The 230686-nt window shown below is 74.5% G+C and carries 202 protein-coding genes, 1 tRNA gene, 1 pseudogene and 1 riboswitch (2 of these 205 cut by a window edge); of the genes and pseudogenes, 86 read left to right on the forward strand and 118 right to left on the reverse strand.

Annotated features, from left to right (window positions below):
* The 5 genes from ASF47_RS15380 to ASF47_RS15400 form a co-directional block, all read right to left on the reverse strand.
* Window positions 1-1147 carry the 5' portion of an acyl-CoA dehydrogenase family protein gene (locus tag ASF47_RS15380; RefSeq protein WP_082500390.1) on the reverse strand. 950 nt of this gene lie to the left of the window's left edge, so the window shows 1147 of its 2097 coding nt (coding positions 1-1147); it begins with the start codon at window positions 1145-1147; its stop codon lies off the left edge, out of view.
* A gap of 105 nt (window positions 1148-1252) precedes the next feature.
* On the reverse strand, window positions 1253-2299 hold the full coding sequence (locus ASF47_RS15385) for a phosphatase PAP2 family protein (RefSeq protein WP_165699049.1): 1047 nt from the start codon (window positions 2297-2299) through the stop codon (window positions 1253-1255).
* 23 nt (window positions 2300-2322) lie between these two features.
* Complete coding sequence (locus ASF47_RS15390) at window positions 2323-3396, reverse strand: ABC transporter ATP-binding protein (protein ID WP_056864892.1); 1074 nt, start codon at window positions 3394-3396, stop codon at window positions 2323-2325.
* 61 nt (window positions 3397-3457) lie between these two features.
* Window positions 3458-5092, reverse strand: a complete 1635-nt coding sequence (locus ASF47_RS15395; protein ID WP_056864893.1) for an ABC transporter permease — start codon at window positions 5090-5092, stop codon at window positions 3458-3460.
* Window positions 5089-6210 carry a thiamine ABC transporter substrate-binding protein gene (locus ASF47_RS15400; protein WP_056864894.1) on the reverse strand — a complete coding sequence of 374 codons (1122 nt, stop codon included), beginning with the start codon at window positions 6208-6210 and terminating at the stop codon, window positions 5089-5091. Before ASF47_RS15400 ends, ASF47_RS15395 begins: the two co-directional genes overlap by 4 nt.
* A riboswitch (TPP riboswitch) is annotated at window positions 6200-6330 on the reverse strand. (Overlaps the previous gene by 11 nt.)
* 104 nt (window positions 6331-6434) lie before the next feature.
* Here ASF47_RS15400 and ASF47_RS15405 point away from each other — a divergent pair.
* The 3 genes from ASF47_RS15405 to ASF47_RS15415 all read left to right on the forward strand — a co-directional run bounded on the left by ASF47_RS15405 (window position 6435) and on the right by ASF47_RS15415 (window position 9426).
* Window positions 6435-7355: an alpha/beta hydrolase gene (locus tag ASF47_RS15405; RefSeq protein WP_056864895.1), complete on the forward strand. Its 921-nt coding sequence runs from the start codon at window positions 6435-6437 to the stop codon at window positions 7353-7355.
* Between the two features lie 8 nt (window positions 7356-7363).
* Entirely contained in the window at window positions 7364-7888 is a 525-nt protein-coding gene (locus ASF47_RS15410) for a GNAT family N-acetyltransferase (protein WP_235558772.1), read from the forward strand.
* Window positions 7889-8022: 134 nt separating this feature from the next.
* Window positions 8023-9426 (forward strand): M1 family metallopeptidase, encoded by a 1404-nt coding sequence (locus ASF47_RS15415; protein WP_056864897.1) that lies wholly within the window; start codon window positions 8023-8025, stop codon window positions 9424-9426.
* Here ASF47_RS15415 and ASF47_RS15420 read toward each other — a convergent pair.
* From ASF47_RS15420 to ASF47_RS15440, 5 genes are all read right to left on the reverse strand, one after another.
* Complete coding sequence (locus tag ASF47_RS15420) at window positions 9420-10178, reverse strand: TetR/AcrR family transcriptional regulator (protein WP_056864898.1); 759 nt, start codon at window positions 10176-10178, stop codon at window positions 9420-9422. The genes ASF47_RS15415 and ASF47_RS15420 overlap by 7 nt on opposite strands.
* A gap of 906 nt (window positions 10179-11084) precedes the next feature.
* Window positions 11085-12077 carry a sucrase ferredoxin gene (locus ASF47_RS15425; protein ID WP_056864899.1) on the reverse strand — a complete coding sequence of 331 codons (993 nt, stop codon included), beginning with the start codon at window positions 12075-12077 and terminating at the stop codon, window positions 11085-11087.
* A 123-nt stretch (window positions 12078-12200) separates the two neighbouring features.
* On the reverse strand, window positions 12201-13355 hold the full coding sequence (gene hutI / locus ASF47_RS15430; RefSeq protein WP_056865252.1) for an imidazolonepropionase: 1155 nt from the start codon (window positions 13353-13355) through the stop codon (window positions 12201-12203).
* 98 nt (window positions 13356-13453) lie between these two features.
* Window positions 13454-14929, reverse strand: coding sequence for a formimidoylglutamate deiminase (locus tag ASF47_RS15435; RefSeq protein WP_235558773.1), 1476 nt, complete (start codon window positions 14927-14929; stop codon window positions 13454-13456).
* Window positions 14926-16329: a Zn-dependent hydrolase gene (locus tag ASF47_RS15440; protein ID WP_200919158.1), complete on the reverse strand. Its 1404-nt coding sequence runs from the start codon at window positions 16327-16329 to the stop codon at window positions 14926-14928. The genes ASF47_RS15435 and ASF47_RS15440 overlap by 4 nt, the downstream gene beginning before the upstream one ends.
* 10 nt (window positions 16330-16339) lie before the next feature.
* Between ASF47_RS15440 and ASF47_RS15445 the strand changes: the two genes are divergently transcribed.
* The 6 genes from ASF47_RS15445 to ASF47_RS21595 all read left to right on the forward strand — a co-directional run bounded on the left by ASF47_RS15445 (window position 16340) and on the right by ASF47_RS21595 (window position 20984).
* Window positions 16340-17008 carry a nitroreductase family protein gene (locus ASF47_RS15445; RefSeq protein WP_056865255.1) on the forward strand — a complete coding sequence of 223 codons (669 nt, stop codon included), beginning with the start codon at window positions 16340-16342 and terminating at the stop codon, window positions 17006-17008.
* A 126-nt stretch (window positions 17009-17134) separates the two neighbouring features.
* On the forward strand, window positions 17135-17704 hold the full coding sequence (locus ASF47_RS15450; RefSeq protein WP_056864900.1) for a J-domain-containing protein: 570 nt from the start codon (window positions 17135-17137) through the stop codon (window positions 17702-17704).
* A 149-nt stretch (window positions 17705-17853) separates the two neighbouring features.
* Entirely contained in the window at window positions 17854-18948 is a 1095-nt protein-coding gene (locus tag ASF47_RS15455; RefSeq protein ID WP_056864901.1) for an HpcH/HpaI aldolase/citrate lyase family protein, read from the forward strand.
* Between the two features lies 1 nt (window position 18949).
* Window positions 18950-19840: an HpcH/HpaI aldolase/citrate lyase family protein gene (locus ASF47_RS15460; protein ID WP_056864902.1), complete on the forward strand. Its 891-nt coding sequence runs from the start codon at window positions 18950-18952 to the stop codon at window positions 19838-19840.
* A gap of 59 nt (window positions 19841-19899) precedes the next feature.
* Window positions 19900-20703 (forward strand): GNAT family N-acetyltransferase, encoded by an 804-nt coding sequence (locus tag ASF47_RS15465; RefSeq protein ID WP_056864903.1) that lies wholly within the window; start codon window positions 19900-19902, stop codon window positions 20701-20703.
* Between the two features lie 137 nt (window positions 20704-20840).
* Entirely contained in the window at window positions 20841-20984 is a 144-nt protein-coding gene (locus ASF47_RS21595; RefSeq protein ID WP_165699050.1) for a hypothetical protein, read from the forward strand.
* Between the two features lie 99 nt (window positions 20985-21083).
* Here ASF47_RS21595 and ASF47_RS15470 read toward each other — a convergent pair whose 3' ends face one another.
* The 3 genes from ASF47_RS15470 to ASF47_RS15480 are packed head-to-tail and all read right to left on the reverse strand — an operon-like array spanning window position 21084 to window position 22725.
* Complete coding sequence (locus tag ASF47_RS15470) at window positions 21084-21929, reverse strand: patatin-like phospholipase family protein (RefSeq protein WP_056864904.1); 846 nt, start codon at window positions 21927-21929, stop codon at window positions 21084-21086.
* Window positions 21930-21984: 55 nt separating this feature from the next.
* Window positions 21985-22419, reverse strand: coding sequence for an MmcQ/YjbR family DNA-binding protein (locus tag ASF47_RS15475; RefSeq protein ID WP_056864905.1), 435 nt, complete (start codon window positions 22417-22419; stop codon window positions 21985-21987).
* Window positions 22420-22422: 3 nt separating this feature from the next.
* Entirely contained in the window at window positions 22423-22725 is a 303-nt protein-coding gene (locus ASF47_RS15480; RefSeq protein WP_200919160.1) for a peptide methionine sulfoxide reductase, read from the reverse strand.
* A gap of 91 nt (window positions 22726-22816) precedes the next feature.
* Here ASF47_RS15480 and dtd point away from each other — a divergent pair, with 91 nt between their 5' ends.
* The 3 genes from dtd to ASF47_RS15495 all read left to right on the forward strand — a co-directional run bounded on the left by dtd (window position 22817) and on the right by ASF47_RS15495 (window position 26934).
* Window positions 22817-23272 (forward strand): D-aminoacyl-tRNA deacylase, encoded by a 456-nt coding sequence (dtd, locus tag ASF47_RS15485; RefSeq protein WP_056864906.1) that lies wholly within the window; start codon window positions 22817-22819, stop codon window positions 23270-23272.
* Window positions 23273-24373: 1101 nt separating this feature from the next.
* Window positions 24374-25894 carry a hypothetical protein gene (locus ASF47_RS15490; protein ID WP_056864907.1) on the forward strand — a complete coding sequence of 507 codons (1521 nt, stop codon included), beginning with the start codon at window positions 24374-24376 and terminating at the stop codon, window positions 25892-25894.
* On the forward strand, window positions 25891-26934 hold the full coding sequence (locus ASF47_RS15495) for a phosphatase PAP2 family protein (protein ID WP_056864908.1): 1044 nt from the start codon (window positions 25891-25893) through the stop codon (window positions 26932-26934). The genes ASF47_RS15490 and ASF47_RS15495 overlap by 4 nt, the downstream gene beginning before the upstream one ends.
* Here ASF47_RS15495 and hutU read toward each other — a convergent pair.
* Entirely contained in the window at window positions 26900-28648 is a 1749-nt protein-coding gene (gene hutU / locus ASF47_RS15500; protein WP_082500393.1) for a urocanate hydratase, read from the reverse strand. The genes ASF47_RS15495 and hutU overlap by 35 nt on opposite strands.
* On the reverse strand, window positions 28645-30270 hold the full coding sequence (gene hutH / locus ASF47_RS15505) for a histidine ammonia-lyase (RefSeq protein WP_082500394.1): 1626 nt from the start codon (window positions 30268-30270) through the stop codon (window positions 28645-28647). The genes hutU and hutH overlap by 4 nt, the downstream gene beginning before the upstream one ends.
* Before the next feature lie 382 nt (window positions 30271-30652).
* Between hutH and ASF47_RS15510 the strand changes: the two genes are divergently transcribed.
* From ASF47_RS15510 to ASF47_RS22120, 6 genes are all read left to right on the forward strand, one after another.
* Window positions 30653-31960: a choice-of-anchor P family protein gene (locus tag ASF47_RS15510; RefSeq protein WP_056864909.1), complete on the forward strand. Its 1308-nt coding sequence runs from the start codon at window positions 30653-30655 to the stop codon at window positions 31958-31960.
* Window positions 31961-32159: 199 nt separating this feature from the next.
* The gene (locus ASF47_RS15515) at window positions 32160-33368 is read left to right on the forward strand and encodes an MFS transporter (RefSeq protein ID WP_235558774.1); all 1209 of its coding nucleotides are present in this window, start codon (window positions 32160-32162) and stop codon (window positions 33366-33368) included.
* 128 nt (window positions 33369-33496) lie between these two features.
* Window positions 33497-34117 (forward strand): hypothetical protein, encoded by a 621-nt coding sequence (locus tag ASF47_RS15520; protein WP_056864910.1) that lies wholly within the window; start codon window positions 33497-33499, stop codon window positions 34115-34117.
* Window positions 34118-34179: 62 nt separating this feature from the next.
* Complete coding sequence (locus tag ASF47_RS15525; RefSeq protein ID WP_056864911.1) at window positions 34180-34998, forward strand: IclR family transcriptional regulator; 819 nt, start codon at window positions 34180-34182, stop codon at window positions 34996-34998.
* Between the two features lie 246 nt (window positions 34999-35244).
* Entirely contained in the window at window positions 35245-39069 is a 3825-nt protein-coding gene (locus tag ASF47_RS15530) for a (Fe-S)-binding protein (protein WP_056864912.1), read from the forward strand.
* Between the two features lie 155 nt (window positions 39070-39224).
* A complete protein-coding gene (locus ASF47_RS22120; protein WP_156697939.1) occupies window positions 39225-39374 on the forward strand; it encodes a hypothetical protein in 150 nt (49 codons plus the stop codon).
* A gap of 477 nt (window positions 39375-39851) precedes the next feature.
* Here the strand turns inward: ASF47_RS22120 and ASF47_RS15535 are convergent, their stop codons facing one another.
* Window positions 39852-40091: a hypothetical protein gene (locus tag ASF47_RS15535; RefSeq protein ID WP_056864913.1), complete on the reverse strand. Its 240-nt coding sequence runs from the start codon at window positions 40089-40091 to the stop codon at window positions 39852-39854.
* A 23-nt stretch (window positions 40092-40114) separates the two neighbouring features.
* Entirely contained in the window at window positions 40115-41839 is a 1725-nt protein-coding gene (locus ASF47_RS15540) for a sodium:solute symporter family protein (protein WP_056865260.1), read from the reverse strand.
* Between the two features lie 187 nt (window positions 41840-42026).
* Between ASF47_RS15540 and ASF47_RS15545 the strand changes: the two genes are divergently transcribed.
* The 3 genes from ASF47_RS15545 to ASF47_RS21175 all read left to right on the forward strand — a co-directional run bounded on the left by ASF47_RS15545 (window position 42027) and on the right by ASF47_RS21175 (window position 44054).
* Entirely contained in the window at window positions 42027-42590 is a 564-nt protein-coding gene (locus tag ASF47_RS15545) for a hypothetical protein (protein ID WP_056865261.1), read from the forward strand.
* Between the two features lie 237 nt (window positions 42591-42827).
* The gene (locus tag ASF47_RS15550) at window positions 42828-43664 is read left to right on the forward strand and encodes a DUF4097 family beta strand repeat-containing protein (protein ID WP_056864914.1); all 837 of its coding nucleotides are present in this window, start codon (window positions 42828-42830) and stop codon (window positions 43662-43664) included.
* A 237-nt stretch (window positions 43665-43901) separates the two neighbouring features.
* Window positions 43902-44054, forward strand: a complete 153-nt coding sequence (locus ASF47_RS21175) for a hypothetical protein (protein WP_156697941.1) — start codon at window positions 43902-43904, stop codon at window positions 44052-44054.
* A gap of 114 nt (window positions 44055-44168) precedes the next feature.
* Here ASF47_RS21175 and ASF47_RS15555 read toward each other — a convergent pair whose 3' ends face one another.
* Both ASF47_RS15555 and dcd read right to left on the reverse strand, forming a co-directional pair.
* Window positions 44169-45164 carry a siderophore-interacting protein gene (locus tag ASF47_RS15555; RefSeq protein WP_235558775.1) on the reverse strand — a complete coding sequence of 332 codons (996 nt, stop codon included), beginning with the start codon at window positions 45162-45164 and terminating at the stop codon, window positions 44169-44171.
* 131 nt (window positions 45165-45295) lie between these two features.
* A complete protein-coding gene (gene dcd, locus ASF47_RS15560; RefSeq protein WP_056864915.1) occupies window positions 45296-45871 on the reverse strand; it encodes a dCTP deaminase in 576 nt (191 codons plus the stop codon).
* 75 nt (window positions 45872-45946) lie between these two features.
* Between dcd and ASF47_RS15565 the strand changes: the two genes are divergently transcribed.
* The 6 genes from ASF47_RS15565 (at window position 45947) to ASF47_RS15585 (ending at window position 50244) form a co-directional block, all read left to right on the forward strand.
* Window positions 45947-46747 carry an SGNH/GDSL hydrolase family protein gene (locus ASF47_RS15565; protein WP_056864916.1) on the forward strand — a complete coding sequence of 267 codons (801 nt, stop codon included), beginning with the start codon at window positions 45947-45949 and terminating at the stop codon, window positions 46745-46747.
* A 45-nt stretch (window positions 46748-46792) separates the two neighbouring features.
* Window positions 46793-46868: transfer RNA gene (locus ASF47_RS15570), tRNA-Gly, on the forward strand.
* Between the two features lie 320 nt (window positions 46869-47188).
* Window positions 47189-47419 (forward strand): hypothetical protein, encoded by a 231-nt coding sequence (locus tag ASF47_RS21180; RefSeq protein WP_156697942.1) that lies wholly within the window; start codon window positions 47189-47191, stop codon window positions 47417-47419.
* 162 nt (window positions 47420-47581) lie between these two features.
* On the forward strand, window positions 47582-48121 hold the full coding sequence (locus ASF47_RS15575; protein WP_156697943.1) for a DUF5994 family protein: 540 nt from the start codon (window positions 47582-47584) through the stop codon (window positions 48119-48121).
* 68 nt (window positions 48122-48189) lie between these two features.
* On the forward strand, window positions 48190-48822 hold the full coding sequence (locus ASF47_RS15580) for a DUF2461 domain-containing protein (protein ID WP_056864918.1): 633 nt from the start codon (window positions 48190-48192) through the stop codon (window positions 48820-48822).
* Between the two features lie 210 nt (window positions 48823-49032).
* Window positions 49033-50244: a hypothetical protein gene (locus tag ASF47_RS15585; RefSeq protein ID WP_056864919.1), complete on the forward strand. Its 1212-nt coding sequence runs from the start codon at window positions 49033-49035 to the stop codon at window positions 50242-50244.
* Window positions 50245-50297: 53 nt separating this feature from the next.
* Here the strand turns inward: ASF47_RS15585 and ASF47_RS15590 are convergent, their stop codons facing one another.
* Together ASF47_RS15590 and ASF47_RS15595 are read right to left on the reverse strand one after the other, a co-directional pair.
* Window positions 50298-50756 carry an RrF2 family transcriptional regulator gene (locus ASF47_RS15590; RefSeq protein ID WP_056864920.1) on the reverse strand — a complete coding sequence of 153 codons (459 nt, stop codon included), beginning with the start codon at window positions 50754-50756 and terminating at the stop codon, window positions 50298-50300.
* 118 nt (window positions 50757-50874) lie between these two features.
* The gene (locus ASF47_RS15595; RefSeq protein WP_056864921.1) at window positions 50875-51786 is read right to left on the reverse strand and encodes a sulfite exporter TauE/SafE family protein; all 912 of its coding nucleotides are present in this window, start codon (window positions 51784-51786) and stop codon (window positions 50875-50877) included.
* Window positions 51787-52108: 322 nt separating this feature from the next.
* Here ASF47_RS15595 and ASF47_RS15600 point away from each other — a divergent pair, with 322 nt between their 5' ends.
* From ASF47_RS15600 to mnhG, 7 genes are all read left to right on the forward strand, one after another.
* On the forward strand, window positions 52109-53983 hold the full coding sequence (locus tag ASF47_RS15600; RefSeq protein ID WP_056864922.1) for an acyl-CoA dehydrogenase: 1875 nt from the start codon (window positions 52109-52111) through the stop codon (window positions 53981-53983).
* A gap of 196 nt (window positions 53984-54179) precedes the next feature.
* On the forward strand, window positions 54180-57158 hold the full coding sequence (locus ASF47_RS15605) for a Na+/H+ antiporter subunit A (RefSeq protein WP_082500396.1): 2979 nt from the start codon (window positions 54180-54182) through the stop codon (window positions 57156-57158).
* The gene (locus ASF47_RS15610; protein ID WP_056864923.1) at window positions 57158-57595 is read left to right on the forward strand and encodes a Na(+)/H(+) antiporter subunit C; all 438 of its coding nucleotides are present in this window, start codon (window positions 57158-57160) and stop codon (window positions 57593-57595) included. Before ASF47_RS15605 ends, ASF47_RS15610 begins: the two co-directional genes overlap by 1 nt.
* Window positions 57592-59310: a Na+/H+ antiporter subunit D gene (locus tag ASF47_RS15615; protein WP_056864924.1), complete on the forward strand. Its 1719-nt coding sequence runs from the start codon at window positions 57592-57594 to the stop codon at window positions 59308-59310. The genes ASF47_RS15610 and ASF47_RS15615 overlap by 4 nt, the downstream gene beginning before the upstream one ends.
* Window positions 59307-60002 (forward strand): Na+/H+ antiporter subunit E, encoded by a 696-nt coding sequence (locus ASF47_RS15620; RefSeq protein ID WP_200919162.1) that lies wholly within the window; start codon window positions 59307-59309, stop codon window positions 60000-60002. The genes ASF47_RS15615 and ASF47_RS15620 overlap by 4 nt, the downstream gene beginning before the upstream one ends.
* Entirely contained in the window at window positions 59999-60310 is a 312-nt protein-coding gene (locus ASF47_RS15625; RefSeq protein ID WP_228941562.1) for a monovalent cation/H+ antiporter complex subunit F, read from the forward strand. Before ASF47_RS15620 ends, ASF47_RS15625 begins: the two co-directional genes overlap by 4 nt.
* Window positions 60307-60747: a monovalent cation/H(+) antiporter subunit G gene (gene mnhG / locus ASF47_RS15630; RefSeq protein WP_235558776.1), complete on the forward strand. Its 441-nt coding sequence runs from the start codon at window positions 60307-60309 to the stop codon at window positions 60745-60747. Before ASF47_RS15625 ends, mnhG begins: the two co-directional genes overlap by 4 nt.
* Window positions 60748-60888: 141 nt before the next feature.
* Here the strand turns inward: mnhG and ASF47_RS15635 are convergent, their stop codons facing one another.
* Window positions 60889-61803, reverse strand: coding sequence for a LysR family transcriptional regulator ArgP (locus tag ASF47_RS15635; RefSeq protein ID WP_056864925.1), 915 nt, complete (start codon window positions 61801-61803; stop codon window positions 60889-60891).
* A 70-nt stretch (window positions 61804-61873) separates the two neighbouring features.
* Between ASF47_RS15635 and ASF47_RS15640 the strand changes: the two genes are divergently transcribed.
* Window positions 61874-62476: a LysE/ArgO family amino acid transporter gene (locus ASF47_RS15640; protein ID WP_156697944.1), complete on the forward strand. Its 603-nt coding sequence runs from the start codon at window positions 61874-61876 to the stop codon at window positions 62474-62476.
* A gap of 94 nt (window positions 62477-62570) precedes the next feature.
* Here ASF47_RS15640 and ASF47_RS15645 read toward each other — a convergent pair whose 3' ends face one another.
* The 5 genes from ASF47_RS15645 to ASF47_RS15665 form a co-directional block, all read right to left on the reverse strand.
* Window positions 62571-63419, reverse strand: coding sequence for a JmjC domain-containing protein (locus ASF47_RS15645; protein WP_056864926.1), 849 nt, complete (start codon window positions 63417-63419; stop codon window positions 62571-62573).
* A complete protein-coding gene (locus tag ASF47_RS15650; RefSeq protein WP_056864927.1) occupies window positions 63416-64846 on the reverse strand; it encodes a GNAT family N-acetyltransferase in 1431 nt (476 codons plus the stop codon). Before ASF47_RS15650 ends, ASF47_RS15645 begins: the two co-directional genes overlap by 4 nt.
* A 714-nt stretch (window positions 64847-65560) precedes the next feature.
* A complete protein-coding gene (locus ASF47_RS15655; protein ID WP_235558777.1) occupies window positions 65561-66448 on the reverse strand; it encodes an MOSC domain-containing protein in 888 nt (295 codons plus the stop codon).
* A gap of 95 nt (window positions 66449-66543) precedes the next feature.
* Window positions 66544-67041, reverse strand: a complete 498-nt coding sequence (locus ASF47_RS15660) for a GNAT family N-acetyltransferase (RefSeq protein ID WP_056864929.1) — start codon at window positions 67039-67041, stop codon at window positions 66544-66546.
* A gap of 35 nt (window positions 67042-67076) precedes the next feature.
* Entirely contained in the window at window positions 67077-68906 is a 1830-nt protein-coding gene (locus tag ASF47_RS15665; protein WP_056864930.1) for a thioredoxin-like domain-containing protein, read from the reverse strand.
* Between the two features lie 124 nt (window positions 68907-69030).
* Between ASF47_RS15665 and ASF47_RS15670 the strand changes: the two genes are divergently transcribed.
* The 3 genes from ASF47_RS15670 to ASF47_RS15680 all read left to right on the forward strand — a co-directional run bounded on the left by ASF47_RS15670 (window position 69031) and on the right by ASF47_RS15680 (window position 72907).
* Window positions 69031-70848, forward strand: a complete 1818-nt coding sequence (locus ASF47_RS15670) for a GAF domain-containing SpoIIE family protein phosphatase (RefSeq protein ID WP_162242284.1) — start codon at window positions 69031-69033, stop codon at window positions 70846-70848.
* Between the two features lie 56 nt (window positions 70849-70904).
* Entirely contained in the window at window positions 70905-71744 is an 840-nt protein-coding gene (locus tag ASF47_RS15675) for a maleylpyruvate isomerase family mycothiol-dependent enzyme (RefSeq protein WP_056864932.1), read from the forward strand.
* Between the two features lie 227 nt (window positions 71745-71971).
* Window positions 71972-72907, forward strand: a complete 936-nt coding sequence (locus ASF47_RS15680) for an oxidoreductase (RefSeq protein ID WP_056864933.1) — start codon at window positions 71972-71974, stop codon at window positions 72905-72907.
* Window positions 72908-72994: 87 nt separating this feature from the next.
* On the opposite strand, the gene ASF47_RS15685 is transcribed toward ASF47_RS15680, so the two are convergent.
* Window positions 72995-74770, reverse strand: coding sequence for a hypothetical protein (locus tag ASF47_RS15685; protein WP_056864934.1), 1776 nt, complete (start codon window positions 74768-74770; stop codon window positions 72995-72997).
* Between the two features lie 50 nt (window positions 74771-74820).
* On the opposite strand from ASF47_RS15685, the gene ASF47_RS15690 reads away from it, so the two are divergent.
* A complete protein-coding gene (locus ASF47_RS15690) occupies window positions 74821-75000 on the forward strand; it encodes a hypothetical protein (protein WP_056864935.1) in 180 nt (59 codons plus the stop codon).
* Between the two features lie 76 nt (window positions 75001-75076).
* Entirely contained in the window at window positions 75077-76720 is a 1644-nt protein-coding gene (pgm, locus tag ASF47_RS15695) for a phosphoglucomutase (alpha-D-glucose-1,6-bisphosphate-dependent) (protein WP_056864936.1), read from the forward strand.
* A gap of 124 nt (window positions 76721-76844) precedes the next feature.
* On the opposite strand, the gene ASF47_RS15700 is transcribed toward pgm, so the two are convergent.
* From ASF47_RS15700 to ASF47_RS15735, 8 genes are all read right to left on the reverse strand, one after another.
* A complete protein-coding gene (locus tag ASF47_RS15700) occupies window positions 76845-78203 on the reverse strand; it encodes an FAD-dependent oxidoreductase (protein WP_056864937.1) in 1359 nt (452 codons plus the stop codon).
* Window positions 78200-78991 carry a hypothetical protein gene (locus tag ASF47_RS15705; RefSeq protein WP_056864938.1) on the reverse strand — a complete coding sequence of 264 codons (792 nt, stop codon included), beginning with the start codon at window positions 78989-78991 and terminating at the stop codon, window positions 78200-78202. Before ASF47_RS15705 ends, ASF47_RS15700 begins: the two co-directional genes overlap by 4 nt.
* The gene (locus ASF47_RS20745) at window positions 78991-79407 is read right to left on the reverse strand and encodes a muconolactone Delta-isomerase (RefSeq protein ID WP_082500398.1); all 417 of its coding nucleotides are present in this window, start codon (window positions 79405-79407) and stop codon (window positions 78991-78993) included. Before ASF47_RS20745 ends, ASF47_RS15705 begins: the two co-directional genes overlap by 1 nt.
* A 110-nt stretch (window positions 79408-79517) precedes the next feature.
* On the reverse strand, window positions 79518-80288 hold the full coding sequence (locus tag ASF47_RS15715; protein WP_235557719.1) for an ABC transporter ATP-binding protein: 771 nt from the start codon (window positions 80286-80288) through the stop codon (window positions 79518-79520).
* Window positions 80285-81004, reverse strand: coding sequence for an ABC transporter ATP-binding protein (locus ASF47_RS15720; RefSeq protein WP_082500399.1), 720 nt, complete (start codon window positions 81002-81004; stop codon window positions 80285-80287). The genes ASF47_RS15715 and ASF47_RS15720 overlap by 4 nt, the downstream gene beginning before the upstream one ends.
* Window positions 81001-82083 (reverse strand): branched-chain amino acid ABC transporter permease, encoded by a 1083-nt coding sequence (locus tag ASF47_RS15725; RefSeq protein ID WP_056864939.1) that lies wholly within the window; start codon window positions 82081-82083, stop codon window positions 81001-81003. The genes ASF47_RS15720 and ASF47_RS15725 overlap by 4 nt, the downstream gene beginning before the upstream one ends.
* The gene (locus ASF47_RS15730; RefSeq protein WP_056864940.1) at window positions 82080-83099 is read right to left on the reverse strand and encodes a branched-chain amino acid ABC transporter permease; all 1020 of its coding nucleotides are present in this window, start codon (window positions 83097-83099) and stop codon (window positions 82080-82082) included. Before ASF47_RS15730 ends, ASF47_RS15725 begins: the two co-directional genes overlap by 4 nt.
* A gap of 35 nt (window positions 83100-83134) precedes the next feature.
* Window positions 83135-84355, reverse strand: a complete 1221-nt coding sequence (locus ASF47_RS15735) for an ABC transporter substrate-binding protein (RefSeq protein ID WP_056864941.1) — start codon at window positions 84353-84355, stop codon at window positions 83135-83137.
* Between the two features lie 232 nt (window positions 84356-84587).
* On the opposite strand from ASF47_RS15735, the gene ASF47_RS15740 reads away from it, so the two are divergent.
* Both ASF47_RS15740 and ASF47_RS20750 read left to right on the forward strand, forming a co-directional pair.
* Complete coding sequence (locus ASF47_RS15740) at window positions 84588-85376, forward strand: IclR family transcriptional regulator (protein WP_056864942.1); 789 nt, start codon at window positions 84588-84590, stop codon at window positions 85374-85376.
* An 8-nt stretch (window positions 85377-85384) separates the two neighbouring features.
* Window positions 85385-86467, forward strand: coding sequence for an HpcH/HpaI aldolase/citrate lyase family protein (locus tag ASF47_RS20750; RefSeq protein WP_082500400.1), 1083 nt, complete (start codon window positions 85385-85387; stop codon window positions 86465-86467).
* Between the two features lie 23 nt (window positions 86468-86490).
* Here ASF47_RS20750 and ASF47_RS21185 read toward each other — a convergent pair whose 3' ends face one another.
* The 5 genes from ASF47_RS21185 to ASF47_RS15770 all read right to left on the reverse strand — a co-directional run bounded on the left by ASF47_RS21185 (window position 86491) and on the right by ASF47_RS15770 (window position 89979).
* Window positions 86491-87075 (reverse strand): hypothetical protein, encoded by a 585-nt coding sequence (locus ASF47_RS21185; RefSeq protein ID WP_156697945.1) that lies wholly within the window; start codon window positions 87073-87075, stop codon window positions 86491-86493.
* 962 nt (window positions 87076-88037) lie between these two features.
* Window positions 88038-88286: a hypothetical protein gene (locus ASF47_RS21190; RefSeq protein WP_156697946.1), complete on the reverse strand. Its 249-nt coding sequence runs from the start codon at window positions 88284-88286 to the stop codon at window positions 88038-88040.
* Window positions 88287-88388: 102 nt separating this feature from the next.
* Window positions 88389-88709, reverse strand: coding sequence for a hypothetical protein (locus tag ASF47_RS15760; RefSeq protein ID WP_056864946.1), 321 nt, complete (start codon window positions 88707-88709; stop codon window positions 88389-88391).
* Window positions 88710-89190: 481 nt separating this feature from the next.
* Complete coding sequence (locus tag ASF47_RS15765; RefSeq protein ID WP_056864947.1) at window positions 89191-89484, reverse strand: hypothetical protein; 294 nt, start codon at window positions 89482-89484, stop codon at window positions 89191-89193.
* A 75-nt stretch (window positions 89485-89559) separates the two neighbouring features.
* Window positions 89560-89979 carry a hypothetical protein gene (locus ASF47_RS15770; RefSeq protein ID WP_056864948.1) on the reverse strand — a complete coding sequence of 140 codons (420 nt, stop codon included), beginning with the start codon at window positions 89977-89979 and terminating at the stop codon, window positions 89560-89562.
* A 672-nt stretch (window positions 89980-90651) separates the two neighbouring features.
* Between ASF47_RS15770 and ASF47_RS15775 the strand changes: the two genes are divergently transcribed.
* Together ASF47_RS15775 and ASF47_RS15780 are read left to right on the forward strand one after the other, a co-directional pair.
* Window positions 90652-91773, forward strand: coding sequence for a hypothetical protein (locus ASF47_RS15775; RefSeq protein WP_056864949.1), 1122 nt, complete (start codon window positions 90652-90654; stop codon window positions 91771-91773).
* Window positions 91774-91951: 178 nt separating this feature from the next.
* Window positions 91952-92677 (forward strand): DUF4145 domain-containing protein, encoded by a 726-nt coding sequence (locus ASF47_RS15780; RefSeq protein WP_056864950.1) that lies wholly within the window; start codon window positions 91952-91954, stop codon window positions 92675-92677.
* Between the two features lie 182 nt (window positions 92678-92859).
* On the opposite strand, the gene ASF47_RS15785 is transcribed toward ASF47_RS15780, so the two are convergent.
* Genes ASF47_RS15785 through ASF47_RS15800 form a run of 4 tightly spaced genes read right to left on the reverse strand, consistent with a single transcriptional unit; the run spans window position 92860 to window position 94986 of the window.
* Window positions 92860-93522 carry a tyrosine-type recombinase/integrase gene (locus tag ASF47_RS15785; protein WP_056864951.1) on the reverse strand — a complete coding sequence of 221 codons (663 nt, stop codon included), beginning with the start codon at window positions 93520-93522 and terminating at the stop codon, window positions 92860-92862.
* A 44-nt stretch (window positions 93523-93566) separates the two neighbouring features.
* Window positions 93567-94433 (reverse strand): IS3 family transposase, encoded by an 867-nt coding sequence (locus tag ASF47_RS15790; RefSeq protein WP_056864952.1) that lies wholly within the window; start codon window positions 94431-94433, stop codon window positions 93567-93569.
* Window positions 94430-94753, reverse strand: a complete 324-nt coding sequence (locus tag ASF47_RS15795) for a transposase (RefSeq protein ID WP_082500401.1) — start codon at window positions 94751-94753, stop codon at window positions 94430-94432. Before ASF47_RS15795 ends, ASF47_RS15790 begins: the two co-directional genes overlap by 4 nt.
* Window positions 94744-94986 carry a hypothetical protein gene (locus tag ASF47_RS15800; protein WP_056864953.1) on the reverse strand — a complete coding sequence of 81 codons (243 nt, stop codon included), beginning with the start codon at window positions 94984-94986 and terminating at the stop codon, window positions 94744-94746. The genes ASF47_RS15795 and ASF47_RS15800 overlap by 10 nt, the downstream gene beginning before the upstream one ends.
* 204 nt (window positions 94987-95190) lie before the next feature.
* On the opposite strand from ASF47_RS15800, the gene ASF47_RS15810 reads away from it, so the two are divergent.
* On the forward strand, window positions 95191-97047 hold the full coding sequence (locus ASF47_RS15810) for a hypothetical protein (RefSeq protein ID WP_156697948.1): 1857 nt from the start codon (window positions 95191-95193) through the stop codon (window positions 97045-97047).
* Window positions 97048-97242: 195 nt separating this feature from the next.
* Here the strand turns inward: ASF47_RS15810 and ASF47_RS15815 are convergent, their stop codons facing one another.
* The 8 genes from ASF47_RS15815 to ASF47_RS15850 form a co-directional block, all read right to left on the reverse strand.
* Complete coding sequence (locus tag ASF47_RS15815; protein ID WP_056864956.1) at window positions 97243-98448, reverse strand: hypothetical protein; 1206 nt, start codon at window positions 98446-98448, stop codon at window positions 97243-97245.
* Window positions 98449-98733: 285 nt separating this feature from the next.
* Window positions 98734-99375, reverse strand: coding sequence for a DUF998 domain-containing protein (locus tag ASF47_RS15820; RefSeq protein WP_082500402.1), 642 nt, complete (start codon window positions 99373-99375; stop codon window positions 98734-98736).
* 58 nt (window positions 99376-99433) lie between these two features.
* The gene (locus tag ASF47_RS15825; protein ID WP_235558778.1) at window positions 99434-99865 is read right to left on the reverse strand and encodes a dihydrofolate reductase family protein; all 432 of its coding nucleotides are present in this window, start codon (window positions 99863-99865) and stop codon (window positions 99434-99436) included.
* Window positions 99866-100131: 266 nt separating this feature from the next.
* On the reverse strand, window positions 100132-100419 hold the full coding sequence (locus tag ASF47_RS15830; RefSeq protein ID WP_056864958.1) for a hypothetical protein: 288 nt from the start codon (window positions 100417-100419) through the stop codon (window positions 100132-100134).
* A gap of 204 nt (window positions 100420-100623) precedes the next feature.
* A complete protein-coding gene (locus tag ASF47_RS15835) occupies window positions 100624-102093 on the reverse strand; it encodes a dihydroorotase (RefSeq protein WP_056865269.1) in 1470 nt (489 codons plus the stop codon).
* Between the two features lie 11 nt (window positions 102094-102104).
* Window positions 102105-103544 carry an MmgE/PrpD family protein gene (locus ASF47_RS15840; RefSeq protein WP_056864959.1) on the reverse strand — a complete coding sequence of 480 codons (1440 nt, stop codon included), beginning with the start codon at window positions 103542-103544 and terminating at the stop codon, window positions 102105-102107.
* Window positions 103541-104509, reverse strand: coding sequence for a cyclase family protein (locus ASF47_RS15845; protein WP_082500403.1), 969 nt, complete (start codon window positions 104507-104509; stop codon window positions 103541-103543). The genes ASF47_RS15840 and ASF47_RS15845 overlap by 4 nt, the downstream gene beginning before the upstream one ends.
* The gene (locus ASF47_RS15850) at window positions 104506-105768 is read right to left on the reverse strand and encodes a CoA transferase (protein ID WP_082500404.1); all 1263 of its coding nucleotides are present in this window, start codon (window positions 105766-105768) and stop codon (window positions 104506-104508) included. The genes ASF47_RS15845 and ASF47_RS15850 overlap by 4 nt, the downstream gene beginning before the upstream one ends.
* Window positions 105769-105892: 124 nt before the next feature.
* Here ASF47_RS15850 and ASF47_RS15855 point away from each other — a divergent pair, with 124 nt between their 5' ends.
* On the forward strand, window positions 105893-107407 hold the full coding sequence (locus tag ASF47_RS15855; RefSeq protein ID WP_056864960.1) for an MmgE/PrpD family protein: 1515 nt from the start codon (window positions 105893-105895) through the stop codon (window positions 107405-107407).
* Between the two features lie 100 nt (window positions 107408-107507).
* Here ASF47_RS15855 and ASF47_RS15860 read toward each other — a convergent pair whose 3' ends face one another.
* From ASF47_RS15860 to ASF47_RS15870, 3 genes are all read right to left on the reverse strand, one after another.
* Window positions 107508-107861, reverse strand: coding sequence for a hypothetical protein (locus tag ASF47_RS15860; RefSeq protein ID WP_056864961.1), 354 nt, complete (start codon window positions 107859-107861; stop codon window positions 107508-107510).
* Between the two features lie 231 nt (window positions 107862-108092).
* Window positions 108093-109334: a fatty acid desaturase family protein gene (locus ASF47_RS15865; RefSeq protein ID WP_056864962.1), complete on the reverse strand. Its 1242-nt coding sequence runs from the start codon at window positions 109332-109334 to the stop codon at window positions 108093-108095.
* Window positions 109335-109409: 75 nt separating this feature from the next.
* Window positions 109410-110615, reverse strand: a complete 1206-nt coding sequence (locus ASF47_RS15870) for a ferredoxin reductase (protein WP_082500405.1) — start codon at window positions 110613-110615, stop codon at window positions 109410-109412.
* Between the two features lie 136 nt (window positions 110616-110751).
* On the opposite strand from ASF47_RS15870, the gene ASF47_RS15875 reads away from it, so the two are divergent.
* The 4 genes from ASF47_RS15875 to ASF47_RS15890 all read left to right on the forward strand — a co-directional run bounded on the left by ASF47_RS15875 (window position 110752) and on the right by ASF47_RS15890 (window position 114517).
* Entirely contained in the window at window positions 110752-111933 is a 1182-nt protein-coding gene (locus tag ASF47_RS15875; RefSeq protein WP_056864963.1) for a PucR family transcriptional regulator, read from the forward strand.
* 250 nt (window positions 111934-112183) lie between these two features.
* A complete protein-coding gene (locus ASF47_RS15880; RefSeq protein ID WP_056864964.1) occupies window positions 112184-112741 on the forward strand; it encodes an RNA polymerase sigma factor in 558 nt (185 codons plus the stop codon).
* Window positions 112738-113781: an anti-sigma factor gene (locus tag ASF47_RS15885; RefSeq protein ID WP_056864965.1), complete on the forward strand. Its 1044-nt coding sequence runs from the start codon at window positions 112738-112740 to the stop codon at window positions 113779-113781. The genes ASF47_RS15880 and ASF47_RS15885 overlap by 4 nt, the downstream gene beginning before the upstream one ends.
* Window positions 113782-113884: 103 nt before the next feature.
* Complete coding sequence (locus ASF47_RS15890) at window positions 113885-114517, forward strand: fasciclin domain-containing protein (protein WP_056864966.1); 633 nt, start codon at window positions 113885-113887, stop codon at window positions 114515-114517.
* A gap of 250 nt (window positions 114518-114767) precedes the next feature.
* Here ASF47_RS15890 and ASF47_RS15895 read toward each other — a convergent pair whose 3' ends face one another.
* The gene (locus ASF47_RS15895; protein ID WP_082500406.1) at window positions 114768-115928 is read right to left on the reverse strand and encodes a cation diffusion facilitator family transporter; all 1161 of its coding nucleotides are present in this window, start codon (window positions 115926-115928) and stop codon (window positions 114768-114770) included.
* Between the two features lie 82 nt (window positions 115929-116010).
* Between ASF47_RS15895 and ASF47_RS15900 the strand changes: the two genes are divergently transcribed.
* Window positions 116011-117021: an SGNH/GDSL hydrolase family protein gene (locus ASF47_RS15900; protein ID WP_056864967.1), complete on the forward strand. Its 1011-nt coding sequence runs from the start codon at window positions 116011-116013 to the stop codon at window positions 117019-117021.
* 145 nt (window positions 117022-117166) lie between these two features.
* Here ASF47_RS15900 and ASF47_RS15905 read toward each other — a convergent pair whose 3' ends face one another.
* Window positions 117167-118699 carry an amidohydrolase gene (locus ASF47_RS15905; protein ID WP_056864968.1) on the reverse strand — a complete coding sequence of 511 codons (1533 nt, stop codon included), beginning with the start codon at window positions 118697-118699 and terminating at the stop codon, window positions 117167-117169.
* 350 nt (window positions 118700-119049) lie between these two features.
* Here ASF47_RS15905 and ASF47_RS15910 point away from each other — a divergent pair, with 350 nt between their 5' ends.
* Entirely contained in the window at window positions 119050-119694 is a 645-nt protein-coding gene (locus ASF47_RS15910) for a hypothetical protein (protein ID WP_056864969.1), read from the forward strand.
* A gap of 170 nt (window positions 119695-119864) precedes the next feature.
* Here ASF47_RS15910 and ASF47_RS15915 read toward each other — a convergent pair whose 3' ends face one another.
* The gene (locus ASF47_RS15915; protein ID WP_235558803.1) at window positions 119865-121514 is read right to left on the reverse strand and encodes a serine/threonine-protein kinase; all 1650 of its coding nucleotides are present in this window, start codon (window positions 121512-121514) and stop codon (window positions 119865-119867) included.
* 69 nt (window positions 121515-121583) lie between these two features.
* Between ASF47_RS15915 and ASF47_RS15920 the strand changes: the two genes are divergently transcribed.
* Both ASF47_RS15920 and ASF47_RS15925 read left to right on the forward strand, forming a co-directional pair.
* Complete coding sequence (locus ASF47_RS15920) at window positions 121584-122174, forward strand: RNA polymerase sigma factor (protein WP_056864971.1); 591 nt, start codon at window positions 121584-121586, stop codon at window positions 122172-122174.
* Window positions 122175-122390: 216 nt separating this feature from the next.
* On the forward strand, window positions 122391-123374 hold the full coding sequence (locus ASF47_RS15925; protein WP_056864972.1) for an NAD-dependent epimerase/dehydratase family protein: 984 nt from the start codon (window positions 122391-122393) through the stop codon (window positions 123372-123374).
* A gap of 649 nt (window positions 123375-124023) precedes the next feature.
* Here ASF47_RS15925 and ASF47_RS15930 read toward each other — a convergent pair.
* The 3 genes from ASF47_RS15930 to pdhA are packed head-to-tail and all read right to left on the reverse strand — an operon-like array spanning window position 124024 to window position 127669.
* The gene (locus tag ASF47_RS15930) at window positions 124024-125562 is read right to left on the reverse strand and encodes a dihydrolipoamide acetyltransferase family protein (protein ID WP_056864973.1); all 1539 of its coding nucleotides are present in this window, start codon (window positions 125560-125562) and stop codon (window positions 124024-124026) included.
* Window positions 125562-126545, reverse strand: coding sequence for an alpha-ketoacid dehydrogenase subunit beta (locus tag ASF47_RS15935; protein ID WP_056864974.1), 984 nt, complete (start codon window positions 126543-126545; stop codon window positions 125562-125564). The genes ASF47_RS15930 and ASF47_RS15935 overlap by 1 nt, the downstream gene beginning before the upstream one ends.
* A complete protein-coding gene (gene pdhA, locus ASF47_RS15940) occupies window positions 126542-127669 on the reverse strand; it encodes a pyruvate dehydrogenase (acetyl-transferring) E1 component subunit alpha (protein ID WP_056865274.1) in 1128 nt (375 codons plus the stop codon). Before pdhA ends, ASF47_RS15935 begins: the two co-directional genes overlap by 4 nt.
* A gap of 203 nt (window positions 127670-127872) precedes the next feature.
* Here pdhA and ASF47_RS15945 point away from each other — a divergent pair, with 203 nt between their 5' ends.
* Both ASF47_RS15945 and ASF47_RS15950 read left to right on the forward strand, forming a co-directional pair.
* Window positions 127873-128361, forward strand: coding sequence for an SRPBCC family protein (locus ASF47_RS15945; protein ID WP_056864975.1), 489 nt, complete (start codon window positions 127873-127875; stop codon window positions 128359-128361).
* Window positions 128358-128570: a DUF2945 domain-containing protein gene (locus tag ASF47_RS15950; RefSeq protein ID WP_056864976.1), complete on the forward strand. Its 213-nt coding sequence runs from the start codon at window positions 128358-128360 to the stop codon at window positions 128568-128570. The genes ASF47_RS15945 and ASF47_RS15950 overlap by 4 nt, the downstream gene beginning before the upstream one ends.
* Before the next feature lie 131 nt (window positions 128571-128701).
* Here ASF47_RS15950 and ASF47_RS15955 read toward each other — a convergent pair whose 3' ends face one another.
* Window positions 128702-129664, reverse strand: coding sequence for a cation diffusion facilitator family transporter (locus ASF47_RS15955; RefSeq protein ID WP_056864977.1), 963 nt, complete (start codon window positions 129662-129664; stop codon window positions 128702-128704).
* 61 nt (window positions 129665-129725) lie between these two features.
* On the opposite strand from ASF47_RS15955, the gene ASF47_RS15960 reads away from it, so the two are divergent.
* Complete coding sequence (locus ASF47_RS15960; protein WP_056864978.1) at window positions 129726-130193, forward strand: DivIVA domain-containing protein; 468 nt, start codon at window positions 129726-129728, stop codon at window positions 130191-130193.
* Between the two features lie 74 nt (window positions 130194-130267).
* Here the strand turns inward: ASF47_RS15960 and ASF47_RS15965 are convergent, their stop codons facing one another.
* Entirely contained in the window at window positions 130268-131239 is a 972-nt protein-coding gene (locus tag ASF47_RS15965; protein ID WP_056864979.1) for a glutathione S-transferase C-terminal domain-containing protein, read from the reverse strand.
* A 162-nt stretch (window positions 131240-131401) separates the two neighbouring features.
* Between ASF47_RS15965 and ASF47_RS15970 the strand changes: the two genes are divergently transcribed.
* Window positions 131402-133213 (forward strand): sensor histidine kinase, encoded by a 1812-nt coding sequence (locus ASF47_RS15970; RefSeq protein ID WP_056864980.1) that lies wholly within the window; start codon window positions 131402-131404, stop codon window positions 133211-133213.
* A gap of 183 nt (window positions 133214-133396) precedes the next feature.
* On the opposite strand, the gene ASF47_RS15975 is transcribed toward ASF47_RS15970, so the two are convergent.
* The 4 genes from ASF47_RS15975 to ASF47_RS15990 all read right to left on the reverse strand — a co-directional run bounded on the left by ASF47_RS15975 (window position 133397) and on the right by ASF47_RS15990 (window position 136570).
* Entirely contained in the window at window positions 133397-133867 is a 471-nt protein-coding gene (locus ASF47_RS15975; RefSeq protein WP_056864981.1) for an acyl-CoA thioesterase, read from the reverse strand.
* 38 nt (window positions 133868-133905) lie between these two features.
* Complete coding sequence (gene hisC / locus ASF47_RS15980) at window positions 133906-134979, reverse strand: histidinol-phosphate transaminase (protein ID WP_056864982.1); 1074 nt, start codon at window positions 134977-134979, stop codon at window positions 133906-133908.
* Between the two features lie 9 nt (window positions 134980-134988).
* Entirely contained in the window at window positions 134989-135561 is a 573-nt protein-coding gene (locus ASF47_RS15985) for a VanZ family protein (RefSeq protein WP_156697951.1), read from the reverse strand.
* Between the two features lie 100 nt (window positions 135562-135661).
* The gene (locus tag ASF47_RS15990) at window positions 135662-136570 is read right to left on the reverse strand and encodes a dimethylarginine dimethylaminohydrolase family protein (protein ID WP_056864984.1); all 909 of its coding nucleotides are present in this window, start codon (window positions 136568-136570) and stop codon (window positions 135662-135664) included.
* A 103-nt stretch (window positions 136571-136673) separates the two neighbouring features.
* Between ASF47_RS15990 and ASF47_RS15995 the strand changes: the two genes are divergently transcribed.
* Genes ASF47_RS15995 through ASF47_RS16010 form a run of 4 tightly spaced genes read left to right on the forward strand, consistent with a single transcriptional unit; the run spans window position 136674 to window position 139353 of the window.
* Window positions 136674-137480 carry a GntR family transcriptional regulator gene (locus ASF47_RS15995; protein ID WP_082500410.1) on the forward strand — a complete coding sequence of 269 codons (807 nt, stop codon included), beginning with the start codon at window positions 136674-136676 and terminating at the stop codon, window positions 137478-137480.
* Window positions 137481-137537: 57 nt separating this feature from the next.
* Window positions 137538-137933 (forward strand): phage holin family protein, encoded by a 396-nt coding sequence (locus tag ASF47_RS16000; RefSeq protein WP_056864985.1) that lies wholly within the window; start codon window positions 137538-137540, stop codon window positions 137931-137933.
* Window positions 137930-138469 carry a low molecular weight protein-tyrosine-phosphatase gene (locus ASF47_RS16005; RefSeq protein ID WP_228942644.1) on the forward strand — a complete coding sequence of 180 codons (540 nt, stop codon included), beginning with the start codon at window positions 137930-137932 and terminating at the stop codon, window positions 138467-138469. Before ASF47_RS16000 ends, ASF47_RS16005 begins: the two co-directional genes overlap by 4 nt.
* Complete coding sequence (locus ASF47_RS16010) at window positions 138466-139353, forward strand: fructosamine kinase family protein (protein WP_056864986.1); 888 nt, start codon at window positions 138466-138468, stop codon at window positions 139351-139353. Before ASF47_RS16005 ends, ASF47_RS16010 begins: the two co-directional genes overlap by 4 nt.
* Before the next feature lie 82 nt (window positions 139354-139435).
* Here the strand turns inward: ASF47_RS16010 and ASF47_RS16015 are convergent, their stop codons facing one another.
* Window positions 139436-141943 (reverse strand): PQQ-dependent sugar dehydrogenase, encoded by a 2508-nt coding sequence (locus tag ASF47_RS16015; protein ID WP_156697953.1) that lies wholly within the window; start codon window positions 141941-141943, stop codon window positions 139436-139438.
* 126 nt (window positions 141944-142069) lie between these two features.
* Here ASF47_RS16015 and ASF47_RS16020 point away from each other — a divergent pair, with 126 nt between their 5' ends.
* Both ASF47_RS16020 and ASF47_RS16025 read left to right on the forward strand, forming a co-directional pair.
* Window positions 142070-142783, forward strand: a complete 714-nt coding sequence (locus tag ASF47_RS16020) for a response regulator transcription factor (RefSeq protein WP_056864988.1) — start codon at window positions 142070-142072, stop codon at window positions 142781-142783.
* The gene (locus ASF47_RS16025) at window positions 142780-144168 is read left to right on the forward strand and encodes a sensor histidine kinase (RefSeq protein WP_056864989.1); all 1389 of its coding nucleotides are present in this window, start codon (window positions 142780-142782) and stop codon (window positions 144166-144168) included. Before ASF47_RS16020 ends, ASF47_RS16025 begins: the two co-directional genes overlap by 4 nt.
* A gap of 69 nt (window positions 144169-144237) precedes the next feature.
* Here ASF47_RS16025 and zwf read toward each other — a convergent pair whose 3' ends face one another.
* The 7 genes from zwf to ASF47_RS16060 form a co-directional block, all read right to left on the reverse strand.
* The gene (zwf, locus tag ASF47_RS16030) at window positions 144238-145695 is read right to left on the reverse strand and encodes a glucose-6-phosphate dehydrogenase (RefSeq protein WP_056864990.1); all 1458 of its coding nucleotides are present in this window, start codon (window positions 145693-145695) and stop codon (window positions 144238-144240) included.
* A 32-nt stretch (window positions 145696-145727) separates the two neighbouring features.
* On the reverse strand, window positions 145728-147188 hold the full coding sequence (locus tag ASF47_RS16035; RefSeq protein ID WP_056864991.1) for an anthranilate synthase component I family protein: 1461 nt from the start codon (window positions 147186-147188) through the stop codon (window positions 145728-145730).
* Complete coding sequence (locus tag ASF47_RS16040) at window positions 147185-147757, reverse strand: anthranilate synthase component II (protein ID WP_056865277.1); 573 nt, start codon at window positions 147755-147757, stop codon at window positions 147185-147187. Before ASF47_RS16040 ends, ASF47_RS16035 begins: the two co-directional genes overlap by 4 nt.
* Window positions 147758-147976: 219 nt before the next feature.
* On the reverse strand, window positions 147977-148702 hold the full coding sequence (locus ASF47_RS16045; protein WP_082500412.1) for a peroxiredoxin-like family protein: 726 nt from the start codon (window positions 148700-148702) through the stop codon (window positions 147977-147979).
* A 105-nt stretch (window positions 148703-148807) separates the two neighbouring features.
* Window positions 148808-150715, reverse strand: a complete 1908-nt coding sequence (locus tag ASF47_RS16050) for an anthranilate synthase family protein (RefSeq protein ID WP_056864992.1) — start codon at window positions 150713-150715, stop codon at window positions 148808-148810.
* A gap of 77 nt (window positions 150716-150792) precedes the next feature.
* Window positions 150793-152994, reverse strand: coding sequence for a HelD family protein (locus ASF47_RS16055; RefSeq protein WP_056864993.1), 2202 nt, complete (start codon window positions 152992-152994; stop codon window positions 150793-150795).
* A gap of 139 nt (window positions 152995-153133) precedes the next feature.
* Complete coding sequence (locus ASF47_RS16060; protein ID WP_156697954.1) at window positions 153134-153913, reverse strand: enoyl-CoA hydratase-related protein; 780 nt, start codon at window positions 153911-153913, stop codon at window positions 153134-153136.
* 216 nt (window positions 153914-154129) lie between these two features.
* On the opposite strand from ASF47_RS16060, the gene ASF47_RS16065 reads away from it, so the two are divergent.
* The 11 genes from ASF47_RS16065 to ASF47_RS16115 all read left to right on the forward strand — a co-directional run bounded on the left by ASF47_RS16065 (window position 154130) and on the right by ASF47_RS16115 (window position 167042).
* Window positions 154130-155716 carry a sulfatase family protein gene (locus ASF47_RS16065; protein WP_056864995.1) on the forward strand — a complete coding sequence of 529 codons (1587 nt, stop codon included), beginning with the start codon at window positions 154130-154132 and terminating at the stop codon, window positions 155714-155716.
* A 65-nt stretch (window positions 155717-155781) separates the two neighbouring features.
* On the forward strand, window positions 155782-157368 hold the full coding sequence (locus ASF47_RS16070; RefSeq protein WP_165699051.1) for a molybdopterin-dependent oxidoreductase: 1587 nt from the start codon (window positions 155782-155784) through the stop codon (window positions 157366-157368).
* 244 nt (window positions 157369-157612) lie between these two features.
* Window positions 157613-158293, forward strand: a complete 681-nt coding sequence (locus ASF47_RS16075) for a fasciclin domain-containing protein (protein WP_056864996.1) — start codon at window positions 157613-157615, stop codon at window positions 158291-158293.
* A 125-nt stretch (window positions 158294-158418) separates the two neighbouring features.
* A complete protein-coding gene (gene sigK / locus ASF47_RS16080; RefSeq protein ID WP_235557715.1) occupies window positions 158419-159033 on the forward strand; it encodes an ECF RNA polymerase sigma factor SigK in 615 nt (204 codons plus the stop codon).
* A complete protein-coding gene (locus tag ASF47_RS16085) occupies window positions 159030-159767 on the forward strand; it encodes an anti-sigma factor (protein WP_056864998.1) in 738 nt (245 codons plus the stop codon). The genes sigK and ASF47_RS16085 overlap by 4 nt, the downstream gene beginning before the upstream one ends.
* Entirely contained in the window at window positions 159764-161839 is a 2076-nt protein-coding gene (locus tag ASF47_RS16090; protein WP_056864999.1) for an FAD-dependent oxidoreductase, read from the forward strand. The genes ASF47_RS16085 and ASF47_RS16090 overlap by 4 nt, the downstream gene beginning before the upstream one ends.
* The gene (locus tag ASF47_RS16095; RefSeq protein WP_056865000.1) at window positions 161836-163182 is read left to right on the forward strand and encodes an SAM-dependent methyltransferase; all 1347 of its coding nucleotides are present in this window, start codon (window positions 161836-161838) and stop codon (window positions 163180-163182) included. The genes ASF47_RS16090 and ASF47_RS16095 overlap by 4 nt, the downstream gene beginning before the upstream one ends.
* The gene (locus ASF47_RS16100) at window positions 163179-164489 is read left to right on the forward strand and encodes an SAM-dependent methyltransferase (protein WP_056865001.1); all 1311 of its coding nucleotides are present in this window, start codon (window positions 163179-163181) and stop codon (window positions 164487-164489) included. The genes ASF47_RS16095 and ASF47_RS16100 overlap by 4 nt, the downstream gene beginning before the upstream one ends.
* A gap of 73 nt (window positions 164490-164562) precedes the next feature.
* A complete protein-coding gene (locus ASF47_RS16105) occupies window positions 164563-165375 on the forward strand; it encodes a DUF1295 domain-containing protein (protein ID WP_056865002.1) in 813 nt (270 codons plus the stop codon).
* A gap of 141 nt (window positions 165376-165516) precedes the next feature.
* Window positions 165517-165789: a hypothetical protein gene (locus tag ASF47_RS16110; protein WP_056865003.1), complete on the forward strand. Its 273-nt coding sequence runs from the start codon at window positions 165517-165519 to the stop codon at window positions 165787-165789.
* Window positions 165790-165884: 95 nt separating this feature from the next.
* Complete coding sequence (locus ASF47_RS16115) at window positions 165885-167042, forward strand: AI-2E family transporter (protein ID WP_056865004.1); 1158 nt, start codon at window positions 165885-165887, stop codon at window positions 167040-167042.
* Between the two features lie 340 nt (window positions 167043-167382).
* Here ASF47_RS16115 and ASF47_RS16120 read toward each other — a convergent pair whose 3' ends face one another.
* The 15 genes from ASF47_RS16120 to ASF47_RS16190 form a co-directional block, all read right to left on the reverse strand.
* Complete coding sequence (locus ASF47_RS16120) at window positions 167383-167844, reverse strand: PLD nuclease N-terminal domain-containing protein (RefSeq protein ID WP_082500413.1); 462 nt, start codon at window positions 167842-167844, stop codon at window positions 167383-167385.
* A gap of 20 nt (window positions 167845-167864) precedes the next feature.
* The gene (locus ASF47_RS16125) at window positions 167865-168980 is read right to left on the reverse strand and encodes a YihY/virulence factor BrkB family protein (protein ID WP_200919164.1); all 1116 of its coding nucleotides are present in this window, start codon (window positions 168978-168980) and stop codon (window positions 167865-167867) included.
* A 30-nt stretch (window positions 168981-169010) separates the two neighbouring features.
* Window positions 169011-169934 carry an AEC family transporter gene (locus tag ASF47_RS16130; RefSeq protein ID WP_056865005.1) on the reverse strand — a complete coding sequence of 308 codons (924 nt, stop codon included), beginning with the start codon at window positions 169932-169934 and terminating at the stop codon, window positions 169011-169013.
* A 175-nt stretch (window positions 169935-170109) separates the two neighbouring features.
* Window positions 170110-171294 (reverse strand): acyl-CoA dehydrogenase family protein, encoded by a 1185-nt coding sequence (locus ASF47_RS16135; protein ID WP_056865006.1) that lies wholly within the window; start codon window positions 171292-171294, stop codon window positions 170110-170112.
* Window positions 171291-173237 (reverse strand): acetyl/propionyl/methylcrotonyl-CoA carboxylase subunit alpha, encoded by a 1947-nt coding sequence (locus ASF47_RS16140; protein WP_056865007.1) that lies wholly within the window; start codon window positions 173235-173237, stop codon window positions 171291-171293. The genes ASF47_RS16135 and ASF47_RS16140 overlap by 4 nt, the downstream gene beginning before the upstream one ends.
* A gap of 63 nt (window positions 173238-173300) precedes the next feature.
* Window positions 173301-174863 carry an acyl-CoA carboxylase subunit beta gene (locus ASF47_RS16145; RefSeq protein ID WP_056865280.1) on the reverse strand — a complete coding sequence of 521 codons (1563 nt, stop codon included), beginning with the start codon at window positions 174861-174863 and terminating at the stop codon, window positions 173301-173303.
* 71 nt (window positions 174864-174934) lie between these two features.
* A complete protein-coding gene (locus ASF47_RS16150) occupies window positions 174935-176134 on the reverse strand; it encodes an acyl-CoA dehydrogenase family protein (RefSeq protein WP_327138665.1) in 1200 nt (399 codons plus the stop codon).
* Window positions 176131-177906: an acyclic terpene utilization AtuA family protein gene (locus ASF47_RS16155; RefSeq protein WP_056865008.1), complete on the reverse strand. Its 1776-nt coding sequence runs from the start codon at window positions 177904-177906 to the stop codon at window positions 176131-176133. The genes ASF47_RS16150 and ASF47_RS16155 overlap by 4 nt, the downstream gene beginning before the upstream one ends.
* Window positions 177903-178772, reverse strand: coding sequence for a TIGR03084 family metal-binding protein (locus ASF47_RS16160; RefSeq protein ID WP_082500415.1), 870 nt, complete (start codon window positions 178770-178772; stop codon window positions 177903-177905). The genes ASF47_RS16155 and ASF47_RS16160 overlap by 4 nt, the downstream gene beginning before the upstream one ends.
* Window positions 178769-179473, reverse strand: a complete 705-nt coding sequence (locus tag ASF47_RS16165; protein ID WP_235558779.1) for a TetR/AcrR family transcriptional regulator — start codon at window positions 179471-179473, stop codon at window positions 178769-178771. The genes ASF47_RS16160 and ASF47_RS16165 overlap by 4 nt, the downstream gene beginning before the upstream one ends.
* 147 nt (window positions 179474-179620) lie before the next feature.
* Window positions 179621-182284, reverse strand: a complete 2664-nt coding sequence (locus tag ASF47_RS16170; protein ID WP_056865009.1) for an FtsX-like permease family protein — start codon at window positions 182282-182284, stop codon at window positions 179621-179623.
* Window positions 182281-183003 (reverse strand): ABC transporter ATP-binding protein, encoded by a 723-nt coding sequence (locus ASF47_RS16175; RefSeq protein ID WP_056865010.1) that lies wholly within the window; start codon window positions 183001-183003, stop codon window positions 182281-182283. Before ASF47_RS16175 ends, ASF47_RS16170 begins: the two co-directional genes overlap by 4 nt.
* A complete protein-coding gene (locus ASF47_RS16180) occupies window positions 183000-183212 on the reverse strand; it encodes a hypothetical protein (RefSeq protein ID WP_056865011.1) in 213 nt (70 codons plus the stop codon). The genes ASF47_RS16175 and ASF47_RS16180 overlap by 4 nt, the downstream gene beginning before the upstream one ends.
* Window positions 183209-183826 carry a PadR family transcriptional regulator gene (locus ASF47_RS16185; RefSeq protein ID WP_056865012.1) on the reverse strand — a complete coding sequence of 206 codons (618 nt, stop codon included), beginning with the start codon at window positions 183824-183826 and terminating at the stop codon, window positions 183209-183211. Before ASF47_RS16185 ends, ASF47_RS16180 begins: the two co-directional genes overlap by 4 nt.
* Window positions 183827-183995: 169 nt before the next feature.
* On the reverse strand, window positions 183996-186995 hold the full coding sequence (locus ASF47_RS16190) for a S8 family serine peptidase (RefSeq protein WP_156697956.1): 3000 nt from the start codon (window positions 186993-186995) through the stop codon (window positions 183996-183998).
* Between the two features lie 592 nt (window positions 186996-187587).
* On the opposite strand from ASF47_RS16190, the gene ASF47_RS16195 reads away from it, so the two are divergent.
* A complete protein-coding gene (locus tag ASF47_RS16195; protein WP_056865014.1) occupies window positions 187588-188346 on the forward strand; it encodes an SDR family oxidoreductase in 759 nt (252 codons plus the stop codon).
* Here ASF47_RS16195 and ASF47_RS16200 read toward each other — a convergent pair.
* From ASF47_RS16200 to ASF47_RS16240, 9 genes are all read right to left on the reverse strand, one after another.
* A complete protein-coding gene (locus ASF47_RS16200) occupies window positions 188330-188779 on the reverse strand; it encodes a DoxX family protein (RefSeq protein ID WP_056865015.1) in 450 nt (149 codons plus the stop codon). The two genes, ASF47_RS16195 and ASF47_RS16200, sit on opposite strands and share 17 nt — an antisense overlap.
* A gap of 33 nt (window positions 188780-188812) precedes the next feature.
* Window positions 188813-189553, reverse strand: coding sequence for a histidine phosphatase family protein (locus ASF47_RS16205; RefSeq protein WP_056865016.1), 741 nt, complete (start codon window positions 189551-189553; stop codon window positions 188813-188815).
* Entirely contained in the window at window positions 189553-190677 is a 1125-nt protein-coding gene (locus ASF47_RS16210; protein WP_056865017.1) for a phosphotransferase family protein, read from the reverse strand. Before ASF47_RS16210 ends, ASF47_RS16205 begins: the two co-directional genes overlap by 1 nt.
* Entirely contained in the window at window positions 190674-191465 is a 792-nt protein-coding gene (locus ASF47_RS16215) for an SDR family NAD(P)-dependent oxidoreductase (RefSeq protein ID WP_056865018.1), read from the reverse strand. The genes ASF47_RS16210 and ASF47_RS16215 overlap by 4 nt, the downstream gene beginning before the upstream one ends.
* Window positions 191462-192727: an acyl-CoA dehydrogenase family protein gene (locus ASF47_RS16220; protein ID WP_056865019.1), complete on the reverse strand. Its 1266-nt coding sequence runs from the start codon at window positions 192725-192727 to the stop codon at window positions 191462-191464. The genes ASF47_RS16215 and ASF47_RS16220 overlap by 4 nt, the downstream gene beginning before the upstream one ends.
* 332 nt (window positions 192728-193059) lie before the next feature.
* Window positions 193060-194664 (reverse strand): hypothetical protein, encoded by a 1605-nt coding sequence (locus ASF47_RS16225; RefSeq protein ID WP_056865020.1) that lies wholly within the window; start codon window positions 194662-194664, stop codon window positions 193060-193062.
* Window positions 194639-195376, reverse strand: coding sequence for an ABC transporter ATP-binding protein (locus ASF47_RS16230; protein WP_056865021.1), 738 nt, complete (start codon window positions 195374-195376; stop codon window positions 194639-194641). The genes ASF47_RS16225 and ASF47_RS16230 overlap by 26 nt, the downstream gene beginning before the upstream one ends.
* Before the next feature lie 201 nt (window positions 195377-195577).
* A complete protein-coding gene (locus ASF47_RS16235; protein WP_056865022.1) occupies window positions 195578-197785 on the reverse strand; it encodes a 3-hydroxyacyl-CoA dehydrogenase NAD-binding domain-containing protein in 2208 nt (735 codons plus the stop codon).
* Window positions 197786-197871: 86 nt separating this feature from the next.
* Entirely contained in the window at window positions 197872-199083 is a 1212-nt protein-coding gene (locus ASF47_RS16240; protein WP_056865023.1) for an acetyl-CoA C-acetyltransferase, read from the reverse strand.
* A 242-nt stretch (window positions 199084-199325) separates the two neighbouring features.
* Here ASF47_RS16240 and ASF47_RS16245 point away from each other — a divergent pair, with 242 nt between their 5' ends.
* Both ASF47_RS16245 and ASF47_RS16250 read left to right on the forward strand, forming a co-directional pair.
* A complete protein-coding gene (locus tag ASF47_RS16245; protein ID WP_056865024.1) occupies window positions 199326-200066 on the forward strand; it encodes a MerR family transcriptional regulator in 741 nt (246 codons plus the stop codon).
* 102 nt (window positions 200067-200168) lie between these two features.
* Window positions 200169-201062, forward strand: a complete 894-nt coding sequence (locus tag ASF47_RS16250; protein WP_056865025.1) for an NAD(P)H-binding protein — start codon at window positions 200169-200171, stop codon at window positions 201060-201062.
* Window positions 201063-201314: 252 nt separating this feature from the next.
* On the opposite strand, the gene ASF47_RS16255 is transcribed toward ASF47_RS16250, so the two are convergent.
* The 10 genes from ASF47_RS16255 to ASF47_RS16300 form a co-directional block, all read right to left on the reverse strand.
* A complete protein-coding gene (locus ASF47_RS16255) occupies window positions 201315-202010 on the reverse strand; it encodes a CPBP family intramembrane glutamic endopeptidase (RefSeq protein ID WP_082500489.1) in 696 nt (231 codons plus the stop codon).
* A gap of 34 nt (window positions 202011-202044) precedes the next feature.
* Window positions 202045-203637, reverse strand: coding sequence for a DEAD/DEAH box helicase (locus ASF47_RS16260; protein ID WP_165699052.1), 1593 nt, complete (start codon window positions 203635-203637; stop codon window positions 202045-202047).
* 238 nt (window positions 203638-203875) lie between these two features.
* Window positions 203876-204070, reverse strand: a complete 195-nt coding sequence (locus tag ASF47_RS16265; protein WP_056865028.1) for a CsbD family protein — start codon at window positions 204068-204070, stop codon at window positions 203876-203878.
* 171 nt (window positions 204071-204241) lie between these two features.
* A complete protein-coding gene (locus ASF47_RS16270; RefSeq protein ID WP_082500416.1) occupies window positions 204242-205750 on the reverse strand; it encodes a flavin-containing monooxygenase in 1509 nt (502 codons plus the stop codon).
* A gap of 169 nt (window positions 205751-205919) precedes the next feature.
* Window positions 205920-206669: a glutamine amidotransferase gene (locus ASF47_RS16275; RefSeq protein WP_082500491.1), complete on the reverse strand. Its 750-nt coding sequence runs from the start codon at window positions 206667-206669 to the stop codon at window positions 205920-205922.
* A 117-nt stretch (window positions 206670-206786) separates the two neighbouring features.
* A complete protein-coding gene (locus ASF47_RS16280; RefSeq protein ID WP_156697957.1) occupies window positions 206787-207146 on the reverse strand; it encodes a hypothetical protein in 360 nt (119 codons plus the stop codon).
* 264 nt (window positions 207147-207410) lie between these two features.
* Window positions 207411-208571: a CaiB/BaiF CoA transferase family protein gene (locus tag ASF47_RS16285; protein WP_056865030.1), complete on the reverse strand. Its 1161-nt coding sequence runs from the start codon at window positions 208569-208571 to the stop codon at window positions 207411-207413.
* Between the two features lie 366 nt (window positions 208572-208937).
* Window positions 208938-209723 carry an amino acid ABC transporter ATP-binding protein gene (locus ASF47_RS16290; RefSeq protein ID WP_235558780.1) on the reverse strand — a complete coding sequence of 262 codons (786 nt, stop codon included), beginning with the start codon at window positions 209721-209723 and terminating at the stop codon, window positions 208938-208940.
* Entirely contained in the window at window positions 209720-210598 is an 879-nt protein-coding gene (locus tag ASF47_RS16295; protein ID WP_056865031.1) for an amino acid ABC transporter permease, read from the reverse strand. The genes ASF47_RS16290 and ASF47_RS16295 overlap by 4 nt, the downstream gene beginning before the upstream one ends.
* On the reverse strand, window positions 210595-211497 hold the full coding sequence (locus tag ASF47_RS16300; protein WP_056865286.1) for an ABC transporter substrate-binding protein: 903 nt from the start codon (window positions 211495-211497) through the stop codon (window positions 210595-210597). The genes ASF47_RS16295 and ASF47_RS16300 overlap by 4 nt, the downstream gene beginning before the upstream one ends.
* A gap of 149 nt (window positions 211498-211646) precedes the next feature.
* On the opposite strand from ASF47_RS16300, the gene ASF47_RS16305 reads away from it, so the two are divergent.
* A complete protein-coding gene (locus ASF47_RS16305; RefSeq protein ID WP_056865032.1) occupies window positions 211647-212201 on the forward strand; it encodes a PadR family transcriptional regulator in 555 nt (184 codons plus the stop codon).
* Complete coding sequence (locus tag ASF47_RS16310; RefSeq protein ID WP_056865033.1) at window positions 212198-214252, forward strand: FAD-dependent oxidoreductase; 2055 nt, start codon at window positions 212198-212200, stop codon at window positions 214250-214252. Before ASF47_RS16305 ends, ASF47_RS16310 begins: the two co-directional genes overlap by 4 nt.
* A 543-nt stretch (window positions 214253-214795) precedes the next feature.
* On the opposite strand, the gene ASF47_RS16315 is transcribed toward ASF47_RS16310, so the two are convergent.
* Together ASF47_RS16315 and ASF47_RS16320 are read right to left on the reverse strand one after the other, a co-directional pair.
* Window positions 214796-215329: a TetR/AcrR family transcriptional regulator gene (locus ASF47_RS16315; RefSeq protein ID WP_200919166.1), complete on the reverse strand. Its 534-nt coding sequence runs from the start codon at window positions 215327-215329 to the stop codon at window positions 214796-214798.
* Between the two features lie 365 nt (window positions 215330-215694).
* Window positions 215695-216573: an SDR family oxidoreductase gene (locus ASF47_RS16320; protein ID WP_235557712.1), complete on the reverse strand. Its 879-nt coding sequence runs from the start codon at window positions 216571-216573 to the stop codon at window positions 215695-215697.
* A 337-nt stretch (window positions 216574-216910) separates the two neighbouring features.
* Here ASF47_RS16320 and ASF47_RS16330 point away from each other — a divergent pair, with 337 nt between their 5' ends.
* Both ASF47_RS16330 and ASF47_RS16335 read left to right on the forward strand, forming a co-directional pair.
* A complete protein-coding gene (locus ASF47_RS16330) occupies window positions 216911-218056 on the forward strand; it encodes a MalY/PatB family protein (protein ID WP_056865035.1) in 1146 nt (381 codons plus the stop codon).
* 25 nt (window positions 218057-218081) lie between these two features.
* Entirely contained in the window at window positions 218082-219506 is a 1425-nt protein-coding gene (locus ASF47_RS16335; protein ID WP_082500417.1) for a UDP-glucose dehydrogenase family protein, read from the forward strand.
* A gap of 24 nt (window positions 219507-219530) precedes the next feature.
* Here the strand turns inward: ASF47_RS16335 and ASF47_RS16340 are convergent, their stop codons facing one another.
* The 3 genes from ASF47_RS16340 to ASF47_RS16350 form a co-directional block, all read right to left on the reverse strand.
* Window positions 219531-220460: a hypothetical protein gene (locus tag ASF47_RS16340; protein ID WP_056865036.1), complete on the reverse strand. Its 930-nt coding sequence runs from the start codon at window positions 220458-220460 to the stop codon at window positions 219531-219533.
* Window positions 220457-221623 (reverse strand): sulfotransferase family protein, encoded by a 1167-nt coding sequence (locus ASF47_RS16345; protein ID WP_056865037.1) that lies wholly within the window; start codon window positions 221621-221623, stop codon window positions 220457-220459. The genes ASF47_RS16340 and ASF47_RS16345 overlap by 4 nt, the downstream gene beginning before the upstream one ends.
* A 109-nt stretch (window positions 221624-221732) precedes the next feature.
* The gene (locus ASF47_RS16350) at window positions 221733-223211 is read right to left on the reverse strand and encodes a family 1 glycosylhydrolase (protein ID WP_156697958.1); all 1479 of its coding nucleotides are present in this window, start codon (window positions 223209-223211) and stop codon (window positions 221733-221735) included.
* A 16-nt stretch (window positions 223212-223227) separates the two neighbouring features.
* Between ASF47_RS16350 and ASF47_RS16355 the strand changes: the two genes are divergently transcribed.
* Complete coding sequence (locus ASF47_RS16355) at window positions 223228-223905, forward strand: pirin family protein (protein ID WP_162242285.1); 678 nt, start codon at window positions 223228-223230, stop codon at window positions 223903-223905.
* A 533-nt stretch (window positions 223906-224438) separates the two neighbouring features.
* Here ASF47_RS16355 and ASF47_RS16360 read toward each other — a convergent pair.
* A complete protein-coding gene (locus ASF47_RS16360; protein ID WP_056865040.1) occupies window positions 224439-225350 on the reverse strand; it encodes a diacylglycerol/lipid kinase family protein in 912 nt (303 codons plus the stop codon).
* Between the two features lie 473 nt (window positions 225351-225823).
* Here ASF47_RS16360 and ASF47_RS16365 point away from each other — a divergent pair, with 473 nt between their 5' ends.
* From ASF47_RS16365 to ASF47_RS22125, 3 genes are all read left to right on the forward strand, one after another.
* A complete protein-coding gene (locus tag ASF47_RS16365) occupies window positions 225824-226954 on the forward strand; it encodes a sigma-70 family RNA polymerase sigma factor (protein WP_082500419.1) in 1131 nt (376 codons plus the stop codon).
* A complete protein-coding gene (locus ASF47_RS16370; RefSeq protein ID WP_056865041.1) occupies window positions 226951-227937 on the forward strand; it encodes a hypothetical protein in 987 nt (328 codons plus the stop codon). Before ASF47_RS16365 ends, ASF47_RS16370 begins: the two co-directional genes overlap by 4 nt.
* Before the next feature lie 297 nt (window positions 227938-228234).
* Window positions 228235-229593, forward strand: a complete 1359-nt coding sequence (locus ASF47_RS22125; RefSeq protein ID WP_082500420.1) for a LuxR family transcriptional regulator — start codon at window positions 228235-228237, stop codon at window positions 229591-229593.
* Window positions 229594-229627: 34 nt separating this feature from the next.
* On the opposite strand, the pseudogene ASF47_RS21720 reads toward ASF47_RS22125, so the two are convergent.
* Together ASF47_RS21720 and ASF47_RS21730 are read right to left on the reverse strand one after the other, a co-directional pair.
* Window positions 229628-230114 (reverse strand): annotated as a pseudogene (locus ASF47_RS21720) (DUF2332 family protein).
* A protein-coding gene (locus ASF47_RS21730; protein WP_200919172.1) for a DUF2332 family protein crosses the window boundary here: on the reverse strand, window positions 230051-230686 show its 3' portion. It continues 54 nt past the right edge of the window; the window shows 636 of its 690 coding nt (coding positions 55-690); its start codon lies beyond the right edge, outside the window; it ends in the stop codon at window positions 230051-230053. The pseudogene ASF47_RS21720 and the gene ASF47_RS21730 overlap by 64 nt, the downstream one beginning before the upstream one ends.

Here is a 230686-nt window from a genome sequence, read left to right on the forward strand (position 1 = left end):
CCTGGGCGAAGTGGAGCGCGTAGGTGCGGGCCAGCAGCGGCAGCAGCCGGCGCTGGTGCACGCCGTAGTCGAGCAGCAGCTCCTCCTGCTCGGGGTCGGAGGCCTCGAACTGGCGGCGCCGGTCGCCGTACCTGACCGCGATCGCGATCGCGACCTTGGCGGCGTTGATGCCGGCGCCGCCGACGCAGACGCGGCCCTGGATGAGGGTGCCGAGCATGGTGAAGAAGCGGCGGTTGGGGCTCTCGATCGCGCTCTCGTAGACGCCGGCGGGCGTGACGTCGGCGAAGCGGTTGAGCAGGCTCGTGCGCGGCACCCGCACGTGGTCGAACCACAGCCGGCCGTTGTCGACGCCGTCGAGGCCCATCTTGGGGCCGTCGTCCTCGATGCGCACGCCCGGCGCGGGCTCGCCGTCGACGCGGATCGGCACCACGAAGGCGTGGACGCCCTGCGACTCCCCGCCGATCTCGAGCTGGGCGAAGACCACGGCGACCGTGCCGTGGACGGCGGCGTTGCCGATGTAGTCCTTGCCGGCCTCCTCCGAGGTCGTGGTGATCACGAACTCCTGGGTGGCCAGGTCGAAGGTCGCGACGGTGCCGAGGGCCTGCACGTTGGACCCGTGGCCGGTCTCGGTCATCGCGAAGCAGCCCAGCAGCCGCCCGGCGATGAGGTCGGGCAGGTAGCGGTCGTGGTGCTCCTTCGTGCCGAGCTGGAGCACGGCGCCGCCGAAGAGGCCGAACTGCACGCCGGTCTTCACCAGCACCGAGAGGTCGCCCAGCGCGAGGGTCTCGAAGGCCGCCACCGAGGCGCCGACGTCGCCGCCGCCGCCGTACTCCTCGGGGAACCCGAGGCCGCTCTGGCCGGTCGAGGCGATCTCGACCACGACGTCCTTGACCCGCTCGCGGAACTCGTCGGGCGTCATCGTCTCGGCGTCGCGCAGCACCTGCGCGTGGTCGACGAGGCTGTCGCGCACGAGCTGGCGCACCTCGGCGTACTTCCCGTCGAGCAGGCGGGTCATCGCCGCCACGTCGACCTCGGGCTGACGGTAGCCCGAGCGGTGACGCTCCGGCTCGGGCGTGCTCGCGGCCGGGGCGGGGACCTCGGTGGCGGCCGACGGGGTGACGGTGGTGCTGACGGTGTCGCTTGACATGCTCCGACGCTACTCGCGGGTCACCGGGGCCGCCCAGGGAAACGCCCGATCTGCCGCCCTCACGGGTGAGACCCGGGCGCGGCGGGCACGGTCCGGGCCGGGGGCTCAGTCGCGGGAGACCGGCACCTTGGAGGTGGTGGTCGTCGGGTGCGACTGGAGCGGGTAGCGGTCGAACTTCTGTCCGCTGGCCAGGCCACCGACGTAGAAGGCGACCAGCGCGATCATGATGCCGGCGATGTCGTCGGCGATGTAGTGCCAGCCGAAGTAGAGGGTGGCGACGACGGTGACGCCGAAGTTGACCCAGAACACGACCTTGAGCACACGGTTCTGCAGCGTGAACTGCACCATGAGGGCCACCAGCAGCGTGATCGCGGTGTGGAGGCTGGCGAAGCCGGCGACCGACTGCACCTGGCCCTCCAGGCCCGGGATCATGTAGCTCTGCCGGGTGTAGACCAGCGACTCCATCAGCGACGTCGTCGGTGTGTCGGCCAGCGGCTGGTAGATCGCGACGTACTCCAGGCCCGGGCCCAGGGTGGGCAGGGCGTAGTAGGAGATCGTGCCGAGGGTCCACGCCACGCACTGCGAGGTCACGAACCAGTAGCCGTAGGACATGTTGCGCGACCACACCAGCCAGGCCGTGACCGCCAGCGGCACCAGCGGCAGGAACCACAGGTAGATGTAGCTGAGCAGGTGGGCGGCGACGGTGGTGCCGAGCAGGTCGTGCAGCACGATCGCGGGGTCGTTGCCGAAGAAGAGCGCGCGGTCGAGCAGGTGCAGCTCGCGGTCGTACATCCGGTCGGAGACGAGCGGGAGGTAGGACTTGATGTTGCGGTAGCAGACGTAGACGACGTAGAAGCAGATGATGCCGAGCGCGACCAGCGTCAGGCGCTCCTTGTTCCAGTGCGAGCGCAGGCGCTCGCGCACGATCGCCGGCATCAGCGTCGGGCGGCCCTTGGAGTACCACAGCGTGCGTGGCAGCAGGTCGAGCAGCAGCGCGCCGAGCAGCAGCAGCGGCAGGCGCAGCCACGACGGGCCGAGGAAGCTGCCCTCGGGGTCGACGAGGCCCTGGTCGAGCACGGCGGCGGTGATGACGGCCCACAGGCCCATCCCGATCGCGGTGACCACGAGGAGGACGTAGGCGCGGCGATACACGCAGGTCAGTGTAAGGACTGTCCCTACGCTTCGCCCCCTCCGCGCGCCCCGGGGAGCACCGCGAGCCGCGTGGCGTCCACCACCACGCCCACCCGGTCGCCCGGCGCCACGCGGTGGTCGAGGCCCGCCACGGCGTCGACCTCGCCCACCCCGTCGACGTCGAGGACCAGCCGCAGCTGCTCCGGCGTGCCCCGCAGCGAGCGCACCGTCGCCGCCAGCGCGCCGGCCTGCGCGCCCGGCTGTGCGCCCGGCTGTGCGCCCGTCTGCCCGGGCGTGGCCAGCTGCAGCGCGGAGCGGCGTACGGCGACCGCCGCGGCCCCGCCCGCGGCGACGGGCCGGCCGGCCGCCGCCAGCACCCGGTCGGCCGCGGGGCCGTGCAGGACGCGGGCGTAGCCCAGGAAGAGGGCGGTGGCCTCGTCGACGGGGTGGCGCCACACCTCGCCGATGTCGCCGTGCTGCACCAGGCGACCCGCCCGCATCACCGCGAGCCGGTCGGCCACGGTGAAGGCCTCCTCGTGGTCGTGGGTCACCATCAGCGCGGTCGTGCCGGCGCGGCGGAGGATGTCGCGCAGCTCCACGGCCAGCCGCTCGCGCAGCCCGGCGTCGAGGGCCGAGAGCGGCTCGTCGAGCAGCAGCAGCCGGGGCTCGACGGCCAGCGAGCGGGCCAGCGCCACCCGCTGGCGCTCGCCGCCCGACAGCGTGCCGGGCAGCCGGTCGGCGTAGCCGGTGAGCCCGACCAGCTCCAGCAACTCCTCGACGCGGCGGGCCTCCTCGCGGGCCCCGGAGCGCGAGCGGCGGCGCAGGCGCAGGGCGTAGCCCACGTTGCGCCCGACGGTGAGGTGGCCGAAGAGCTGCCCGTCCTGGAACATCAGCGCGAAGCCCCGCCTGTGGGTCGGCACGCGGGCCAGGTCGTCGCCGTCCCACGCGATCCGGCCCGTCGCGGGCTCGAGGCCGGCCACCGCGCGCAGCAGCGTCGACTTGCCGCACCCCGAGGGGCCCAGCACGGCGAGCACCTGGCCGTCGGGGAGGTCGAGGTCGACCCCGCTGACGGCCGGGCGGCCGTCGTAGGACACCGAGACGTCGCTCAGCGCGAGCATCGCGCTCCTCCTGTCGTCGGGCCGGTCACGGGGCCGGTCACGGGGCCGGTCACAGGGCCGGTCACAGGGCCCCCAGCGACGGCACGCGCAGCCGCTCGACGGCCAGCATCACACCGGCGGTGGCCGCGGCCAGCACCACGGAGGCGGCCAGGGCCATGCCGTAGTTCATCGCCCCGGGGCTGCCGATGAGGCGGTAGATGACCACCGGCAGGGTCGGGGACTCCTCGCGCGCGAGGAAGGAGGTGGCCCCGAACTCCCCCAGCGACACCGCGAAGGCGAAGCCGGCGGCGGCCAGCAGGGGGCGCCACACCACCGGCAGGTCGACGGTGAGCACGGTGCGCCAGGCCCCGGCGCCCAGCGAGGCGGCCGCCTGGCGCTGCCGGTCGTCGACGCCGCCGAGCACGGGGGCGATCGTGCGCACCACCAGCGGCAGCGCCACCAGCGCCTGGGCCACCGGCACCAGCAGCGGGGAGTCGCGCAGGTCGAGCGGCGGGGAGTCGAGGGTGATGAGGAAGCCGAAGCCGAGCGTCACCGCCGAGACGCCCAGGGGCAGCATGAAGAAGCCGTCGAGGGCCGCGCGCACCCGCCGCTCGGCCCGCCCGCGGGAGCCCCGGGTGACCACGACGGCCACCAGCAGGCCCAGGGTCAGCGACATCCAGGTCGCGTCGACCGCGGTGCGCAGCGAGGTGAGCAGCGCGTCGGTCACCGGCACCAGCAGGGCGCCGCCCTCGCCGGGGGTGCGCAGGGCGCGGTAGTTGCCCAGGCTCCAGGCGTCGTCGACGCGCAGCGAGCCGCTCACCAGCACCGCCACGGGCGCGGCGACCACCACGAGCAGCAGCGCGGTGGCGCCCAGCTGGGGGAGGTCGCCTCGGCGGGGGCGGCGCGGGCGGGGCACGACGCGCGCCAGCGTCGGATCGGGCACCGCCCGCAGCCGCGCGGCCACCAGCAGCAGCGCGGTGACCGCCACGAGCTGGAGGATCGACAGGGCCGCGGCCGCCTGGAGGTCGAGCAGGTTGGTGGTGAGCAGGTAGATCTCGGTCTCCACCGAGGAGTAGCGCAGGCCGCCCAGGGTCAGCACGACGCCGAAGGCGGTGGCGCAGAAGAGGAAGACCACGCTGGCCGACGACACGATCGCCGGGCGCAGCGCCGGCAGCGTCACGGTGCGCAGCACCTGCAGCGGGCTCGCACCCAGCGCCGCGGCCGCCTCGCCCGGGCGCGGGTCGAGCGACTCCCACGCCGCGCCCACGCCGCGGATGACCACGGCGACGTTGAAGAAGACCAGGCCCGCCACGATCGCCACCGGGCTGCCGTCGAGGCCGAGGAAGGCCAGCGGGCCCGCCTCGCCCAGCAGCTGGCGGAAGGCGATGCCGACGACCACGGTCGGCAGCACGAAGGGCACGAGCAGAGCGGCGCGCACCACCCGGCGCAGCGGGAAGTCGAGGCGGTGCAGGGCGAAGGCGGCCGGAAGGCCCAGCAGCACCGACAGCGCCGTGGCCACCGTCGCCGACCAGACGGTGAACCACAGCACCCGGTGCACCCGCTCGCGGCCCAGCACCTCGAGCACGGCGCCCGGGTCGAGCACGCCGTCGACGACGAAGCCCCGCGCGAGCATGCCGCTCACCGGCAGCACGAAGAAGACCGCCAGCACCGCCACCGGCAGCGCCGCGAGCGCCAGCAGGGTCAGCCCACGCCTCACCGGGTGACGACGTCCGTCCACTCCTGCAGCCACGTGGCGCGCTCGGTGGCGATCTCGGCGGGGTCGACCTCGTAGGGGTCGGTGGGGCGCTCGGCGTGCTGCGCCCAGTCGGCCGGCAGCTCGGTGCCCTCGACGACCGGGAAGACGTACATCGACTCCGGCAGCGCGGCCTGCACCTCCGGCCCGGTCATGAAGCGCACCAGCGCCTCGGCCCCGGCCACGTTCTCCGCGCCCGCCAGGACCCCGACGTACTCGACCTGCTGGAAGCAGGTGTCGAGCAGCGCCCGGGTGGTCGACGAGCCGTCGTCGGCGAGGGTGAAGGCCGGGGAGGAGTCGTAGGAGACGACGACCGGGCGGTCGCCGGAGCCGCCGCCCTGGGTGAAGTCGGTCTGGTAGGCGTCCGACCAGCCGTCGACGAGCTTGGCGCCGTTGTCCATGAGGTCGGCCCAGTAGTCGGGCCAGTCCTCGCCGTACTCCGCGATCGTGGCCAGCAGGAAGGCCAGGCCCGGGGAGCTGGTCGTGGCCCCGGGCACCACGAGCAGGTCGCGGTAGGCGGGGTCGGTGAGGTCGTCGAGCGAGGCCGGCGGCTCGAGGTCGCGCTCGGCGAACCACGTCTCGTCGACGTTGACGCACACGTTGCCGTTGTCGACCGCGGTCAGCGCCCCGTCGTCGTCGCCGGGCACCGCGTAGTCGGAGACCCCGGCGGGGGTCTCGAAGGAGTAGGGGGCGAAGACGCCCTCCTCCAGGGCGCGGGAGGCGAAGGTGTTGTCCACGCCGAAGGCCACGTCGCCGGTCGGGGAGTCCTGGGTCAGGACCAGCTTGTTGGTCAGGCTGCCGGCGTCACCGGAGGCGCGGACCACCAGGTCGTAGCCCGACTGCCGCTCGAAGGCACGCTCGACCTTCGTGGGCAGGAAGAACGACTCGTGGGTGACCAGCACGACCTCGCTGCCGTCGCCGGTGGCCCCCTCGGTGCCGCCGGCGTCGGTGGAGGAGGGGCCCGCACCGCCCGCGTCACCGGCGGTCGGGTCGTCGTCGCCGGTGCCGACCAGCGAGCAGGCCGGGGTGAGGCCGAGGACCACCGCGGTGGTCAGGACGGTGAGTGCGCGCGCACGCCTCATGTGGACTCCCTTCGCCGGTGCTAACCGGAGCAGGTTCGGAGGGTCTGCGGTACGACGCGACTCGTCGTCCGCACTCTCAGCACGCCACCGGTGGCCGGTCGTGCTCCCCTGTCTTCTGCGGCCAGTGTAGGTCGCCGGCCGCTCCGGCACGGTCGGCCGCCGGGCCGTGGCCACCCGGCGCCCGCCCGGTGGGTGCGGCTGGCGGGGTCTGAGAGGCTTCCGGCGTGCCGAGCCTCCGCCACCAGCTCCTCGCGACCCTCATCCCCCGACTGCGCCGGGCCGGCGAGCTGAGCTCGCTGCCCGAGGAGCGCGAGCGCGTGCTCGAGGGGCAGGCACGCCGCGCGCCCGGGCTGGCGACGGGGCTGGTGCCCGGCTTCGCGCGGCGCTTCACCCTGGTCACCGACTCCTCCGCCGGCTTCGACGTGCACGTGCTCGCCCCACGCGGGGTCGAGCCCGAGCGGACCCTGGTGTGGATGCACGGCGGCGCCTACGTCGCCGGCATCGACCCCTTCCACGTGCGCTACGCCGCCGCGCTCGCCCGCCGGCTCGGGGTGCGGGTGGTGCTGCCCGACTACCCGCTGGCCCCGGGCAGCACCTGGGCCGACTCCCACGACCGGCTCGTCGACGTCGTCGCGCGCGCCTGCGCCCACGGCCCGGTGCTGCTGGGCGGCGACTCCGCCGGCGGCGGCATCGCGCTGGCCGTGGCCCAGAGCGTGCGCGACCGCGGTCTCGACCCGGCGGGGTCGCTGGAGCGGCTGCTGCTGCTCTCGCCCTGGGTCGACCTCACCACCTCCACGCCCGCGACGCGGTGGTTCGCGGCGCGCGACCCGTGGCTCTTCGAGTCCAAACTGCACGCCTACGCCGCGTGGTGGGCCGGCTCCCCCGACGACCTGGCCCGCCCCGAGGTCTCCCCGGCGCTGGGCGACCTCGCCGGCCTGCCGCCGGCGCTCGTGCTCTGCGGCACGCGCGACCTGCTCGTCCCCGGCGTACGGCTGCTGGCGCGGCGGGCCGCCGAGGCCGGGTGGGACCTCACCTACGTCGAGGAGTCCGACCTCATCCACGTCTACCCGATCCTGCCGCTCATCCCCGAGGCACGTCGGGCCCGGCGCACCGTCGAGGCCTTCCTGCGGGGGTCGGCCCGGTGAGCGGCCCGGTGAGCCGTTCGGCGGGCGGTTCGGCGGGCGGCCCGGTGGTGTGGTCGAGCAACTTCGCGGGGCTCGCGCCGGCGGTCGCCTACGCCGCGTGGCGGCTGAGGCAGGAGGTCTTCGTGGTCGAGCAGGCCTGCCCCTACCCCGACCTCGACGGCCGTGACACCGAGCCCGGCACCCGCCACGTCGTGCTCCCCGACCCCGAGCGACCCGACGAGGTGCCGGTGCTGGGCTACGCCCGGGTGCTCGACGACGGCGCCACGTGGCGCATCGGCCGGGTCGTGCTGCATCCCGCGGGGCGCGGGCGAGGGCTCAGCGGTGCGCTGATGGAGGCGTGCGTGGCGCTGTGCGACGGGGCCGGGACCGGGAGCGAGACCGGGGCCGAGACCGGGAGCGCGGTGCGCCGTGACGTCGTGCTCGACGCCCAGGCGCCGCTGGCGGGCTGGTACGCCGGCTTCGGCTTCGCCGTCGACGGGCCGGAGTTCCTGGAGGACGGCATCCCCCACGTGCCGATGCGACGGCGCGGCTGAGAGGTCCCGGCGTGGCCTGCGGGGGTGGTGGGGGCCGCGGGGGTTTCGAGACGGTCGCTGACGCTCCCTCCTCGACCACCGGGGGCGGGGCGGGGCGGTCGCCGGCGGGGTCGGGCGGGCGTAGGGTCCGAGACGTGCTGCGACGACTCGGACTCTCCCTGGCCACCCTCGCCCTCGCCTCGACCGGGGTGGTGGCGCTCGCGCCCCCGGCGGCGTACGCGGCCCAGGCCGGCAGCGAGGCCGGTGCGGGCGGCGACACGCTCTTCCCGCGGCAGGGCGACGCGCGCTACCAGGTCCGGTCCTACGACGTGTCGCTCGACTACACGCCCGTGACCAATCGGCTCACCGCCACGACGCGGATCGTCGCCGTCGCGGCGCGCGACCTGGGCCGCTTCGACCTCGACCTTGAGGGTCTCGACGTGTCGCGCGTGCTGGTCGACGGCGAGCAGGCCGCCTTCTCGCGCGACGGCCACGAGCTCACGGTGCGCCCCGACGGCGGGCTCGACCGGGGGCGCTTCACGGTGCGCGTCGACTACGGCGGCGAGCCGCAGGAGCACATCGACCCCGACGGGTCCACCGAGGGCTGGGTCCGCACGGCCGACGGCGCCACCGCCCTGGGCGAGCCGGTCGGCACGATGACCTGGATCCCCTCCAACAACACCCCCGGCGACAAGGCGCGCTACACCTTCCGCCTCACCGTGCCCACCGGCTACGAGGCCACCGCCAACGGCGTGCTCGTCTCCCAGCGCGACGAGGGCCTCACCACCACGTGGACCTGGCGGGCCGACGACCCGATGGCGACCTACCTGGCCATGGTCTCGATCGGGCAGTTCGACGTCTTCGAGTCGCAGACCGAGTCGGTCGACGGCCGCACGATCCCAATCTGGTCCTTCACCGACGTGACCGGCGGCGACGCCGCTGCGGCGCGGCGGCTGCTGCCGAAGGTGATCGCCTTCCAGGAGAGGCTCTTCGGCCCCTACCCCTTCGACGCCGCCGGGCTGGTCGTCGACGACGCCGACGTGGGCTACGCGCTGGAGACCCAGACCCGCCCGTTCTACCCCTCGGTCGGCGCCGCCGACGGCGCGCTCGTCCACGAGACCGCGCACCAGTGGTTCGGCGACTCCGTGACCCTGGTCGATTGGCACGACATCTGGCTGGCCGAGGGCTTCGCGACCTACGCCGAGTGGCTCTGGGACGCCCGCCACGGCGGTGACACCCCCCAGGAGCACTTCGACGACCTGTACGACACCCCGGCCTCGGGTGCCCTGTGGCGCCCGGCGCCCACCGAGTTCACCGACGCCGCCGACCTCTTCGGCAGCCCGGTCTACAACCGCGGGGCGATGACGCTGCACGCGCTGCGCAAGGAGGTCGGCGGCGACGACTTCTTCCGGATCGTGCGGCTGTGGGCGCAGCGCAACGAGGACGGCAGCGTGCGCACCGCGCAGCTCGTGCGGCTCGCGGAGCGGGTCTCCGGTCGCGAGCTGTCGCCGCTCTTCCGCACCTGGCTGGAGAAGGCGGGCAAGCCGGCCGGTTACTGACCGCTGGGCTCGGAGTCGCTGGGTCCGGGGCCGCTGGGTCCGGGGCCGCTGGGTCCGGGGCCGCTGGGTCCGGGGCCGCTGGGTCCGGGGCCGCTGGGTCCGGGGTCGCTGGGTCCGGAATCGTGGGACCTTCGGTCGGTGGGCCCGGGCCCGGAGTTGTCGGCCTGGCCGGGGGCCGCGGGCCGGCGTGGCTCGCGGACCGGCCCGTGCTGGCGCAGGAGCGCGATGGTGGCCCAGCCGAGGGCGTCGAGCGCCCGCTGCGGCGACCACGGTTCCTGCCGGTCGCAGAGCGCGACCCGGAGCCCGTCGACCAGACCCTGGAGCACGTCGAGGGCGACCTCGTCGTCGAGGCCGGTCAGGTGTCGGATCCAGTGGCGCTCCTGGGTCCGGGCCTGCGCGACCGCCGCGGCGAGGGCGTCGTCGGCCCGGGCGAGCTCGCAGAGGGCCAGCCACACCCTGACCGCGCGGTGGCCCTCCTCACCGTGGGGCAGCAGCGTCGCGAGGGGACCGTCGCCCCGGCCCCTGCCGCCGAGGTCGCTGGTCGCTCGCACACCGGCCCAGGCCCGGACGCACATCAGCTGCATCAGCCGCTCCCGTCCGCCGAGGTGGTGCAGCACGGTGCTCGGGCTGAGGTCGGCCTCGGCCGCGATCCGGCGCAGCGACAGGGCCTCCACCCCGTCACGCGTCACCAGCCGCGACACGGCGGCCGCGAGCTCCTCGACGCGGTAGGTGGTGTCGAGGATCCGGGGCACGACGTCATCCCAGCACGGTCGGACGCAGCGCGTCGCCGGCTCTCCACAGGCCCGGTCGCCACCGGCCGCCTCTCCACGGACCGGCTCACCGCCGGCTGCCCCTCGCGGCCGCCGGTCGCTCGTCGGGCAGTCCGCGGTGAGCGTCCGCGGGTTGAACGAACGTTCGATCAACCCGCGAGCGACTCCCCCGCGAAGCCGGAGCGACCGGCCGCACCGACCAGCAGCGAGCCCAAGGGCGGAGCGCTCCGGTCACGCCGAGACGTTGAACGAACGTTCGATCAACCCGCGAGCGACTCCCCCGCGAAGCCGGAGCGACCGGCCGCACCAACCAGCAGCGAGCCCAAGGGCGGAGCGCTCCGATCATGCCGAGACGTTGAACGAACGTTCGATCAACCCGCGAGCGACTCCCCCGAAGCCGGAGCAACCCGCCGCACCAACCAGCAGCGAGCCCAAGGGCGGAGCGCTCCGATCATGCCGAGACGTTGAACGAACGTTCGATCAACCCGCGAGCGACTCCCCCGGAAGCCGGAGCGACCAGGCACGCTCGGTCGGCAGCAGGCGCGGGCCGGACGGGCCTGCGGCGGTGGGAGCGCGGCGGTGGGAGCGCGGCGGTGGGAGCGCGGCGGTGGGAGCGCGGCGGTGGGAGCGCGGCGGTGAGGATCCGCGGACGGACCGAACGATCCACCACCCCTGGAGCCGCCCCCGGAGAGCCGCGCCGACGGGCGCGCCAGTCAGCGAGGGACGCGAGCCGAGCGCGAGGACCCCGCGGTCATGACCGGGGTTGGACGAGCGTTCGACCACGCCCAAAGCACGTCCTTGGGGAGCGACTCGCGAGATCCGGTCACCCGTCGCCGATGCCTGTCGCGGGGCCGAGCACGGTGGCTGCTCCGCGCGCGGGGCGTCGACTCAGCGGGCCCCTTCCCCGCGGTCGAGCCGCACGTGGTCGGCGTGCCAGCTTGTCGCCGGCTTGGCCCGGGTGTCGCCGCAGGACCCGAGGCGGGCCGCCACCGTGGACGACAGGTGGACGGTCGCCACGAACGCACCCGCGGGGTCGACGACCCGCAGCACGGCCCGCTGTCCCCCTGCCTGTCCCTCTGCCTGCCCCGCTGCCTGCCGCCCCTCTGCGTGCACCTCGGCACGCCCCTCGGCACGCAGCGGCGGGAGCGCCTCGAGGCTGACCGCGAGCGGCACGTCCTGGGCCAGCCCGAGCCGCTCGCGCACCGCCAGCTCGGCGACCTGCTCGGGCGCGGACCGCCCGGCGCTCCCCCGTACGCGCCCGGGCGGGAGCGCACCGGCCACGACGGCCTCGGCCACCGCCACGGCGTCGTCGGCGCCGACCCGGCCGAGGGCCAGTCCGCTGGGGAGGGCCAGCAGGGTCCCGGAGAAGCGGTGGCCGCCGAGGTGGGTGGTCTCCCAGGTGCCCTCGGGCCAGCGGGCGGCCAGCGCCGCGGCGACCGGGCGACCGAGCTCGGCGCAGCACAGGTCCCGCGAGCCGTTGGTGCACACCAGCCACAGCGGCTCCGCGTCGTCGTGGTGGGGCAGCAGCCCGGAGCCCTCGGGGTCGTGGGGGTCGACCCCGGTGACGGCGTCGGCCGAGGGCAGCGTGGCCGACCAGAGCCGCGGTGCCTCCCCGTCGTCGAGGTGGGCCACGACCACCCGGGCCGGTGTGACCTCGCCGGGCAGCGGCGTACGGGCGCCGGGGCGACGGAGCAGCTGGACGCGCACGTCGCGCAGACCGGCGAGGTGGGCGCGAGCGGACTCGGGCAGGCGCGACTCGCGGAGCGCCTTGCGCCCCCACGGCCCGGGCTGCTCGAGGAAGAGCCAGCGACGGTCGGTGGGTGCGGTGCCGGCGAGCGGCTCGTCGTCGGCGAGGCTGGCGGCGGCGCAGCGGAGGTCCACCGGCCCATCAGACCACGCGGCGTGGCTCGGGCCTCGGCACGGCCGTGGGCTCGGACCCGGCACGGGGCGCGGGGCCGAGCGGGGGGCCGGGCGCAGGGCCTGACCGGGGTCCGGGGCGCCCGCTCACACCACCTGCCGACCACCGACCCAGACCGCCTGCACGAGGGGCACCCCGGGCCGGTAGGCCAGGTGCACGTGGCTCGGCGCGTCGAGCACGACCAGGTCGGCGCGGGCCCCGACGGTGAGCCGTCCGACGTCGTCGCGGTCGAGCGCGGCCGCCCCGACCGCCGTGGCCGCGTGCACGGCCTCGCCCGCGGTGAGGCCCATCTCGCGCACGGCCAGGGCGATGCAGAAGGCCATGCTGCTGGTGAAGCTGGAGCCGGGGTTGCAGTCGCTGGCCAGTGCCACCCGCACGCCGGCGTCGAGCAGCCTGCGGGCGTCGGGGTAGGGCTGCCGCGTGGAGAACTCCACGCCCGGCAGCAGGGTCGCGACCGTGCCCGTCTCGCGGAGCGCGTCGACGTCGGCGTCGGTGAGGTAGGTGCAGTGGTCGACGGCGCTCAGCCCGAGCTCGGCGGCCAGCAGCACCCCGGGCCCGGGCCCGAGCTGGTTGGCGTGCAGGCGCCCCCGCAGCCCGACCGCCGCTCCCGCGGCGAGCACCGCGCGGGCCTGGTCGGCGTCGAAGGCGCCGGTCTCGCAGAAGACGTCGATCCACCGGGCGTGGGGCGCGGCGGCCTCCAGCATCGGCCCGGTGACGAGGTCGACGTAGGCCGCCGGGTCGTCGGCGAGCTCGGCGGGCACGACGTGGGCCCCCAGGTACGTCGTCTCCTCGGTGAACTGGCGCGCCACCGCGAGCGAGCGCGCCTCGTCGCGCACGGTCAGGCCGTAGCCGCTCTTGGTCTCCAGCGTCGTCGTGCCCTGCCGACGCATCTCCGCGACCAGGCGCGCCACCGTGGCGGTCAGCTGCTCGTCGGTGGCGGCGCGGGTCGCGGCGACCGTGGTGCGGATGCCGCCGGCGGCGTAGGGACGCCCGGCCATCCGTGCCTCGAACTCCGCGGCCCGGTCGCCGGCGTGCACCAGGTGGGAGTGGGAGTCGACGAAGCCCGGCAGCACGGCCCGCCCGCCGAGGTCCACGCGCAGGTCGGCCGTCGGCGCCGACGCCGCCGGCCCCACCCACGCGACCCGTCCGCGCTCGACCAGCAGCGCCGCGTCGTGGCGCAGCCCGAGCAGGTCGTCGTCCTCGGGGTCGTTGGTCACCAGCTCCCCGATGCCGGTCAGCAGGGTGGTCGGCCCGGCGGCCCCGCCCGCACCGGACGGGCCGGACGGGCCGGACGGGCCGGGCGGGCCGGGCGGGGTGAGGGGGGTGTGCGGGCCACCGGTCACGGCAGGACCTCCTGGATCGCGGCGGCCAGGGCGGCGCCGAGGGGCTGGTCGGGGGCCGGGGCCCTGGGGCCGACGACCCAGCGACCGTCGACCATGACGGCGAGGACGTCGGCGGCGCTCGCGGCGAAGACGGCGGTGTGCTCGTCGTCGCCGGTGCCGGCGGTGCGCGGGGAGGTCGTGTCGAGCACGACCAGGTCGGCCCGGGCGCCGACCTCGAGGCGTCCGGCGTCGGGGAAGCCGAGCCCGGCGTGGTCGGTGCCGGCCGCGAGGAGCTCGCCCGCGCTCCAGTGACCGCGGCGGCGCGAGGTCAGCCGCTCGTCGAGCTCCAGGGCGCGCATCTCCTCCCAGGGGTCGACCACGGCGTGGCTGTCGCTGCCCAGCGAGAGGACCGCTCCCGCGTCGGCGAGACGGCGCGCGGGGCCGACGCCGTCGCCGAGGTCGCGCTCGGTGGTCGGGCAGAGGCAGACGCGGGTGCCGGAGCCGCCGAGGAGGTCGACGTCGGCGTCGGTGAGGTGGGTGGCGTGGACCGCGGTGGTCCGGGGGCCGAGCGCGCCGGCGTCGGCGAGCAGGCGGGTCGGGGTGACGCCGTGGGCGGCGAGGCAGGCGGCGTTCTCGGCCGGCTGCTCGGAGAGGTGCACGTGCAGCGGGCCGCCGGCGGCCGCGGCCACCACCGTCGGCAGGTCGGCCCGGGGCACCGCCCTCACCGAGTGGATCGCCGCGCCCACGACGACGTCGTCGCTCCCGTGCAGCCGCTCGATCAGCGCGGCGCGCCGCTCGGCCCAGGCCTGCGCGGAGCCGTCGCTGCACCGCCGCTGCACTCCCTCGACCGGGGCGCCGAAGCCGCTGCTGAGGTAGCAGGTGTCGAGCAGGGTCAGCCGCAGTCCGACCGCGCGGGCGGCCTCGACGAGGGCGAGCTCCATCGCGTGGTCGGGGTAGGGGGTGCCGTCGGGTCGGTGGTGGAGGTAGTGGAACTCCCCAAGGGTCGTCACGCCCGAGGCGACGATCTCCCCGAGGACGGCCCGGGCGAGGCGGTGGTAGGAGTCGGGGTCCAGGCGCGCGGCGACGGCGTACATCTGCTCGCGCCAGGTCCAGAACGTGCCCCGGCCGCGCTGGGTGCGCCCCCGCAGCGCGCGGTGGAAGGCGTGGCTGTGGGCGTTGGCCTGCCCCGGCACGACCAGGCCGTCGAGCACCACCGCCTCGCGCCCCTCGCGCCCCTCGCGCCCTTCGCCCACCGCGCCCCCCGGCTCCACGCGCGTGAAGCGACCGTCGGCCACCTCCACCAGGACGTCGTCGCGGGTGGCGCCGCCGACCCACGCCCGCCGCAGCACGTACGCCGCGGTGGCCGCGCCGGCCCCGGCGCCGGCCGGGCGGGCGACTCCCCGGGGCGAGCCGCCGGTCGCGGGGCCGGTCGAGGGGCCGGTCGCGGGGCCGATCGCGGGGCCGATCGCGGGGCCGGTGACAGGTCCGCTCACCGCGCCAGCACCTCGAGCGCGTCGGCCAGTGCCTCGACGCCGGCGAGGCAGTCGGCGACCTCGGCGTGCTCGGCCGGGGAGTGCGAGACGCCGGTGGGGTTGCGCACGAAGAGCATGGCCGTCGGCACGCCGGCCGCGGCGAGCACGCCCGCGTCGTGGCCGGCCTGCGTGTCGAGCACCGGCCAGCCGCGTCCGGCCGCGTCGAGGACCCCGACTAGCGCCGGGTCGAAGCCCACCGCTCCCGAGACCGACTCGGGGTGCACCGCCAGCGAGGTGCCGTCGCGCTCGGCGCGGGCGACGCCCTGGGCGGTGATCGCGACGACCAGCGCCTCCAGCTCGGGCTCGCTCGCGGCGCGGGCGTCGAGCCAGGCGCCGACCTTGGAGGCGATGACGTTGGTCGACCCCGGGGTCACCTCGACCCGCCCGATCGTGGCGCGGGCCCCGGCCAGCCGCGCCTGCTTGTGGGCCGCGAGCGCGATCATCGCGAAGGTCAGCACCGGGTCGGCGCGGTCCTCCATGCGGGTCGTGCCGGCGTGGTCGGCGCGGCCCTCGAGGTCGAGCCGCCAGCGCCCGTGCGGCCAGATGCCGCGGGCCATGCCCACCGGCGCGTCGAGGTCGACCAGTGCCCGGCCCTGCTCGACGTGCAGCTCGACGAAGGTGCCGACGCCCTCGAGCAGCCCGGCCCCCGGCCCTGCGCTCGACCCGGCCCCCGGCCCTGCGCTCGACCCTGCCCCCGGCCCTGCGCTCGACCCTGCGCTAGACCCTGCGCTCGACCCTGCCCCCGGTCCTGCGACCGACCCTCCGCGCGACCCCGCGCCCGACCCGGCGCCCGACCCTGCGCCCGGCCCCTCCTCGAGCCCCTGCCCCAGCCCGGCCGCCTCCAGCGCGTCGGGCAGCCGCACGCCGTCGGGGTCGACGAGCTCGCGCAGGTCGGCCCACGCCGCCCTGCCGGTGGCCCACCGCGAGCCCAGGCACGCCCGCCCGAAGCGCGAGCCCTCCTCCTCCGCGAACACCGACACCCCGACCGGCCGGCCGGGCCGCACGCCCCGCTCGCGCAGCCGGTCCAGCGCGGCCAGGGCCGAGACGACGCCGAGCGGACCGTCGTAGGCCCCGCCGTCGTCGACGGAGTCGAGGTGCGAGCCGGTCAGCACCCCCGGACCGCTCGCCCCCTCCGGGCGCCACCACGCCACGACGCTGCCCAGCCCGTCGACCCGTACGTCGAGCCCGCGGCCCGCGCACTGCTCCAGGAACCACGCGCGCAGCTCACGCTCGGCGCCGTCCCACGGCCGCCGGTGGTAGCCGCCGGTGCGCGCCGAGCGACCGACGGGCGCGAGGTCGCGCCACATCGCCTCGAAGTCCGGGCGACGGCCGGCGGGCCGCTCAGCGGGGGTGTCGGGCACAGTGACCTCCGTGGAGTTCCGAGACGTGGTGCGGCGTCGCCGCATGGTGCGCCGCTACAGCGACCGACCGGTCGACCCGGCCGTGGTGACCCGCGCGATCGAGCACGCGACCCGTGCGCCGAGCGCCGGCTTCAGCCAGGGCTGGGGCTTCCTGGTGCTGGAGGACCCCGCCGACGTGCGCCGCTTCTGGGAGGCCACCAGCGACGACGTGGACGACCCCGGCCCGTGGCTGGCGGGCATGATGACCGCGCCGGTGGTGATCGTGCCGTGCAGCAGCAAGGCGGCCTACCTCGCCCGCTACGCCGAGCCCGACAAGGGCTGGGAGGACCGCGCGGAGGCGCGCTGGGCCAAGCCCTACTGGCACATGGACGCCGCGATGGCCAGCCTGCTCATCCTGCAGACCGCGGTCGACGAGGGCCTGGGGGCCTGCTTCTTCGGTGTGCCCCCGGGGCGCGAGGCCGCGCTGCGCGAGGCGTTCGGGCTGCCCGACGAGGTCGACCCGATCGGGGTGGTCACCCTGGGCCACCGGGTCGCCGACACCGGCAGCGCCGGCTCTCCGGCGCGCCGTGGGCGCCGGCCGCTGGAGGAGGTCCTCCACCGCGGCCACTGGGGAGCCGGCGCGGGCGCCGCCAGCGGCGCCGACGGTGCCGACAGCGGGGCGGCGGACGACGACGGGTAGCGGCACCGAGCCAGTCCACCGGCCGCCGCGCGGCCGGTCAACGCGCCGGGGGGCCAGGCCGTCTCGGATCCGAGACGGCTCGTCCCCGGGGGGTCCGTAGGCTGGGGCACGCGGAGGTGAGGTCAGATGAGCGACGAGACCCGGGCGGCCCGCAGGGACCAGGCCGCCGACGAGCGCGAGCGGCGCAAGCGCAGCGGGCAGAGCGCGGCCGCCGCCCGCATCCAGCACCAGTCCAGCTGGGTCGACCAGCAGATCCGCGTGGCCATGGCCCGCGGCGACTTCGACGACCTGCCCGGCGCCGGCAAGCCGATCCAGGGCCTCGGCACCGACCATGACCCCGACTGGTGGGTCAAGAAGCTCGTCGAGCGCGAGCAGATCACCGGCGTGCTGCCGCCGAGCCTGGCCCTGCGCAAGGAGGACGCCGAGCTCGACGCCCGCCTCGACACCTTCACGATGGAGGCCGAGGCGCGCCGGGCGGTCGAGGACTTCAACGCCCGCGTGCTGCACGCTCGCTACACCCCCACCGACGGCCCGCCCCTCATCACCATGCCGCGCGACGTGGACGCGGCCCTCGCCGGCTGGCGGGCCCGGCGCGAGGAGCGGCGCGAGGCCCAGCGCCAGGCGCTCGCCGCCCAGGCCGCGGCCGCTCCCGCCCCGCGGCGCCGCTGGTGGCACCGGCGCGCAGCCGACCGGTAGCCGCGGCCTCCCACCCGGCCGCCGACGCACCCACCAGCCCCACCCACCGACGCACCCTCCGGCCCACCCACGGCAGCGGCCCGCCCCCGTCCGTCCGGCGAGAGATCGGTCATACCCGTCGGTAACCGTGCGCTGCTACGTTCGCGCGCATGCGACCCAGCAAGGACTTCTTCCGCCCCCTCGCGGTGGGTGCGCCCACCCCGCCCACCGACATCCCGGCCCGCCCCAGCCGGGCGATCCACTTCTTCGACCCGAGCAACGCGAAGATGGCGGCCAAGATCCCGCAGATGGTCGGCGGCGTCGACGTCCTGCTGGGCAACCTCGAGGACGCGGTCAAGGCCGACAACAAGGTGGCCGCGCGGGAGGGCCTCGTGCGGATCGGCCAGGAGACCGAGGGCCTCGGCGGGCCCGACAGCCCCACGCAGCTGTGGACGCGCATCAACTCCCTCGACAGCCCGTGGGCCCTCGACGACCTCACCACGTTGGTGCCGGCGATCGGCCACAAGCTCGACGTGGTCATGGTGCCCAAGGTGCAGGGCGCCGAGGACATCCACTACGTCGACCGCCTGCTGGCCCAGCTCGAGGCCAAGGCCGGTCTCGACCGCCCGATCCTGGTGCACGCCATCCTCGAGACCGCGCGCGGCATGGCCAACGTCGAGGAGATCTGCGGCGCTAGCCCGCGCATGCAGGGCCTCAGCCTGGGCCCGGCCGACCTGGCCGCCGACCGCCGCATGAAGACCACCCGCGTCGGCGGCGGCCACCCCGGCTACCTCGTGCGCCAGGACCCGCCCCGCAACGAGCTCGGCGTCGCCGAGATCGAGGCCCCGCGCTCGGTCTTCCAGCAGGACCTGTGGCACTACACCATCGCCCGCATGGTCGACGCCTGCGCGATGCACGGCATCTACCCCTACTACGGCCCCTTCGGCGACATCGCCGACGTCGTGGCCTGCGAGGACCAGTTCCGCAACGCCTTCCTGCTCGGCTGCGTCGGCACGTGGAGCCTGCACCCCAAGCAGATCGCCATCGCCCACCGGGTCTTCAGCCCGTCGGTCGAGGACGTGGCGCACGCCCGGCGCGTGGTCGCGGCCATGGGCGACGGCACGGGCGCGGTGATGCTCGACGGCAAGATGGAGGACGACGCCTCCCTCAAGCAGTGCCTGGTGATGGTGGAGCTGGCCGAGCAGCTGGCCGCCATCGACCCCGAGCTCGCCGAGCAGTACGCCGCCGCCGGGTCGGAGGACTGAGATGACCGAGCACCCCACCGCGCCCGAGACCCCCGCGCACACCCCGCTGCGCTCGGTGCTCTACATGCCCAGCTCCAACGAGCGCGCCCTGGAGAAGGCCAAGTCGCTGCTGTGCGACGGCCTCATCCTCGACCTCGAGGACGCCGTCGCCCCCGACGCCAAGCCCGCGGCGCGCGAGGCGGCCGCGGCCGCCGTGGCGTCGGGCGAGTACGGCCGGCGCACCGTCACCATCCGCGTCAACGGCCTCGGCACCGAGTGGCACGACGCCGACCTCGTGGCCGCCGCCCAGGCCGGCCCCGCCGGCGTCGTGGTGCCGAAGGTCGGCAGCGCCGACGAGGTCCGTGCCCTGGTCGCCGCCCTGGAGAAGGCCGGCGCCCCCGACCACACCCGGCTGTGGGCCATGGTCGAGACCCCGCAGGCCATCCTCGACGTGCGCGAGATCGCCGCCGCCTCCGACCGGCTCGCGGTGCTGGTGATGGGCACCAACGACCTGGTCAAGGAGCTCTACGCCGAGCACGTGCCCGGCCGCGCGCCGCTGCTCACCTCGCTGTCGCTGTCGCTCCTGGCCGCCCGGGCCGCCGGCGTCGCGATCCTCGACGGTGTCTACAACGACGTGAAGGACGCCGACGGGTTCCTCGCCGAGTGCCGCCAGGGCCGCGAGATGGGCTTCGACGGCAAGACCCTCATCCACCCCGGCCAGGTCGAGGGCGCCAACACCGCCTTCGCCCCGAGCCCCGAGGCGGTCGAGGACGCCCGCGGCGTGCTCCAGGCGTGGGAGGACGGTCGGGGTTCGGGCGTGGTGACCTACCGCGGAAAGATGGTGGAGAACCTCCACGTCGAGTCCGCGACCCGCACGCTACGCATCCACGAGGCGATCACCGCGCTGCAGTGACCCGGCGGTGGTCCCGGCCGTGATCCTGGCGGAGGTCCCGGCGGTGGTGTGATGGGGGCGTGAGCCTCCTCGACGCGTTCCACACCAGCATCCGCCTCGCCGGGCGGGAGGACGAGCCCGCACCCGGCATCGTCCTCGACACCGACGGCCCGGTGCGTCGTCGCTACCCGGCGACGCCCGGGTCGTCGTACTGCATGGTCGAGTGCCCGGAGGGTCTCGGCGAGGACCCCGACCACTGGATCGCGCGGCAGGTGGCGTTCTTCTCCGGGCGCGGGGAGCAGGTGGAGTGGAAGACCTACTCCTACGACTCCCCCGCCGACCTCGCCGACCGGCTCGTCGCGGCGGGCTTCGTCGCCGAGGACGAGGAGACGCTGCTGCTCGGCGAGGTCGCCGGGCTGGTCCACGACGTGGCGCTCCCCGACGGCGTCGCCCTGCGGCAGGTGAGCAGCGAGGAGGACCTCGCGCGGGTCGACGTCCTCCTGCGCACGATCTGGGGCGAGGGCCGCGACGACGGCTCGCTCGCCGCCGAGGTGCGCGCCGACCCCGACGCGCTCGACGTCGTCGTGGCGGAGGAGTCGCCCGCAGGGCCGGTGCTGTGCGCCGGGTGGCTGCGCTACACCCGCGGCACCGACTTCGCCAGCATGTGGGGCGGCTCGACGCTGCCGCAGTGGCGGCGTCGTGGGCTCTACCGGGCGACGGTCGCGCACCGCGCCGCGCTGGCCCGCGACCGCGGCCACCGCTACGTGCGCCTCGACACCTCGCCCCAGTCGCGACCGATCCTCGAGCGTCTCGGCCTGCGGGCGGTCGCCACCACGACGCCCTACGTCCTCGACGGGCGCAGCGGCGCCGCGCGGTCTTCGTGAACCAGCCGTGAGCCGGTCGTGATGCGGTCGACGTCCGCCTGACCTGGGACGACGCCGCACGGTCACCCTCAGAGGTGAGCGCCGTCACAGTCGCCGGGGAGTAGACCTGGACCTCCACACTCTGGAGGGAGTCTCACATGGTCCTCATCGGACTTGTCCTGCTGCTCATCGGCATCTTCGCGTCCATCCCGCTGCTCACGACGGTCGGCATCATCCTGCTGGTCGTCGGCCTGGTCCTGAACCTCGTGCCGATCGGAGGCACCCGACGGCGGGTCTTCTGACCCCCGCTCGGCGACCAGCACGACCGCGGCACGACCGCGCCGCACGACGACCCCCGGCCCTCGGTCGGGGGTCGTCGTCGTGAGGCACCGCGCAGCCGGTCAGCCCCAGAGGTCGCGGACCCGGTCGACCCACGCGGCGGCCTGGGCGTGCCCGGCGCGGGCCGAGGGTGGGCGCGCCGCGGGGTCGAGCACGTTGCGGCCGATGGCCGCCCGGGCGTCGGCGTCGGGCGTGATCACCAGGTGGGCCACGCCCAGGTCGGCGAGCTGCCGGCTCGCGCTGCGCAGTGGCCCGACGCCCCGGTCGGCGGGGGCGAGCACGACCACGGGGTCGCAGCCCTCGGCGAGGTCGGCGTTGGTGCCCGAGCGCACGCCGCCGTCGACGTAGGTGCGCCCCAGGATCGGGATGGGCGGGTAGACGCACGGCACGGCGCAGCTGGCGTTGACGGCGTCCTCGAGGCCCACGTCGCCGCCGGGCCCGAAGCGCACCAGCTCCCCGGTGGCGACCTCGACGGCGGTCACGACGAGGTCGCGCTCGGGCCAGGTGGTGCTGGTCAGGCGGCGTCGCACCTGCGCGTAGCGCTCCTCGACGCTGGGGGTGCGCCCCGCGGCCGCCAGGCGTACGGCGCGCCGCCCCAGCACCCGGCCGAAGCGCTCGACGTCGCCGCGCGAGGCCAGCAGCCCCAGCGCGAACTGGGCCACGACGCCCACCCCGATCCGAGCCGGCGGGTCGGTGTCGGTGGGCGGCGGCAGCTGACGGCGGTAGAGCTCCTCGAGGCCGACGCCGCTGGTGACCTGGGCCCCCACGATCGAGCCCGCCGATGTGCCGATCACCCGGTCGGCGACGGTCAGGTCGACCCCCGCCTCGGCCAGGCCGGTGAGCAGCCCGGTCTCCCAGGCGATCCCGGTGATGCCGCCGCCGCCCAGGACCAGTCCGCGTCTCGTCACGGCGCCATCCTGCCCTCCGCCGGCCGGTCGGGGGCGCGCCGCGCGGGGCGCGGTCTCAGCCCGCGCCCTGCTCGCCGGCGTTGAGCCGGGCCACCCGCCGCGGCCCCGCGGTGAGCCGGTAGGACGCGTCGACCAGCTCGGCCACCTCGGCCCACTGCTCTTCCCACCCCGGCGCCCCGGGGCCGGCGAGGTCGAGGCCGACCCAGCCGGAGGGCCCCAGGTAGGCCGGCACGAACGAGCGCGGGTCGCCCAGCACGGCCTCGCGCTCCCCGGGCTCGAGCAGCACCACCACGCAGCGGGGGTGCTGCACCCACGCGCCGTCGACGCGCCGGGAGCCGCCGTAGTAGGCGAAGACCTTGCCGCGCGGGGCGGCGAAGAAGGCGGGGCGGCCGTGGGAGACCTTCGTCGCGGCGTCGGGCAGGGCCAGCGCGAGCGTGCGCAGCCGCAGCAGGGCGGGGTCGTCGTCGTCGAACATCGGCGGGTGGGCCACGCCTCAGGTTGGCTCCCAGCCGGCGAGGAAGTCCAGCACCACCGCCGCCGGCATCTCGCACGGGCGGAAACGGTCGGCGCCGTCGCCGGGCGAGTAGAGGTTGGCGCTCACCACCGCCGTGCCGCCGCGCTCCTCGGCCCACACCTTCTGCGAGCGGCCGCCGACCTGCTCGCTGCGGGTCAACGACCAGGTGCGCCCGGCGTAGCGCACGGTGCTGTGGCCCAGCGGCACCCGCGCGAAGAGCCGCGCGGCCTCCGTGGCCTCCTGGTCCACCTCGGGCTCGGGTCGGGGCGCGGGGTCGGGCACGCCGCCATCATGGCGCGCTCCCGGGCGCCCGACATGGCGGCCGGCGCGGCGGCCGGCGCGGCGGCCGACGCGGGCGGCGATGATGGGGCGCGTGAGAGCGGTGGTGCAGCGGGTGACGTCGGCGCGCGTCGAGGTGGCGGGGGCCGACGGGCCCGCGGTGGTGGGGGCGATCGAGCGGCCGGGCCTGCTGGTCTACCTCGGCGTCACCCACGACGACGGGCCCGCCGACGTGGCCTGGGTGGCCCGCAAGGTGTGGGAGCTGCGGCTGCTGCGCGGCGAGGTCTCCGCCTCCGAGGCCGGGGCCCCGGTGCTGGTCGTCAGCCAGTTCACGCTCTACGGCGACGCGCGCAAGGGGCGCCGGCCCACCTGGCACGCGGCCGCTCCCGGCCCGGTCAGCGAGCCGCTCTACGACGCGGTCTGCGCCGAGCTCGAGCGCCTCGGCGCCGAGGTCGCCCGCGGCGTCTTCGGCGCCGACATGGCCGTCACCTCCGTCAACGACGGCCCGATCACCCTCGTCCTCGACTCCCCCCGCCCCCACGCTGGGTGAGCGGGCAGCGCCACCCGACCCGGTGGTTGAGGAGGGAGCGCCAGCGACCGTCTCGAAACCACCCCAGCGACCGACGCTCCTCCGGGTCGTCACCTCGTGCCCCGGTCCGGGTGCGAGTCGTCGTCGCAGGTCTCGGGCACCCAGAGACGGGCGGTCGGTCACCACGAGCGCCGCCACCACTGACCGGCCACGCGGGGGCCGCCTCGCGTCCCCGGCCTGCCCGCCCGACAAGTGGCGGCGAACGACCGGTCGACGGCCGCCGCAGGTGTCGTCTCCCGCCACTACGCACAGTCAGTCACCGCGAGCGCCGCCACCACCACCGGCCGACCCCACGCGGGGCTGCCCCCGGTCCCCGGCCGGCCCGCCCGACAAGTGGCGGCGAACGACCGGTCGAGGGCCGCCGCAGGTGTCGTCTCCCGCCACTACGCACGATCAGTCACCGCGAGCGCCGCGACCACCGACCCCGCCACACGGGGGCCGCCTCACGTCCCCGGCCCGCCCGCGCGCCCGAGAAGTGGCGGCGAACGACGGGTCGAGGGCCGCCGCAGGTGTCGTCTCCGCCACTACGCACAGTCGGTCACCGCGAGCACCGCGACCACCGACCCCGCCACACGGGGGCCGCCTCACGTCCCCGGCCCGCCCGCCCGAGAAGTGGCGGCGTACGACCGGTCGACGACCGCCGCAGGTGTCGCCTCCCGCCACTCACCGACGCCGACCCCGGGCCGACCCACGGGCCGGTCACCGTGCTGCTCGGCGGATCGACCCCCGTGCGAGCACCGATCGGTCGAGCTCCTGATCAGGCCAGCACCTCCGACCGGGCCGGGCCGGCAGCCACCAGCGCACACGTCGGTCGAAGGCACGGAACCAGTCCCGAGACGGGCCGGGCCCACAGCCACCAGACCACAGGCCATCGCCAACGGGGCTGCAACGCGGACCTCACAGTCTCGGAACCACCCACCCCGGGGATCCCGGGACCCTCACCGCCGCACGCCTCCTCCTCGACCACCTCCGCCACCCCCGTCACCCCCGCAGAGACGCAGACCACACGCCGATCCGTGCTCGCCCCTGACGGCCCGGCGCCGCGCGGCGCACACTGACGCCATGTCCCCCGGTCCGGTCGCGCCCCACCCCGCACCCGACGTTCGGCGACCCCCCGCGGGCGCGCCCGGCCGCACCTGGCCGCTGGTGGTCGCGATGGCAGCGGCGGCGACCCTGGGCTGGCTGCCCTTCGTCGGCCGCGACCTCGGGCCCGACGAGGGCGGCCTGCTGCTGGTGGCGGCGCAGTGGGCGCCGGGCTCGTCGGTCTACGGCGACTACTTCGTCGACCGCCCGCCGGTGCTCCTCGCCCTGGTGGCCGCGGCCGAGCACCTCGGCGGTCTCGTCGGGCTGCGGCTGCTCGGCGCGCTGGCGGTGGTGGCCTGCGTGCTGCTGGCCGGCCTCGTCGGGCGGCTCGCCGCCCCCGGCACCCGCAGGGGTCCGCTGATGGCGGCCGGTGCGGCGGCCGCGCTGACGGCCACCCCGCTCTTCGGTGGCACGGTGGTCGACGCGGAGATCCTGGGCGTGCCCTTCCTGCTGGCCGGCACGGCCGCGACCCTCGCAGCGCTCACCGCGCCCGACGCACGGCGGGCCGCCCTCCGGGGCGCCCTGGCCGGCGCGGCCGCCGTGGCCGCCGCGCTCACGAAGCAGAACCTCGTGGACGTCGGCGTGCTCCTCGCCGCCCTGGCCGTGACCGGGCTCCTCGCCCGTCGCGGCGCCGCGCGGCTGCGGCCCCTGCTGGCCGGCGCGGTCGCCGGCGGCCTCGCGGCCCTCGTCCTGGCGCTGGTCGGTGCGGCGACCCGCGGCACCGGGCCGGTCGAGCTGTGGCGGGCCGTGGTGACCTTTCGCAGCCAGGCGGGCCGGGTCATCGCGACGGCCGACCCGCCGTCGTCGGCCGACCGGTTCGTGGTGATGCTCGTGGCGCTGCTCGCCAGCGGCGCTCCGCTGCTGCTGGCCGCCCTCGCGCCGTCCTTGCGCCGCGCGGTGCCCCTCGGGCCCGACCGGCTCGACCTGCGCTGGGCCGCGGCCGCCGTGCTGGCCTGGGAGTGCGTGGGGGTGGCGCTGGGTGGCAGCTACTGGCTGCACTACCTGACCGGCCTGGTGCCCGGCATCGTGCTCGTCGCCGCCCTGGCCGCACGCACCCCGCCCCGGCCTCCCGGCTGGCGGCGGCGCGCGCTGGTCACGGCGTACGCCGGCACGGCCCTGTCGGCCGCGGTCGCGGTCGGGTGGGTGGGGGCGCACCCGATCGAGCGCTCCGAGCTCGCGGTGTCGGCGTGGCTGGTCGACCACGGCCGTCCGGGCGACACCGCGGTCGTGGCCTTCGGGGAGCCCAACGTGCTGTGGGCGGCGGGGATGTCCAGCCCCTACGAGCAGCTGTGGAGCCTGCCGGTGCGCGTCTCCGACCCCGACCTGCGCGAGCTCGCCGCGGTGCTGGAGGGCCCGCGGCGCCCGACCTGGCTGGTGGTCGCCGGTCGCTCGCTGCTCACCTGGGGCGTCGACCCCGACGCGGCCGAGCCCGCGGTGGCCGCCCACTACCGCGAGGTCGCCGTGGTCGCGGGCTACACCGTGCTGGAGGTGCGCCGGTGAGGTCGCCGCTCACCGGTCGCACCGACGGGCTCCCGCGCGACCTCGCGCCCTTCCCGCCGACCCGCCCCGTGGCGCGCGCCCGGGCCCTCGCCGCGGTGGCCGCCCTGCTGGCGGTGTGGGTCGCGCTCGTCGGCATCCCCAACGACACCGTCGGCGTGGCGCTGTGGCTCTGGCTGGTCGCGCTGGCCTGGCACGCCGACGCCCCGCCCACGCGCCGCTGGGACTTCGCCCGCGACTGGTGGCGCCCGATGCTGCTGCTGGTCGTCTACTGGCTCCTGCGGGGCCTGGCCGACCAGACCGGCGTGCCGGTGCACGTCGAGACCCCGGTGCGCCTCGACGCCTGGCTGGGCGGAGGCACGGTGCCGACGGTGTGGCTGCAGCGCGAGCTGTGCGGGGTGCCCTGCGACCCCGACGGCGCGCCCCGGTGGTGGGACGTCGCGCTCACCACCGTCTACGCCTCGCACTTCCTCGTCGCCCAGGTGCTCGCCGGGGTGCTGTGGCTGCGCGACCGCGTCGTGTGGCTGGCCTGGATGCGGCGGCTGGTGGTGCTCAACCTGTGCGGGCTGGTCGTCTACGTCCTCTACCCCATGGCGCCGCCCTGGATGGCCGCCGACCTCGGCGCGCTGCCCCCGGTGGAGCGGATCAGCGGCCGCGGCTGGTCGGAGCTGGGTCTGCACCGGCAGAGCATGGTGCTGCTCGGCATGTCCAACAAGGTCGCTGCGATGCCCTCGCTGCACGCCGGCACGGCCTTCCTGGTGGCCTTCTTCGCCCTCGGTCGACTGCGCTCACGGTGGCGGTGGCTGCTGCTGGCCTACCCGCTGGCGATGTGCGTGACGCTCGTCCACGGCGGCGAGCACTACGTCGTCGACACCCTCGCCGGCGCGGCGCTCGCCCTCGCCGTCGCGGTCGGCTGCAGCGTGTGGGAGCGGCGTACGGCGGCCCGCGACTCCGCCCGCGACTCCGCCCACGACTCAGCCCATGACTCAGCCCACGACTCCGAGGGCCTCAGTCGCGGACGACCGGCTCCATCGGCACCGTGACGCCCCGCTCGGCGGCGACCTCGCCGGCGCGGGAGTAGCCCGCGTCGACGTGGCGGATGACGCCCATGGCCGGGTCGTTGGTCAGCACCCGCTCGAGCTTCTCGGCGGCCAGCGGGGTGCCGTCGGCCACGCACACCTGGCCGGCGTGGATCGAGCGTCCCATGCCGACGCCGCCGCCGTGGTGGAGCGAGACCCACGACGCACCGGAGGCGGTGCTGACCAACGCGTTGAGCAGGGCCCAGTCGGCGATGGCGTCGGAGCCGTCGAGCATCGCCTCGGTCTCGCGGTAGGGCGAGGCCACCGAGCCGCAGTCGAGGTGGTCGCGGCCGATGACCACCGGCGCCGAGAGCTCCCCGGAGGCCACCATCTCGTTGAAGCGCCGGCCTGCGCGGGCCCGCTCGCCCTGGCCCAGCCAGCAGATCCGGGCCGGGAGGCCCTGGAACTGCACCCGCTCCTGCGCCATCGCGATCCAGCGGTGCAGCCGGGCGTTGGCGGCGCTCTCCTCGGCGGGGAAGAGCTCGAGCACGGCGCGGTCGGTCGCGGCGATGTCGGCCGGGTCGCCGGAGAGCGCGGCCCACCGGAAGGGCCCGCGACCCTCGCAGAACTGCGGCCGGATGTAGGCCGGCACGAAGCCGGGGAAGGAGAAGGCGCGCTCGCAGCCGCCCTTGCGGGCCTCGTCGCGGATCGAGTTGCCGTAGTCGAAGACCTCGGCGCCGGCGTCCTGGAAGCCGACCATGGCCGCGACGTGCGCGGCCATCGACGCCCGCGCACGCAGCGTGAAGCCCTCGGGGTCGCGGGCGGCCTCGTCGCGCCAGGCCGCGGGGTCCACGCCGACGGGGAGGTAGGACAGCGGGTCGTGGGCGGAGGTCTGGTCGGTGACGACGTCGATCGGGGCACCCTGCGCGAGCAGCGCGGGGACGACCTCGGCCGCGTTGCCGAGCACGCCGATCGACAGCGGCCGCCGGGCGTCACGGGCCTCGACGGCGAGGGCGACCGCGTGCTCGAGGGAGTCGGCCTGCACGTCGAGGTAGCGGTGCTCCAGGCGCCGGGCGATGCGCGCCTGGTCGACCTCGACGCACAGCGCCACGCCGTCGTTCATGGTCACCGCCAGCGGCTGCGCCCCGCCCATGCCGCCGAGCCCGGCGGTGAGGGTGATCGTGCCGGCCAGGGTGCCGCCCCCGATCTTGTCGGCCACGGCGGCGAAGGTCTCGAAGGTGCCCTGGAGGATGCCCTGGGTGCCGATGTAGATCCACGACCCGGCCGTCATCTGGCCGTACATCGTCAGCCCCAGGTCCTCCAGGCGACGGAACTCCTCCCAGGTGGCCCAGTCGCCGACGAGGTGGGAGTTGGCGATCAGCACGCGCGGCGCCCAGGCGTGCGTGCGCATCACCCCGACCGGCTTGCCGCTCTGCACGAGCATCGTCTCGTCGTCGCCGAGGGTGGTGAGGGTCCGCACCAGGGCGTCGTAGGCCTCCCAGCTGCGGGCGGCGCGGCCGGTGCCGCCGTAGACGACGAGGTCCTCGGGCCGCTCGGCGTTGTCGGGGTCGAGGTTGTTCATCAGCATCCGCAGCGCGGCCTCGGTCTGCCACGACCGGGCGGTCAGCGTCGTGCCGCGCGCGGCCCGGATCGGCAGCCGCGGGTTGCCGCCCCCACCCCCGGCGCTCGCGGCCCCCGCGCTCGCGGCACCGGCGGGCGTGCGGACGTCCCCGCTCATCGCAGCGCTCCGGTGACCGACTCGGCGGCGGCCACGACGGCGCCCGAGGCCACGAGACCGACCGCGACCTCGATCTCCGGGGCGAGGTGGCGGTCGGGGCCGGGGCCGTCGAGCCCGTGCCCGCGCAGCAGCCGCACGACGGCGCCGGTGGCCGGGGAGGGCGCGAGGCCCGCGGTGTCGCCGGTGGTGGAACGCAGGTCGAGGGCGCGGGCCGCGGTCATCACCTCGATCGCCACCACGCGGGTCAGGCCGTCGACGGCGCGGCGCAGCTTGCGAGCGGCGCCCCAGCCCATCGACACGTGGTCCTCCTGCATCGCCGAGCTCGGGATCGAGTCGACCGAGGCCGGCGCGGCGAGCCGCTTGAGCTCGGAGACGATCGCCGCCTGGGTGTACTGCGCGATCATCAGCCCGCTGTCGACACCGGGGTCGTGGGCGAGGAAGGGCGGCAGTCCGTGGCTGCGCGCCCGGTCGAGGAAGCGGTCGGTGCGCCGCTCGCTGATCGAGGCGACGTCGGCGGCCACGATGGCCAGGAAGTCGAGCACGTAGGCGACCGGGGCGCCGTGGAAGTTGCCGTTGGACTCCACGGTGTCGCCGAGCACGACCGGGTTGTCGACGGCGGAGGCCAGCTCGACCTCGGCCACCCGCGCGGCGTGGTCGACGGTGTCGCGGGCGGCGCCGTGCACCTGCGGCGAGCAGCGCAGCGAGTAGGCGTCCTGCACGCGGTGGCACCCGGGCCCGCGGTGGGAGGCCATCAGCGGGGAGTCGGCGAGCAGCGCGACCAGGTTGGCGGCCGAGGCGCCCTGCCCCGGGTGGGGGCGCAGGGCCTGCAGCGCGGCGGCGAAGACCCGGTCGGTGCCGAGCTGGCCCTCCACCGACATCGCGGCGGCCACGTCGGCGGTGCGCAGCAGGCGGCGCAGGTCGGCGATCGCCATCACCAGCATGCCGAGCATGCCGTCGGTGCCGTTGATGAGGGCCAGGCCCTCCTTCTCGGCCAGCTCGACGGGCCGCAGCCCGGCCGCGGCCAGCGCCTCGTCGGCCGGGCGCAGCACCCCGTCGGCGTCGCGCACGGGCCCCTCGCCCATGAGGGCCAGCGCGCAGTGCGACAGCGGCGCGAGGTCGCCGGAGCAGCCCAGCGACCCGTGCTCGTGCACCACCGGCGTGATCCGGTGGGTCAGCAGCGCCGCGAGCAGCTCCGCGGTCTCGAGCCTGACCCCGGTGCGCCCGGTGGCCAGGGTCGAGAGCCGCAGCAGCATGAGCGCGCGGGTCACCTCCACCTCGACCTCCGGTCCCGAGCCCGCGGCGTGGCTGCGCACCAGGGAGCGCTGCAGCTGCGCCCGCTGGGCGACCGGGATGTGGCGGGTCGCGAGCGCCCCGAAGCCGGTGCTCACGCCGTACGCCGGCACGTCGCCGGCCGCCAGCAGCTCCACCACCTCGCGGGCGGCGCCGATCGCGCTCCGGGCCTCGGGGGCGAGCACGACGGGGGCGCCGTCGCGGGCGACGGCCACGACGTCGGCGGGGGTGACCGGACCGGTGCCGACCACCACGGCCGCGCCGTGGTCGCCGGTGGCCCGGTCGGCGTCGTGGCTCCGGTGGTCGGTGCTGGGGTCGGTGACGGTGTCCATGGGCCCAGTCTCGGCAGCCGGCCGGGTCGCCGACAGGGCCGCCCGACCACCACTGTCTCGGATCCGAGACGAATCGGCCGGGCCCGCCGACCGGTGCCACCGCGGTGGTCTCGACCACCTGTCGACCCGACGGACGACCTGTCAACCTGACGAGACGGCGACCGGCACCGGCACCACCGGGACGGTCGGGCGCTCTGGTCGCCCCGCGCGGAGCGCCAACCGAACTGGATCGGATCCAAGTCTCACGAATTTAGGCGGTCTAGCCCGCGAGACCGCCGCGATGTGCAAAATGGATCGCGGAAGTCACATTTGAGATGTGTCTTACCCGCGTCCGGCTGAGGGAGGTCGGCGCGTCCTCCCCCTCAGCAGCAGGAGTCTCTCTATGCGTTCTCGCCTGGTCCCCGTCGCGACGGCGCTCGCCGTCGCGGCCTCGACCGCCCTCATGATGGCCCCCACCTCGACGGCGGCCCCCGCTGCCGGCGGCGACAGCTCGGCCAAGCTGACCAACACCAACTTCGCCTTCACCGCGACCGGCTACGGCACCCTGGTCGAGGGCGGCATGGTCCCGGCCGACTCCGGCACCACCGGCTTCAGCACCATCGCGTGCACCAACCAGGCCGGCAAGACCCGCGACAACTACATCGCCGAGGTCAACGTGCCCGGCCTCGGCACCATCTCCGGTGTCCGCACCGACGTGCAGACCCGCCAGCGCAAGAACAAGGTCTTCTCCCTGGCCAAGCACTCCGTCGCCGACGTCTCGATCCTCGACACCCCCCTCGGGTCGCTGTCGATCACCGGGGTCTCGGCCACCTCGCGCGTCACCTACACCAAGTCGGGCCCCGACAAGGGCTTCAAGACCGCCACCAACACCTCGGTGCTCGGCATCAAGCTCCAGCCCGCCGGCGGCCTGCCCGCGCAGACGCTGCCCCTGCCCACGCCTGACCAGCCGATCGAGATCCCCGGCCTGGCCACCATCTCGCTGGGCAAGAGCATCGAGAAGAAGAACCGCCAGGGCGCCACGGCCTACGCCAACGCCCTCTTCATCCACGTCATCCCGACCGACACCACCGTCAAGGTCGCGCGCAGCGCCGCCAAGCTCGAGCGTGGCGCAGTCTCCGGCATCTTCAACGGCAACTCCAGCCCCGTGCGCGCCGACGTCATCGGCGACCTCATCCGGGTCGGCCGCGCCGTCAACTCGATCATGCCGTGCACCGGCACCGACGGCGAGCTGAAGAAGAAGAGCGCCGCCAGCGTCAACCTGGCCGACCAGGTCGTCGTCGACGGCGCCTACAGCCAGCAGCGCGCCAACCAGGTCAAGGGCCGCGCGAGCGGCACCGAGGAGTCCGGCGTCGCCAAGATCTCCCTCGGCGGCGACGCCCTGGTCATCGAGGGCCTCCAGGCGAAGGTCAACGTGGTCCGCAAGGGCGGCAAGGTGACCAAGAACGGCTTCACGAAGTTCGTCGGCATCACTGCCGGCGGTCAGGCCCAGGAGCTCGACCAGCTGCCCGAGACCATCGAGATCCCCGGCGTCGGCCTGGTCAAGCTGGAGTTCAACCTCAAGCGCAAGACCGCCTGGGGCATGAAGGTCGTCGCGCTGCGCATCACGCTGCTCGAGGCCGGCGGCGACGACGTCGACTCGGTCGTCAACATCGGAGAGGCCAAGCTCCGCATCCAGCCGCTCGGCAGCTGACCCGCCGCGGCGGTCGCCACCGGCCCGTCGCACCACCGCCGCGCCACGCGGCACCCGTCCCCACCCGACCGGCCCGGTCCCCTCACGCAGGGGGCCGGGCCGGTCGGCGTACCGGGCCCTGCTCCGGAGGCGGACCGGGCCCTGGCCGCGGACTGGGACGCGGCGCGCGGGCGGGCCCGGCGGGGCTTGTACTGGACCGGTGACCACCCCGCCCTCGACCGCGACCCGGCCGGCGACCGAGGTCGGCGCGGCCCGCCGCTGGGCCATGCTGGCGGCCTCGACGACGGCGCAGGCGGCGGCAGGCATCACCATCCACGGGCCCGCGTTCCTCATCCCCGTGCTCGTCGCCGACGGCGGGCTCAGCCTCGCCCAGGCCGGTCTCGTCGCCGCCGCACCGACGCTCGGCGTCACCCTCACGCTGGTGGCGTGGGGGGCGCTGGCCGACGCCCGCGGCGAGCGCGCCACGCTGCTGGTCGGGCTCGTGCTCACCGCCGCGCTCGGCGGCGTCGCCATGGCCGGAGGCGGTGTCGTCGCCCTGGCGCTGGCCCTGGCCGCGGCCGGGGCGGCCGCGGCGAGCACCGCCTCGGCCAGCGGGCGGGTGGTCGTCGGGTGGTTCCCGCCGCACCGTCGCGGCCTGGCCATGGGCATCCGGCAGATGGCCCAGCCGGCCGGGGTCGGGATCGCGGCCGTCACCATCGCCGTGGTCGCCGAGACCCGCGGCGTCACGGCGGCCCTCGGGGTGCCCGTCGCTGCCGCGCTGCTGGCCGCCGCCCTGGTCGCCGCGGTCGTCGTCGACCCGCCGCGGCCCGAGCGCCGCGAGGGCAGCGCCCCCAACCCCTACCGCGAGGACGGCTTCCTGGCCCGCGTGCACGCCGTGTCGGTGCTCCTGGTCGTGCCGCAGTTCCTCGTGTGGACCTTCGCCCTCGTCTGGCTGGTGCAGGACCGCGGCTGGTCGGCGGCCGCGGCGGGCACGCTCGTCGCCGTCTCCCAGCTGCTCGGGGCGCTCGGGCGGGTGGCGGTCGGACAGCTCAGCGACGTCGTCGGGAGCCGGATCCGCCCGCTGCGCTGGGTCACGGTGGCGGCGGGGATCTCGATGGCCGCCCTCGGCCTCGCCGCCGGGCTCGACGCGGCCGTGGCCGTGCCGCTGGTGGTGCTCGCCACCGTGGTCACGGTCGCCGACAACGGCCTGGCCTTCACCGCCGTCGCCGAGCGGGCCGGGCCGTTCTGGTCGGGGCGGGCGCTGGGTGCGCAGAACACCGCGCAGTACCTCGCCGCCTCCGCCGTCCCGCCCGTCGCCGGCCTGCTCGTGGCGCAGGCGGGGTACGCCGCCGCCTTCGCCCTGGCCGCCCTCTGCCCGCTGGCCGCGGTCGCCCTCGTGCCGGTGCGCGGGGAGCGCGCCCTGCGCTGAGGCGGCGGACCGGGCCGTCGGGTCAGGGCCGGGGATCAGGGCCGGGGATCGGGGCCGGGGGACCCGGGCGGGTGAAGCCGCGGGGGTCCGGGGAGGGGCAGGGTCGAGGGTTCAACCCGAGGAGTCCCATGACCACCATCACCATCGTCGTCGTCCTGGCCGTGCTCGTGCTGGCCGCCGTCGTGGCCACCGTCGTGCTCGTCGGGCGCCGCAACGCCCGGCTCAAGGAGGTCCGCCTCGAGCAGGCCGGGCAGCTGCGCGGCCAGGCCCAGCGTCAGGGCGGCTCCATCGCCGAGGCCCGGCAGCGGGCGGAGGCCGCCGAGGAGGAGGCCCGCGTCGCGCAGATGCAGGCCGACCGCGCCCGCGAGCGCGCCGAGGCCGCCCGCCACGAGGCCACCGTCGCCGAGGCCCACCAGGAGGACGCCCTGCGCGAGGCCGACCAGCTCGACCCCGACCGCGCCGCCACGCCGGCGCCCGTGACCGGCAGCCCCACCGACCTGCCCGGCGGGCCCGAGGGCGCCACCCCCGCGGCCGGCACGGCCACCGGCGCCTCCGCGACCTCGGCGCCTTCCGCGACCTCCGCGACCGCACCGGCCTTCCCGCCGAAGCCGGAGGCCTCCGACCGGCCCGGCATGGCCCCGGTCGAGCCCGGCACCCAGCCCGCCCCCGGCCGTCGCGCCGCCCCCGTGGGCGAGACCGAGCCCGCCGCCGCCCCCGACGCCGGTCAGGGGCGACACCGCTCCCCCTGAGCCCCCGACCGCGGCGCCCGCCACAGCACCACGCGGCCGCCCGGGTCTGAGAGGCTGCCGGGGTGGACGAGCCGAGGCAGCCGACGACCGCGACCGGCGGGTCGCAGGTGCCGGCGGCGACGCGCGCGCTGCGAGTGCTGCGCTTCCTGGCGACCCAGCCCGACCCCGTGCCGCTCGAGCGGATCGCGCGGGAGGTCGGGCTGCCGCGCAGCACGGCGTACCACCTGCTCGCGGCGATGATCGCCGAGGGCTTCGTGACGCACCTGGTCGAGGAGCACCGCTACGGCCTGGGCGTCGCGGCCTTCGAGGTGGGCAGCGGCTACTCCCGCCAGGAGCCGCTGCAGCGCCTGTCGCGCCGGGCGCTCGCGGCGCTGGTCGACCGCGTCGGCCAGACCGCCCACCTCGCCGTGCTGCACGGGCGTGACGTGCTCTACGTCGTCGAGGAGCGCGCGCCGGGCCGCCCGCCGCTGGTCACCGACGTGGGCGTGCGCCTGCCCGCCCACCTGACCGCGAGCGGGCGGGCCGTGCTGGCGCGTCTGCCGGCCGCGCAGGTGCGGGCGCTCTACCCCTCGCCCGACGCCTTCGTCGACCGCCACGGCAGCGGTCCCCGCACCCTCGGCGAGCTGCGCGCGGTGCTGGTCGAGACCCGCCGGCGCGGCCACGCCACCGAGGACGGCGAGGTGACCCCGGGCATGGCCAGCACCGCCGCCGCCGTGCTCGACCACAACGGGCACCCGGTCGCCGGCCTGGCCGTCACCTACCCCGCCGGCGAGGTGTCGCCCGCCCTGGTCGCCCGCGAGGTCGGCCGCACCGCCGACCTGCTCACCCGACGCCTGGGCGGACACCCCGCAGCAGGCCCCGAGCGACCAGCGGTCGACTGACCTCGGGCCTGCCCCGGCGCCCGGGCGACCCCCTGGCCGGAGCGCGGCACCGGCCTGTCGTCGGCGCTCGACGACAGGGACCGCAGGAGGTGTGTCCACGCCGACACGACCGGATCAAGTTACCTACCGGTAGGATTCTTCTCACCCCCCGGAGGGCCTGACGGTCCTGCTCGCTCGGCCCTAGGCTCGCGGGCACGTCACGGCCGCCCCGGGACGTGCTCCGTCGAGGAAGGGCCACCCGTTCCGATGCAGATCTTCGCCATCGTCGTCTCCCTGGCGCTGACCGCCGTCGCCGTCGTGCTGACCGTGAGGGCCGTGCGCTCGATCGTCGCCACGGTGCGGATCGGGCAGCCGACCACCGGTCGCACCGACCAACCGGTCCAGCGCACGCTGACCATGGTCAAGGAGACGTTCCTGCACACCCGGATGCTCCAGTGGAGCGTCGTCGGCGTGATGCACTGGTTCGTCTACCTGGCCTTCATCGTGCTGGGCGCCGCGGTCTTCACGGCGTACTTCCAGCTCTTCGACCCCGAGTTCCAGCTCCCGGTCATCGGTCACTTCTTCCTCTACGAGTGGCTCGGCGAGATCCTCGGCGTGCTCGGCACGGTCGGCATCGTCTACCTCGCGATCTACCGCCAGAAGCACCACCCGCGCCGCGAGGGCCGCAACTCCCGCTTCTACCGCTCCACGATGTGGCAGGCCTACTTCGTCGAGGCGATGGCGCTGCTCGAGGGCTCCGCGATCCTCTTCATCCGCGGCGCGGAGTACAACCTCGGCCAGGCCCTCGGCGGCGAGGACGTGGAGAAGTACAGCCGCTTCCACTTCCCGGTCAGCTCGTTCTTCGGCGACGTGCTCTACGGCACCGACCCGGAGACGCTGGAGAACATCATCATCGTCATCGCGATGATCAAGATCGTCCTGGCCATGATCTGGCTCATCGTCATCTCGCTGAACCTCACCATGGGCGTCGCCTGGCACCGCTTCACCGCCTGGCCCAACATCTGGTTCAAGCGCGAGGGCTCCGGCCGCACCGCGCTGGGCGGGGTCAAGCCCCTCACCAGCGGCGGCAAGGTCGTCAGCCTCGAGGACCTCGAGGACCTCGACGAGGACTCCAAGCTCGGCGTCGGCGCCATCGAGGACTTCAGCTGGAAGGGCATCCTCGACTTCACCACCTGCACCGAGTGCGGCCGCTGCCAGAGCCAGTGCCCGGCCTGGAACACCGAGAAGCCCCTCTCCCCCAAGCTCCTCATCACCGCGATGCGCGACCACGCCTACGCGAAGGCGCCGTACCTCAAGGCCGCCGAGGGCGACCGCGCCGCGCTGCTGGAGAACGACAGCGCCCTGGCCCTCGAGGTCGAGCGGCCGCTGGTCGGCGACACCGGCGACGACTGGTTCTACAACCCCGACTCCGGCGCCGCCGTGATCGACCCCGACGTGCTGTGGAACTGCACCTCCTGCGGCGCCTGCGTGCAGCAGTGCCCCGTCGACATCGAGCACGTCGACCACATCATCGACATGCGCCGCCACCAGATCCTGGTGGAGTCGAACTTCCCCGCCGAGCTCAACGGCCTCTTCAAGGGGCTGGAGAACAAGGGCAACCCGTGGAACATGTCGCCCAACGCCCGCCTCGACTGGGCCAAGGGTCTCGACGTCGAGGTCAAGGTCGTCGGCGAGACCATCGAGTCGCTCGACGAGGTCGACTGGCTGTTCTGGGTCGGCTGCGCCGGCGCCTACGAGGACCGCGCGAAGAAGACCACCCGCGCCGTCGCCGAGCTGCTCGACATGGCCGGTGTCTCCTTCGGTGTGCTCGGCAACGGCGAGACCTGCACCGGTGACCCCGCCCGGCGTGCCGGCAACGAGTTCGTCTTCCAGGGCCTGGCCCAGCAGAACGCGGAGACGCTCAAGGAGTACAAGGTCAAGAAGGTCGTCTCGACCTGCGCCCACTGCTTCAACACCCTCAAGAACGAGTACAAGGAGTTCGGGGTCGAGCTCGAGGTCGTGCACCACACCCAGCTGCTCAACCGGCTGGTGCGCGAGGGGAAGCTGACCCCGGTCAAGGAGGGCGCCGGCGCGCAGAAGCGCTCCATCACCTACCACGACCCCTGCTACATCGGCCGCCACAACGGCGTCTACACGCCCCCGCGCGAGCTGCTCCAGATCCTGCCCGGCGCCGAGGTCGTCGAGATGGAGCGCAACTCCGAGCGCTCCTTCTGCTGCGGCGCTGGCGGCGCGCGCATGTGGATGGAGGAGAACATCGGCGAGCGGATCAACATGAACCGCACGAACGAGGCGGTCGAGACCGGCGCCGACCAGATCGCCGTCGGCTGCCCCTTCTGCCGCGTCATGCTCTCCGACGGCCTCACCATGAAGCAGTCGAAGGGCGAGGCCCGCGAGGAGGTCGAGGTCCTCGACGTCGCGCAGATGCTGCTGGCGTCGGTCAAGGGCGAGCAGGCCACCAAGCTGGCGCCCGGTGCGGGCGCGGCCGCCGCCGCTCCCGCGGCCGCGGCCCAGGGCGGCGGCACCACGACCCTCGAGCGCCCGGTCGAGACCAAGGCCGAGCCCGAGGCCGGCGACGAGACCATCACCGACGACACGGTGGTCGAGACCCAGGACGCCGGACCGCTGGCGAAGGCCAGCGGGGGCTCGTCGCTCTTCGACAGCCCCGAGGCCGCGGCCGCCGACGACAGCCCGGCCGGCGCGACCCAGGGCGCCTCGCTCTTCGACACCCCCGAGACCGCTGCCCCCGGCAAGTCCGTGCCGGCCGAGGCCAAGGCCGCCGAGCCGACCTCCGCGGGCGGCTCGCTCTTCGACCTCGGCGGCGACCAGCCGGCGGCGAAGGCGACCCCCGCCGAGGACGCGCCGCCGACCAGCGGCTCGACGTCGGGCGGCTCCACGTCGGGCGGCTCGCTCTTCGACCTCGGCGGCGACCAGCCCGCCGCGACGCCGGCCTCGTCGCAGGAGGCGCCCACGGAGAAGCCGGCCGACCCGCCGGCCGCCACGGCGGTCTCGTCGGGCGGATCGCTCTTCGACATCCCGGCCGACGAGCCGGCGGCGAAGCCGGCGGCGGCTCCCGAGGCGAAGGCCGACCCGGCCGCTGCCTCGCCCGCCGCGACGGAGCCGGAGCCGACTCCGTCGGCTGCTCCGACACCGAGCACCGACCTCGGCGCCGGTGGCTCGCTCTTCGACATCCCGGCCGCGGAGCCCGCCCCGGCGAAGCCGGCCGCGAGCGCCCCGGTCGAGACCCCCGAGCCCGAGCCCGCTGAGCCCGAGGCGCCGGCGGCGCAGGAGACGGCCGCTCCGGTCGAGCCGGCCGCACCGGCCGCTCCGGTCGCTCCGGTCGCCGGCCTGGGCTCGGGCGGGTCGCTCTTCGACATCGCCGCTCCCGCGCCGCGGGCCAGCGCACCGGCCGCTCCCGTCGCGTCCGAGGCGGCCACTGCGACCCCGGCCGACAGCACGAGCGAGGCCCCGGACGGCCCGAGCGAGGACGCCGCCGCCAGCAGCGCCCCCGCGGAGGAGCCGGCACCGGTCGCCCCGGCGGCCCCGGCCGCCTCGGTCACCCCGCGGGCCGGGATCCCGGAGGGCGGCTCGCTCTTCGACATCGAGGCTCCCGAGCCCGTCGCGGCCCCGCAGCCGCCGACGGCCCGGAGCGCGGCCGGCACGGCGTCCGAGGACACCTCCGCGGACACCACCGGGAGCACGGTGGCCGACGAGGCCCCGGCCGCGACGCCGGTCGCGGAGGACACCTCCGCGGAGGACACCTCCGCGGGGGCGGCCCTGAGCGTGGCGGCCACGCAGGCCGCCGCCACCGACGACGCCCCGGCCCAGCCGGAGGCCGAGGCCATCGTGGCCGAGACCGACGACGCGACGGACGACGCCGAGGAGCAGGCCGAGCAGGCCCTGGCCAACGCCGAGGACGACGCGGCGCAGGACGAGCCCGCCCAGCCCGAGGGCGAGAAGGCCCAGGACGCGGATCCCGAGGACGAGAAGCCGAAGGCGGCGAGCAACGGCGCGGCCCACACCCCCCGCACCGACGCCGACATCTCCGGCTCGAGCTCGCTCTTCGACCTCTGAGTCACCCGCGGCGAGCGCCGCACCCCCGTGGCCCGCACCGACCCGTCGGTGCGGGCCACGTGCGTTCCGGGCCCGGACACGCCGGCCCAGGGGACGGGGGCACGACGGCGACGTCCGAGGGCAACCATCCGTGCTCCGGAGGCGTCCCAGCGGCGATGACGACCTCGCGCCCCTCCGCCCACACCGCCGGCGTGGCCCGCGCCGCCCGCGCCGGCCGCACCGCCGCCCTCGCCGTACTGATCCCCGCCTCCCTGAGCCCCCTCCTGCTGATCCTGGTGGCCCTCGTGCGCGGACGCCTATCCTGACCCGCTGACCGCGCACCGGGCTCGGAGCCGGGGCCGCGGCCGGGTCGGGGGCGGACGTCATGCGAAGGGTGGATGCGCATCCACTCCTCGCATGACGCTCTCCTCCGGCGGGTGGGAGCGCCCACCCGCCCCGCCCCGGCCGCCCGGCCCGCTCAAACCGCGCAATTGCGCGACTGAGCACCACCCCGCCCACACGATTGCGCGATCCACGCACCCGACAGTCCCGACCGACAGTCCCGACCGCGCAAAGCCGCCAGCAGGCGAGTCGAGGCGACCGCGCTGATCGCGAGCACGCCCCGGACACCGACCACCGCCCACACCGCGCAATTGCGCGGTAGCGACAGCCAGCCAGCACCCACCACCCGGCGCAGGACGCACCCCGGCGCAGCACCCGACACCCCCAGACGCACCCAGACGCACCGCGGCCCGCGCCGACCGAGGTCGACGCGGGCCGCGGGAGGGGCCGGGCGGGGCGGGTCAGCCCTGCGGGTCCTCGGGGACCACGACGGGGCGCAGACGCGCCCACGCCAGGAAGACCGCACCGACGACGAGCATCGCGATGCCCGCCCACAGGTTGGCGTTCCAGCCACCTGTCTTCTCGGTCTCGGGGTCTCCGAAGATCCCCATGAACGTGAGGATGACGCCGTAGATGCCGATGAGGGCACCGATGATGTTGCGGATGTCGAAGGCACCCGCGGTGTGCTGGCTCCGGGCCATGACGATCTCCGATCAGGTGGGGGTCAGAAGACCACGTTGAGGACGACGACGAGGGCGAGCGCGAGGCCGGCGAGCGGCATGGTGCGCTGGTACCACGGGTGCGAGGCCTCGTCGGGGTCGACGAGGTCCTCGCGGGGGGTCTCGGAGTAGACGAGGCCCTTGAGCTCGGCGTAGGGCTTCGGCTTGGTCATCGAGGTGACGACCACGCTGACCACGATGTCGACCACGAACGCGGCACCGGCGGCCACGAAGGACGCACCCTGGCCGGCGAGCGGGATGGCGCCGAGGCTGAGCGAGCCGAAGGCGTCCTCCGACAGGAAGGCGACGGCGACCGCCGAGAGCGTGCCCGCGACCAGGCCGGTCCAGCCGGCCGTGGGCGTCATCCGCTTCCAGAACATGCCGAGGATGAAGGTGGCGAAGAGCGGGGCGTTGAAGAAGCCGAAGAGCGTCTGCAGGTAGTTCATGATGTTGGAGAAGTTCGACGCCAGCTGCGCGGTGAAGATCGCGATCGCCGTGGCGGCGACCGTGGCCCAGCGGCCCACCGCGAGGTAGTAGTCGTCGGAGCGGTCCTTGACGACGTAGCGCTCCCACAGGTCGAAGCTGAGCACGGTGTTGAAGGCCGAGATGTTGGCCGCCATGCCGGCCATGAAGGCCGCCAGCAGGCCGGCGATGGCCACGCCGAGCAGCCCGTTGGGCAGCACGTCGCGCATCAGCAGGATCAGCGAGTCGTTGTACTTCACCGTGCCGTCGGCTCCGCCCGCCACCGTCTCGCCGGCCTTGGTGCGCGCGATGTCGGAGACGAGGACGGCCGCGATCATGCCGGGCAGGATCGTGATGAAGGGGATGAGGATCTTGGGGAAGGCGCCGATGATCGGGGTCTTGCGCGCCGCCGAGATCGAGTTGGTGGCCATCGCGCGCTGGACCTCGACGAAGTTGGTCGTCCAGTAGCCGAAGGACAGCACGAAGCCGAGACCGAAGACGATACCGATCACCGAGAGCAGCTCGGAGTCGAAGCCGGTCAGCGCGGTGCCGGGCCAGGAGTTCAGCTGCTCGGCGGCCGAGGGGCCGTCGGGGTTGCTGCTCGCGGCCTCGGTGATGCCGGCCTTGAGACCGTCCCAGCCGCCCACGCGGTTGAGCCCGATCAGGGTCAGCGGCAGCAGTGCCGCGACGATGACGAAGAACTGGAGCACCTCGTTGTAGATGGCCGCGCTCAGCCCGCCCAGGGTGATGTAGGAGAGCACGATGACCGCGGCGACGACCAGGGCGAGGGTGAGGTTCCACCCCAGCAGGGCCTGGATGATGCTGCCGAGCAGGTAGAGGTTGATGCCGGCGATGAGCAGCTGCGCCACGGCGAAGGAGATCGCGTTGACCAGGTGGGCGCCGGTGCCGAAGCGGCGCAGCATGAACTCGGGGACCGAGCGCACCTTCGAGCCGTAGTAGAACGGCATCATCACGACGCCGAGGAACAGCATGGCGGGGATGGCGCCGACCCAGAAGTAGTGCACCGCCGGCAGGCCGAACTCGGCACCGTTGGCCGACATGCCCATGATCTCGACCGCGCCGAGGTTGGCGGAGATGAAGGCCAGGCCGGTCACCCAGGCGGGCAGCGAGCGGCCCGAGAGGAAGAAGTCCACCGAGTCGGAGACGTTGCGGCGGGCCACGACGCCGATCCCGAGCACGAAGGCGAAGTAGATGGCGATGAGCAGGTAGTCGACGAAGTGGGCTGAGATCAGCGTGTCGCCGGCCATCGCCGTGGGGGCGGAGATCGACATGCAGCGTCCTTTCGGGGATGAGCAAACCTGCTGAACATACGCCCGCCCGTGCCGACCAGCGCCACCCCCTCGGGTGACGGCGTCAACCATCAGCGCCACGACGACGTCATCTGATGTCGCCTTGCCCTTGTGGTGACGTCACAGTGATGTCATGGTGGTGCACATGGACCTGACCCCGTACATCGACAGCCTCCGCCGCGACCTCCTCGCCGCGGCCGACGCCTCGGGCGAGGAGGCCCGTGCACTGGCCCAGCGGCTGGGCCACGCGCTCGACCCGGCCGCGCGGCTCGCGCTCATGGAGGCCATCTCCCACGCGGCGGCCCAGATCACGGCCGAGATGCCGGTCGGCGGCGTCGACGTACGCCTCGACGGGCGGGAGCTGGCCTTCGTCGTCGACGTCACGCCCCCCGCGCCGCTGCTGCCACCGGCCCCACCCGCACCCCCGGCGCCGCCGGCACTACCCGCCGAGGACCTCGACGACGCGGCGGTCTCGCGGGTCACGCTGCGGCTGCCGGAGCCGGTCAAGGCGCGCGCGGAGGAGCTCGCCGCCGAGGCCGGGCAGTCGCTCAACACCTGGCTCGTCCACGCCGTACGACGAGCCACGCAGCAGCCCTCCGAGCCGCTCGACCTCACCAGCACCGCCCACCCCGGCGCCCAGCCGGGCCCCGGGGGCGGGCCGGTCTTCACCCGCCGGCCCGGCAGCCGCCGGCTCACCGGCTGGGTCTGACCCGCACGCCCACGACGCCGCGCGTCGACGGCCCCCGAGACGCACGACGCCCCACCCCCGCCACTCGGACGACCGGCGGACCGCCGACCCCGCGCCCACCGAGGCGTACGTCATGCGACCCGTGGATGCGCATCCACCTTCCGCATGACGTCCACCGCCCCACCCCGCGCACCGACCCACCCCGCACCCCGACCCACCCGGTACACCGACCTGCACCCCGACCACCCAGGAGCAGCCATGAGCAGCACCCGCGAGCACCGCCTCGCCGTCGACGGACCGGTCGACCTCGTCGTCCGCAACCCCCGCGGCGTCGTCAACGTCACCGCGACACCCGCAGCCGCCGGCGGCGTCGCCGAGCCGGTCACCGTCTCGGTCACGGGCCCCGCCCCCGACACCGTCGACGTCCGCTCCGAGGACGGTCGGGTCGAGGTCGCGGCACCCACCGGGCGCAGCGCCGAGGGCCACTACCACCTCACGATCCGCGTGCCGGCCGGCTCCCGCCTGACCGCGCGGCTCGGCTCCAGCGAGCTGAGCGCCGTCGGCCCCCTCGCCACTGCGACCGTCCAGGGCGCCTCGGGCGACGTGACCGTCGAGGACCTCGCCGGGCCCTCCCGCGTCGAGACCGGCTCCGGCGACGTCCGGCTCTCGCGCTGCGCCGACGTCACCGTGCAGTCGGGATCCGGGGACGTGGACCTCGGACGGGTCGACGGCGCGGCCCAGGTCTCCACCGGGTCGGGCGACGTCACCGTCGAGGCCTGCACCCGCGAGCTCGTCGTGAAGACCGGCTCGGGCGACCTCCACGTCCACAGCCTCCAGGGCGCACTCTCCTTCAGCACCGCCAGCGGCGACCTGGCCGTCGACCGGGCCGAGCACGGCTCGATCTCCGCGCGCAGCGCCTCGGGCGACGTGCACGTCGGCGTGCCCGCCGGCCTCCCCACCTGGACCGACGTCGGCTCCGTCAGCGGCGAGGTCGCCTCCGAGCTCGAGGCGGTCGGCGAGCCCGCCCCGGGCCAGGACCACCTGCTCGTGCGCGCCACCACGGTCTCGGGCGACGTCCGCCTCTCACGGCGCTGAGCCCGGACCCGACGCCCACACGACACCGCCCGCCGAGCGCTTGACCCTGCCCCTGCGTCAGCCGCGAGCGTGGCACGAGCCGACCCTCACCAGCCGACCCTGACCACCCGACCTCACCAACCCACGCGACCAGCCGACCCTGAACAACCCACCCGACCAGCCCACCAGACCAGCCGGCCCGACCCCGCCGTTCCGAGCCGACCCATCCGGCACGTCCCAGCGACCGAAGGACCCACCATGAGCTACCCGCCCAGCATCCACCGCGACGACGCCCGCCAGGTCGTGGCCGACCGCGTCGCCCGTGCCAACGAGCGCCACCTGCCCACCGTGCCGCGCCGCCGCCGACTCGCCCGCGGCCTGCGCCGCGTCGCCGACGCCCTCGACGCCTGACCGTCCACCGAAGGCCCCCCAGGAAGCCCACCGGACGCACGTCCGGCGCACGCCCCCAGGCCCACGCACGACCCGACCCCGTGGCCCGATCGACCCGGGCCGGCACCGGGCGGGTCAGGACCGCATCGCGACGCCCTCGCGCCAGTAGCCCATGAAGGCCACCTGGCGGCGGTCCATGCCGAGGTCGCGCACCATCACACGGCGCAGCCCGGTGACGACCTTCGACTCCCCCGCGATCCAGGCGTAGACCGTCTGGCGGTCGGCGGCCGCCCGCTCCGAGCGACTCGCCCCGCCCCCGCCGTCCTCGGCGACGACCTCGCCGGAGGAGGAGTACGTCGGGGTCTCCCACAGGTCGGGGTCGACCTCGTCGACCTCCACCTGCCCGATCGGCACCACGGGCGACTCCAGGCAGGCCAGCACCTCACGCTGCAGCGCCACCCCGCGGGGCGCGCCGTCGCGGGGAAGCCAGGTCAGCTGGACGCCGGCCGGGCGCGGCAGGTCCTGCACGTCGGCGGCGCAGGGCACCTCGACGAAGGCGTGGCCCTCGGCGTCGGCGTCGAGGCCCGCGAGGATGCCCGCGACGGCCGGCACGGCGGTCTCGTCGCCGACGAGGAGCACGCGGGCGCCCGGCGTGGGGGCGAACTCGATGCCGCCGTAGGCCACGCCACGGCGCGGGGCGAGCACGACGGCCCGGTCGCCGACCCGGGCGCGCGAGGCCCAGCGGGCGCCGGGGCCGAGCGGGTGCTCGCCGTCGGGGCCCTCGTCGTGGAGCACGACGTCGACGACCAGGCGGGTGTCCTCGCCCTCGCCGACGATGTCGCGGATGGTGTAGGTGCGCATGTGGCCGCGCTCGGCCTGCGGCAGGGCCTGCCAGGCGGCGTACCAGCCGCTGTCGGCGGCCTCGAAGGACGGCAGCGGCCCGTCGCCGTCGGGCAGGACGAGCTTGAAGCGCTGGTCGAGCAGCGGGCCGTCGACGCCGAGGTCGGCCAGCGCAGGTGCGCCGAGCTCGAGGCGCACGAAGCTGGGCGAGAGCCGCTCGACACGGCGCACGGTCACCGTCTCCAGCAGCATCGGCAGCGCCGCGCGCGCGGTGGAGGTGGCTGTGGCCATGGGGTACTCCCGGAGCGGTCGATATGAGGTAAGGCAAACCTTACCTGACGCCGCGACGGGCTGCCCCGACCGTCCTGCCCCGACGGTCCTGCCCCGACCGTCCTGCTCGGGGCGACCGGGGCCGCGGCCGCTCAGATCGAGGTGCGGTGGAAGCCCTGGAAGGAGCGCGACGGCGTCGGGCCGCGCTGGCCCTGGTAGCGCGAGCCGTACCTCTCCGAGCCGTAGGGGTGCTCGGAGGGCGAGGAGAGCCGGAAGAAGCAGAACTGCCCGATCTTCATGCCGGGATAGAGCTTGATCGGCAGCGTCGCCACGTTGGCCAGCTCCAGCGTGACGTGGCCGGAGAAGCCGGGGTCGACGAAACCCGCGGTGGCGTGGGTCAGCAGCCCGAGGCGCCCCAGCGAGGACTTGCCCTCCACGCGCGCCGCGATGTCGTCGGGCAGCGTCACGACCTCGTACGTCGACCCCAGCACGAACTCGCCCGGGTGCAGGATGAACGCCTCGTCCCCCTCGGGCTCGACGATCCGGGTGAGGTCGGACTGGTCGGCCGCGGGGTCGATGTGGGGGTACTTGTGGTTCTCGAAGACGCGGAAGTACCGGTCGAGGCGCACGTCGATGCTCGACGGCTGGAGCATCTGCGGCTCCCACGGGTCGAGGGCCACACGGCCGCCGTCGATCTCGGCCAGGATGTCGCGGTCGCTGAGCAGCACGCGCCTCAACCTACCGGCCCCGCGCCGGCGGCACCCTGACGTCCGGGGCTCGGCCCGCTCCCGCATCATGGATCGGTGACCTACCAGCGCTACGTCGCCCTGGGCGACTCCTTCACCGAGGGCGTCGGCGACCCCGACCCCGACCGCCCCAACGGCCTGCGGGGCTGGGCCGACCGCGTCGCCGAGGTCCTCGGCGCCGCGTCGCCCGACTTCGGCTACGCCAACCTCGCCATCCGCGGCCGCAAGCTCGACGGGATCCTCGCCGAGCAGCTCGAGCCGGCGCTGGCCCTCGAGCCCGACCTGGTCACGATCTACGCCGGCGCCAACGACATCCTGCGCCCCTCGGTCGACCTCGACGCCCTCGCCGAGCGCTACGACGCCGCGCTCGGCCGCCTCGCCGCCACCGGCGCGCGGCTGCTGGTGTGGACCGCCTTCGACCCGGGCGGCTCGGCGATCTACCGCCCGGTGCGCCCCCGCTTCGCGCTCTACAACGAGCTGGTGCGCGAGGCCGCCGACCGCCACGGCGCCACCATCGTCGACTTCTGGCGCCTCAAGGAGTACCGCGACTGGCGGCTGTGGGACGAGGACCGCATGCACATGGGCCCTGCCGGCCACCAGCGGATGGCGATCGAGGTGCTCGACACCCTCGGTGTCGCGCACGACCTGGCCGCGCTGCCCCTGCGCGAGGCCGCGCCGACGACGCGACGCGAGCAGGCCGCCGCGCACGCGACGTGGCTGCGCGAGAGCGCCGTACCGTGGGTGCACCGACGGCTCACCGGACGCTCCTCCGGAGACGGCCTCTCGCCCAAGCACCCGACCCTGACCCGCGACCTGACCGCCCGGTCCGCACCCTCCTCTGCACCCTCCGGGGCGTGATCGTCTAGCATGACGCCGTCGCCGGGGCCGCCCCTCGGTGATGTTGCGGATGTAGCTCAGTTGGTAGAGCGCGACCTTCCCAAGGTCGATGTCGCGAGTTCGAGTCTCGTCATCCGCTCCACACACCGGCAGGCCGGCCCCCACCCGGGCCGCCTGCCGGTTCCCGCTCCAGCCGCGCCGTCCCCCGCCGGCACCCTCTCCGGGTCGGTCGGCCCCCGGCAGCGCCGACGTCGGCCCCGGCGACCCAGGCGACCCAGGCGACCCAGGCGACGGGGGGCTTTAAACGGGCCGACACCGGGAGCACAGTGGTGCCTGTCACAGAAATTTGACGGTCTCGCGACGCGGTCCGACCGCGGCGCGGTCCCCGCTCGGACGGCGCTGTCCCCCCGGAGCCGTCCGAGCGGGGCACACCCCTCACCACCGGGCCCCTAGCCTCACGACGTGAGGATCGAAGCCACGGCGGGACCACCCGGCGGACCAGCGCAGGAGTGCTACGTCCGCCAGGGCACCGACTACCTCTCGATGGTCACCGACATCATGGCCGCCATCCCGCCCGGCTGGGACCTCATCGCCATCACGACCGGGCCCGATCGCCCTGCCGGCTCCCCGGCCGCACCACGACCACTCGACCGGTCGAAGCGCCGACCCCCGCCCCCGCCCCGGGGCTCCTAGCGTCGCGGCTGCCACCCGACCCGGCTCCCGGTCCCCGCTCCGGCCGCCACCCGCTCCTCCCGCGACCGGCAGGCGCCCCCGGGCAGGAGTACGGTGGGGAGCATCACCCGCGACGCCGGGCCCGTCGGGTCCGCCGAGACGCAGGTGCGGAAGGTGGACGTCATGACGACGTCACCGCACGCCCCGTCCCCCGCTGCCCCGGTCGCCTCCGCGCCGCGCGGCACCGCCGTCGCCAGCCAGCCGCTGCGCCTGAGCATCGCCGAGGATCCCCACGGTCCCGTCGACGGTGCGTGGTGGCCACGCTCGCGCGACCTGGTCACCGAGGTCGCCGACCTCGTCGACCACTTCCCCGTCGAGGTCGGGCGCCTCGACCGGCTGCTGTTCTCCCGCCCCGACTGGGACGACCCGGAGGGCGTCGCCACCCCGCGCCGGGTCCGCGCGGCCCGCGGCATGGTCAAGACCGGCTCCTTCCCCAGCGACGACACCCACCTCGTGGTGGCCAAGCTGTCCTCGGGGCGACGGGTCCGTCTCGTCGTCGTGCCGCCCGGCACCTCGGAGTCCGAGGCCCGCGCCGTCATGACCGCTGCGGGCGGCCCCGACAACCACCGGACCGCCCGTGAGCTGCTGGGCCTCGACACCGACCGGCCCGACGACCTCGGCCACCACGCCTGGGACGACGACAGCGCCGGCGCCACCCCCTGACCTGGCCCGGGCTCCCCCGGGACCTGGGCCCGCCCGGGTCGCGCACCGGCGCGGCCTAGGCTCGCCGGGTGGAGTTCACCGGTTTCCCCGTCGCAGCGCTCGACTTCTACGACGACCTCGAGGTCGACAACACCAAGTCGTTCTGGGAGAAGCACCGCGGGGTCTACGAGGAGTCGGTGAAGGCCCCCTTCACCGCGCTCGCCGAGGTGCTGGCCCCGGAGTTCGGGGCCGTGAAGATCTTCCGGCCCTACCGCGACGTGCGCTTCGCCAAGGACAAGACGCCCTACAAGACCCACCAGGGCGCCTTCGCCGCCGCGGGCCCGTCGACCGGGTGGTACGTCGAGCTCTCCCCGCGCGGCCTGCGCACCGGCGCCGGCTTCTACGAGGCCTCGGGGGGTCGGCTCCAGGCCTTCCGCGCCGCCGTCGCCCACGACCTCTACGGCGCGGAGCTCGAGTCGCTCCTCGCCACGCTGGTCGGCGAGGGCTTCGAGGTGGGCGGCGACCGGCTCAAGACCTCGCCGCGCGGCTACGACGCCGACCACCCGCGCATCGACCTGCTGCGCCACCGCTCGCTGACCGTCGGGCGGTCCCACGGCTTCGAGCCGGTCATCCACACCCCCGCCGCCCTCGACCTCGTGCGCGACGACTGGCGCACCCTGCGCCCCCTCGTCGACTGGGCCCGGCGCCACTGCCAGGACTGACTCCGCCCGTCCCGGCCCCGCGCCGGCCGTCCTACTGACCGTTGCGACCACTGGCCGACCGTTGTGACGCCCTGCCAGTGGTCGCAACGGTCGGTAGGACGCGGGCGGGGGCGTCGGCCGGCGGCCCCCGCGACGGTCCGCACCGAGCCGCCCACCGGTCGTGGCCGGGAGTTCACCGGCCGGCCGCCCGCCGCTGCCACCGTGCGGGCCATGGCCAAGCGCAGGATCTACCTCCACATCGGTCTCCCCGGCGCCGGCGGCGCCTTCCTCCCCGCGGCGCTCGCCCACCACGCCTCGGCGCTCTCCGCCGCGGGCGTGCACGTGCCGACCCGCGTCGGCGACGAGGTGCTGCGGGCCGCCGTCGAGCTGCGGCGCGACCACAAGCAGCACGGCTACCGCCGCCGCGAGGTCGAGGGCACGTGGGCGGCCATGTGCCACCGTGCCCGGAAGGCCTGCGCGAAGGGCGAGAGCGTCGTGCTGGCCGAGGAGCACCTCGCCGGCGCCGACACCGACCAGATCGCCCTGCTCCTCGACGCGCTGAGCGGGTGGGAGGTGCACGTCGTGGCCGTCGTCGCCGACCCCGCCTCCCAGCTGGTGGGCGCCTGGGCCGACACGATCCGCGCCGGGGCCACCCGCTCGCTGCGCCGCTGGACCCGTCGGGTGCTCGACCCCGCCCGCGAGGCGCCCGAGGCCGTCGCCTTCTGGGACGAGCACGACCTCGAGGGCGTGCTGCACCGGTGGTCCGCCGCGCTGCGCCGCCCCGACCGGATGCACGTGGTCGTCGCACCCCGCGCCGACGACGCCAGCGGCGCCTCCGTCTCCCGCCGCGACTGCGCCGCCTCGGTGTGGGCCGACCTCGGTCGCGTGGTCAGCTTCGACGCCGCCGCGCTCCCGCTCACCGAGGTCGACACCGACCGCGGCGCCGGGCTCGACGCGACCGGCCTGGCCGTGCTGCGCGGGGTCAACCGGGCCGTCGACGGCCGCGTGGCCCCCGGCGCGCAGCGACGCGTGGTGTCGGACCACCTGGCCCGCCGCGAGGAGGAGGCCTCGGGCCCGGAGCTCCCGACGCTCCCCGCCGAGCTCCACGGCGAGCTGCGCGACCTCGCCGAGCGCTGGGCCAAGGCGGTGGCCGACGCCGGCTGGCTGCTGTACGGCGATGCCGCCGACCTCGTGCCGGCGCTGCCGACCCGCGCGGTCGACCCCGACGAGGTCGGCCCCGGCGCGCGGCTGGCCTCGGTGACCGACTCGGTCGCCGACCTGCTGGTCGAGGTGGCCCGCCTGCGCGAGGAGAACGACGCCCTCGCCCGTCGTACCGCGAAGCTCGAGCGCAAGCGCACCAAGCTCAAGTCCCGGCTGGCCGCCGCCACCGCAGCCGGCCCAGCCGGCTCACCCGGCCCAGCCGACTCAGCCGACGGGGGCTGACGGACCGGGGCCCGAGCCCGCACGACCAGCGGCCGCGGGCAGGTCGCCGCAGGTCAGTGCGGCTGCCAGGCGTCCTCGTCGGAGGTCCGCTCGGTGACGGTGCTGGGCAGCTCGCGGTCGGCGAGCTGCTGGATGGAGACCTGCTCGAAGACGTCGCGCAGGGCGCGGCGGGCGGCGATCCAGACGTGCTGCAGCTCCCCGGCGGCCTCGTTGTAGGTCACGGCCTCCGGGCGCAGGCCGTAGACCGAGACCAGCGGGCCGTCGACGGCCCGGATGACGTCGGCCACCGACACGTCGCCCGCGGCGCGCCCCATGCGCCAGCCGCCGGACTGACCGCGCTGCGACATCACGATGCCGGCGCGGCGCAGGTCGGCGAGGATCGCCTGCAGGAAGCCGTGGGGGATCTCCTGGAGCCGGCCGAGCTCCTCGGCGCTGACCGCGCGACCGTCGGCGCGCGAGGCCATCTCGATGAGGGCCCGCAGGGCGTAGTCGGACTTGGCGGAGACGCGCATGGGGCCAGTCTGTCAGATGAGTCGACCCCTCCAGTCGACCTTGGCGACTCACGCGACTCAGTAGCCCTGACCCAGCCCGCGTGCGGCCCTCACCGCCACCGTGCCGACCCCGCGCCGGTCAGTGCGCCCGCTGCGCCCGGCGTACGTCGGGCACGTCGAGCCGCACCCCCTCACGCGCGAACTGCTCCAGGCGCACCGCCCAGGCGACCCACAGCACCCACAGCACCACCACGAGGGCGGCGAGCAGCCCCGTGGTGACGGGGTCGGCGTCGCGCAGGCCGGCGAGGGTGGTGACGTTGGTGAGCACGATGACGCCGCCGGCGACGACGCCCAGCACCCGCGCGGGCAGGTGCCGCACGACGAGGGCGGCCACCGGGGCGGCCACGGCCCCGCCGATCATGAGCGCGAGCACGACCGCACCGTCGATGCCGGCCCGGCCGAGGCCGAGGAGGAAGCCCAGCGAGCCGCCCACCGCCACCACGAACTCGGCGGTGTCGACGGAGCCGACGACCTTGCGCGGCTCGAGGCGGCCCGAGGAGAGCAGCGTGCTGGTGCCGACGGGGCCCCAGCCGCCCCCGCCGACGGCGTCGAGGGCGCCGGCCACCAGGCCGACGGGCGCGAGGATCGCGGCCCGCGGGGGCGGGCCGGGCCGCGGGGTGCGGGTGCCCTGGGCGAGGAAGCGCAGCGTGACCCAGCAGCCCAGCACGAGCAGCACGACGGCGACGACCGGCACCGCCACGTCGGCGTCGAGGCCCACCAGGAAGGTGGCGCCCGCGAAGGCGCCCACGAAGCCGGGCACGGCGAGGATGCCGACCGTGCGCCAGTCGGTGTTGCCCAGCGCGTGGTGGGCGGCGCCGGAGACCAGCGTCGTGCCGATCTCGGAGAGGTGGATCGCCGCCGAGGCGGCGGCCGGGCCCGTGCCGGCGGCCAGCAGCAGCGTGGCCGAGGTGACGCCGTAGCCCATGCCGACCGAGCCGTCGACCAACTGCGCGGCCAGTCCGACCAGGGCGAGCACGACCAGCCTGCGCACCGCGTCCCCCTCCGGTCGGCGTCGGTCGGGGCGCGCACGCGGCACCGACCGACAAATTCGATCAAGACAGTCGACTTTAGCGCGCGGGGGCGCGCCCCACCACCGGCTCCCGCGGACGCACCCGCGGGCCATCGCGACCCCGACCGTTCGCTTGCGCGGGCGAGCGGCCGCTCCTACCATGATGTTACCGACCAGTAAACCGACGGGTAACCGACGTCACCACCGGTCCCCCGCACCACCACCGGCACCACCGCCGGCAGCACCCCCACCGGCCCGCCCACCGGCGACCGAACCCCAGCGACGAACCAGAAGGTGTGGATCAGTGAGCCACTACAAGAGCAACCTGCGCGACATCGAGTTCAACCTCTTCGAGGTGCTCGGACGCGACGAGATCCTCGGCACCGGCCCCTTCGCGGAGGTCGACGGCGACACGGCCCGCGAGATCCTCGCCGAGGTCGACCGCCTCTCCCGCGAGGAGCTGGCCGCGTCCTACGAGGACAGCGACCGCAACCCGCCGGTCTTCGACCCGGCCACCAACACCGCGCCGATCCCCGCGTCGTTCAAGAAGAGCTACCAGGCCTGGATGGACTCCGAGTACTGGCGCCTGCAGATCTCCGAGGAGCTCGGCGGCACCCCGGCCCCCTCCTCGCTGGTGTGGGCCCTCGGCGAGCTGGTGCTCGGCGCCAACGCCCCCGTGTGGATGTACGGCGCGGGCGCCCCCTTCGCCGGCGTGGTCCACCGCAACGGCAACGAGCGCGACAAGCGCATCGCCGAGATCATGGTCGAGCGCCAGTGGGGCGCCACCATGGTGCTCACCGAGCCCGACGCCGGCTCCGACGTCGGCGCGGGCCGCGCCAAGGCCACGCCCAACGAGGACGGCTCCTGGAACATCGAGGGCGTCAAGCGCTTCATCACCTCGGCCGAGCACGACATGAGCGAGAACATCATGCACCTCGTGCTCGCCCGCCCCGTGGGCGTCGAGGGCGTCGGCGGCCCCGGCACCAAGGGCCTCTCGCTCTTCCTGCTCCCCCAGCACCACTTCGACCACCAGACCGGCGAGCTCACCGGCGAGCGCAACGGCGTCTACGTCACCAACGTCGAGCACAAGATGGGCATCAAGGTCTCCAACACCTGCGAGGTCACCTTCGGCGACTCCTCCGTCGGCGGCGGCGAGCCGGCCAAGGGCTGGCTGCTCGGCGAGGTGCACAACGGCATCGCGCAGATGTTCCAGGTCATCGAGAACGCCCGCATGATGGTGGGCACGAAGGCCATCGCGACGCTGTCGACCGGCTACCTCAACGCCCTCGACTACGCCAAGACCCGCCAGCAGGGCGCCGACCTGACCCAGTCGGGCGACAAGACCGCCCCGCGCGTCACCATCACCCACCACCCCGACGTGCGCCGCTCGCTGATGGTGCAGAAGTCCTTCTCCGAGGCCATGCGCGCCCTGGTGCTCTACACCGCCTCCTACCAGGACCAGGTGATGCTCGCCGAGCACGCCGGCACGACCGACACCGACGAGGTCAAGCTCGCCGCCGCGGTCAACGACCTGCTCCTGCCGATCGTCAAGGGCTACGGCTCGGAGCGCTCGTGGGTGCTGCTGGGCACCGAGTCGCTGCAGACCTTCGGCGGCTCCGGCTTCCTGCAGGAGTACCCCATCGAGCAGTACGTCCGCGACGCCAAGATCGACACCCTCTACGAGGGCACGACCGCGATCCAGGGCCAGGACTTCTTCTTCCGCAAGATCGTCAAGGACCAGGGCCGGGCGCTGGGCCACCTCGCCGGCCAGGTCCAGGCCTTCCTCGACGCCGAGGGCGGCAACGGCCGGCTGAAGAACGAGCGCGCGCTGCTCGCGACCGCGCTCGAGGACACCAACGCCATGGTCGGGCACATGATCAACGACCTGATGTCGGCCCAGGACGAGATCCGCAACATCTACAAGGTCGGCCTCAACACCAGCCGGCTGCTGATGGCCCTGGGCGACGTGGTCTGCGGCTGGCTGCTGCTGCGCCAGGCCGAGGTCGCGCTGGAGAAGCTCGGCGGCGAGCCGAGCGCCAAGGACAAGGCGTTCTACGAGGGCAAGGTCGCCGCCGCGCAGTTCTTCGCGCAGTACAACCTGCCCAAGATCAGCGCCGAGCGCGCCATCGCCGAGGCCACCGGCCTCGACCTGATGGACCTCGACGAGGCGTCGTTCTGACCCACCGGCCGATCGCCGGCTGACTCCCGGCAGGCCCCCAGCCCGGGGCCCTGCCACCCCGCACCACCACCGACCCGCCCGGTCCTCCGGGCGGGTCGGTGTGCGTTCCGGCCCCCCGTCGGGGGGACCCGTGGTCCCCCGCGGCCCCGTAGGATCGGGGCACGCCTCTCGCTCCTCGGACCCGGAAGGGCCCCGCTTGCTGCTCCTCGTGACCGCCCACCTCCTGGTGGCGGCGCTGTGCCCCGTCCTCGTCCGCACCCTCGGCCTCCGGGCCTTCTGGCTGGTCGCCACCGTGCCCGCGGCCACCACCGTGTGGGCCCTGACGCAGACCTCACGCGTCGCCGACGGTCGTGCGCGCGTCGAGGTCACCGGGTGGGTGCCCTCGCTGGGGCTCGACCTCGCCTTCCGCATGGGCGCCCTGCAGTGGCTGCTGGTGCTGGTGGTCGCCGGGATCGGGGCGGTCGTGCTGGCCTACTGCCGGTGGTACTTCTCCCCCGACTCGCGCGACCTGGGCCGCTTCGCCGGCGTGCTGGTCGCCTTCGTGGGCGCGATGCTCGGGCTGGTCCTGGCCGACGACCTGCTGCTGGTCTACGTCTTCTGGGAGCTGACCACGGTCTTGTCCTTCGTGCTCATCGGCCACGACCCCACCCAGCGCGCCCACCGCCAGTCGGCGCTCCAGGCCCTGCTCGTCACGACCTTCGGCGGCCTGGCCATGCTGGTCGGGATGCTGCTGCTCGGTCACGCCGCCGGCACCTTCCGCATCAGCGAGATCCTGGCCGACCCGCCCACCGGCACCGCGGTGGCCGTGGCCGTGCTCCTGGTGCTCGTGGGCGCCGCGACCAAGTCGGCCCTGCTGCCCTTCCACTTCTGGCTCCCGGGCGCGATGGTCGCCCCGACCCCGGTGAGCGCCTACCTCCACGCCGCCTCGATGGTGAAGGCCGGCGTCTACCTCGTGGCCCTGCTCGCCCCCGCCTTCGCGGCCTCCGCCGGCTGGCGTCCGGCGCTGCTGGTGCTGGGGGTGGCCACCATGCTGCTCGGCGGCTGGCGCGCGCTGCGCCAGATCGACGTCAAGCTGCTGCTGGCCTACGGCACGGTCAGCCAGCTGGGCTTCCTGCTCGTCGTGCTCGGCCTCGGCACGCGCAGCGCCACCCTGGCCGGCCTCGGGCTGCTGCTGGCCCACGCCCTCTTCAAGGCCGCGCTCTTCCTCGTCGTCGGCGTCATCGACCGCTCCACCGGCACCCGCGACATGCACGAGCTCTCCGGCCTCGGCCGGCGCCTTCCTGTGCTGGCGGCGGCCGCGACGCTGGCCGCCGCCTCGATGGCCGGGGTGCCTCCGCTGCTGGGCTTCGTGTCGAAGGAGGCCTCCCTGGTGGCCCTGGTCGACCTGGCCCGCGAGGGCGAGGGCACCGGCCTGGGCCCCGTCGCCGGCTGGGCCGTGCTGCTCGGCGTCGTGGCCGGCTCGGTGCTCACCGCGGCCTACTCCGCCCGCTTCGTGTGGGGCGCCTTCGCCACCAAGCCCGGGGTGGAGCCGACCCGGGTCGACCACGTGCCGGCCGGGTTCGCCGCCGGCCCGGTGCTGCTGACCGTCCTCACCGTCGCGCTCGGCCTGCTCGGGCCGACCCTCACCAGGCTGCTCGCCCCCGCGGTCGAGGTCTTCCCCGAGGGCGCCCACGAGCCCGAGCTGACGCTGTGGCACGGCCCCGGCCTGGCGCTGCTGCTCTCGGTGGTCGTGCTGGCCCTGGGCGCCGCGGCCCACGTCGGGCGCGCCCCCGTGGCCCGTCTCCAGGGCAGCTGGGGCTCCGACCGCAGCCTCGAGCACGGCTACCGGATGGTGATGCGCGGCGTCGACCGGGCGGCGGTCGAGGTCACCGGCCTGACCCAGCGCGGGTCGGTGTCGACGTACCTCGCGATCATCCTGCTCGTGGTGCTCGTCGTGCCGGGCTCGACGCTGCTGCTGGCCGACGCCTCCGAGATCGACGTCGTCGCCTGGGACACCCCCGCGCAGGCCGTCGTCGGGCTGGTCGCCGTGGGCGCCGCGGTCATGGCCACCCGCGCCCGCCGCCGCCTCCGCGCGGTCGTGCTGGCCGGGGTCACCGGCTACGGCGCGGCCCTGCTCTTCGTGCTCCACGGCGCCCCCGACCTGGCGCTGACCCAGATCCTCGTCGAGACCGTCTCGCTGCTGGTCTTCGTGCTCGTGCTGCGCCGGCTGCCGGAGTACTTCACCGACCGGCCGCTGGCCCGCAGCCGCTGGTGGCGCGTGGCGCTCGCCGTCGCGGTGGGCACGGCGGTCGCGGGCTTCATGCTCGTCGCCGGCTCCGCGCGCACCGCCGCCCCCGTCTCGATCGCCTTCCCCCCCGAGGCGGTGTCGTACGGCGGGGGCAAGAACATCGTCAACGTCGTGCTGGTCGACGTGCGGGCCTGGGACACGCTCGGCGAGCTCTCGGTGCTGGTCGCCGCCGCGACCGGCGTCGCCAGCCTCGTCTTCGTCACCGCCCGCGACGCCGGGATCCGGCGCGTGCACGAGATCCCCTACCCCGCGGGCGTGCGCAAGATCCCGACCCGCCCGGGCCGGCGCGCCTGGCTGCCCGGCTCGCGGACCCTGAGCCCCGACCGCCGCTCGATCGTCTTCGAGGTCATCACCCGGCTGCTCTTCCACGCCATGGTCGTCTTCTCGGTCTACCTGCTCATCGCCGGCCACAACCTGCCCGGCGGCGGCTTCGCCGCGGGCATGGTCACGGGGCTGGCGCTGGCCGTGCGCTACCTCGCGGGCGGGCGCTACGAGCTCGACGAGGCCGCCCCGATCGACGCCGGCCGCCTCATCGGCGCCGGTCTCGCCGTGGCCGCCGCCTCCGCGATGGCGCCGCTGGCCTTCGGCGGCTCGGTGCTGCAGAGCGCCGACATCACGATCCACCTCGGCCCGCTGGGCGAGCCGCACCTGGTCACCTCGGTCTTCTTCGACATCGGGGTCTACCTCGTGGTCATCGGCCTGGTGCTCGACCTGCTGCGCGCGCTCGGCTCGCGCATCGACCGCCACATCCTGGCCGACGAGCGCGCCGCCCTGGCCGCGCGCCGTGGCGACACCGCCCCCGACCCCGCGCGCGGCCCCACGACCCAGCCGACCGACCAGCCGACCGACCAGCCCACCGACCAGGCCACCCCGGAAGGAGCCCGCTGATGGAGGAGGTCAACCTCACCCTCACCCTGACCGGGGCCGCGCTCGTGGGCTGCGGGGTCTACCTGCTGCTCGAGCGCAGCCTCACCCGCGTGCTGGTCGGGCTGGTCGTGCTCAGCAACGGCATCAGCCTGCTCTACCTCGTGGCCGGCGGGAAGGCCGGCAACGCCCCCATCGTCGGGAAGGCCGAGGGCCGCCTCAGCGACGCGCTGCCCCAGGCCCTCGTGCTCACCGCCATCGTCATCACCCTCGGCACCACCGCCTTCGTGGTGGCCATGGCCTACCGCAGCTGGCAGCTCAACGGCCACGACGACGTGCAGGACGACGTCGAGGACGCCTCGATCCGCCGCCGCGCCGACCTCGACGAGTCCTCCCAGGGCTACGACCTCGACTCCGCCGACACCGCCGAGCGCCCGGCCGAGGAGGGGAGCCGCCCGTGAACGTCGAGGCCCTCGTGCCCCTGCCCGTCGTGCTGCCGCTGCTGGGCGCCGGCGCCACCCTCATGCTCTCGCACCGCCCGCAGCTCCAGCGCGCGATCAGCCTCGGCAGCCTCATGGCGGTCACCGCGCTGGCCGCGGTGCTGCTGGTGGCCGCCGACCGCAGCGGCCCGCAGGTGATCTGGATCGGCGGCTGGCCCGAGCCGCTGGGCGTCTCGCTGGTCGCCGACCGGCTCTCGGCGCTGATGCTGCTGGTCTCGGCCGTGGTGGTCACGGCGGTCCTGGCGTACTCGCTGGGTCAGGGCATGACCGGCGACGACGAGGAGCACGCCTCGCTGTCGATCTACCACCCCACCTTCCTGGTGCTGGTGGCCGGCGTCTCCAACGCCTTCCTGGCCGGCGACCTCTTCAACCTCTTCGTCAGCTTCGAGATGCTGCTCTTCGCCAGCTACGTGCTGCTGACCCTCGGCGGCACCGAGGCCCGCATCCGCGCCGGCACGATCTACGTCGTCGTCAACCTGATGTCCTCGATGCTCTTCCTCATCTCCATCGCGGTCGTCTACGCCGCCACCGGCAGCCTCAACCTGGCCCAGCTCTCCCAGCGCATCGCCGAGCTGCCCGACCACGTCGCGCTGATGCTCCAGCTGCTGCTGCTGACCACGTTCGCGATCAAGGCGGCGGTCTTCCCGCTGTCGTTCTGGCTGCCCGACAGCTACCCCACCGCACCGGCGCCGGTCACGGCCGTCTTCGCGGGCCTGCTCACCAAGGTCGGCGTCTACGCGATCCTGCGCGTGCAGACGCTGCTCTTCCCCGACAGCCCGCTCACCGACCTGCTGCTGTGGGCGGCGCTGCTGACCATGGTCGTGGGCATCCTCGGCGCCATCGCCCAGAGCGACATCAAGCGCATGCTGTCCTTCACGCTGGTCAGCCACATCGGCTACATGATCTTCGGCATCGGCCTGGCCACCGACGCCGGCGTCTCCGGGGCGATCTTCTACGTCGCCCACCACATCACCATCCAGACCGCGCTCTTCCTCGTCGTCGGGCTGGTCGAGCGCCGCGCGGGCAGCACCTCGCTGATCCGCCTCGGCGGGCTGGCGCGCCTCGCGCCGGTGCTGGGGCTGCTCTTCTTCGTGCCGGCGATGAACCTCGCCGGCATCCCGCCGCTCTCGGGCTTCCTGGGCAAGGTCGGCCTGCTCCAGGCCGGCGTCGACGTCGGGACGCCCCTGGCCTACGCCCTGGTCGCCGGGGCCGTGGCCACCAGCCTGCTGACCCTCTACGCCGTGGCCAAGACCTGGGCCGTGGCCTTCTGGCGCTCCCCCGAGGAGGCCCACGAGGCCGCCGCGAGCCTGCCCGACCCGGGCTTCGACACCGGCCCCCACACCGGTCAGGTCGGCGGTGGCTCGCTGGCGAGCGTGGCCGCCGACGACGGCGGACCCCTGCCGGGTGCGGCGCTGTCGGTGAGCGACGTCGCCGAGGCCGAGCGGATCGTCAGCGACGAGACGCCCGACCGCGACCTGCACCAGCGCCTGTGCGACGGCGACCTGCCCGAGCGGCTGCCGCTGTCGATGGTGCTGCCGACCGCCGGGCTGGTGGCCTTCAGCCTGGTGCTCAGCGTGGTGGCCGGGCCGCTCTTCGGCTTCACCGACCGCGCGGCCGCCGACCTGCGCGAGCGCACGGCCTACGTCGAGACCGTGCTCGCCGAGGTGCCCTCGTGAGCCCGCGCATGCGCACCCGCCGCGACGGCAGCAGCACCCCCTCGCGGCGTCACGCCGTGCAGCCGGTCTCGGTGATCTGGCTGACCGTGGTCTGGACGCTGCTGTGGGGCTTCCCCGACGTGCTGATCGTGCTCTCCGGGGTGCTCGTGGCGGTGCTGGTGTGCTTGGTCTTCCCGATGCCGCGGCTGCGGCTGGGCGGGCGGCTGCGCCCGGTCGCCCTGGCGCGGCTGCTGGGCCACGTCGCGGTCGACGTGGTCGCCGCCAGCGTGCAGGTCGCCCTCATCGTGCTGCGCCCGCGCTGCGTGCCGCGCAGCGCCGTCGTGGCCGTGCCGCTGCGCGCGGAGTCGGACCTCGTGCTCACCACCGTCGCCGTCCTGGTCTCGCTCGTGCCCGGCAGCGTGGTCGTCGAGACCCGCCGCTCCACCCACACCCTCTACCTGCACGTGCTCGACGTCGCCGACGAGGGCGCCGCCCAGCGCTACCGCGACGACGTGCTCGCCCTGGAGGCGCGCGTGCTCGCCGCCTTCGCCCCCGAGGACCCGGGCGCGGACGTCGGCGCGGCCGCCGCGGCGGGTCTCACCGCCGACGGCGGGGCCGGCGGGGGCGGGTCTGCCGGGGGCGGGTCTGCCGCCGGCCGCACGCCCGGACCCCCGTCACGCGACACCGACCGCGACCGGGAGGCCGCCCCGTGAGCCCCAGCGACCTCGTGACCACCGCCTGCGTGGTGATGCTCGGCCTCGCCGCCGTGCTGCTCGTCGTGCGGATCACCCGCGGCCCCACCGTGCTCGACCGCACCGTCGCCCTCGACGTGCTCGTCGCCGTGGTCATCTGCGCCATCGCCGTCGACGCCGTCGAGCGCGACACCTCCACCACCCTGCCCGTGCTGCTCGTGCTGACCCTGGTCGGCTTCGTCGGGTCGGTCGCGGTGGCGCGCTTCGCCAAGGGCAGCGACGACGTCGACGCCGAGAGCGGCGACGAGGCCGAGGGGGGTCGGCTGTGAACGCCCTGGCCGCCCTGGCCCCCCTGACCGCCATGACCGCCACGACCCCCCTGGCCGCGGTGCCCGAGGTGGCGGCGCAGGTCAGCGACGTCGTCGGGTCGGTGCTGCTGCTGGCCGGCTGCGCCCTCTCGCTCATCGCCGCGATCGGCATGGTGCGCCTGCCCGACCTGCTGACCCGCATGCACGCCGCGACCAAGCCGCAGGTGCTCGGCCTGGTGCTCGTCATCGCCGGGCTCGCCCTGCGGCTGCGTGAGCCCGAGGCGCTGGGCATGCTCGTGCTGGTCGTGCTCTTCCAGATGGCCACCGCCCCCGTCGCCGCCCACATGGTGGGGCGGGCCGCCTTCCGCGGCGACCAGGTCGACCGCGAGCGGCTGGTGGTCGACGAGCTCTCCGAGGGCGTCCGCGACCTCGGCGACGAGCCCCGCGGCGCGCCGTAGGGCCGTGGCTGCCCGCCGCCGACCTGCGGCCGAGCCGCAGGTCGGCCTGCGGCCGAGTCGCCGCCGACCTGCCGGCTGTCGTGCCCCGGTACCTCGTCCACCGACCCGTCGTGGCGGGGCGGCTGGGTGGGCGACCCGGCGTCACAGCGGGTGGTGCGGGCGGGCGAGGGGGCGCAGGGCGGCGGCCGCCTCGGTCCTCACCACGTCGCTGAGGCGCCCCAGCAGGGGCGAGTCGAGCCGCCAGCGCTGCCAGTGCAGCGCCACGTCGACCCGGTCGCGGCCCGGTCGGTCGCCGGCGGCGAGCAGCACCAGCCGACCGGACGCGAGGTCGGGCCCGAGCTGCGGCTCGGGCACCAGCCCCCAGCCGAGTCCGCGGCGCACGGCCTCGTGGAAGTCGGCGGAGGTCGGCACGCGGTGCACCACCGGGGGCCGGGGGTGACCGCGGGCGGCGAGCAGGTCGTCCTGGAGGGCGTCCTTCTCGTTGAAGACCACCACCGGCATCGCGGCCCAGTCGGCCCGGCCCGCGCGCACCCAGCGCTCCGCGAAGGCCGGCGACGCGGCCGGACGGTAGCGCAGCACCCCCAGCGGCCCCACCGTGCACCCCTGCACCGCCACCGGGTCGCTGGTGACCGCGGCCAGGGCCTCGCCGCGGCGCAGCAGGTCGGTCGAGGTGGCCTGGTCCTCGACGTCGAGGCGCAGCGCGACACCGGGCCAGCCGCCGACGGCGCTGAGCACCCCGCCGAACCACGTGGCCAGCGAGTCGGCGTTGACCGCCACCCGCAGCTCCACCACCGCGCCGCTGGCGCTCAGCTCCTCGCGGGCCTCGGCCCACAGCAGGCTGGTCTCGCGCCCCAGCCGCACCAGCCGCTCGCCCGCGCGCGTGGGGGCGCAGGGTGCCGTACGCCGGACGAGGACCTGGCCCGCCGCCGACTCCAGCGCGCGGATGCGCTGGCTGACCGCGCTCGGCGTCACGCTGAGCGCGCGGGCCGCGGCCTCGAAGCTGCCGGTGTCGGCGATCGCCACCAGGGCGGCGAGCTGGGCGGGCTGCAGGTCCATGAAGCCACGCTAAGGCACCCTGAAGATCATTCGCTGGCCTTCACCAACGCGCGGCCCTAGCGTCGGGGCCGTGATCCTCGACCTCGGCGCCGGCCTGCTCACCGGGCTCTCCCTCATCGTGGCCATCGGCGCACAGAACGCCTTCGTGCTGCGCCAGGGGCTGCTGCGCCGCCACGTCGGGGCCGTCGTCGCGGTCTGCGCGGTCTCCGACCTCGTGCTGATCCTCGCCGGGGTCGCCGGCATCGGCACCCTGGTCGAGCGCGCCCCGCTCGCCCTCGAGGTGGTGCGGTGGCTGGGGGTGGCGTTCCTGACGGCCTACGGCGTGCGCTCGCTGCTCGCCGCCCGCGGCTCCTCGGCGCTGCGCACCACCGGCGCCGCGTCGGCCGCGCTCGGCTCGACGGTGGCGACGGCGGCCGCGCTGACCTGGCTCAACCCGCACGTCTACCTCGACACCGTGCTGCTGCTCGGCTCGATCGCGAGCGCGCACGGGCCCGAGGGACGGTGGTGGTTCGCCGCCGGGGCGTGCGCGGCGTCGGTGCTGTGGTTCGCCGGACTCGGCTACGGCGCACGGCTGGCCTCGGGCCTCTTCGCCCGGCCGCGGGCCTGGCAGGTGCTCGACGTGGTCATCGGCGTCGTGATGCTGCTGATCGCGGTCTCGCTCGCGCTGCGGTGAGCCCGGGCCCCGGGCGCTAGACCCGGCGCGCGCCCGGGGCGGTGTCGGCTTCGGTCGGCTTCGGTCGGCGTCGGTCAGCGTCGGTCAGCGTCGGTCAGCGGGCGCGGCGCAGGGCGGCCTTGGCCTTCTCCGCGGCGGTGATGGCGCCGGCCTTGGCCTTGTCGACGCCGGTGCGGGCGCCGGGGGCCGCGGGGGTGACGCCGGCCTTGCGGAGGTAGGAGTTGGCGCGCAGCACCTTGGCCTCGGTGGCCAGGGCCGGGCTGCGCCACGTCACCGAGAGCGAGATCGACAGCGCGGGGCCGTTGACGACCTTGTGCTGGGTGTAGGGCGGCACGTAGATACCGCGGCCCGGCTCGAGCACGTGGTCGACGGGGTCCTGCACGTCGGCCTTGAGGTTGCGGTGGCCGCCGGCCACGAGGCGCTCCGCCTCGGCCGCGCGCGCCTCGGGGCTCATCCAGGTGCCGGTGACCATCGTCTTGCTGCCCTGCACCTGCAGCAGCACGTTGTGCTCGGGGTCGATGTGGCTGGGCGTCATCGAGCCCGGGGCGGAGAGGAAGACGAAGCCCTCGCGGTTGTAGGCCTGGCCGGGCCCGGAGACGAGGTCCTCGATCTCGTCGAGGCAGGCGTCGAGGAGGGCGCTGTAGCGCGGGTCCTGCTCGACGTTCTTGAGCACGCACCACGCGCCGTTGGTCTCGAGGCCGAGGATCATCTCGCGCAGCTCGAGGTCGAGCCGCGGGGCGTTGCCGTCGGCCACCACGTCGGGCAGGGCGCCCACGTTGTGCTCGATGCTGTCGGCCGGCAGCGACACCGCGAGGTCGGCCAGCGACTCCAGGGTGAGCAGCTCGTGGCTGCGCAGCTGGTGGCTGACCTCCTGCGGCTCGCCGGTCTCGCCGGCGGTGCGCAGGGCGGCGGTGGACTGCTCGTCGAGGTGGAGCAGGGTCATGGTCGTGCCTCTTCCGGGGTCGTGGGTGCGGTGGCGGTGCTGGCGGTGCTGGCGGTGCTGGCGGTGGTGGCGGTGGTGGCGGTGCTGGCGGTGCTGGCGGTGCTGGCGGTGGTGGCGGTGGTGGCGGTGGTGGCGGTGGTGGCGGTGGTGCGTGTCGAGGCGGACGTCGCGGCGGTGGGGGCGCGGGTGCGGTCGGCAGCGCGGCGGTCATGCCGGGCGCGCCACCGGTGGCGGACCCCGTCGACGGTCTCCAGCAGGCGGGGCGCCGTGCGGACCGCCCACTCGCCGGCCCCGGGCCGCAGCGCGACGGCGAGGGTGACCAGCTCGCGGCGGTCGGGGTGCAGGCGGTCGGCCATCGGGTGCCCGGGGTCGGCGCAGGTGTCGACCAGCGCGGCGCCGGTGTCGGGGAAGCGGCGCAGCTGCTCCAGGTAGAGCAGCAGGCCCGGGGAGTGGGCGGCGTGCTGCTCGTCGTAGGCCGTCTTCCAGGTAAAGACCGTGTCGCCCTCGCGCACGTCGACGAGCACCGCGACGGCGCTGCCGTCGCCGGCGAGCAGGGCCAGCACCGACAGCGCGCCGCGGGCGTGGAGGGCGCGACAGGCCTCGACGAAGAACGCCCGCTGGTCGGCGTGGTGGGCGATGGCGCCGCCGTCGGCGCCCTTCCACCCGGCGGCCTCGAGACGCAGGAACGTCTCGACGCCCTCGTCGGCACGGCCCGCCTCGGCCAGGTCGACGACCTGCAAGCCGCCCCCGACGCTCTCGTCGAGGCGGCGCCACACCCGGCGCAGCTCCTTGCGGCGCTTGCCCGGCAGCTGCCGGGCGACGTAGTCGACGGGGTGGTCGACGGGGTGGTCGACGGGGTGGTCGACAGGGTGGTCGACGGGGTGGTCGACGGGGTGGTCGGGCGAGTGGGCGCCGGTCGGGTCGCGGCGGGTCACCGCCCGCTGGAGGGAGGCCAGGCGCCGGGTCGAGCGACCGGTCCGGGCCGCCGCCGCCTCGACGTCGCGGGCCACGTCGGCGTCGAGGGAGGTCAGCACCAGCCAGGGGTCCTCGCCGTCGCGGGCCAGGCGCTCGAGCGCCGTACGCCACCCGTCGACCCCGAGCTCCGGCGCCACGAGCGGGGTGCCGAGGAAGTGCTGGGTGTGCTGCCAGGTCGTGGTCGCCCGCACGGGCAGGCGGCGGTGACGACGGCGGCCGGCCACGGGCAGCAGCAGCGCGAGGCGACCGGCCTCGTCGCGCACCGTCAGCAGCCGCACGTCCTCGCCGCCCAGGTGACGCAGCGCCGGCGGCAGCATGTCGGGGCCGTGGAAGGGGTTGGCGTGGCGCCCACGCGCGGCGAGGTCGCGCCAGTCGGCGACCAGCCCTCCAGCGGGCGCGGCGTCGACCAGCTGCCCGGCCGGGCGAGCGGCGTGGGGGGCGCTGGGGGACACGAGGGCTCCATCGGGCGAGGCGTCAGGTTCGCACGGGAGCCGAGTCGAGGGGCGCCGCGGCACGCGGAACCCCTCCCCCCGCGCTCTGGTATACCCCGGGCTCCTAGCAGCAAACGGAGCCGGCCCCCCCGGGTGGGGCGACCCCGGTCACGTCGCGACCGGCCGGGCCGAGTCGCTGCGAGGCGGGCGGGACGGCCGAGCAGGCGGGCAGGGGCTCGAGCCGGCTGCGCCGCGCGGCGGGGGCCGAGGGCCGGGCACGCGGCGCGGGCCGACGGGCCGAACGGCTGAGCCGGGCGGCAGGGCCAGGCGGCAGGGCCAGGCGGCAGGGCCAGGCGGCAGGGCCAGGCGGCAGGGCCAGGCGGCAGGGCCAGGCGGCAGGGCCAGGCGGCAGGGCCAGGCGGCTGGTCCAGGCGGGGCGAGCCCGGCGGAGCGAGGCGGATGGTGCGAGCCCGACGGCGGTCCCGGTGGCCGGGTGATGTGACGCGGGCCGGAGAGGTCCTGGCTCGGACGGGGAGACCGTCCGTGCGTGCTAGGGGGAGGGGCACAGTCGTGCCCCTCCCCCTAGCACGCGGAGAGGTCGTCCCGGCAGGGTCGCGCGACTGCGCGAGCGCAGGCTCGGCGCGTGGATCGCAGGCGGCTGGTGCGTGCGATCCACGCGTCAGGCCCGAGGGTCCAGGACCGAGTGTCCAGGCCTGAGGGTTCAGGCCCGCGGGCTCAGGCGGGGCGCACGGGTCCGCCGCCGGGCGCAGCGGCCTCGAGGACGACGACGGGGTCGCCCACGCGCACGACCGGCGGTGGCGCCCCGGCGGGGAGACCGGTCAGGTCGGGGACGAGGTTGACCCCGAACCACGTGGCGCCGTCCCAGCGGCGGATCCGGGCCAGGGAGGCGATCGGCTCGCGGCCGCGCTCGGCGGTGTCGGGGTCGACGGTGGTCATCACGCAGCGCGCACAGCCCTTCACGGCGCGGAGCACGACGTCGCCGACCTGGACGCGGCGCCAGTCGTCCTCGGCCCAGGCGCTGGTGCCGGCGACGACGAGGTTGGGACGGAAGCGGGTCATGCCCAGCGGCTCACCGGCGGGCTGGTGGGTCTCCTGGCTCCGCTCGAGCACGGCGTCGTCGAGGGCGGCCAGCGAGGCCTCGGTGGTGACGAGGAGCGGGTAGCCGTCGGCCAGCGACACCCGGTCGCCCTCGCCCGAGAAACGGGGGTCGGTCGGGCGCTGGGCCGGGTCGTCGAGGTGCACCAGCCGGGCCGGGCGCCCCAGCACGCGGGCGCTCCAGTCGTCGGCGTCGGGCCCGGCGACGGCCACGTCGAGCACCGACCCCCACAGGTGCGCGGTGACCCGCTCGGCTCCGGCGGGCAGCGCGACGTCGAGCGGCTCGGCGCCGGGGGCGTGCAGGCGCACGCCGTACGCCGTCTCCTCGGGGCGCACGAGCAGCAGCCCGTTGACCTCGCGCGCGGTGAGCGCGTCGCCGTCGGGGTCGACGAACATCCAGCGCCGGTCGCCCGCGAGGCCCCAGGGCTCGACGGCCGCCTCGGCGAGGCTCTCGCCGCGGCAGGACTTGACCGGGTAGCGGTGGATCGACCGGAGGGTGGCGCTCACGACGGTGAGGCTAGTCGCCACGGGCGCCGCGGCACGCGAGCGCGGCGCGACGCCGCCTCGCCCGCAGGTCGGCCGGAGCGTGCGGCCGGCCGCGCCTACGCGTCCCGCGAGTCCGGGCCGGCAGCGTCCTGGTGGAGGTCGAGGCGGGCGACGGTCTCACCCTCGCTGAGCTCGCCGGTGGGGACGAACCCGAGGCCCGCGTAGAAGGGGGCGGGGCTGCCGGGGCCCTCGTGGTAGGTGACGTAGGCCGCCGAGCAGCCCCGTGAGCGGAGCTCGGCGCAGACCGCCCGCACGGCGGCGGCGCCGTAGCCGCGACCCTGGTGGGCGGCGTCGACGTTGAGCCGCCACAGACCGCTGCGGACGTCGGCGGGGTCGTCGTCCCACTCCACGTCGAGGAAGGCCATGACGAAGCCGACGACCTCCTCGCCCGAGGGCCGCGTCGCGACGATCGCCCGCGGCCAGGCGACCGGACCGTGGGCGTAGGCCTCGGCCAGCGACTTCGCGACCGAGCCGACGAAGTGGTCCTGGTCGGGGCGCACGGCGACCTCGAGGAGGGCGTCGATGTTCTCCCCCGTGACCGGGTCGAGACGCACGCCCCGGGCGTCCGCAGCCCGGTCGGCAGCAGCGCTCACGAGGCACCACCGAGCGGCAGCTCGAGCACGGCAGGGGCTTTGGCGGCGATCCGCACGGGCACGCCCCAGTCCTGCTGGTGCATCCGGCAGGCCGCGCCCTCGCCGCCGTCGGCGTCGCACGAGGCGGCGCGCGCCGCCACGTGGAGCACGCCCTCCCCCACGTGGGGGTCGAGCTCGAGCACACGGGTGAGGTCGGTGCCGCGGCCCGAGCCCGAGCGCAGCAGGGCGGGCGGCGTCGCCTCCACCACCAGCTGGGCGGCGGGGCCGAAGCGGTCGTCGACCTTCTGTCCCGGCGGCGGCTCGAAGCTCACCACCAGCTCCACACCGCCGGCGACCTCGGTGACCGGGCGCTGGGTGACGTGGGCGAACCCCCCGGCCCGGGCGACCTCGCGGCCCAGCGGCACACGGGTCAGCCGGTGGGCGGTCGACTCCACGACGACGAGCACGGCGGCGTCGCCGGCGTCGCCGCCGACAGCGCCAGCGTCGTCGGCGGCGTCGGCGGCGGCGTCGGTCGCGCCGCCGACCTCGACGTACGCCGCACTGGGCTCGGCCAGGTCGGTGGCGAGCGTGGTGAGCCGGCCGGTCGCGGGGTCCCAGCGCCGCACGGCGCCGTTGTAGGTGTCGCACACCGCGACGCTCCCGTCGGGCAGCACCGTGACGCCGAGCGGGTGCTGCAGCAAGGCGGGCCCGTCGGCGCCGCCCGCACCGTCGCGGAAGCCGAACTCGAAGAGACCGGAGCCGACCGCGGTGCCGACCTGGCCGTCGGCGTCGATCCACCGCAGCGAGGAGGTCTCGGAGTCGGCCAGCCACATCCGGTCGCCGGCAGGGGCCAACCGCGAGGTCTGCGCGAACCACGCCTCGGGCCCCGGCCCGTCGAGCAGGCCCTCGTGGGTGGTGCCGGCGGCGACCGCGACGTCGCCGGTGCCGGGGTCGAAGGTCCACAGCTGGTGCACCCCGGCCATGGCGATCCAGACCCGCCCGCGCCACCAGGCGACGTCCCACGGGGAGGAGAGCCGGCTGGTGCCGTCGAGGTCGGTGGCCTGGTGGCCGTCGCCGGCGAGCACGCGGGCCTCCCCCGTGGCCAGGGTCAGCCCCTGGAGCCGGTGGCCGACGGTGTCGGCGACGACGACGTTGTAGCCCACCTCGGCAGCCAGGTCGGACGGCAGCAGGCACAGCCCGTTGGGCTCGCGGAAGCCGCCGACGCGGCGCACGACCGCGCCGTCGGCGTCGAGCTCGACCACCTCGTCGTGGCCGGCATCGGCCACCAGCACCGACCCGCCCGGCAGCGGCACCGCCGAGGCCGGGAAGCGCAGGTCGGTGGGCTCGACCACGGGCGGCACGTAGGGCGAGCCGGCCGGCTGCAGGGTGCCGCGCTCGCGGTGCTCGGCGACGAGCTCCTCGAGCAGCGCGGCGACGGCGTGGGCGTGGCCCTCCCCGGCGTACTGCGCGACGACGTAGCCCTCGGGGTCGATGAGCACCAGGGTCGGCCAGGCGCGGGCGGTGTAGGCCTGCCAGGTGACCAGGTCGGGGTCGTCGAGCACCGGGTGGTGCACGGAGTAGCGCTCCACCGCGGCGGCCAGGGCGTCGGGGTCGGCCTCGTGGACGAACTTCGGGGAGTGCACGCCGACCACGACGAGCTCCTCGGCCCACTGCTCCTCCACCGGGCGCAGCTCGTCGAGCACGTGGAGGCAGTTGACGCAGCAGAAGGTCCAGAAGTCGAGCAGCACGAAGCGGCCGCGCAGGTCGCGCAGGGCCAGCGGCCCGTCGGTGTTCAGCCAGCCGCGCCCGACCAGCTCGGGGGCGCGCACACGGGGTCGTCGACTCATGGGCTCCAGCCTAGGAGGGGGCGCAGGAGGGCGCTCCGACGGTCGGGGGAGGGCTCCGGGCGCGCGCGGGCCAGCCTGGGGAGAACCGCCGAAGACGCAGGTGGGAGGCTCGGGAGGCGATACCGTGAACCCTGTCCACACCGAGGAGACCCCGCCGATGAGCAGCGTCGTCACGACCGGGGTCCTCGACCCTGCGCCGTACGACGCGTATGCCCGCATGGTGCAGCGCCTGCTCGACGTGCCGGTGGCCCTGGTGACCCTGGTCGAGCCCGAGCGGCAGTGGTTCCCCGGCGCCGTGGGCCTGCCGGCCGAGGTCGAGGCCGTGCGTGAGACCCCGCTGTCGCACTCGGTGTGCCAGTACGTCGTGGCCGACGCCTCCCCCCTGGTCATCGAGGACACCCGCCTCGACGACCGGCTGCGCACCAACGGCGCGGTCGCCGACCTCGACGTGATCGCCTACGCCGGCTGGCCGCTCACCGACCACGCCGGCCTCGTGGTCGGCTCGCTGTGCGCCATCGACCACCGGCCCCGGGCCTGGAGCGAGGACGACCTCGCGGTGCTCGAGGACGTCGCCGCGGCCTGCTCGGCGGCGCTGTCGGAGCGCCGGCTGCGCGAGCTGGCCTCGGAGTCGGCGCGTCGCGCCCACGACCTCTCCAGCCGCAGCCGGGTGCTGCTCGCGCTCAGCGAGGCCCTCTCGGCCACCCTGACCCTCACCGACGTGGCCGCCGCGCTCCAGCGCACCGCCCTGGAGCAGCTCGGCTGCATCCGCGCCGGCCTGTGGGTCACCGACGCCCACGACCCGATCCGCTCCGCCGACCTGCCGCTGGCCCAGCCCGCGACCCGGGGGATGCTGCGCTACGTCAGCCCCGCGGGCGACACCTGGGGCTCGGCGCGGCTCAACCACGCCCTGGGCCTCGACGACTCCAACCCCGTCGGGGAGAGCGTGCTGGAGCAGCGCCCGCTCAGCTTCGCCGACGCAGCGACCCAGAACGCCCGCTACCCCACCCTCGACTACAGCGAGCAGGTCGGCCAGGCGCGCAGCTTCTGGCCGCTCGTCGAGCGCGGCGAGGTGCTCGGCTCGATGGCGCTGGTCTGGGACGAGCGCCGCGTGCTCACCGACGACGAGCTCGTCACCCTCGGCGCGCTCGCCGCCTACACCGCGCAGGCCGCCCGCCGCGCCCTGCTCACCGGGTCGCAGGCCGACTCGCTGGTGACGCTGCAGCGGGCCCTGCTGCCACGACTGCCCGAGGGCGGCGCCCTCAGCCTCGCCGCGCGCTACCGCCCCGCCGCCGAGCGCGACCAGGTGGGCGGCGACTGGTACGACGCCGTCACCCTCGCCTCGGGCGCCACGAGCCTGATGATCGGCGACGTCGTGGGCCACGACGTGGCCGCGGCCGCCACCATGGGCACGCTGCGCACGATGCTGCGCGCGCTGACCTGGTCGCACGGCGACGCCACCGCGCAGAACGTCTCGCGCCTCGACGCTGCCATGCGCGACCTGGGCGTGGAGGGCATGGCCACCCTGGTGCACCTGTGGGTGCAGCCCGACACCGGCGACGGTGCCCGGCCCGGAGACGCCGTGCTGCGCTGGACCAACGCCGGCCACGTGCCGCCGCTGCTGCTCGACCCCCACGGCACGGCCCGCCTGCTCGCCCCCGAGCCGGCCGACCTCATGGTGGGGGTCGACGCCACCGTCGAGCGCCGTGAGCACACCGCGCGGGTGGAGGCGGGCTCCACGCTGCTGCTCTACACCGACGGCCTCATCGAGCGCCGCCGCGAGAGCATCGACGCCGGCCTGGCCCGCCTCGCCGCCGTCGCCGCGCGCCACCACGCGCTGGCGCTGCCCGACTTCCTCGACGCCGTGCTGGCCGACGCCGCCGACGACAGCGACCACGCCCACGACGACGACGTGGCGCTGCTCGCCGTACGGTTCACGGGCTGAGGCGTCCACCGGCCGGACGCCCCGGCCGGCGACCGGGCGGGCCCTAGGGTGACGGCATGGACGACCGTGAGCTGCTGGCCGGGTGGGTCGCCGTGTGGTGGAGCGCCGTCGAGGACCTCACCACGCTGCTCGACTCCCTCTCCGCCGACGACTGGGAGCGCCCCACGGCGCTGCCCGGATGGGACGTGCGCGCCGTGGCCGCCCACGTCGCCCACCTCGAAACCGTGCTCGCCACGGGCGAGGAGGAGACCGCCGAGGTCGGCGAGCCCGCCCACGCGCGCGGCGTGATGGGCCACTACACCGAGATCGGCGTGGTCAACCGGCGTACGACGCGGCCCGCGGCCCTCGTCGACGAGATCCGCCGCGCCACGGCCGCCCGCCACGCGTGGCTGCAGGAGCACCCGCCCACCGACGCCTCGGCGCGACCCGACGTGGTCTTCGGCGGCGTGCCCTGGGACTGGCGCACGCTGCTGCGCAACCGCCCGCTCGACGTGTGGCTGCACGAGCAGGACGTGCGCGACGCGGTCGGACGCCCCGGCGGCGAGGACTCCCCGGCCGCGGTGCACACCGCCGACTACCTCTCCGACGGCCTCGGCTTCGTGCTGGCCAAGCGCGCCGGCGCCGCCCCCGGCACGACGCTGGTCCTCGAGCTGGAGGGCCACGCACCGAAGGCCTTCGGGATCGGCGAGGACGGCCGCGGCCACCGCCTCGACACCGCCCCCGCCGACCCGACCCTGCGGCTGCGCACCGACCGCGGCACCTTCGTGCGCCTGGCCGGTGGCCGCCTGCACGGCACCGAGACCCTCGCCGGCCTGCGCGCCGACGGCCGGCTGGTCGTCGAGGGCGACGCCGACCTCGCCGAGACCGTCCTCGCCCGCATCGCCACCACCCCCTGACCCGTCTCGTCGCCCCGCGACGACCGACACCTCCTCGGCGATCGAGGGGGAGCGGCCACGCACCGGCACCCACGGCGATCGAGGAGGGAGCGCCAGCGACCGTCTCGAGATCCCCGCACCCGCCCTCCCAGCCCCACCACGACCAGCCCCACCACGACCAGCCCCACCACGACCAGCCCCACCACGACCAGCCCGACACCAGCCCGACACCCACACCCGGAGACCCCATGACCGCCACCGACACCTGGCGCCTCGCCGACATCCCCGACCAGGCCGGGCGCACGATCGTCGTGACCGGCACCAGCGCCGGCGGGCTGGGCCACCACACCGCCCTCGAGCTGGCCCGCCGCGGCGCCCGCGTCGTGCTCGCCGGGCGCACCGAATCGAAGCTGGCCGAGACCGACCGGCTCATCCGCGCCGAGGTGAGCGAGCCCCGCGTGGAGCGGCTCGTGCTCGACGTGGCCGACCTGGCCTCGGTGCGCCGCGCCGCCACCGAGGCCTCCCGCCTCGGGCCCATCCACGCGCTGGTCAACAACGCCGGGGTCATGGCCACCCCGCAGACCCGCACCGCCGACGGCTTCGAGCTGCAGCTGGCCACCAACCACCTCGGCCCCTTCCTGCTCACCGGCCTGCTGCTGCCGCAGCTGGTGGCCAGCGGCGAGGCCCGCGTGGTCGCCGTCTCCTCCCTCGGCCACCGGATGGCGCGCCGCGCCCCGCTCCGCGACCCGCGCGACACCTCCGGGCGCTACAGCCGCTGGCTGGTCTACGGCCAGACCAAGCTGGCCAACCTGCTCTTCACCTACGAGCTCGACCGGCGCGCCCGCGAGGCCGGCCTGCCGGTCAAGGCGCTGGCGGCCCACCCCGGCTTCGCGGGCACCCACCTGGTGGCCAACGGCGCGGTCGGCCGGGCCAGCGGCGGCCTCGCCTCCATCCTCGGCGGCGCCACGCGGGCGGTCTCGCAGTCGGCCGCCGCGGGCGCCTGGCCCACGCTGATGGCGACCACGGCGGACCTGCCGGGCTCGACGTACTGCGGGCCGAGCGGGCTCGGCGAGCTCGGCGGCGCCCCCCAGGTCGTCACCAGCAACGCCCTCTCCCACGACGCCGACGCCCAGCGCCGGCTGTGGGAGGTCAGCGAGCGGGCCACCGGCATCACCTACCCCTGACCGCCCACCCGGTCCACCCACCCGGTCTGCGCGGCCCGGTCCGCACGGCCCGGTCCGCACGGCCCGGTCCGCACGGCGGCCGATGGGTCAGTCGGCGTCGCGGACGCGGACGAGGCCGCCGCGGGTGCCGACGTAGGCCGCGCCGTCGGGGCCCAGGGCGACCGGGGAGCCGGTGGGGTCGGCGGGGTCGACGAGGGGGCCGAGGCCCAGGCGCACGCCGAAGGCGGTGTGGCCGGTGGCGGCCTCGACGGCGGTGAGGTACCACGCGTCGGCGCCCCACCAGCTGCGCCGCTTGGTCGGCAGGTAGACCAGCCCGGTCACCGGCGAGACCACGGCGCCGGCCGACGGGGCGACCAGGTCGCTGCTCCAGCGCTCCACGCACTCGCCGTCGACGACGTCGACGCGGGCCACGCCGCCGCTGGGCGCGCGGCCGAGCAGGGTCGGCGACCAACCAGAGGAGCCGGCGGTGTTGGCGACCACGACCCCGCGCCCCACCGAGACCAGCGGACCGCGGGTGGCGCTGTGGTCGTCCTCGAAGAGCGCCGCCGAGCAGACCTCGGAGCCGTCGCGAGCGTCGAGCACGCGCAGGTGCATCCGCGGCTCGGCGTTGTCGGTGAGGGCGACCAGCCCGCCGGCCAGCGGCACCGGCGGCGTGCCGGTGCCCTGGTCGGGCTGCCCGTCCTTGACCTCCTCGCCGCGGTCGTAGGCCGCGCGCCACACCACGCCCGGGCGTCCGCCGCGCAGCGCGAGGCGGTACGTCGCGGCCGTGCTGCTCACGAGCACCTCGCTCCCCGCGGTGCCGGTCGAGCCGCCGGTCGAACCGCCCGCCGAGCCGTCGGTCGACCCGCCCGCCGACCCGTCCGCGGCGTCGCCCGCAGGGCCGCCCGCGGGCGCGACCACGAGCGGCTGCCCGACAGTCTCGCCGAGGTCGGTGGTGCGCACGGTGCCGTCGGGGGCGACGACGCCGACGCGGCCGTCGCGGGTGACGAACCACAACCGCCCGCCGCCGCTCGTGCCCGTCGGCCCGGCGGCGGCGGCGGCGGAGACCAGGCAGTCGCCGGCGGGCACGGCGGCGGAGACGTCGACGTCGCGCACCACCGCGAGCTCGCCCTCGTCGTCACCGATCGCCACGACCAGCACCCGCCGGTCGAGGGTCGGCACCACGGCGCCCGTGCCGTCGGCGGCGTCCGGGAGGTCCGCAGCGGCGTCGTCACCGGCAGCCTCGCCAACGTCGCCCTCGGCCGCACCCCCGGAGCCCCTGGAGCCCCCGGCACCGAGCACGGCGGCCACGGAGGAGGTGACGGCGAAGGCCGACGCGCAGGCGCCCGCGGGCTCCTCCGCCGCCCCGTCGGATCCGTCGGACCCGCCCGCGGAGTCGGACTCGCCGGCTCCCCCGGCGGTCAGGTCGAGGGTGTCGCGGGCGCGCAGCGAGTCGGCACCGACCAGCCGCAGGGTCGAGCCGCAGCGCGCGAGCAGCGCGTCGCCGGCGGCGGTGACGCCCCAGCAGCGCCCGCCCCAGCCGAACCAGCGCGAGGTCACCCCGGGCGACTCCCCGCGCGGACCCGGCCCGCCCGCGACGTCGAGCAGCGGCTGGGCGGCGACGGGTCGCCCGACGTAGGCCGGGGTCACCAGCGCGCCCGGCCCGGGCGGCACGGGCAGCCAGCCGGCGGGGGCGACGACCGCGACGCCGACGGCCGCGGCGACCGCGCCGACCCACGCCGCGGTGACCCGCGGGGTCGGTCGCAGCCAGGCGCGCACCGCCGGGTGGAGCAGGCTCGCCAGCGCGAGCAGCAGCACCCACGGGCCCAGGGCGAGCCACAGGACGGCCACCCCGACGAGGGCGGCCGTGCGCTGGTGCCTCACGCCCCCGGACCCCCGCGGCGCACCGCGCCCGTAACCGCGTCGGCGACCCGGTGAGCGACCCCGTCAGCGACCTGGTGAGCGACCCCGTGAGCGACCCGGCCGGCGTCGGCGCCGCCCGCCACCCGACCCGTCGTACCGCGCGCCAGCCCGCCAGCCACACCGCCGGTCACCCGGCCAGTCGGCCCGCCGGCCACCCCGCCGACCACGCCGCCCCCGTGGGGCGCGTGTGACGGGAGTGACGACATGGAGCGATCGTAGGCCGAGGGGTGGTGCCCCCGCTGGGCTTTCGAGGCCATGATGAGCCCCATGAGCAGCCCCCGCGCCGGACAGCCCGCCGAGCCCGCCGACCTCGTCGACGTCGCCCACCTCGTCACCGCCTACTACACCGGCGAGCCCGACCCCGACGACGTCGACCAGCAGGTCGCCTTCGGCACCTCCGGCCACCGCGGGTCCTCGCTCCGGACGTCGTTCAACGAGGCGCACATCCTGGCCACCACCCAGGCGATCTGCGACTACCGCCGCGAGCAGGGCTACGACGGCCCGCTCTTCATCGGCCGCGACACCCACGGCCTCTCCGAGCCGGCCTGGGCCACCGCGCTGGAGGTGCTGGTGGCCAACGACGTCACCGTGCTCGTCGATGACCGCGACGCCTACACCCCCACCCCCGCGGTCTCCCACGCGATCCTGCGCGCCAACCGGGGCCGCACGAGCGGGCCGGGCCTGGCCGACGGCATCGTCGTGACCCCCTCGCACAACCCGCCGGCCGACGGCGGCTTCAAGTACAACCCGCCCCACGGCGGGCCCGCCGACTCCGACGCCACGAAGGTCATCGCCGCGCGCGCCAACCAGCTCATCGCCGCGGGGCTGCACGACGTGCGCCGCGTGCCCTTCGCACGGGCGCGGGCCGCGGTGTCGACGTACGACTTCCTGGGCGGCTACGTCGACGACCTGCCCCAGGTCGTCGACCTCGAGGCGATCCGCTCCGCGGGGGTGCGCATCGGCGCCGACCCGCTCGGCGGCGCGGCGGTGCACTACTGGGGCGAGATCGCCGAGCGCCACGGCCTCGACCTCACCGTGGTCAACCCGCTGGTCGACGCCACCTGGCGCTTCATGACCCTCGACTGGGACGGCAAGATCCGCATGGACTGCTCCTCGCCCTCGGCGATGGCCTCGCTGGTCGCGCAGAAGGACGCCTACGACATCGCCACCGGCAACGACGCCGACGCCGACCGCCACGGCATCGTCACCCCCGACGCCGGGCTGATGAACCCCAACCACTTCCTCGCCGTCGCCATCGGCCACCTCTTCGGCGGCGCGCGCCCCGACTGGCCGGCCTCGGCGCGCATCGGCAAGACGCTGGTGTCGTCGTCGATGATCGACCGGGTCGCGGCCTCGATCGGCACGCCGCTGGTGGAGGTGCCGGTGGGCTTCAAGTGGTTCGTGCCCGGGCTGCTCGACGGCTCCTTCGGCTTCGGCGGGGAGGAGTCGGCCGGGGCGTCGTTCCTGCGACGCGACGGCTCGGCCTGGACCACCGACAAGGACGGCCTCATCCTCTGCCTGCTGGCCTCGGAGATCCTCGCCACCAGCGGCAGGACCCCCTCGCAGCACTACGCCGACCTCGTCGCGCAGCACGGCGACCCCGCCTACGCCCGCATCGACGCCCCCGCCACCCGCGAGCAGAAGGCCGCGCTCGCCGCGCTCTCCCCCGACGACGTCACCGCCACCACCCTGGCCGGCGAGGAGATCACCGCCAAGCTCACCGAGGCCCCCGGCAACGGCGCCGCCATCGGCGGGCTCAAGGTGACCACCGAGTCGGCGTGGTTCGCCGCGCGCCCGTCGGGCACCGAGGACGTCTACAAGATCTACGCCGAGTCCTTCCAGGGCCCCGACCACCTCGCCCAGGTGCAGGCCGAGGCCCGCGACGTCGTCTCCGCCGCCCTCGGCGCCTGACCCCCGCCGCGGCAGCGGCGTCCGCGGCCGCGGCCGCGTCTTACTGACCGTTGCGACCACTACCTGACCGTCACAACGCCCTGCCAGTAGTCGCAACGGTCAGTAAGGCGTGCCGCCCCCGGGCTCAGCGCCCCGCGGCGACGTGCTCGGCAGCGAGGAACGACAGCCCGAGGGCGGGGAGCAGACCGTTGCCGGCGAGGTAGCCCGCGGCGCCGTGCCCGGAGATGCCGGCGGCGGCGCCCCCGGCGGCGTAGAGCCCGGTCACGGGTCCGTCGGCGCGCTGCACGCGCGCGTGCTCGTCGACGACCAGCCCGCCCTGGGTGTGGAAGAGCGCGGGGGTGACGGGCACGGCGCGGTACGCCGCAGCCAGCGGCGCCTCCCACCGCGTGCGCCCGTGCGGGTCGTCGGCCTCGCCGCTCGCCGCGGCGCGGGCCGCCTCGAGCGTCGCGCCCAGCACGCCGGCATCGACGTCGATCGCGGCGGCCAGGCCGGCCACGTCGGCGGCGGTGCGGGTGACCCCCGACTCGACGGTGTCGCGGTAGTCGGTGAAGGACTGGCACGCCTCGTGGATCCGCTCGTCGAGCACCAGCCAGCCGCGCCCGCCCTCGGCGGCCTGGAGCGCCGCGGCGTACTCGGAGTAGCCGGTGGTCTCGTCGCCGAAGCGGCGCCCGGTGGTGTCGACGACGACGGCGCCGTGCATGACGGTGGCCCAGCCGGCCAGGGTGGCGGCGGGGGTGAGGGCGGCGTGGCCCTGGTAGGAGTCGAGGTAGGCGGTCTGCGCGCCGAGCCGCTCGCCCAGGCGCAGGGCGTCGCCGGTGGAGCCCTCGCTGCCGTGGTAGGTCGCGCCGGCGATCTCGGGCAGGTGGCGGGCCACGAGCTCGCGGTCGGCGCCGAAGCCGTTGGTGGCCAGCAGCACGGCGCGGGTCGGCACGCGCTCCTCGCCGTTGGGGGTCTCGACGACGGCCTCGCACACCGCGCCGTCGTCGTCGAGCACGACGTCGACGAGCCGGGCCGGCACGAGCAGGTCGACGAGGTCGCTGGCGCGCACGGCGCGCACGAGGTCGGCCAGCATCGCCTGGCCGGCGCGGCCGGGCACGGTGTGGCAGCGCAGCGCGGAGTGGCCGGGGTAGCCGAAGTCGGTGACCAGCGAGAGCGGCAGCCCGGCCTCGTCGGCCAGCCACTCCACCAGCCGGGCGCTGACCCCGGCCAGGGCCACGGCGAGCCGCTCGTCGGCCTGGCCGTGGGTCTTGGCGCGGATGTCGTCGACGAAGCGCTCGGCGGAGTCCTCCACCCCGGCCTCGCGCTGCCAGCGGGTGCCGGCGCCGGGCACCATCGCCGTCGACATGGCGGTGTTGTTGCCGCGGGCGAAGTGCTCGTTGCGCTCCACGACCAGCACCGAGAGGCCCAGCGAGGCGGCGCGCAGCGCGGCCACCAGCCCGCCGCCGGCGCCGGCGACGACGAGGTCGGAACCCTCCGCGCTCATCGGGTCGCCCCCGTCGTGGCCGGGGCAGCGGTCGTGGCGGGGGCGGCGTCGTCGAGCCGGCCGGTCACCCGCGCCCGCAGCCCGAGGAGGGCCAGGGCGGTGGCGGTGGGGTCGAGCACGTACGGCGCCCGCGCCTGCTCGGCCACGTCGACCGCCGAGCACGCGTTGAGCACGAAGTCGCAGTCGAGGTCCTCGACGGCGCGCTCCACCGCCGCGGCCCAGGTGGCGTCGTCGGCGATGTCGTCGACCGACAGGTCGAGCACGGCGGTCGGGGCGAAGGTCGCGGCGGCGTACTGGCCCAGGCGGCGGTCGAGCTCGTCCGCGATCGGGGCGTTGCGGGCCACCGCGCCCAGGCGGGCGCCCTGGCCGGTGACGAAGGCCGCGGTGAGCCGGCCCAGGCCGAGCACCGGTCGCGCGAGACCGGCCAGGCCCTCGCCCTCGGCCCCCTCGCCATCGGCCTCGGCGAGGTCGGCGAGGTCGGCGAGCGGGTCGAGCACGCAGTCGGGGAGGTAGGCGTCCCAGCCGGTGGGGTCGACGGCGGCGTAGCGGGCGTGGAGCGCCCGCTCGCTGGCCCGCACGTCGTCGGCGGTGTCGAGGGCGCGCGGCAGGCGCGGGGCGCGGGCGTCGGGCTCGCCCGTCGGGCCTCCCCCGGAGCTGCCGGAGCTGCCGGGGTCGAGGTGCTCGAGCACGACGGTGACGCCGGCGGGTGCGAGGGCGTCGTAGCGCGCCTGGCGCCGGGCCAGCTCGGCGTCGTCGACGACGATGGGGGTGATGGCGAGCAGTCGCATCAGGCGGGGTCTCCCTGGGTCGGGTCGGTGGTGCGGGCGGGCGGCGCTGCGGCCGGCCCGGCGGGCGGTGCGGTGGCGGCGGGCGCGGCGTACGGCGGGGCCGCGCCGGGCGGCTGCGCCTCGGGGCCGAGGCCCAGGGCGCGGGGGTCGTTGGGGTGCGCGGCGAGCGGGTGGACGGTGATGTCCATCCACGGGTGCAGCGGCAGCGAGGTCAGGCAGGCGTGCAGCTCGGTGGCGTCGGCGACGTCGTAGAGGCTCCAGTTGGCCCAGCGGCCCGGGATGCGCCAGAGCCGCCGCAGCTGTCCGGCGGCGGCGAGGCGCTGGCCCTGGGCCAGCTCGCGGGCGAAGACCTCCTCGCGCTGCTCGACCGGCGTCTCGGGCGGCCAGACGATCTCGATGTGCACCAGGAACTCCACGCGCTCCCCTCCTCTTCTCTCTGCTCGCGCCCGCCTCGGCCGGGCCGGTCGGCCAGGCTGTGCGGTCGGCCGGTGCGGTCGGGCGGTGCGGCCGGGCCGGGCGGTCGGGGTCAGACCCCGAGGTAGGCCTCGCGCACGCGCGGGTCGTCGGCCAGCTCGGCGCCGGTGCCCTCGAGCACGATGGCGCCGCTCTCGATGACGTAGGCGCGGTCGGAGATGGCGAGGGCCTGGGAGGCGTTCTGCTCCACGATGAGCACGGTGACCCCGGAGTCGCGGATGCGGCGGATGGCCTCGAGCACCTGGGCGACCAGGTTGGGCGCGAGGCCCACCGACGGCTCGTCGAGGGTCAGGCAGGTGGGGCGCGCCATCATGGCCCGCCCGATGGCCAGCATCTGCTGCTGCCCGCCCGACATGGTCTCGGCCTTCTGGGCCCGCCGCGCGGCGAGGATCGGGAAGAGGTCGAAGACCTCCTCCAGGGAGGCCTTCACCGTGGAGCGGGGCTGGGAGTAGGCGCCCATCTCGAGGTTCTCGATGACCTGGAGGTCGCCGAAGAGGGCGCGGTCCTGGGCCACGTGGACGAGCCCGGCGCGCACGACCTGGTGGGGCTTCATCTTGTGCACCGCGGCGCCGTCGAAGCGGATCTCGCCGCCGGTGACCGAGACCAGCCCGGCGACGGCGCGCAGCGTGGTGGTCTTGCCCGCGCCGTTGGCGCCGATGAGGGAGACGATCTCGCCGCGCGCGACGTGCAGGTCGAGGCCGTGGAGGATCTCCAGGCGGCGGTAGCCGGCGTGCAGGTCGCGCAGCTGCAGCAGGGAGTCGCCCGGCGGGCGGTGCGGCGCGGGCGCCGTACCCGGGGTGGGAGCGGGTGTGGGGGTGCTCATGCGTAGTCCTCTCCGAGGTAGGCCTCGACGACCCGGGGGTCGGTGATGACCTCGTGGGGGTCGCCGAGGGCGAGCTCGGCGCCCTCGGCCATGACCAGCAGGCGCTCGGAGAGCGCCATCACCGCGGCCATGATGTGCTCGACGAACATCACCGTCATGCCGTCGGCGTGGATCTCGCGCAGCAGCTCGATCATGGGGGCGCGCTCGGCGGGCACGAGCCCGGCGAGCACCTCGTCGAGCAGCAGCAGCCGCGGCTCGAGGGCCAGGGCGCGGGCGAGCTCGAGGCGCTTGAGGCCGGCGGTGGGCAGGCTGCCCGACGGGGAGTGGACGTAGCGGTCCAGCTGCACCCGGTCGATGACCTCCAGCGCGGCGCGTCGCGCGGCCGTGCGGGAGCGGTGGCGGCCGTGGGCGGCGATGGCGACGTTGTCGAGCACGCTCATCGACTCGAAGGGCCGCATCAGCTGGAAGGTGCGCACCAGCCCGACGGAGGCGACCTTGGCGGGCCCCCAGCCGGTGATGTCCTGGCCGTCGAAGACGACGCGGCCCCGGGTGGGCTCGAGCTGGCCGGCGAGCAGCGAGAAGAGCGTGGTCTTGCCCGCGCCGTTGGGCCCGACGATGCCGAGGAACTCCCCGTCGGTGACGTCGACGTCGACGTCGCGCACGGCGGTGAGGCCGGCGAAGGTCTTGGTCAGCGACTCCACGTGCAGCAGCGTCATGAGCGGAACCGATCGCGCAGGGTGCCGTAGATGCCCTTGGGCATGAACAGCACGATGAGGACGAGCAGGGCGGCGTAGATGGCGACGTCGAGGCCGGTCACGCCCTGGAGGAAGGCGAGGAACTCCGGCGGGTCGCGCAGGATCTGGGCGATCCACTCCGAGAGCGGGCCGACGACCAGGGCGCCGACGAGCGGGCCGAAGACGGTGCCGATGCCGCCGATGACGGCGGGCACGATCGCGTTGACCGAGACCCCGGAGCCGAAGGCCTGCTCGGGGCCGACGAAGAAGTAGTACTGGGTGTAGAAGGCGCCGGCCAGCGAGGTGAAGGCGCAGCTGAGCGCGACCGTGACGAGGCGGTAGCGCATGACGCGGATGCCGAGGGAGGCGGCGGCGACCTCGTCGTCGCGCACGGCCTGCACGTACTGCCCCGCGCGGGAGTTGACGAAGGCCACCGTGCCGAAGAGGCCGAGGGCGAGCACGGCGAGCGGGATCCAGAAGTAGATCGGGCTGCCCTGCTCGAACTGCATCATCGACCAGGAGTCCTCCAGCAGCAGGGGCACGTTGAAGCCCTCGGTGCGGCGCAGGAAGTCGAGGTTCTGCACCGCGAGCAGGAAGACCTGGGCGAAGGCGAAGGTGGCCAGCGCGAAGTAGGCCCCGGCCAGGCGGTAGCGCAGGCACAGGAAGGCGATGAGGGTGCCGGCGGCCGCGGAGATCGCCGCGCCCACCAGCATCGAGATCCACGGCGAGACGCCGTGCTCGACCAGGAGGTAGGCGTCGGTGTAGGCGCCGATGCCGAAGAAGGCGGCGTGGCCGAAGCTGAACATGCCGCCGTAGCCGCTCATCAGGTTCCACCCCACCGCCAGGATCGCGAAGATCAGGGTGCGGATGGCCACGGCCTCGGTCTGCTCGTCGAGGAGCAGGGGCAGTACGGCGAGCAGCGCGACGATGAGCGCCAGCGCGGCGTAGGTGCGCGAGGTGGAGCGGTCCTTCAGGCGCGGGTCGTCGAGACCGACGCTGGGGCGGCGCGTGGCGCCGGGGGCGGGGGTGCCGGGCGTGCCGGCGGTGCTGGTGGCGCTCATCGGGTCGCTCCGAAGATGCCCTGGGGGCGGAAGAAGAGGACGAGGACGAAGACGCCGAAGACCAGGATCAGCGAGCCGGTGCCGGGCAGGTAGAGCGCCCCGACGGTCTGCACGAGGCCGATGATCAGCCCGCCGACGACGGCGCCGGCGACGTTGCCGAGGCCGCCGAGCACGACGATGACGAAGGCGAGGATGGTGAACTGCTCGCCCACCGACGGGGTCAGGCTGAGGAAGGGCGCCATGAGGCCGCCGGCCACGGCCACGCAGGCCGAGCCGATGCCGAAGGTCAGGGCGTAGACCCGGCTGACGTCGACGCCGACCAGGGAGGCGCCCTGGGTGTTGGCGGAGACCGCGCGGATGGAGAGGCCGAAGGAGGTGCCGCGCAGCAGCAGGGTCAGCGCCCCGGCCACGAGCAGCGCTCCGCCGAAGGCGATGAGCCGCTCGTAGGACATGATCGCGTCGAGGATCTCCACGCGGCCGCTGACCGAGCCCGGCACGCGCAGCGGGCGGCCGCCGAAGATCATCAGCAGCACGTTGACGATGAGCAGCGAGAGCCCGAGCGTGATGAGCAGCGGGCCTTCCTCGTTGCCGGCCATGGTCAGCTTGTTGAGCAGGGTGGCCTGCACGAGCACGCCGAAGAGGAACATCACCGGCACCGCCAGCAGCGTCGCGACGTAGACCGGGATGCCGCCGGAGGTCGACATCTCGTAGACCAGGAACATGGCCATGGTGAGCATGGCGCCCTGGGCGAAGTTGACGATGCCGAGCACGCCGAAGATCAGCGTGAGCCCGACCGAGACGAGGGCGTAGACCCCGCCGAGCAGGAGGCCGGTGGCCACCGACTGGGTGACCAGGCCGGTCTCGCGCTGGCCCACGGTGTAGACGAGGGCCAGCGCGACCACGACGGCGGCCAGGACGAAGAGGGGCGCCGCCGGCAGCGTCAGGCTGCGGCGCTCCCGGTCGGGCTCCACGGTGGTGGGGCCTCCGGGATCGGTGGCGGTGGGGCTCGTTGTCATCCGGGTGTCATCCGTTCCTGACGGCGGGGGCCGCCTCAGCGGTTGGTCGGGTAGACGGGCTCGCTGGTCGTGAAGTCCTCGGGGAAGACCTGCTCGACCTCGCCGTCCTGGATCTGCATGACGATGACGGTGGCGTTCTCGTTCTGCCCGGTCTCGTCGAAGGTGATGGGGCCGTCGAAGGCCAGCAGCGGGTCGTCGACCTCGATGCCGGCGAGCGCCTCGCGCACGGCCTCGGGGTCGTCGGAGCCGGCCTCCTCGAGGGCCTGGGCGATGACGACGACGGCCTGGTAGGACAGCATCGAGGCCGTCTCCATGGGCTTGCCGTACTCCTCCTCGAAGCGGGTGCGGATGTCCTGCACGCGCTCGTCGGTGGCGGCGTAGTGGTAGTTGGCGCTGAGCACCTGGTTGCCCGCCTGGCCGGCGTCGCCGGGGAAGGCGCCGTCGTCGAAGCCGCCGTTGGCCACGCCGTAGACGGCGTCGACGTCGGGGCCGAGGGCCTCGACGGCCTGGGCGATGAGGAGGCTGTCGGGGTAGTAGCCGGTGGCGACGATGACGTCGGGGTCGGCCGCGACGGCCTCGCGCACCTGGGTGGTGGCGTCGGTGAAGTTGGTGCCGGGGTAGGTGACCTCCTCCAGCACCTCCACGCCGTTGGCCTCGGCCTCCTCGGCGAAGGCGTCGAAGACGCTCTGGCCGAAGGCGCCCTCGATGTGGATGTAGGAGACCGACTCGATCGGCTCGTCGTTGGCCTCGGCCAGCGCGATGAGCGCCTTGGCGCCGTCGGTGCCCATGCTCGTGGCGTTGGGCTGGATGCGGAAGGTGTTCTGGTAGCCCTGCTCGAGGATCGAGTCGTCGACGGCGACGTCGATGACCAGCGGCACGCCGGAGCGCTCGGCCACGGCGGAGACGTTGGCGGTGACGTCGCTCTGGTAGGTGCCGACCAGGGCGACCGCGCCCTCGCTGATCAGGCGCTGGGCCTCGCTCTGGCCGCTGTCGGCCACGCCCTTGCTGTCGCCCTCGCCGAGGGTGAGCTGGGCACCGTCGAGGGCCTCGATGCCGCCGGCGGCGTTGATGTCGTCGACGGCCATCTGGGCGCCGTTGTTCATCAGCGAGCCGACCCCGGCCAGGGCGCCGGTGAGCGGGTGGACCGCACCGATCATGATCTCGCCGTCGGCGCTGCCGGAGGAGCCGGAGCCACCGCAGGCGGAGAGGGCGAGGGCGCTCGCGGCGAGCGCCGCGGCGAGGGAGACCTTCTTCATGGTGCTGGACCAACCTTTCGTGCCTGGGGCACAGTGTGCGTTCCTCTTGGGGGAACAGTGGCCTGAGTCGGTGCGTTCCGCTGAGCGGAGCGTCTGACGGGCACCCGAGTGGCCCTCGATCGACGTTCCAGTGAGTATGCACGCCTCTCACGGGGATTTCTAGGGGCTATCCCCCGCGAAACGCAAGCGTTACAGTTCCGGTCAGCGAAACGCTACGACGAAAGAAGGCGCCGTGAGCACAGACCCGATCCGCGGAGAGGCCGCCCGGGAGACCCCGGGCGGAACGGAGTCGGCCGACCGGGTCGCCGACGTGCTGCTGCTCTTCGCGCGCTCCGAGGACCCCCTCGGCGTCTCCCGCATCGCCCGCGACCTGGCGCTGAGCAAGGCGGTGGTGCACCGCATCCTGCAGTCGCTGTCGTCGCGCTCGCTGGTGCAGCCCGTGCCCGGCGGCTCCAGCTACGTGCTCGGCCCGGCCGCGGCGGGGCTGGCCGCGCGGGCCTGGAGCCAGCTCGACGTGCGCTCGGTGGCCTCGCCGGTGCTGCGCAAGCTGCGCGACGCGACCCGGGAGACCACGACGCTCTCGGTGCTGGTGGGCGACCAGCGCATCTACCTCGACCAGTTCGAGAGCCCGCAGGAGATCAAGATGGTGGTCGAGATCGGCCCCCGCTTCCCGCTGCACTCGGGCGCGTCGAGCCGCGCGATCCTGGCGCACCTGCCGCAGCCGCTCATCGACGAGGCCGTGCGCCAGCTGGTCGCGCTCAAGCCCGACACCGACGTCGAGGCCTACCTCGCCGACCTCGCCACCTCCCGCGAGCGCGGCTACGCCGTCTCGCTCAACGAGCGCAACACCGGCGCCGCCTCGATCGCCGCGCCCTTCTTCGACGTCGCGGGCAACGTGCTCGGCTCGGTCAGCTCCTCGGGCCCGGTCTTCCGCTACGCCGACCTCGCCGACGGCGCCGACGAGCGCCAGACCCGCCTGGTGGTCGAGGCCGCCAACGACATCACCGACCGCCTCCGCTAAGGACCCCCGTGCTCCCCCGCTCCTTCCTCTACGTGCCCGGCAACCGCCCCGACCTCTTCGACAAGGCCGCCGGCGGCCAGGCCGACGCCGTCGTCCTCGACCTCGAGGACGCCGTGCCCCTGCCCGCCAAGGCCGAGGCCCGCGAGGCCGTACGCCGCTGGCTCGACGCCCGCGACCCCACCACCGGCGCCCAGGCCTGGGTCCGCGTGGACCCCGCCGCCCTCACCGCCGACCTCGACGCCGTCCTCCACCCCCACCTCGACGGCCTCTTCCTCGCCACCGCCACCCCCGCCGCCCTCGACGCCCTCACCGCCCACCCCCGGTGGTCAGGGAGCGAGCGCCAGCGAGCGTCTCGAAACCACGACCCGAGCGGTCACCCGGTGGTCGAGGAGAAAGCGGTGGTTGAGGAGCGAGCGCCAGCGAGCGTCTCGAAACCACCCACCCCCGCGGTGGTTGAGGAGCGAGCCCCAGCGAGCGATCGCCCGGTGGTTGAGGAGCGAGCGCCAGCGAGCGATCGCCCGGTGGTTGAGGAGCGAGCGCCAGCGAGCGGTCGCCCGGTGGTTGAGGAGCGAGCGCCAGCGAGCGTCTCGAAACCACCAAGCGTGGTAGCCCTCATCGAGTCCGCCGAAGGCCTCCAGACCCTCCAGCAGATGTCCACCCACCCCGCCCTGACCGCCTTCGGCATCGGCGAGGTCGATCTCCTCGGCGACCTCCGCGTCACCCGCACCCACCGCACCGAGGCGGTGGTCCTCGCCCTGCGCACCCAGGTCGTCGTCGCCGGCGCCGCCGCCGGCCTCGAGGCCCCGGTCGCCCCGACGTCGACCGACTTCCGCGACCTCGAGGCCTTCGCCGAGAGCACCCACCTCGGGGTCGACCTCGGCTTCCGCTCCCGTACGGCGATCCACCCCGCCCAGGTGCCCGTCATCCACGACGCCCTCACCCCCACCGCCGACGAGGTCGCCGCAGCCCGCGACGTCGTCGGGCGCTATGAGGCCTCAGGCAGCAGCGTCGCCCTGGACAGCGCGGGGCGGCTGATCGACGGCGCCGTGGTGAGGGGTGCCCGAGAGACGCTGGCGCGAGCGGGTGCATAAGCGGCGGATTGACGCACATCGGCTCAGCTACTCGCTGACTCGTTGAGCGTGGGATTGACGAGAGGCGCAGGTGCTTCGCTCGGCACCAAGACGCGCGGAGAACGCACGCCTTGCTCCTCCAAGCGGCGAACGACAAACTCCAACACCTCGTCCGGTGTCATCTTGGTCGCCGCCACGGTCTCGGTGGCACCTTGCTGGGGCATCTCGGAAGTCGAGTAGTACGGCGGTAGGAAGAGTTCGTCGCGCCACCAGCTCAGGACAGCTTGCTCAAGGTTGTACGCGTCGTCGCCTGTCGCAAGGCGGATTGACCACAAATGCTGCCAGCCTCGTCGGCGATGTGCGGGGAGCCTGTCCGATCCCGGAGCCGCAATGCCGATCTTCAGGGCGCTTCCGTCGCCGATCAAGTACAGGTCCGCCTCGCTGGCGAACGGAAAGGCACTATTGCAGTAGCGACAGATCCCACGGCCCGCACGAACGTTCCCCAGCGTGGGGCTCACTATTCCGCCGCAGGTGTGAGTGGCTTTCCAAGGTAGAGAACTGCCCGGATACTCGTCGAGCGGTCGAAGCCCAGCCTCGATGAAAACCACCATCGCTTCCTCCTCGGGCATGCGAAGCCGGAGAGCAGCTGCTTGGCCAGCGCATTCAACGCATCCACCTTGGCCGCGCTTGATGTTGGAGTACGAAGGTGCGACCTCGGCCCCGCACGGCATGTGTCGACAGCGCCAAGGCGCATCAACGCCTGGGAAGGGCGCAAGTGGTTCGAGCCCGGCCTTCGCCATGAGATCTGTCGCGACGACTTCATCCAGACGCAGTGCCCGATGCGTCGCTTCGAGCCCGCAATCTCGGCACGGCCCTTGCCCCTGAGCTACGTTTCCGAGCCGTGGCGACACCGTCCGGCCACAAGGACTGTGCCTCGCCTTCCAGGGCTTTGAAGTGGAGCCGGGGTACGGCTCAAGTGGCTCTAGATCGACGGAGTCGAAGAAGTTCGCTGCGTCCGCCTCACTCCATGTCTGCCAGCCGCGAGCCGCCAGGCTGCAGGTGCGGCACCCCTTTCCCGACCGACGACGAACAGCGTTCAGAGTGGGGCTGACCTCGCGCCCACAGGGCAGGTGCCGTGAGCGCCACGGCTTACCAGCACCGGGATAGGCAGCTAGGGGTTCGAAACCGTTGTCGACCATGGACGCTGCCGCTTCGGCGGCGTGTTGGGCGCGACGGGCCGCGCCGCGCGCCCATGCCGCGCACTGACGACAGGCCGTGCCGCGTCGGCGAACGTTGCTGAGCAGCGGCGCGATAGTCCGTCCGCATCGCAGATGAACTGAGGGCCACGGTTTGTGTGCGCCCGGATATGGGATCAGTGGCTCCAGGCCAGCCTGACGCAGGATCCGAGTAGCCTCGGCCGGATCTAGACGCAGGCGGGAACTCGCTGGCGGAACCGGTGATGTCACGGATGGATCTCACCACGCACCTCCGACAATCGGCAGCAGTCCGGTGAATCACTGCGTCTGACAACTAGCCAGTCGGCGCCCTCGAGCGGCGGAATGACTGCACCCGTCCCGTAGCTGCCTAGACCTCACGTGCTGCGAGCGGCTTCGACCCTCGCGATCCAGCTCTTGCCCTCGTCATTCGGATCTTCGTCCTCGGGAACGCTGAGCACGTCCTGCACCTTGTACCACCCGCCGGGCCATCCGTTGATGGGCACGGCATATGACACCCATGCCCGTAAGGCGCGGTCGCGGGTGTTCCACGTCTCTAGGACGCCGGGATACCAACGACCCCGATCCTCGACCCAAACGCGATCGGTAACGGGCACATTCGTCATGCGCCGACGGTAGTAGCAACCTGCCACCGCCGGGCGCGGAACGGGGGATCCTCCAGTGAGGCATGCAAGCGGCGGAATGTCGCTCGTCAGGCCGCGTGGCGGTCACTCCAGTTCGCTGGTCGGCACGTCGTCGACGGAACGTCTTGCGCGTCTTGGGGTTCCGCGTTCCCACCAGTCGATCGGCGGAGCTCCGAGCAGCTGGCCCGCGGTCACCTGGACGTTACCGATGTTGCAGAACTTCCAGAGTTCTTTCGCGGCACGTGAGTACTGGAACAAGACCTCGTCAACGTCGAAGGCCTTGAGCTCGCCGCTCCGGAACCGGTCCACCGCCTCGGCTACGCGCGCGACGAGTCCGGCGAGCTCCGCCTCGTGGTAGGCCGCCACCGCCTCGCGTGCCTGCCGACGATCCGACTTCTGGGACACAAGTTCAGGCTAGTGCGAATTGGCAAACGAGAGAATGCGCGCAAAAATCACCGGCATAACAAGCAGATCCAGGCGAGCGTAGCCGCCCTCAACGCGGCAGATCCGGTAACTGCTTGTCAGGACGTCGCACGCCGGAAGGTGCGCGATACTGCGTGCCATGCCTGAATGGGATCCGGACCCTGCGGTCGAGGCACCACCTTGGCTCGTCGAGGGCGCACGGGTGGTTCACGGCACCTTCGGCACGGGAGCCGTCGGGCGCGTAGGGCGCCACAGAGACGTGCCTACGGTCTGGATCGACTTCGACAACGGCCAGACGAAGGCCCTTGCCCTAGAGTTCGGCCTACCGCACCTCGCACCTGATTCAACGGCAAATCAGCCGAAGCGCCGACTGTGGTTTAGGCGCGGTCCGGGCTGACCTCCGTCCGGGGGCGACGTCCGCACATCGGCAGATCCGCGAACTCACCGCAGCAGACCTGGGCGTTCAAGCGGTGCTGTTGGGGTCGACTCCGAACAGGCGCACGAGCCCGCTCCGTTGACCGTCACGCTGCTCGACGTAGATGACGAAGGTCTGGTCTGACCGTGCCCGGTTCCGTGCCCAATCGAGAACCTCCTCGACATCAGTGACGTCGCTCAATCGGTACTCATCGCAGTGCCACATCACGTGCTCCTGCGCGACGCCAGCCGGTGCGGGCGGCTGATGCCAGAAGTAGACGCGGTAGACCGGCCAGTCGACTTCCCACCGGGTGTCCCGAGGATCTACGCCGTCGACGATCATGCAGACGACCCTATGGGCAGGGTCATCCGCTCATCGGCAGATCTGCGCGAACCTGCGGTATGAGTGTGCCGCTCGCTAGAAGCCCAACAGCTCAACAGCAGGGCGCTGCAACGAGGGAGAGAAGTTCCGCGGTGCCCAATCGGCGTCGGTCCTTGCGGTGATGACGTCGCCCACCCGGACGTGCTCGATGAAGTAACGGTTCCCCGGGCTCTGCTCCCGCCCGTAGTAGAACCACTCCCACCGCACTCGAGTGGCACCCTGGATCGTGAACTCGACCGCAGAGGCCGTTACTCCGCTCGGGTTCCAGACGTGCAGGGTTTCTCCGCCATCGAAGTCGAGGACCAAGCACTCTGCGTCGACGGGTCGGACGCCGACAATCACGTGGATGTTGTCCATGCGTCCCCCGAAGATGTCTCCGAAGACCGACAACGACCCGCTCTTCAGGGCAGGAATGCGTGTTGCCAGACCACCAGCGAGTTCCTGTGTCATGCCCACCGCCTCAGGCTAGACCTTGCCCTTCCCGAGTCGTCCGCTCATCAACAGATCCGGTCGAGGGAGCCGCGGCAGGTCCGGACATCAGGAAGGAGCGCTCGTATGCTCCGACCATGGACGAAGCGTGTCGCGTTCCGGACTGTGGTCAAGCGGCAACCTCTGGCGAGTGGCGCGAGCCGTTCGGTAAGTTCCGGTGGGGCGTCGAACTGTCCGTCACAGTTCAGGACCTTGCTCTCACCTGGCCTCTATGCGCAGACCACGCTGATGATCTGATTGCCGGCGCCCTGAACGGAGTCGAAGCGACCCTCACGGGGTGGCGACTCAAGTCCGGCTACCGCGGCCTGGAGCAGCAGTAACGGTCTCCATCCCAGATCCGCTCATCGGCAGATCCGGTAAGTCGGACACGCGCCGACAGGCGGCGCTTTGAGGCACGTCGGGGAGTGGGTGAAGGGCATCACCGCCCCGCCCGGACGGCCGATGCGTCGCAGATGACAGCGCAGGGCCTCCGCGCGACTAGCAACGCCTCCAGTTCCTGATCTTCACCTTGACTGAGCCTCCGAGCGACGACATGGTGACGCCGTGCCAGACGCCAATCGCCCAGCCCCACGTGAGTCCGGCGATGATTTTAATCGACACGCGGGCCAGCAACATCTCCGTGGGGGAGTCTTGGCTGGAGTGGTTCTCATTGGCAGCGCGGTCACGCTAGCGCCCTTTGCCCTGACGAGATGGAGCGACGATCCCGCCTACGGCGCTTGGCAGATCGTCCTCCTGACGACACTCACCAATGTCGGCACCGCACTGCTTCTCGCCGTGGTGATCTTCGTATTGCAGCGCCACTTCACTCAAGACGTACGGGAAACCGTCGTCGAGGCAGCCAAGGACGAAGTGAACACACAAACTCGTGAGTTGCGGGAAGAGACCGCCCAGTTACGCACGCGCATTGACGACCTCACGCGACAGTTCGGACATCAAGTGGAAGAGCGGGACCAAGAGGCTCTTGACGTCGTCACCCGGGCGCGCGACCACTTGGCGTTCGACACTGTGGCGGAACTGTTTGAGGTGGCTGCCGACATGCGGGCGCTGTGGTTCGGATCGGTCATGATCCCCGCTGGCGCGGAGCTTGAGGGACCGCGCGTACGAATCAGGTGGGCTGACCTATCGAGTGTGTGGCGCAGCGGGAACGCGTTCGACAACTACCGCGACACGGCGTCGCCCGCGATCCAAATCGAGTTGGAGAGGCCAACCGGTACCGGCGGGTCTTGGTCCCCGGCCGAAGCACTGTGGCTCCCGTGGGAGCAGCCTGCCGACGCTTGGAGTGCGCTCGCCGAAGCGATGGTGGTGGCCGGTCATGGAGCGCTGGTTCGAGAGCTCGATCCCACGGTCGCGATGAATCACCTGGTTGATGCCTTGGAGGCGGCAATCAGTGGGCGGCGCCATACGCCCCACAGCTGGATGAGCGGCGCGCTCGACGAGTGGGTGACAGATGGTTGGGCCGTCACTGAGTACGGGCTCGAGAGCCGGGATCACGGATCGATTGCATCGCGTTCATTTCCCGAGCACAATGCCACCGCGCTCCGCCGTATGGCCGGCGGTGCCGAGGAGAAGGACTTCAATCCCGAACGCCCTACCGGTGTCGACGCGGACGTGTGGCGGTGCGCACTGGCCGCCGCTCGGAGCAGGCACTACCGTGCGGTCCCCGTTGCAGCCATGGCTACCGATCACGGGCCCATCACCTTCACGAGCCAGACGTCCCCTCGCAACCAGCCGAACTGGCCTCCGACGGACCCATCAACGTGATTCCGACGCTGCCCTGTCGAACGCTCCTTGGCTCGAGCATCGTGCATCCTCCCAAAGGTGGCATGACGACACTTGACGCGATTGCTGGCACCGACACGGAATGATGCAGGGCTCCGTCACGGCGGATGAAGAACGCTTCGTCTGAGGTGTCTGCCGCACGTAGATTCGCCTCGTGGCAATGCACCTGAGCAAGTTCACGGGACTCTTGACGGAGAAGTACTGGCCGACCGTCCCCTGCCCGACGTGCGAGGTCGGCAACCTGCGGCTCGATGGCGCGGTGAAGGTGACGTGGGCATCTCACGTGATGACAGCGCCTGCCTACCCACCCCTGGCGGAGGTCGATCACGGCGGCGCTTTCACTGCCCATCTACGGTGCGACGACAGCGGATGCCAGGAAGGCGCAGTTGTAGCCGGGCGGGCGTACGTCGACGAGCAATGGGAGCGCCCGAGCGACTCTCGCTATCAGACGTTCTTGCAGGTGCACTTCGTTGAGCCGGCACTCCGCTTGTTCCACGTTCCGCCCGCCACGCCCGACTCCATCAGGGAGGCCGTCAGGGCTGCGTCTATCGTGATGTGGGCGAGCCCTAGCTCGGCGGCAAACCGCCTGCGATACGCAGTCGAGGAGATCCTCGATGATCAGGGCGTTACCAAGTCAGGGACGACACACGGCCGAATCGAGCGGTTCAGCAAGACCGACAAGCCGATGGCGGATGCGCTCATGGCGGTGAAGTGGATCGGCAACGAAGGCAGCCACCAGGACGTACTGACTACGAATGACGTATTGGATGACGCCGAGATCCTCAAGCATGTGGTTGTCGCTCTCTATGGCATAGGTAACGCGGCGATCGAGGCGAAGATCAAGGCCATCAATGATGCAAAGGGCATTGTCAACAAGCCCACGTGAGATCGCAGACCCGAAAGCCGGGGAGCAGTCCAGGATCCAGAGTTTGACCTACGCATCGATGGGCAGCGTATGCCTTAAGCGGACGCTTACCGGGCATGCGGGCAACCCGGGCCTATCGGGCAGAAGACGACGTCATAGTGGGCGTTTTCATGCACGCTCTCGCCGTCCGCGTCCGCTCTCGCCTAGACCCCGGCGACGTAGGCAGTAAGGAAGTGGACGCCGTGGCGGTCAAGGTTTCCGCGAGCCCGGTCGTAGTGCTCTGTGGTACGCGGGTCGGAGTGTCTGGCAAGGATCTGGGCGTCGCGTAACGGGACGCCGGCGTCGAGGGCGTTGGTGATGGCTGCGTGTCGGAGCGAGTGTGGGCTGATGTGTCGTGGGATGGCAGCTGCCTTCGCGATGCGGGCGACCATCCGGTAGGCGTCTCGCCTATCGATGGGCTTGCCGGACACGGGTCTCATAATGAGTCGGCCCTCGGTACGGCTTCCACGACAGGCCTCGAGCACGCGCAGCACGGGAACCGTGACCGGCATGGTGGCTGGCTTGTCGCCCTTCCCGACGAGGTGCAGCACTCGGTGCCCGCGAAGAGTTTCGGAGTAGTCCTCGATCCGAACGGCGGCCGCCTCCGATGCTCGAAGGGCATTGATGCCAAGGAGGAACGCCAGAGCACCGTGATGGACGGTGAGCGTCTGGGCGACCTGGAGGAACCGGATGAGCTCGAGGCGGTCCAGTCCCTGGGTGCGGGACTCGTCACGGTGCACCTTCGGCAGGCGCGCGTAGACGGCAGGGTCAGAGACGATAAGTCCGTCGATGTGGGCGTAGCGGAAGTACCCCCGGACGGCGTGCATCGAGGTGACTACTGGACTTGACCCGCTCCGGTGGACACGGTTTTTCAGGCCGAGGCCTGCTCTTCGAACTGTGCGGGTGAACGGTATCCGAGCCGCTGCTTGATGCGGGTGGTGTTGTAGAAGCCCTCGATGTAGTCGAAGATCGCCGAGCGCAGCAGGTCCCGGCTTCGCCAGGTGTGCTGGCCGTGGATCCAGGCCAGTTCCCGCTTGAGGACTGACCAGGTCGACTCGACCGCGGCGTTGTCGAAGGCGTCGCCGGTGGAGCCGAACGAGGCGGCGATTCCGAGCCGCTCGAGCTGCTGGCCGAAGGCGAGGCTTGTGTAGGCCGCGCCGCGGTCGGCGTGGTGGATGGGTCGTTGGTCGGGTCGCCGTCGTTCGAATGCCATCACGAGTGCGTCGATGACGAGGTCGGCGTCTGGCGTGGTGCCCATGGCCCAGCCCACGACGCGACGTGAGTGGAGGTCGATGACTCCGGCGAGGTGGAGCCAGCCTTCGTCGGTGCGGAACTGCGTGACATCGGCAGCCCAGAGCTGGTCGCGGCGGGCGGGGTTGAAGTCGCGTTCGACGAGGTCGGGTGCCCAGGCGGTGTTCGCCTTCCCGGTGCGCCACCTTCGGCGCGAGTGCGCGCCGACCAAGCCGTGCTCACGCATCAGACGCGCGACCCGCTTGCGGCCGGTGCAGTGCCCAAGCCGACCGAGCTCGGCATGCACCCGCGGTGAGCCGTAGGTACGCCGCGAACGGCTGTGAACCTCAACGACCACCGCTGCCAACTCAGCGTCGCGCTGAGCATGCGTGGACGGCCCGCGAGTGGTCCAGGCGTAGAACCCCGATCGGCTCACGCCGAGCACCTGGCAGAGCCGCTTGATCCCGTAGGACTCGTGGTGTTCGCAGACGAACCGGAAGCGGCTCACCTGGTCGTCTCCTTGGCGAAATAGGCGGCTGCCTTGCGCAGGATCTCGCGTTCGACCTTGAGGCCGGCGACCTCCTTGCGCAGCCGCTTCAACTCCAGACGCTCATGCTCGCTGAGCGCGCCCGGCAGGGCGTCGAGCGTCTTCTGCTCGCGTTCCTTGCGGACCCAGGCGCCGAGGGTCTTGTAGTTGATCCCGAGGTCGCGAGCGACCTCGGCCATCGCCTTGTCGGTGGTCAGGACCAGACGAACAGCCTCGGTCTGGACTCCCTTCGTGAGCCTGCGGCTCACAATCTGGTGTCCATCAGAGCGGGTCAAGTCCATACCGAGGACGCCACCAGCCCGGCCTGGCCAAGGTGTCGGATGTACAGCTCGATATGTGCTCGCTGGATCCCAACGAGCGGGTCGAGCGTGTTGCTCTCGCACCAGGCGAACCAGCGCCGCAACTGGCAGGAGTACAGCGTGTGGGTATGCCCGGAGTAGCGAGCGAGGTACGAGACCGCAGCGAGCTGGGCGGGCGTCATCGCATCGGGCTGGAACGGCAGGAGAGTGTTCATCGGTGTCACCTGGCGGGTCGGCAAAGCCTCGCCGTGTTCGCCGCGCAAGGGCGAGGCACTTGCCTGACGCTAGGCCGCGGTGGCCGCTCCGAGCACTGGAAGCAGTGTGGGTCGCGGCGGAGTGGGCTAGGTCGCAGCGTCACCGATTCGTGCGGCGCCCCACGAGACAGCTGGGTCAGATAGCTCGACGTGAGGTTGTCAGGTTTGCGCCATAAGCTCGGAATCGGCAGAGATGTCGGCGGGATGCTGCATGGTGTTCTTGTGGCTATCGACTGGGCTCACTTGGCACACGTCAACGGTGAGGGTGTGGAGAAGCTGGCTGCCCTCCTGCTCCGGCACCAGTATCCCGACGCTTGGCAGATCAACCCGAGTCAAGGAGATGGCGGTATCGATGTCTACCGTCGTACCCCCCGGGGGCTTCAAGTCTGGCAAATCAAGCGATTCTCGACTCCGCTCATCGGCGGCCAACGCAAGCAGGTAAAGCAGTCTTGGTCGACGTTCTTCAACGCCCATCCCGCTCAGGGCACGCCGATTCATTCGTACACCCTCGTCACGGTGTGGACCCCGACTGAACCCGCTCGCGAATGGTGGAACTCGAAGGTCGTGTCTGGCGCCACCTTCCCCGTCTTCTGGGATGGCGACCTGTTCTTCAACTCGCTCGATTCGCAGTTTCCGCATGTGACGGAGCGCTTCCTGAAGCCTGACTTCCTCGAATCCTCGTTGATGGCGAAGTCTGTATTGGCGGCCTCGCCGATTGAGGGGACGGATGGTCTCACCATTCTCGACGCAGCCCGGCGCCGCGACCTTGCGCTCGCCAGCGTTCGCGAGATGGTCAGCGACCACTACCGCATCGACACGGCAATCATCACAACTGGGTCCAAGACAAAACTGCCCCTGGATCAGCTCAATCCAGCAGGTGTCCAGCACCGCGTTACGGCAATGGAGGGAGGCCGCTGGCACATCGAGTCTGCGGTGCCCCGAGGTCGGCAGTCGTTGGAAGATGACCCGATCACGCTGGATGTTCAGTTTCGAGTCGAGAGTGGATCAGCTGAGGCCGAAATGCTTGACCAGTGGGACATGTGGGGCGCGCCGCTCGAGAATGTGCCGGCCGTCGTTCGCCACTCAGGTGGTCCGTTCTCGAACCCAGGCGGCAACGAGGGGCTGATCAGCTTTGTGCATGTCCGCGAGACGGTCGACGTCCCGGGACGCATGCCCGACATCGTCCTCTGCGATCCAGCCGGTGCGCATCGCGTCAGGTTCAATATCGAGGAACGCACGCAGGGGCGCGTCGGAGGCGGCCGCCGCCTCGTCGCCGTCTCCCGGAGTGGACTCCTGCGTCTTGAGTTGAGGCTCGGCTCCACGGAGGCACCCGATGGGTGGACCCTCGGACTCAACGACGCTGCCGGGCTCGATCCCCGCAGGGTGCGATCCGAACTCGCAGCGTTGGATCGACTAAGCGTTCCGATCCCAGAGACGGTTGACCCCGCCCACAGGGCGTCGGCCGGCGGTACTCCCGGCACGAGTGCCCAAGCCGATGCCGAATTCAAGTTTGAGGTTCGTCTGGTGCTAGATGATGACGATCCCGAGCTCTCTGTCCAGGAGCTGCTTGCGACCGCGACCCAGTTGAGTGCGCCACCGATTGCGACTTGGCTGTTGCAGATCGCGGAGGCGTTGACCGTCTTGGATCCCTTCTCCAGCGAGACATTCGCGATGCCCGATATCGGCAAGGTCACCGCAGACCAACTGAACGATCTGATCTGGCATGCCGGCATCTACGCGGGCGAGTCCGAGACCATCACCTGGGAGAAGGTGACTTTCACGGTTGCTGACGGTCCGAGCCTCGCAACTGCATGGCAAGCCAACGCGGACGGGTACCTGGTCGAAACGACCTGCCCGCAGCTCGCCCTCGGGGAGGAGGTGCTCACGCTTGATTGGCCATATGCGCGCACTGTTCGGATGCCTCCACTCCCACTTGGACTGGCCGAAGCGGCCCCCGGGGCCGAGATTGCGTTCTACCCGGGTGCTGACAACAGCATGACTATCGGCCTAGTTGCGGAGTGAAGTAGCGGTTTGCGGTACGCCTCCGAAGAAGCGGCGTAAGGGTGAACTCGCACCCGCGGCCACGTCCGGGCGCCATGGAGTCGAGTTAGCCTCTGGCGCTCACGTCCAGTTCTAGCCCGCGGGCTTCACGGAGCGGGTGACGACGACAGCTAGCTTTTCTGGGGTCTTGATGAGCGGCGTGAAGGGTCCGCCGGGCTATGCAACTTCAACGGCTGCGGCCTCCTCGTCCAAGAAGACCAGCAGGCTGCTCACAAATAGCACTGCCTGCACGGCGTTACGTCGGGAGAACTGACGGGATCCGACCCCGTGCACGGAGGCGTGTCGACTGAAGGTTCGCGGGACAAGATCCCCCTTATCCGGGCGATACTGCTGGTAGGCCTTCCAGAGGGGCGCGAACGCGATGAACTCCAGCATTGTGAAGTTGTCGTACTCGCCAGCGTCGGTCGTATTCCTGTTCGGCGTGAGGTCGTACCGCTGCTTCCCGAAGTAGTCGTTGACCACCGTGTCGAGCACGGACGCGGCCATTGCCTGCGCGGCGTCGGGGTTGGCGGCGTCGAGGGCGTCGAGCGCTCCGACGGCGAACCTCAGGTAGGGCGACGCGATGGAAGACGAACAACCGGCGAGCGCGATACGGCAGTCGGAGGAAATGGCCTTCCACCTCCTGCCGAGGATATTGCGTCGGTCGGCAGTGTTCTCGGCTCGGAGGAGCTTCTCCGCGATCTCCTGGCGAGGTACGCCGTAGAGGGCGATGCCGTCGAGCATCACCACCTCCTCGACCTCAGCGAACTCGATGCCCTCGATGTCGCGGAGGTTGCCGGGATAGAAGCCGATCCGCACCTTCTCGAGGAGGGGAGCGATCCGCTGGAGCAGGGACGTCTGCTCGTTGGAGAACCGAGCGAGCATCTTTGCCGTGCGCTCGTTGACGTCGAAGATCGCATTTCCGGCTAGCAGCGAGTTGAAGCGGGTGAGGTTGGACTGCCCAAGCCCCGCCATCTTGTACGCGTCGCTATTGATGAGGTTCATCTGATTCACCCAGGCGGGCTCGACATGGATCTTCGACACCAAGTTCTTGCCCAGCAGGCCAGTGAAGGTGGAATCCGGCAGTCGGCCCATAAGACTCTTGTACGCGGAGTCGGGCAGCCCCATCCGCTCGAACTTCTTGAGGAACGAGTTCGCACCGATGAGGTCGGCGATACCGCTCTTGAACTTCGGATTCAGTACCCCCTGCAGCCGCGCCATCGACTCTTTGACGCGCGCCAATTCCTCTGGAGACAGCGTGACCTCCTTGGCCTGACCGTCCACCGGCTTCTGCAGCTCCTCGCGGAGCTCGTCGAGAGCGTCACCGTTGCTAGCCTTGTCCGGCTGCCCCGCGGGCTCGTCCCCACACTCCTCGTCACTCACGAAGCAAGGCTAACGAGGGCCACCGACGCTTCTTTCGGAGTTGCACTCCCTGCCGCAATGCTTTGGGCTCGGCGACCATAGCGGCGCGCGCCTTCTTGACCCTCCGGTCCTGCAGCGCAACAGCGCCCGATGCAGCACTTCAAGCGCGTCATTCTGGGCGGAATGACGCGGCCACGGCGAGCCCGCTGGCGGGCCCGGGGGGCGGGGTGATGACAGCGAGCCGCTGACCGCCATTGCCCACGCCACCAGCGCTTGGTGCTACTGCTGCGGCTGGTGGGAACACCGTCAGCGCTGAGCCAAAGGAACGGCGCTTCTCCGCATGCGAGTCCAGGCGACGACTGCAAGCGCGACGAGGACGGGCCACAGCGCCAGACGTTCGAGCAGGCCGGAGATTGTGCCCTCGCCGGACAGGATGAACGCCAGGGCTGCGGCCGCGGTCACCGCGCCCGTCGTGAGCACGCCTCTCGCCAACCGCGGCTCGCGGCGCAGCAGACGTGCACCGAGCGCCAGCATGGCGACCGGCTGCGCCACGAAAAGTGGCGTCGCGGCCAGGGCGTGCAGAGTGGCGTCCCGATCAAGAGGCGCGAGGCCCGTGGCCACGGAGCTCAGTCCGGAGACCACCAGCAGCGCGGTGACCCACCAGCCGAGCGATCGGACGAGCAGAAGCGCGCCGACGGCCAGCAGCAATCCGAAGCCGACGAACGAGAGGTTCATCAGCTCGTGGCGCGGTGAGCAGTACGCGGCGGTGCAGCCGATCTCGCCGAGGCGGCTCACGGAGTCGGCGACGAAGCTGTAGCCCCCGGTGGTCGCTGCGGCGACGATGAACTCGGTGACGATGTAGGCGGGCCGCACCAGCAGCGCGAACGCACCCCAGCGAGCGGCGGCGTGGGCGGCCCGGCCGGGGCGGCGTACGGGTGGGCGGGGCACGCGCTCACGGTAGGTGCGGGGTGGGGCCGGTGGGGCTGCGGAGTGGCCGGGTGGACGGTCAGTCGCGCCAGAAGAGGTGGTGGACCACGCCGCTGGGGCTGGGGACGACGTCGCGGTGGTAGCGGTCGAGGAGGTCGTCAGGTGAGGTCCAGAGCCGGGAGCCGCCGCCGATCTCGATCGGGGCGTTCGCGACGTGGAGGGTGTCGACCAGGCCGGCGTCGAGGAACTCGCGCACGGTGTCAGCACCGCCGCCGAGGCGGACGTCCTTGCCGTCTGCGGCGTCGAGGGCCTGGGCCAGCACCGACGCGGGGTCGCCGCTGACGAAGTGGAACGTCGTGTCACCCAGGCTGAACGACGGGCGCGGGTGGTGGGTCATCACGAAGACCGGGGTGTGGAACGGCGGCTCGTCGCCCCACCAGCCCTGCCACTCCTCGTCGGCCCACGGGCCGCGGTGGGGGCTGAACTTGTTGCGGCCCCATGATCTCCGCACCGATGTCGCGGTGGAACTCGCGGACCAAGTGGTCGTCGAGGCCGCGGCTGCCGCCCGGCTCGCTGCGCCCGGGCCAGCTCGCCGTGCCCACGGCCCAGCTCATGAGGTCCATCGGGTCGACGCTGCCGAAGGGACGCTCGAGGCTCTGGCCCTCCCCCGCGGCGTAGCCGTCGCTCGACACGGTGACGTTGTGGACCCTGACCAGCTGCGTCACGTGGTGCTCCTCGGTCGTCGTCAGGAGCTTCGACCGGCGGCGGGGTGAGGACTCATCGCTGAGCGGCTCCAGCTCGGCGGCCGCGGGCGTAGCCGGCCCGGGCGGCGAGGAGGACCAGTCCGAGGGCGGCCAGGCCGAGGCCGACGAGCTGCCAGGTGGACAAGTAGGTGGCGTCGGCCGACACGGTGTCGTCCCAGCCCATGACCCAGTCGGCCTGGGGGTCGAGCGGGGCGTAGGCGAACCAGCCGTCACCGGTCGGGTCGGCCTGGGTCGTCAGGAGCAGGACGACGCCGGCGAGCACGAGGGCGGTGGAGGCTAGCCACCAGGCGAGGGGTTTCACGGGGTGAGTATGGCTGGGTGAGGTCGTGGTTTCGAGACGCTCGCTGGCGCTCGCTCCTCAACCACCGGATGCGTGCGTGGTTTCGAGACGCTCGCTGGCGCTCGCTCCTCAACCACCGGGGTTGGGGCGGGGGGTGGGGGTGAGGTGTGGCGGCGTACCGAGGTCGTGGTGTGGGGGGCCGGACCTCGGCACGCCGCGGCTGGGTCAGGCGGGGTTGCCGGAGCGGCGGACGAACTGGCCGCGGGGGGTGCCGACGACGTCGCCGTCCTGGAGCACGGCGGAGCCGCGCAGGTAGGTGTCGGTGACGCGGGCGGTGAGCTCGAAGCCCTCGAAGGGGGTGTACTCCTGGGTGGAGAGGGAGTCGGCGGCGTGCACCTCGTAGGTGACGTCGTCGTCGACGAGGCAGAAGTCGGCGTCCTTGCCGACGGCCAGGTCGCCCTTCTGCTTCAGGCCGAAGCGCTCGGCGGGGTTGCGGGCGGTGAGCTCGGCGACGGCGCCGTAGGACAGGCCGCGGCGACGGCCCTCGGTGAGCAGGGCGGGCAGGAGGTACTCCGTGCCGCCGAAGCCCGACTTGGCCAGGAAGACGTCGTCCTTCGGGTCGCCGAACTTCGTCTCCTCCTTGCAGCAGGCGTGGTCGGAGGTGACCCAGGAGAAGTGGCCCGCGAGCAGGTGCTCCCACAGCGAGTCGACGTCCTCAGGCGAGCGCAGCGGCGGATTGACCTTGCCGCCGAGGTTGGCGGTGGTGAAGTCGGCGACGAGGTGGCCGACGGTGACCTCGCGGCGGAAGTCGATGTGGGGGAAGGTCGACTGCATCATCATCGCCGCCTCGATCGCCTTGCGCGAGGTGAGGTGGAGCAGGTTGATGTTGGGCAGCTCGGTCTCGTGGGCGAGGTAGGAGGCGATGGTGATCGCCAGGCCCTCGGAGTGCGGCGGGCGCGAGGCGCTGTAGGCCTCCAGGCCGGTGAGCGTGCCGTCCTTCTCGACCAGCTTGGTGTAGGCCCGCATGATCTCGGCGGTCTCGCAGTGCAGCGAGAGCGAGATGGCGTCGCGGTCCTGGGCGAAGCGCTCGTCGTTGCGGGCCTGCTGGATGCCGCGCATCACGAACTCGAAGTGGGCCAGGTCGTAGGACTGGTCCTCGGGCAGCATGAGGAACGAGCCCTGGTCGGCCGAGCGGCCGTGCAGGCCGTGGCTGCCGTAGAACATGAAGATCTTGAACGACGGCACCCCGAAGTCCTCGATCATCATCGGGATCTCCTCGATGTGCTCCTCGAGGATCGGCGCCACGTGGAAGGCGTAGTCGACGTAGGCCCGGCCGTCGGTGGCGGCCAGGACGTCGGGGAAGACCTCGCGGTAGGGGCCCGAGCGGTTCATGTAGTAGGCGCCCGTGCGGATGTAGGTGATGCCGGAGGTCACGCCGCCCTGCGCGGAGGCGCGGCTCTCGCTCTCGGCGTCCTCGCCCAGCTCGTTGTAGATGCCCCAGTGCTGGTGGACGTCGACGACGCCGGGGAAGAGCAGCTTGCCGCCCGCGTCGAGCACCTCGGCGCCGGTCGTGTCGAGGCCGGCCTCGACGGCGGCGAAGACGCCGTCCTTCACCGCGACGTCGAGCCGCTCGGGCTCGGCGTGGCCGGGGCGCACCACGCGCGCGTTCGTGATCACCAGGTCGTAGTCGCTCATGAGGTCACCCTTCACTTCGTGCTGTCGGTCGTGGTCATGGGGTCCACCGAGGTCAGCGGCGCGAGCACCGCGCCGATGTCGGTGCAGGTCTCCAGCGCGGCGCACGCCTCGGCGAGTGCGTCGACCTGGTCGTCGGCCAGCGTGCGGCCGGCGTTGGCGCGGAACTTCGCGGCCAGCTCCTCGAAGGACAGCGGTCGCTGCGGCCCCCCGCGGGTGGTCAGGACCTCCTCCACCAGCTCGCGGCCGTCGACCAGGTGGGCGGTCAGCACGGCGGGGAACTGCGTGGGGAAGATGTCGGTGCAGCGCTGGTCGGGCACCACGTCGACCTTGGCCATCAGCGCACGCCGCTGCGGGTCGCGGGCCAGCTCGTCGGTGTAGTCCTCCACGCCGGCGCCGAGCCCGGCGCCGCCGAGCAGGCCGACGGCCACGGCGTACGGTCCAGAGAACTGCGCCATGTAGCCCGTCTCGGGGGTGCGCTTGACCTCGATCGGCTCCCCGATCGTGCGCAGGTTGGGCGCCGGCACCCCGAGCACCAGCCGCTCCACGTCGTCGGGCCCTACGCCGCGAGCGCGCAGCCGCCCGGCGGCGTCGACCGCGGCGTGGGTGAAGTGGTTGGCGGGGTAGGGCTTGAAGAAGATGTCGGGCACCGCCCACGTCTCCCCCAGGCCGTCGACGACCGCGGCGGCGTCGAAGCGCCCGTGCAGCCAGGCCTGGTAGAAGCCGAAGCGGCCCTCCAGCACCGTCGGCGGGCCGGTCAGGCCGAAGGAGACCAGCTCGGCGGCCGAGACCGCGGCGTGGGCAGCCCAGCCGCAGTGCAGCCGCTTGACCGTGCCGCCGGTGCGGTTGGCCTCGATGATCCCCGAGGCCATGGACGCCGCGACCCCGAGGCTGTCGACCACCGCGTCGGCCCCGCCTCCGGCCAGGACGGTCGCAGCGACCGCGCCGCCCATCGCGCCGCAGATGGAGGTGGCGTGCTGGCCGTGCTCGAAGAAGGTGGAGTTCTTCGCCGCCTCGTCGTAGCCGGCCATGCCCAGGCGCACGCAGGTCTCCAGGCCCAGCGCGATCGCGCGCACCAGCTCCTGCCCGCCCGCGCCCGCGCGCTCGGCCGCGGCCAGCGCGACCGGCACGACCGTGGCGCTGGGGTGCAGCACCGAGGGCAGGTGGGTGTCGTCGTAGTCGAGGGAGTGGGCGAGCACGCCGTTGACGAACGCCGCCAGCCCGGCCGGCAGCCCCTCGGGCACGCCCACGGCCGAGGCCGCGGCGTGGCCGCCCTGGCTGCGCGCCCAGGCGCGGGCCGCGCGGCTGGTCTCCAGCGGGGCCGCGGCCACCGCGATGCCGACGGTGTCGAGCACGCGCTTGCGCACGCTGTCGACCACGGCCTCGGGCAGGGCGTCGAAGGTCGTGGCCTCGGCGAAGGCGCCGAGCTGCTGGGCCAGGGTCGCGTCGCTCACGAGGCGGCTCCGCTCTGCGTCTGGTCCTGGGTCTGGGTGTCGCTGGAGCGCAGCGCGAGGGGGCGCACCGGGGAGCCGGTGGCGCCGAAGATGTTCATCGGGACGAGGACGAACGTGAACTCCGCCCACCCGGCCGCGGCCAGGCCCTCGAGGTCGAGCGCCTCGACGATGTAGATGCCCGCCTCGACCAGCAGCACCCGGTGGGCCGGCAGCAGCGCGTGGCCGCCGCCCGGCGCGAGCCGCTCGAAGGCGATGGTGTCGGCGCCCGCGGCGTGCACCCCGCGCTCGGCCAGCCACACGGCGCCGGCCTCCCCGACCCCGGGCACGCCCGAGGCGCCCCCGACGTACGCCGCGCCCTCGGCGAAGCGCGCGCCCCAGCCGCTGCGGATCAGCACGACGTCGCCCGCGCCGACGGTGACGCCGGCGCGCTCGGCGGTGGCCTCGAGGTCGGCGACGGTGATCTCGTAGCCGCCCTCGCAGTGGGTGAGGCCGAGGTGGCCCGCGACGTCGAGCAGCACGCCGCGGCGCAGCATCGGGGCGATGGTGTGCACGCCGTGCTCCTCGTACTTGCCGCCGACGCAGGCCGCGGCCGCGTCGGCGCCGCCGTGGAGCTTGCCGTCGAAGGAGACGTGGGCCAGCGCGTCGATGTGGGTGCCGACGTGGGTGCCGGTGGTGATCATGTCGTTGGCGGCGCTGCTGCCGTCGGAGCGCACCATGTCGCCGTGGCGACGCGGCAGGGTGTGCCAGAACTGCGGGTGGTTGGGCGACTGCGGCATGCCCACGCGCAGCTGGCGGCCCAGGTCGATCGTCTCGACCCCGCCCTGCACGGCGCGCAGGAGGTCGTCGGCGCCGGCGACCGGGGCGGGTGCCGGGGTGCTGGCCGGCGCGGCGACCGGCGTGGCCGGGGTGCTGGCAGCGGTGGGGTCGGCGGGGGTGTGCGGGGTGGTCGTCGGGGTGTCGCTCACCGGACGGCCTCCTCTTCCTTGAGTCGGGTGATGGCCTCGGCGTCGTAGCCGAGCTCGCCGAGCACGGCGTCGGTGTCGTGGCCCAGGGCGCGGCCGGTGAAGCGGATGCGCCCGGGGGTGGCGCTCATGCGCCACATGACGTTGTGCTGGAGCAGGGGGCCGAGGTCGGGGTCGTCCACCTCGAGCAGCATCCCGGTCTCGCGCACGTGGGGGTCCTCGGTGAGGTCGCGGGAGTCGTAGACCGGCGCGATCGCGGCGCCGGCCTCGGTGAAGGCGGCCAGCACGGTCTCGCGGTCGCGCGCGGCGATCCAGGAGCCGACGTGCTCGTCGAGCAGGTCGACGTGCTCCGCGCGCCCGCCGCCGGTGGCGAACCACGGCTCGGCGATGACCTCGGGGTGGCCCACCAGCTCCATGACCCGCTCGGCGATGCGCTGGGCGCTGGTGGAGATCGCGACCCAGCGGTCGTCGGAGGTGCGGTAGGTGTTGCGGGGGGCGTTGTTGGTGGAGCGGTTGCCGTGGCGCTGGGCGATCTCGCCGGTCTGCTGGTAGACCGTCGGGCCCGGGCCGACCGCGGCCATGATCGGCTCGAGGATGCTGAGGTCGACGACCTGGCCCTCGCCGGTGCGGTCGCGGTGGCGCAGCGCCATGAGCACCGCGGAGGAGGCGGCGATGCCGCAGATGGAGTCGGCCAGGCCGAAGGCGGGCAGCGTGGGCGGGCCGTCGGCCTCGCCGGTGGCGGCCGCGAAGCCGCTCATCGCCTCGGCCAGGGTGCCGAAGCCGGCGCGGCTGCTGTAGGGCCCGCCCTGCCCGAAGCCGGTCAGCCGCGCGAGGACCAGGCCGGGGTTGTCGGCGTGGAGCACCTCGGGGCCCAGGCCCCAGCGCTCGAGGGTGCCGGGGCGGAAGTTCTCGACCAGCACGTCGGCGCTCGCGGCCAGCCGGCGCAGCACCTCGGCGCCGCCGGGGGCCTTGAGGTCGACCGCGACGGTGCGCTTGTTGCGGCTGATCTCCTTCCACCACAGCGGCACGCCGTCCTTGCTGCGCCCGTGGCCGCGCATGTTGTCGCCGCCGCGGGGGTGCTCGACCTTGATCACCTCGGCGCCGTAGTCGCCGAGGATCTGGCAGCACAGCGGCCCGGCCAGGATCGTCGACACGTCGAGCACGCGCAGGCCGGCGAGCGGCCCGTCGGTGGTGTCGACGGCGGCGTCGACCGCGGTGTCGACGGCGGGTGTGCCGTCGGGGCGGGGGTGGGAGTCAGACACGCAGCATCCGTTTCGCTGGAAGAAACGTTCGGGATCGAGACGTCACTCTAACCGGAACGGTCCGATCCGTGAAGGGGCTGCTTTCCACCGCTCTGGCAGCCCAAGCTCGCGCTACGGTGGGCGCATGACCGATCCGGAGCCGTTCCTACTGGCGGAACGCACGTGCGACGCCATCGCCGATCTGGTCGCCGCGGTCACCGTCGCGTACGACGACCTGCCCGCCCCGGTCGCGGCGCGACTGCCCGTGGTGCTCACCGACCTGGTGGGCGTGGCGGCGGCGGGGCTGCGCACCCCGGAGCTGCGCGCCCTGCTCGAGGCGTGGCCGCTGGCGCCGGGACCGCACCCGCTGCCAGGCAGCAACGTGCGCACCACCCCGGAGACCGCGGCGCTGCTCACCGCGGCCGCGGCCTGCTCCCAGGAGCTCGACGAGGGCAACAAGCACGCCGCCGGCCACCCGGCCGTCCACGTCGTGCCCGCCGCGCTCGCCGCCGCGCAGCAGGCCGGCCGGCCCGTGGGCGGACGGGACTTCCTGGCCGCGGTCGCCGGGGGTTACGAGGTCGCCGCGCGCTTCGGCCACGCCGTGCGGCGCGACCCCGTCTGGCACACCCACGGCCACTGGGGCGCTACCGGCGCGGCCTACGCCGCCGCCCGCATCCTCGGCGCCACGACCGGGCAGGTCGCTGCCGCCGTCGACGCCGCCACCGGGCTGATGGGCGTCACGCCGTGGTCGGCCGTGCTCTCCGGCGACGTCACCCGCAACCTGTGGGCCGGGCAGGCCGGCCTCGCCGGCCTGTCGGCCGCGCACCTCGCCCGGGCCGGGCTGGTCGCCAACCGCGGCGGCGCCGCGGCCGCCTTCGCCCTGCTCGGCGGGCTCGACCCCGACCTGCTGCTCGACGGGCTGGGCCGCGGGGCGGACGGCCAGGCTGGCGACCGGACTGACGACGGGGCTGACGACGGGGTGGCCCCGCGGTGGCTGGCCGCCGAGGGCTACCTCAAGCAGCACGCCGCCTGCTCCTACACCCACGCCGCGATCGACCTCGTGCTCGCGCTGCGAGCCGCCGCGGGCGAGGGCTCGGCGTCGGGCGCCGCCGCTGGCGGGAGTGCCGTGGCCGGCCCGGCCGCGGGCCCCGCGGCCGGCGCGGGCGCGCCGGGCGGGTGGGAGGCGGGCGAGGTGCTCGGCGTACGCGTCGTGATCCACTCGCTGGCCGCTCCCCTGCTCCAGCGCCACCCGGCCAACCGGCTGGCCGCGATGTTCTCGCTGCCCTTCGCCGTGGCCACCGCGGCGGTCAGCGGGGCCGTGACGCCCGCGACGATGGAGCCCGGCACCCCCGCCTTCGCTGCGGCCGAGGCCTTCAGCGACCGCGTGCACGTCGAGGTCTCCGCCGACCTCGACCGGTGGCTGCCCGCCCGCCGGGTCTGCGAGGTCGAGGTCGCGCTGCGCGACGGCCGCACCCTCGCCCTGGCCCAGCCCGACCCCATCGGCGACGCCCGCCACTTCCCGCTCGACGACGCCGCCCTGGTGGCCAAGCTCGACGGCCTGCTCGGCCCCGGCGTCGGCGCTCCCCTGCGCGCCGCCGTCGACCGGCTCGTCGACGCCGACGACGTCGTCACCGCCTGGGCGACCCTCCCGCTGGGGTGAGGGCGCCCCCAGCTTCTTACCGACCGTTGCGACCTCTGGACGGGCGTCACGACGGTCAGGTAGTGGTCGCAACGGTCAGTAAGAGGCGGGGCCGCGCGCCTCAGGTGGTCGACGCCGACGGCGCCGCGGCGTCGATGGCCGCGACCTCGGAGAAGTAGCGGCGGTGGACGTGGAGCACCTCACCGATCAGGTCGAGGCGGTGCCACAGCAGCCCGCTCGGTGGGCCGACGGCGGTCTCGCGCGGCAGCTCGGCCATGAGCGTGGTGCACGAGGTCTGGGAGAACGTGCCGGAGTCGAAGATCAGCAGCCGCCGGTCGGTCGCGACGACCGTGCGGTAGCGGTCGGTGACCTGGAAGCGGATCGCGGTCTGCCCCGCGAAGGCTCCCTGCACCTGCTCGCCGGGCTCGAGGTGCTCCTGGGCGTTCTCGGTGATCCTGCGGCTCGCACGCGACACGGGTGCTCCCTGGGGTCGAAGGAGACCCCCACCGTGCCCAGGAAAGCTAAAGACCCATCTCACCCGACGGGGTGAGATGGGTCCTCGGCTGGTGCGGTGGTTTCGAGACGCTCGCTGGCGCTCGCTCCTCAACCACCGGGGCGAGGCGCTCGCTCCTCATTACCCGGGGCGAGGCGCTCGCTCCTCAATACCCGGGGCGAGGCGCTCGCCCCCGACCACCGGCGGGGTGGCTCAGGCGGCCTGCGTCATCTGCTTGCGGCGGGCCTGCTGGGTGAGGCGGGCCTGGGCGGCGCGGCGGACCTTGGGGCCCTTGGTGGTCATGGCCCACAGGGTCTTGAGCTGCTCGGGGGCGTTCTTGACCGTGGTGGTCTCGAGGAAGCCGTTGGGCAGCGAGAGGCGCACGACCTTGTGCCAGGCCGAGTAGACCTGGGCCGGCAGCGAGGCCTCGTGGTAGTTCAGCTCGTACTTGTCGAAGAGGGCCTTCACCTGCGGCGCGACCTCGGCGTAGCGGTTCGAGGGGAGGTCGGGGAAGAGGTGGTGCTCGATCTGGTGCGACAGGTTGCCGGTCATCAGGTGCATCGCCTTGGAGCCGGAGATGTTGGCCGAGCCGAGCATCTGGCGCAGGTACCACTCGCCGCGGGTCTCGTTCTCGGGGATCGACTTCTTCTCGAAGGTCTCGACGCCCTCGGGGAAGTGGCCGCACATGATCACCGAGTGCGACCAGACGTTGCGCACGAGGTTGGCGGTGAAGTTGGCGGCCAGGGTCGGCAGGAAGGAGCCGGTCGGCAGGGCCAGGGCCGGGTTGACCACGTAGTCCTTGGTGGCCTGCTTGCGGATCTTGCGCAGGGTGTTGGCGGCGTTCTTCTTGAAGGTCTCGCTGCGCTTCTCCTTCGGGATCGACAGGTTCTTGCCGAGCTCGAGGTCGTAGGCGGCGATGCCGTACTCGAAGAAGCAGGCGTTGATGAAGTTCCACAGCGGCTGCGCGAGGTACATCGGGATCCAGCGCTGGTCCTCGTCGACGCGCATGATGCCGTAGCCGAGGTCGTTGTCCTTGCCCACGATGTTGGTGTAGGTGTGGTGGATCTCGTTGTGCGAGTGCTTCCAGCCCTCGGCGGTCGAGGCGTTGTCCCACTCCCAGGTGGTGGAGTGGATCTTCGGGTCGCGCATCCAGTCCCACTGGCCGTGCATGACGTTGTGGCCGATCTCCATGTTCTCCAGGATCTTGGCGATCGAGAGACCGACGGTGCCGGCGACCCAGGCCGGCGGGAAGACCGAGGCCAGCAGCACCGCGCGCGAGCCCAGCTCGAGCTTGCGCTGCACGTCGACGACCCTGCGGATGTAGGCCGCGTCGCTGGCGCCGCGGTCGTCGAGCACGCTCTGACGGATCGCGTCGAGCTCCACGCCGATGGCCTCGATGTCCTCGGGGGTGAGGTGGGCGGTCGGGTTGACGGGCTGCTTGGTGATGACGGTCATGGTGCGCTCCTTCGGTGGGACGAGCGGGCGGATCAGGTGCAGGTCAGGGGGTGTCGCGGTGAGTCGGCGAGCGACTCAGTGGGTGATCTCGCACGGCCCGGCGGCCGCGCTGATGCAGGTCTGGATGTTGACGCCGTCGCCGGGCTGGGCCACGGTCAGCTCGCCGTTGCGCAGGTCGCGCACGGCGCCCTCGCGCAGCGGCAGGACGCAGCCGAAGCAGACGCCCATGCGGCAGCCGCTGGGCATCAGCACGCCCGCCGACTCGGCGGCGTCGAGGATGGTCGTGGCGCCGTCGGCCTCGACGACCGTGCCGCCGCCGGTGGGGCCGGTGAAGCTCAGCGTGCCGCCCTCGCCGGTGGCCACGACCGCGGTGCGGAAGCGCTCGATGTGCAGCGGCAGACCGGCCTCGCCGTGGTGGGCCTCGAGGGCGTCGAGCAGGCCGACCGGGCCGCAGGCGTACGTCGTGCGCTCGGCCAGGTCGGGCACGAGCGCGGCCAGCCCCGTGGTGGGGTCGGCGACGTCGAGCATGCCGTCGCGGTCGGTGTGCAGCTCCACGAGGCGCAGCCGGCCCTCCGCGGCGTACTGGCGCAACTCGTCGCCGAAGATGACCTCCGAGCGCGAGAGCGCCGAGTGCAGCAGCACGATGTCGGCGCGCACCGGGGTGGCGCGGGAGAACATGTTGCGCAGCATGCCGATGACCGGGGTGATGCCGGAGCCCGCGGTGACCATGAGCAGCTTGGTCGGCAGCGGGTCGGGCAGCACGAAGTCGCCGTCGGCCTGGCCGAGGTGGATCATCTGGCCGGGCGTGAGGTGGTGCACGAGGTGGTTGGAGACGACGCCGTCGGGGATCGCCTTGACGGTGATCGAGATGCAGCCGTCGGCGCGGGGGCCGTGGGTCAGCGAGTAGGTGCGCCACAGGCGCACGCCGTCGACGTCGACGCCCACGCGGAGGTACTGCCCCGGCACGTGGCCGGCCCAGTCGCGGCCGGGCTTGAGCACGATGGTGGCCGACTGCGCGGTCTCGGGCTGCACCGCGACGACCTTGGCGCGCAGGTCGGCGCCCTTGCGCAGCGGGTGGAAGACGTCGAGGACGTCGTCGAGCTCCAGCGGCGTGACCGCGGCCTCGGCGACGCGGCGCAGGCGCTGGCGCAGCGAGGGACGCCCGGTGGTCGGGCGCGGGCCGGTCGGCGCGGTGGTGGCGGCGCTCGCCGTCGTCGCGGCGGCGGCCGGGGCGGTGGCCTCGGTCGTCGTCTCGGCGGTGGTGGACACAGTGGCGCTCATGGGTTCCACTGTCCTACGCCAGGCCGTTAAAGTCCTGTGCCGGTGATGTGAAGTCACCGGGCTGTTTTGTTCGCAGGTGACAGTTTGTGACGGCAACCGCGTCCATGTCGGGGGTGCGGTCGGACGGGAGGGTCGGATGGTGCGCCGCATCACCCGTCGTACGGCGGGCCACGGGCTCCAGCTGCCGGCGCGTGCCGTGAGCGAGATGCGCTCGGAGCTGGCGGTCGTGGCCGACCGCGTCGTCGACGCCATCATCGCCGACGTGCCCGGCTACGAGGGCGCGCTCAGCGGCCCCATGGGCGAGAACATCCGCACCGCGGTGCAGCTGGCCCTCGGCGGCTTCCTGTCGCTGGCCAGCGGCCGGCGCGGCGTCGACCCCCGCACCCCCGCCGCGCCGTCGGTCGAGGGCGCCTACCAGCTCGGCCGCGGCGAGGCCCGCAGCGGCCGCTCGACCGACGCGCTGCTCGCGGCCTACCGGATCGGGGCCCGCGTCTCGTGGCGCGAGATGTCGGCCACCGCCGTGCGCAGCGGCATGCCGGCCGAGACGGTGGCCTCCTTCGCCGAGCTGGTCTTCGCCTACATCGACGAGCTCTCCGCGGCCAGCGTGGCCGGCCACGCCGACGAGGTCACCACCGCCGGGCGCGCCCGCCAGCGGCTGCTGGAGCGGCTGGCCCAGCACCTGCTCGACGACGACACCCCCGTCGAGACCGTGCTCGACGCCGCCCAGCGCGCCGAGTGGGAGCCGCCCACCACGCTGACCGCCGTCCTGGTGCCCGACTCCCAGCTGCGGCCCGTGCTCTCGGCGGTGGCCGCCAGCACCCTGGTCGTGCCCGAGCCTCCCGCGCGGCCCGGCGCCGACCGCGAGTCGCTCGTGCTCGTGCCCGACGCCCACGACCACCGCCGCGCGGCGCTGCTGCGCGTGCTCGGCGACCGCGGCGCGCTGGCCGGCCCGGCGCGGCCGTGGCTGGAGGTGCGCGCCTCCTACGACCGCGCCGTGCGCGCCCGCGACCTGGGCGTGGAGCTCGACACCGAGGCCCACCTCACCGCCCTCGTGCTCAGCGCCGACGCCTCGGCCCGCGCGGACCTGCGCGCCCAGGTGCTCGCGCCGCTGGGCGACCTGCGCCCGGCCACCGCCGAGAAGCTGGTCGAGACGCTGCGCTCCTGGCTGCTGCACCAGGGCCGGCGCGAGGACGTCGCCGAGGCGCTCTTCGTGCACCCGCAGACCGTGCGCTACCGCATGGGCCAGCTGCGCGAGGTCTACGGCGAGCGCCTGGAGGACCCCGACTTCGTGCTCGCCCTCACCGTCGCGCTGGGCTGAGGCACGGGCGGGGCGCGGGCGCGGGCGCGGGGCGCGGGCGCGGGCGCGGGCGCGGGGCGTCCTACTGACCGTTCCGACCTCTACCTGACCGTCATGACTGTCAGCTAGAGGTCGCAACGGTCAGTAACACGAGGAGCAGGGGCCCCCACGGCGGCCCGACGCGGCCGCAGGGGTGAGGCCCTCCTCATCCTTTTAGGGGGTATCCCGGGCCAGGTGCAACCGCCGGGGCCCCGGCGGGCGAAGCACAGGCATGGAGGTCATCGGAGCGCTCGAGGAGGAGCCGGTCGGCGCGCGTCTCGCGCGCCGCGAGGAGACCGCCCTCGAGGAGGTCTACTCCGCCTACGGCCCCAGCCTGCTGGCCTACCTGCGCCGCTTCGTCGGCGACGACGCCGAGGACGTCCTGCAGCGCACCCTCATGGACGTGTGGCGCCAGGCCGACCGCTACGAGCCCACCATGCGGCTCAGCTCGTGGCTGTTCACGATCGCCCACCGCCGCGCCGTCGACACCCTGCGCACCCGCCGCCACGACGTCGTGCCCGTCGAGGACGCCCGCGACCTCGTGGGCGAGGACGGCCGCGAGACCGCGGAGCGGTACGCCGAGGCCGCCGACGTGCACGCCGCGCTGGCGCGACTGGGCGAGCGCGACCGCGAGGTGCTCGAGCTCGCCTACTTCGAGGGCCTCACCCAGCGCGAGATCGCCGACCACCTCGACCTGCCGCTGGGCACCGTCAAGGCCCGCGCCGCCCGCGCCTCGCGCCGCCTCGCCGACCTCGTGCGCACCGACGACCCGGACGGAGCCGACCGATGACCCCCCGCCGCCACGACCTCCCCGGACGACCCGGCACCCCCGGCCCGCCTCCGGACGGGGAGGACCACCCCGACCTCCAGGCGCTGCTGCGCGCGGAGCTCGACAACGCCCGCGTGCTCGCCGTCGGCGACCACCTGGCCGGTTGCCCGCAGTGCCGCGCCGAGCTGGCCGAGCAGGCCGTCGGCCACGCCCTGCTGACCCGGGCCGCCCGCACCCTCACCGCCCGGCCGGGCACCGCCGGCGGTGCTGGCGGGGCCGGCGGGGCCGTGGGCGCCGGTGGCGCCGGCGCGGTCGGTGGACGAGCTGCCGGGGGCATCCCCGGCGCGGCCGGCCCCGCCGGCCGCCCACCCCGGGGCGGCAGGCCGGCCCCCCGGACGCCGGCGACCGCGGGTGGCACCGCCTCGATGCCCGAGCCACCCCCGCTCGTGGTGTCGTCGCGACCCCGCGGTCGTCGGCCCCTGCTCGCGCTGGCCGCGGCGGTCGCCGTCGTCGCGGCCGGCGTGGGAGCCGCCGGGGGCTGGGCCCTCGCCGGCTCCGGGCCCGACGCCACCGGCTCCCTGCCCGCCGCGGGCGGCGCACCGCAGACCCCCTCGGCCGGCCCCAGCGGCAGCCCTGACGACAGTCCTGACGACAGCCCTGGCGGCAGTCCGACCGGCGGGCCGACCGGGCCGAGCACCGGTCCCGAGCCGCGGCCGGTCGGAGCCGACCTGGCCCCGCTCGAGCGCCGCTTCCGCGACTCCGCCGGCGCGGTGGAGCTGGTCGACGTGCCCGGAGGCACCCGCGTCACCATCACCGCCTCCGGACTGCCCGAGCCCCGGCGCGGGGAGTTCTACGAGGCGTGGCTGCTCGACCCCGCGACCAACAAGATGCTCCCGCTCGGCACCCTCGGCCCCGACGGCTCCGCTGTCGTCGAGCTGCCCGCCGGGCTCGTCTCGGCCTACGCCGCAGTCGACGTCAGCCTCGAGCCCGACGACGGCGACCCCGCCCACTCCGTCACCTCCGCGCTGCGCGGCGCCTACGCCGGCCCGACCCGGGCCTGAGCGCCGCCGACCGGGCCCGACCGGCCCGCCCGGCCCGCCCGGCCACCCAGACCACCACTCGGACCGACCCGCCAGAGAAACACCCACACAGGAGAGAAACCCCATGAAGAAGATCACCACCGCCCTCGCCGCCACCGCCGCTGCCGCGACCCTCGCCGCCGGCGCCCTGGCCCCGGCCTCCGCCGCCCCGTCGGCCAAGCCGCAGGGTGAGACCAGCCTCGCCGAGGTGCTGGCCGCCGACGGCAACCGCTTCGACCACAAGTCGCAGGACTTCGACGTCCTCGAGCGCGCCGTGCTCGCCGTGCTCAAGGCCAAGCCGGAGAGCCCCGTCGGTCTGCTCACCCAGGGCGGGGAGCGCGCCACCGCCTTCCTGCCCACCGACGCCGCCTTCCGCAACCTCGTGCTCAAGCTGACCGGCGAGCGCCCCGGCAACGAGCGCCAGACCTTCCGCCAGGTCGCCGCCGCGGTCGACGTCGACACCCTCGAGGCCGTCCTGCTCTACCACGTGGTCGCCGGCAAGACGCTGGTCTCGGAGAAGGTCGTCGCCTCGAAGGGCGAGCCCACCACCACCGCGCTGGGCGCGACCTGGACCGTACGGGTCAAGGGCGGCGAGGTCCGCCTGGAGGACCAGGACACCAACGCCCGCGACCCCCGCGTCATCGCCCTCGACGTCAACCGCGGCAACAAGCAGGTCGCCCACGCCATCGACCGCGTGCTGCGCCCGATCGACCTCTGAGTCGACCTCTGCGTCCGACCTCCGAGTCGGACCTGATCGGCCGCTGAACGGCGGGCACCCGCCCGCACCCACGACCGTCCGCCACGGTGCCGCTGCGCCGGGGCGGACGGTCGTCGTACGCCGGTGGCGTCCTACTGATCGTTGAGCCCTCTGCCTGACCGTCATGACTGTCGGGTAGAGGTGGCAACGGTCAGTAGGACGCGGGCCGCGGGCCGCGGGCCGCGGGCTGCGGGGCTACGGCCGCCGGGGCTCAGGGCGCCAGGGAGGCCTCGGCGGGCAGGGCGAGGGTGAGCACGGCGTCCTCGATCATCGGGTCCTGCTCGACGTCGGCCTCCAGGCCGCGCAGGCGCACCGCGAGCGCCGACTCCGCGTCGTCGCCGACCAGGTCGACGGCGGCGACCACGAAGAGCCGCTGCGGGCCGACGTACTCGACGTGGAGGTAGGTGATCCGCTCGATCTGGGGGTGGGCCAGCAGGCTGCGCAGCACCCGGGCCTGCAGCTGCGGGCCGAGGCCCTCGCCGAGGAGGTAGGCCATGTTGCGCCGCATCAGGAAGACCGCGACCACCGCGAGCAGCACGCCGATGGCGATCGAGGCCAGCGCGTCCCACACCGGGTCGCCGGTGAGCTGGTGCAGGCCGATGCCCGCGGCGGCCAGCACGATGCCGACCAGCGCCGAGGCGTCCTCGAAGAAGACCGCGCGCAGCGTCGGGTTGGAGGTCTCGGCGACGTAGCGCAGCGGGTGCACGCCCCAGCGCCGGGCGTCACCGCCCACCTGCCGCGAGGCCTGCACGAACGACGTGCCCTCCAGCACCAGCGCCACCCCGAGCACGACGTAGTTGACGACGAACGACGCCTCCTCCTCCGTGCTGCCCAGCTGGGTCACGCCGTGCCAGACCGACACCACCGCCCCCGCCGAGAACAGCCCGAAGGCCGCCACCAGCGACCAGACGTACGTCGCGCGCCCGTAGCCGCGCGGGTGCTCGGCGTCGCGGGGCCGGCCCCCGGAGCGCTCGGCCACCAGCAGGAAGACCTCGTTGCCGGTGTCGGCCCACGAGTGCGCCGCCTCGGCCACCATCGCCGCCGAGCCGGTCACCACCGCCGCCACCGACTTGGCCAGCGCCAGCAGCGCGTTGGCCACGAGCGCGACCACGACGGTGAGCAGCGACTCGCCGCCGCCGCCCTCCCCCTCGCCGCGCGGAGGGCCCGCCGACGAGGTCGCGGACGGGTCGGCGGACGGGTCGGTGGGCGGGTCGGTGGGCGGGTCGGTGGGCGCGGCCGTCGGCGCGGCGGTGGGCGCGGCGGTGGGCGCGGCGGTGGGCGCGGCGGTGGGCGGGGACGGCGGCGCGGTCGGGCGGGGCGGGGCCGGTGCGGGGTCGGCGACCGGCTCGGGGCCGCCGGGGGTGTCGCTCATGACTCCGTCGTACTCCTGCCGTCCTGAGCGCGACACCCCCGGGTGGGGTGGGGCGACCCGCCGGGCCCGTACCGTCGACGCCATGACCGCTCGCCCCTCGGCCCGCCCGTCCCGCCGCGCCGCGGCCCCCGCCCGCCCCGCGACGCTGCGTCTCGCGGCCGCGCTGGCCGCCGGCGCGCTGCTCGTCACCGGCTGCAGCTCCTCGGGCGGCGACGAGCCCGACGACGCCACCGCGCCCTCCCCCGAGACCTCCTCCAGCGCCCCCGCGACCAGCCCCTCGACCAGCCCCGGGTCCACCGCCGACGCGGGCGAGGGCAGCGGCGACTTCCCGCGCTACGTCGCCCTCGGCGACTCCTACACCGCTGCGCCGCTCGTGCCCGAGACCGACCCGCAGGACGGCTGCCTGCGCTCCACGGGCAACTACCCCAGCCTCATCGCAGCCGCCATCGACGGCACCGCGCTCACCGACGTCAGCTGCTCCGGCGCCACCACCACGTCGCTGGTCGGCGTGCAGGAGACCTTCGACGGCCAGGCGCGGCCGGCGCAGTTCGACGCACTCACCGAGGACACCGACCTGGTGACCCTCGGCATGGGCGGCAACGACTTCAACCTCTTCGCCACCCTCATCGGCCGCTGCGGCCAGCTCGCCGCCGAGGACCCCGAGGGCTCGCCCTGCGAGGACGCCGACCTGGTGAAGGACAACGTCTTCCGCCAGATCCGCGGCCAGCTCGCCGCCGCGCTCACCGGCGTCCTCGACCGCTCGCCCGACGCCCGGGTGCTGGCCGTCGGCTACCCCCAGATCCTGCCCGCCGAGGGCACCTGCCCCGACCGCATCGACCTCGCGGTCGGCGACTACCCCTACGCCCGCGACCTCAACGAGCGCCTCGACGCCGCCGTCGAGGGCGCCGCGAAGGACGCCGGGGTCGACTTCGTCGACGCCTTCGCCGCGACCGAGGGCCACGACCTGTGCGCCGAGGACCCGTGGATCAACGGGCGCACCACGCTCGAGGACGAGGCGCTCGCCTACCACCCGCTCGCCGCCGAGCAGGAGGCCGTCGCCGCCGAGGTGCTGGCCGTGCTGGGTCAGGACTGAGCCGCGGCCCCGATCGCCACTTACTGACCGTTGCGACCTCTTCCTGACTGTCGTGACGGTCGGGTAGAGGTCGCAACGGTCAGTAACACGTGTCGCCGCCGGCCGGTCCGGACCCGGGGCGGGCCGGGTCAGAGGGTGGAGCGGGTCAGAGGGTGGAGTGGACCTCGCGGCCGGCGACGTACGTCGCGGCGACGGGCATGGTGCGCAGCTGGGCCGCGGCCGCGGCGGGCGAGTCGCTGGGGGCCAGCGGGTCGCGGTCGAGCAGCACCAGGTCGCCGCGGGAGCCGGCGCCGACGGTGGGCTGGCCGTCGACGGAGGCGGCGAGCACCTCCTGCGGGGTCAGCGCCTGCTCGCCGTGCCACGCCTCCCGCTCGTCGGCGCTGCGGTGCACCGCGGCGGCCATGGCCAGCCACGGGTCCAGCGGCGAGACCGGGGCGTCGGAGCCGAGGGCCAGCTCGACGCCGTCGTCGAGCATCCAGCGGTAGGCGAAGCAGCGCGCGGAGCGCTCGCCCCAGATCTTCTCGGTCAGGTCGCGGTCGTCGAGCAGGTGGGCGGGCTGCACGCTGGCGCGGATGCCCAGCTCGGCCATGCGGCGCACGTCGGCGCGGTTGACCATCTGCGCGTGCTCGATCGAGCCGCGGGCGCCGGTCAGGGCGTAGGCCTCGAGCGCCTCGGCGCACGCGGCGTCGCCGATGGCGTGGGTGGCGACCTCGAGGCCGTGGGCGTGGGCGCGGGCCAGCAGCTCGCGCAGCTCCTCGCCCGACAGGTTGGGCTGCCCGGCGGGGTACTCCAGCCGGTGGGCGTCGCCGTAGGGCTCGCAGCACCACGCGGTGCGGGTGTTGAGGGAGCCGTCGCTGATGATCTTCAGCGGCCCCATCGTGGCGCGGTCGTCGCAGCCGGGCAGCGGGTCGCCGGTGCGCAGGCCCATGGCGATGACGTCGTCGAGGCCCTCGGCGTAGGTCGACATGCGCAGCCGCAGCAGGTCGCAGCCGTGCGACCAGCGCTCGGCCCACTCCGCGGCGCCGCCGGAGAACTCGTAGTCGACCAGTCCGACGATGCCCAGCGCGGCGGCGTGGTCGAGGGTGCGGCGGTAGGCCTCGGGCGAGGTGCCGTCGTCGCCGATGAGCGAGGACAGGCGCGCGTAGGCGCGGAACCACTCCGCCTCGCGCACCACCGAGTCGCGCACCGGCAGCGCGAGGTGCAGCAGCGCGGTGGTGTTGAGCCAGGCGTGGTGGGCGTCGCCGGAGATCAGCACCACCGGGGTGTCGGCGGTGACGGCGTCGAGCTCGGAGACGGTGACCTCGCGGTCCCAGCCGGCCGAGCGGTGGCCCCAGCCGATCACGGGCAGCTCGGGGTACTCCCGCACCCGCTCGGCCACCAGCGCCGTCGCCTGCTCCGGCGAGCGCGCCCCGGTGAGGTCGAGCCGCGCCGAGGTGAGGGTCCACTGGGCCAGGTGGACGTGCTGGTCCCACAGCCCCGGCGCCACCCAGCGCCCCGCGGCGTCGACCTCGCGGTGCTCGTCGTACGCCGTGGTCGGCGCGCTCAGCCGCGGCCCGACCGCCGTGACCCGGCCGTGCTCGACGAGCACGTCGACGGGGGCGTCGGGGGCCCGGTCGGTGCCGCGGTCGGCCGCGCGAACGGGCACGATCCGGGCGTTGCGCACGAGGAGGCTGCTCATGGGCGCCAACCGTAGGGACGTCGCGCACCCATCGCCGAACCGGCGACGAGGCGTGGACGGGCGTCTCCGTCGCGGTGGGCCGGGGCGGCTCGGCGGTGCACCGCGCGGGGGCCGCGCAGGCGCGGCCCCCGCTCGGTGCAGGGGCTGCGCTGCGACCGCCGAGGTGCTGCGGGCCTGTGGCGGTGGTCACCGCCGGTCGGAGCCGCAGGCCCGCCGTACGGCGCGGCCCTGGGCGGTCCCGGGGCGGTCCCGGGGCGGCCCGGACCGGGGCCGGAGGGGACCGGCCACCCGCAACCGCCGGGTAAAGACCCTCACGGCGCCGGGGGCCGCGGGGCGGTTACGGTGTCGCCATGGGTCTCCGGGGTGCGCTCGTCGCGATGGCGCTGGCCGTCGTCGGCGCGCTCGCCGGCGGCCTGCTCGCGGGGTCCCGCAGCGACGCCCCCGCGGCCTTCGGCCCGCCCGTGCCGGTGGCCGCCGCCTCCCCGGCCGTGCCCACCGACCCGCCGGTCGAGATCTCCCCCGACCCCGACTACCCCGCGCTGGTGCGGGGCCTGCCCACCACGCGCGTCGTCGTCGGCACCGCCCCCTTCACGCTGTCGGTGCCGATCCCCGACGGCTGGGTGCGCAGCGACTCCGCGGCCGGCGAGTGGCGCTGGTTCCCCGGGCCGCCCGACGACGTGAAGTACACCTACTTCCTGCGGGTGCGGCTGATCGGCAACGACTACCAGAGCATCGAGAGCGCCCTCACCTCACGGATCGCGGCCCTGGAGAGCGCGACCGCGGTGGAGGACCTCGACGTGGAGTACCGCTCGCGCGACACCTTCGTCTCCACCTACGTCGAGGGCGGCTACAAGCGCGTCAGCTACGAGCGCTTCATCGGCACCGGCCCCGCCGACCCCACGGCCTACGCCTCGATCGCCGTGATCGGTCGCGAGTCGGACCGCGACGGGCTCAGCGCGCTGCTGGAGAAGGTCACCGCCGGCGCGCGCGCCTGAGACCCGCCCTCGCCGTCGTCCCAGCGCCCCACCGGAGGGGACGTCATGCGCCCGGTGGAGTCGCATCCACCCCTCGTATGACGTCCGCGCCACCCCCGCGAACGCCACAGCCCCCGCGCCCTCACGCGTGGGCGCGGGCCGGCCCGACCCGGGCGCGGCGGGGCCCCGGGTCAGAGCCCGTAGGTGCGGACGCTGTCGAGCACGCGGTAGGCCTCGGCGGTGGTGTCGCTGCGCACCTGCACCCACAGCAGCCGGTTGACCGCGACGCGCACGACCCGCTCCACGGTGACCCCGCCGGGGCAGCCGGTGTGCACGACGGTGCGGGTGGGGCGGCCGTCGACGGTGCTGGTGACCGGCTCCTGCGGGCTCTCGCACTCCGCGTGGCCGGGCATGAGGGTCGGCAGGGCGTCGCCGGCCATCAGGCCGAGGAAGACCCCCTCCCCGTCGCTGTCGGGGTCGGTCCAGGAGGCGTCGGTGCCGACGGAGAGGGCGTCGTACGACGCGTCGCCCGCCGGGCCGGCCCACGGCTCGTCGGCCTCGGCGGCGTCCCAGCCGGCCGGCACCTCGACGGCCAGGCGGCCGGTGGCGTCGCTGACGGTGAGCCGCTCGGGGGCCCGGCCGTCGACCCAGGCGTAGCCCGCGAGGGCGCCGGCGCCGAGGGCCAGCACGCCCGCGGCGGCGCCGACGAGCGCACCCGCGACCCGGCGGCGGCGCGTGGGCCGGGCGGTCCGGGCGGGCGGGGAGGGCTCGGGCAGCTCCCCCGACGGCTGGTGCACCGAGGGCCGCGCGCCGGGCTGGGTCAGCTCGGGGTCGAGGGGCAGCCACGGCCGCGAGATCGAGCCCGTCGACCCCTGCCGGCCCACCAGCGGGTCGAGCGCCGCCGAGAGCGCGGCCACGAAGGCCGTGACGTCGGGCCAGCGCTCGTCGCGGTCGACCGCGAGCGCGCGGCGCACCACGGCGTCGACCTCGGGCGGGAACGGCCGCTCCTCGGTCGACAGCGGCGCCGGGTCGTCGGGGTGGGCCGCCGCCTGGAGGCTGGTGTGGGCGTGGGCGGGGCGGCCGGTGAGCAGCAGGTAGGCCAGCGCGCCCAGGGAGTACTGGTCGGCGCGGGCGTCGGGCGCCTCCGCGCGGGCCTGCTCGGGTGCGACGTAGGACGGCGTCCCGGCCACCATCGTCAGCCGGCTCGACACGTCGAGGGCCTTGCCCAGCCCCAGGTCGCCCAGCAGGGCCTGCACGTCGCCGCTCGCGGCGGTGGCGTCGGCGGGGCCGCGGGTTTCACCGGCCGGCTGGTGAAACCCGCACCTGTCGGCCCACGCGTCGGCCGACAGGTGCGGGTCCGGGCCGACAGGTGGGGCGGGTGGGGCGGACGGGGCCGGCCCGGCGTGGCCGCCGCGGGTGGTGCGGAACAGGACGTTGGCGGGCTTCACGTCGCGGTGGAGGATGTCGAGGTCGTGCAGCGCCTGCAGCCCGAGACCGACCTGGCGGACGACCTCCAGCGCCTGGCGGGCGGTGAGGCCCTCCACCTCGAGGCGGTCGGCGAGCGTGCCCTGGTCGGCGTACGACATGACGAGGTACGGGCGGCCGTCGTCGAGCTCGCCGGCGTCGTAGACGCGCACGACGTGCGGGGAGTCGACGCGGCGCAGGTAGCGGCCCTCCTCCAGGAAGCGGCGGCGCACCTGGAGGTCCTCGGTCCAGTTGTCGGCCAGCACCTTGACCGCCACCGGGGAGTCGAGCTGCTCGTCGTAGGCCAGCCAGACCGTCGCGAAGCCGCCCGAGCCGACGCGTCGACGCACCGCGTAACGACCGAGACGCGAGGGCATGGACACGCGAGCATGATAGGAGCGGTCGGCCCCGGTTGGGGCGCCACCACGAGGGGAAGGAGGTCGGACATGCCCGGCACGCACAGCACCGACACCCCGGGGGCGCTGACCCCCGACGACATCGACGACCTCGCCCGGCGCGCCCAGGGCGGCGACCGCGACGCCCTGGAGGACCTGCTCACGGCCGTGCGGCCGCGCGCGCTCAACGTCTGCCGCGGGGTCCTGCCCTACTCCTCCGACGCCGAGGACGCCTGCCAGGAGGCGCTGATCAACATCGCCGCCAAGATCGGCTCCTGGGGCGGGCGCGGCCGTTTCACCACCTGGATGCACGTGGTGGCCGTCAACAGCGCCCGCAGCACCTACCGCCGGATGAAGAACCAGGCCGTCGCCGCCGACCCGCAGGCCGGCGGTCCGCTCGCCGACCGTCCCGACCCGCGCACCACCAGCGTCATCGCCGGCACCCGCCTCGACCTGCTCGAGGCGATGGAGACCCTCGAGCGCGAGCACCCGCAGTACGTCGAGCCGCTCCTGCTCCGCGACGTCTACGGCCTGCCCTACGACGAGATCGCCCGCCTGCTCGCCCTGCCGCTCGGCACCGTCAAGGCCCAGATCCACCACGGCCGCAAGCTGGCCCGGCCGATGCTCAGCGGCGAGGGCTGAGGGCGCGGCTGCGGGTTTCACCAGCCGGCTGGCGAGACCCGCACCTGTCGGCCCACGCGTGGGCCGACAAGTGCGGGTCCGGGCCGACAGGTGTGACGGGTGGGGCGGACGGTGCGGGCCCGGGCGGGGACGGCGGCGCTCGGCCCGGACGACCTGGAGGTCGACCCGGGCAGCACGACCCTCGTGCTCGTTGGCCGCGCCTGACAGGCTCACCCCATGCGCATCCTCGTGCTCGGCGGCTCGGTCTTCCTCTCGCGCGCGGTCGCCCAGGAGGCGCTCGAGCGGGGCCACGAGGTCACCTGCGCCTCGCGCGGTCGCAGCGGCACCGTGCCGGAGGGCGCCGAGCACGTCGAGTGGGACCGCTCGACGCGCGTCGTGCCGCCCGCGCTGGCCTCGCAGCGGTGGGACGTCGTGGTCGACGTGGCCCGCACGCCCTCCTGGGTACGCCGCTCGGTGACGACCTGGCCCGAGGCCCACCACGTCTTCGTCTCCACCGTCAACGTCTACTCCGACGACGCCACCCCCGGCCAGACCCCCTCCCGCGGCGCGCTGCGCCCGGCCCAGCACGCCGACGTCGACCCCACCACCGACCCCGACGCCTACGGCGCCATGAAGGTCGCCTGCGAGGAGATCGTGCTCGCCGGCGCCGCACGCAGCCTCGTGCTGCGACCCGGGCTGCTGATCGGGCCCGGCGACCCCTCGGGCCGCTTCACCTACTGGCCGGCGCGGCTCGCGGAGGCCGGCGACGGCGAGCCCGTGCTGGCCGGCGGCTCGCCCCGCGACGTCGTGCAGGTGCTCGACGCCCGCGACCTCGCCACGTGGGTCGTCACCGCGGCCGAGCGCCGCCTCACCGGCGCCTACGACGCGGTCGGCCCCACCACCACCGCCGGCGAGCTGCTGGCCGAGGTCGCCGCCGGCGTCGGCGTCACCCCGCGGCTGCGGTGGGTCGCCTCCGACCGGCTCGAGGCGGCCGGCGTGCAGCCGTGGTCGGGCCCCGACTCGCTGCCGCTGTGGCTGCCGCGCCCGGCGTACGACGGGATGCTGGCCCACGACGCCACGCCCAGCCTGGCCGCGGGGCTGGTCGTGCGGCCGGTGGCCGACTCGGCCCGCGACACGCTGGCCTGGCTGCGCGCCACCCCCGGCGCCCCCACCACCGGCCTGACGCGCGAGGCCGAGGCCGCGGTGCTCGCCGCGGGGTGAGGCTCCGCCCCGCGGATCGGCCGCGGGGCGCAGGGTGGACGTCATACGGAGGGTGGATGCGCCCCCACCCCACGCATGACGTCCCACCCGTCCGAGGCCGCCCGCGCAGGACGTCATACGCGACGTGGGTGCGCCTCCACCCTCCGTATGACGCCACCACCCGCCCCAGGCAGCCCCGGCAGGACGTCATACGACACGTGGATGCGCTTCCACCCTCCGTATGACGCCACCACCCGCCCCAGGCAGCCCCGGCAGGACGTCATGCGACACCTGGATGCGCCTCNACGACACGTGGATGCGCTTCCACCCTCCGTATGACGCCACCACCCGCCCCAGGCAGCCCCGGCAGGACGTCATGCGACACCTGGATGCGCCTCCACCCTCCGTATGACGCCACCACCCGCCCCAGGCCGCCCCGGCAGGACGTCATACGACACGTGGATGCGCTTCCACCCTCCGTATGACGCCACCACCCGCCCCAGGCAGCCCCGGCAGGACGTCATGCGACACCNCGTCATACGACACGTGGATGCGCTTCCACCCTCCGTATGACGCCACCACCCGCCCCAGGCAGCCCCGGCAGGACGTCATGCGACACCTGGATGCGCCTCCACCCCACGCATGACGTCCCACCCAGGAGCGGGCGACCTCAGAACAGCAGCGCCGAGGCGGGGTCCTCGAGGATCGAGGCGACGTCGGCGAGGAACTGCGAGCCGGCCTGGCCGTCGACGTGGCGGTGGTCGAAGGACAGCGCCAGCGTCGTCACCTGACGCACGACGATCTCGTCGACCCCGTCGCGGGTGACCACCCACGGCTTCTTGGTGACCGCACCGAAGCAGAGGATCGCCGACTCGCCGGGGTTGATGATCGGGGTGCCGGCGTCGACGCCGAAGACGCCGACGTTGGTGATGGTGAACGTGCCGCCCGCCATCTCCGCCGGCTGGGTGCGGCCCTCGCGCGCGGTGGCGGTGAGCTCGCCCAGCGCCGCGGCGAGCTCGGGCAGCGCCAGGTCGTGGGCGTCCTTCACGTTGGGCACCACCAGGCCGCGGGGGGTGGCGGCGGCGATGCCGAGGTTGACGTAGTGCTTGAGCACGACCTCCTGGGCGGCCTCGTCCCACGTGGAGTTGATGACCGGGGTGCGACGCATCGCGAGCACGCAGGCGCGGGCGAGCACCAGCAGCGGCGAGACCTTGAGCCCGCGCAGGTCGCGGTGGTCCTTGAGCCGCTCGACCAGCTCCATGGTGCGGGTGACGTCGACGGTGACCCACTCGGTGACGTGGGGCGCGGAGAACGCCGAGCCGACCATCGCGCCGGCCATCATCTTGCGCACGCCCTTGACCGGCTCGCGGGTCTCGCGGGCGCCACCGGCCGCGGCCGGCCGGGGCGTCGAGGCGGGCGTCGAGGCGGGCGTCGAGGCCGACATCGTGGCCGGCGTCGGCTCGGGAGCGGCCCCCCGGCCGGCGGCGGCGTGGACGTCGTCGCGGGTGACCGTGCCGCCGGGCCCGGAGGCACGGCAGGCGGCGAGGTCGACCCCGAGGTCCTTGGCCAGCTTGCGCACCGGCGGCTTGGCCAGGGCGCGTACGGCGGCGGGGTCGGTGGCCCGGGCCGGCACGAGCGCGTCGACCGGCTCGGGCGCCGGCGGGGCCGGGGTGGCGGGCACGGCCGGCTCGTCGGAGGCCACGACCTCGTCGGACTCCGCACCGCCCGGCGCGAAGGCGCCCTGCAGCTGCATCTGGGTGTTGGCGCCGGCCTCGGTCGAGGGCGACGCCGACCCCTTGCGGGCGCGGCGCACGGGGCCGCGCTCGGCCTTGTTGCGCCCGACGAGGCTCTCCCCCTCCCCGCCCCCGGAGGCGGCGGGGTTGGACAGGTCGATGGCCATCTCGGGCTGGGGCGCGGCGGCGGCCGGCCCCGGCGCGGGCTCGCCGGTCGACGCGGGGTCGCCCACGCGGATGATCGGGGTGCCGACGTCGACGGTGACGCCCGCGTCGACCATCAGCGCGAGCACGGTGCCGGCGTAGGGCGAGGGCAGCTCGACGAGCGACTTGGCCGTCTCGATCTCCACGATGATGTCGTTGATCGCGATGACGTCGCCGACCGCGACCTTCCACTCGACGATCTCGGCCTCGGTGAGACCCTCGCCGACGTCGGGGAGGAGGAACTCCTGGGTGGGGGCCTGGGTGGTGGTCATCAGAACTCCATGCTGCGGTCGACGGCGTCGAGGACCCGGTCGAGGTCGGGGAGGAAGTCCTCCTCGATCCGCGAGGCGGGGTAGGGGGTGTCGAAGCCGCCCACCCGCAGCACCGGGGCCTCCAGGGAGTAGAAGCACTGCTCGGTGATGCGGGCCGACAGCTCCGCGCCCAGGCCGAGGTTGACGTGGGCCTCGTGGGCCACGACGGCCCGGCCCGTACGCCGCACCGACTCCAGCACCGGGGCCATGTCGAGGGGCGAGAGCGTGCGCAGGTCGATGACCTCGAGCGAGCGGCCCTCGGTGGCGGCGGCCTCGGCGGCCTTCATCGCCGTCTTGACCATCGGCCCGTAGGCCAGCAGCGTCACGTCGGTGCCGCGCCGCACCACCCGCGAGGTGAACAGCGGCGCGGGGGTGGCGGTGGTGTCGAGGTCGGCCTTGTCGGCGTGGTACTGCCGCTTGGGCTCCAGGAAGACCACCGGGTCGTCGGAGGCGATGGCCTGCTGGATCATCCAGTAGCCGTCGACGGGGTTGGAGCAGGTGACGACCTTGAGCCCGGGGGTGTGGGCGAACTGCGCCTCGGGCGACTCGCTGTGGTGCTCCACGGCGCCGATGCCGCCGCCGTAGGGGATCCGGATGACCATCGGCATCCTGGAGCGGCCCTTGGAGCGGTAGCTCATCTTGGCCACCTGGCACACGATCTGGTCGTAGGCGGGGTAGACGAACCCGTCGAACTGGATCTCCACCACCGGGCGGTAGCCGCGCAGCGCCATGCCGACCGCGGTGCCGACGATGCCCGACTCCGCGAGCGGGGAGTCGATGACGCGGTCCTCGCCGAAGTCCTTCTGCAGGCCGTCGGTGATGCGGAAGACGCCGCCGAGCTTGCCGACGTCCTCGCCCATGAGCAGGACCTTGGGGTCGTCCTCCATCGCGCGACGCAGCCCCATGTTGAGCGACTTGGCCAGCGTGACCTTGTGGGTGCTCATCGGTCGGCCCCCTCGAAGGACTCGAGGTAGGCCGCGAAGCCGTCGCGCTGGGCGGCGAGCTCGTCGGTCATCTCGGCGTAGACGTGGTCGAACATGTCGAGCGGCTGCGGGTCGGGCATCGCCTTGCAGCCCTCGCGCAGGCGCGCGCCCAGGTCGTCGGCCTCGTCCTTGACCCCGGCGATGAAGGCGTCGTCGACCAGGCCGTTGCGGCGCAGGTAGACCTCGACGCGGGCGATCGGGTCCTTGAGCTTCCAGCTCTCCACGTCGTCGGAGAGGCGGTAGCGGGTCGGGTCGTCGGTGGTGGTGTGGGCGCCCATCCGGTAGGTGTAGGCCTCCACGAAGGTCGGGCCCTGCCCGTCGCGGGCGCGCTGGAGGGCGGCCTGGGTGACGGCGTAGGTGGCCAGCACGTCGTTGCCGTCGACGCGCACGCCGGGGAAGCCGAAGCCCAGGGCGCGCTGGTAGAGCGGGATGCGGGTCTGGCGCTCGATCGGCTCCGAGATGGCCCACTGGTTGTTCTGGCAGAAGAACACCACGGGGGCGTTGTAGGAGGCGGCGAAGATGAAGGCCTCGTTGACGTCGCCCTGCGAGGAGGCGCCGTCGCCGAAGTGGGCGATCACCGCGGCGTCGCGCTCGGGGTCGCCGGTGCCGACGACGCCGTCGCGCTGCATGCCCATGGCGTAGCCGGTGGCGTGGAGGGTCTGGGCGCCGATGACGATGGTGTAGAGCCCGAAGTGGTTCTCCTCGGGGTCCCACGCGCCGTGGTCGACGCCGCGGAAGAGCCCGAGCAGCTTGAGGGGGTCCACGCCCTTGCACCACGCGACGCCGTGCTCGCGGTAGGTCGGGAAGACGTGGTCCTGGGTGCGCAGCGCGCGGCCGGCGCCGATCTGCGCGGCCTCCTGGCCCAGCAGCTGGGCCCAGATGCCGAGCTCGCCGTGGCGCTGGAGCGCCGTGGCCTCGGTGTCGATGCGCCGGGTGAGCACCATGTCGCGGTAGAACCCGCGCAGCTGCTCGGCGCTGAAGTCCATGTCGAACTCCGGGTGGTGGACGCGCTCGCCCTCCGGGGTCAGCAGCTGGACCAGCTCGGGGCCGCCGTCGCTCTGGGAGGGTCCGAAGACCTCCACCAGGTCGGGGCCGAACGTCGAGTCAGGGGACACGTGCGCACTCCTTCGCTCTCACCGGCCCGACGGGGTCTCCGAGGCCGTACGGCGTGTCCGAGCGGGCCGCCAGGGGCGGGGTGGTGCCCCTGTGACCCCGGACACATCGTGGTCGGGGACAACGTACCTGCGAGGGTGAGATGGCCGCCAATCACCCGCCGTAGCCTCGGGGCATGGCCTCCTCAGCACGCCCCGTCGTGACCGCCTCGGCCGTCGTCGACGCCCCGCCCGCCGTCGTCTTCGACATCCTGGCCGACCCCCGGCAGCACCCGCTCATCGACGGCTCCGGCACCGTGAGGGGCTCGACCAGCGGGCCCCCGCGGCTGGAGCTGGGCTCGACCTTCGGCATGGACATGCGCATCGGCGCGCCGTACAAGATCCGCAACAAGGTCGTCGAGCTCGAGCCCGACCGGCTGATCGCGTGGCGCCACGTCGGGCTGCACCGGTGGCGCTACGAGCTGGAGGAGCTCCCCGCCGACGACACCGGCGGCCCGGCCCGCACGCGGGTCACCGAGACGTGGGACATCAGCCGCTACCCCGGCCTGGTGCAGGCCGCCTACCACCGCGCCGGCGTGGCCGCGAAGATCCAGCGCGGCATCGAGAAGACCCTGGTCAAGCTGGGCGCGGCCGCCGAGCAGGCGGCCCGGAAGGAGACGCGATGAGCATCCGCACCGGCACCGAGGTCAGCTGGTCGTGGGGTGGGGGCACCGCGAGCGGCACCGTCACCGAGGTCCACCACGACACGGTCGAGCGCACCACCAAGGGCTCGACGATCACCCGCCACGGCAGCGACGACGACCCGGCCTACGTCATCGAGCAGGAGGACGGCACCGTCGTGCTGAAGCTGCGCTCCGAGGTCGACCGGGCCTGAGGCGAATCGGCGCGTCGACCCCCACCGCCTGACGTCATGCGCACCGTGGATGCGCCTCCACTCCTCGCACGACGTCCGCCGTCCTGCCTCTCGACACGACGGACAGGCGGGCGGGCGGGCGGACGGTCGGCTCAGTGGAGCTCGCCGAGGTCCTCGTGGGCGCCGTGGGAGACCGGCTCGACCTGGAAGGTCGCGTGGCGCACGTCGAAGTGCTCCGCGACGCAGTGGCACAGGTCGTCGAGCACGGCCCCGACGCCCCGCTCGGCCAGCGCCGCGTCGGTGACCGTCACGTGGGCCGAGAGGCTCGGCAGGCCGCTGGTGATGGTCCAGGCGTGGAGGTCGTGCACGTCGACGACGCCGGGCACGTCCTCGATGTGGCGGCTGACCTCGACCAGGTCGAGGCCGGCCGGGGCCACCTCCAGCAGCACCGCGACGGCGTCGCGGGCCAGCACGAGGGCGCGCGGCAGGATCATCACCGCGATCAGCAGCGAGGCCACCGGGTCGGCCCGCAGCCAGCCCGTGGTGAGCACGACGACGCCGGCGGCGATGGCCAGCACCGAGCCGAGCAGGTCGGCGAAGACCTCGTTGGCGGCGCCGCGAAGGTTGAGCGAGCCCGACTCCGAGCGGCTGAGCACCAGCATCGACACGGCGTTGGCGAGCAGGCCGACCGTGGCGAAGGCGATCATCGGCCCCGCCTCCACCTCCTGGGGGTCGGCGAGCCGGCTCAGGCCGGCCCAGGCGAGGTAGCCGCAGACCACCAGCAGCACCAGCGCGTTGAGCAGCGCGGCGAGGATCTCCGCGCGGTGCAGGCCGAAGGTGGAGCGGGGGCCCGGGCGGAGCCCGGCGACGTACGACGCCCCGAGCGCGAGCACCACAGCGCCGGCGTCGGTGGCCATGTGGCCGGCGTCGGCGAGCAGCGCCAGCGAGCCGGTGACCACGGCGCCCACGACCTCGAGCACCATGACGCTCGCGGTGACCGCCAGCACCACCCGCAGCCGCCGCCGGTCGGCGGCGCGACCCGCGGCGTGACCGCCCGGGTGCCCGCCCGTCCGCCGGCCCGCGTGCCCGTGGCCGTGCCCGTGTCCGACTCCCACGCGCGCCAGCCTAGGCGGCCCGGGCAGGCATGACCCGACGGCGCCCGGGGTAGGGGCGGCCATGTCCTCCCCCGCCGACCCTCCTCCCGGCACCCCCTCGCCCGAGCCCGCCGGTCCTGGGAGTCCCGCCGAGCCCGCCGAGCCCGCCGGCCCCGCCGGCCCCGCCGAGCTGGCGCGGCTGGTCGAGACCGCCCGCTTCACCCCCGTGCGGCTGCGCAGCGGCTACGACATGGGCCAGGTCGACGACTTCCTCGCCGACCTGGTGCAGACCCTGCGCTCGGGCGGCGACCCGGTCGCCCCGGCCACCGCCGCCCGCTTCGCCACGGTCAGGCTGCGCGAGGGCTACGAGACCGCGGACGTCGACGCGCTCCTCGACGAGGTCGTGGTGCGCAGCGGCGGCACCCCGCGCGTGCGCCGGGACGCCGACGACCCCCGCCCCGCGGGCAGCCCGGGCCACGGGGCGCCGGCCGGCACCGGCTCGGTCGTGCAGGAGCAGCGGGGCCTGCTGGCCCGGCTGTTCCACCGGTAGGCCCCACCGCGAGCCCCACCGCGGGACCCACCGCGGGACCCACCGCGGGACCCACCGCGAGGGCGGGGCCCCGCTCAGCCCAGGGACTCGCGCCCGTGGGGGGTGTGCCAGACGGCCGGGTCGGGGCCGGCGGGCACGATCCCGGAGGGGTTGATGTCGGTGTGCACGACGTAGTAGTGCGCCTTGATCTGGTCGAAGTCGATGGTCTCGCCGAAGCCCGGGGTCTGGAAGAGGTCGCGGGCGTAGCCCCACAGCGCCGGCATCTCGGTGAGCTTGTTGCGGTTGCACTTGAAGTGGCCGTGGTAGACCGCGTCGAAGCGGGCCAGGGTGGTGAAGAGCCGCACGTCGGCCTCGGTGATGGCCGACCCCATGAGGTAGCGGCGGTCGGTGAGCCGCTCCTCGAGCCAGTCCAGGGCGGTCCACAGCCGCTGGTAGGCCTCGTCGTAGGCCTCCTGGGAGCCGGCGAAGCCGCAGCGGTAGACGCCGTTGTTGACCTCGGTGAAGACGCGCTGCATGACCTCCTCCATCTCCTCGCGGACCTCGGCGGGCCACAGGTCGGGGGCGTCGGCGCGGTGGAAGTCGCGCCACTCGTGGAAGAGGTCGTGGGTGATCCACGGGAAGTCGTTGGTGACCAGCTCGCCGCTGGACTCCTCCACCATCGCGGGCACGGTGATGCCGCGCTCGTAGTCGGGGAAGCGCGCGAGGTAGGCCTCCTGGAGCCGCTCGATGCCCAGCACGGGGTCCTTGCCGCCGGGGTCGAGGTCGAAGGTCCAGCTGCGGGCGTCGTGGGTGGGACCGGGCAGCCCGAGGGAGACGACGTCCTCGAGGCCCAGCAGGCCCCGCACGATGATGGCGCGATTGGCCCAGGGGCAGGCCTTGGCGGCGACCAGGCGGTAGCGGCCGGCCTCCACCGGCCACATCCGCCCGTCGGTGGGGCCGTGCTCGGGGGTGCGGGCCTCGCGGGTGATCCGGTCGGACACGTAGGTCGTGTCGCGCCGGAACTCCTTGCCCTTCTCGACGTACGTCGGGGTCTGGTCGTCGCTCATGCCCGCGACGCTAGGCGCCCGTCACCCGCCCCGGCTCACCCACCCGCACACATCGCCGCCCCGGTCGCCCTCCGCCCGGCGGGCCTCCCGCTGGTCGAGACCAGTAGCCGTGACGGCGGCGGAGGTGTTGAGTGTCCCCCTGCGCTGTCGATCGGGGGGATCATGGCGACACAGCCCGACGAGGGGTCCTGGGCAGCGCCCGCGCGCACCCACCACCCGGACCTGGACGACTGGTCCGACGCGTCGTCGCGCGCTGCGCTCCAGCTGCTCGTGGAGTCGGTGGCGCTGATGGTCGGCTTCGACGTGGCGACCCTGTCGGTCGTCGTCGACGACGACCTGGTCACCGTGGCCTACGCGGGGCCCGAGGAGCACCGCGAGGCCGTGCTGGCCACCGACTCCGTCGCGATCCTCGACCCCGTCGTGGCCGCCGCCGAGACCTGGGGCCGCTTCCGCTTCCTGCGCGCCGAGCACCACGACGGACGCCTCGACGGCACCTGGGTGCGCATCGACACCCCTGCGGCCGACGGTGACGCCGCGCCCCACGAGGTGTGGGACCCCTGGGACGTGCTCCTCGCGCTGCTCACCGACGCCGAGGGCCGGGTCGTCGGCGTGCTCTCCCTCGACGGCCCCCTCGACGGCCGGCGCCCCGACGGGGTGCGCCGCGCCCTGCTCGAGCGCTACGCCGCCCACGTCGAGCAGGCCCTGCTCAGCGCCCGCGACCGCGAGGAGGTCGGCCAGCGCGCCGCGCGGGCCCAGGCCACCCACCACCTCGTGCGCTCGACCCTCGCCCCGGAGCACCAGACCCCCGAGGAGCTGCTCACCGCCGCCCTGCCGCTGCTGGTGGAGGGCTTCGGCGCGGCGGCGGCCTGCGTGCAGCTGCTCGACCCGGCCGTGACCGTGCCCATCCACACCCTCGACGGCGCGCTGCTGCGCGCGCCCCGGTCGCTGCGCGTGCTCGCCCGGGCGCTCGGGCCGCACCTCGCCGACCCGCCGCGCGCGCTGGTGCTGCGCGCCGGGGAGCCCACCCCCGCGCTGGCCGGCCACCCCCGCCTCGACGCCCACGGCCAGCGGCTGCTGCAGGTCACCACGATGGGCGCGGCCCTCGCCGTGCCCGTGCTGCGCGGCACGACGTACGCCGGGATCTGCGTGCTCACCCGCGCGCCGGGCGCGGGGTCGTGGTCACCCGTGGACCAGCAGGCCGCCCTCGTGGTCGGCGGCGACCTCGGCACCGCCCTCGCCGTCGCGCAGGTGCGCCAGCGCGAGCGGGCGCTGCTGCGTGAGCTGCAGGAGGTCGACGAGCGGCGCGCGCAGCTCATCGCCACCCTCACCCACGAGCTGCGCGGGCCCCTCACGGTGGTCTCGGGCAACCTCGAGCTGCTGGGCATGCTCGACCACCCCGAGCCGGCCGCGACCTTCGAGGCCTCGATCGGGCGCGGCGTGGCCAAGATGCGCGGCGTCGTCGACGACCTGCTCCGGCTGGCCCAGGCCGACGACCGTCAGCGCGCGGGCCTGCGCACCCGGGTCGACCTCGGGGCGCTCGTGCGCGACGTGGTCGGGCTCTACCAGGCCACCGCCGGCGTCGCCGGGGTCGCCCTCGAGGTCGGCCCCGGCGACCCGACGGCCGCGACGACCGGCGACCCGGTGGAGGTGGAGCGGCTGCTCGACAACGTGCTGACCAACGCGCTGAAGTACACCGACGCCGGCGGGCGCGTGGTCGTCTCCGCCGAGCGCCGCGGCAGCGAGGTCGCGCTCGTCGTGGCCGACGACGGCATCGGCATCTCCCCCGAGGACCAGGCCGGCCTCTTCGAGCCCTTCGTGCGCTCCTCCGACCCCGCCGCCCTGCGCCGACCGGGCACCGGCCTCGGGCTGAGCATCGTCGCCGGCATCGCCCAGCGCCACGGCGGGCGCGTCGAGGTCGACTCCGCCCTCGGCCGCGGCACCACCGTCACCGTCGTCCTCCCGGGCTGCGACTGAGCGACCGCGGGGCCGCCCTGCCCGCTGCCGGCGCTCACCACCGCACCCGCCGCACCCGCCGCCGCCTGCGTCTTACTGACCGTTGAGACCTCTACCTGACCGTCACGACTGTCAGGTAGAGGTCCCAACGGTCAGTAGGACGCGCAGCCGGCCGCCGCCGGACCCGGGGCGGGCGCAGGTCGGTCAGGGGCCGGGGCGCTCGCGCAGCGCGACCCGGTCGCCGCGGAAGCGGTCGAGGTCGGCGCGCACCTCGGGCGAGATCGGCCACGAGGCCTGGGCGGCGTGGTCCCAGAAGACCAGCGAGCTCTCGGCGACCACGGCCGGCGGGTGGTCACGCTCGACCCGCACCTCGGAGGAGATCGTGAACGACGAGCGGCCCACGTGGGCCAGCCAGATGCGCACCAGGAACGGCTGGTACGGCGCGAAGCGCATCTCCGCGTGGTAGTCGACGCGCTGGGAGCCCATCAGCTCCGAGACCCCGCCCGGCACCCGGGCCAGCAGCCCGACGCCCGCGGGCAGGCCCAGCGGGGCGAAGCGGAAGAACTGCGTGCGCGCCTCGTCGAGCACCCGGATCGCCTCGACGTTGTCGACGTGCCCGCCCGTGTTGACGTCGCGGTAGCGCGCCTGGATCTCCCCGTCGAACACCTCGCCCATGCCGTGATCCTCCCATCCGCGCGCCGGGCCCTCGGGGCTCACCCGCGCCGGAAGGCCGCGGCCACCTCCAGCAGCCGGTCGTTGCCCGCGACCTCGCCGACCGAGACCCGGGCGCCCGCGCCGGCGAAGGGGCGCACGACGATGCCGGCGGCGTCGCAGGCGGCCGCGAAGTCGGCGGTGCGCTCGCCGAGAGGGAACCACACGAAGTTGCCCTGCGAGTCGGGGATCGACCAGCCCGCCTCCCGCAGCGCGGCGCCCACCCGGTCGCGCTCGGCCACGAGGTCGGCGACCCGCTCGAGCAGCGCCTCCTCGGCGTCGAGGGAGGCCAGGGCAGCGGCCTGGGCGACCGAGGAGACGCCGAAGGGCAGGGAGACCGCCCGCAGCGCTGCGGCGACCTCGGCCTGCGCCACGGCGTAGCCGACCCGGAAGCCGGCGAGGCCGTAGGCCTTGGAGAAGGTGCGGAAGAGCACGACGTTGGGGTGGGCGCGGTAGGTCGCGAGACCGTCGACGGCGTCGGGCATCCGCACGAACTCCAGGTAGGCCTCGTCGACGACGACCACGACGTGCGGCGGCACCTGGGCGAGGAAGGCGTCGAGCGCGGTCTGGGTCACCGAGGGGCCGGTGGGGTTGTTGGGCGTGCAGACGATGACGACCTTGGTGCGGTCGGTGACGGCGGCGGCCATCGCGTCGAGGTCGTGCTCGGCGTCGGCGGTCAGCGGCACGGGCACCGAGGTCGCGGCGGCGGAGGTGATCGCGATCGGGTAGGCCTCGAAGGAGCGCCAGGCGTGCACCACCTGGTCGCCGGGGTCGCAGAAGGCCTGGAGGAGCTGGTAGATCAGCGCCACCGAGCCGGTGCCGGCGGCCAGGTCGCCGACCGGCACGCCGAGCTTCTCCGACAGCCCGGCGTAGAGGGCGCTGTTGCCCATGTCGGGGTAGCGGTTGGCCAGGTCGACCGCGGCGTGGGCCGCCTCGATCACCCCGGGCAGCGGCGGGAAGGGGTTCTCGTTGGAGGAGAGCTTGTAGGTCACCAGGTCGTCACGGGGCACCGGCGGCTTGCCGGGCACGTACGCCGGGATCTGGGTGACGGTGGCCCGTGGCCGGGGGGTGCTCATGGGTGCAGGCTAGTGAGGCACGGGCCCGCGCTGCGACCCGCGGGCGCGCCAGGGCCGCAGCACGACGGCGAGCAGCAGCCCGGCCCCGACACCGAGCGCCGCGCCGGTGACGTTGTCGAGGATGTCGGTGACGTCGCAGGCCCGGTCGAGGCGCGCCAGCTCGAGCTGGACCTTCTCGATGGCCGCGCTGTAGCCGGCCAGGAGCGCCAGCCCCAGCGGCACCAGCAGCCAGCCCGCGCGCCAGCGCGCCGCCACCAGGACCAGCAGGGCGCCCGAGGGCACGAAGAGCACGGTGTTGAGCAGGCGCTGGCCGCTCTCGAAGATCCAGAAGCCGTCGGGGGCCGGGCCGCCGATGTCGAAGGAGCAGGTGGCCAGCCGGCTCTCCACCGGCACCACACCGGGCGCGCCGTTGGCGGGGATGAGGGTGACGCAGGCGATGACCGCCAGCGACCAGACCAGCCCGGCGACCGACCAGGCGTGCAGCGCGCCGCGGCGGCGCAGGGCGAGCGCCAGCAGCACGCAGAGCACGCCGGTGACGGCCGCGCCCGCGAGCATGACGTCGACTCCTCCGACCGGGAACACCCGCCCGAGGCTACCGACGCGGGCCGGGTCACACCGGTGCGCACCCCGGCGCTCCCCCGGCGCTCCCCCGGGGCCGCTCCGCGGTGCGCCCCGGGAGCGCTCAGCGCTGCTCGGCGCCCGCGGCCGGCGCCGGCGCGAGGTCGCGCCCCAGCCGCACGTCGACGGGGTTGGTGAGGCAGCGCACCGAGCCGCCGGCCTTGTGGAACTGCGAGACGTCGACCACGACGACCTCGAAGCCCCACGCCTCCAGCCGTGCCCGCACCCGCTCGGGGCAGGCCGGCATCACCACGGTGCGACCCACGACCACGGAGTTGGCGCAGAAGGTCGTCAGCGCCTCCTCCTCGCTCACCACCAGCGGCTCGGGCACCAGGTCGAGCAGGAGCGCGGCCGACTCGGCGTCGAGGGCGGCCGGGCAGACGATCGCGCGGCGGGCGTCGAGGGGGCAGAAGGCCAGGTCGAGGTGGTACATCCCCGGGTGGGTCGTGCGCAGCCCCCGCACCGTCACGCCGAGGTCGGTGGCCAGGTGCTTGAGGGCCAGCTCGTCGGTGCGGGGGCCGTGGCCCACGACCAGCTCGCCACCGAAGGCGAAGGCGTCGCCGGCCTCGAGGTGGGCGCCCACGCCGTCGCGCCCGACGGAGGAGGTCGTGGCGCCCCGGTCCTCGAACCACCGTTGCGCGGACGCGGTCTCCATGCGGCGCTCGGGGTGGCGCATGTGGGAGAGCACGACGTGGCGCCGCCCGTCGGGGCGCACGACGGCGAGGCCCAGGTTCATGGCGAAGACCATGTCGGGGGCGTCGGCGCGCTGGGGCACCACGTCGACCCGGGCGCCGAGGCGCTCCAGGGTGCGCACGAGCGCGTGCCACTGCCGCAGGGCCAGCTGCGGGTCGGGCTGGTCGGCGGGGTCCATGAAGGGGTTGATGGCGTAGTCGACGCGGAAGTGGGTCGGCTCGACGGCGACGTAGTGGCGACCCCAGGCGAGCGTGCGGGGACCGGGCGGGGTGGTGTCCATGCGACCTCCGTCACTGAGATTGTCAGACAATCTGACAGGATGAGTGTGCGGCACGCCGGACCGGAGGCGCCACCGACACGCCACCTGCGGCACGATGGGGCCCATGTCCGAGGGCCCCCGACCGCTGCGCGCCGCCGACGGTGCGCCCGGCGGACCGTCGACCCCCCACCCGGGGCACCCGGACCACCAGTCCGCGGACCACGGGGCCGAGCGAGGGGCCGACCTGCCACCGGCCCCGGCTCCCGCCCAGCGCTTCGCGACGTTGCGCCTGGAGCACTCCTCCACCGTCGACCGGGTCGCCGAGGAGCTGCGCCGCGCCGTCTTCGACGGCGAGCTGGAGTCGGGCACGGCGCTGCGCGAGGTCGCGCTCGCCGAGTCGCTCGGGGTCTCGCGCCCCACGGTCCGCGAGGCGCTCACCGTGCTCGTGGCCGAGGGGCTGGCCACCCGTGAGCCCCACCGCGGCGTCAGCGTCGCGCGGCCCGACGTCACCTCCGTGCGCGACGTGTGCCGGGCCCGGCTGGTGCTGGAGGGCGCCGGCGTACGCCGGTGGGGCGAGGCCGGTGACGCCCTGCGCGACGCGGTGCGCACCACCCTGGTCCGCTACACCACCGCGGTGCGCGAGGGCGGGTCCTACCAGGAGCTCAACGAGCGCCACCTGGCCTTCCACGTCGCTCTCGTGGGGCTCACCGGGTCGCCGCGCCTGGTGGCGATGGCCGAGAACCTCGTCATCGAGCTCAAGCTGGCCTTGGCCCAGGTCGACCGCATCAAGCGCAACGCCCACGACCAGGCCGACTCCCACGCCGCCCTGCTCATGCTGCTGGAGCGCGACCGGGTCGAGGAGGCCCACGCCTTCCTGGTGCGCCACCTGGCCGACGCCGAGGTCGCCATCGTCGAGGCCCTCGACCTCTAGCCGGGCACCGGCCACGGCCACGCCCCACGGCCCCGGCGGCCTGTCAGACTGGCCGGCGTGCGCTTCCTCCTCTGGCTGGTCACCCACGCCGTCTCGCTCGCCGCCGCCGCGTGGCTCGTCGACGGCATCCGCTTCACCGGGCCGCGCTCGGGGATGGCCGAGGTGGAGGAGAAGATCCTCCCGCTGCTGCTGGTGGCGCTGATCCTGGGCGTGGTGTCGTCGTTCGTGAAGCCGGTGCTGCAGGTGCTCTCGATCCCCTTCATCATCGTCACGCTCGGGCTCTTCCTGCTGGTCATCAACGCCGCGATGCTCCTGCTCACCGGCTGGGTGGCCGAGCAGCTCGACATCGGCTTCCGGGTCACCGGCTTCTGGCCCGCCGTGCTCGGCGCGATCGTCATCACGGTCACCACCTGGATCGTCGACGGCGTCCTGGGCGCGGAGGAGCGCCGGTGAGCCCCGCCCTGCCTCCGGCCCTGCCGCCCGCCCGCACCCCGGGCGCGTACTCCGTCGCCCTGGTCTGCCTGGGCAACATCTGCCGCTCGCCCATGGCCGACGTCGTGCTCGCCCAGCGCGTCGACGACGCCGGGCTCGCCGCCCGCGTCACCGTGGCCAGCAGCGGCACCGGGGGCTGGCACGTCGGCCAGCCCATGGACCTGCGCGCCGCCTCGAGCCTGCTCGCCGAGGGCTACGACCCCAGCCCGCACCGCGCCCGGCAGTTCGACGCCGGCTGGCTGGAGCGCCACGACCTCGTCCTGGCCATGGACTCCCAGAACCTCGCCGACATCGGCGGCCGCTCCGAGCGGGTCCGGCTCTACCGCGACTTCGACCCCGTGCCGGTCGGCGACGACGGCCCCGACCGGGAGGTGCCCGACCCGTACTACGGTGGGGACGCCGGCTTCGAGGAGGTGCTCGCCATGGTGGAGCGCACGTCGGTCGCCCTGGTGGCGGCCCTGCAGCGCGACCCCGCGCTCGCCCCGGGGCCGCGATGACCCGCCAGCCCCTGCTGGCCCGACGTGCCGAGGAGCTCCTCGGCGCGGCGGTCGCCGCGACCTCCCCGGTCGCCGGCGGCGACATCTCCACCGCGACCCGGCTGCGGCTCTCCGACGGCTCGGTCGCGCTGATGAAGACCCTCCCCCACGCCCCCGACGGCTTCTTCGAGGCCGAGGCCGCCGGGCTGCGCTGGCTGGCCGAGGCCGCCGGCACCCAGGGCACCCAGGGCACCCAGGGCGGCGTCGCCGTGCCCGACCTGCTGGCCGCCGACCACGACTGCGTCATCCTGCGCTGGGTCGAGCCCGGCAAGGCCACCGCCGACGGCGCCGCCGACTTCGGTCGCGCGCTCGCCCGCACCCACGCGGCCGGAGCACCCACCCACGGCGGCGAGCGCGACGGCTTCATCGGCCGGCTGCCGCTGCCCAACCGGCCGGCGCCGTCGTGGGCGGAGTTCTACGCCGTGCGCCGGGTGCTGCCCTACCTCAAGCTCGCCCGCGACCGCGGCGCCGTCACCGCCGCGCAGGCCGCCCGCGTCGAGGCCGTCGTGCCCCGCCTGACCGGCCTGGTGCCCGAGGAGCCGCCCGCGCGGCTGCACGGCGACCTGTGGAACGGCAACGTGCTGTGGGGCGCCGACGGCCGCTCCTACCTCGTCGACCCCGCCGCCCACGGCGGCCACCGCGAGGCCGACCTGGCCATGCTGGCGCTCTTCGGGCTGCCCCACCTGCCGCGCGCGCTCGACGCCTACGACGAGGTCACCCCGCTGGCCGACGGCTGGCAGGACCGGGTGGGCCTGCACCAGCTCTTCCCCCTGCTCGTGCACGCCTGCCTCTTCGGCGGGGGCTACGGCGCCCGCGCGGCCGACGTGGCCGCCCGCTACGCCTGAGGGGCTCCTCGCCGCCGTCGGGCCGCCGTCAGGCCACCGGCGTGCCGCCGTCGGGCCGCCGTCGGGCCGTGGTCAGCCGCGGTCAGCCGCGGGCGCGGCGGTAGAGCGCGCGCAGCGTCGGCGTACGGTCGCCGCGGTCGGGCACGACGAGGGCGTGCACCCGCGCGGAGCCGTCGGACCAGCGCCGGAAGACCCAGCGCCGTCCGTCGACGCGCTGCACCCGCGGCGCGGCGAGCGTGACCGTGGAGCCGGTGATGAAGGTGCGCACCCGCCCGGCGCGGACGCGCTCGCCCGCGACCGACAGCGAGGCGCCGCGCACGTTGGAGCCGAAGCGGACCCGCTGCGGGTCGGGCTCCAGCGTGAGCTCCCGGGTGGTGGTGAGCCCGCGGGAGTCGGTGGCGGCGACGGTGACCGCCAGCGAGGAGGGGTACTCGTGGTCGGGGGCGGTGAAGGTCGTGGTCGAGGTGTAGCTGACGACCTCCACGGGGTGGGTGTGGCAGATCGAGGGACAGTGCTTGATGCTCAGCCCGATCTGCCAGGCCCCGGGGTCGACCTCGCCGTCCTCGGCGTCGGTGGCGCCGGCCGAGACCGTGATCTGCTGGCCCACCGACCAGCGCAGGTCGGCGGTCGGCTCCGCGAGCGTCACCTCGGGCGGGGTGTCGCCGGGGAAGAGGGTGAGGGCCGCGCGGTCCGCGGCACCGGCGTCGGCGACCCGCACCGCGACGGGGGCGTTGCGCGCCTCGGTCCAGGTCTGCTCGACCCGCGGCCCGGTGGCGTCGTCGTAGTCGCCGTCGGCGTCGAGGTCCCACGCGTAGGTCAGGGCGTCGCCGTCGGCGTCGGTGGAGCCGCTCGCGTCGAGCACCGTGGTCAGCGGGAGCGGCCCCCAGGTGCGGTCGGCGCGCAGGTCGGCGACGGGCGGCTGGTTGCCGGGGTGGTGGCTGATGCGGTGCACCGCGCCGCCCGAGGCGGTGGGGTAGCCGAGGTCGTCGATGCCCAGGTCGAGGTAGAACAGGTCGCCCCCGGGCCCGGTCACTAGCCCGATCGGGCTGGCCGCGCCCTCCACCAGCGGCACGACCCGGTCGGGGTCGGGCAGGCCGTCCGCGCCCGCGGGCATCGCCCAGATGCAGCGGCGGGAGTAGTCGGAGAAGACCAGCGCCCCGCGCAGCCAGGCGGGGTAGTCGCTGTCCTGGGCCACGAAGTCGAGCCCCGAGACCGACGCCGAGCCCGTGGGGCAGGCCTCGCCCGCGGCGACGTGCTGCCCGCGGGTCGCGTAGCGGAAGAACGGCTCGGCCGCCGCGAGCGGGGTGCCGGCGTCGGCGTACAGGTCCTCGCACATCCGCACGTCGAGCACGTCGAAGGCGGGGTTGCGCTCAGCGCCCTCGTAGCAGGGCCAGCCGAAGTTGCGCACGCCCGCGGTCGGGTCGGCGATCCGGTTGATCTCCTCGAAGCGCGAGCCGCCCACGTCGCCGACCCAGACCTCGTCGGTGCCGGGGCGGAAGGTGAAGCGGAAGGGGTTGCGCAGGCCGTGGGCGACCATGCGCGCGGCGTTGGCGTCGCCGGAGTCGACCAGGGCGTTGTCGGGGGCGCCCAGGCCGGTGGTCGGGTCGAGGCGCACCACGGTGCCGTCGAGGCCGAGGGGGTCGCCGTAGGTGCGGATGTCCTGGCTGCGCAGCGAGCCGCCCTGGGCCTCGCGGGGGTGGTCGGGGTCGAAGGGGTCGCGGCACGGGTTGCCGCCGCCCTGGCCGTAGTCGTCGAAGGTGAAGCTGGCGCCCTCGCCGATGCTGGCGTAGAGGTAGCCGTCGGGGCCGAAGGCCACCGAGCCGGTGGCGTGGCTGGGGTACTGCAGGCAGCCGTCCTCGACGAGCACCTCCTCCTCGCCGGCCATCCGGTCGCCCTCGGCGGTCAGCCGCGAGACCCGGGCACCGACGGTGCAGCCGACGCCGACGGGGTCCGCGCACTCGTCGTAGTAGGCCCCCGGCCGGCCCCACCGCGGCGCCGGCGCGGGATCGCCGGGCAGGTGGTCGTAGGCGTAGAGCACGTAGACCGAGGGGTCCTCGGGGAAGTCGGGCGCCAGCGTCATCCCGAGCAGGCCGCGGTCCCAGTAGTTCATGACGGTGGCGTTGAGGTCGGCGAAGACCTCCCCGGTGGGGTCGTCGAGGGAGTCGAAGACCTTCACCACGCCGGGCTTCTCGGCCACGAAGACCCGGCCGTCGTCGGCGAAGTCGATCGCCGTGGGCTCGTCGAGCCGCGACATGACCACCGTGTCGCGGAAGCGGTCGGGCAGCTGCGGCGCCCGACGCGCCGCGGGCTGCTCCGTCGTACGCCGCTGCGCCGCGCCCGCCGCCGGCGCGAAGGGGGACCCCGCCGCGGGGGCCGACACCGCAGCGCCCGGGGCGCCCGCGGCGGGAGCGGCCGTCGCGTGACCCTCGTGGGCGACGGCGCCCGGGACGCCGGCCACGGCCGGAAGCAGCGCGGTCGGCAGCACCAGCAGCAGGGCCGCGGCGAGCAGGCGGGTGCGCGGGCGCGCGGTGCAGGAGCGGTGCGACATCTGGGATTCCCCCCGGAAGGCCCGGCCGATGACGCCGGGCACAGCGGCAGGGTAAAGGACCCCGGCCGTCCTGGCGACGCCCTCGCGCCGACCGCACCGTGCGGGGTGCGCGGCCGACGGGCGGCGCGCTCTCAGCGCGGGCTCAGGCGCTGCTGGCAGCATGGGGCCGTGAACGCCGCCGCCCCGTCAGCCCCCAAGCCCCGCGCCCTGGTCGTCGACGACGACCGCGCGGTGCGCGAGTCGCTGCGCCGGTCGCTGCAGTTCAACGGCTACGACGTGGCGGTGGCCACCGACGGCGCCGAGGCGCTCGCGGTCATCGGCGCGACCTCGCCCGACGTCGTGGTGATGGATGTGATGATGCCCCGCCTCGACGGCATCGAGACGACGCGGGCGCTGCGCCAGGCCGGCAACGACGTGCCGATCCTCGTGCTCACCGCCCGCGACGCCGTCGGCGACCGGGTGGAGGGCCTCGACGCGGGCGCCGACGACTACCTCACCAAGCCCTTCGCCCTCCAGGAGCTGCTGGCGCGGCTGCGGGCGCTGCTGCGCCGCGCCGTGCCGCCCGAGGGCGACGCCGACGACGAGGTGCTCTCCTTCGCCGACCTGTCGATGAACGTCGCCACCCGCGAGGTCGTGCGCGCCGGGCGCCAGATCGAGCTGACCCGCACCGAGTTCACCCTGCTGGAGATGTTCCTGCGCCGCCCGCGCCGGGTGCTGGAGCGCTCGTTCATCCTCGAGGAGGTCTGGGGCTACGACTTCCCGACCACCGCCAACTCGCTCGAGGTCTACGTCGGCTACCTGCGCCGCAAGACCGAGGCCGAGGGCGAGGCCCGCCTGCTGCACACCGTGCGCGGCGTCGGCTACGTCCTCAAGGAGTCATGACCGAGGCGCCGGCGCCCGCGCGCTGGCGCTACCGCCGCTCGCTGGCCTCCCGGGTCACCCTGCTCACCACGATGGCGGTGGGCCTGGCCGTGGCCTTCGTGGCCCTCGGCGCCTACGCCACCGCGCGCATCCAGCTCCAGGACACCCTCGACGACTCGCTGCTCTCGCGCGCCGAGGGCGCCGCCGACTCCCCGGCGCTGCAGCGGCTCACCGTGGAGGGCCGCTTCCCGGCCTGGGCGCTGGGCGCCGCCGACGTGCGCATCGCCTTCATCTCCGTCTACTCCGGCGAGGCCACCTCGGTCGACGAGGGTCCGCCCTTCAACGTGGGGGCGCCGGAGTTCGCGGTGGCCGACGGCGCGAGCGACTACGCCATCCGCACCATCACCGCCGGCGACATCCGCTACCGCGTCGTCACCGTGCCCGCCCAGACCGACGGGCAGGCGCTCGTGCTCGCGCAGTCGCTGGAGCCGCAGGAGCAGGTGCTGCGCAAGCTCGGCGTGGTCACGCTGCTCTTCGGCCTGGCCGGCGTCATCGCCGCCGCCGTCGCGGGCATGGCCGTCGCCCGCAGCGGCCTGCGCCCGGTGCGGCGCCTCACCGGCGCGGTGGAGGAGATCGCGCGCACCGAGCGGCTCGACCCGATCCGCGTCGAGGGCGACGACGAGATCGCCCGGCTGGCCACGTCGTTCAACCAGATGCTGGTCGCCCTCGAGGCCTCCCGTGACCGCCAGCGCCGCCTCGTCGCCGACGCCGGGCACGAGCTGCGCACCCCGCTGACCTCGCTGCGCACCAACATCGAGCTGCTCGGCCAGTCCGACGCCGACCCCGACGGCGGCTTCCTGCCCCCCGAGGCCCGCGCCGAGCTGCTCGACGACGTCGCCGCGCAGATCGAGGAGCTCACCACGCTCATCGGCGACCTGGTCGAGCTGGCCCGCGACGACCCGATGGCCCACGTCGTGGAGCCCGTCGAGCTCACCGAGGTCCTCGAGCAGGCCCTCGCCCGCGTGCGCCGCCGCGCGCCCGGCATCGACTTCGAGGTCGCCGCCAGCCCGTGGACCGTCGAGGGCGAGTCGGGCGCGATCGAGCGGGCGATGACCAACCTGCTCGACAACGCCGCCAAGTGGAGCCCGCCCGCGGGCACCATCCACGTCAGCCTGGCCGAGGGCGTGCTCGTCGTCGACGACGAGGGCCCCGGCATCCCCGAGGCCGACCTGGCCAAGGTCTTCGAGCGCTTCTGGCGCTCCGAGGAGTCCCGCGCCATGCCCGGCTCGGGCCTCGGGCTGTCGATCGTGCACCAGACCGCCGAGCGCCACTCCGGCTCGGTGCGCGCCGAGCGCTCGCCTTACGGCGGGGCCCGCCTCGTGCTGCAGCTGCCCGGGCGGCCCTGACCGTCGGCGCCGGGCGGCCCGCGCGACGCGCGGCGGGCCCGGCGACCCCGGGCGAGCGCGCCCGGGGCCCTAGGGGTTGGTCGTCGTCGTGGTGTGGGAGGTGTCGCGCCAGGAGCGCTCGAAGGGCAGGCGCCAGGCATGGGGCGCGATGAGCTGGTGGATGGCGTTGGGGCCCCACGAGCCCGGCTGGTAGCTGCGCACGGGCGCCGGGTGGTCGAGCAGCGGCATCGACTTGGCCCACAGCTCCTCGATGCCGGCGGCGGTGGTGAAGAGGGTGTGGTCGCCGCGCATCGCGTCGTGGATCAGCCGCTCGTAGGCCTCGAGCACCGAGCCCGCGGCGCTGGTGTCGTGGGTGGCGAACTGCATCGACATCTTGTCCAGCGTCATGCCCGGGCCAGGGCGCTTGCCGTAGAACGACAGCGACATCCGCGACTGGTCGGCCAGGTCGAAGGTGAGGTGGTCGGGGCCCTGGGTGCCGACGTTCGAGCCCTTCGGGAACATCGTCAGCGGGGGCTCCTTGAAGGCGATGGAGATGATCCGCGCCCCCTCGGCCAGCTTCTTGCCGGTGCGCAGGAAGAACGGCACGCCGGCCCAGCGCCAGTTGTCGATCTCGACCTTGAGCGCCACGAAGGTCTCGGTGTCGGAGTCGTCGGCGACGACGTCCTTGCCGCGGTAGCCGGCGTACTGGCCGCGCACGACGTTCTGCGGCTCGATGGGGCGCATCGAGCGGAAGACCTTGAGCTTCTCGTCGCTGATCGGGCCGGGCGCCAGCGAGGTCGGCGGCTCCATGGCCATGAAGGCCAGCACCTGCATGAGGTGGGTGACGACCATGTCGCGGTAGGCGCCGGTGGTCTCGTAGAACTTCGTGCGCCCCTCGAGGCCGAGGGTCTCGGGCACGTCGATCTGCACGTGGTCGATGAAGTTGCGGTTCCAGATCGGCTCGAAGAGGCCGTTGGCGAAGCGGAAGGCCAGGATGTTCTGCGCGGCCTCCTTGCCCAGGAAGTGGTCGATGCGGAAGACCTGGCTCTCGTCGAAGACCTGGTGCACCTCGTGGTTGAGCCGCTGCGCCGACTCCAGGTCGGTGCCGAAGGGCTTCTCCATGATGATCCGCGAGCGCTCGACCAGGCCGGCGTCCTGGAGCTGGTGGATGACGTCGAGGGCGGCCTTCGGCGGCACCGAGAGGTAGTGCAGGCGCCGCTTGTCGGCGGTCTCGCCGGGCAGCTCGGCCTCGACGCGCTCGACCTCCTGGGCCAGCGCGTGCGGCCCCGACGACTGCGGCACGTAGCTGAGCATCGCGCCGAAGGGCGCCCAGCGGGCGTCGTCGATGTCGCCCTTCCCGAACTCCTCGCAGCCGTCGCGGGCGATCTTCGCGAACTGCTCGGTGCCGATGTCCTCCAGCGACGTGCCGACGATCTTCGCGTCGCGCAGCAGGCCGGCCTCGAAGAGGCGCAGCAGACCGGGCAGCAGCTTGCGGCGGGCGAGGTCACCGGTCGCCCCGAACAGCACGACGACGTGCGGCTTCTCCATGCGGTCGAGGCTATCGAGCGGGTGTTTCGCGGTCATGACACCCCATCGAACTCCTGCCCCAGCACCCGGAGCAAGCGCTCGGCCTTGACCTGCGTCTCCGCCCACTCCGAGTCGACGTCGGAGTGCACCGTGACCCCGCCCCCGGTGCCGAGGCGGTAGCGGCCGTCGCCGGTGGTCGTCAGGGAGCGGATGACCACGCCGAGGTCGGCCCGGCCGTCGGCCGCGACCCAGCCGAAGGCCCCGGCGTAGGCGCCGCGCGCGGTGGCCTCGACCTCCTCGACCACCTGCATCGTGCGCAGCTTGGGCGCCCCGGTCATCGAGCCCGCCGGGAAGAGCGCCCGGAGCGCCTCCACGGTGCCGAAGCCCTCGCGCAGCCGCCCCCGCACCGTGGTGACGAGCTGGTGCACCGAGGCGTAGGACTCCACCGCCATCAGCTGCGGCACCTCCACCGTGCCGGGCTCGCAGACCATCGACAGGTCGTTGCGCAGCAGGTCGGTCACCATGAGGTTCTCGGCGCGGAAGCGCGGCTCGGTGGCCAGCTGCGCGCGCAGCCGCTCGTCCTCGGCCGGGTCGGGCGAGCGCGGCGTCGTGCCCTTGATCGGCTTGGTCTCGATCACCCCGTCGGCGCGCACCACCGCGTAGCGCTCCGGGCTGCTGCTCAGCAGCCAGCCCCGCGCCCCGTCGACGTCGTGCTGGCAGAAGCCGGCGTAGGGCGCCGGGTTGAGCGCCCGCAGCCGCAGGTAGGCCGCCACCGGGTCGAGGTCGCTGGTCGCCTCGAGGCGGTGGGTGAGGTTGACCTCGTAGGTGTTGCCCGCGTGCAGGTGCTCCTGCACGCGGTCGAAGGCCGCGCGGTAGGCCGGGGTGGGGCCGCCGCGGGTTTCACCGGCCGGCTGGCGAAACCCGCACCTGTCGGCCCACGCGTCGGCCGACAGGTGCGGGTCCAGGCCGACCGGTGTGACGGGTGGGGCGGGTGGGGCTGGCGCCGGTACGGCGGCAGGGGTGGCGGCGGCAGGGGTGTCGGCGGCAGGGGTGTCGGCGGCAGGGGTGTCGGCGGCAGGGGTGTCGGCGGCCGGTACGGCGGCGGGCTCGGGGTGGTCGAAGAGGCGCAGGTGGCTCGGGCGCATCAGCACCGCGTCGGGCACGTCGGTCGACGGGCGCGCGGGGAGGTCGGGGCGGCTGGCGTAGCCCAGGTAGCCGAACCACTGGTCGGCGCGGCCGGCGGCACGGGCGGCGGCGAGCTCGGCCTCGAGCACGGCGAAGACGTCGTCGCCGACCACCTCGGCGCGGCCGTCGACGTGGCGCACCACCTCGCGGCGGGCCGCGGAGTAGGACAGCGACACGTCGCCCGGCTCCAGCCAGCCCACCAGCGACCGGCGCCCCGACCACTCGCGCGCGCCGCCGCCGTCGAGCCAAAAGCAGCGCGGGTGGGTGGCCGCGACGTCGGCGAAGTAGGCCGCCGGGTCGCCCGCGCGCGCCCCGCCCCCGCCGCTCACGCCAGCCCCAGGAAGGTCGCCACGATCGCCTCACCGTGCTCGGAGAGAACCGACTCGGGGTGGAACTGCACGCCCGCGAGCGGCAGGTCGCGGTGCTCGACGGCCATCACCAGGCCCGACTCCTCGTCGACGGCGGTGGCGCGCAGGCAGGCGGGCAGCTCCACGGCGGCCAGCGAGTGGTAGCGCACCGCGGCGAAGGGCGAGGGCAGCCCGGCTAGCACGCCCGTGCCGTCGTGGGCCACCCGGGCGAGCACGCCGTGGCCGGGCGCGACCCGCTCGACGCGCCCGCCGTACGCCGCGACCAGCCCCTGCATGCCCAGGCACACCCCGAGCACCGGGCGGCTGGCCGCCAGCAGCACCTCGCGACCCACCGCGAAGTCCGCGGCGACGGCGGGGTGGCCGGGGCCCGGCGAGAGCACGACGTGGCTGTGGGCGAGCACGTCGGCGGCGGAGACCTCGTCGTGCTGCACCACCCGCGGCAGCGCGCCGGTGACGGCGGCGACGAGGTGCACGAGGTTCCACGTGTAGGAGTCGTGGTGGTCGACCACGACGACGTCCACCTCGGCCACGGCCGCCAACCTAGGTCATCGAGCCGCAGCCGGCCCGGGCGGCGGCCCCGCCGCCGCCCCTCGCCGCCCCTCCCCGGCCCGGCCCGATCCGCCCGGCCCGATCCGCCCAGCGCGATCCGCCCAGCGCGATCCGCCCAGCGCGATCCGCCCAGCGCGATCCGCCCGGCCCGATCCGCCCGGCCCGACCGGACGGAGGCGGGCCGGGAGGGACGGCGCGCCTCAGCCCAGGGCGCGCACCGCGGCGAGCACCTCCGCGGGCTCGGTGCGCTCGGTGTAGTCGGGCCGCACGTCGACGAAGCGCACGACGCCGTGGGCGTCGGCGACGACCACGGTCGGGCGGGGCAGCGTCCAGTCGCCGTCGGCGTTGATGGTCGTGAAGTCGTTGCCGAACGCGAGCTGAGCCTCCTGCACCTCGGGATCGAGGTCGAAGGTGAGCCCGAGCATGCGCGCGTAGCCGTTGCCGACGTCGCTGAGCACCGGGAAGGTCAGCGCGGCCGCCTCGGCGGCGCTCAGCGACCCGTCGGGGCCCTGTGGGCTGATCGCGACGAGCCGCACCCCGCGCTCGATGAGCTCGGGGAGCAGCTCGCGCTGGTAGGCGCGCAGCGCGACGTCGCAGTAGGGGCACCAGGCGCCGCGGTAGAAGACCAGCACGGCCGGGCCGTCGCCGGGCACGGCCACCGGGCGGCCGGCGTGGTCGGTGAGGTGCGACTGCGGCAGCCGGTCGCCGACGCGGATCTGGGCCGGCGGCTCGGGGGCGTCGGCCAGCCGTCGCTGCTCGGCGGCGAAGACGTCGAAGAGGTCGGGCGGGGCGATGCCGCGCACGTGGGCGACGGTCGCGGCCAGGCGGCCGGCCAGGTCGGCGGGGCCGTCGTCCGGACCCGTGGCTGCCTGGTCGGTTGCCTGGTCGGGCCGGTCGGCTGCCTGGTCGGTGGTGGTCGAGGTCATGTCGGCGCTCCGTTCTGGGACGAGGCCCCGCGGACGCGCTCGCGGGCGGGCGCGAGCGGTTCGGGGCTGGACCCCAAACTGTACCAACTAACTCAACTTAGTGGCCTAAGCGTCGCCCAGCAGCAGCTCGACGACCAGCTCGTGCAGCAGGTCGTAGCCGTGCTCGGTGAGGATGGACTCGGCGTGGAACTGGATGCCCCGGTAGTGCGGCCCGCGCAGCAGGTGCACGTCGCCGGTGGCCTCGTCGGTCTCGACGCTGACCCCCGCGGGCAGCCCGGCCTCGCCGACGCGGCCCACGAAGGTGTTGTAGAAGCCGACCCGCTCGGTGCGGCCCGCGATCGAGACCGGCGACTGCGTGCCCTGGAAGACGATGTCCTTGAAGGCCAGGTCGAGCCCGAGGGTGTGGCAGAGCGCCTGGTGGCCCAGGCAGACCGACAGGAAGGGCCGCTCCGCGGCCAGCAGCTCGGCGACCGCGGCGCGCAGGTTGGCCATCTTGGGGTCGGTGTCGTCGCGGGGGTCGCCGGGCCCGGGCCCGACGATCACCAGGTCGTAGCCGTCGAGCACGCCGGGGCGGTAGTCCTCGTGGCGCACCACCTCGCTGGTCATGCCGAGCACGCGCAGCACGTGGCGCAGCATGTTGACGAAGTCGTCCTCGCCGTCGAGCACGACCGCGCTCAGGCCGCGCAGCCGCGGGTCGGGCGGCGAGCCGCCCTGGTCGGTGAGCCAGAAGCGTGAGAGCCGCTGGTTGCGGGCGTTGAGCGCGAGCAGCACGTCCTCGTCGTTGACCAGCTCCGCGACGTTGGTCGTCGGCACCGGCGCCGCGGGCACCAGCCCGAAGGCGCTGAGGATGCCCCCGGCCTTGGCGTGGGTCTCGGCCACCTCGTACGCCGGGTCGGAGTCGCGCACCAGCGTCGCCCCGGCGGTGACCTTGAGCGAGCCGTCGAGGCCGACGTCGGCGCTGCGGATGACGATGGGGCTGTCGACGACCGGCCCGCCGACCGCGTCGCGGCCCAGCACGGCCAGGGCGGCACCGTAGTAGCCCCGGCCCTCGGTCTCGTACTTCTTGATCAGCCGGCACGCGTTCTCCACCGGCGACCCGGTGACGGTGGCGGCGTACATCGTGTCGCGCAGGACCTCGCGCGGGTCCTTGGTGGTGCGCCCGGCGAGGAGGTACTCGGTGTGCACCAGGCGGCTCATCGGCTTGAGGAAGGGCCCCAGCACCTGCCCGCCCTCGGTGCACAGGTCGCACATCATCTTGAGCTCCTCGTCGACCACCATGAAGAGCTCGTAGACCTCCTTCTCGTCGGCGAGGAAGTCGAGGAGCTGCTGCTTGGTGTCACCGCCGGCGGGGATGCGGAAGGTGCCGCTGATGGGGTTCATCCGCACGTCGCCGCCGTGGATGCTCACGTGGCGCTCCGGGCTGGCGCCGATGAGGTAGCGGTCGCCGGTGAAGAAGACGTAGGTCCAGTAGGCCCCGCGCTCGCGCTCGAGCAGCCGCTTGAAGACCGTGAGCGCGGTCGCCGCGCTCCAGTCGGCGACCTGCGCGCGGTAGTGGCGCCCGATGACGAGGTTGGCGCCCTCGCCCTGGCCGATCTCCTCGTCGATGATGGTCTCGACCAGGCGGCCGTAGGTCTCGTCGTCGGTCTCGAAGCCGCCGCGGTCGGTGAACTCCACGCCGGTGTCGTCGATGGCCTCGACCACCTCGGCCACCGAGAACTCCCGCTCGGTCTCCACGTCGACGACCACCAGCGGGGTGGCGTCGTCGTGGGCCTCGAAGCCGCGCTCGGCGACCTGGCGGAAGGGCACGGCCAGCAGCCGGTCGGCGATGTGGCCCTCGGTCGGCACGCCCTCCTCCAGGGGTACGTCGAGCAGCGACTCGACCACGCTGCGCCGACCGCCCACCAGGCCGACCGTGTCGCGGTCGCCCGCCCGCGTGGAGCGCCGGATGATCGCCCACGCCTCGTGCTCCTGGAGCGCGTCGATCGCGGCCCGGGCGGCGGAGGGGGTGCTCATGGCGAGGAGCCTAGTGGGGCCGCCGCCGTCGCCCGGCCGGGTGGCCCGGCGGTGGATGCCGGGCAGCCCGGCCCGGGTCAGCCGACGGTGGTGAGCAGCTGCGTGGCGCGGGTGAGGACGACGTAGAGCGTCGCGCGCCCCGTCGCCGACTCGTCCTCGATCTCCTGCGGGCGCACGACCACGATGCCGTCGAACTCCAGCCCCTTGGTGTCGAGGCCGGTGAGCACCACCACGCGGTCCTCCCCCGAGGGCGAGGCGCTCGACCCGACCGCGGCGCGGGCGCCGGGGGCGTCCTCGGCGCGCTCGGGCCACGAGGCGAGCCAGCCGTTGACCTCGCTGCGCCGGGCGGCCGGCACCACGATGCCCACGGTGCCGCCGACGCGGCCGGCGGTCTCCGCGACCGCCGCGCGGGTGGCCTCCTCCAGGTCGGGCTCGCCGGTCAGGACCTGCGGCTCCTCGCCGGTGGAGCGCACGGCGGTGGGCAGGTCGGCGTCGAGGCCGACCCGCTCGGCGTACGCCGCGGCGAAGGCGTAGATCTCCGAGGAGTTGCGGTAGTTGGTGGAGAGGTGGAACTCGTGGACGGCCTTGCCCTCGAGCGCCTCGGCGCGCGCGGCGGCCGACTCCTCGGGCACCGGCCACGACGACTGGGCGGGGTCGCCCACGATCGTCCACGAGGCCGTGCGGCCCCGGCGGCCCACCATGCGCCACTGCATGGGCGTGAGGTCCTGGGCCTCGTCGACCAGCACGTGGGCGAAGGGGTCGTCCTCGATGCGGTGGGTCGGCGCCGACCACGAGAGCCCCGAGGGGGCGAACTCACGGTCGGCGGCGGTGAAGAGCTCCTGCATGTCGCGCCCGCCCTCGAGCAGGCCGGTGTCGTCGAGGTCGCGCTCGTCGTCGGTGCGCGCGGGCACGTCGCCGAGGGCGTAGCGCAGCTCGTCGAGCAGCGGGACGTCCTGCACGCTGAGGGTCTCCTCGCCACCCCACGACTTCAGCAGCAGCTGCTGGTCCTCGGCGCTGACCACGCCCTCGCCGACCCGCGCCAGCAGGTCGGGGTCGCGCAGCCACCCGAGCACCTCGCGGGCGTCGAGCGGGGGCCACCAGGCCGCGGCGAAGTCGAGGAAGGAGCGGTCGGAGAGCAGGTCGTCGTTGAAGGCCTCGCGGCCCCGCTCGCGCCCGCGCTCGCCGCGCACCTGGCGCCACAGCGCGTCGAGCAGCGCGTTGGCCACGCGCGGCAGCTGCCGGTTGCGCCGCCCCTGCGACATCAGCTGGCGGCGGATGCGCCCCAGCAGACCGCGGTCGAGCACCAGCACGTCGTCGCGGTAGAAGGTGCGGAAGGAGTCGGGGCCACCCGGCGCCTGCTGGCGCGCGACGCGGCGCAGCAGCTCGGCCATGCGCGCGGAGCCCTTGACGTCGGCCACGGCCGGCTCGTCGTGGCGACCGGCCTTGACGCCGTCGACGACCTCACCGAGCGAGCGCAGCGCCACGGCGGTCTCGCCGAGGCTGGGCAGCACCCGCTCGATGTAGCGCATGAAGACGCCGCTCGGCCCGACGATGAGCACGCCGCCGGACTCGTAGCGCCGCCGGTCGTTGTAGAGCAGGTACGCCGCGCGGTGCAGCGCCACCACCGTCTTGCCCACCCCCGGGCCGCCGGAGATCGCGACGACGCCCTTGCCGGGCGCGCGGATCGCCTTGTCCTGCTCGGCCTGGATGGTGGCGACGATGGAGTGCATGGTGCGGTCGCGGGCGCGGGAGAGCTGGGCCATCAGGGCGCCCTCGCCGATGATCGGCAGGTCGGCGCCGGTCTCCTCGAGCCGCTGGGCGTCGAGCAGCTCGTCCTCGACGCCGGTCACCCGCGGTCCCGCGCAGCGCAGCACGCGGCGGCGGATCACCTGGTGCGGCTCGGCCGCCGTGGCCTGGTAGAACACCGCGGCCGCGGGCGCGCGCCAGTCGATGAGCAGCGAGTCGCGCTCGGCGTCGCGCAGGCCGATGCGACCGACGTAGCGCGGAGCGGGGTCGAGGTCGGGGTCCATGTCGAGTCGACCGAAGACGACGCCCTCGTGGGCGGCGTCGAGCTGGGCGATGCGCTTGGCGGCCTGGAAGACCATCGCGTCGCGCTCGACCAGCCCGCCCTCGTGGCCCAGCCGACCGCGGTCGTGGCCCTCCCGGGCCAGCTCGCGCGCGCTGCGCGCCGACTCGGCCAGCTGGAGGTAGACCCTGTCGACGAACGCCTGCTCGGCTGCGACCTGCTGCTCGGCCTGCGCGTCCACGTCCTGACTCACTGCACTCCTCGACCTGCCCGTGCCACCCCCTGGTGGCAAGCACCTGACTTTACCCGTCGGCGGGCCCCGGCGGCACCGGCGGACCGTCGTTCGGCCAGGGACGTGCACCACACCCCGCCGCGGCGGGGCCCCGCGCCCGCTACTTCCGGCCGCGGGAGAGGAAGGCGGTCATCGCCGCCTTGGCCTCCTCGGAGCCGAAGAGGGAGGCCGAGAGGGCGGCGAGGTCGTCGCCGCGGGCCTCCACGTCGGCCAGCAGGGTGCGGTTGAGCAGGCGCTTGGTCTCGCGCAGGCCCTGGGCCGACCCGCTGGCGAAGGAGGCGCAGACCTCGGCCACGGCGGCGTCGAGCTCCTCGGCCGCCACCACGCGGGTCACCAGTCCCGACGCCTCGGCCGCCTCGGCGTCGAAGACCTCGCCGCCGAGCGCCGCCAGCGCCGCGGAGCGGGAGGTCATCCGGGGCAGCACGGTCAGGGAGATCGCGGCGGGGGCCAGACCGAGCTTGACCTCGGTGAGCGCGAAGGTCGCCTCCCGGGCGCAGACCGCGACGTCGGCGGCGGCCACGATGCCGGTGCCGCCGGCGCGCACCGGGCCCTGGGCGCGCACCACGACCGGGGTCGGGTGGGCCAGGATCCGGCGCTGCAGCTCGACGATGGTGCGTGCGCCCTCCTCCATCGATCCCGACGCCGCCTCCGATAGGTCGGCGCCGGAGCAGAAGACCCGCCCGGTGGCCGCCACGACCACGACGCGCACGTCGGGGTCGGCCGCCGCGCGGTCGAAACCGTCGAGGAAGCCGGCCACCAGGCGACGCGAGAGCGCGTTGCGGTTGGCCGGGGAGTCGAGGGTCACGGTGGCGACCGCGCCCTCGACGGCGTACCGGACGACGGGCTGGTCGGGCTGGTCCGACGTCTGCTCCTGTGACATGGACGACATCCTGCCCCAGGCGGGCACGGTCCGGCGGTCGGGGATCCGGGCCCCGCCCCGCCCTCGGCTATCGTCGCCCGGGCCGGGGCAGCGACCGGCCGCCGCTCGACCCCCGGGTCGTGCCCGCGCCCCCAGCCCTGCCCCACCTGCGCACCGCCGCGCACGCCCAGCGCCCCCGAGACCTCCTGGACACCTGACGTGACACCGTTCCGCGCGATGATCGCGCTGACCGTCGTGCTCTCGTCGCTCGCGGTGGGCCTCGAGGTCAGGGACCACCAGGGCGCCTCGTCGTCAGCGCTCTCGCCGACGTCGTCGCAGCCGGTCATCGCCGCGGCCGAGGAGCCCGCCGACCCGGTCGGGCGCGACCTGCGCACGGAGCCCGAGGACGACCGGCCCAACATCGTCCTGGTCATCACCGACGACCAGCGCTACGACGAGATGCAGTTCCTCCCGCGCACCGAGCGGCTGCTCGGCGAGGCCGGGCTCACCGCGACCGAGGCGATCACCCCGCACCCGCTGTGCTGCCCGGCCCGCGCGGAGATGCTCACCGGCCAGCTGGCCCAGAACAACGGCGTGCACACCAACTTCGCGCCCCAGGGTGGCTACGACCGTCTCGACACGCGCCACACCATCGCCACCTGGCTGCAGGACGCCGGCTACAACACCGCCTTCCTCGGCAAGCACCTCAATGGCTACTCCCAGACCGACGGGCGCGACCCGGGCTGGAACATCTTCAACGCCAGCAGCCACGGGTTCTCCGACTACGTCGACTTCCACCAGTACGACAACGGCCGGCGCGTGCGCGTGCCGGGCTACTACACCGACTACGTCTCGCAGCGCACCGTCGACTACGCCCACGAGCTGAGCCGCGCCGACGCGCCCTTCTTCCTGTGGGTCAGCCACTTCGCCCCCCACGCGGCCCGCAAGACCCCCGACTGCCTGGCCGGGGAGACCTGCACGCTGCGGCCCCCGCTCCTCAGCCCGGCGCAGAACCTCCAGCGCGCCGTGCGCGGACGCACGACGACCGACGACCAGGCCCGGGAGTTCGCCGCGGGCATCGCGGCCAAGCCGTCGTACAACGAGCGCGACGTCTCCGACAAGCAGCACCTGGTGCGCTCCAAGCCGCGGGTCCCGGCCGACCAGGTCACCGACTTCGCCCTGGGGCGCGCGGCCGCGCTCGACGGCGTGGACCGCTCGGTGGACCGCCTGGTCGCGCAGCTGGCCGAGGACGGCGAGCTCGACAACACCTACCTCGTCTTCGTCACCGACAACGGCTACCAGCTCGGCGAGCACCGCTTCTGGGGCAAGATCCTGCCCTACGAGGAGAACCTGCGGACCCCGCTGCTCGTGCGCGGCCCCGGGGTCGAGGCCGGCACCCGCACCGACCGTCCGATGACCCTCGTCGACCTCGCCCCCACCTTCCTCGACATCGCCGGCGCCCGCGCCGACCTGACCCTCGACGGCGTCTCGATGCTCGACCTGTGGCAGGGCGAGAAGGGCGAGGACCCCCACCGAGGCGGGCTGCTGATCCAGGCCGGGGCCTACAAGTCCGAGACCGGCAAGCGCGGCTGGCTCTACCGCGGCGTGCGCACCGAGCGCTACACCTACGCCCGCTTCTTCGACGGCTTCGCCGAGCTCTACGACCGCGAGCGCGACCCCTACGAGGTCGACTCGGTCGCTGAGGACCCGGCGTACGCCGCGCTGCGCGCCGAGCTCGACCGCCGCACGAGGCTGCTCCAGGACTGCGCCGGCCCGCAGGAGTGCAACCGCGACTTCGGGCCGCTCCCCGCGCCCGCGGGGTGACCCGGCTCGCGCCGACCGGCGGCGCGCGACGACATCCGCGGGCCCGCCCGCTCCGAACACCTGCCATGAGCTCCTCCCTGCGCACGCGTGTCGGCCCGACCGCCCTCTGGGGCATGTTCGGGGTTTTGGCCACCCTCGTCGGCATGGCCGCCGGCCACCTCCTGGCCTCTCTGACCACGCCTGCCGCCTCGCCGGTGCTGGCTGTCGGCTCCCGCGTCATCGACGCCACCCCCACGCCGATGAAGGAGTGGGCGATCCGGCAGTTCGGCAGTGCCGACAAGCCGATCCTCATCGGGTCGGTCATGGTCGTCGTGCTGCTGCTCTCCGCGGTCGCGGGGCTGCTGGCCCGCAGGCGCTTCGTCTACGGCGCCGTGATGCTGGTCGTGCTGGTGGCCGTGGCCGCCTTCGCCGCCCTCACCTCCACCGGCGCGAAGATCAGTGACGTCGTGCCGAGCCTGGTCGCCGCCGTCGCCGGCGTCGCCGCCCTCGGCTGGCTGCACCGCACCGCGACCCGCGGCTCCCGCTCCGCCGACGCCGAGCCGGTGCCCGGCGCGACCGTGCGCTCCGACGACCCGGCCCCCCGCGGCGCCTCGCGACGCGGCGTGCTGGTGGCCACCGGGGTGCTCGCCCTGGCCGCGGCCGTCATGGGCGGCGCCGGCCGCTTCATCACCGGTCTGCGCACCCGCCCCGAGGACATCGAGCTGCCCACGGCCGCCGACCCCGCACCCGCGCTGCCGACCGACCTGTCGGAGAAGTACCCCGGCATCTCCTCGCTGCGCACCTCCAACGCCGACTTCTACCGCGTCGACACCCGCCTCGACACCCCGATCCTCTCGGCCGACGACTGGACGCTGACCATCGACGGCGACGTCGACCAGGAGGTCACCCTCACCTTCGACGACCTCCTCGGCATGGAGCTCATCGAGCGCGACATCACCATGACCTGCGTGTCCAACAGCGTCGGCGGCAAGTTCGTCGGCGCCGCCACCTGGCTCGGCGTGCGCCTCACCGACGTGCTGGAGCGGGCCGGCATCGAGGGCACCAAGGCCGACCAGATCCTCGCCACCGACTTCGACGGCATGACCATCTCCACGCCGCTCGAGGTCGCCGTCGACGGGCGCGACACGATGCTGGTCGTCGGCATGAACGGCGAGCCCCTGCCCCGCGAGCACGGCTTCCCCGTGCGGATGATCACCCCGGGCCTCTACGGCTTCGTGGGGTCCTGCAAGTGGCTCACCCGCCTCACCCTCACCACCTACGACGACGCGCAGGCCTACTGGACCGAGCGCGACTGGGACACCGACGCCCCGATCAAGATCTCCACGCGCATCGACACCCCCAACGCCCTCGACCAGCTCGACAAGGGCGAGAACATCGTCGGCGGCGTCGCCTGGGCCCAGCAGAAGGGCGGTGTGGCCAAGGTGCAGGTGCAGGTCGACGGCGGCGGATGGCAGGACGCCGAGCTCGGCCCCGAGGTCAACAACGACTACTGGCGCCAGTGGTTCTACCGCTGGGACGCCCAGGACGAGGGCCAGCACACCATCTCCGCGCGCTGCGTCGACGGCGACGGCAACGTGCAGACCGCGGCCCAGGCCCAGCCCTTCCCCGGCGGCTCCAGCGGCATCCACTCGCTGCTCGTCAGCGTCGCCTGAGCCTCGCCCGATCCGTCGCTGCGACCTCCCACCCGCACGCCCCCGCACCGCCACGCCGGCGGCGCGGGGGCGTGCGTCGTACGACGGGCACGCGCGGCGCGGAGCCATGGGGGCGGCGCACCCTAGCCCCGATCCCACCCTTCTGGGCTAGACGTCCCGAAACTTCCCCCTCCACCACCAATCCACCCCCGGCACAGGACCGAACTACCCGCGTCCAGTCACAAGACGGAAGGCATGAACTCCCATGAAGAACACCACGTTCCGCCGCACCAGCGCCGCCGCTGTTGCCACCCTGGCCCTCTCGCTCTCGCTGGTCGCCTGCGGCGACGAGGCCGACGAGGCCGCTGACACCGCCTCCGACGCCACCTCGGCCGCCGGCGACGCCGCTTCGGACGCCACCGAGGAGGCCTCGGAGTCCCCCTCGGAGGACGCCGCCGGTGAGGGCGCCGAGGCCCAGACCTTCGGCGAGGCCTGCTCGGCCGTCCCGACCTCGGGCCCCGGCTCGTTCGACGGCATGGTCCAGGACCCGGTCGCCACCGCCGCGAGCAACAACCCGCTGCTCTCCACCCTGGTCGACGCCGTCACCGCCGCCGACCTCGTGGGCACCCTGAACGACCTCCCGGCCGCGACCGTGTTCGCGCCCACCAACGACGCGTTCGCCGCGATCCCGAAGAAGGACCTCAAGGCCGTCCTGGCCGACAAGGAGCTCCTCTCCTCGATCCTGACCTACCACGTCATCGGTGAGCAGCTCGACCCCGAGGCCGTCGTGGGCGAGCAGGAGTCCGTGCAGGGTGGCACCGTCGAGGTCGAGGGCGACACCGAGGGCATGACCGTCAACGGCGCCAACGTGCTGTGCGGCAACATCCCCACCGCCAACGCCACGGTCTACGTCATCGACCAGGTCCTGATGCCCCCGGCCAACTGATCCTCGCGATCAGCACGGCACGGCAGCACCAGCACCAGCACCACCGCTCCCCCGGGAGCACCGCGTGACCTGCTCGACCAGCACCGGGCTGGCGACGGAAACCTCAGCACGAGAGAATGACTGACGTGGACGAAGCCAGGCCAGCAGTCGCGGGGGTCCCCTCTTCGGAGGGGACCCCGGCGGCCCACGCCGCCCCCGACCTCTCCGACCTCCTCAAGCAGTCGGCGCGAGGTGACCAGGCGGCGTTCGCGCGTCTCTACGACGCCACCTCCTCCCGGGTCTTCGGCCTGGCCGTCCGGGTCGTCCGCGACCCGGCGCAGGCCGAGGAGGTGACGCAGGAGGCCTTCCTGGAGATCTGGAAGACCGCCACCCGCTTCGACCCCGACCGGGGCAGCCCGCTCTCGTGGCTGCTCACGATCACCCACCGCAAGGCCGTCGACCGGGTCCGCTCGGCCGAGGCCTCCAGCCGGCGGGACGAGAAGTACCACCACCAGAACCAGCCGGTCGACCACGACTCGACCGCCGAGGCCGCACACGCCTCGCTCGAGGCGCGGCGCGTGCGCGGAGCACTCGCCAGCCTCACAGCCGTCCAGCGCGAAGCCGTGGAGCTGGCGTACTTCGGGGGCTACACACACACGGAAGTGGCGAAGCTGCTCGACCTCCCGGTCGGCACCGCCAAGACCCGCATCCGGGACGGACTGATCCGGTTGCGCGACACGATGGGAGTCGGGGGTTCATGAGCGACAGCCACGCGCTCTCGGGCGCCTACGCCCTCGACGCCCTCGACGACCTCGAGCGCGCCGAGTTCGAGCGCCACCTTGCCACCTGCCCGGCCTGCCGCGACGAGGTCGACGGCCTCGCCGAGGCGGCCTCGATGATGACCGAGATGAGCCTCACCGCGCCTCCTCCGGAGCTGCGCGACCGGGTGCTCTCCGGCATCGCCACCGTGCGGCCGATGCCGCCCGTGGTGGGCGAGGTCCGGGCCGAGGTGACGTCCCTGGCCGACCGGCGCGACCGCCGTCGATTTCGCGGGCTTCTGGCCGCCGCGGCCGCGGCGGTAGTCGTCGCCGGCACCGGCGGCATCGTGTGGACCGCCGCCCAGGACGACACCTCCACCTACACCGCCGCCGAGGCCGTGCAGAACGCCGACGACGCGCAGCGCTTCCGCGTGCAGCTCGCCGAGGGTGTCGACCCCGACGCCGAGGCCACCGTCATCCGCTCCGAGGACCTCAACCGCGCCATCGTCACCACCGTCGACATGCCGCCGGCCCCCGAGGGCTACGTCTACGAGCTGTGGCTGCTGCGTGACGGTCAGTACGTCGCGGCGGGCCCGATGGCCACCGACTCCGACGAGACCGTCTTCAGCGGCCAGGCCGCCGACGCCACCGGCGCGGCCATCTCGATCGAGGAGGCCGGCACCCAGCCGGTCGAGCCCAGCGACGCCGTCGTCGGCACCGTCGAGTTCCAGGCATGACCCCCCGGCCCACCCGGCCGGAGCGGATCGCGGTCGTGGGGTCCGGCGTGGCCGGCCTGACGGCGGCGTACGTCGCCTCGCGCACGGCCCACGTCACGCTCTACGAGGCCGACGAGCGCCTCGGCGGCCACGCCGACACCCACGACGTGCTCGACCCCGCCACGGGTCGCACCCTGGGGATCGACACCGGCTTCATCGTGCACAACCGGCGCACCTACCCGGTGCTGCTGCGGCTGCTCGCCGAGCTCGGCGTCGCCACGCAGGAGTCGGAGATGTCGATGTCGATCCGCGACGACGACACCGGCCTGGAGTGGGCCGGCGCGCTCGGGCGCCGCGGCGTCTTCCCGCGCCGTGACAACCTCACGCGACCGGCCTACCTGCGGATGCTCACCGAGATCCCCCGCTTCCACCGCCGCGCCAAGGCGCTGCTGGCGGCCCCCGACACCGGCGTCGACCAGCCGCTTCGCGACTTCCTGGCCGAGGGCGGCTTCTCGGCGTACTTCACCCGCCACTTCATGGAGCCGCTCGTGGCGGCCGTGTGGTCGTGCGACCCGGAGGTCGCCCTCGACTACCCCGCGCGCTACCTCTTCACCTTCCTGCAGCACCACGGCATGCTCTCGATCTTCGGCTCGCCCACGTGGCGCACCGTGAGCGGTGGCAGCCGGGAGTACGTGCGGCGGGTCGGCGAGCGCATCCAGGAGGTGCGGCTCGGCGCCAAGGTGACCTCGGTGCTCGAGACCCCCTCCGGCGTGGAGGTCACCGACGGCAACGGCGAGGTCGCCACCTACGACGCCGTCGTCGTGGCCACCCACCCGGGCCAGGCCCTCGCGCTGCTGGCCGAGCCGACGCCCGCGCAGCGCGAGCTGCTGGGCGCCATGCCGTACTCCCCCAACACCGCGCTGCTGCACACCGACCTGTCGCTGATGCCCACCACGCACAACGCCTGGGCGTCGTGGAACTTCCAGCGCCCCGCCGCCGACGCGCCCCGCCCCGACGGCAGCCCCGGCGTGGTCGTGACCTACGACCTCACCCGGCTCCAGCGCCTCGACACCGACACCCACTACCTCGTGACCCTCGGCGGCGAGCACCTCGTCGACCCCGCCAGCGTCATCGAGCGCATGGAGTACGAGCACCCGCTCTACAACCCCACCTCGGTCGCGGCCCAGCAGCGCCTGCGCGAGCTCGACTCCGCGCGGCTCACCTTCGCCGGGGCCTACCACGGCTGGGGCTTCCACGAGGACGGCGCGCGCTCGGGTCTGGCCGCCGTCGAGCGGCTCGGGCTGGAGTGGCCCGCCGAGCCCGACGCGCAGCCGCGCGTCGAGACGCCGGTCGTCTACGACACCACGATCCGCCACACCCGCCGCCGGCCCTTCGCCCGGTCCTTCACCCACGCCTCCCACACCTGGCTGGTCGACCTCGACGAGCTGCCCGACCACGGTCGGCGCGCGGTGGCGCTGGGCAGCTTCGAGGCCCGCGACCACCTCGGCTCTCCCGGGCGCAGCATCCGGGAGAACCTCGAGGCGTTCCTCGCCGGCGAGGGCGTCACGCTGCCCGCGGCCGCCGAGGGCGGGCGGGTGCTGATGGCGGCGCAGCCGCGCGCCTTCGGCTACTGCTTCAACCCGATCAGCGTCTTCTGGTGCCTCGACCGCTCCGGGCGGCGGGTCGCCACGGTGGTCGAGGTGCACAACACCTACGGCGACCGCCACGCCTACCTCGTCGACCCCGACGAGCAGGGCCGCGCCCGCACCGACAAGGCGATGTACGTCTCGCCCTTCCACGGCACCGACGGTCACTACGAGCTGGCCGTGCCGGTGCCCGACGAGCGGCTGCGCATCGCCGTCACCCTGCACAGCGACGACGGCGCCGTCTTCAGCGCCTCCCTCGACGGCCGGCGCTCGGGCACGGCCCCGTGGCGCGCCGCCCCGGCGGCTCTGAGAGGCTCCGTGCTGATCCGGGCCCACGGGGTCTGGCTGTGGCTGCGCCGCCTGCCGATCCGGCCGCGGCCGCAGCACGTGCAGCCCCACGTCCAGCCCGGCGACCCGACCCCCACCCACGAAGGAGGCCAGCGGTGACCGTCACCCGCCCCACCCCCGACGGCAGCGGCCCGCAGCCGCCGGCCCGCTCCGCACACCCGGCCACCCAGCGCTGGGGCGACCTCGACGTCGTCCCCACCGGCCCCCGCGTGCAGGTCTCGGCCCGGATCGCGCGGCGCCTCTTCACCGCAGCGGTCAACCGGCTCGCCGTCACCGTCGTCATCACCGAGGCCGACGGCCGACGCACCACCCTCGGCAAGGGCGGCCCGGTGGCCACCGTGTCGCGGGCCGAGGAGTTCTTCGCCCGCCTCGGGCGCGACCAGCTGATCGGCTTCGGCGAGGCCTACCTCGTCGGCGCGTGGGACGCCGAGGACCTCGGCGGCTTCCTCACCGTGCTGGCCGAGCAGATGAGCGACCTCGTGCCGCGCCCGCTGCAGAAGCTGCGCGCCGTCGTCGCCAAGCGCCCGCCGCGCGCGCAGGTCAGCTCGAAGAAGAACTCCCGCGACAACATCGCACACCACTACGACCTCTCCAACGACCTCTTCGAGCTCTTCCTCGACGAGTCGATGAGCTACTCCTCCGCCCTCTTCGACACCGACCGGCTCGACCGCGGCGACCACCACTCGGCCACCCCGCCCGGCGCGCCCACGGCCGAGGAGCTCCACCCCGCCCAGGTGCGCAAGATCGAGCGGCTCCTCGACGCCACCGGCGTCGGCGAGGGCAGTCGCGTGCTCGAGATCGGCTCGGGCTGGGGCGAGCTGGCGATGCGCGCCGCCCAGCGCGGCGCCGACGTCCTCACCATCACCCTCTCCACCGAGCAGCAGGCGCTGGCCCGGGAGCGGATCGCCGCGGCCGGGATGTCGGAGCGCGCCCGGGTCGAGCTGTGCGACTACCGCGCGGTGACCGGCGAGTTCGACGCCGTGGTGTCGGTGGAGATGATCGAGGCGGTCGGCCACCAGTACTGGACCACCTACTTCCAGACCATCGACAAGGTCCTGGCCCCCGGCGGCAAGGTCGGCATCCAGGCCATCACGATGCCCCACGACCGGATGCTCGCCACCCGCAACACGTGGACCTGGATCCACAAGTACATCTTCCCCGGCGGCTTCCTGCCCTCGGTGGAGGTCATCGACGAGGTGACCCGCGAGCAGACCTCGCTGCGCCTCACCGACCGGCTCTCCTTCGGCAGCCACTACGCCGAGACGCTGCGGCTGTGGGACGAGGCCTTCCTCGGCGACTCCGAGGCCGTGCTGGCCCTCGGCTTCGACGACACCTTCCTGCGCATGTGGCACTTTTACCTCGAGTACTCCCGCGCGGGCTTCGCCTCGGGCTACCTCGACGTCAACCAGGTCGTCCTGACCCGACCCGAGGAGCAGGCGTGAGCGCCTCCACCACCGACCGTCCCTCCGCCGCCCCCACCGCCGCGGGCGGCGTCGCCGCGCAGCTCGCCGAGGCGCTGCGCCCCTTCGTGGGCGGGGACCTGCCCGTGCGGCTGCGCGCGTGGGACGGCTCCGAGGCCGGCCCCGCCGACGCCCCGCTGGTGGAGATCCGCACCCCCGACGCCGTGCGCCGCCTGCTGTGGCGTCCGGGCGAGCTCGGCGCCGCCCAGGCCTACGTGACCGGTGAGATCGAGGTCCACGGCGACCTCGACGCCGCGCTCACCCACGCCTTCGCGGTGGCCAAGGAGCGCAACCTCTCCGGCGGCGGGCGCCCGTCGGCGGCGGCGATGAAGCAGGCGCTGCGCACCGCCAAGGACCTCGGCGTGCTCGGCCTGCCCCCGGCCCACCCGGCCTCGCAGGCCCGCATCCGCGGCCGGCTGCACTCCAAGCTGCGCGACATCCGCTCGATCAGCCACCACTACGACCTCTCCAACGAGTTCTACTCGCTGATCCTCGAGCCCAGCATGGCCTACTCCTCGGGCTACCACTCCTCCCCCGAGCAGCCGCTCGAGGAGGCCCAGGCGGCCAAGCTGTCGCTGGTGTGCCGCAAGCTCGGCCTCGAGCCCGGCATGCGCCTGCTCGACGTCGGCTGCGGCTGGGGCTCGCTGTCGCTGCACGCCGCCGAGCACTTCGGCGCGAAGGTCGTCGGCGTGACCATCGCTGCGGAGCAGAAGAAGTTCATCGACGCCCGCATCGCCGAGCGCGGCCTCCAGGACCGCGTCGAGATCCGGCTCCAGGACTACCGCGACGCCGTGCCCCCGGCCGGCCAGGAGTACGACGCGGTGTCCTCCATCGAGATGGGCGAGCACGTCGGGCAGTCCAACTACCCGACCTACGCCGGCGTCCTCCACGACGCCGTCAAGCCCGGTGGCCGCGTGCTCATCCAGCAGATGTCGCGCACCGGCCGCTGGCCCGGCGGTGGGCCCTTCATCGAGTCCTTCATCGCCCCCGACATGTACATGCGCCCCGTCGGCGAGACCGTCGCCTTCCTCGAGCGCGGCGGGCTCGAGGTGCGCGACGTGCACGCGATGCGCGAGCACTACGTGCACACCGTCGCCGGCTGGCTCGAGCGCTTCGAGGCCAACATCGACCGGCTCACCGAGCTCGTGGGCGAGGAGGTCGTGCGCGTGTGGCGGCTCTACCTCGTCGGCGGCGCCATGGCCTTCCGCGACGGGCGCATGGGCGTCGACCAGATCCTCATGGTGCGCCCCGGCTCCGCCCACACCCTGCCCTGGGTGCGCGACTTCTGAGACCGGGCCACCCGGCCCACACCCGGACCGCTGGGGTGGGGCGGGGTCGGCGTACGACGGGTTGACTGGGGTCATGACACTCGTGCTCGTCCTCGCCGCCTGCCTGCTGGCGGTCGCGGTCGTGATGACCCTGACCGCCCTGCGGGCCCGCCAGCTCGGCGTCGTGGCCGTCGTCGACGTCGCCTGGGGCCTCGGCTTCGTGGTCGTCGCGGTGATCGCGGCCCTGCTCGGCTCGCTCTCCGACGAGGCCGACGCCCGTCGCTGGCTGGTGCTCGCCATGGTCGCCCTGTGGGGCGGGCGCCTGGCGTGGCACGTGCGCAGCCGCGCCCTGGGCGACCACCAGGGCAAGGAGGACCCGCGCTACGCCGAGATGCTCGGCGGCAGCCTCCAGGACGTCGGCATGCGGGCCGCCGTGCGCCGCGTCTTCCTCGTGCAGGGCGGGGCGCAGTGGTTCGTGTCGCTGCCCGTGCAGGTCGGCGCCGTGCTGGCCGTCGAGTGGTGGCCGGTGGTGTGGATCGGGCTGCTGGTGTGGGCCGTGGGCCTGACCTTCGAGGCCGTCGGAGACCGTCAGCTCAAGGCCTACAAGGCCCAGCCCAAGGAGTCGCGCCCGCAGGTGATGGACCAGGGGCTGTGGGCCTGGACCCGCCACCCGAACTACTTCGGCGACGCGATGGTCTGGTGGGGCCTGTGGCTCACCGCCGGTCTCGCCTCCGGCTGGCTGCCCGGCCTGCTCACCGTGGCCTGCCCGGCCGTGATGACCTTCTTCCTGCGCAACGTCACCGGTGCCAAGCTCCTGGAGAAGAAGATGATGGAGCGCGACGGGTTCCCCGAGTACGCCGAGCGCGTCTCGATGTTCTTCCCCACGCCCCCCAAGAAGCGCCGCTGACACCACCCAGCCCCCCCCGGTGGTCGAGGAGCGAGCGCCAGCGAGCGTCTCGACACCATCCCGCGTCACACGCCCCCGCCCCCGGTGCGGCGGCGTCGGCGCTGTCGGTGGCGCCGCGTAGGTTGGTGACGTGAACAGCCGATGAGCAAGATGGATGCCCTGCGAGCCATGCGCGAGGCGCGCTACGAGGAGGCCGCCGCCCGCGCGGCCAAGCCGGGAGCGGCGCCGGCGCGGCCCGCCGTACGCCGCTCGGCGCCCGCGGCCGCCCCCGCCGCCAAGCGGCCCGCGAAGGCCGCTGCCGCGACGCCGGTGGAGCCGGGCGCGGAGCCCGGTCTGTGCGGCCACCGCAACATGAGCGGCCGCACCTGCACCCGCGAGCTCGGCCACGCCGCGAAGAGCCACCGCTACTCCTGAGCCGTCGGCGGGCCCGGGTCGGCCGACGGGCCGTGACGTCAGCCCCACCCCACGCGAGGAGGCCCGGCACGTGCACCGTCGGGTAGAGAGGGGTCATGCCGATCTTCCGCCGCCGTGAGGCGCCGACGCCCTCCCCCGAGCCCCGCCGCTCACCGACGCGCACGGGCGGCGGCGACCACCCTGCGCCACCGGCGACGCCGATCGCGACGACGCTGGCCGAGGCGGGGCGCTGGAGCCTGCGGATCCTGCTGGTGACGGCGGTCGTCGTGGGAGCGCTGTGGGTCGTCGGCCGGATGTGGGTGGTCGTGCTGCCGGCGCTCCTGGGCCTGCTGCTGAGCACCGCCCTGTGGCCGCTGGCCCGGCGCCTGCGCCGGGTGGTGCCGGCCGCCGCCGCGGCGGGCGCGGCGGTGGTGACCGGGCTGCTCGTGCTCGGCGGCCTGGTGGCCGCGGTGACCTACCTCGTGCTCGACGAGGTCGACTCGCTGAGCGAGCAGTTCTCCCAGGGGGTCGAGGACATCGAGGCGTGGCTCGCGGGCCCGCCGCTCGACCTCGGCGACGACGAGGTGGGCGACCTGGTCGGCCAGGCGGTCGACCAGGTGCAGGACAGCGCCCAGGACATCGCCGCCTGGACGCTGACCGGGGTCTCGACCGCCAGCTCCTGGGCGCTCACCGCGCTGCTGGCGCTCGTGCTGTGCTTCTTCTTCCTCAAGGACGGCCCGCGGTTCCTGCCGTGGCTCGAGCACTGGCTGTCCCCGGGCCCGGCGGCCCACGCCGCCGAGGTCTCGCGCCGCTCCTGGACGGTGCTGGGCGGCTTCGTGCGCGCGCAGGCCGCCGTGGGTCTGGTCGACGCGATCGGGATCGGGATCGGCCTGCTCGTGCTGGGCGTGCCGCTCGCGCTGCCGCTGGCGGTCATCACCTTCCTGGCCGCCTTCGTGCCGGTCGTGGGCGCCGTGGTCGCCGGCGCGCTCGCCGCGGTCGTCGCGCTCGCCACCCAGGGGCTGACCACCGCGCTGATCGTGGTCGGGCTCGTGCTGGTGGTGCAGCAGCTCGAGGGCAACGTGCTCCAGCCGCTGCTCATGGGCAAGACGTTGTCACTCCACCCCGCGATGACCATCGTCGTGGTCACCCTCGGCAGCACGCTGGCCGGCATCACCGGAGCCTTCCTCGCCGTGCCCGTGCTCGCCGTGCTCACCACCACCGCCCGCTACGCCCGCGAGCTCAGCGTCGCCGCCCGCGAGCGGGCCACCACCTAGCCGCGCCGCACCCGGAGGTCATACGACACGTGGATGCGCATCCACCACTCGCATGACCTCCCCCCGCCGGCCTGCTCACCGACCCCGCGCGCCGCACCCTGACGTCATACGACACGTAGATGCGCATCCACCACTCGCATGACCTCCCCCCCGGCCTGCTCACCGACCCCGCGCACCGCACCCGGACGTCATGCGACACGTGGATGCGCATCCACCACTCGCATGACCTCCCCCCGCCGGCCTGCTCACCGACCCCGCGCGCCGCACCCGGAGGTCATACGACACGTGGATGCGCATCCACCACTCGCATGACGTCCCCCGCCTGTACGCCGCAGCAGGCTCAGCCGCCCGCGGGAGCGCCGGGCTCGTCTTCGGAGCCCGACCGGCCCTGCTCACGGGCCTCGCGGGCCGCGCGCAGCCGCTGCCGCTCGGCCTCCTCGCGGGCCGCCTCCTCGCGGCGGGCCCGCTCGTGGCGGCGCCGCTGCTCCTCGGCGCGGGCGCGCACCTGACGCAGGAACTCGTCGTCGCGCCCGGCGTCGCCCGCGGCCATGCGGCCGGGCCGCTCGTACTCGGGGAAGCCGGGCGCCGCCCCCTGCGACCGGGTCAGCGGCCGCGCCCCCCGGTCGCGACCGAGCGCCAGCCAGGCGATCGAGCCGACGAACGGGAACAGCAGCACCAGCACGATCCAGGCCGCCTTGGGCAGGTGCTTGACCCGCTGCGGCGGGGTGCCGATGGCGTCGACCAGGCAGTAGACCCACAGGGCGAAGCCGATGACGCCGGCGACGAGCTCGAGCTTGATCACGCGGGTGATCCTGGCCGCTCTCAGCGCACCCTGTCCACGGATTCACCGGACTGCGCCGTGCCGCCCTGCTCCGTGCCGCCCTGCTCGGCCACCGGCCCCACCGGGGGCGCGGGCGGGCGCGACTCGAGGCGCCCGGGCGTCGGCAGGGTGATCTCCCCGGTGGCGGGGTCGGTGAAGGAGACCTCGACGTTCTCGAAGCCCTTGTGCCGCTGCGCGCGGGCGTAGCCGGCGTAGGCGCGACGGTCGGCGTCGGTGAGCTCGACGTTGTCGGTGAAGGGGGTGAGCAGCGCGCGCGGCCACAGCCGCCGGGCGAGGACGACGTTGATCTCCATGGCCAGCACGCCCATGACCGCAGCGATGTAGATGATGCCGATGAGCCCGAGGACGAGGCCGAAGGTCGCGTTCATCTGGCTGGTCTCGCCGAGCACGCGGGTGGCGTAGACCGTGCCGATGACCTGGAGCAGCTGCCACATCACGGCGAGCGCCAGGGCGCCGGGCACGGCGGCGCGCAGACCGTGCTGACGTGCGGAGGCGAGCCGGAAGACGAAGGTCAGCACGGCGCCGACGCCGAGCACGGTGGCCAGCCGGATCAGCCAGGTGATCGTGCCGTCGAGGCGCGGGCCGAAGACCTCGGTCTGGCTGCCGAGGGCCGAGACCACCGACACCGCGAGCACCGAGAGCCCCGCGGTGATGAGCAGCAGCAGGCTCTTGAGCCGCAGGAGCAGCGGGTTGGGGCGGGAGTTGCGCGGCACCGACCAGGCGATGTTCATGGCGTTCTGCAGCGCCTGGCCCAGGCCGAGCGAGCCGTAGAGCGCCGCGACGCCACCGACGACGACCGCGGTGGTCGAGCCCTGGAGCCCCTCGGGCCGGCCCAGCTGCTCCCCGATGATCGGGAACTGGCTCAGCGCCGAGTCGAGCACCTGGGTCTGCAGCTCGGGGTTGCCCTGGAGCAGGAAGCCGAGGATCGAGGAGGCCAGCAGCAGCAGCGGGAAGATCGCGATGAAGGCGTAGTAGGTGATGATCGCGGCCAGGTAGTTGCCCTGGTCGTCGAAGTGCTTGTAGACGATCGCCAGCGGGATCCCCACCGGCGGGAAGCGTCGCTGGAACCGGTCGGCTCCGTCCACGGCTCGTCCCACGGCGCTCACGCTATGCGATCGGGGCGCCGGCTAGGCGATCAGCGCGGTGATCAGGACGACTGCGGGCACGGAGGCCAGCGTGCTCACGAAGATGGCGTCGCGCGCCAGCAGCTCCGCGCGCCCGTAGCGGCTGGCGATGACGAAGACGTTCTGCGCCGTGGGCAGCGCGGAGAGCACCGTGACCGCGAGCAGCGCGTCGGTCTCCAGGCCCAGCGCCCAGCGGCCCACGGCGTAGGCCGCGAGCGGCTGCGCGACGAGCTTGAGCCCCACGGCCAGGCCCAGCTCGGAGGCCGGCACGCCCCGCCCCGGCAGCGGCCCGAGCCGCAGCGCCACGCCGTAGGCGATGAGCATCGCCGGCACCGCCATGCCCCCGACCAGGTCGAGCGGGTCGTGCACCGCGGCCGGCAGCCGTACGCCGCTCAGCGCCAGGGCGACCCCGGCGGCCGAGGCGATCGTGAGCGGGTTGGTGGCCGGGCGCGAGAGCACCTTGCGCAGGCTCAGCCGCGTCGGCGCGACCGCCACGTCGAGCAGGGTGAGGGCCAGCGGCTGGAGCACCAGCAGCTGCATGAGCAGGATCGGGGCGACCAGGGCGACGTCGCCCAGCACGTAGGCCGCGATCGGCACCCCGAGGTTGCCGGCGTTGACGTAGCCCGCCGCCATCGCCCCGATCGTCGCGCCGCCCAGGTCGAGCGGGCCGCGCAGTCGGCTGAGGCCGAGGTGCAGCAGCACCACGACGAGCACCGCCGCGGCGCTGGCGACCAGGGTGGTGGAGAAGACCTCGGCGGGGTCGCTGTCCTCGAGCACGGTGAGCAGCAGCGCCGGGCTGGCGACGTAGAAGGCCAGCGTCGACAGCGTGCGCTGGCCCGCCAGGTCGATGACCCGCAGGTGGGCCAGCAGGATCCCCAGCGCGATGAGCACGCCGATCGTCGCGAACCCCGAGAACACCCCTGCCACGCCGCGACCCTAGGCCCGTGACCGCCGCCACCCGCGCGGCGGGGCGGACGGGGCGGGCCGACGCGCGCCGGCTGTCACGCCGAGTCGCCCCCTCTGCCGCCCCCTCTGCCGCCCCGTCGTGACGGGGCGACAGGTCGGGTGACCCGGCGTGACAGCTGCGGCGGGGGCAGCCCGCTCAGTAGGACTTCGGCAGCCCCAGGGAGTGCATCGAGACGAAGTTGAGGATCATCTCGCGGCTCACGGGGGCGATCCGGCCGACGCGGGTGGCGACGAGGAGGCCGGCCATGCCGTACTCCTGGCTGGCGCCGTTGCCGCCGTGGGTCTGCACGGCGCGGTCGACGACGTCGCAGGCGGCCTCGGCGGCGGCGTACTTGGCCATGTTGGCGGCCTCGCCCGCGGCCATCTCGTCGCCGGCGTCGAAGAGCGCGGCGGCCTTCTGGTTCATCAGCCGGGCCAGCTCGATCTCGATGTGGCTCTGCGCGAGCGGGTGCGCGATGGCCTGGTGGGCCCCGATCGGCACGTCGAAGACCACGCGCTCCTTGGCGTAGGCGGTGGCCTTCTCCAGGGCGAAGCGGGCCAGGCCGAGGGAGAAGGCGGCGGCCATGATCCGCTCGGGGTTGAGCCCGGCGAAGAGCTGCGCGAGGCCGCCGTTCTCGTCGCCCACGAGCGCGTCGGCGGGCAGCTTGACGTCGTCGATGAACACCTGGAACTGGTTCTCCGGGGAGACGATCTCCATCGGGATCGCCCGGGCCTCGAAGCCCTCGGCGTCGGTCGGCACGACGAAGAGGCACGGCTTGAGCCGGCCGGTGCGGGCGTCCTCGGTGCGGGCCACGACCAGCACGTTCTGCGCCTCGTCGATGCCCGAGATCCAGATCTTGCGGCCGTTGAGCACCCAGCCGTCGCCGTCGCGGCGCGCGGTGGTGGTGATGTTGTGGGTGTTGGTGCCGGCGTCGGGCTCGGTGATGGCGAAGGCCATGGTGCCGGTGCCGTCGCACAGCCCGGGCAGCCAGCGCTGCTTCTGCTCCTCGGTGCCGTAGCGGCTGATGATCGTGCCGCAGATCGCGGGGCTGACCACCATGAGCAGCAGCGGGCAGCCCTGGGCGGCGAGCTCCTCGCAGACCGCGGCGATGTCGCCGATGCCGCCGCCCCCGCCGCCGTACTGCTCGGGGATGTTGATACCGAGGTAGCCGTTCTTGCCGATCTCGAGCCACAGGTCGGTGGTCTTGCCGCCGGAGCGGGCCCTCTCGGTGAAGTACTCCCGCCCGTACTTCGCGGCGAGCCGGGCGACCTGGGTGCGCAGCTCGCGGCGCTCCTCGGTCTCGGTGAAAGCGGTGGTGGTGGGCTGGACCTGCGTGGTCATGCGACCTCTCCTTCGACGACGGCGAGAACCTCTCCGGCGGCGACCTGCGCGCCGGGCTGGACGGTGATCCGGGCGAGCGTGCCGTCGGCGGGCGCGCTCACGGTGTGCTGCATCTTCATGGCCTCGAGCACCAGCACGGGCTGGCCCGCGACGACGGCCTGACCCTCCTCGACGGCGACGCTGACGACGGTGCCGGGCATGGGGGCCAGCAGGGAGCCGGCCGCGACCTGCTCGGCGGGGTCGACGAACCGCGGCACCCGCACCAGCCGGGCGTGACCTCCCGGACCGTCGACGTCGACGACCTCGCGACCGCTCGGGCCCGACACCGCCACGGCGTACGACGAGCGCAGCCCGTCGCGCTCCAGGACCACCTCGGTCGGCCCGGCCGCGACGACGGTGCAGCCCTCGACGGTGTAGCCGTCGCGCCCGCCCCACCACTCCACGACGACCGGCTCGCCGGCGTGGTCGAGCTCGGTGCGCTGCGGCTGGCTCACGACGCTGCGCCAGGCCACCGGGATGCGGCCCTGCACCCGCCGGGCGGCGCGGGCGTGCTCGGCCAGCGCCAGCGCGGCGGCGACGGGCGCCCCGGGGTCGGCGGCGGGGGCGAGCGCCGGGTGGTCGGCGAGGAAGGCCGTGCTGAGGTCGCCCGCCACGAAGTCGGGCGAGCGCAGCACCTGCACGAGCAGGTCGCGGTTGGTCACCACGCCGTGCACCCGGGTGCGGGCCAGGGTGTCGGCCAGCCGGCGCACGGCCTGCTCGCGGGTGGGCGCCCAGGCGATCACCTTGGCCAGCATCGCGTCGTAGTGGGTGGAGACCTCGCTGCCGCCGGCGAAGCCGGCGTCGAGGCGCACGCCCGCGCGGTTGAGCAGGTCGAAGCGGGCGTCGACACCGGGCACCTCGAGCACGCTCAGCGGTCCGCTCTGCGGCTGGTAGTCGGCGGCGGGGTCCTCGGCGTAGAGGCGCACCTCGACGGCGTGGCCGTAGGTCTCGCCGATGGCGCGGGGGTCGGGCACGCCGCCCTCGGCCACGGTGAGCTGGAGGTCGACCAGGTCGACGCCGTGGACCAGCTCGGTGACCGGGTGCTCGACCTGGAGGCGGGTGTTCATCTCCAGGAAGAAGAAGCGCTCCGTGGCGGGGTCGTAGAGGAACTCCACGGTGCCGGCGCCGCGGTAGTCGATCGCGGCGGCGGCCGCACGGGCGGCCTCGTGCAGGGCGGCGCGCACGGCGTCGGGCAGGCCCGGCGCCGGCGACTCCTCGACCACCTTCTGGTGGCGCCGCTGCACCGAGCAGTCGCGCTCGCCGAGCACGAGGACGCCGTCGCGGTGGCCCACGACCTGCACCTCGACGTGGCGGCCGCGCTCGACGTAGGGCTCCACGAAGACCGTGCCGTCGCCGAAGGCCGACTGCGCCTCGGCCCGGGCCCGCTCGACCTCGCCGGGCAGGTCGGCCAGGTCGCGCACGACCCGCATGCCGCGCCCGCCGCCGCCCGCGGAGGCCTTGACCAGCAGCGGCAGGTCGGCGTCGGAGGCGTCGTCGACGGCGTGGTTGCGCAGCACCGGCACCCCGGCGGTCTCCATCAGCCGCTTCGACTCGATCTTGGAGCCCATCCGCTCGATGGAGGAGGGGTCGGGGCCGACCCAGGTGAGGCCGGCGTCGAGGACGGCGCGGGCGAAGTCGGCGCTCTCGGAGAGGAAGCCGTAGCCGGGGTGCACGGCGTCGGCGCCGCTGGCGCGCGCCGCCTCCAGCAGCAGGTCGACGCGCAGGTAGGTCTCCGCGGGCGTGGAGCCCGGCAGCCGTACGGCGACGTCGGCCTCCCCGACGTAGGGCAGCGCCGCGTCGGCGTCGGAGTGCACCGCGACCGTCGAGACGCCCAGGCGGCGGCAGGTGGCGAAGACGCGGCTGGCGATCTCGGCGCGGTTGGCGACGAGGAGACGGGTGATCACGGGAGGCCTCTCGGGGACGGTGCTGCGGGCGCGGCGGTCGGCACGGGGCGGGTCACGGGCGCCTCACATCCGGAAGACGCCGAAGCGGTCGGTGCCGCGGAAGGCGCTGCTGTCGATGACCGAGAGGCAGATGCCCAGGACCGTGCGGGTGTCGCGGGGGTCGATGACGCCGTCGTCGTAGAGCATCCCGGAGAGGAAGTAGGGCAGGGACTGCTCCTCGATCTGCGCCTCCACCACCTGCTTGACCCCGGCGAAGCCCTCGGCGTCGAAGGTCTGCCCGCGCGACTCCGCCGACTGGCGGGCCACGATCTCCATGACGCCGGCGAGCTGGGCCGGGCCCATCACCGCCGATTTGGCCGAGGGCCAGGTGAAGAGGAAGCGGGGGTCGTAGGCGCGACCGTTCATGCCGTAGTTGCCGGCGCCGTAGGAGGCGCCCATGATCACCGTCAGGTGCGGCACCGTGGAGTTGGAGATGGCGTTGATCATCATCGCGCCGTGCTTGATGATGCCGCCCTGCTCGTACTCCTTGCCGACCATGTAGCCGGTGGTGTTGTGCAGGAAGAGCAGCGGGGTGTCGGTCTGGTTGGCCAGCTGCACGAACTGCGTGGCCTTCTGCGCCTCCTCGCTGAAGAGCACGCCCTGGGCGTTGGCCAGGATGCCCACAGGGTGGCCGTGGATGCGTGCCCAGCCGGTGACCAGTGACGTGCCGTAGAGCGGCTTGAACTCGTCGAAGGCCACGCCGTTGGTCGCGCCGGCGCCGTCGACGACCCGCGCGATCACCTCGCGGGGGTCGAAGGGCTCCTTGAGGTCGCTGGGGATCAGGTCGAGCAGACCGTCGGGGTCGTGGTCGGGCTCGGCGTACGCCGGGTCTGCGGCGGCCCCGGAGCCGCCGGCCTTGCGCCAGTTCAGCCGGGCCACGATGCGCCGGCCGATGCGGATCGCGTCGCGCTCGTCCTCGGCGAGGTAGTCGGCCAGGCCGGAGGTGCGCGCGTGCATCTCCGCGCCGCCCAGCGACTCGTCGTCGGACTCCTCGCCGGTGGCCATCTTCACCAGCGGCGGGCCGCCCAGGAAGACCTTGGCCTGCTCGCGCACCATCACGGTGTAGTCGCTCATGCCGGGCACGTAGGCGCCGCCGGCGGTGGAGTTGCCGAAGACCAGCGCCACCGTGGGCAGCTTCATCGCCGAGCTGCGGGTGATGTCGCGGAAGGTCCTGCCGCCCGGGATGAAGATCTCCTTCTGGGTCGGCAGGTCGGCGCCGCCGGACTCCACGAGGGCGATCGTGGGCAGGCCGTTCTCCTCGGCGATCTGGTGGGCCCGGAAGGCCTTCTTGACCGTCCAGGGGTTGCTGGCGCCGCCCTTCACGGTGGGGTCGTTGGCGGTGATCATGCACTCGACGCCCTCGACCACCCCGATGCCGGTGACCATGCTGGCGCCGACGGCGAAGTCGGAGCCCCAGCCCGCCAGCGGGCTGAGCTCGAGGAAGGCCGAGCCCTCGTCGACCAGCAGCTCGATGCGCTCGCGGGGCAGCAGCTTGCCGCGGGCGTGGTGGCGTGCGACGTACTTCTCCCCGCCGCCGGCGACCGCCTTGGCGTGCTCGGCGGCCAGGGCCTCGAGCTTGGCCAGCATGGCCTCGCGGTGGGTGGGCCGGACGTCGGACGGCGTCGGGCTCACACCGGTGCTCGCCTCGGGGGCCGCGCTCATCGGGCGTAGCCCAGCAGCTTGGCGGCCAGGTCGGTGAGCACCTCGGTGGCACCACCGCCGATGGGCAGGATGCGGGCGTCGCGGTAGTGGCGCTCGACCTCGCTGCCGTGCATGTAGCCCGCGCCGCCGTGGAGCTGGACGGCCTCGTGGCACACCGCGGTGGCGGCGTCGCAGGCGGTCTGCTTGGCCAGGCAGGCCTCGGCGATGACGCTCTCGCCGGCGACGTGGCGGCGCACGACCTCGTGGGTGTAGGCGCGGGCCACCTCGACCTGGCGGTGCATCTCGACGAGCTTGTGGCGCACGACCTGGTTGGCCACCAGCGGCTTGCCGAAGGTCTCGCGCTCGCGGCACCACGCGGCGGTGAGGGCCAGCGAGCGGGCGGCGATGCCGTAGGCGTGCACGGCCAGGGCGATCCGCTCGACCACGAACTGCTCGGCGATGAGGTAGAAGCCGGCGTTCTCCTCCCCCACCAGGTGCGACACCGGCACGCGCACGTCGACGTAGGACAGCTCGGCGGTGTCGGAGCAGTGCCAGCCCATCTTGGCCAGCGAGCGGTCGACGGTGAGGCCCGGCGTGCCCTTCTCCACCACGAGCAGGCTGAGGCCGGCGTGGCCCTCGCCGCCGGTGCGCACCGCAGTGGTGACGAAGTCGCCGCGCACCGCGGAGGTGATGAAGGTCTTGGCGCCGTTGACGACGTAGTGGTCGCCGTCGCGGCGCGCGGTGGTGCGGATGCCGGCGACGTCGGAGCCGCCGCCGGGCTCGGTGACGCCGAGGGAGCCGATGAGCTCGCCGGCCAGGGTGGGCCGCACGAAGCGGTCGACCAGGTCGGGCGAGCCGTGGGCGGCGATGTGGGGCAGCGCGATGCCGCCGGTGAACAGCGCCGACATCAGCCCGCTGGAGGCGCCCGCGGCGAACATCGCCTCCTGCAGCGCCACCGAGTGCTCCAGGTCGCCGCCCTGGCCGCCGACCTCCTCGGCGAAGGAGACGCCGAGCAGGCCCTGCCGGGCCGCGGCGCGGTGCAGCGCGCGCGGCACCTCCCCGGCGTCCTCCCAGGCCTGCAGGTGGGGCGCCACCTCGCGGCGCACGAACTCCGCCGCGGTCTCGCGCAGCGCCTGCAGCTCCTCGGCGCGCGTCGCGCCCCGGTCGGTCGCGGGGTCGGTCGCGGGGTCGGTGGCGGGGTCGGTCAGCGTGGTCACAGCAGTCCCTCCTGGACGTGGACGGAGCGGGAGCGGACCCACTCCCCGAGGCCCTTGGCCTGCGGGTCGAAGCGGGTGGAGGCGGCGACGCCGCGGCCGAGCAGGCCGTGGATGACGACGTTGACGGCGCCGAGGTGGGGCAGCAGGTGGATCTCGACGGCGTCGGGCGGCAGGTCGGCGGCCTCCGGCACCAGCTCGCGGACCTTGCGCGGGCTCATCACCTTGGCCAGCCAGGTCACCCGGGCGTCGTAGCGGGGGGAGCCGTCGCGGGCGACCCACAGCCCGATGTTGGCGTCGCCGCCCTTGTCGCCCGAGCGGGCGTGCACGAAGCTGCCCAGCGGCATCCGACGGTTGAGGGTGTCGGCCGGGGCGGGGTAGGGCGAGGGGCGACGGCCCGCGTCGTGGTCGGCCTCGGAGAAGTCGACCGGGTCGGGCACGACCTCGCGGCGGCCGTCGGCGTGCACGACCGTGTGGGCGACCGCGGCGCGCTCGACGTACGCCGGTCGGTAGACGCCGTAGGGGGTGGGCTGCGGCGGGGGGCCGGTCAGGGTGAAGCCGGCGTACGACGCGAGCGCCAGCTCGACCGCGGGGCCGGTGAACGCCTTGGCGCACGGGGCGGCCTCGGGGTCCATGACGGTGCAGCGCAGCAGCACCGAGGCGGCCTCCTCGGTGGGGGCGTCGGGCTGCGGCTGGGCCAGCTGCGACCAGGTGACGCTCTGCGCGCTGAGCCGCGGCTCGAGCTGCGCGCGCACCCAGGCGGCCTTGGCCTCGGTGTCGAGGCCGGTGAGCACCAGCTCGATGCTGTTGCGCCAGCCGCCGAGCTCGTTGACGCAGACCTTGAGCCGCTCGGGCGGGGCCTGGCCGGTGACCCCGGAGACCGCGACCCGGTCGGGGCCGACCTGCTCGAGGCGCACGGAGTCGAGGTGGGTGGTGACGTCGGGGCCGAGGTAGCGGGTGGACTGGATCTCGTAGACCAGCTGGGCGGTGACGGTGTCGCAGGTGACCGCGCCGCCGGTGCCGTCGGGCTTGGTGATCACCGAGCCGCCGTCGGCGGCGAGCTCGGCGACGGGGAAGCCGAGCGGCACCGCGGGGTCCATGCCCGCCTCGAGCAGGGCGCGGAAGCCGCTGAAGTTGCCGCCGGTGGCCTGCGTGCCGCACTCGAGCACGTGACCGGCGACCACGGCGCCGGCGAGCGCGTCGTGGTCGGTCGGGGCCCAGCCGAAGTGGGCGACCGCGGGGCCGACCACGAGGGAGGCGTCGGTGACGCGGCCGGTGACCACGACGTCGGCGCCCTCGCGCAGGGCGGCGGCGATGCCGAAGCCGCCGAGGTAGGCGTTGGCGGTGAGCGCGTCGTGCCAGCCGTGCTCGCGGGCCGCCGCCCGCAGGTCGTCGCCCTCGACGTGGGCGACCGCGGGGTCCAGGCCCAGGCCGCGGGCGACCTCGCGGACCTTCTCGGCCAGGCCGGCGGGGTTGAGGCCGCCGGCGTTGGCCACGATCCGCACCCCGCGCTCCAGGGCGAGGCCCAGGCTCTCCTCGAGCTGGCGCACGAAGGTGCGCGCGTAGCCCAGCGCCGGGTCCTTCATCGTGTCCTTGCCGAGGATGAGCATGGTCAGCTCGGCGAGGTAGTCGCCGGTGAGCACGTCGAGGTGGCGGGCCTGCGTGGTGCCCTCGACCATCTCGCGCATCGCGCTGAGGCGGTCGCCGTAGAAGCCGGAGCAGTTGCCCACCAGCAGGGTGCCGGGCGTGCCGGGGGAGGTCGCGTCGGAGGTCATCGCTTCTCGCGTCCCTCGCCCGCGGGGCCGGCGAAGGCCTGGGCGATGTCGAGCCAGTGGTCGGCCTCGGCGCCCTCGGCGACCAGGGCGGTGTCGCCGCGGTGCACCCGCTGGGTGACGAGGAGGCAGAAGTCGAGGGCCGGCCCGGTGACCCGCTGCGCGGCGTCGTCGGGGCCCCAGGCCCACGTCTCGCCCGAGGGCGAGGTCAGCTCGACGCGCACCTCCTCGGTGGGAGCGGGCTCGCCGTGCACGGAGTGGGCGAAGCCGCGGGTGCGCACGCCGAGGTGGGCGACGTGGCGGATCCGGTCGCTGGGCGGCGGGGTGGTGCCGAGCGCCTCGTGGACGTCCTGGGCGTGGGCCCAGGTCTCCATGAAGCGCGCCGTGCCCATCGAGGTCGGCGACATCGGCGGGCCGAACCACGGCATCCGCTGCCCCGCCGGCACCGCGCGCAGCGCCTCGGCCAGCCCCGCGCGGGCGGCGTCCCACCGCGCGAGCAGCTCGGCCGGCGGGAGGGCGCCCAGGGCGAGGGCGGCCTCGTCGACGAAGCGGTCGGGGTCGCCGAGCGCGCCGGTGACGACCTCGTCCCACGCCGCCTTCCCCTCGGGGGTGCCGGCGCGGGCCGAGAGGGCGGCGACCTCGTCGGTCCACAGCAGGTGGCCGACCTGGGTGGCCACGCTCCAGCCGGGCGCCGGGGTGGGCGTGGCCCAGCCGGCGGCGTCGAGGTCGGCCACCGTCGCGCGCAGCAGGTCGCCCTCGGCGCGCAGGTCCGCGAGGAGGCCGTCGAGGAGGCCGCCGGCCGGCTGGGCGGGCGGCGGAGCCACCGCACCGGCCGACGGGGCGGGCGGGCTGTCCGGGGTGCTGGTCATCGGGGCTCCTGCGGGTCGGCGGGCGGGGCTGGCGGGCTGGGCGGGCCGGGCGTGGGGTCGGCGGCGCGCCCGGCGGCGGCCGGGCGGGGCGTCGTACGGGCCAGGGTGGCGTCGAGGGTCAGCGACCACTGGTCGAGGATGCGGGCGCGGCGGCGGGTGTCGTCGGTGATGGTGTCGGCGAGGCCGAGCCCGCGCACGAGGTCGAGGGTGGCCTGCACGAGCTCGCGGGTGCCGGGCTGCTCCTCGTCGGCGTCGAGCAGCTCGACGGTGAGGCGGTGGGCGTCGCGGCCCACCCTCTGCTCCAGCGGTGCGACGGCGGCGAGGAGGGTGGCGTCGGTGCGGGCCGCCACCCACAGCTCGAGGGCCGCGGTGAAGACCGGCGAGGTGAAGTGGTCGCCGAGCATGGCCAGCACAGCGCGGGTGCGGCGGCGCCCCGTGGGCAGCGCGGCCGCGGCCGCCGCGAGCTCGGCGCCGCGCACCTCGGTGAGGTGCTCGACGGCGGCGACCACGAGCGCGTTCTTGGAGGGGAAGTGGTGCAGCTGGGCGCCTCGGCTGACCCCGGCCCGCTCGGAGACCAGCGTAGTCGTGGTGCCGGCGAAGCCGCGCTCGACGAGCAGCTCGACCGTGGCCTCGAGCAGCCGCGCCCGCATGGCGCGGGTGCGCTCCTCCTGCGGCACGCGCGTCGAGGTGGTCTGGGTCACGCCACCACCCTGCCTGCGGACCCAACAAACAGTCAAGCCTGACTTTTTCTGCGGTCCGCCCGTCTTACTGACCGTTGCGACCACTACCCGACAGTCAGGACGGTCGGGTGGTGGTCGCAACGGTCGGTAACACGAGGGAGTGCGGCCTCAGTCGAGCCGCGCCACCAGGGGCAGCCGCGAGCGGGCGGTGAGGCCGACCACCGCGGCGGTGAGCAGCGGCAGGCCGAGCACGACGCCGGTGACCAAGAGCCACGGCACGTCGAGGTAGGTCGCCGGACCGCCGGTGGTCCCGCTGCTCCCGGGCCCGGTGAGCGGGTAGGTGATGGCGACGCCGGGGATCGCCCCCACCAGCGCTCCCAGCACCGCGCCCACGAGCCCCACCACGAGGGCGTACGCCGCGGCGATCGCGCGGCGGGTGCGCGGGCTGGCCCCCACCGCCGACAGCGTGGCCAGGTCGGGCCGGGCGTCGGAGAGGGCCAGGAACGTCGCCGTCAGGGTGCCGCCGAGCATGAGCACCGCTCCCAGCGCGGCCAGGATGAGCTGGACGACCACCGCCGCCTCGTCGGCCTGGTAGCCACGCTCGACGTAGGTCGTGGGGCTCCCGGGCAGGGCCGTCAGGGCCTCGTCGGCCCGCTCCTCGGCGGCGGTGTCGACCGGCCCGGGCACGAGCAGCCCGACCGTGCTGGCGGACCCGCCGAGCTCGGTGGCCACCGAGGACGGCACGACGGCCAGGACGGGGGCCCAGTCGTTCGGGACCTCCACCCAGTCGGCGTCGGCCCTCACGGAGGCCACCGTCTCCGGCCCCCCTCGCTCGCGGTAGGTCCTGGCCACCAGACGCGCCTCGTCGCCCTCGACCGGACGGTCGGCGAAGGCCACGACGCCTCCGGCGGCGAGCACGGCGTCGGCCCGCTCCATCGCGGGGCCGTCCACGACGCCGCCGAGGAGGGCTCGGGGCATGACGTCGGCGACCAGCACCGAGGCGTCGAAGGCCCCACCCCACGACTGCAGCGCCGACCCGTCGCCGTCGCCGGCCAGCACGCTGAGCTCGGCTCGCGTCCCGCCCTCCCGGAGGACCAACCCCTCCATCGCGGTCACCTCCGCGCCGGGCGAGGTGTCGGCGAGGCTCGCGCGGTAGGCGTCCCAGTCCCGGGGACGGTCGTAGGAGGTGACGAGCATGGCGCCCTCGGCCGCCGTGGGGCGGTAGGTCGCCTCGTTCTGGTGCTCGTCGCTCGACAGCCCGATGCCCAGCGCGACGACACCCGCGACGGTGGCGGCGACGGCGGCGACCGCCGGCACGGTGCGGGTGCGGTGGCGGGCCGCGTCACGGGCCGCGAAACGCAGCGCCAGGGGCAGGCGGGTGGCGAGCCGTGCCACGGCGACGACCACGACCGGCACCAGCAGCACCATGCCCAGCACGGAGACGACGGCCGACGCGGCGATGGCGATCTCGTTCCCGCCACCGACCGCTCCCCAGGCGGCCCCGGCCACACCGGCTCCGAGCAGCACGACACCGAGCAGCGGGGAGCGCCGCGAGGCGCGGGTGTCGCCCCGACGTCCGGCGAGCACCGCCACGACGTCCTGGCGCGAGGCGATCCAGGCCGGCACGGCAGCTGCCAGCAGGGCACTCACCACGCCGAAGAGGGCGATCACCGCCAGCTGCCACCAGCTGACCTCGAACGGGCCGAAGCGCGTGGTGGAGAAGCCCTGCAGGACGGGCAGCAGCGGCAGCGCCGCGATCAGGCCCAGGACCACCCCGAGCAGGGCCCCGGCCAGGCCGAGGACGACACCCGAGGCCAGCACCACTCGGCGGGCCTGGCGCGGCACCCCGCCGGCGGCCGCGAACAGGGCCAGCGTCCGCGACTGCCGACGCGCGCCGACCGCGAAGGCCGGGCCCGCGAGCAGGACCACCTCGATGAGGACCATGACCACCACCAGCACGAGCACCGTGACCGTGGCCTCGTCGAGCCCGCCCGGGGCGGAGCGGACGGCCGGGGGGATCGCGGAGGAGGGCGGCGGATCGGTCACCACCGCGCGGGAGAGCGCGACAGCGCCGATCGCGTTGAGTGCGCGGACGTCCTGCCAGGTGACCGGGGCGCCACCGACGAGCCACGTCGACTCCGTGGAGCGCGGGCCCTCGCCCGGCCCCGCGTCCGGATCGGCCCCGGGGCGGGTCGAGCCGGGCCGGGTCCAGGCCTGCGGGTAGCCGGTGTAGCTGGTCGACTCGGCGATGCCGACGACGTCGAGCACGGCGCCGTTGCGGAGGGTGAGCTGCTGGCCCGGCTCGGCGTCGCGACGCGCCAGCTCGGGGTTGACGACCACCTCGCCCGCGGAGCGCGGCAGCCGCCCGTCGACCAGCTCCACCAGGCCGCGGGTGAGGGGGTCGAGCAGGTCGGTCTCGGTGATGTCGGCCGGGACCTCGCCGCCGTCGGTCCTCACGTTGTAGCTGCCGCTCGACAGCTGGACGGCCGGCGCGTCGGGCTCACCCAGGGCCTGGCGCACCTGCGCCAGCGTCGGCCTGCCGGGCTCGCGGCGCGCGCCCGTCGAGGTGAAGCCCATGAACGGGTCGACACCCTGCTCGACCGCGCGGTCGCCCGGGTCGAGGCGCACCAGCGCCTGGGCCGAGCCCAGCCTCCGGTCCAGGCCCTCGACCGGGGAGACCTCCTGGGTCGTGTAGAGCACCGACGCCGCCGAGACCGCCAGCACGGGCAGCGCGATCATGACGAGCACGAGCAGGCTGCGCCCCTTGGCCCGCCGGGCGTCGCGCCAGGCCAGGCGCAGCGGCAGCCGCCAGCCCGCGAGGGGCCCCCTCACCGGTGCGCGCCCTGGTCGAGCAGGGCGTCGACGGGCGTGGCGCCGGAGTCGTCGACGACGACGCCGTCGCGCAGGAAGACCACCCGGTCGGCCCAGGCGGCGTGGCGGGCCTCGTGGGTGACCATGACGCCGGCGGCGCCGGCGTCGCAGCGGGCGCGCAGCAGGCGCAGCACGTCCTCGCCCGACTCGGTGTCGAGGGCGCCGGTCGGCTCGTCGGCCAGGATCAGCCGCCGCTCGCCGACCACGGCGCGGGCGATGGCCACGCGCTGCTGCTGGCCGCCCGACATCAGGTCGGGGAAGCGGTCGGCGAGCTCGCCGATGCCGACCTCCTCCAGCGCGGTGCGCGCGGCCGCGCGGGCGACGCGGGTGCGCACGCCGTCGAGCTCGAGCGGCAGGGCGACGTTCTCGACGGCGGTGAGGGCCGGGACGAGGTTGAAGTCCTGGAAGACGTAGCCGATCGAGGTGCGGCGCATGCGGGCGCGCTCCTTGGCCCCCATCGCCCCGAGGTCGGAGCCCTCGACGCGCACGGCGCCGTCGGTGGGGGTGTCGAGGCCGCCGGAGAGGGTCAGCAGGGTCGACTTGCCGGAGCCCGAGGGCCCCATCACCGCCACCAGCTCGCCGGCGTGGGCCGCGAAGGACACCGCCCGCAGCGCGTGGACCTGCAGGTCGCCCTCGCCGTGCACGCGCGAGACGCGGTCGAGCTCGAGCAGGGCGCTCATCGCACGACCGCCCGACCCAGGGCGCCACGCGCACCGCGCGTGCCCCGCGGGCACGCGGCCAGCCGACGCGCGCTCTGCGCCAGCCACCGGTCCTCGGCACGGCGCAGCACCACGGCCTGCTCGGCCAGGAGCACGCCGGGCCGGGGCGCCGCGGGCGCGGCGGCGGTGGGGGCACCCGGTCGGGTCGACCGGGACGACGCGGCGCTCATCGCAGGGCCTCGCCCTCGACGCGGGCGTCGGCCGACCGGTCGGCGGCCGACGGCTCGGGGCGCTCGAGCGCGGCGCGGCGCAGCCGGGCCTCGCAGTGGTCGAGCCAGCGGATCTCGGCCTCGGAGGCGAAGACCAGGGAGTCGAGCACGAGGCTCCAGGCGAGGTCGGCGCGCGGCGCCTCGCCCTGACGACCACCGGGGCCGGCCTGACCGGCCTGACGCTTGAGTCGGGTGTAGTCCTGCAGCGCGCGCATCGTGGCGCTGCGCTGCTGCTGGATCACCGCGCCGACGTCGACGCCGGGCACGGTGACCGCGAGGGCGAGCTTGATGGCCAGCTCGTCGCGCGGGGGCTGGGTGCGCGCCACGGGGGTGGTGAACCACGCCGCCACCTCCTCGCGCCCCGCCGGGGTCAGGCGCCACCGCTCGTGGCCCTCCGCGTCGGCGCCGGCGGCCTCGACTAGTCCGTCGCGCTCCAGGCGCGTCAGCGTGGTGTAGACCTGCCCGACGTTGAGCGGCCAGGTCGACCCGGTGCGCTGCTCGAACTCCGTGCGGAGCTGGTTGCCGTACATCGGCTCCTGCTCCAGCAGCGCCAGCAGCGCCTGCTTGACCGACATGGGGACCTCCTCGTGGTGGGCGCACCCCGCGCCCTACTCGGTATGTATACCACGTATGCATACCGGGTATCCAGCACCGCGGCGCACGCCCGGAAACACCCGACGGCCGCCCCGCAGGTGCGGGACGGCCGTCGGGTGGTGCTGGGTGCTGCTCAGCGGTGCGGGTGGGTCACGGCGTGGCCGTGGTGACCTCCAGCAGCGTGCTGATGCCGGTGTCGCCGTAGAGCACGCGACCGAGGTAGCGGGCGTCGGCGTCGAGACCGGTCCAGGCCAGTGAGTACGTCGACTCCTCGCCCGCGGTGACCTCGAGCGGGTCCGGGGTGGCGGTGAGCGAGCCCTGGGCCGCGGTGCCGAGGTCGTAGACGTCCATCCGGAAGTCCATCGGCGAGCCCTGCGGGCCGGAGGCGAAGCCGTCCACGAAGACCGCGACGGCCGGGGAGTCCGGAGCCTCGATGGTCACCGACTCGTCGGCCGAGCCGGTCGCCGAGACGACCTGGGCGCCGACGGCGGCCGAGCACTCGGCGTTGGTCGGGATGACGGTCAGGTCGAGGTCGGCGAGGTCGTCGGCGGCGTCGACGTCGATGCGCAGCAGGGGGCTGCCCTCGGTGACGGGCACGCAGTAGGCCGCCGAGTCGTTGACGGCCACGGAGTCCTCGACCGAGTCGGCCTGGGCCAGACCCTGGGTGGTGAGGTCGATCGTGCCCGTCGTACCGCTCGTCACGGTGACGTCGACGTCGCTGTCGGCGCCCTCGCCGGAGACGACCGCCGGGGCGTCGAGCGCGACCGGCTTGAGCGCGACCGGCATGCGGGCCGAGGTGGTGCCGGTGAGCTTGACGAAGCCCTTGGCCCAGCGGTCGAGCTCCACGCCGTCCTTGGCGGTGAAGGTGATCACGAGCTGGCGCTTGACGCCGGCCTTGCCCGCGCTGAAGGACTTCTTGCTGACCTGCGTGGTGAAGCCCGGCACGCTGGCCGAGACCTTCCACGTGCCCTTGCCCTGCGTGGTGACCGTGCGGGTGAAGGTCGTGCTCTGGACCACCGCGTGGTCGGCCATCGAGGGGATGTTGACGGCCTTGGCCTCGACCGGCTTCACGCCGGTGTCGAAGCCCTGGTCGGCGATGAGGCCGTACCACTGCCGCGAGGTCGAGGTGACGAAGAGGCCCGGGCGGAACATCGAGGCCGGGGTGACCTGGCCGGCGCCCTGGGCGAAGGCGTCGCGCGAGGCCTTGTCGCCCGCGGTGCGGGTGCTGGTGGCGGTGGTCATCATCGCCGACTGGACCATCTGCGGGGTCCAGGTCGGGTTCTCGGCCATCAGCAGCGCGCCGAGACCGGCGATGTGCGGCGCGGCCATCGACGTGCCGGAGTAGAGGTCGAAGTCGCGGTCGCTGTTCGACGGCGGGGCGACCGCGGCGAGCACGCTCTGGCCGGGGGCGGAGATGTCGGGCTTGAGGATGTCGCTCTCGTTGGCGTTGGCCGGGCCCCGCGAGGAGAAGCCGGAGACCTGGGGCAGCGCCGCCGAGGGCAGGTCGGTCTGGTTGCCGGGCAGCAGGGCCGCGGTCGGCGCGTCGGTGTCGAGGTAGGCCTCGATCGCCGGCAGGTCGGTGCTCTGCAGGTGCACGGTCGGCACGGGGTGCAGGTCGGCGTCGAGGCTGCTCTCGGCCGGGTTGACCAGGATCATGCCGACGCCGCCGGCGCGGGCGACCTCCGTCGACTTCTCGACGCGGCCGTAGGTGCCGCGCAGGCAGACCACGACGGCGCCGTCGACGGCGGCCTCGTCGAGGCTGTCGGGCGCGCACAGCCCGGCCTCGGCGGCGTCGCCGCCGGCGACCCCGGCCTCGGCCGCGTCGACCAGCGGGGTCTGCTCCGGGACGCCGGTGCCGTCGATCATGGCGCCGAGGTAGCGGGTGCCGTCACCGAGCTCGACGGTGCCGTCGAAGTTGCGGTACGTCGACGCCGCCACGGTGGTCAGCCAGGGGCTGTTGTGGGCGACGGTCGAGGCGGTCGGGCCGCTGTTGCCGGCCGAGGCGGCGACGAAGACGCCCGCGTCGGCCGCGCCGGCGAAGGCGATCTCGACCGGGTCGACGACGGTGTCGGTCGCGCCGGAGATCGAGAAGTTGATGACGTCGACGCCGTCGCGCACGGCGTCGTCGATCGCGGAGAGGATCGCGTCGGTGTAGCAGCCGCCGGTGTCGGGGTCGGTGTCCTCCCAGCAGACCTTGTAGGAGGCGATCGAGGCGCCGGGCACCATGCCGGTGACCTCGCCGAACTCGATGCCGTCGACGCTCACGTCGTCGACGACGTTGCCGGCCGCGGTGCTCGCGGTGTGGCTGCCGTGGCCGCCGCCGTCGCGCGGGGAGATGAACTCGCCCTCGGCCACCTCCTCGGGGGGCACGGTGTCGACGAAGGTGTCGGGGTAGTAGCGCGCGCCGATGATCTTGGTCGAGCAGTCGCTGAGGTCCCAGTCGTCGCCGGTGCCGGTCTCGCAGGCGCCGCGGAAGGTGCCGCCGTCGGCCTTCTTCATCGTGGTGTTGCCCAGCGGGTCCATCCGCGCGGCCCAGGGGCCGGTCGGGGCGCCGCTGAGCTCCTCGCCGGAGAAGGAGGGGTTCTCGGGCCAGATGCCGGTGTCGAGGTCGCCGACGACGACGCCGGAGCCGGCGTTCGCCTGGGTGCCGTGCTTGGCCCAGACGCCGCTCTTGCCGTACATGCCGAGGGTCTGCGCGGTGTTCTGCGGGACCGCGTCGGGGGTGCGGGCCTCGACCGGCACCAGGGCGTAGACGTCCTTGGCCGCGGCCAGGGCGGTGGCCTGCTCGCCGGTGAGCTGGGCGGCGAAACCGTTGGTGGCGGTGGTGTAGCTGCGCGTCACGGTGGCGTCGACCGCGGCCGCGACCTGGCGCTGCTGCTTCTCCAGGAAGGTGCGGTAGGCCGTCGCCGCGCCGGAGCGCGGGTCGAAGCTGCGGCCGGCGGCCGGCTTCGTGGGCGCGAGGCCCTGGATGCCGCCGGTGTAGGCCGCGGCGCTGGGCTGCTGCATGAGGACGATGTAGCGACCGGCCTCGTAGGCGTCCACGGCGGCCCGGTCGAGCTTCTTGATGCCGCCGGCGCTGTCGGCGGCCTGGGCGGGTGCGACGGTCGAGACCGTCGCCACCAGCCCTACCGCGATCGCGCTCGCGGACACGACGCCCAGTGCGCGCTGGCGCGCACTGCGACGGGCGTGAAGATTCGTCACGAAAACTCCCTCACTCCGAGACGACCACGTGCCGACACCCGATGTTCCGGCAAATGACGCGGCCAGAAGACACCTGAATCCATCCGACCGGGTGATGTCAACGGCCCCGGCACCATGAATTCGAACCGTGTCTCATCCGAGACCTTGCGTGGCCCGGGTCACTCCGACTGCTCTGGCCGGCTGGTGGGGCGGTGCCGCGGGCCGCGGGTTTCGCCAGCCGGCCGGTGAAACCCGCACCTGTCGGCCCACGCGTCGGCCGACAGGTGCGGGTCCGGGCCGACAGGTGGGGCTGCCGTGGCTGGTGGGGACGCGGGCTTGTGCCCAGCCCCGCGCGACGGCATGGCTGCCCGGCCCGGGCCGCCGGGTTCAGGGGCGTCCGCGGGTTTCGCCAGCCGGCTGGCGAAACCCGCACCTGTCGGCCCACGCCTCGGCCGACAGGTGCGGGTCCGGGCCGACAGGTGGGGCGGAGGTGGCGGGTGGGGCTGCGGGTACGCCGGAGCCGGTGGCGGTCGGTGGGGGGTGCTGCGCCAGACTCGGGGCCATGCCGACCACCCTGATCACCGGCGCCTCCTCCGGGCTCGGCGCGGAGATGGCCCGCCAGCTCGCCGCCCGCGGGCACGACCTCGCCCTGTGCGCGCGGCGCACCGACCGCCTCGAGCAGCTGCGCGAGGAGGTGCTGGCCGCCCACCCCGGGCGGCGGGTCGAGCTGCGCGCCCTCGACGTCACCGACCACGACGCCGTGCCGGCCGTCGTGGAGGACTTCCGCGCCACCTTCGGCCACCTCGACCGGGTGGTGGTCAACGCGGGGCTCGGCAAGGGTGCCGCGCTCGGCACCGGTCGCGCCGACGTCAACCGCGAGACCGCGATGACCAACTTCGTCGGCGCGCTGAGCCAGGTGGAGGCGGCCATGGCCGTCTTCCGCGCCCAGGAGGCCGGCCACCTGGTCGTAGTCTCCTCGATGTCGGCCATGCGGGCGCTGCCGAGGTCGATGACGACCTACGCCGCCACCAAGGTCGGCGCGGCGTACCTCGCCGAGGGCGTGCGCCACGAGCTGCACGGCACACCGCTGGCCCGCACGGTCAAGGTCACCGTGCTCTACCCCGGCTACATCGCCTCGGAGATGAACGACCAGGTCGCCTCGTCGACCCCGCTCATGGCCTCGACCGAGAAGGGCGTGCGGGCGATGGTGGCCGCCATCGAGAAGCAGGTCGACTCCGCGTGCGTGCCGCCGCTGCCGTGGGCCCCGCTGTCGCTGGTGATGAAGCACGCGCCGCTCGGCGTGCTCAAGCGCCTGGTCTGACCTGTCCCTCCCCGGCACCCCGTCGACGTCCGACGAGCTCGACCAGGAGCCCCCAGCCGCCGGTGCACCACAGCGCCCAGGCGACCAGCGGCGGCTGGAAGAACAGCCGGGCCAGCCGCGCACCGTCGGTCTCGAGGCCGAAGGCGTCGGCACCGGTGAGCCACTGGCTCACGTTGCCCGGGAAGACCGCGACGAGGAAGGCCGCGACGACCAGGCCGACCTGCGCCCGTCGCCGCCCGCGCGCCAGCAGCAGCGCCGCGCCGAGGGCCAGCTCGACCACCCCGGAGACCAGCACCACCGCCTCGCGGGCCGGCAGCCACGGCGGCACCTGGGCGAGGAACGCCTCGACGTCGACGAGGTGGGCCACCCCGGCGACCAGGAGGAACGCCCCGAGCACGACCCGCGCCGTGTGGCGTACCCACGCGGTCCTCACGGGTCGCCCGTCACGAGCCGGTCACCGGAGGCCTCACCGGTAGGTGAGCGTGTCGCCGGAGACGTGCGGGTGCTCGTTGAAGGTGAGCAGGCGCGGCCCGGTCGAGCCGACCACCACGCGGGTCACCCCCGTGTTGACGCACACGGTGTTGAACCGGCTCCAGGCCCGGGCCAGCCGCGCCTCGTCGGTCTCCTCGGGGTCGACCAGCGCGGCGCAGGCCGCGGCGATCGCGCCGCCGGAGGTCACGACCAGCGTCGTGCCGCCGCTCCCGGTCGCCGCGGCGGCGGCGGTCAGCGCGCCGCGCACCCGACCCAGGAACTCCCCCCACGACTCGGGGTACGCCGCCCCGTCGGCGCCCGGCTCGCCCGCGGTCCAGCGCCGCGTCGCCTCCACGAAGGCGGTCTGGAAGGCGCGTCGGTCGCTCCACGCGTCGTCGCCCAGCAGGTCGGGGTGGGCGCCCACGACGCCGAGGTGGTCGAACTCGTCCCAGCCGGCGTCGACCGTGACCCCGGGGGCCTCGGGTGTCCCGGGGGGCTCGGGGGTCCCGGGTGTCCCGGTGTCACCGCTCCCCCGGCCGGCGCCGTCGACGAGCGCCTCGAGGGTCTCGCGGTGCCGGCGCATCGACCCGCGCACCAGCGCCGTGGGGCGCGCGCCGGCGGCGGCCAGCGAGGCCCCCAGCAGGCGGCCCTGCTCCCACCCCGTGGGCGAGAGGACGTCGTAGTCGTCGGCGCCGAAGCTGGCCTGGCCGTGCCGCACGAGCAGCAGCAGCCCCATCAGGCCCCGGCCCCGGCGTCGGGCCCGGAGTCGGGCCCGACCCCGGCGTCGGCCTCGCCGACCAGCCGGCGGCAGCGGGCCTCCAGGTAGGGGACGACCTGGCCCAGCACGGCGTACGACTCGTTGGTGGTCTGGCCGGTGGCGTAGCGGTACCAGATCTGCTGGGCGATCACCGCGAGGCGGAAGAGGCCGAAGACCTCGTAGAAGGTCCAGTCGCGCGCGCTGAGGGTGCGCCCGGTGCGCTCGCAGTAGCGGCGGGCCAGCTCCTCGCGGGTCCACATGCCCGGCGTGGTGGTGGGCTGGCGGCGGAAGAGCTGGAAGAGCTCGTCGTCGTCGGCCTGCACCCAGTAGGCCGAGGTGCAGCTGAGGTCCATCATCGGACAGCCGACGGTGGCCAGCTCCCAGTCGAGCACACCGGCGACCTCGAGGTCGGGGCCGAGCACGAGGTTGTCGAAGCGGTAGTCGTTGTGGATCAGCACCCGCCCGGCGTCGGGGGGCTGGTGGGCGTCGAGCCAGCCGGTGACGTCGGACCAGTCGCCGGTCTCCTCGGTGCGCGCGTCGGCCAGGCGGCGGGTCCAGCCGGAGACCTGGCGGGCGACGTAGCCCTCGCCACGGCTGAGCGCGGCCAGCTCGGGCACGGCGTCGACGTCGACGGAGTGCAGGTCGACCAGCACGTCGAGCGCGCGGCGGCACAGCGCGTCGGCGGTCTCGGGGGCCACCGGGCGCAGCTGCTCGGGGAAGTCCTGGCGCAGGATCGTGCCCTCGAGGCGCTCCATGACGTAGAACTCCGAGCCGATGACCGACTCGTCGTCGCAGTGGCCGACCTGGGGCGCGATGTAGGGAAAGACCGGCGCGAGGGCGGCCTGGATGCGGTGCTCGCGACCCATGTCGTGGGCGCCCTTGGCCTTGCGGCCCACCGGGGGCCGCCGCAGGATCAGGTCGGGGCCCTTGGCCATGCGCAGCAGGTAGGTCAGGTTGGAGGCGCCGCCGCGGAACTGGCGCACCTCCGTGATCGGCCCGCGCCCCAGCCAGCGCTCGACGGCCGCGGTGTCGAAGGCGTCCTCCTCGCGCAGGGCCTTGGCGGGGTTGCCGTCCGGGGCGGGCGCGTCGGTGGGGGCGCTCACGGTGCATTCCTCTCGAGCTTGGCCGCCTGGGCGCGCATGACCTGGTCGTAGCCGGCGCGGTCGTGCTGCTTGAGCGCCCACGCGTCGCGGGCGGGCTGGTCGGGCACGATCAGCTCGGCGCCGGCGTCGAGGCCCTCGAGCACGGCCGCGGCGATGTCGGCGGCGGTGATCGGGGAGCGCTCCACCAGCCGCGCCATCGTGGCGCCCAGCGCAGCGTCGGCGCCCTGCAGGGAGTCCATCAGGTTGGTGCGGAAGTACGACGGGCAGACCGCGTGGGCGCTGACCCCGTGGCCGGCCAGCTCGTGGCCGGTGGTCTCGGTGAGCGCCACGACCGCGGCCTTCACCGCGTTGTAGGACGCCATGCCGGCCGGGTGGACCAGGCCCGCCAGCGAGGCGACGTTGACGATCGCCCCCGACCCCTGCCGCTTGAGCAGCGGCACGAAGGCACGGGTGCCGCGCACGGCGCCGAAGAGGTTGATCTCGAAGATCCAGTGCCACTCCTCGAGGGTGGCCACGTCGAGCCGGCCGCCACCGGCCACGCCGGCGTTGTTGACCAGCACGTCGAGCCCGCCCCAGCGCCGCTCGACCTCGGCCACCGCGGCGGCCCAGTCGTCGTCGGAGGTGATGTCGAGGGCCAGCCCGCCGTCAGGGGCGCGCAGGTCGGTGCGCAGCACCTCGTCGCCGCGGGCCTCGAAGGCCTCGCTGAGCGCCTCGCCGAGCCCCGAGACGGCGCCGGTGACGAGCACGCGCAGCGGGGCGCCGGCCCGCTCGGCCGCGGGGGCGCTCACCGGCGCGCGCCGTACTGGCCGAGCTCGAGGCGGGCGACCACGCCGCGGTGCACCTCGTCGGGGCCGTCGGCCAGGCGCAGGGCGCGCGCCGAGGTCCAGGCCGCGGCGAGCGGGTGGTCGTCGGAGAGACCGCCGCCGCCGTGCAGCTGCATGGCCATGTCGATGACCTGCTGGGCCATGGTGGGCACGGCGACCTTGATCTGGGAGACCTCGGAGAGGGCGTTGAGCGGGCCACCGACGTCGAGCTTCCAGGCCGCGTCGAGCACCAGCAGGCGGGCGCTGTTGATGGCGATGCGGGCGTCGGCGATGCGCTCGCGGTTGCCGCCGAGGTTGGCCAGCGGCTTGCCGAAGGCCTCCCGCTCCAGGCCTCGCCGGCACGCCAGCTCCAGCGCCAGCTCGGCCAGGCCGATGAGGCGCATGCAGTGGTGCACGCGACCCGGGCCCAGGCGGCCCTGGGCGATGCCGAAGGCCTCGCCGGGGCCGCTGAGGATGTTGGTCACCGGCACCCGCACGTCGGTGAAGGAGACCTCGCCGTGGCCGAGGGGCTCGTCCTGGAGGCCCATCGTGGAGAGCAGCCGCTCGATCCTGACGCCGGGGGTGTCGCGCGGCACCAGCACCATGGAGTGACGGTGGTGGCGGTCGGCGTCGGGGTCGGTGAGACCCATGAAGACGAAGATCCGGCAGTCGGGGTGGCCGACGCCGGTCGACCACCACTTGCGCCCGTTGATGACGACCTCGTCGCCGTCGACGACCGCCGTGGCGGCCATGTTGGTGGCGTCGGAGGAGGCCACGCCGGGCTCGGTCATGGTGAAGGCCGAGCGGATCCGGCCGTCGAGCAGCGGGTCGAGCCACTCGTCGCGCTGGGCCTGGGTGCCGTAGCGCAGCAGCACCTCCATGTTGCCGGTGTCGGGGGCGTTGCAGTTGAGCACCAGCGGCGCGATGGCGCTGCGGCCGGTGAGCTCGGCGATCGGGGCGTAGTCGACGTTGGTGAGGCCCTCGCCGCCGTCGGTGCCGAAGCGCGCGGCGTACTCCCCCGCGTGCTCCTGGGGCAGGAAGAGGTTCCACAGGCCCTGCGCGCGGGCCTTGGCCTTGAGCTCCTCGAGCACCGGCTGGGGCTCCCACGGGCTCGGCCCGCTGCGGTCGGCGCGGCGGCGGGCGAGCTCGGCGTGGTACTCCGCCTCGACCGGCGTCACCTCCTCGGCGATGAAGGCCGCCACCCGGGCGGTCAGGTCGGCCGCGCGCGGCGAGGGGGAGAAGTCCATGCCTCGCACCCTAGAGGCAGCCGGGTGACGGGCGTCTCACGGGCGCGCGGGCGGCTGCGGGTCGCCGGCGTGGCGGCGCCTCCCGGGGGGCGGGGCCGGCTCGCGGGCCTGCGCGGCGGGACGTCATGCGAGACGTGGAGGCGCATCCACACAGCGCATGACGTCCCGGCGCCGCCGAGCCCGCCCCACCACGTCATACGAGACGTGCAAGCGCATCCACACAGCGCATGACGTCCCGGCGCCGCCGAGCCCGCCCCACCACGTCATACGAGACGTGGAGGCGCATCCACACAGCGCATGACGTCCCCGGCGCCGCCGAGCAGCGCGCGGCGTCAGGCGGTGACGGTCAGCACGACGCGGGCGCGCTCGACGGGGTCGAGCCAGCGGCGGCGGGTGCGCAGCAGGCGCCACGACGACCACGCCAGGAACGGTACGGCGCACAGCACCGGCAGCGCCCACCCCTCGGCGCGGCTGAGCCCGGAGAAGACCAGGCCGGTCACGGTGGTGCTCACCGCGAGGCGGGTGGAGTAGCCGACCATGCCCAGCGGCGGGGCGGGGGTCGCGCGGGCCGAGCGCAGGTCGACCGCGTGGGGGTGGGCCAGCGACCAGCGCATCGCGGCCGCGACCACCTGCACGGTGACCACCGCCAGCGTGGCCGTGATCGCCGCGAGCTCGGCCGCGCTCGGCACCCCGGCGCGCACCGCGGCGATGGCGGTGGTCAGCAGCGAGGCCGCGAGCAGGAACTCCGCCAGCACCCACGCGCGGGCGTCGAAGACCGTGGCGGGGTCGACCGGCAGGCTCTCGCGCCATCGACCGCCGCGGCCGTCGAGGCACCACGCGTTGACCCCGAAGAGCAGCGCGCCGCCCGAGGCGACCAGGCCGGGGAGCACCGTCATGGTGTCCCAGCGCAGCCCGCCCAGCAGGGCGACCAGGCCGGGGCCCACGGCGAGCACCAGCAGCCCGCGTCGCATCGGCACCGCGCGCCACACCGAGGCCCGGTCGGTGCGCACGAGCGCGGTGAGCGGCCAGCGGGCCAGCGGGCGGGCCTCGTGGTGCTCGGTCTCGCTGCCCTGCTCGTCGCGCGGGTGGCGGCGCGCCGCCAGGTGGGCCGGCACGGCGCCGAGGGCGACCGCGAGCAGGGTCGCCACGAGCAGGCCGGCCACGGTGAGGCCCCACCGCGGGCCGGGACCGCCCACGAGGCCGCCCAGCACGGGCACGGTCGGGCCGCGGTCGAGGGCCGGCACCAGCCGACCGGTGGCCTGCAGGGCCAGCCCCGCGGCGAGCACCCCGAGGCCGAGCAGGCGCACAGCCAGGACACCGCCGCGCAGGCGGCGCAGGCCCTCCAGGCTCCAGGCGACGACCTGCGCGAGCGCGGTGGCCAGGGCCAGCCACAGCAGCATGCCGACCTGCGCGGCGGCGAGGTCGGCGCCGCCGCCGGCCGGGCCCACGGCGTAGGCGGTGCTGCCCAGCAGCGTCCAGGCCTGCAGCAGCCAGGCGATGTTGAGGGGTGCGAGGACCAGCGCCCCGAGGTGGTCGGTGGTGGGGCTGACCGGGTGCACCGCGGCCGGGTCGCGCGCCAGCAGCTCGCGCCCGCCCCCGGAGACGACCGCCGAGACCAGGGCCAGCAGCAGGAAGCCCGCCATCGCGGTGGGCAGCAGCAGGAGCACGTCGAGGCTGCGGCCCTCGCCCGGGCCCGCGCCGGGGGTCCACGCCGGCACGACCGCGGCCGCCGCGGTGAGCGCGACGAAGGTGGCGGCAAGGCCGACGAGCACCCCGCGGCTGCGCACGGTGCCGGCGCGGAAGGCGACCAGGTGGCCGGTGTCGACCACGGCCTGCCACGCGTCGGCGGGTGCGGCGCGCCAGCGGGCGGCGGCCCCGGGACGACGCGGCGGGCCGGAGCCGGGCCAGCGCTCAGTCGAGGAGGCCGCGGTAGGCACGCGCGCCGTCCTCCCCCACCATGTCGGCGGCCGGGAGCGTGGCGACCTGGGCACCGCCGCGCAGCACGGTCACGGTCGAGCAGGCCTCGATGGCCAGCTCGCGCAGGTGGGTGGAGACCAGGACGCAGGCGCCGCGGGCGCGGGCGTCGGCGACGACCTCCAGGGTCGCCTCCACGCCGATCGGGTCGACGCCGTCGAAGGGCTCGTCGAGCAGCAGCACGTCGGGCTCGTGCAGCGCGGCCAGCACCACCGAGAGCCGGCGGCCCATGCCGTGGGAGAAGCCGGCCGTCACCCGGTGGGCGACGTCGCCGAGCTCGAAGCGCTCGAGCAGGTCGCGGGCGCGCTGCTCCCAGCCCACCGGGCGGGTGCGCCAGGCACGGTCGAGGCGGCGCAGCCGCGCGGAGAGCTGCACGTGCTCCCACGGCGTCGCGCGGGGCACGAGCCCGCCCACGTCGGGGCAGTAGCCCACCGACTGCTTGACCCGCAGCGGCTCGCGCCGCACGTCGTGGCCCGCGACGCGGGCGGTGCCCGAGGTGGGCGGCACGACGCCGGCGAGCACGCGCATCGTCGTCGACTTGCCCGCGCCGTTGCGGCCCAGGAGGGCGGTGGCCTGGCCGGCGTACGCCACCAGGTCGACCCCCGCGACCGCCTCCACCTCGCCGAAGCGCACGTGGAGGGCGCGCACGTCGACGGCGGGCCGGGGGGAGGTCACGCCACCATCCTGGCCGCGCGGGCGGTGCCCCAGGAGGCCTCCGCGGGCAAATGACCCGGACCGACCAGGGGGTCGGCCGTTCGGAGGACCCGCGGTCTCCGCCGATCGGTCAGGACGCACCGCGGCGGCGGACCCGTCGAGGGTCCGCCGCCGCGGTGTCGTGCCGGTCCGGTGGGCCCGGTAGCCCTCGCGGGCCGGGCGTCAGGCCGGGAAGGACTCGCCCTTCTCCGCCATGGAGCGCAGGTGGGCGGTGGGGGCGAAGCGGTCTCCGTAGCGCTCGGCCAGCTGGTCGGCGCGCTTGACGAAGGCGGCCAGGCCGATCTCGCCGTCGGCGGCCTGGTAGCCGGTCATGTACTGCGCGGCGCCACCGGTCATGGGCGGGAAGCCGATGCCCATGATCGAGCCGATGTTGGCGGCCGCGGCGGAGGTGATGACGCCCTCCTCGAAGCATTTGGCCGTCTCGAGGGCCTCGGCGAAGAGCATCCGCTCCTTCATGTCCTCGAAGGGGATCTGCTCCTCCGCCACCGGGAACTCCTCGGCGAGGCCGGACCAGAGGCCCTGGCGCTTGCCGTCGGCGTACTCGTAGAAGCCCTTGCCCTTGAGGCGCGAGGGGCGCTCGAGCTCGAGCATGCGCTGCACCACGGCGGTGCCGGGGTGGATGGCGTACGGCGTGCCGTCGCGCTCGGCGGCCTCGCGGGTGGCCTTCTCGATCTTGGCCATGAGCTCCATGTTGAGCTCGTCGGTCAGCTGCAGCGTGCCCACGGGGTAGCCCGCCTGCGTCGCGGCGCGCTCCAGGGAGATCGGGTGGGCGCCCTCGGCGAGCATGGCCAGGCCCTCGTTGACGAAGAAGCCGATGACGCGCGAGGTGTAGAACCCGCGGCTGTCGTTGACCACGATCGGCGTCTTGCGGATCTGCTGGACGACGTCGTAGGCCTTGGCCAGCGCCTCGTCGGAGGTCTCGGCGCCGCGGATGATCTCGACCAGCGGCATCTTGTCGACGGGGCTGAAGAAGTGCAGGCCGATGAAGTCCTTCGGGCGGTCGACGCCCTCGGCGAGCTCGGTGATCGGCAGGGTCGAGGTGTTGGAGCACAGCAGCGCGTCGTCGTTGACGTAGGGCGCGACCTCGGCGAAGACCTTGGCCTTGAGCGAGGGGTCCTCGAAGACGGCCTCGATGACCAGGTCGCAGCCGGCCAGGGCGGCGGCGTCGCCGGTGGCGGTGATGCGGCCGAGCAGCTCGGCCTTCTTCTCCTCGGTCGACTTGCCGCGCGAGATGGCCTTGTCGAGCAGGCCCTCGGAGTAGGCCTTGCCCTTGGCGGCGTTCTCGTCGGAGACGTCCTTGAGCACGACCTCCATGCCGGCGCGGGCGCAGGAGTAGGCGATGCCGGCGCCCATCATGCCGGCGCCGAGCACGCCGACCTTGGTGGCCTTGAAGGGCTCGATGCCCTGCGGGCGCATGGAGCCGGACTTGATGGCCTGGAGGTCGAAGAAGAACGCCTGGATCATGTTCTTCGAGCCCTGCTCGGTGATGAGCTTGACCAGGTAGCGCGACTCGATGCGCGAGGCGGTGTCGAAGTCGCGCATGGCGCCCTCGACCGCGGCCGAGAGGATGGCGCGGGCGGCGGGGTAGACCGCGCCCTTGGTCTGCTTGCGCAGCAGTGCCGGGAAGGCGGGCAGGAAGCCGGCCAGGGCCGGGCCCTTGGGGTTGCCGCCGGGCATCTTGTAGCCGGGGGCGTCCCACGGGTTGGTGGTCGCCTCGGGGTGGGCCTTGATCCACGCCTTGGCCGCGGGCAGGAGCTCCTCACGGGTGGCGACCAGCTCGTCGACCAGGCCCTTCTCCTTGGCCTGGGCCGGCTTGAACTGCGTGCCGGTGAGCAGCACCTCCATCAGCCCCGCCTGGAGGCCGAGCAGCCGCACGATGCGGGTCACGCCGCCGCCACCGGGCAGCAGGCCCAGCGACGACTCGGGCAGGCCGAGGGCGACCTTGTCGTCGTCGACGACGATGCGGTGGTTGGTGGCCAGGCAGATCTCGAAGCCGCCGCCGAGCGCGGCGCCGTTGATGGCCGAGACGACCGGCACGGGCAGCTTCTCCAGGCGGCGCAGCGGCTCCTTGACGCCCTCGGCCATCGCGAAGACGCTCGCGGCGTCGTCGGGGGTCGCGGTGACCATGCCCTTGAGGTCGCCGCCGGCGAAGAAGGTCTTCTTCGCGCTGGCGATGACGACGCCGGTGACGCTCGAGGCGTCGGCGGCCAGCTCGTCCTCGATGCGGTCCACGACGGCCTTCATCGAGGAGGTGTAGAGCGCGTTCATGGTGTTGGCCGACTGGTGGGGGTCGTCCAGGGTGAGGGTGACGATGCCGTCGGCGTCCTTGTCGTAGCGGACGGCGGTCTGCTCGGTGGTGGTGGTGCTCATGCGTGTGTGGGTCCTGTCTGGGTCTGTGACGGGCGTCGGCGCGTACGCCGGGAGGGGGCTGGTCGGTCCGCGCGGGTGCGCGGGGCTCAGACCAGCTCGACGATCGTGGCGATGCCCATGCCGCCGCCGACGCAGAGCGTGGCGAGGCCGCGGCGCTGGTCGCGGCGGGCGAGCTCGTCGATGAGGGTGCCGAGGATCATCGCGCCGGTGGCCCCGAGCGGGTGGCCCATGGCGATGGCGCCGCCGTTGACGTTGGTGATCTCGTCGGTGATGCCCATGTCGCGCATGAAGCGCATCGCGACGGCGGCGAAGGCCTCGTTGATCTCGAAGAGGTCGATGTCGCCGACCTCGAGGCCGGCCTTGGCGAGCGCCTTGCGGGCGGCCGGGGCGGGGCCGGTGAGCATGATCGTCGGGTCGGCGCCCGAGACGGCCATCGACACGATCCGGGCGCGCGGGGTCAGACCGAGGTCGACGCCGACCTGCTCGGTGCCGATGGCCATGAGCGCGGCGCCGTCGACGATGCCCGAGGAGTTGCCGGCGTGGTGGACGTGGTCGATCTTCTCGACCCAGTGGTACTTCTCCAGCGCGACGTCGTCGAAGCCCGCGTCGCGACCCATCTGGGCGAAGCTGGGCCGGAGGCCAGCCAGGCCCTCGACCGAGGTGTCGGGGCGGATCAGCTCGTCGTGGTCGAGCACCGTGAGGCCGTTGATGTCCTTGACCGGCACGACGGAGTCGGTGAAGTAGCCGTTGGCCCACGCCTTGGCCGCGCGGTGGTTGGACTCGGCGGCGAAGGCGTCGACGTCCTCGCGGCTCCAGCCCTCGATGGTGGCGATGAGGTCGGCGCCGATGCCCTGGGGCACGAAGCCGGTGGCGAGCGCGGTGGCGGGGTCCTGGGCCCAGGCGCCGCCGTCGGAGCCCATCGGCGCGTTGCTCATCGACTCCACGCCACCGGCGAGGATGAGGTCCTCCATGCCGCCGCGGATGCGACCGGCGGCCTGGTTGACGGCCTCGAGGCCCGAGGCGCAGAAGCGGTTGAGCTGCACGCCGGCGACCGTGTCGGGGTAGCCCGCCTTGAGCGCGGCGGTCTTGGCGATGTCGCCGCCCTGCTCGCCGACGGGGGTGACCACGCCGAGCACCACGTCGTCGACGCGGTGGGGGTCGAGACCGGGGTTGCGCACCTTCAGCTCGTCGAGCAGCCCGACCACGAGGTCGACCGGCTTCACCTCGTGCAGCGATCCGGCGGCCTTGCCCTTGCCGCGCGGTGTGCGGATGTGGTCGTACACGAATGCTTCTGCCATGACCGTCCTCGGTGCTCGATGTCTGTGCGTCGATTGTGACACTATTGCTGTCACTGTCGTCAAGGGATCGCGGCACCGGCCGCGCCCCCGTGCGTGTGTCGGCCACCACACCGGCAGGATGTCCTGCCTGACCGGCAGGTCGCCGCCCCCCCCGCGTCAGCAGGCGGGCGGGCGCCACGGCAGCATCACGACAGGCATCACGACACGCGGCACGACACGCAGCAGCAGGAGGGAGGACGAGGATGGACGAGAACGGCGCCGGGGCCACCAAGGACCTGATGACCCTCGACGAGCTGACCCAGCGCGCCGGGATCAGCGTGCGCAACGTGCGCTTCTACACCACCAAGGGCCTCGTGCCGCCCCCGATCCGTCGCGGCCGCTCCGGCTACTACACCCCCGACCACGTCGCGCGCCTCGAGCTGGTCGCCGAGCTGCAGAGCCACGGCTTCACGCTCTCGGCCATCGAGCGCTACGTCGCAGCGATCCCCGCCGACGCCACCCCCGAGGACATCGCGCTGCACCGCACGATGCTGGCGCCGTGGCAGGCCGACGTGCCCGAGGAGATGAGCGTCGCCGAGCTCGCCACCCGCGCAGGGCGCGAGCTGGGCGAGGACGACCTCTCCACGCTGGCCGCCCTCGGCATCGCCGTGCCGACGCGCCGCGGGCGCTACGCCGTGGCGCTCACCCAGCTGCCGGTGGGGCTGAGCCTGCTCGACCTCGGCTTCCCCACCGAGGCCGCGGTCGCCTCGGCCCAGGTCTACGCCGCCCACGGCCGCCAGCTGGCCGAGGAGCTCAACCAGGTCTTCCGCACGATGGTGTGGCCCGCCTACAAGGAGGCCGGCGCCTCCCCCGAGACCATCCGCGAGGTCGTCGAGCGGCTCAAGCCGCTCTCGATCGCCGGGCTGGTCTCGGCCTACGAGTCGGCCATGGACCAGGCCAAGCGCGACCGGATCGCCGAGCGCGCCCGGCGCAGCACCGACTGACCTGCCCCCGGCCGGCCAGGCGTCCCGGCGGTTTCTCACCCCTCGGGCCCGAGCCCCCCGCTCCTGGGCGGCGGGCCAGGTCGCACCCCCTACGCTGGCCCCATGAGTCTCACCGTCCTCGTCACCGGCGCCACCGGCTTCATCGGGAAGCGGCTGGTGCCTGCGATGGTCGAGGCCGGTCACCACGTCAAGGCCATGACCCGCCACCCCGACACCTACGAGGGCCAGGGCGAGGCGGTCTACGGCGACGTCTTCGACCCGGGCACGCTGGCCGAGCCGCTCACCGACGTCGACGTCGCCATCTACCTGGTGCACTCCCTCGACGACAACGACTTCGAGCGCAAGGACGCCGAGGCCGCCACCGCCTTCGGGCTGGCCGCGGCCGCCAACGGCGTCACCCAGATCGTCTACATGGGCGGGCTCGGCAAGGACGACGACGACCTCTCCCCCCACCTGCGCTCGCGCCGCGAGGTCGAGCAGCTGCTCGGCACCTCCGGGGTGCCCGTCACGGTGCTTCGCGCGGCGATCGTCGTCGGCGCCGGCGGCGTGTCGTGGGAGATGACGCGTGGGCTGGTCAAGAACCTGCCCGCGATGGTCGTGCCGCGCTGGGCCGCCACCCGAACCCAGCCGATCGCGATCGACGACGTCATCCGCTACATCGTGGGCGTCACCGGCAAGGAGGAGGCCTACGACCGGGTCTTCGAGGTCGGCGGCGCCGACCAGCTGAGCTACGTCGGCATGATGCGCGGCGCGGCCAAGGAGATCCTGGGCCGCGACATCCCCATCATCCAGCTGCCCGTGGGCACGCCGGTGCTCTCGTCGTGGTGGATCCGCCTGGTCACCGGCGTCGATACCACCACCGCGGCCAACCTCATCGACTCGATGGGCAACGAGGTCCTGCAGACCGACTACTCCATCCGCGACGTCGTGCCCGGCGAGCCGCTGAGCTACGCCGAGGCCGTGCGCCGCGCCGTGGCCGAGGACGACCAGACCTGAGCCGGGTCCGATGCGGGCGCCCGGCCGTGCGTCATGCGGACCGTGGATGCGCCTCCACGCGACGCATGACGTCCGCAGCACCACCGCGGGGGGAGTCGCGCGGACCGTGGATGCGCCTCCACGCGACGCATGACGTCCGCAGCACCCCTCGGAGGCGTCATGCGGATCGTGGATGCGCCTCCTCGCGACGCATGACGTCAGCGCGCGCCGCCGCGGGAGGGCCCGAGGACGGGTCCGCGGCGCGCAGGACGATCAGAGGAAGATGAGCGGCAGCAGGAAGAGCATCGAGATCGACCACGTCAGGTGGGTCAGGATCGGGGCGAGGATGCCGCCCGAGGCGCGACGCTGCAGGCCGACCACCACGCCGAGGAGCACGGCGGCGAAGGTGAGCATGACGTTGCCGGTGGCCAGCGTGGCCACGGTGTAGGCCACCGTGGTGACCGGCACGGGGTAGCGCGGGGTGGCGGCGTAGGCGCCGCCGCGGAAGAACAGCTCCTCGGCGACGCCGTTGACGGCCGTCACGAAGAGCAGCAGCGGCCAGGGGCCCTCGACGGTGTAGTCGAGCACCGACTGGATCTGGCGCACCAAGGGGTCGAAGAGCGGGATCTCGCGGATCAGCAGCGCGCCGAGCACGAAGACCCCGACCATCGCCGCGCCCAGCAGGATCGGCGAGAGCACCGGGCGGCGCAGCCGCTCGGCGTGCCCGATGCGCCCGAGGTGGAGCGGGCCGGAGGTGAAGGCGCCGAGGATCCACACCGAGGCCAGGACGAGCGTCGAGACGTAGAACCAGCCCGAGCCCGGCTCGATGCGCAGCGAGAAGCCGAGCACGGCGGCGCCGATCACCACGAAGACACCCGTGACGATCTGGCGCCGCCTCAGCACGGCGGGGTCGTCCCGGTGGTCGCGAGGCACGACGTCCCACAGGGACCGTCTGACGAACTCACGCACCGGGCTCACTCCTCCCACCTTACGTCGCCTGCGGTCAGCCCCGGCGTCCGCTGAAGGACGCGGCGCTGTGGCTCGAGCCACCCTGCCCCGACCCACCGGTACGCCGGGCAGCGCCCGACCGCCCGCCGGGCCCGCCGGCGGGCTTGGCCGCACCGGAGCCCTGGCCGCGCCCGCGACCCTGGCCGCCCTGGCCGCCGCCCTGCGAGGACGAGCCGGAGCCGCCCGAGGAGGTGCCGCCGCCGCTGCGACGACGGCGGGTGCCGCCGCCCGCGCCGCCGGTGCCGCGGCCGCCGGAGCGACCCGAGCCGCCACCGCTGCCGCCGGAGCCGCGCGGGGCGGGCTCGGGGGTGCTGACGCCGAGGCCGCCGGGCACGAGGACGCGCTCACCGGGGGCCAGCGTGGTGAGGATCGGGTGGGAGATCGTGTCGACCTTGGTGATGGTCGGCTTGATGCCGGCCGCGCGGGTCAGGTCGCGCACGTCGCGCACCTGCTCGGCGGTCATCAGGGTGATCACGGTGCCGGCCGCGCCCGCGCGCGCCGTGCGGCCCGAGCGGTGCAGGTAGGCCTTGTGCTCGGCCGGCGGGTCGGCGTGGACCACGAGGGCCACGTCGTCGACGTGGATGCCGCGGGCCGCGATGTCGGTGGCGACCAGCGTGTTGGCCTGGCCGGCGTGGAAGGCGTCCATGTTGCGCACGCGCGCGTTCTGCGACAGGTTGCCGTGCAGCTCGACGGCGGGCACGCCGTTCTTGTTGAGCTGGCGGGCCAGGGCCTTGGCGCCGTGCTTGGTGCGGGTGAAGACCACGGTGCGACCGGGCGCGCTGGCCAGGTCGACCAGCACCGGCACGCGCTGCTCGCGCGAGAGGTGCAGCACGTGGTGGTCCATCTTGGCCACCGGCGACTGCGCGGAGTCGGCGGAGTGGGTGACGGGGTTGCGCAGGAAGCGCTTGACCAGCACGTCGATGGCGTTGTCGAGGGTGGCCGAGAAGAGCAGGCGCTGGCTCTCGACGGGGGTCTTCTCCAGGATCCGGCGCACGCCGGGCAGGAAGCCGAGGTCGGCCATGTGGTCGGCCTCGTCGAGCACGGTGACCTCGATGGAGCCCAGCTGGCAGTGGCCCTGGGAGATGAGGTCCTCGAGGCGGCCGGGGCAGGCCAGCACGATGTCGGTGCCGCGGCGCAGCCCGGCGACCTGGGGGTTCTGGCCCACGCCGCCGAAGACGGTCTGGGTGGTGAGGCCGGCGGCCTTGGCCAGCGGCTTGAGGGCCTCGTGGATCTGGTTGACCAGCTCGCGGGTCGGGGCCAGCACGAGCGCGCGGGGGCGCTTGGCCGTCGCGGGCAGCGACGACTCGACGAGGCGGGCCACCAGCGGCAGCAGGAACGCGAAGGTCTTGCCGGAGCCGGTGCGGCCGCGGCCGAGCACGTCGCGCCCGGCCAGCGAGTCGGGCAGCGTCGCGGCCTGGATCGGGGTGGGGGAGGTGATGCCGTCGCGGGCGAGGATCGCCACGAGGTCGGCGGGCACGCCGAGGGCGGCGAAGCTCGGGGAGCCCGCGCCGGCGGTGCCGGAGGAACGGGTGGAGGAAGCGTTGGACGAAGCGTTGGACGATGCGTTGGACACGAAGAAGTCACTCACTGTGGGCGTGTCTCGCCAATGATTGGCTGCACGACTGGCCCGTGACGGGCGAGAGGAGCGGGTGCCTCCGACGGAGGCGGCGCGCGGACCGGGTGGTGCGGGTCCGGCGGAGCCCGAGGCAAGACGGAACGGGCTGCCCCCCAGTCTAGGGGTGCAGCCCGTCGATCGAGATTCGACGCGGTGTGCGTCTGGTCTCAGCCGGCCCTCCCGGCCGCGGTGCGCGGCGGGAGGGCAGGTCTCACTTGGTGAGGCCGTCCTTGATGTCCTTGGCGGCGTCCTTGAGCTTCTCGACGCCCTGCTTGACGCCGGCCGAGGCCTGGTCGCCCTTGCCCTCCGCCTCGAGCTGCTCGTCGCCGGTCGCGCGGCCGGTGGTCTCCTTGGCCTTGCCGCCGAGCTCCTCGGACTTGTTGCTGATCTTGTCGCCGATGCCCATCACGTGCTCCGTTCGTTGGGGTGTCCCCCTCGGGCGAGGGGTGCGTACTGCTGTCCAGTGCACCACCGTGCACCGAGTCGGGCCTCACCCCTGGGGTGAGCGCGGGGTGCGCCCCGCGTCACACCGGGGCGCCCGTGGCGTACGCCGGACCGGTGCGGGCGGGCGGGCGGGTCAGGAGAAGGCCAGGGCCTCGTCGTCGATGCGGTCGCGGCGGATGGTGCGCACGTCCTGGAGGTAGTTCTGCCGCAGCATCCACGGCGCGCGGTCGCCCTGCTTGGGCAGGTCGTCGAGGGCGCGCTGGATGTAGCCGGAGGCGAGGTCCATGAAGGGTCGCTCCCCCACCGACTCGTCGCGCACGGGCACCACGGCGCGCAGGCCGTGCTCGTCGAGGTGGGAGAGCAGGCGCACGACGTACTCCCCCACCAGGTCGGCCTTGAGGGTCCACGAGGCGTTGGTGTAGCCGATCGTGTAGGCGAAGTTGGGCACGCCGCTGAGCATGAGGCCCTTGTAGGACATCGCCTGGGAGACGTCGATCCGCTCCCCGTCGAGGCTGAGCTCGAGGCCGCCGAAGGCGAGCAGCTTCAGGCCCGTGGCGGTGACGATGATGTCGGCGTCGAGGTGCTCCCCGGAGGTCAGCGCGATGCCGGTCTCGTCGAAGGTCTCGATGGTGTCGGTGACCACCGAGGCCTGACCGGCGCGCAGGGCCTTGAAGAGGTCGCCGTCGGGCACGACGCACAGGCGCTGGTCCCACGGGTCGTAGGACGGCTGGAAGTGCTCGTCGAAGGAGACGCCCTCGGGCAGCTGGGGCTCGGTGAAGCGGCGGATGACGGCCTTGGCCTGCCGCGGGAAGCGGCGGGCGAGCTGGTAGCTGGCCACCAGGCGCAGCACGTTCTTCCACCGCACGACCGGGTAGGTCACCGCGGCCGGCAGGGGCAGCTTGTCGAACAGCCGCGACCAGGGGTCCTCGCCGGGCTGCGGGAGGATGTAGGTGGGCGTGCGCTGGAGCATGGTGATGTGCTCGGTCGTGCCGGCCATCGAGGGCAGCAGCGTGATCGCGGTGGCGCCCGAGCCGATGACGACGACCCTCTTGCCGGCGTAGTCGAGGTCCTCGGGCCAGTGCTGGGGGTGCACGACCTGGCCCTGGAAGCGCTCGCGGCCGGGGAAGACCGGGGTGTGGCCCTCCTCGTAGTCGTAGTAGCCCGTGGCGCCCCACAGGAAGCTGCAGGTCATGGTGAGCGGCTTGCCGTCGCGCTCGATGCGCACCGTCCAGCGCGCGGCCGCGGAGTCCCAGTCGGCGCCGAGGACCTTGTGGTGGTAGCGGACGAGGCGGTCGACGTCCTGCTCGCGGGCGACCGTGCGCACGTAGTCGAGGATCAGGCCGCCGTCGGCCAGCGCGGTGTGGCTGGGCCAGGGCCGCCAGCGGTAGCCGAAGGTGAACATGTCGGAGTCCGAGCGCACGCCGGGGTAGCGGAAGAGGTCCCACGTGCCGCCGCTGGCCCCGCGGCTCTCCAGCACCGCCACGCTGCGACCGGGGTGGCCCGCGCGCAGCTGGCAGGCCGCGCCGATGCCCGAGAGGCCGGCGCCGACGATGAGGACGTCGACGTGCTCGACCCCGCTGGGGGGCGTGGCGGAGGTGGACTCGCGGGTGCCGGTCGCAGGGGCGCTGGTCTCGCTGCTCATGGGCCGACGGTAGCCCGGTCCGCGGCTTGTTGACAGATGTTCAGCAAGAGGTCTGCCTCACGGTCCGTACGCCGGGGACGCTGCGGCCGGGCGGGGCCGGACGGGGGGCGGCGGGGTCGGACGGGGGCGGGCCGGTTCGGGCCGGGGTCGCGGGCCGGCCGGGGCGGTGTCAGTCGCGGGCGAAGAGCTCGACGAAGCGGGTGAGCAGGCGCTGGGGCTCGGTGACGACGGCGGCGCGGGCGCGGGCCTGGAGGGTGGCGGCGCCGCCGGGCTCGAAGTAGCCGTGCTCGGCGTAGACCTCGATGCGGGTGCAGATGCCCTCGACGTCGAGCTCGGGGTGGAACTGCGTGGCCCAGACCCGCTCGCCCAGCCGGAAGGCCTGCACCGGGCAGGTCGCCGACGACGCCAGCAGCACCGCCCCCTCGGGCAGGCGGGCCACCGCCTCCTTGTGGCCCAGGAAGGCCTGGAAGCGGTCGGGCAGGCCCCCGAAGAGCGCGTCGGTGCGTCCGGCCTCGGTGAGGGTGATGGTCTGCGCCCCGATCGGCTCGGGGTGGGAGCGGTCGACCACGCCGCCGCGCAGCACCCCGAGGGTGCCGATGCCGTAGCAGGCGCCGAGGAAGGGGTGGTCGGCCGCGACGACCCGCTCGGCGAGGTCGGCCAGCTCGGCCTCGGCCCGGCGCTGCGCGGTGCTCTTGGCCTCGACGGGGTCGCTGACGTTGTAGGGCCCGCCCCCGAGCACGATGCCCGACCAGGCGTCGAGGTCGACCGGCCCGCCGAGCGCGTCGAGGAGCGACTCGCGCTCCAGGCGCACGCGGCGCAGCTCGCGCTCGGCCAGGCCGGTGCAGCGCAGGACCGCGTCGTACTCACCGTCGGCGGCGAGGTCCTCCGCGCGGGTGCCGAGGAAGAGGAACGGCTTCACGGGGCCAGTGTGCCGGGCGCCGGGCGAGGGGGTGGCACCGGCGGGCGTGCGCGACAGGGTCCTGGGGCCGCACGGCTCCGCGCCCTCCCCGCGGGCCCCCGTCACCCAGCGACCTGCTCAGGGGCCGACGAGAACGATGCCGTCGGCCGAGGTGCGATCGACGCACGCCGCGACGAGCTCGGCGACCGCGGCGGAGTCCAGCACGTCAGCAAGGTCGGTGGCGGCCTCGTAGTGACCCCCTCCTCCGCGGAACCCCTCGCCGAGAACGGCGCTGGTGCCGTCGCTCAGCCCGACCTCCCCGGCCTCCTCGTCCCAGGTCGTGCCGGCGGGCCAGACGACGACCTCGCTGCCGAGGAGCAGGCAGCCTTCACGCTGGGTGAGGACGCCCCCGACCTCGGCCGAGGGGTAGCTCTCCCATGCGCCAGCAGGCGTGAGGACAGGGCCGGTCTCGACGGGGCTCGCCCCCCGGTCCTCCACGGAGGGGTCCTCAGCGCCGCAGGCGACCAGAGCCGCCGCGAGCAGGACCACGACACCGGACGCCCCCACGTGCTCGAGACGACCTCCACGGCGCGACCTCCGACGTCTCGATCCGTGCGCGGCGCTCGTCCCGACCGCCCTTCGAACCTGCACCATCGCCACCCCACGGGTCGTCGCCTGCCGCCTCGTCGCGGCCTGTCCCCAACGGACGCGCACGACCGGCCGGCGGTTCCCCGGAACGTCGAAGGGCGTGCGACCCCCGGGTCAGTCGGCCTGCACCGCGACGCCGCGCGCGAGCAGGCCGTCGACGTCGGCGACGCCCCACGCGGCGAGCGCGTCGCGGGTCTGGCGGCCGGCCTTGTCGGGCGGGGGCGTGGAGAGCGTGGCCCCGGTGCGGGAGAAGCGGGGCGCGGGGGCCGGCTGGAGGCGGCCCTCGTGCTCGACGAGGGTGCCGCGGGCGGCGAGGTGGGGGTGGTCCTTGGCCTCGGTGACCGGGATGATCCCGGCGACGCAGGCGTCGGTGCCCTCGAAGAGCTCGACCCAGTCGGCCTGGGTGCGGCTGCGGAAGGTGTCGGCGAAGAGGGCGCGCATCTCGTCGTAGCGCTCCAGCTCGTGCTGGCCGGGGCAGGTCTCCTTGACGCCGAGCAGGGTGACGAGGGCGTCGAAGAACTGCGGCTCGAGGGCGCCGACGCTCATGTGGCGCCCGTCGGAGGTCTCGTAGACGTCGTAGAAGGGGGCGCCGCCGTCGAGGAGGTTGGCCGCGCGCTCCTCGCGGAAGATGCCCGCGCCGACGAAGGCGGTGGTCATGGCGTTGACGTGGGCGGTGCCGTCGACGATCGCGCCGTCGACGACCTGGCCCCGGCCGCTCGCCTTCGCCTCGAGGAGCGCGGCGAGGATGCCGATCACGAGGTACGTCGAGCCGCCGCCGAAGTCGCCGACCAGGTTGGTCGGGAAGTGCGGTCGCGACGGGTCCTGGCCGAGACCGAAGAGGGCGCCGGTGATGGCGATGTAGTTCATGTCGTGCCCGGCGGCGTGGGCCAGCGGGCCGGTCTGGCCCCAGCCGGTCATGCGCGCGTAGACCAGGCGCGGGTTGCGGGCGTGGCAGTCGTCGGGGCCGAGACCGAGGCGCTCGGTGACGCCGGGGCGCATGCCCTCGACCAGCACGTCGGCGCTCGCCACGAGGTCGAGCACGGTCTGCACCGCCTCGGGGCTCTTCAGGTCGAGCGCGACGCTGGGCCGGCCGCGGTTGAGCAGGTCGTGGCTGCCGCCGCTGAGCACCTGGCCCCCCGGGCGCTCGACCCGGATCACGTCGGCGCCCAGGTCGGCCAGGATCATGCAGGCGTGCGGGCCCGGCCCGATCCCCGCGATCTCCACGACCTTCACGCCCCGCAGTGGTCCCGTGCCCTGACCCAGCTCGTAGCTCATGCGCGCATCATGCCCCAGATGCTGACAGAAGTGGTGTCACGGTCGGGTGCTGGGCGGGGCGCGGTCGGGATCGGGCCGGGGACCGGGCCGCGGGTGGGGCCGTCCAGCGCGATTGCGCCGGTTGCGCAGGCCGGGGCCGCCGAGGACTGCGGCAGCCGCGCACACCGCACGACGCGCCCAGCCCGGCTGCGCGTGGGCCGTCCAGCGCAATTGCGCGGTTCGCGCAGGCCGGGGCCGCCCGCGAACGCACCAGCCACGCACACCGCGCCGTCCCCAGCCCGCCGCCGGCGCAAGTGCGCGATCGGTGCGCTCCAGCCGCGCCATTGCGCGATCGGGGCTGCGGCGGCGGAGCGGGGAGCCTCCGGGTCAGCCGGGCAGGACGCGCCGCAGGAACTGGCGGGTGCGCTCCTCGCGGGGGTCGGCGAAGATCTCGGCGGGCGGGCCCTGCTCGAGGATGCGGCCCTCGTGGAGGAAGCAGACCGAGGTGGCGACCTCGCGGGCGAAGGCCATCTCGTGGGTGGCCAGCACCATGGTGGTGCCGGCCTCGGCCAGGTCGCGCACGATGGCGAGCACGTCGCCGACCAGCTCGGGGTCGAGCGCCGCGGTGATCTCGTCGAGCAGCAGCAGCGTCGGCTGCGTGCACAGCGCGCGCACGAGCGCGGCGCGCTGCTGCTGGCCGCCGGAGAGCTTGTCGGGGTGCTTGCCGGCGTGCTCGGAGAGCCCGAACTGCGCGAGCAGGTCGCGGGCGCGGGCCTCCGCCTCGGCCTGGCCGAGGCCGTGCACGCGGCGCGGGGCGAGGGTGCAGTTGTCGAGCACGGTGAGGTGGGGGAAGAGGTTGTAGGCCTGGAAGACCATGCCCATGCGCCGGCGCACCTCGCGCGGGTCGACGCGGGGGTCGGAGACCTCGCGGCCCTCGAAGACGATCGAGCCGTCGTCGACGTCCTCGAGCAGGTTGAGGCAGCGCAGCAGCGTCGACTTGCCCGACCCCGAGGAGCCGATCAGGCAGATGACGTCGTGGGGCTGCACACGCAGCGACACGTCGGCCAGCACGACGCGCTCGCCGTAGGACTTGCGCAGGCCGGTCGCCTCGAGCAGCGGCTCGACGCCGCCGCGCACGGCCCCGCCCACCGGGCCGGTCACAGGGTCGGTCACAGGGCACCGGTCCGCTCGCGACGGGCGTAGCGGCGACCGAGGGCGTCGGTGAGCCGGGCCAGCGGGATGGTGAGGGCGACGAAGAAAAGGGCCACGACGACGTAGGGGGTGTAGTTGAAGTTGTAGTTGGTGTAGTCGCGGGCCACGAAGACCGCCTCGAAGACACCGATCGTGGAGGCCAGGGCGGTGTCCTTCTGCAGCGAGACGAAGTCGTTGAGCAGCGGCGGCACGACGCGGCGCACGGCCTGCGGCACGACGACGAAGCGCATGGTCTGGGTGCGCGAGAGCGCCAGCGCCTCGGCCGAGGCGATCTGGCTGGGGTGGATCGACTCGATGCCCGAGCGGAAGACCTCGGCGACGTAGGCGCTGTAGGAGATGACCAGGGCCGTGGTGGCCCAGAAGAACGGGCTGGTCGGCAGGCCCTGCAGCTGCAGGCCCGGCATGCCGAAGCCCATCAGCAGCACGAGCAGCAGCGTGGGGATCCCGCGCACCACGTCGGTGTAGGCCACCGCGAGCAGTCGCAGCGGCGCCAGCACCGGTGCGCGGGCGCCGCGCGCCAGCGCGATGAGCAGCCCGAGCACCAGGATGATCGGCTCGGCGATCATGAACATCGCGACGTTGATGAGGAAGGCGTCGGCGATGTCGGGCAGCGAGGCGCGGGCGTGGAAGCCGTTGAAGAACGACTCGCGCACCCGCTCCCAGCCCGGCGAGGTCACCAGCAGCAGGCCCAGGCCGGCGAAGAAGACGACCAGCGCCGTGGTCGCGACGCCGATCGAGCGGCGCCGCAGGGCACGGCGTACGGCGCGCCGCTCGAGCTCGCGCTCGCTCGGGGTCCAGGTGGCGCCGCCCGCGGGAGCGCCGGTCGGGGACGTCACTGGAGCTGGGGGACGTCCACGACGTCGGAGAGCCAGCGCTGCTCGAGGTCGGCCAGGGTACCGTCGTCGTCCATCTGGGCCAGCGCGGCGTCGACGCAGGGCACGAGGTCGCTGCCCTTCTCGAAGAGCATCCCGAACTCCTCCTGCTCCCCGGTCTCGGGCTGGAACTGCCCGACGAGCACGCTGTCGGGGATCTCGACGGCGGAGATGTAGAAGGCGGTGGGCAGGTCGGCGAGCACGGCGTCGACCTGGTCGTTCTGCAGGGCCTGCTTGGCGGCGTTGGTGTCCTCGAAGACGACGGCGTCGGCCTCGGGCTGGATGACGTCGCGGATCGCGGTGAGCGAGGTGGTGCCGGTCTGCGCGCCGAGCCGCAGACCCTGCAGGTCCTCCAGGCTGGTGGCATCGGCGCCGGCGGTGCCCTCGAGGGCGATGACGGCCTGGGCGGCGGAGTAGTAGCCGGAGGAGAAGTCGACGACCTCGGCGCGGGCCGGGGTGATCGAGATCTGGTTGATGTCGAGGTCGAAGTCCTTGGGGCCCGGCTTGTAGCTGGAGTTGAAGGGCACCGTCTGCCAGGTGACCTCGTCGGCGCCGAAGCCCAGGCGGTCGGCGACCTCGTAGGCCACCGCCGACTCGAAGCCCTCGCCGTTGGTGGGGTCGTTGTCGGTGAACCACGGGTCGTAGGCCGGGGAGTCGGTGCCGACGGTCAGCGTGCCGTCGGAGACCAGGGTCGCGCCCGCGGCGCACTCGGCCGGGTCGAGGTCGGCGGCCGGCGTGGCCTGCGCCGAGGAGGTGTCGTCGCCGGACCCGCCTGCACTGCCGGACTCCTCGACCGGGGCGCAGGAGACGGCGAGCAGCACGAGGGGCAGGGACACGAGGGAGGCCGTCCGGCGCAGCAGCATGGACGAATCGTAGGTCGCGCCGGGCCGGTCGCGGTCACGACGGGTCCGCGCCGGGACGCCGGTCACGTCCCAGGGACGCGCCGGGGGTCCTCCGAGGGATGACGAGCCCCCTCTTGCAACTCGTTGCATAGGTGCGTCATCATGGCCGCATGGCCCTCGAGCACGCCCTCCTCGTCGCGCTGCGCGAGCAGCCCGCGGCCGGACTCGAGCTCGCCGGGCGCTTCAGCCGCTCGATCGGCTTCTTCTGGTCGGCCACCCACCAGCAGATCTACCGCGTGCTGGCCCGCATGGAGGCCGACGGCTGGGTCGAGGCCACCCCCGTGCCGCAGGCCGGGCGCCCCGACAAGAAGGAGTACGCCGTCACCGCGGCCGGGCGCGAGGCGCTCGCCGCGTGGCTGGCCACCCCCGTCGGCGCCGAGCCCATGCGCTCGGAGCTGGCCGTCAAGCTGCGCGGCGCCTCCTTCGGCGAGCGCGAGGCCGTGCTCGCCGTCGTGCGCGCCGACCTGGCCGACCACCACCTGCGCCTGGACCACTACCGCCAGCTGATGAAGCGCGACTACCCCGAGCCCGGCCGCCTCACCGGCCTGGCCCTCGACCAGTACCTCGTGCTGCGCGGCGGCGTGCTGCTCGAGGAGTTCTGGACCCAGTGGCTCGAGGAGTACCTCGACGCCCACACCCGCCCCACCACGGAGGACGACCGATGACCGCCCAGACCCCGCAGCCCGAGCAGCCCGAGCAGCCCCGGCACCCGCTGCTGCTCTCCCCGGTCACCCTCGGCGCGGGCGCCGACGCGCTCACGCTGCGCAACCGGATCGTCATGGGCTCCATGCACACCGGCCTGGAGGACAGCGCGCGGGACCTGCCGGCGCTCGCGGCGTACTTCCGGGAGCGTGCGCGCGGCGGCACGGGCCTCATCGTCACCGGCGGCTACGCCCCCAACCGGCGCGGCTGGCTCAAGCCCTTCGCCTCCGAGCTGACCTCGCGGCGCCAGGCCCGCAGCCACCACCAGGTCACCGGCGCGGTGCACGAGGAGGGCGGGGCGATCGCGCTGCAGGTGCTGCACGCGGGCCGCTACGGCTACCACCCCTTCAGCGCCTCCGCCTCGAGGCGCAAGTCGCCGATCACGCCCTTCACGCCCTCGGCGATGTCGACGCGCACCGTCGACCGCACCGCCTCCGACTTCGCCGACGCCGTCGGCCTGGCCCGCGAGGCGGGCTACGACGCCGTCGAGATCATGGGCTCCGAGGGCTACCTCATCAACCAGTTCCTCGCCGCGCGCACCAACGACCGCACCGACGCGTGGGGCGGCTCGGCGAGCAAGCGGATGCGCTTCCCGGTCGAGGTGGTGCGCCGCGCCCGCGAGGTCGTCGGCGACGACTTCCCCATCGTCTACCGCATCTCGCTGCTCGACCTGGTCGAGGACGGCCAGACCTGGGAGGAGACCGTCGAGCTGGCCCACCTGCTCGAGCAGGCCGGCGTCACCGTGCTCAACACCGGCATCGGCTGGCACGAGGCCCGCGTGCCCACGATCATCACGCAGGTGCCGCGCGGGGCGTGGCGCTCGATGACCGCCCGGCTCAAGGCGGCCGTGTCGGTGCCGGTCTGCGCCTCCAACCGGATCAACACCCCCGACCTGGCCGAGGCCGTGCTCGCCGCCGGCGAGGCCGACCTCGTCTCGATGGCCCGCCCGCTGCTGGCCGACCCCGAGTTCGCGCTCAAGACCGCCCAGGGCCGCGCCGACGAGATCAACACCTGCATCGCCTGCAACCAGGCCTGCCTCGACCACGCCTTCGGGAACCAGAAGGCCTCCTGCCTGGTCAACCCCCGCGCCGGGCGCGAGACCACCCTGGTGCTCACCCCCACCCGCCGCCGCGCCGGCGTCGCCGTCGTCGGCGCCGGCCCCGCCGGGCTGGCCACCGCCGTCTCCGCCGCCGAGCGCGGGCTGGCCGTCACCCTCTTCGAGGCCGGCCCCGAGCTGGGCGGACAGTTCCGCCTGGCCATGGCCGTGCCCGGCAAGGAGGACTTCGCCGAGACGCTGCGCTACTACCGCCGCCGCCTCGACGTGCTCGGCGTCGACGTGCGCCTCTCCACCCGCGCCGGGGTCGCCGACCTCGCCGGCTTCGACGAGGTCGTCGTCGCCACCGGCGTCACCCCGCGCGTGCCCGACCTCGAGGGCGTCGAGCACCCCAGCGTCGTGTCGTACGCCGACGTGCTCGCCGGTCGCGTCGTGCCCGGGCGCCGCGTCGCCGTCGTCGGCGCCGGCGGGATCGGTGTCGACGTGAGCGTCTGGCTCACCCACGACCCCAGCGAGGACCTCGACGACTGGCTGGCCCACTGGGGCGTCGGCGACCCCTCCCTGCACCGCGGCGGACTCACCGAGCGCAAGCCCCGCGAGCCGCAGCGCGAGGTCACCCTGCTGCAGCGCAAGACCACGATGATCGGCAAGGACCTCGGCAAGACCTCCGGCTGGGCCCACCGCGCCGTGCTCAAGCAGTCGGGGGTCACCCAGGTCGCCGGCGCCACCTACCACCGCGTCGACGACGCCGGCCTGCACTACTCCGTCGACGGCGTCGAGACCGTGCTCCCCGTCGACCACGTCGTCCTCTGCGCCGGCCAGGAGTCGGTGCGCGACCTCTACGACGACCTCGTCGCCGCCGGCGTCACCGCCCACCTCGTCGGCGGCGCCGACGTCGCCGCCGAGCTCGACGCCAAGCGCGCCATCGAGCAGGGGACCCGGGTGGCGGCGGGGCTCTGAGGCTGCTGCGGGTTTCACCAGCCGGCTGGTGAAACCCGCACTGGTCGGCCCGTGCGTGGGCCGACCAGTGCGGGTCCGGGCCGACAGGTGGGACGCAGGTGGCTGGTGGGACTCCGGCTCCTTCCCTCGCGCGGTCTCGCGCGGCGGTGGCCGGCGTGCGAGAAGTGGCGGCGAACGACAGGTCCACCGGCCTCGGGCTCGTCGCATGCCGCCACTCCAGCCCTCGGCACCGGTACGGCGCGGCGGGTTTCACCGGTCGGCTGGTGAAACCCGCGCCTGTCGGCCCAGACCCGCACGGGCCGACGGACCCGAGGGCTGCCGAGCAACACCGACGCGGGCCCGCGCGATCACCCGCCGCGGCGCTGAGGCCGGCGTCCGGGAAGTGGCGGCGAACGACAGGTGCACCGGCCTCGGGCTCGTCGTATGCCGCCACTTCAGCGCGGTCCCGGCGCGCCCCCGGTACGGCGCGGCGGGTTTCACCGGTCGGCTGGTGAAACCCGCACCTGTCGGCCCAGACCCGCACGGGCCAACGGGGTCGCGGGGTCAGCCGAGCAGGGCCGCGCGGGCGTGGGCGGACCAGAGGCCCACGTGCGGGTCGGTGGCGGCGGGCCGGTGGTCGAAGGCGTAGGTGAGCGCGACGCCGCGCATGCTGGTGTTGAGCAGCTCCCGCGTCGCGGCGTACGACGGGAGCGCCACGAGGTCGGCTCCGAGCATGCGATCGGTCGCGGCGCGCACCTGCTCGCCGACCGCGCGCTCGGCGGGGCGCAGCGCCTGCGCGAGGGCGGGGGTGTGACGTGCGGCGAGCCAGAGCTCGGTCGCGGCCCAGAAGTAGTCCTCGCGGTAGGTCGACCACAGCACCACGACGGCGGCGTCGATGCGCTCCCCGGGGTCGGCCGGCCACGTGGTCCGGGCGCCGAGGGCGGCGATGCGGGCCGTGGCGAGGTGGGCGACGGCGGCGACGAGCAGGTCGTCGCGGGACGGGTACTGGTGCAGCAGCCGCCCCCGCGACACCCCGGCCAGCTGCTGGATGCGCAGCGTCGAGGCTCCGGCGTAGCCGTGCTCGACCAGCGCCCGCACGGCCGCGTCGAGGACCTGCTGGCGGGTGACCAGGCTCGGACGGCGGGTGGCGCGCCCGACCGCCGATCCGCCAGCGCCGCCAGCGCCAGCAGCGCCGCCAGCGCCAGCAGCGCCACCCGCTCCAGCCGCGCCAGCAGCGCCACCCGCTCCAGCCGAGCCACGGAGACCGACCGCGTCCCCCGCGGAGCTCCCGCTGCCCCCGCGGGGACCCGCGCCGCCGCCGCTGCTGCCGGCCCCGCGGGGGGCCCCGGCGCTCCCGGACGAGCCCTCGCCGGTCCCGGTGCTCCTCGCGCTTGCGTCGCCGCTCCGGCGGCGACCCTCGCCGTCGTTCGGGCGGGGCCCCTCGATGCCGTCGCCGGCCACGCTCAGTCCAGCGGGTCGAGGAACAGGTCGGCCTCGAGGGGGCCGTCGCCGGGGCCGGCGCGGTAGCCCGAGAGGTCGGTGACGCCCTCCTCGGCGAGCACCTCGTCGTCGATGTAGAAGTGACCGGTGCAGGCGCGCGGGTCGCGGGCGAGGATCGCGTGGGCGGCGTCGGCGACGATCTCGGGGGTGCGCGAGCGGGCGACGGCCTCGTCGCCGCCGAGCAGGTTGCGCACGGCGGCGGTGGCGATCATGGTGCGCGGCCACAGCGAGTTGGCGGCGATGCCGCGGTCCTTGAGCTCCTCGGCGAGGCCGAGGGTCACCAGGCTCATCGAGTACTTCGCCATCGTGTAGGCGAGGTACTTCCCCGCCCACCGCGGGTCGAGGTCGAGCGGCGGCGAGAGCGTCAACACGTGGGCGTGGTCGGAGCGCTCGAGCCACGGCAGCGCGGTCTTCGACAGCAGGAACGTGCCGCGGGCGTTGATGGCCATCATCAGGTCGTACTTCTTCATCGCGATGTCGCTGGTCGACGACAGGTCGAGCGCGGAGGCGTTGTTGACCACGACGTCGATGCCGCCGAAGCGCTCGACGGCCTGGTCGACGGCCGACCGCACGTCCTCCTCCTTGCGTACGTCGCCGACCACCGCGAGGGCCTGCCCGCCGGCGGCCTCGATCTCGGCCGCTGCGGTGTGCACCGTGCCCTCCAGGCGCGGGTCGGGCTCGGCGGTCTTGGCCAGCATCACCACGTTGGCGCCGTCGCGGGCCGCGCGCAGCGCGATGGCCAGGCCGATGCCGCGGCTGCCGCCCGACATCAGCAGGGTGCGGCCGGCGAGCGGGGCGGCTCCTGCGGCGGCGGGGGACGCGGGGGTGGGGTCTGCGGGCACGGGGAGTCTCCTCGGGTCGGTGTCGGGCCACGGTAGGAGGCGAGGGCCATGACGGTCAACGCTGACTGTTATCGAGGGCGGCGTCCGCAGCACGCGAGGAGGGGTCCACCGGACGCGCGCCCCGCCCCGCCCTCACCGCTCCCACCGCCCGCCCCGCCCTCACCGCTCCCTCCGCCCGCTCCGCCCGCTCCGCCCGCTCCGCCCGCTCCGCCCGCTCCGCCCGCTCCGCCCGCTCCGCCCGCTCCGCCCGCTCCGCCCGCTCCCCCCGCTCCGGGCGCACCGGCCGCACCGGCGCCGCCGGCGGCAGACCGCCGGGCCCGGACGCTAGCGTCGGGGCATGATCCGCGACCTCACCGACGCCGAGGCGCGCGCAGCGCTGGTCAACAAGTGGGCCGTGCCCGACGACGTGCTGCCGGCCTGGGTGGCCGAGATGGACTACGCGGTGGCGCCGGCCATCACCCGCGCGCTGCACGAGGCGGTGGAGCGCGGCGTGACCGGCTACCCCGCGCTCGAGCACGACGGCGGCGCGCTCGGTGCGGCGTACGCCGGGTTCGCGCGGCGCCGCCACGGGTGGGAGGTCGACCCCGGGCTGGTGCTGCCGACCGTCGACGTCAGTGCCGGGGTGCGGCTGGTGCTCGACGCGCTGAGCGACCCCGGCCCCGTGGTGCTGCCGCTGCCGGCCTACGCACCCCAGCTGGACCTGCCCGGGGTGACCGGACGCGAGCGGTGGGACCTGCCGGTGACCCCCGACGGCGACGCCTACGCGCTCGACCTCGACCACCTCGAGCGGCTGCTGGAGCGCGGGGCGCGCACCCTGCTGCTGACCCAGCCGCACAACCCCTGCGGCCACGTGCCCACCCGTGCGGAGCTGGAGGCCGTGCGCGACCTGGTGGTGCGCCACGGGGCGCGGGTGGTCAGCGACGAGATCCACGCGCCGCTGGTGCTGCCCGGCGCCGAGCACGTGCCGTACCTCTCGCTGGAGGGCACCGCCGACCACGCCGTGGCCCTGGTGGCGGCGAGCAAGGCCTTCAACACCGCGGGACTGAAGTGCGCGCAGGTGGTGAGCGGCGACGCCGCCACCCACGCCCGGCTCACGGCGGTGCCGATGGTGCGCAACGACTCCTGGTCCTCCCTCGGCGTCGTGGCCTCCGTGGCGGCCTACACCGAGGGCGACGCGTGGCTCGACGCGCTGCTGGTGCGCCTCGACGAGCAGCGCACCCTGCTGGCCGACCTGCTGGCCGAGCACCTTCCGGCGGCGCGGATGCGGCCGCTGGAGGCGACCTACCTCGCCTGGCTCGACCTGCGGTCCTGCGGCCACGACGACCCGGCCGCGGTGGCCCTGGAGCGCGGGCGGGTGCGGCTGGCGCCCGGCCACGACTACCACCCCGGGCTGGCCGGTCACGCCCGGCTCAACGTCGCGACCAGCGCCACCCGGCTGTCGGAGATCGTTCGTCGCCTGGCCGTGGCGCTGTCACCTCGTTGATCCGCGGGGGCGTCTGACTGGGGCCATGACCCTCCCGGCGACGCCCGCGACCGACCGGCCGGCGGGCCGGCCCTCCCCCGCCACCGGCACCGGCACCGGCACCGGCACCGTCGAGCTGCCGCCCGAGTCGCGCCAGCGCCTCGTGGTGATCGGCTGCGGCTACCTCGGCGCCACCCACGCCGCCTGCATGGCCGAGCTGGGCCACGAGGTGCTCGGCGTCGAGGTCGACCCCGCGCGGCTGGCCTCACTGCAGGCCGGGCGGGTGCCCTTCCACGAGCCGGGCCTGGCCGAGCTGCTGGCGCGCCACGTGGCCTCGGGGCGGCTGCGGTTCACCGACTCCTACGCCGAGGCGGGGGCCTTCGGCGACGTCCACTTCGTCTGCGTCGGCACCCCGCAGCGCGGCGACAGCCTCGGCGCCGACACCTCCCACGTAGAGGCCGCGGTGGCGTCGCTGGCCCCCCACCTCGACCGGCCCGCCCTGGTCGTCGGCAAGTCCACGGTGCCGGTCGGCACGGCCGCCTCGCTGGCGGCCACCCTGGCCGCGCTCTGCCCGGCCCCCGACGACGTGGACCTGGCCTGGAGCCCGGAGTTCCTGCGCGAGGGCTTCGCGATCGCCGACACCCTGCGCCCCGACCGGGTCGTGGTCGGCGTCGCCTCCGAGCGGGCCGAGAAGCTGCTGCGCGAGCTCTACGCCCCGCAGGTCGACGCCGGCTGCCCGCTCGTGGTCACCGACCCCGCGACCGCCGAGCTGGTCAAGGTCGCCGCCAACGCGTTCCTGGCCACCAAGATCTCCTTCGTCAACGCCGTCAGCGAGGTCTGCGAGGCCGCCGGCGCCGACGTCGTCGACCTCGCCGAGGCCCTCGGCCACGACGCCCGCATCGGCCACCGCTTCCTGCGCGCCGGGATCGGCTTCGGGGGCGGCTGCCTGCCGAAGGACATCCGCGCCTTCGTCCACCGCGCCGGCGAGCTCGGGGTCGAGGACACCATGTCCTTCCTGCGCCAGGTCGACGCCATCAACCAGCGCCAGCGCCAGCGCGTGGTGCAGCTGTCCACCGCCCTGCTCGGCGGCAGCGTCACCCGCACCCGGATCGCGGTGTGGGGCGCGGCCTTCAAGCCCGACAGCGACGACGTGCGCGACTCACCGGCCCTCTCGATCGCCGGCAGGCTGCACCTGCGCGGCGCGACCGTCACCGTGCACGACCCCGCCGCGGGCGGCACGGCGCGCGCGGCGTACCCGACGCTGACCTACGCCGACTCCCCGCTCGAGGCCTGCCGCGACGCCGACCTGCTGCTGCACCTCACCGAGTGGAGCGACTACCGCGAGGTCGACGTGGCCGAGGTGGGCCGGGTCGTGCGGCGCAAGCAGCTGCTCGACGGGCGCAACGCCCTCGACGCCGCGCTGTGGCGCGAGCACGGGTTCACCGTGCGGGGGATGGGCCGCCGGCCCTGAGCGGCGGCAGCCGGACCCCTCGGCTCAGACGTTGAAGCGGCCGCGGCGCCGCACGAGCGGGCGGGGGGCCTGGGGGAGCCAGGTGCGGGTCACGTGGTCGATCACGTGCACGCCGGGGGGCGCCTCGATGCGGTGCAGGCCGAGCAGCTCCTCGCCGCGGCCCTCGCTCAGGGCGGTGAAGACCTCCCACTCGCGCCGCTTGCGGGGGGCGCGGGAGGAGTCGAAGTCGGTGGTCGAAGTCCAGTGGGTGAACTCGTCGCGGTCGAGCCACTTCAGCTCCACGACCATCCCCTCGGGGGCGATGATGCGGTCGGAGTCGTCGGGGAACTCGCGCACCTCCCACTCGAAGGCCTTTACGAACGTGAACTCCGGGCCCATCGGGTAGACCCACGGCTCCAGGAAGCGGTAGCCCAGGTCGAGCCAGGCCACCGAGTCGCTCTCGACGGTGAGCGGGTGGCGCGGCAGGGCGACCACGGCCCCCGACTCCTCCAGCTGCCACGACAGGTCGGCGAGCAGGGCGACGCCCTCGCGGGTGAGCACCATGTCGCCGTCCCACTTCATCGAGTAGGACGTGCGGACCTGGGAGAGCGACCAGTTGTAGAAGTGGGTCAGCGAGTGCACCGAGTCGGGCGGGGTGGCGAGGTGCTCGGTGCCGGCCCGGGCGACCTGGAAGGGGTAGTCGAGCACGGTGAGCCGCTCACCGGCGCCGAGCTCGTCGGCGATGCGGCGGGCCTCCTCGGCGGTGCCGTCGTCGGAGAGGTTGTCGACGACGATGACGTGCTGCACCGCCTCGAGCATCCCGGGCAGCACCCACGGCAAGTTGTGGGCCTCGTTGCGCATCCGGAAGACGCAGGTCAGCCCGGGGGTGAGCCGGCCCTGGCGCCACGGCCAGCGCACGTCGTAGGTCGGGTCGCCCTCCAGGCAGGGGATGTCGGCGCCGCGCACCGGGCTCATCGCGACCTGCCCGCGGCCTTGCGCAGGCCCCGGCGCACCGAGGGCGGCACCAGGGCGCGGACCGTGTGGGGCACCTTCTCGGCGCGCCCGCCGCCGGCGGCGCTCGAGGTCTGCGGGGGCGCGACCTTGGCCAGGGCCTCGCGGCGCGCGGCGAGCGCGGCCGACTCGGCGATGGCGGCCGACTCGTCGTAGAGGTCGGCGTAGGCGGCGCGCAGCTCGTCGAGCCGCTCGTGGGTCGCGGCGACGTCGCCGTCGTCGTCGGCGAGCCGGTCAAGGGCCAGCCACGACTCCTGGGCGATCTCGCGCAAGCGCCGCGGCACCTCGACGTCGTCCCAGGTCAGCTGCACGCGGCGCAGGTTGGGGTCGATGAACTGGTGCACCGCCCGGATGTCGTTGGCCGAGGCCGACTTCACCGCGTCGAGGTCGAAGCGCTGCCCGACGCCGAAGACCGGCACCGTCCAGTCCTGGAGCAGGTCGCCGTAGCGCACGAAGGCGCGCACCGAGCCGCGGGTGGAGCGCTCGGTGTGGAGCATCATGTTGACCCAGGCGGCGGTGCGGCTGATCTCGCCGAACTTCGAGGAGTAGTACTTCTGCTTGCTCCCCACGACCTCGGTCGGCGGGCGGAGCATGGTGACGTACGCCGGCGTCGCGTCGCAGCGCAGCGCGGCCGCGCGCCACAGGCCGAGGAACCACGCCATGCGCGGGTCCTTCACGACCAGCTCGGGACCGCCCTCGACGAACTGCTCCTCCAGCCAGGTGTGCAGCCGGGTGCGCAGCGGGCCGAAGGTGGCCAGCTTGCCCGACTCGAACCACGCCGAGGGCCGGCCGTCGGAGACCTGCACGTTGCAGCGCTTGAGCAGCTCGTCGTGGAAGTCGACGACCCACTGCGGCTCGCCGAAGCCCTTGGGGTTGGTCTCGTCGGCCACGACCTCGGGCTGGGGCACGTGCATGCCGAGCGCCTGAAGGGTGCCGGCCATGGTGCTCGTGCCGCTGCGGCCCGAGCCGACCACGAAGACGATCCGGCGGGGCACGGGCGGCGCGTCGGCCAGCGGGTCGGCCGTCGCCCCGTCCGGCGTGGCGGCCGTCGCGGCGGCGCCGGCGGGCGCCGCGGGGTCGGAGACGGGCTCGGGGGTGGGGGTGGACCCCGGGGTCTCGGACGACATGCGCGACAGCCTAACGACGCGTGGCCCCCGGCGGGGTCGTCGCGGGTCGTCGACGCGGGTCGTCGTCGCGGGTGCGCGGCGCGGGGGCCCGCCCGGACGCGGCGGCCGCTCAGCCCAGGGAGCGGGTCTGGGCACCGACGACGGCGGCCAGCCAGTGGTAGGCCGGGCGCGGCGTGCGCGCGCCGTCGACCGGGTCGACCGCCAGCAGGCCGACCGGGGCGAGCGGGCCGGCGGGCCCGGCGCCGGTCGCGGGCCCCGACCCCTGGTCGAGCAGCGGTCCGACGTGGAGGGCGCGGACGTCGACGCCGCGCTGCACCGCGGTGGCCACGGCCCGCAGGTGGCCCTCGAGGCGGCTCGTGCGGGGGTCGACGGGGGCGATGGGGCCGCCGGGGACGCCGGGGACGACCGGGGCCTCGGGGGTGCCCGCGTCGGCGGGGGTCGCGGGCTCGACGTACGGGGCGGGCGCGAGCGCGACCTGGAGCGGGGGGAGGGCGGCGCGGTAGCGGGCGCGGAACATGATCAGCCACTCGCGCAGGGCGTCGGGCACGACGGGGGTGCCGGCGTCGGTCTCGGGATAGCCGAGCAGCTCGCAGCGCTCGAAGGGCACCTCCGACTCCTCCCCCGCGATGCCGATCTTGAGCGGGCTGTCGTAGGTGACGCCGTAGAAGTCGAGGGGCTGGCGGATGGTGGCCAGGTCGCCGTCGCGCACGACCTCCTCGAGGAGGGGCTGCAGGTCGACGGGGTAGCGGCCCAGCAGCATCGGCTCGAGGAAGAGCGCGTTCCACAGGGCGTCGTGGAGCTTGGTGGCGGCGACGTCGGCGACGTCCTCGCTGGCGGGCCACATGGGTGCGTGGTGGTTGGCGCAGCCGATGCTCGGGCCGGTGGCCGCGCCGTCGGCCAGGGGGTCGGCCAGGGGGTCGGCCAGGGGGTCGGCCAGGGGGTCGGGGGCGGTGGCGGGGTCGGCGAGGGGGCCGCGGCTGCACGGCGGCGCGACCGGGGACCGCCCGCGGGCGGTGGCGCGCAGGGCGAGGACGGCCCGCCCGTGGGCGAGCAGCAGGTGGTGGGCCACGGGGAGGGCGTCGAAGGCGAGGCTGAGACCGGGCGCCGCGCGACCGGTCATGTGGCCCTCGACGAGCAGCCGCGCGGGCTGGTCCACCGGCACCCAGTGCTCGACGCGGTCGCCCCAGCGCTCACCGGCCAGGGCGGCGAGGTCGGCGAGGCGGTCGACGGTGCCGCGGTTGAGCCAGCCGCCGTCGGCCTGCAGCGGCTCGGGCAGCACGCCGTCGTGGAGGGTCACCGACGGTCGGATCCCGGCGGCGGCCAGGGCGTCGAGGAGGAGGTCGACGTGGCGGGCCTCGGCCTCCTCAAGGGGCCCCGCGCCGCTTGGCTGGAGCCGCGGCCACGAGAGCGCGACGCGGGCCGAGGTCACGCCGAGCCCGGCGAGCCGGCGTACGTCGGAGGCCGCGGTGGCGCAGTCGCGCGCCCCCGGGGCGCGGGTCAGCCCGAGCCCGTCGGCGTCCACGCCGACGGCGAAACCCGGGGGCAGCACGGGCAGGGACCCGTCGCCGGGCCGGTGGGGGGACGGCACGGGCACAATGATGCCCGTGAGCGTCGAGATCCGTCGGGGAACTGTCCGCTTCGTCAGCCGGGCCGCGGGGCGGGAGACGAAGCACGCCTTCGCCTTCGGCGAGCACTACGACCCCGAGCGGCTCTCGTTCGGCCCGATCGTGTGCCACGACGACCACCACCTGCGCGGCGGCACCGGCTTCGAGGCCCACCGCCACACCGACCTGGAGATCGTCACCTACGTCGTCAGCGGCGCGCTGGAGCACACCCACGCCGACCCCGACGGCGCAGGCGCGGCGGCGGAGCCGGTGCGCGTCGAGGCCGGGTCGCTGGCGCTGCTGAGCGCCGGCGCCGGCGTGAGCCACAGCGAGGTCGCCGTCAGCGGCGCGGGCCCGGTGCGCTTCGTGCAGGTGTGGCTGCGCCCCGACGAGCCCGGCGCGACCCCGTCGTACGCCGTGCACCCCGACGCCACCTCGCTCGAGGTGCCGGGTGTGGCCGGGGCACGGCTCGACGTCGTGCGGCTCGGCACGGGCGGGACCACGACCCTGCCCGAGGCCGCGCGGGTGCACGCCTTCGTGTCCCGGGGCGCGCTGGTGCGCTCCTCGCTGGCTGAGCCGGTGCAGGCCGGCGACGCCTTCCTCTTCGTCGACGAGCCGGCCCACGAGGTCACCGCCGCGGTGCCCACCGAGCTGCTGGTCTGGTCCTTCCGGTCCTGACCGGACCCGGTATCGCGGGTCGACTCCCGAAGAGCGCTCGATCGGACGCCAGGGCCACGGGTCGAGACGTCGCCGGGTTGATCGAACGTTCGTTCAACCCCAGGCGCCTCCCCGCGGCTCGGCGTGCCCCCTGGACCTGATGACTGGAGGGGGCCGGCAGCGTCCCCGGCGCCTGAGGACCGCGGGTCGATCGGCGACCTGCCCGATCTCCTGCGCAGCGTCCTGCCCCGAGACCAGGGGCCGCCACCCGCCGCCGACCCCCACCGACGGCCCGCGGCCCCTTGGCGCGAACGCATCCTGGGGTTGATCGAACGTTCGTTCAACCGCAGGCACGTCGCCGTCCGAGGGGCTTCTGAGCCCGCGCCGCGCCCGCCACCGGCGCCGGCGACTGCCGAGCGCGGACCGCCCGGGCAGAAGGGGCGACCAGGGTGACGGGGCCAGGGGGCGACCGGGCAGGCAGGTGAGGGCGGGCGGGGCGAGGCGGAGCGGGGCAAGGCGGGGTGAGGCGAGGTGAGGCGGGCCAGGCCGTCGTCTCAGCCGATGACGCGGAGCGCCCCGGGCCGTATCTCGACCACGGCAGGCACAGCAGGCGGACCGCCGAGCCCAGGAAGCTCCCCCAGGGCCTCGCCGTCGGCGCCGACCGGCACGCGGGAGTCCGCGGCGACCTCGACGCGTCGCCCGGTGAGCACCGTGACCTCGGGCAGCTCGACGTGGGAACCGCCGTAGATCCGCGGGAACCGCCGGATCAGCTCCAGGCGCGAGGCCGCCTCGACGACGACGACGTCGAGCAGCCCGTCGTCGACGCGGGCGGACGGCGCGATGCGCATGCCCTGGCCGTAGTAGCCGGAGTTGGCGACGACGACGGTGGCCGCGGCGTACTCCGCGACCGCGCCGTCGACGACGACGCGGAAGCGGCCGGGCTGGTAGGTCGCCAGGGCGCGGACGGCACCGAGGGGGTACTGCAGCGGCTTCGGCGTCCAGCGCATCCGGTCCACCAGCGCGGCAGCGCGGGCGTCGACACCGCTGTAGACCGAGCCGGCGACGAGGCGCTCGGGTGCGCCGGGGGCCTGCCACGAGAGCAGGTCGACGCGGCGCTCCGCCCCGTGGAGCAGCAGCTCGGCGACCTCCCCGGGCTCGGTGGGCAGACCGAGCATGCGGGCGAAGTCGTTGCCCCGACCCGCGGGCAGCAAGCCGAGGACGCCGCCCCCCGCGCAGACCTCACCGACCAGGTGGGACAGCGTGCCGTCGCCACCGACGGAGACGACGACGTCAGCGCGCTCGACGGCCCGGGCGACGAGCGCCGCCACCGCCCGCGGGCCCGAGGAGGAGACGACGTCGACCCGGGCGCCGGCCTCGCGCAGCTGCCGCGCGACCGGCAGGACCGCCTCGGGTGCAGCGCCGTCGCCCGAGGCGGGATTGACGAGGAACGTGAAGGATCGGGTCACGGGGGAAGCACTCCGGGGTCGAGGATGCCGGTCGGGTCGGGGTGTGGGCACAGGCCGCGCGGAGCACCGGGACTCCGCCGGGCCGACCTCCTGCGTCGACCTCCTGCGCCGGCCACGCCGCGTGGCCGGTGCCCACCGGGTGGTGGTGGGTGATCGTGCCACCCGCGGCCATGATGGCCCCGCACGCAGCGCTCCGGACGGCGCCCCACCGTGGCGCCGCCTCTTCCGCTGTCTCTGCCGCCGCCTCTGCCGCCGCCTCTGCCGCCGCCTCTGCCGCCGTCTCTGCCGCCGTCTCTGCCGCCGTCTCCGGGCCGGGTCGGCGCCCCCTCCCGGCCCGGTCACCGGGTCCCGTCGCCCGACGACCGACCCCACGGCGATGAGTCCGACCGTCGACGCCGGTCGGTGGGAGGGAGCAGACTGCCGGACGACAGGAGCGCACGATGACGGTGGCAACGGCGACGAGGGACCAGGCCATGACCGAGACAGCAACACCGGCGGAGACACCCGCGGCGACGTCCACAGCGGCGGCGACAGCGGCGGCGACAGCGGCGGCGACAGCGGCAGGGACTCCCCCGGCACCGGCCGCGGCGACGACGGGCGGCGCCGAGCTCGCCGACTTCCCCGCCCTCACCGAGCGCTACCAGCGCGAGCTGCTGGCACACTGCTACCGGATGAGCGGCTCCGTGCACGAGGCCGAGGACCTCGTGCAGGAGACCTTCCTGCGCGCCTGGCGCGCCTCGGCCGACTTCCAGGGCCGCTCGTCGGTGCGCACGTGGCTCTACCGGATCGCCACCAACGTCTGCCTGACCAACCTCGAGGGCCGACCCCGCCGTCCCCTGCCCGCCGGCCTCGGCACCTCCGACCAGCTGGCCGGCGACGCCCTGGAGGAGAACCACGAGATCGCCTGGCTCGAGCCCGTGCCCGACGCCGCCGTGGTCGTCGCCGAGCGCGACTCCATCCGGCTGGCCTTCGTGGCCGCGCTCCAGCACCTCCCGGCCCGGCAGCGGGCCGTGCTCATCCTGCGCGACGTGCTGCGCTGGTCGGCCGCGGAGGTCGCGGCCGCCCTCGACACCACGCCCGCGGCGGTCAACTCCGCCCTCCAGCGCGCCCACGCCCAGATGGCCCAGCGCGGCCTCACCGAGGACACCGTCGAGCAGGACCTCACCGGCGACCAGGAGCGGTTGCTCGAGGCCTACGTCGACGCCTTCTGGCGCAAGGACGTCGACCGCATCGTCGGCATGCTGCGCGCCGACGCGATCTGGGAGATGCCGCCCTTCACGGGGTGGTACGTCGGCGCCGACAACATCGGCGCCCTCATCGGCGGCCAGTGCCCCGGCGGCCACCACGACATGCCGATGCTGGCCACCGCCGCCAACGGCCAGCCCGCCTTCGGTCTCTACATGCGCACCCCCGCGGGCGACTTCGAGCCCTTCCACCTCCAGGTGGTCGAGCTCGACGCCGACCGCGTGCGCCACGTGCGGGCCTTCTTCGGTGTCGACTTCACCGCCTTCGGGCTGCCCGCGCGGCTGCCCGCGACCTACGAGCCCGGCGACCCCGCTCCAGCGGTCGACCCGGCCGTCGCCGCGCCGGCGAGCCACCGGTGACCTCGCAGCTCGACCGGGCGGTCGAGCTGCTGGAGCGCTCCCTGGCCCACACCCGGGTCGTCCTCCACGACCTGGAGGCGGCGCTGCCCTCGCGACCCGGGCTGCTGCGGGCGCCGACGCCGTGCACCGCGTGGGACCTCGAGGCGCTGCTCGCCCACCTCGCCGACTCCCTCGACGCCTTCACCGAGGCCGCCGGTGGTCGCGTGGAGATGGCCCGTCGGCCGGGTGCCGGCGGGTCGCAGGATCCCGGGGGGCCGGCGCAGACGTCCCCGCCGGGCGCACCGTGGTGCGATCCGACGGCCGACCCGGTCGGGCAGGTGCGTGACGTACGCCGACGGGCCGACCTCCTGCTGACCGCCTGGGTCGCCCGAGCGGACGCTGTGCGCTCGGGCGGCCGCGGTGGCGGGCGTCCCCCCTCCGGGCCGGCGGACGCCACGCACGGCGACCCGGCGCGCCCGGTGCGCCCGGTGCGCCCGGTGGAGTCAGTGGGCTCGACCGACACAGCGGGCTCGGTGGGCCCGGAGGGCACGGTCGTGGGCGGCGACCCGGAGGGCCCGGGCGACGGCGCCGAGGTGGTCGCGGTGGCCGACCGCTCCCTGGGCGTGGCGACCGTGGTGGCAGCGGCGGCGCTCGAGGTCGCCGTGCACGGCTGGGACGTCGCCCGAGCAGCGGGCCTCGACCGCACGCTGCCGGACGCCCTGGCCGCCGACCTGCTGCCGGTCGCGCGCGCGTGCGTCGGGCCGGCCGACCGCGGCCCGCGCTTCGCGCCCTCCCCCACCACCGGCAGCGCGCCCGTCGGCGGGCCCGTCAGCGGACCCGTCGGCGGACCCGGTGCGCGGCCCGTCGGCCGGCGTTCCGGCCCGGCCACCGCGACGCTCATGGCCCACCTGGGTCGTGACCTGACTGGACCGCTGCGGGAGGAGCCACGTCCCGGCGACACTAATCCCGGCGAACGCCCACCACCGGACCGTCGCGCTTCCTAACCTGTGCCCATGCAGGCCACCACGGCCGCCGCGACCGGCGGCCGGCACCTCGAGGACGCTCCGTCGACCGCACCCGCGCCGTCCGCACCCGCGCCGCCCGCGGTTGGGACCGCGTCGGTGGCCGGGACCACGCCCGTGGACGGCCCCGCGGCCGACACACCCGCCACCGCGGCCCGACCCGCGCTCGCCCGCCCGACGGGGACGGCGCGGACACCGCAGCACCGCCCGACCGCCCGCCACCCCGGGCCGGCCGACCTCGCCGCTGCGCTGAGCAGGGGCCTGCTCGGCGGCGGTCCCGTGGACCTGACCCCGCTCGAGGGTGCGCGCGACGGCCAGCTCGACGGCCAGCAGGGGCGGCGCCCGCTGGGCCGCCTCGGGTCCAGCGGATCCAGCGGGTCCGTGCAGGCCACCGAGCCCGCCTCCGACCGCGCCGCGACGACCGCGGGCCACGGCGCCCCCACCGCCGCCTGCACCTCGGCCACCTCCGCCGCCTCCGCCGCCTCCGCCGCCGCCGCCGCCTCCACCTCGGCCACCTCGGCCACCTCGGCCGCCTCCGCCGCCGCGGCGTCGACCGCTGCCCCCGTCTCCGACGACCCCGCCGACGCCGCCTCGCTGTCACTGACCCGGGCGGTCCACCTGCTGCGTGCGGGGCGGGTCGAGGAGACCCTCGCCGCCCTCGACGCGCTCACGGCCGACCCCGACCCACGGACCGACGGGGCCCGCGCCGGCCTGCCCGTGCACCTGGAGGTCGCTGCGCTGGCGACGGCCCTGGACGCCCACCTGTGCGCCGGCGACCTGGGCTCCGCGCTCGATGTCGGCCGGGCCCTCCGCGCCCTCGACACCAGCGCACCCCTGGGACCCGCCCCCACCAGCGCCGGCACCACCGACGTCGCGTCGACGTCCGGCGCCGCCCCGGGGGGTCTCATGGACCCCCACCCCGAGGCCGTGCGTCAGCACGCGCTCGCCGAGCTGTGCGCCGCCTCCGGCGACCACGCCGGGGCGGTGGAGCACGCGAGCGCCGCCGGCCGGCTCGCCCCCGACGCCGCACCCGCCGACCTGCCCTGGCGCGCCTCGCTGGCGATGGCCCTGGCCCGCGCCGGGCGCCGCGGCGAGGCCGAGGCGCTGGTGGGCGACCACCTCGCCGCGGCCGACCGGGCGGGGTCGACGTACGCCCGGGCCGGGGCGCTGCGCACGCGGGCGAGCCTGCTCGCCGGCCCCGAGCGCACGGCCCGCCTCGAGGAGGCGCGCGCGCTGCTGACCGGTCGACCCGACCTCGCACGGCTCGCCGCCCAGGTCGACGTCGACCTGGCCGGGGTGCTGGCCCTGACCCCGGGCGGTGCCCCGCGCGCGGTCGCGCTGCTGCGCACCGCCGAGGCCTTCGCGAGCACCCACGGTCTCTGGCCCCTGCACGGCCGGGTCCGCCGCCTGCTCGAGCACCTCGGGGAGTCGCCACGGCGCATCGCCGCCGAGGTGCTGGCCCCGCTGGGCGCCCGGGAGCGGCGGGTGGCGGGCCTGGCGATGGCCGGCTCCACCAACCGCCAGGTGGCCGAGGAGCTCGGGGTCACGGTCAAGGCGGTCGAGTGGCACCTCTCGCGGGTCTACCGCAAGCTCGGGGTCACCTCACGCACCGGCCTGCGGGCGCTGCTCGAGGGCTGACCGCGCGACCCGCGGCCCCACGGGTGGGCGCCGGTCAGGCGCCCGGCCCTCCCGGCGGCGCGCACCACTCGAGGCTGCGGCCGTGGCCGTGGGTCCAGGCCAGGGCCTGCCCGTCGAGGCCGAGCACGAAGGTCTGTCGCCCCGGTGGCAGCTCGGGACCGGTGGCGGTGACCTCCGGCAGCACGCCGCGGCCCTCGTTGCTGACCCAGCGGCAGGCCCCCGACCCGACGAGCTCGCGCATCATCGCCACGAAGCGGCGCCGGTCGTCCTCGGCGAGGTAGGCCACGACCGCGCTGTGCACCACGACCACCTGCGCCTCGCCGCCGACCTCCTCCACCAGGGCGGGGAGGTCGGTGAGCAGGTCACCCCGGCGTACGTCGGGCGGCTCGGCCCGGGCCACCTCGACGGCGCGGGCCAGCAGCTCGGCGGTCGTCGTGCTCGGGCCAGACCAGCGTGGTCAGCCACGCCACGGTGTCGGGGTCGGCCGCGTCGAGCGGGTTGAGGTCGAGGCCGCCCGCCACACCACCGGCGGCAGCGGGCCGGTCAGCAGCCCGCGCAGGCCCCCGTCGAGGCCCGCGTCGGGGCCAGCGTCGAGGCCCCCGCGCCCGGCTCCACCGGGCGCGCCCGGGTCGAGGGCGCAGGTGAGCAGGGGCGAGCCCGGGTCGCCCACGGTGACGCCGGGCTCGCCGGGCTCGCCGTGCGACCGGGCGCCTCCCGTCAGGTCCCAGCGGTAGCGCCACCGGTCGGGGTAGAGGCACAGCCCGGCGCTGGCGCCCACCTCGAGCAGGGCCAGCGGGCGGTCGTCGCCGCGGGTCGCCGCCACGAGGGCGGGGCGCAGCGCGGCCAGGCGGCGCACCTCGTTGGTCTGCGTGGTGCGCGACAGGATCGTGGCGCGCACGGCGCCCCCGTCGGCGAGCAGCGCGTCGCGCAGCGCGGAGTAGGGCCCCGGAGCCGGCACACCGTGCCAGCGGGCAGCGGCCAGCACCAGGTTGGGCTGGCGTCGGGCGTCGGGCAGCGCCCCGATCCAGGCCAGCACCTCGGGGTCGTCGGCCACGTGGCGCGCCCAGTCGGCGAAGCAGGCGGAGTCGCCGTC

The sequence above is a fragment of the Nocardioides sp. Leaf285 genome, assembly GCF_001422955.1.
GTDB lineage: Bacteria > Actinomycetota > Actinomycetes > Propionibacteriales > Nocardioidaceae > Nocardioides > Nocardioides kribbensis.

Excerpts from the sequence above, each read along its gene's own strand:
- ASF47_RS15390 (WP_056864892.1), bottom strand. The coding sequence starts at position 3,396 with ATGCTCGCGCTGAGCGACGTCTCGGTGTCCTACGACGGCCGCCCGGCC.
- ASF47_RS15400 (WP_056864894.1), bottom strand. The coding sequence starts at position 6,210 with ATGAGGCGTGCGCGCGCACTCACCGTCCTGACCACCGCGGTGGTCCTC.
- ASF47_RS15450 (WP_056864900.1), top strand. The coding sequence starts at position 17,135 with ATGAGCGACGAGACCCGGGCGGCCCGCAGGGACCAGGCCGCCGACGAG.
- ASF47_RS15455 (WP_056864901.1), top strand. The coding sequence starts at position 17,854 with ATGCGACCCAGCAAGGACTTCTTCCGCCCCCTCGCGGTGGGTGCGCCC.
- ASF47_RS15460 (WP_056864902.1), top strand. The coding sequence starts at position 18,950 with ATGACCGAGCACCCCACCGCGCCCGAGACCCCCGCGCACACCCCGCTG.
- ASF47_RS21595 (WP_165699050.1), top strand. The coding sequence starts at position 20,841 with ATGGTCCTCATCGGACTTGTCCTGCTGCTCATCGGCATCTTCGCGTCC.
- ASF47_RS15490 (WP_056864907.1), top strand. The coding sequence starts at position 24,374 with ATGTCCCCCGGTCCGGTCGCGCCCCACCCCGCACCCGACGTTCGGCGA.
- hutU (WP_082500393.1), bottom strand. The coding sequence starts at position 28,648 with ATGAGCGGGGACGTCCGCACGCCCGCCGGTGCCGCGAGCGCGGGGGCC.
- hutH (WP_082500394.1), bottom strand. The coding sequence starts at position 30,270 with ATGGACACCGTCACCGACCCCAGCACCGACCACCGGAGCCACGACGCC.
- ASF47_RS15510 (WP_056864909.1), top strand. The coding sequence starts at position 30,653 with ATGCGTTCTCGCCTGGTCCCCGTCGCGACGGCGCTCGCCGTCGCGGCC.
- ASF47_RS15520 (WP_056864910.1), top strand. The coding sequence starts at position 33,497 with ATGACCACCATCACCATCGTCGTCGTCCTGGCCGTGCTCGTGCTGGCC.
- ASF47_RS15530 (WP_056864912.1), top strand. The coding sequence starts at position 35,245 with ATGCAGATCTTCGCCATCGTCGTCTCCCTGGCGCTGACCGCCGTCGCC.
- ASF47_RS22120 (WP_156697939.1), top strand. The coding sequence starts at position 39,225 with ATGACGACCTCGCGCCCCTCCGCCCACACCGCCGGCGTGGCCCGCGCC.
- ASF47_RS15535 (WP_056864913.1), bottom strand. The coding sequence starts at position 40,091 with ATGGCCCGGAGCCAGCACACCGCGGGTGCCTTCGACATCCGCAACATC.
- ASF47_RS15540 (WP_056865260.1), bottom strand. The coding sequence starts at position 41,839 with ATGGCCGGCGACACGCTGATCTCAGCCCACTTCGTCGACTACCTGCTC.
- ASF47_RS15545 (WP_056865261.1), top strand. The coding sequence starts at position 42,027 with ATGGACCTGACCCCGTACATCGACAGCCTCCGCCGCGACCTCCTCGCC.
- ASF47_RS15550 (WP_056864914.1), top strand. The coding sequence starts at position 42,828 with ATGAGCAGCACCCGCGAGCACCGCCTCGCCGTCGACGGACCGGTCGAC.
- ASF47_RS21175 (WP_156697941.1), top strand. The coding sequence starts at position 43,902 with ATGAGCTACCCGCCCAGCATCCACCGCGACGACGCCCGCCAGGTCGTG.
- ASF47_RS15555 (WP_235558775.1), bottom strand. The coding sequence starts at position 45,164 with ATGGCCACAGCCACCTCCACCGCGCGCGCGGCGCTGCCGATGCTGCTG.
- ASF47_RS15575 (WP_156697943.1), top strand. The coding sequence starts at position 47,582 with ATGACGACGTCACCGCACGCCCCGTCCCCCGCTGCCCCGGTCGCCTCC.
- ASF47_RS15585 (WP_056864919.1), top strand. The coding sequence starts at position 49,033 with ATGGCCAAGCGCAGGATCTACCTCCACATCGGTCTCCCCGGCGCCGGC.
- ASF47_RS15590 (WP_056864920.1), bottom strand. The coding sequence starts at position 50,756 with ATGCGCGTCTCCGCCAAGTCCGACTACGCCCTGCGGGCCCTCATCGAG.
- ASF47_RS15610 (WP_056864923.1), top strand. The coding sequence starts at position 57,158 with ATGGAGGAGGTCAACCTCACCCTCACCCTGACCGGGGCCGCGCTCGTG.
- ASF47_RS15635 (WP_056864925.1), bottom strand. The coding sequence starts at position 61,803 with ATGGACCTGCAGCCCGCCCAGCTCGCCGCCCTGGTGGCGATCGCCGAC.
- ASF47_RS15645 (WP_056864926.1), bottom strand. The coding sequence starts at position 63,419 with ATGACCCTGCTCCACCTCGACGAGCAGTCCACCGCCGCCCTGCGCACC.
- ASF47_RS15665 (WP_056864930.1), bottom strand. The coding sequence starts at position 68,906 with ATGAGTCGACGACCCCGTGTGCGCGCCCCCGAGCTGGTCGGGCGCGGC.
- ASF47_RS15675 (WP_056864932.1), top strand. The coding sequence starts at position 70,905 with ATGGACGACCGTGAGCTGCTGGCCGGGTGGGTCGCCGTGTGGTGGAGC.
- ASF47_RS15680 (WP_056864933.1), top strand. The coding sequence starts at position 71,972 with ATGACCGCCACCGACACCTGGCGCCTCGCCGACATCCCCGACCAGGCC.
- pgm (WP_056864936.1), top strand. The coding sequence starts at position 75,077 with ATGAGCAGCCCCCGCGCCGGACAGCCCGCCGAGCCCGCCGACCTCGTC.
- ASF47_RS15700 (WP_056864937.1), bottom strand. The coding sequence starts at position 78,203 with ATGAGCGCGGAGGGTTCCGACCTCGTCGTCGCCGGCGCCGGCGGCGGG.
- ASF47_RS15705 (WP_056864938.1), bottom strand. The coding sequence starts at position 78,991 with ATGCGACTGCTCGCCATCACCCCCATCGTCGTCGACGACGCCGAGCTG.
- ASF47_RS15715 (WP_235557719.1), bottom strand. The coding sequence starts at position 80,288 with ATGAGCACCCCCACACCCGCTCCCACCCCGGGTACGGCGCCCGCGCCG.
- ASF47_RS15720 (WP_082500399.1), bottom strand. The coding sequence starts at position 81,004 with ATGACGCTGCTGCACGTGGAGTCGCTGACCAAGACCTTCGCCGGCCTC.
- ASF47_RS15725 (WP_056864939.1), bottom strand. The coding sequence starts at position 82,083 with ATGAGCGCCACCAGCACCGCCGGCACGCCCGGCACCCCCGCCCCCGGC.
- ASF47_RS15730 (WP_056864940.1), bottom strand. The coding sequence starts at position 83,099 with ATGACAACGAGCCCCACCGCCACCGATCCCGGAGGCCCCACCACCGTG.
- ASF47_RS15735 (WP_056864941.1), bottom strand. The coding sequence starts at position 84,355 with ATGAAGAAGGTCTCCCTCGCCGCGGCGCTCGCCGCGAGCGCCCTCGCC.
- ASF47_RS21185 (WP_156697945.1), bottom strand. The coding sequence starts at position 87,075 with ATGCCCGAGGAGGAAGCGATGGTGGTTTTCATCGAGGCTGGGCTTCGA.
- ASF47_RS21190 (WP_156697946.1), bottom strand. The coding sequence starts at position 88,286 with ATGACGAATGTGCCCGTTACCGATCGCGTTTGGGTCGAGGATCGGGGT.
- ASF47_RS15765 (WP_056864947.1), bottom strand. The coding sequence starts at position 89,484 with ATGATCGTCGACGGCGTAGATCCTCGGGACACCCGGTGGGAAGTCGAC.
- ASF47_RS15780 (WP_056864950.1), top strand. The coding sequence starts at position 91,952 with ATGCACCTGAGCAAGTTCACGGGACTCTTGACGGAGAAGTACTGGCCG.
- ASF47_RS15785 (WP_056864951.1), bottom strand. The coding sequence starts at position 93,522 with ATGCACGCCGTCCGGGGGTACTTCCGCTACGCCCACATCGACGGACTT.
- ASF47_RS15795 (WP_082500401.1), bottom strand. The coding sequence starts at position 94,753 with ATGGACTTGACCCGCTCTGATGGACACCAGATTGTGAGCCGCAGGCTC.
- ASF47_RS15800 (WP_056864953.1), bottom strand. The coding sequence starts at position 94,986 with ATGAACACTCTCCTGCCGTTCCAGCCCGATGCGATGACGCCCGCCCAG.
- ASF47_RS15835 (WP_056865269.1), bottom strand. The coding sequence starts at position 102,093 with ATGAGCGACTACGACCTGGTGATCACGAACGCGCGCGTGGTGCGCCCC.
- ASF47_RS15855 (WP_056864960.1), top strand. The coding sequence starts at position 105,893 with ATGACCGATCCGGAGCCGTTCCTACTGGCGGAACGCACGTGCGACGCC.
- ASF47_RS15865 (WP_056864962.1), bottom strand. The coding sequence starts at position 109,334 with ATGACCGTCATCACCAAGCAGCCCGTCAACCCGACCGCCCACCTCACC.
- ASF47_RS15870 (WP_082500405.1), bottom strand. The coding sequence starts at position 110,615 with ATGAGCGCCACTGTGTCCACCACCGCCGAGACGACGACCGAGGCCACC.
- ASF47_RS15875 (WP_056864963.1), top strand. The coding sequence starts at position 110,752 with ATGGTGCGCCGCATCACCCGTCGTACGGCGGGCCACGGGCTCCAGCTG.
- ASF47_RS15880 (WP_056864964.1), top strand. The coding sequence starts at position 112,184 with ATGGAGGTCATCGGAGCGCTCGAGGAGGAGCCGGTCGGCGCGCGTCTC.
- ASF47_RS15885 (WP_056864965.1), top strand. The coding sequence starts at position 112,738 with ATGACCCCCCGCCGCCACGACCTCCCCGGACGACCCGGCACCCCCGGC.
- ASF47_RS15890 (WP_056864966.1), top strand. The coding sequence starts at position 113,885 with ATGAAGAAGATCACCACCGCCCTCGCCGCCACCGCCGCTGCCGCGACC.
- ASF47_RS15895 (WP_082500406.1), bottom strand. The coding sequence starts at position 115,928 with ATGAGCGACACCCCCGGCGGCCCCGAGCCGGTCGCCGACCCCGCACCG.
- ASF47_RS15900 (WP_056864967.1), top strand. The coding sequence starts at position 116,011 with ATGACCGCTCGCCCCTCGGCCCGCCCGTCCCGCCGCGCCGCGGCCCCC.
- ASF47_RS15905 (WP_056864968.1), bottom strand. The coding sequence starts at position 118,699 with ATGAGCAGCCTCCTCGTGCGCAACGCCCGGATCGTGCCCGTTCGCGCG.
- ASF47_RS15910 (WP_056864969.1), top strand. The coding sequence starts at position 119,050 with ATGGGTCTCCGGGGTGCGCTCGTCGCGATGGCGCTGGCCGTCGTCGGC.
- ASF47_RS15915 (WP_235558803.1), bottom strand. The coding sequence starts at position 121,514 with ATGCCCTCGCGTCTCGGTCGTTACGCGGTGCGTCGACGCGTCGGCTCG.
- ASF47_RS15920 (WP_056864971.1), top strand. The coding sequence starts at position 121,584 with ATGCCCGGCACGCACAGCACCGACACCCCGGGGGCGCTGACCCCCGAC.
- ASF47_RS15925 (WP_056864972.1), top strand. The coding sequence starts at position 122,391 with ATGCGCATCCTCGTGCTCGGCGGCTCGGTCTTCCTCTCGCGCGCGGTC.
- ASF47_RS15930 (WP_056864973.1), bottom strand. The coding sequence starts at position 125,562 with ATGACCACCACCCAGGCCCCCACCCAGGAGTTCCTCCTCCCCGACGTC.
- ASF47_RS15935 (WP_056864974.1), bottom strand. The coding sequence starts at position 126,545 with ATGAGCACCCACAAGGTCACGCTGGCCAAGTCGCTCAACATGGGGCTG.
- ASF47_RS15945 (WP_056864975.1), top strand. The coding sequence starts at position 127,873 with ATGGCCTCCTCAGCACGCCCCGTCGTGACCGCCTCGGCCGTCGTCGAC.
- ASF47_RS15950 (WP_056864976.1), top strand. The coding sequence starts at position 128,358 with ATGAGCATCCGCACCGGCACCGAGGTCAGCTGGTCGTGGGGTGGGGGC.
- ASF47_RS15960 (WP_056864978.1), top strand. The coding sequence starts at position 129,726 with ATGTCCTCCCCCGCCGACCCTCCTCCCGGCACCCCCTCGCCCGAGCCC.
- ASF47_RS15965 (WP_056864979.1), bottom strand. The coding sequence starts at position 131,239 with ATGAGCGACGACCAGACCCCGACGTACGTCGAGAAGGGCAAGGAGTTC.
- ASF47_RS15970 (WP_056864980.1), top strand. The coding sequence starts at position 131,402 with ATGGCGACACAGCCCGACGAGGGGTCCTGGGCAGCGCCCGCGCGCACC.
- ASF47_RS15975 (WP_056864981.1), bottom strand. The coding sequence starts at position 133,867 with ATGGGCGAGGTGTTCGACGGGGAGATCCAGGCGCGCTACCGCGACGTC.
- hisC (WP_056864982.1), bottom strand. The coding sequence starts at position 134,979 with ATGAGCACCCCCCGGCCACGGGCCACCGTCACCCAGATCCCGGCGTAC.
- ASF47_RS15990 (WP_056864984.1), bottom strand. The coding sequence starts at position 136,570 with ATGGACACCACCCCGCCCGGTCCCCGCACGCTCGCCTGGGGTCGCCAC.
- ASF47_RS15995 (WP_082500410.1), top strand. The coding sequence starts at position 136,674 with ATGTCCGAGGGCCCCCGACCGCTGCGCGCCGCCGACGGTGCGCCCGGC.
- ASF47_RS16010 (WP_056864986.1), top strand. The coding sequence starts at position 138,466 with ATGACCCGCCAGCCCCTGCTGGCCCGACGTGCCGAGGAGCTCCTCGGC.
- ASF47_RS16025 (WP_056864989.1), top strand. The coding sequence starts at position 142,780 with ATGACCGAGGCGCCGGCGCCCGCGCGCTGGCGCTACCGCCGCTCGCTG.
- zwf (WP_056864990.1), bottom strand. The coding sequence starts at position 145,695 with ATGGAGAAGCCGCACGTCGTCGTGCTGTTCGGGGCGACCGGTGACCTC.
- ASF47_RS16045 (WP_082500412.1), bottom strand. The coding sequence starts at position 148,702 with ATGACCTCGACCACCACCGACCAGGCAGCCGACCGGCCCGACCAGGCA.
- ASF47_RS16050 (WP_056864992.1), bottom strand. The coding sequence starts at position 150,715 with ATGAGCACCCCCTCCGCCGCCCGGGCCGCGATCGACGCGCTCCAGGAG.
- ASF47_RS16060 (WP_156697954.1), bottom strand. The coding sequence starts at position 153,913 with ATGTCACAGGAGCAGACGTCGGACCAGCCCGACCAGCCCGTCGTCCGG.
- ASF47_RS16065 (WP_056864995.1), top strand. The coding sequence starts at position 154,130 with ATGATCGCGCTGACCGTCGTGCTCTCGTCGCTCGCGGTGGGCCTCGAG.
- ASF47_RS16070 (WP_165699051.1), top strand. The coding sequence starts at position 155,782 with ATGAGCTCCTCCCTGCGCACGCGTGTCGGCCCGACCGCCCTCTGGGGC.
- ASF47_RS16075 (WP_056864996.1), top strand. The coding sequence starts at position 157,613 with ATGAAGAACACCACGTTCCGCCGCACCAGCGCCGCCGCTGTTGCCACC.
- ASF47_RS16085 (WP_056864998.1), top strand. The coding sequence starts at position 159,030 with ATGAGCGACAGCCACGCGCTCTCGGGCGCCTACGCCCTCGACGCCCTC.
- ASF47_RS16090 (WP_056864999.1), top strand. The coding sequence starts at position 159,764 with ATGACCCCCCGGCCCACCCGGCCGGAGCGGATCGCGGTCGTGGGGTCC.
- ASF47_RS16105 (WP_056865002.1), top strand. The coding sequence starts at position 164,563 with ATGACACTCGTGCTCGTCCTCGCCGCCTGCCTGCTGGCGGTCGCGGTC.
- ASF47_RS16110 (WP_056865003.1), top strand. The coding sequence starts at position 165,517 with ATGAGCAAGATGGATGCCCTGCGAGCCATGCGCGAGGCGCGCTACGAG.
- ASF47_RS16115 (WP_056865004.1), top strand. The coding sequence starts at position 165,885 with ATGCCGATCTTCCGCCGCCGTGAGGCGCCGACGCCCTCCCCCGAGCCC.
- ASF47_RS16135 (WP_056865006.1), bottom strand. The coding sequence starts at position 171,294 with ATGACCACGCAGGTCCAGCCCACCACCACCGCTTTCACCGAGACCGAG.
- ASF47_RS16145 (WP_056865280.1), bottom strand. The coding sequence starts at position 174,863 with ATGCTGGCCAAGCTCGAGGCCCTGGCCGCCGAGCACGCCAAGGCGGTC.
- ASF47_RS16155 (WP_056865008.1), bottom strand. The coding sequence starts at position 177,906 with ATGACCTCCGACGCGACCTCCCCCGGCACGCCCGGCACCCTGCTGGTG.
- ASF47_RS16160 (WP_082500415.1), bottom strand. The coding sequence starts at position 178,772 with ATGACCAGCACCCCGGACAGCCCGCCCGCCCCGTCGGCCGGTGCGGTG.
- ASF47_RS16175 (WP_056865010.1), bottom strand. The coding sequence starts at position 183,003 with ATGAGCGCCCTGCTCGAGCTCGACCGCGTCTCGCGCGTGCACGGCGAG.
- ASF47_RS16180 (WP_056865011.1), bottom strand. The coding sequence starts at position 183,212 with ATGAGCGCCGCGTCGTCCCGGTCGACCCGACCGGGTGCCCCCACCGCC.
- ASF47_RS16185 (WP_056865012.1), bottom strand. The coding sequence starts at position 183,826 with ATGTCGGTCAAGCAGGCGCTGCTGGCGCTGCTGGAGCAGGAGCCGATG.
- ASF47_RS16195 (WP_056865014.1), top strand. The coding sequence starts at position 187,588 with ATGCCGACCACCCTGATCACCGGCGCCTCCTCCGGGCTCGGCGCGGAG.
- ASF47_RS16205 (WP_056865016.1), bottom strand. The coding sequence starts at position 189,553 with ATGGGGCTGCTGCTGCTCGTGCGGCACGGCCAGGCCAGCTTCGGCGCC.
- ASF47_RS16220 (WP_056865019.1), bottom strand. The coding sequence starts at position 192,727 with ATGGACTTCTCCCCCTCGCCGCGCGCGGCCGACCTGACCGCCCGGGTG.
- ASF47_RS16235 (WP_056865022.1), bottom strand. The coding sequence starts at position 197,785 with ATGAGCACCACCACCACCGAGCAGACCGCCGTCCGCTACGACAAGGAC.
- ASF47_RS16240 (WP_056865023.1), bottom strand. The coding sequence starts at position 199,083 with ATGGCAGAAGCATTCGTGTACGACCACATCCGCACACCGCGCGGCAAG.
- ASF47_RS16245 (WP_056865024.1), top strand. The coding sequence starts at position 199,326 with ATGGACGAGAACGGCGCCGGGGCCACCAAGGACCTGATGACCCTCGAC.
- ASF47_RS16250 (WP_056865025.1), top strand. The coding sequence starts at position 200,169 with ATGAGTCTCACCGTCCTCGTCACCGGCGCCACCGGCTTCATCGGGAAG.
- ASF47_RS16265 (WP_056865028.1), bottom strand. The coding sequence starts at position 204,070 with ATGGGCATCGGCGACAAGATCAGCAACAAGTCCGAGGAGCTCGGCGGC.
- ASF47_RS16270 (WP_082500416.1), bottom strand. The coding sequence starts at position 205,750 with ATGAGCAGCGAGACCAGCGCCCCTGCGACCGGCACCCGCGAGTCCACC.
- ASF47_RS16285 (WP_056865030.1), bottom strand. The coding sequence starts at position 208,571 with ATGAGCTACGAGCTGGGTCAGGGCACGGGACCACTGCGGGGCGTGAAG.
- ASF47_RS16300 (WP_056865286.1), bottom strand. The coding sequence starts at position 211,497 with ATGCTGCTGCGCCGGACGGCCTCCCTCGTGTCCCTGCCCCTCGTGCTG.
- ASF47_RS16305 (WP_056865032.1), top strand. The coding sequence starts at position 211,647 with ATGGCCCTCGAGCACGCCCTCCTCGTCGCGCTGCGCGAGCAGCCCGCG.
- ASF47_RS16310 (WP_056865033.1), top strand. The coding sequence starts at position 212,198 with ATGACCGCCCAGACCCCGCAGCCCGAGCAGCCCGAGCAGCCCCGGCAC.
- ASF47_RS16330 (WP_056865035.1), top strand. The coding sequence starts at position 216,911 with ATGATCCGCGACCTCACCGACGCCGAGGCGCGCGCAGCGCTGGTCAAC.
- ASF47_RS16335 (WP_082500417.1), top strand. The coding sequence starts at position 218,082 with ATGACCCTCCCGGCGACGCCCGCGACCGACCGGCCGGCGGGCCGGCCC.
- ASF47_RS16340 (WP_056865036.1), bottom strand. The coding sequence starts at position 220,460 with ATGAGCCCGGTGCGCGGCGCCGACATCCCCTGCCTGGAGGGCGACCCG.
- ASF47_RS16345 (WP_056865037.1), bottom strand. The coding sequence starts at position 221,623 with ATGTCGTCCGAGACCCCGGGGTCCACCCCCACCCCCGAGCCCGTCTCC.
- ASF47_RS16365 (WP_082500419.1), top strand. The coding sequence starts at position 225,824 with ATGACCGAGACAGCAACACCGGCGGAGACACCCGCGGCGACGTCCACA.